Below are 230,686 nucleotides of genomic sequence, written 5' to 3'. Positions count from 1 at the left end.
AGCTGCTGGTCAGCGATCGCCGTGTAACCCCAGTCTGCGCCGATGTTGCCGAACCAATCACCGGCGATCAGCACGTTCGAGCTCATGATCGAGATGCCGAAGAATGCGTGGAAGGCCATCGTCACCAGCAGCATCACGAGCCGCATCGGGAAGACGGGGCGCTTGACCCCGGGATCGATGCCGATGAGGGCCTGCGCGAACAGATACCCGGCGCCGAGGAAGTGCGCGATCATCAGCTCGTGCCCGATATGCGTGTCGAGCGCGTAGAACATGATTCCCGAGTAGTAGAAGACGATCAGCGAACCCGCGAAGTTCACGCTCGCCACGATCGGGTGAGCGAAGAAGCGCAGGTACGGAGTGTGGACGAGCCAGAGCACCCATTCGCGCAGGCCGGCGGACCCGTCCCGACGGGCCTTCGTTCCGCGCATGAGCATCGTGATCGGTGCGCCGAGCACCAGCGGCAGCGGCACGACCATGACGAGGAGCATGTGTTCGATCATGTGCGCGGAGAACTGCACCTCACCGTAGACGCGGGGTCCGCCCGAGGTGACGTAGACGAGGAAGACCATGCCCACCAGCCAGCTGATGAGGCGCAGCACCGGCCATTTGTCGCCTCGGCGGCGGAGGTTGACGAACGCCACGACGTAGGCGATCGAGGTGCCCGCTGCGATCGCGATCCACAGCGGATCGATCGACCACTCACTGAAGTAGCGGGACAGGTCCGGCTGCGGCGGGAGCGGATCACCGGTGAGGATCTCGGCCGGGGTGGGATCGCCCACCGGCTCCTGCGGCACCGGCGGCTGCGACCGGGCCAAGGCCACGGCCATTCCCATTGTGATCCCGAAGAGAATGAATTCGACGGTGATGAGGCGCCAGAATTCCACCGTCGCCGAGGCGGCTGTGCCCAAGCGTGAAATGACGAACTGACGGTGCCAGAATCCGATCAGACCGAGTAGGACCGTCGCGAACGCCTTCGCGAGGATGACCTCCCCGTAGGGGGTCATGAGGTCGTCGAAGCCGTTGACGCGCAGGAGCGCGTTGACGACTCCGGAGAAGACGATGAGGCCGAAGGAGATGAGGGCGATCGTCGAATACCGTTCGACGATCGGCTTGAGGTTCTTCGAGGCGGCCAGGCGGGTGCCCAGCAGAGCGATGACGAAGAGCCCACCGAGCCAGAGGACCGCACCGAGGATGTGCAGGCCGAGGCTGTTGACGGCCTGGGTGTGTCCGGAGGCCTCTGCGGAGTGGCCCATCAGGGCCAAGGGGAGGATCACGGCGACGCTGAGCACTCCGGCGGCGGCGATGCCGATATGGGAGCGGGTGCCGAAGCACAGGGTCGAGGCGACGGCGATGAGGACGACGATGAGTACCCACAGCTGACCGTAGGCGATCTGAGTGACGAACACGCCGAGCTGGTTGGAGAAGTCGAGGTAAGCCTGAGCACCCACGGTGTCGACGAAGGAGAAAACGAGCACGGCGACGGCCGACAGTGTCCACACCACCGAGGAGACTTCGGCGATCCGAACGGCTCGCGTCCACAGCGGATCGAGCGGAAGGTCCTCTCCCGTGTTCTTGTGTCGGCGGCCGCGACCACCGGCGGTACGCGGAAGGATGAGGACGGCGAACATGAGGGCGCCGACGGTCAGCGACATCGCGGTATTGAAGACGAACTTCGCTGTGGGAAGACCGAAACGGACGACGGAGCCGGGGTCATTGAGCAGAGTCGGATTGGCTGCTCCGGTGAAGAAGAGCGCGGCCAGTCCTGCGATCAGCCCGAGGAATACGACGATGGGGACCGTGGCACGTTGAACGAACCGTGTGATCGGCTCGAAACCTGAAGAACTCACTGCGTGCGGACCGCCCCTTCTGACATGACCCAAGGATATCGCTCGGGATCATTGGTCTGCCAACCGGAAGGTCCCTTCGTGGCCGAGATCTCGGGGAGCCGCCTCGGCGAGGTGGGGTTACGTCCTCCGGGACGTCGATTCCGCCTTTTCAGAGACATTTTCACCCCTTCGGGGACCTCCGGAGACAGCAAATGGCCCGGATCAGACGATCCGGGCCATTTGACGCTGCTGCGTCGATCAGTTCGGGCTGCCAGCGGCACCCTTCAGCTTCGAACCAGCGGACAGCTTCACGGAGTAGCCGGCCTTGATCTGGATCTCTTCACCGGTCTGCGGGTTGCGACCCTTGCGAGCGGCACGCTCGGTGCGCTCAACGGAGAGCCAGCCGGGGATGGTGAGCTTTTCGCCCTTGGCCACGACGTCGGAGAAGACATCGAAGACACCATCGAGCACGTCCGAGACCTGCTTCTGGGTCAGGCCGGACTTCTCGGCAACTTCTGCAACGAGCTCACTGCGGTTCTTAGCCATAAAAGTGTCCTCCTTAGGACAAGTCGGTAGGTCACCGGTCCGTTTTTCCGATGACGAACTTCCTCGAGATTACCAGCTTGACTTGGTAACGCCGGGCAACTCGCCGTTGTGAGCCATTTCGCGGAAGCGAACTCGGGAGAGTCCGAACTTCCGGAGGTAGCCACGCGGACGGCCGTCGACCTGGTCGCGGTTGCGAACGCGAACCGGCGAAGCATCGCGGGGAAGCTTCTGCAGGGCGAGGCGTGCCTCTTCGCGCTGTTCGTCGGTGGAATCAGGGTGGGTCAGCTGACGCTTGAGAGTCGCGCGGCGCTCTGCATAGCGTTCAACGATGACGCGACGCTGCTTGTCTTTTGCGATCTTTGACTTCTTAGCCATGTGCGCTCAGCGCTCCTCTCGGAAATCGACGTGCTTGCGGACTACGGGATCGTACTTCTTGAGCACGATGCGGTCCGGGGTGTTGCGGCGGTTCTTGCGGGTCACGTAGGTGAACCCGGTGCCGGCCGTCGACTTGAGCTTGATGATGGGACGAACATCCTGTGCCTTAGCCATCAGAGCTTCACTCCCTTGGCGATGAGTTCGTTGACCACAGCGTCGATTCCGCGAGCGTCGATGACCTTGATGCCCTTAGCGGACAGGGTCAGCGTGACGCTGCGGCGCAGCGACGGAACGTAGTAGCGCTTTTTCTGAATGTTCGGGTTGAAGCGACGCTTCGTGCGGCGCTTCGAGTGGGACACGTTGTGTCCGAAACCGGGGACTGCCCCGGTTACCTGGCAGGTTGCTGCCATGTCTCTCCTCCAGTTCACAAGTTACCGACTCTCGAAACAAGCTCCTGCGGGATCACACCGAAGTGTTCTCCCCGCTCGCTTGCGCCGATGTCGGAAGACATCAACAAATTTTCTCGACTGTCACCGTGAAAATTGTGTACGCCAAAACAGGTTTGCCCGTTCGGGCGAGATGTCTCACCAGCGCTGAAGCCGTAGCCTGTGAGAGATGGCCGAAGCTGGAGTGCAGCGGTGGGTGAGCACCATGTGTGTCCTAGCAGATCGATCGGTGACCTGGCTGCTACGACACAACAAGAATCAATCTTACTGAGATGGCGGGCCGGAGAGCAAATTCATCTCGGTTTCCGTGATGGGGTCTTCGTCACCGAATCCGCGCTTCCGGAGGGTTTCGTGCGGCCACTGTCGATGCCCGGAGGGACTTTCACAGCTGGGGTCAAGCCAACTCGCTGATTTCCGCAGTAGGCTTTCGTCGGCAACGCGTCCTGTCGGCGGTTCTGTTGAACGCCTGCTCGACTCGTGCCAAGGTAAGTAGATGATTGCCACCACATCTGGCATTCAGGAGGGCTGATGAGCGACATTCCACAGAGGCCGCGCATTCGTCCGGCGACTAGCGACGACTGGCACAAGGGTTCAGGTGAATCTGCTGGTCAGACCCCGTCGTACGGGAATGGCGCGGACCGTTCGTCTGCCGATTTCGACAACTCGACCTACTACGAGTATCTCGAACGGCACACGGGGGAACAGTCGATCTCGAAAGCTCGCAGTGCCAACGTCTTCGCCCCCGCCGGACATTCGCCTTTCGATGATGCTCATTCTGCCGGCCCTCCTCAGTATGCGAATTCTCAGCAGGCTCAGCGGTCTGCGGGAGGTGTTTCCGGCAATGGTGTCGGCAGCTCGGCACGGAGCGGTCCTCAGACTCCTCCCCCACCGCAGTTTCCGCCCACCATCCACAGCGAATCGTCTTCGGGCAATGGTCTGAAGATCACTGTCGTCATCATCGCCATCATCATGGTTCTGGCTCTGGTGGCGTTCTTCGGCATTCGGTGGCTCGCTCCCTCGTCGGGAACCGTCCCGGTCGACGTCGGTTCCAGTGAGCCGGCGAGCCCGTCTCCCAGTCCGTCCGACAAACTCGTCCAGCCGACAAAGAGCCCGGAGCAGCAGCTCGACGCCTATACGAAGGATGGTACCGAGAAAGCCGCTGACCTCGAAGGTCAGTGGGTGACTCAGGTGAGCGCGAAGAACGTCGGCCTCAAGGCCGACGGCAAGACATGGTCTGCCCAGGACATCCTCAACGAGTACGAGGCCAACAAGGTCAAGTACCCCGGAGCGATCCTCATCCACAGCGGCGACTGGGCCTCTTACAAGGACGGCAGCTACTGGGTCACCGTCGTCGACACCGGCTACAGCGATCCGGAGCCTGCCCTCGACCAATGCCGCTCGTGGGGCCTCGACCGCAACCACTGTCTGGCCAAGCGCCTCGTCAAGGACGGCAGCCCCAAGGACAACAGCGCCTACCTCGACGGGTAGATCGAGCTGGCGGGCCGGTCTGCACGTATGTGGATTGGGCCGCGCGCGTGCGCGGACTAGGCCGCGACAAGCACTAGGAACATGAAGAGCGCCCCGGCCTCGCATTATGCGAAACCGGGGCGTTCAAACCTCGTTCAAGCTCCAGTACCGACGTAGAGCCGATACCGGAGTAGAAACCTCAAGCCAACATCAGGGTCGGGTCCTCCAAGCCCCGTCCGACGTCGGCGAGGAACTTCGAGATGATCTCGCCATCGACGACACGGTGATCGGCGCTGACCGACAGCGTGGTGATCTCTCGCGGAACGATCTCGTCGCCCACCACCCACGGCTTCTTCCGGACCTGCCCGAACGCGAGGATCGCAGCCTCACCCGGATTGATGATCGGCGTACCGGCATCGACTCCGAAGACACCGACGTTCGTGATCGTGATCGTGCCACCGGCTTGGTCAGCCGGCGGCGTCTTGCCCGACCGCGCCAGAGCGGTGAGATCCTGAATGCCCTGTGCCAGTTCACCCAGGCCCATGGCCTGCGCGTTCTTGATGTTCGGCACGATCAGTCCGCGCGGGGTGGCGGCTGCGATGCCGAGGTTGACGTATTTCTTCACGACGATGTCGTCGCCCTCGAGGCACGAGTTGATCCGCGGATTGCGCCCAACGGCCCAGGCCACGGCCTTGGCGACGATGAGCAGCGGCGAGACCTTGACGTCCTCGCCCAGGAACTTCGTCGACTTCAGCCGGCGGACCATCGCCATCGTCTCGGTGACGTCCACGTCGAGGAATTCGGTGACGTGCGGCATCGTGAATGCCGAATCGACCATGGCCTTGGCCATCATCTTCGTCACGCCCTTGAACGGGATCCGCTCTTCGAGCGCTCCCTGATCACTCGCCGAGGCGGCCGCCGGTGCCGTCGCACCCGCCGTGGGCGCGGTCGCCTGGCTAGCGGCTGCGTGCACATCGTCGCGCGTGACGTCCCCGCGGGTACCGGTCGGAGTCACCTGGGACAGATCGACGCCCAGATCCTTCGCAAGCTTCCGCACAGGCGGCTTCGCCAGCGGCTTGCTCGGTGAGGCAGGTGCCGAGGCTGGCTGCGCCGGAGTGGCCGGAACTGCCGGAACTGCAGGGGCTGCCGGTGCTGCGGCAGCGGCAGGAGCAGGGACGGAAGCACCCTTGCGAGGACGACGCTTCGACGACGTCTCCTTCGCCCCGTACCCGACGAGAGTGGCGCCGCCGTCGGCGTCACCGGCCTCGTCGGACGGCTTCTCAGCCGAATCGGAAGCCGGCGCACCAGCGGAGGCGGGGGCCGCCTCGGCGCTGGAATCATCTCCGCCGAACCGGATGATCGGGGTGCCGACCTCGATGGTCTGACCCTCCTCGACCAGAAGCGCACCGACGGTGCCGGCCTGCGGGCTGGGCAGCTCCACGAGAGACTTCGCGGTCTCGATCTCGACGAGGATCTGGTTGACGGTGACGTTGTCGCCGGGGGCGACCTTCCACGCGACGATGTCGGCCTCTGTCAGGCCCTCACCGACGTCGGGAAGAGGAAATTCGAATGACATTCTTGACTCTCCTCGAAATCAGTAGGACAGGGCCCGATCGACACCATCGAAGATGCGATCGAGGTCGGGCAGGTAATGCTCTTCCATCCGCGAACCGGGGTACGGGGTGTGGTAGCCGCCGACCCGGATGACCGGGGCTTCGAGGTTGAAGAAGCAGCGTTCGGTGATGCGCGCGGCGATCTCCGAACCCAGACCCAGGAAGGTCGGAGCCTCGTGGGCGACGACCAGTCGGCCGGTCTTCGTCACGGACTTCTCGATCGTCGTGAAATCGATCGGGTTGAGGCTGCGCAGGTCGATGAGTTCGACGCTCTTGCCTTCCTCGGCGGCAGCGGTGACCACGTCCTGCGCGGTCGGGACCAACGGGCCATAGGCGACGAGAGTGACGTCGGTGCCTTCGGACACGACGCGGGCATCGTGCATGCCCAGCTCACCCCGAGCGGAGGTGTCGACGTCCCCGCGCATCCAGTAGCGGCGCTTGGGTTCGAAGAACATCACCGGGTCTGCGCTCTTGATCGCGTCCTGGATCATCCAGTACGCGTCATGGGCGTTCGCCGGGGAGACGAGCCGCAGTCCTGCGTGGTGGGCGAACACGGTCTCGGGGCTCTCCGAGTGGTGCTCGGGTGAGCCGATGCCGCCGCCGTAGGGCACGCGGATGACCAGCGGGATGTTCTCCTTGCCCAGCGTGCGGTTGTACAGCTTCGCCACCTGGGTGACGATCTGGTCGTAGGCCGGGAAGATGAATGCGTCGAACTGGATCTCGATGACGGGACGGTAGCCGCGGATGGCCATGCCGATCGAGGTGCCGACGATGCCGGACTCGGCCAGCGGGGCATCGATGACACGCTGCGGACCGAAGTCCTTCTGCAGTCCCTCGGTGACGCGGAAGACGCCGCCGAGCTTACCGATGTCCTCACCGATGAGGACGACCTTCGGGTCGTCCTCCATGGCCTTGCGCATTCCGGCGGTGATCGCCTTAGAGAGGGGAAGTTTCTCCATCAGGCCTCACCCGCATCGGCGAACGAGGCCTGGTATGCCAGGAATTCGGCACGTTCCTCGTCGACGAGGGAGTGGGGTTCCGCGGTGACGTGGGCGAACATCTCGACGCCGTCGGGGTTCTCCATGGTCATGCAGTTGTGGCGGATGCGGGCAGCCAGGGTATCGGCCTCGGCGTCCACCTCGGCGAAGAATTCGTCGCTGGTCTCGGTGTGCTTGTCCAGGTATGCCTTGAGGCGGGTGATCGGGTCGCGATCCTCCCAGATCTCCTCTTCGGCCTTGTCACGGTACTTCGTCGGATCATCGGCCGTGGTGTGGGCGCCGCGACGGTAGGTGAAGGCTTCGATGAGCATCGGGCCGTGGCCGGCGCGCACGGAGTCGAGGCTGGCGCGGGCGACGGAGTACATCGCGATGATGTCGTTGCCGTCGACGCGGATGCCGGGGACTCCGAATCCTTCGCCGCGCTTGCACAGAGGTGCCGCGGTCTGGACGTGGGTTGGTTCGGAGATGGCCCACTGGTTGTTCTGGCAGAAGAACAGGACCGGGGCGTGGAAGGCTCCGGCGAAGGTCAGCGCTTCGGAGACATCGCCCTGCGAGGTCGCGCCGTCGCCGAAGCAGGCGATGGAGACGGTGTCGCGGTCGATGTCACCGGTGCCGACGTCGCCGTCCATGGAGATGCCCATGGCGTAGCCGGTGGCGTGCAGTGCCTGCGAGCCGATGACGATGGTGTAGGTGTGGAACCGGTGCTCCTGCGGATCCCAGCCACCGTGGTTCTGACCACGGAAGATGCTGAGGAGGGTTTCGGGTTCGACACCGCGGGTGTAGGCGAGGCCGTGCTCGCGGTACGTGGGGAAGACGAAGTCTTGGGGGCGAGCGGCGCGTCCCATGCCGATCTGGGCTGCTTCCTGTCCGAACAGGGGCGCCCAAAGGCCCAACTGTCCCTGACGCTGCAGGGCAGCTCCTTCGGCATCGATGCGGCGGACCAGGACCATATCCCGGTAGAAGCCGCGCAGATCCTCGTCGGTGAGTTCTGCGGCGAAGGAATCGTACTCACCGGATTCGACGCGATTTCCGTCTTCGGCGAGCATCTGGATCATTCTGGGCTCCGAGGACTGACTGTGGGCAGCGCCGGTTCCCACTGAAATGTTGGAGGTCATTTCAGTTCTCCTTTGTTCGAGGTCCATCTTCACTGGAGGTGACCAGTGGTGGACCATGTCCGTCGGGCAGGCCCTCGGATGTGAGAACTCGCCCTCGAGTGATCTGATTCACAGGTGGTATAAGAATACCGAATCCACTCACTGCTTGCCACTCTCTCCATGCGGTTCGAGTATCAAAAGTGCAGGTCAGGAACAGACTATGGCCCAAGCTCGACACATGTGGCCGAGTTCCAAAGCGTTCCGTGGACAATTGTCGATCACAGCAGAGATGCTCCATCGTCCGACCAATGCACATCCGAGCACCGAGGCGGCCCTTCTCCGGGTGATCGGATGCAGGTTCCGTGGGGTCTATTCCTCGCCGAGGTGGCCGACTTCCGTGTGCTCGAGTTCGACGTCCGTGAGCCGCACCCATCCGCCGAGGTGGCCCTTCGTTTCGATGGCGAGCGCCGCTTCCGTTCGACTGGGTTCAATGGCGTTTGCGCTTGCCCTGGTAGTCACGCGTCTTCGCGAGGTCTCCGCTGAAGAATCCCGAGTTCTTCGAGGTGAAGCGGTCGAATCCGGAATTCCCGCCCCTGAGCAGCAGTCCGATCGAGGCGGCGTAGGCGACGGAGGAATGTGCTGCCCCGGCCGAGGCGAACATCTCATCGAGCTCGGCATCGGTCTTGTCCGCAAGTTCGGGGACCTTGCGCAGCTCGTCGGGATCGTAGTCGACGGTGACCGTCGACCAGTTCTTCGTCGCCGGGTTCTCATTGCCGTCGAGATCAGGAACGAGGTCCTGTTCGTGTTCGATCGAGAGCACGTCAATTCCGGAATCGATGGCGAAATCGGAGACCGGAGCACCGACCGTCATCAGTGCCGTGACGTTGACATCGTCGAGGAACGCCGGGTCCGCGGCCAGCGAGCCTGCGGTGATTCCTCCCTGCGAATAGCCGACGAGCATGACCTCGGCGTCGCTTCCGATTCCGGCATCGGCGATTGCCTGGCGCACCATTTCACGCATCACCGTGTCGTTGCCGGCCATCCCCTGCACGTTCGTCGTCAGGTCCGTCGTATTGTCTCCGGACTTCGGCGACCAATCGGTGGTGGCCGGAACATAGACGATATAGCGGGTCTTTCCACCGGGTCCGACGATCTCCTCGATGCGGACCTGACCAGAATCGGCTCCGCGGTGGCAATTCGCTTCGCGGATGAAGAGGTCTTCGACATCACGCGGCGGCTCCTTGTGCGGCGGAGTCAGCCCTTTGGCCTTCCACACTTCGACGTCAGAAGGCAGCAGCAGTCCGAACTTGTTCGCCCCGGCCAGGACCCAGATCGTCATCGACGTCGAGTCGTGCGGCCAGAACGCGTGGTTGCCTTCCGAGTTGAGGACGAACGGCGGCAGCCCCAGGAACCCGACGACGATACCCGGCAGCACGTGCTCGATGACGGCTCCCGTGACGTCGGACTGTTCGAACGCGAACGAGATCAGCGCTTCCTTCGCTTTCGCTTTCGTCTTGCCCAGGTCGATGCCGAACTGTTTGGCGATGACATCGTCGAGTCCGGTGACGTCGAGGATCTTCGTGACCACAAGCACCTGGGCACCGACGACGAGCGCGACGGGAATGACGACAGGCAGGCTGATCGCAATGATTCGGCCCGTCGCGTAGCCGAGAGCATCGAGGAGTCCGCCGAAGACTTCGCTGAGGCCTTTCTCCGCCTGCCGGTAGGCGAAGGCTGCGGCCCGAACGGCGAACATCGTGGCCTCGAGCTCGAGCACCGAAGCGGCCAGCTGGGTGTGGAATCGGAGCCGGCAGGCGTCGAGGTTGAGCGCTGTCACGGGGGCCGGGACCTGGGTGAGCAGGGTTGCGAGGTCGAAGTCTCCGACAGCGGCTTCGATGGACAGATCGCCGATGTCGCTGATGACGGTCTGCAATGCGTCTCCGCTGCCGTCGGCGCGTTCGTCGACGGTGATCCGCCCACCGCCGCGCGTCGTCGAATCGATCATCGCGGATCTCCTCTCGTTTCCCGCTCCCCCACCGATGCCTGCTTCATGTCCCAGTTCCCACCGCTTCCAGAGGCCGAGTGCTCCGAATGCGCGTCAGCTGCTGCCGCCTTCAGCTCGGACCGTGCCGTCAGTTCTGGCCCCTATCGTCAGCGTCTGTGTGAGCACGGCGCTCAAGAGCATTCGCACCGCTGAATCTCCTGCAGCGACATCGTCATCGACCGTGACGGAGTCGCCGGCGCGTTCGATGACCGGCCGGAACCAGGTGCCGCTCTTTCGGCGGAGGAATTCCAGTCCCGTGGCTCCTGTTCCGGACGCCCAGCTGAGTGTGAGCACACAGTCCTGTTCGACGAGTTCGACGAGATCCTCGACGACTTGGCCGATCCGTGCCGGTTCGATCCGGCGCAGCAGTTGGTGCTGTGCGAAGTCTTCAAGCCCCTCCCCCTGCAGGGAGAGGATTGCGTGCCCGATGCCTGGTCCCAGACACAGCGCCAGGTGGACGGTTTCGACTCCCGAGGACACGACGACGCTGATGCGCGTTCTCACCCGGTTGAGTTCGGAGGCGAAGCCGCGCAGCCATGCGGTGAGGACATCGAGTTCCCTTTCCGTGCTTCCCTCGTTCTCTCCCTTTTCCGGCGCTGCGGCGGCGCTCCTCGAGGCTGCAGCGACTTTCTCCGGATCTGCACTGCCCGATTCCGGGACAGCCCTGCGCGATTCTGAGACTGCATTGTCCTGTCCCACCTTCGCCGAGGCGACCTGCGAGTTCCGTTCGACCCGGCGAGGGAGCAGGTCGGGCGGCCAGAGACGACGCAGCCGGTCAGGCAGTCGTATGATCCGATCGAGGTCGACGACGATCCAGCTGTCGATTCCAGTCGTCTCGCGTGCGGCGGGGTGGGCGTTCACAGTTGGATCCGTCCTCCCACCGACACGACCTGGAGATGGAGGTCGTACGCCTCGGCGAGCTTCTCCGCTCGTTCACCCAGCTGGTCGATCGATTCCGCACACGAGGCAACCCTGTCATCGAGCAGCTTGCCCGCCGGGGAATCCCATCCGTCGATCTGGCGGCAGATCTGCGCCAAGGAGTGCAGCACCTCCGCTCGCCGTCTCCACTGCTCGCGATTGCGCTCCAACTCGTCAGTGATCATGCCTCAGCCCTCCTGCCTGCTTCTCGGCATCCGTGCCCGAATCACTCGACCGTAGGAGGGCTCGGGGCGGGAGCGGAACCCTCGATTTCAGGGCTGGGGAAGAGCCTCGAGCATCCACAGGGCGCTGATGTCGAAGTCACCGCCGAATCCACAGGCGGCCATGCCTAAGTCCCCCACGTCTCCCGCGCGTACCGGCCGGTAGGCGCGGACTGGTGCCGCCCCGATTCGCCGCTCATGAGAAAATGAGGACATGCCGACTGTTTCCCTTGCCGAAATCTCGCCCGCCATCGCACTCGGACCGCTTGATGGTCGCTACCGCAAAGACACCGCTGACCTCGTCGATCACCTCTCCGAGGCGGCTCTCAACCGCAATCGCATCACGGTGGAGATCGAGTGGTTCATCCACCTCGCCCAGAACTCGGTGATCGAGGGCGTTCGCACCCTGACTCCCGATGAGGTCGACGGACTGCGTGCCTTCGCTGCCGACTTCGATGCCGACACCATCGCCACGCTGGCCGCTCATGAAGCCGTGACCGTCCATGACGTCAAGGCCGTCGAATACACAATCAAAGAAGCCCTAGTGAAGATCGGCGCCGAGGATCTCGGCGAGCTCGTCCACTTCTGCTGCACGTCCGAAGACATCAACAACCTCTCCTGGGCGCTGGGAATCAAGGGTGCCACCGAACAGGTGTGGCTGCCGCGAGCGAAGGCCCTCATCGACGCTCTCGCCGAGTCCGCCGCGGAGCTGGCCGAAGTTCCGATGCTCGCCCACACTCACGGTCAGCCGGCCACTCCGACGACGATGGGCAAGGAACTCGCGGTCTTCGTCCACCGCCTGCGTCGCCAGTACGAACGCATCGCCGCGACCGAGTTCCTCGGCAAGATCAACGGTGCCACCGGCACCTATTCGGCTCACCTGGCAGCCGTGCCGGGAGCCGATTGGCCGCAGATCGCCCGCACCTTCGTCGAAGACCGTCTCGGGCTGAGCTTCAACTCTCTGACCACACAGATCGAGTCCCACGACTGGAATGCCGAGCTGTTCGCCGACGTCGCTCGGTTCAACCGGATCGCACACAACCTGGCCACTGACATGTGGACCTACATCTCGATGAACTACTTCAAGCAGATCCCCGTCGCCGGTGCGACCGGTTCGTCGACGATGCCGCACAAGGTCAACCCGATCCGGTTCGAGAATGCCGAAGCGAACCTCGAACTCTCCTGTGCCCTGCTTGATTCCCTCGGCTCGACACTGGTCACCTCGCGGATGCAGCGCGACCTCACCGACTCGACCTCGCAGCGCAATATCGGCGTCGCCTACGGCCACTCCGTGCTCGCGCTCAACAACCTGGTCAAGGGCCTCGGCGCCCTCGCGATCAACGAGGATGCTCTGGCCGCCGACCTCGACGGCAACTGGGAGGTCCTCGGCGAAGCAGTCCAGTCGGTCATGCGTGCCGCCGGGCTGCAAGGCGTGCCGGGCATGGACAACCCGTACGAAACGCTCAAGGAACTCACTCGCGGCAAGCGCATCAACCAGGCCGATCTGCAGACGTTCGTCGACGGCCTCGGCCTGCCCGAGGAGCGTGCCGAACTGCTCAAGGCTCTGACGCCTGCCACCTACACCGGTGTGGCCGCTCAGCTCGCCGAGTCCGAGGTGTCTGACTGGAAGGCATTCAGCGAAGGCTAATCCAAGACGCTGACGACGCATCGCGGCCGGTCTCCGAATTCGGAGACCGGCCGCGATGCGTATGTCGCTGATCAGCCGACGCCGCCTGGCCGCAGAACTCACGTGCCGCAGCCGCGGGTCGCGCGGTTGGGCCTCGAGAGTCAGAGAGCGGGGATGTCGAAGGTCTTCGTGAACTCCGGGACCTTCTCGTCGGTTCCCATCACCTTGCCGGGTCCGCGTTCGTAGCGGATCGTGTAGGTGTCCTGCTTCTCATTCGGAACATAGGCGAGCCAGCCCTGGTGCGTTCCGCCGTCGCGGCGATTGATATCTTCCCAGGGCTCGAATCCGGCGGCCCTCATCTCGGATTCGAGGCCGTCGGTCTGGTCGTAGCGGAAGTTCGTTCCACCGTCCTCTGAGATCTTCAAGGCTCCGGATTGGATGAGTCCGCTGTATTTCTGTCCCGGGGTGACCTTGACTTCGAGGAGGACGACTTCGCCGCCGAGTTCGATCGACGAGGCCTTCTTGGACGAGTCGAAGTTCCGCACCGCCGAGAGCACCTCGATCTTGTCCTGCATCTCCGGATCTTCGAAGCTTTCGCCGATGCTGACCTGGCCCTGGCTGCCGGACGACGCTCCCGAGTCCGAGCCTGTGGACCCGTCGGCGGATGAAGTCGACGATGACGAAGAATTCGAGGAGTTCGATGCCGACTGATCGGAACTCGAGTCCTGACCGTTGGCTTGGTCCTGGCCGCTCTGGTCGCCCTGGTCCTGGCCGCTCTGCTCCTGACCATTCTGGTCGCCCTGATCCTGACCGTTCTGGTCCTGGTTGCCCTGGTCCTGACCGTCGGCGTTCGTCTGCTCGCCGGTCTGGTCCTGTTCGGGCTGGACGACCTGGCTGATGAGCGAGCAGCCCGAGAAGGTGAGGGTGCAGCTGAGCAGGGCCGCGGCGGTGAAGGTGGCGCGCTTCATGCGTTTCATGATGACTCCTTGATCGGTCTCTCACACCCGGGAGCAGGTCGCCCGAATGCGTGTTCTGAAACCAATCTATGAGCCCGGCACGCTCGAGATGCGCGCATCGTGTGGCAGAACGGCAACGTCTGTCACCGATCCGCCGCAGCCCCTGGAAAGCCGCTGTCGCCGGAGCTCCGTGCCACTGTGAGCGGATCCCGCGCAACCTCAGCGCGAACGTCCCTCAGACGGACACGAGGTGCTTGTCCTCGTCCACCTCGGCGAGGGTCTTCTTGCCCATGCTGCGGGCGAGGATGAGGGTCGGAACTCCGGCGACGACGATGACGACGGTGGCGTAGATCGCCGGCGCCAGCGTGATGCCCGTCGACGACATGAGTGCCGTGGCGATGAGCGGCGACAGCCCGCCGAAGAGGACGGTGGCGATGTTGTAGCCGATCGCCATACCGGAGAAGCGGCTCGTGCCGGTGAATTGCTCGGGCACCATGGCGGCGGCCACCGCGCTCCACCCGGCCGCGGGAATCGCGAGGAACGCAACACCGAAGACCGCCCCGCCTGAGGAGCTGCCGCCCAGCAGAGCGTAGGCGGGAATGATCGTGAACACGAAGACGGCCATGAGCACCGCCAGGGCAGGTTTGCGGCCGAATTTGTCCGAGGCGAGGCCGAAGAACGGGGTGACGACGATGGCGACGACGGCCGCAACCGTACCCAGAGCCAGGGAACCGGAGTTCGGGACCTTCGCCACCTCCTCGATGTAGGTGGGCACATAGGTGATGTTGAGGAAGTAGCTGACCGAGCCGATCGAGGAGATGAGGAAAGCGACGAGGATCGCCCGCGGCTGCTCGAGGATCGCGGTGATGAGCGGGGAGCGCTCGAGTCCGACGTCCTTCTTCTCCTTCTCCGCTTTCTGCAGCCGCTTGAAGGTCTCCGTCTCCTCCATCATCGACCGCAGCGGAACCATGAGGATGGCGAGCACTGCACCGAGGACGAACAGCAGCCGCCAGCCCCAGGAATCCATCGCTTCGGGACTGAGCGTATTCGCCAGCAGCGCACCGGATCCCACCGCCAGGAGGGCACCGACCTCGCTGTTGGCCGCGGCCCAACTCGCGGCCAGGCCGCGGCGTCCCGGGCCCGCCGACTCCATGAGGAAGACCATGATTCCGGTGTATTCCGCACCGACGGAGAATCCGGACAGGCAGCGCAGGGCCACCATGAGGACGCCCGCCCAGATGCCGATCGTGTCATAGTTCGGGATCACCGCGATTCCAAGCATCGAGATCGCCATGAGGACGGCGGAGATGATGAGCGTCGATCGCCGCCCGATCCGATCGCCGAGGTGGCCGAAGACCATCGCGCCCAACGGCCGGAAGAGGAATCCCGCCGCACCGACCCCGAGGGTCAGGAGCAGAGAATCGGTCTGGTCGCCGAAGAACTCCTTGGTCAGGGTCGTGGCGACGTAGAAGAAGATCGAGAAGTCGTACCACTCGACGACGGTGCCGAAGGCCGCGACGAACATCGACCTGCGCCGGCCTCTCTCCCGCTCTCGGCTTGTTGCCTGGGTGGGTGATGCGGGATGGTTCCGATCCGACGCGGTCATGACCCGAGCGTACCAGCACGCTCCGACATGGAATCCCGCCGAGAACTGCTGTGTGATGCAGAGATTGCGCCGGAGGATCCAGCTGATTGATGCGGAGGATCGCAATGAGGACGATGCGGACTATGCCGGTACGGACGCCGGCAGCGAGAAAGACATTACCGACCAGTAGCATCCTGGCGCCGCGGTGACTACCCTGAAGGATATGGACTCACTTCTCCAGCAGGACGTGCGCATTCCGGTGCAGAGCCGATACGGTTCCAGCGAACTCGAGGGACATCTCTTCCTCCCCGCGGTCGTCCCGCACGCAGTGCTGACGATCCACCCGGCCACCGCGACTCCGGAACGCTTCTACTTCTCCTTCGCCGAGGTGGCTGCCGCGAGAGGGTTCGCCGTGATCACCTACGGCTACCGCGGTGTGGGCGATCGGACGGCAGCTCGCGCCCATCGGCACATCCGCATGCGCGATTGGATCGCCGAAGATGTGGCGGCCGTGGGCACGTGGGCCGAGGAGAAGTTCCCTGATCTGCCGCATACAGCACTGGGCCACAGCGTCGGCGGGCACGCCCTGCTCCTGGGGCACGGCGGTGAACGGGTGTCCGGAATCGCCACCATCGCCACTGCAATGGTGTCGGCCCGCAAGATCGCACCCCGCAGTGAGCGATTCCGGGTGGAATTCGGGCTCGGTGTCTTCGCCAGGGTGGCCACTCGGGTATTGGGGTATATGCCCGGCAGCCGAGTGGGCCTCGGCGTAGACATCCCCGCTGCCGCTCTCTATGAATGGACGAACTGGCTGCGCCGTCCGCACTTCTTCTTCGACGACCCGAGCTTCGACGCCGAGGCACGAGCCTCCCGACTGCGCACACCTGTGCTCGCCATCGGCACCTCAGACGATCCTTGGGCGACGCAGGCGTTCATCGATGCGATCACCGACCGGCTGCGACTGGCCCCGGTGACTCGTCGCACCTTCGCCCCGGAGGAGCTCGGAGTGAAGAGCATCGGACATCACGGCCTCATGCGCAGATCGACCGCCGAGGCCGCCTGGCCGGAGATCCTCGACTGGCTCGACGCGCGAGCAGCCGAAGACTAGGTCACTACCGGAGGTTCTCCGCGCCCAGAAGTATCCGTTTGCGACCACTTCTCGACCGCCAGTATCCGTTTGCGACCACCTGTCAACTGACCGCCCCTCAGCAGCGGATGACGTCGAACGACCTCAGCCGCGGGCGACGCCGAACAGCGAGTCGGTGAAGCGATTGCCGAACATGGCCTCCGGATCCAGTCGAGCCCGCAGATCGCAGAAGTCCGCGAATCGCGGATAGAGCTCGTGCAGGTCAGCGGCGGTACGAGTGTGGATCTTGCCCCAGTGCGGTCGGCCGCCGTGCCGGCACAGAATCTCCTCGACGACGCGGAAGTACTCGGCGAAGTCCTCCTTGATGAAGCGGTGGACGGCGATGTACATCGTCTCCCGCCCCGATGCCGTCGACAGCGGCACATCGTCGGCGGCGGCACACCGGACCTCGAGAGGGAAGGAGATCGTCCACCCCTTGGCCTCGATGACGTCACGGATCTCCCGAATCGCTTCAGGTCCGGACCCGAAGGGCAGCGCGTATTCCATCTCGTTGAACCGCACCCGCCGTGGGGTGACGAACACATCGTGGCCCGGAGCCCGGTAGGTCCGATCAGCCACGACCGACTGGGCGATGCGATTGATCGAGGGCACCACGGCCGGAACCTTCGCCCCGAGCTCGACGGCCAACCGCAGCGCTCCGTTCTCCACCACCTCTTTGTCGAGGAGGTTGAGCCAACGGTTGCGCACCCCCGCCTCGGCGAGGCGGCCCGGCCCGGCCTGCCCGGGCTCCACCCGGGTGTTCGTCTTCGTCAGCACCGAATCGGTGTGCGGGAACCAGTAGAACTCGAAATGGTCGGCCCCGCGAATCCGCTCGGCCAGCCCGTCGAGGAGCTCACCGAATCCGGCCACCCTCTCCTCGGCGATGAGGTCGAATACCGGCACGCACTGGAGCTCGACCTCGGTGATGACACCGAGGACGCCGAGGCTGACCCGCGCGAGGTCGAAGACCTCCGATTCCGCCTCGGCCGAGAGTTCGCGCACCGCACCGTCGGGGCCCATCAGGCTCAGTCCGGTGACGGTCCCGGCGAACCCCGTGAACCCGATCCCGGTGCCGTGCGTGCTCGTCGAGATCGCACCGGCCAGGGCCTGCGGGTTGACGTCTCCCTGATTCTCCAGGGCCAGGCCGACGGGTTCGAGCAGCCCGGGAATGTCCCGCAGCCGAGTGCCGGCGGCAAAGCGCACCCGCTTGCGCGCCTCATCGACGGCGATGATTCCCGACAGACCGTCGAGGCTGACCATGACGTCATCGCCGGCGGCCACGGGGGTGAAGGAATGTCCGGCCCCGACGACCCGCAGCCGGTCCCCCGCCGCCGCAGCGGCTGTGACGATTTCCGATAATTCCTCCGCCGAGGCGGGACTGGAGAACGTGTGCGGATGCGCGTGGACGTGCCCGGCCCAGTTCCGAAACGCGTGCCGGCCCTTCGCCGAGCCGCTTTTCGCACCGCGTCCGGCCCGTTCGCCGCGCCCTGACTGCACTTCTCTCACAGAAAGAGTCCCTCTCCTCGATAGGTGGTCCAGACAGCGCCGATGCGGTCCTGGGACACGACCTGGAAGTCATTGAAATGTTCGGCCAGCTCCCCGGCCTTGGCATGCCGGAACCACACGAGATCGCCGATGCGCAGCGCGTCCGTGCCCGGCCCGGTCAGCGGAGTCTGCACCTCTCCGGGGCCTTCGAGACCGGAATACTCGAGGCCCGGCGGCCATGCGATCGTCGGCAGACGGTCTGGAGCGGGGACTCCGGAGGCGATGAACCCGCCTTTGAAGACAGTCACCCAACCGGGACCGGGTCTGCGCACAACGGGAGACACGAAGTACGCGGCCGGACGGTGCCGGAAATGCGTGTAGCCGTCGAAGAGTCCCGGAGAGAAGAGGCCGGATCCGGCGGCGAGTTCGGTCAGTGTGCCTTCGACGGAACTGGACTCGAACGAGCCGGTTCCCCCGCCGTTGACGAATTCGAGGTCGGCGATCTCACGGACCGCGGCGATGACGGCGGCTCGTCGTTCGGCGAGTTCGGCGATCGAGGCCTTCTGCATGGCCCGCACGATCGCCTGCCTGACCGTTCGTCCGGCGTCGGCGGTGCCCGCGATCTGGCCTTCGTAGAACATCATCCCCACGAGGTCGAAACCGGGACGAGCCGCCACCTGCCGGGCCAAGGCGACGGCTGATCGGGCATCCCGGATCGGCGAGCGCCTGGCCCCGATGTGGACGCGATCGCCCAACCAGGATTCAACCGGCCGAAACGAGGAATCGACGTCGACGCACACCCGCACCGAGGCGGCTCCCGCCTCGGCGAGGTTCGTCGCGTCCTCCCCCGGAGCGGTCACGTCCGGGACAGTGCCGTCCGGAACGGTCACTTCCGGGGCGGAGCCCGGCCCCGCCTCGGCGAGGGATCTCCGGACGTCGTCAATGATGTCGAGGTGGTCCACGGAATCGATCATCACGGTGATGTTCGAGAGCGCATCCGCCTCGGCGATCATCCGCGCCAGGGCGGGACGGTCGAGGCTGGGATAGCCGATGACGATATCGCGGATGCCGCGGGCGTGGAGGAACAGTGCCTCGGGGACGGAATACGCGAGCACACCGGAATAGGCGGGATGGGCGAGCGCCCGGTCGATGGCGGCGGGCACGCGCAGGGACTTCGTGGCCAGCCGGATCGGCAGTCCGCGAGAGCGTTCGGCCAGGGCGTCGAGGTTGGCGTCGAAGGCGTCGAGATCGAGGACGGCGGTGGGTGCACAGGTTCCTTTCAGCGCACCCCGGAGACCACTCGACACCATATTGGGTAGTCTAGCCTGCGATGACCTACGTCACATGGATTAGGAAGCCGATGACCACAGACACCACCGCCCACGTCTCCGAAGCAGGCACCGCCGGGACCGCATCCTCGCATGTCACCGCGGCGCTGCGGGACTTCCTCGACACCGATCCGTACGCGGATGCCTCCGGTTCGGGCGAGGTGATGCGCGGCGTCGAACCGTTCACCGGCCGAGAGGTCGACCGGTTCACTCGGAACACTCCTGCCGACATCGAAGCCGCCTACGCCACGGCCCGCATCGCCGGCGAGTCGTGGGCCGCCCAATCGGTTCAGCACCGAGCGAAGGTGCTCACCCGTCTGCATTCCGCGCTGGTCCGCAATGAGGATCTGCTCCTCGACATCATCCAGTACGAGACCGGCAAGGCCCGCATCCACGCCTATGACGAGATCCTCGATACCTACAACGTGCTCCGCCACTACGGGGTGATGGCCGCCCGCTATCTGCGGCCCGAACGTCGACGCGGAGCCATCCCCGTGCTCACCCGCACCGAGATCACGCACACTCCGCTGGGAGTGGTCGGGTTCATCACCCCATGGAACTACCCGCTCACCCTGGGAGCGACCGACCTGTTCGCGGCCCTGACCGCCGGCAACGCCGTCGTCCACAAACCCGATTCGACGACGACGCTGACCTCGGTGTTCATGCGCAGGCTGGCGATCGCCGCCGGCCTGCCCGCCGAGGTCTGGCAGCTCGTGCCCGGCCCGTCGTCCGAGGTCGGGCCTGCGCTCATGGCCGGTGCCGACGGAATCTCATTCACCGGGTCGACGGCCGCGGGACGGTCGATCGCCGCCGAGACGGGGCAGCGTCTGCTCCCGACCGCACTCGAGCTCGGGGGAAAGAATCCCCTGATCGTGGCCGCCGACGCGGACCTGGAGAAGGCCGTCGAAGGTGCCGTGCGCGGATCGTTCTCCTCGGCCGGGCAGCTGTGCATCTCCATCGAGCGCATCTACGTCCACGAGGACCTCTATGAGACCTTCTGCGCCCATTTCGCCGAGGCGGCCCGCGCCTACCGCCTCAGCGCCGAATTCGAGTACGGCCCGGACATGGGCACCCTGGCGGGACCGAAACAGCTCGAGACGATCACCAACCATGTCGAACAGGCCCGCAGCGTCGGCGCCACGGTCCTTGCCGGCGGACACCCAGTGCCCGATCTCGGTCCCTATTTCTACGCTCCGACAGTTCTCACGGATGTTCCCGCGTCAGCCGAGCTGCATCGCGAGGAGACGTTCGGTCCCGTCGTCTCCGTCTATTCGGTCCCGTCCGACGCCGCGGCGATCGCTGCGGCCAATGACAGCGACTACGGACTCGCGGCCTCCGTGTACTCTCGCTCCCACGGGCGTGAGATCGCGCGTCAGGTCGAATCCGGAATGGTCAACGTCAACGAGGTCTACCCGGCCAGCTGGGGATCCATCGACGCTCCGGCCGGCGGAGTCAAGGCCTCGGGCATGGGCCACCGGCACGGCCCCGAGGGCCTCCACCAGTTCATGCACTCGCACACGATCGCGGAGCAGCGCCTCCACCCGATCGCGCCGGCTGGGCCTCTCGACCAGAAGACGTTCGCGAAGGCCATGTCCGGTGCGCTTCAGGTGATGCGGTCGCTGCGCATGAAATAATCCGCGCATGAAGCAGGGGGCGCGTCCCCGTCGGGAGGCGGCGGCCGCAGGTCAGCTGCGGTTGCCGCTCCGCCCGACGGAGCCGCCTCGGTGGTGATCAGTTGACCGCGTCGAGGAAGTCGTGCGCCACCGGGACGGCCGCCTCGGCGCCGAATCCGCCGTCCTCGACGAGGACGGCCACTGCCAGGTCTCCCTGGAATCCGGCGAACCATGAGTGAGTGCGCGGCGGGGTCTCGTCGCCGTATTCGGCCGTTCCGGTCTTGCCGTGGACGGGATCGCCGGGAACATCTTCGAGATCGGTGGCGGTTCCCTCGGTGACGACCTTGCGCATCATCTCGGAGACCTCCTTCGCCGCGTCCGCGTCGAGCGTCGGGGAGTCGCTGCCGTCGTCGTTCTCCGCCTCCTCGACCGCATCTCCGAGGACGAGCTGCGGGGTGATCGTCTCCCCCACCTCGACCGAGGCGGTCATCGTCGCCACGGCCAGCGGGCTCGACTGCACCTTGCCCTGACCGATCATCTGCGCGGCATGGGTGACCTCGTCATCGTCGGCCGGCACCGAGGCCATCTTCGCGCCGATGGCCGAGGCGTCGCCGAGCATGCCGAGCTGGGCGGCAGCATCGGCCAACTCGCTGCCTGAGACCTTTTCGCCGGAGGAGACGAAGGCGGTGTTGCAGGAGTGTGCGAAGTCCTCGGCGAAGCTGACGTTGCCGAGCACTTCGTCTTCGGCGTTCTTGAAGCTCTTGCCGCCGACGTTCACGGTCTTCGGGCAGTCGATGTCGTCATCGGGACTCACCCCGGCGTCGAGCAGCGCCAGCCCCGAGGCGATCTTGAACACCGAGCCGGGAGCGTACTGGCCGCTCAGTGCTCGGTCCCAGGCCGCTCCTCCCGGGTCGTGGTTGGCCACGGCGAGAACATGGCCGTCGCTGGGGCGGATCGCGACGACAGCAGCGGGTTTCTTCGCGGTCGCCGCCGCCTTGTCCGCGGCGGCCTGGATGTCGACGTCGAGGGTGGTCTCGAGATCCTCGCCGTCCTTCGATTCGAAGGCGTGCAGGCTCGTCAGCTTCGTCTTCCCACCCTTGTCGTCGGTCGCATCGCCCTTGGCGAAGACTTCGACGCTGCCGGGACCTGCGAGGCGGGAGTTGAAGGTCTTCTGCAGTCCGGTGCGCCCGACGATGTCACCGGCGATGATCTCGCCCTTGGACTTCTCGATGTCATCGGCGCTGGCGGGTCCGGCCGAACCGAGTGTGGCCTGGGCGAACCCGCGGGAGCGTGTCAGGGTCTGGGTATCCTCGGTGAAGAGGATTCCCGGCAGATCGTGGATGGCGCCCTTGACCTCTTTGTAGTCGTCTTCGCGCAGGGTCACGACGGGGACGAGTTGATTGTCCTCGGCGTCATCGACCGACTTCTCGAGGTCATCGGCGTCGAGGTCGAGGGAGTCGACGCCGTCATTGAGCCCCTTGACGAGCTTGCCGATGGTGTCGGGTTCGAGCCGGTTCGGGTGGATGCCGATATCGATGACCTTCCCATCCTCCATGAGCACTTCGTCATCGGCACCGAGGATCTTCCCGCGTCCGCCTGGATTCGCGCGCAGTGCGAAGCTGCCGCCCTTGCCGAGCTTCGGGTGGATGGCCTTCTCCGTGAGATCCGCCCACCAGAAGAGTCCGCTCTTCTCCAACGGCAGCTGGGAACTGTATTCCCAGGACTCTCCGTCGTTGTTCGCCCAGGTCCAGTCGAGTGTGGCCACGGTGCGGCCATCGGCCTCGGTGATGTCGTCAACGGTGACCGACCGCAGGTCGACCCTCTTGCCCAACGACTTCGTGACCCGGTCGAACAGCCCTTGGGCGAGGTCCTTCTCATGCCAGATGTCCGAGCTCAGCTGCTCTTCGGCGAGGTCGTGAGCGGCCGCCTCGGCGGCGGAGGACTTCGTCATCGGAAGCCGGAAGAGGGCGAAGACCCCGGCTCCGGCGAGCAGCACGATAACGAGTGAGACGGCCAGCCAGACCCGGGACTTCTTCGACATGGAACCATCCTCTACCGGGGATTCCGCAATGTCCATTGCCATGCGGCAGGTCGGGTGGGCACGCAGAGCCCGCCGCCACGTCGGTCCATGACCGATTGTTAGGTCGATCCACGGCGGTTTCGGCGCTCAGAACGCCGTGGATCGACCCAACAATGCCCAGGGCATCGGTCACGGTCACGTATTCCTGCCATCCGGACCCACTAGGTGGTCAGAATGGTCACGCCGACCACGGTTTTTCGTGACCATTTAGCCCACCTAGCGTGACCATTTCGCCCACCTAGCGGTGCAGAATCCGCGGAATAGTCAGCCTGCGTCGGGGACGACGGTGTATTCGAGGACGGGACGTCCGGCCGAACCGTACCGGGGACGCCGCTCGAGCATGCCGGCGTCGGCCATGGATTCGAGATAGCGACGAGCGGTGACTCGGGAGACGCCGAGGCCTTCGGCCAACTCGGCAGCGGACTGACCCGGGTTCTCGTTGAGCAGCTTCTTCACCTCGGCCTGGACCGCATCGGGCACGCCCTTCGCAGTCGCTGCCACGGTGTGGGTGCGCAGAGCCGAGATCGCCTTGTCGACCTCGGTCTGGGTGACCTCGCCGTCGTTCGAATCCCCGCCGAGGCGGTTGCGGAAGGACGAATATGCCTCGAGTTTGGATTTGAATACGGGGAAGGTGAAGGGCTTGATGATGTACTGGGCGACCCCATAGGACAGAGCCTCCTGCACGATCTGCATGTCGCGGGCCGCGGTGACGGCGATGATGTCGACGTCGACGCGCTGACCGCGGATGGCACGGCAGACCTGGAGTCCGTGCCCGTCGGGCAGGTTCATATCGAGGAGGACGAGGTGGATGCCGGAGGGGTCGAGGCCGTAGATCTGCCCCGTGACAGCAGCCATCGCCTGGGTGGCGTTCTTCGCCACTCCCGCGACGTGATAGCCCTCGATGCGGTCGATGTACTTCGCGTGAGCACGGGCGGCGACCACCTCGTCCTCGACGACGAGCACACCGATGCTCGATTCAGGCGTAGTTGTGTCCGACATGCCGCCAGTCTATCTTCACCGCTTTGACAGCGCCCTGGATCGTGTTGCAGTCCCGTTACATCGAGTGGTGTTCGACTTGGCCTGCACTACCGGGGTCGGGCAGCCACACCGTGAGCACTGCGCCCTTGAATCGGTCGCAGTCCTCTCCACGGCCCTGCACGTCGACGGCTCCCCCGAGGCGGCGGACCGCCTGCACGACCAGGGACAACCCGACTCCGCGGGTCCCCGTCTGCTGACGTCCCTGCCCCTGGTCGGTCTCGACGCCGTCGTGCTTCGTCGACCAGCCGCGTTCGAAGATCGCGTCGAGGTACTCCTCATCGATGCCCGGACCGTCGTCGCTGACTTCGATCATGAATCCGCCGGGACCGCCGGAACCGGAGAGCTCGACATGGACCCTCTTGTCTTCGGACAGAACATCCTGCCTGCTCAGAGCGTCGAAGGCATTGTCGACGAGGTTGCCGAGGATCGTGGCGAGGTCGCGATCATCTCCGCCGAGGTTGCCCGTGAGGTCCGCGGTGTCCACCGTCATCTCGATGCCCGCCTCGGCGGCTTGGGAGATCTTGGACAGCAGCAGGGCCGAGAGGACGGGGTGGTCGAAGGTCATCGACCCGTCCCCGTTGACCCGGTTGAGATCGTCGATGTCCTTGGCCGCGAAGTCGATGGCCTCGTCGACGTGCCCGGTCTCGAGCAGGGACACGACCATGTGCAGCCGGTTCGCGTATTCGTGGGTCTGCGCGCGCAGGGAATCGGAGAAGGACCGCACGGAGACGAGCTCGCCGGAGAGTTCGGCCAGCTCCGTGTGATCGCGCATGGTCACGACCCACGTATCGCTGGCCGCCTCGGTGGGCTGCTGATTGACGACGAGGACGCGGTCGTCGGTGTAGTGGATCTCGTCGCGGGCCCACCGGCCGGACGCGAGCAGATCGTGCAGCGCCTCGGGCAGGTCGAGTTCGCGCAGCGGCATCTCCTCCGCCGAGGTGGGGCCCGGGTCCGCGTCGTCACCGGCGGGAGGCATGCCCAGCAGTTCCCGGGCCTCGGTGTTGATGAGCACGATCCCGCGGGCTCGGTCGACGAGCAGCAGACCTTCGGAGACCGCCGTGAGCACGGAGGAGTAGAAGTCGAGCATGCTGCGCAGCTCGTCGGCGCCGTAGTCGCCGGTGACCCGGCGCAGGCCTCGCGATGTCACCCACGACGAGCCGATGCCGAGGATGAGGGTGAGCACGGCGATGCCGATGAGCCATTTGCCCTGTGCCATGAATCCCTCGCGGACCGAATCGGCGGAGCTGCCGACGATGACGGCGCCGACGACCGTGTCGGACCTCATTCCGTCGACGCCGACGTGTTCGGCGTAGACCGGGGTGACGACGTACATGGTGCCGTCGGCCGGGCCTCCGTCGTTGATGAAGCGCACCGTCGACTTGCCCTCCTGCAGGGCCTGTCCGTCGACGGCCTGGGCCAGCTGATCGATGGAGTCCTCGGGGATCTTCCCGGAATCCGCCGAGGCGGTCTTCGCTTCCAGCGCCTGCTGGCGTCCGGGAGAGCCCAGGGTCGGCGGGGTGAGCAGGAAGTCGATGGGCACGACCGCGGCGATGTCGAAGCCGTATTGGCTGATGACGTTGTTGAGCAGCGTCTGGACATCGTCGCGGGATTCGGTGTCGAGGTAGTCGTCTTGGCCGACCTCACCGGTGCCGACGAGGCCGAGCGACATCGAGATGTTGTCCGCGGCCGACCGCAGCAGGTCCTGTTCGCGTTTCGTGTTCAGCTGGGAGAGCTGGAGGTAGAGCAGACTCGTCGTGAGCACCATGATGCCCACGAGCATGATCGAGTTCGCGAACATGATCCGCCCGGCCGCGCTGAGACGGACCCACCGACTCAGGCGGCCCACCGGTCCGGCGGGCCCCTTCGACAGTACGGAACGCTTCTTCTTCGGCATGGAAACCATTGTGCCACCCGGTCGAGCGCCCTCTGCCGGTTCACCCGGCGGGGTCAGAGCGCCGAGTCAGCCTGCCTGGTTAGCCTGCTTGGTCAGGCTGCCGGGTTCAGAGAGCCAGACTGATGGGCCCGGCGGGGACCGCAGAGCATACGAGCACTTCGTCGCTCTCGACTCGGGTGGCCGGTTCGATCGGGTAGAGCACGGATCCGGCGACCAGGGACACCGAGCAGGTTCCGCAGGATCCGCCTCGGCAGGAGCTCGGTGACCGGAATCCGCGCGCTTCCAGGGATTCGAGCAGGGTTCCTTCCTGCGGTTGCCAGACGAAGCTCGTTCCCGAGTTCTCCAGGGTCACCTCGGCGGGGGAACAGGCGGCGATGGCCTCGCTCATTCCCGTGTTCGGGGAGGCGAAAGTCTCCTGGTGGACGGCGGGAACGCCGGCCTCATCGGCGGCGGCGAGCACGGCCGCGGTGAAGTCGCGGGGTCCGCAGACCATGACGTTGTCGCAGCCGGCCACCCAGTCGACGAGGTCCCGGTGTCCGGGTCGGCCTGCCGTCGCGGTGTCGCGGTGGTGGGTCTCGACGGGGACGGCGCCCGAGTGGGCTCGGTCCTGCAGTCGGTTCCACAGGCACGCGGTGCGGTGGTCGCGGTCGACATGGAAGAGTCGGATCCGATCGGTGGCGGGCAGGTCGGCCAGACCGTCGCTGCGCAGCAGTCCGAGGCTCGGAGTAATGCCGATGCCCGCGGTGATCAGCGCCGTTGTGCCGCCGAAGACCCGGGAGGCGGTCATCGTTCCGTGCGGGCCGGAGGTGAGGATCCGCTGTCCCTCTTCCAATGAGGCCACAGCCCGGGAGCCCTTGCCCTGGGTGCGCACGGCGATGCGGACGATGTCGTCGTCGACGTCGGTGATCGTATAGGTCCGCCAGAACGGGGCGCCGAGGTCGAGGTGGACGCGCAGGTTCGTGCCCGGTTCGTCGAACTCGCGGATCCAGCCGAGGTCGTCGCGCAGGGACACCTCGACAATGTCGTTGCAGATCTGCTGACGTCCGACGACGGTCATGAAGCGCGGCGTGCGCGCGACCTTGACGAGTTCGCGCGGGGCTGGGCCTTCGACGGTGATCTCGTCGCCGGCTCTGACATCGCCGGTCTCGAGGATCTGCCCGTAGATTCCGCAGTGCAGATGCCCGCAGGCGGAGTTGAGTAGCCGCGGCACATTGACGTCGACCTCGGTGGTGGTCGGATTGACGGTGGTCGCCGGACAGCGTTCGATCGTCGAGCGGATCGCCAGGCGCACCCCGCCGAGGCGGATGATCGAACCGATGAGCGCGAATTCCTCGAACGGCGCGAGTCCCTCGACGAGGACATTGCCGCGGAACCTCAGCGGATCGAGTTCATCGTTATCAGTGCCGAGGGCTGCCCGTCCTTCGTCCGTCTCGGCGATCGCGGCGACCGTGGCGGGGTTGATGAGCGAGATCCCCGAGCGCTGCGAGTCGAACATCCCCTGATCGGCGACGGCCAGGCAGCGCGGGAATGTACCCTGAGGGGGTATGCGCTCAGAGAGGAAGCTCGCCGAGGCGGCTCTGCCCTGATCATCGCCCGTGGAGAAGGTCGTCGACTCCCCCGTCGGAGCCGTCAGGGTCACGGTCGCGGAGTCATGGTCGGCCGCCTCGACGGTGGAGTTCCGATCATCAGGACCGGACTCAATCGCGGATTCGGTGTCGGTCGCCTCGGGGAGGGTTGCTGCTACCTGCCATTTCTGCAGGTCGGTGTCGTTCTTGAGCACGGTGAAGGCGGAGTACGAGTGCCAGGCGTCGGCGGGGACGTCGAGGCTGCCGTTGGTGAACGCCGCGATCCGGTCGCCGCGGATTCCGCGGTCCCTGACCACCCGAGCCTCGGTGAGCTCCTCGGCGGGGAATCCCTTGACCGGGAACCGGAACAGTCTGGCAGCACGCATAATTCGATTGTAGGAGCCGGGCGACACGGAAGGGTCGAGGTGAGAGCAAACGCACAGCCACCTCGGCGAGGGTCGATCTTGATTCATACCCCATAGGGGTATACAGTGTGACCATGACTGAGCAACATGGATACACCCCGCAGAAGGACGCTCTCACGCGGAGGATGAAGCGGATCGAAGGTCAGGTCCGCGGCATCGGGAAGATGATCGATGACGATAAGTACTGCATCGACATCCTCACCCAGGTCTCCGCCGCGACAGCCGCGCTGCACGCGGTCTCCATCAACCTCCTCGAAGAGCACATCGCTCACTGCGTGGTTGACGCCGCCGGGTCCGGCGACGAAGAGGAAGCGCGGAAGAAGGTCGAGGAGGCATCAGCCGCCATCTCCCGACTCATCAAGAGCTGAGCCGGTCGGCCGCGTCCGCCCGTTCGGGGTGCGACGACGCCTGAGGCCCGGACATCGGGACACTTTCACAGCTGATAGGAGAGCACGATGACGACCACCACCATCACCGTTTCGGGAATGACCTGCGGACACTGCGAAGCCGCAGTCAAGGAAGAGCTCGGCGCGCTGAACGGCGTGACCGAGGTCGCGGTCGACCTCAACGCCGGCGGCGATTCCCCGGTCACGATCACGTCGTCGGACGCACTCGACGACGCGGCGATCCGCGCCGCAGTCGATGAGGCCGGCTACGAGGTGAAGTGATGCCGCGCGAGCTCGAGCTCGACATCACGGGCATGACCTGCGCGTCGTGTTCGGCGCGGATCGAGAAGAAGCTCACCCGCCTCGACGGGGTCACCGCGGAGGTCAACCTGCCGCTGGAGACCGCGCATGTGATCATCGATTCCGAGCTCAGCGACGACGACATCACCGCCGCCGTCGAGAAGGCCGGCTACAGCGCCACGGTGCGCAGCCCCGGCGGAGGCGGCGACGGCCCCGAGATCGTCGACTACGATCCCCGCCATCTGCGGCCGCGCTTCATCGGCTCACTCATCCTGGCGGTGCCGATCGTCGCGATCTCGATGGTCATGAGCTGGCACTTCACCGGCTGGCAGTGGATCGTCGCGATCCTCGCCCTGCCCGTCGTCACGTGGGGTGCGTGGCCGTTCCATTCGGCGGCGTTCAAGGCCGCGCGCGGTGGGTCGACGACCATGGACACTCTGGTCAGCGTCGGCATCACCGTCGCGAGCCTGTACTCCTACTTCACGCTGGGCCGGGCCGTCGCCGATGGCCATGGCTGGGCGATCCCAGGCGATTACCACGTGTGGTTCGAGGCGGCCGCGGCGATCACGGTGTTCCTGCTCATCGGCAAGCTCACCGAAGATCGGGCGAAGAACCGGGCGACGGCCGCGCTCAAGGCACTCCTCGACCTCGGCGCGAAGTCCGCGACCGTTCTGCGCGAGCGCGCTGGCGCGGGCGAGGCCGGTCCTTCGAGCGGGGACCGTGTCGAAGTGCAGGTGCCGATCGATGAGTTGGTCGTCGACGATGTCTTCCTCGTCCGCCCCGGCGAGAAGATCGCCACCGACGGTGAGGTGCTGACCGGTCATTCGGCCATCGACGAAGCGATGCTCACCGGCGAATCCGTCCCGGTCGAGGTCGCTCCCGGCGATTCCGTCACCGGCGCCACGATCAACACCTCCGGTGTGCTCGAGGTCCGTGCCACCCGAGTGGGTGCGGATACGACGCTGGCAGCCATGGCCGATCTCGTCAGTCGCGCGCAGACCGGCAAGCCCGCCGTGCAGCGTTTGGCCGACCGGATCTCGGCGGTATTCGTGCCGATCGTCTTCGGCATCGCCGCTATCACCCTGCTCATCTGGGGCTTCGTCACCGGCGATTGGGCGGCGGGACTGCACGCGGCACTCACAGTGCTCATTATCGCCTGTCCCTGTGCCTTGGGTCTGGCCACGCCGACGGCCCTCGCTGTCTCGTCTGGGCGCGGATCCCAGCTGGGCATCCTCGTCTCCGGACCCGAGGCGCTGGAGTCGACGCGGTCGATCGATACGGTCGTCCTCGACAAGACAGGCACCCTGACCACCGGCGTGATGAGCCTGACCGGAACCGAGCTCTCGCCTGCGGACTTCGACGTCCTGGCCCGATTGGAATCGCGCAGCGAACATCCGATCGCCCGGGCCGTCGTCTCAGCCGCTCCCGAGATCGTCGGGGCGAGTTCGGCGGGAGCCGTCCCAACTGAGTCCGTCTCGACTGAGCCCGATTCGACGGGATCGGCCGAGGAACCGGCCAGGGCCGCCTCGGCGAGGGCGATGGGAACCGCGGTCGGGTCATCGGTCTTGGATTTCGAGAACATCGCGGGCGGCGGACTGAGGGCCACGATCGACGGCACCGAGGTGCTCGCCGGTCGTCCCGACCTGCTCCGGGAGCGTGGAATCGCGGTCGACTTCGCGGCCGATTCCGTGCCGCGCGGAGCCACGATCGTCGCGCTGGCGATCAACGGTCAGTTCCGCGGACTGAGCTTCGTCTCCGACGAGCCGAAGCCGACGGCGGCGGCAGCGATCGCCGAACTGCATTCGCTGGGACTGAGCACCGTGCTGCTGACCGGGGACAACGCTCAAGCCGCCGAGGTGGTCGCCGAGGCTCTCGGGATCACCGAGGTCCGCGCGGATGTCCGTCCGGAAGGCAAGGTCTCCGTGGTCGGCGAACTGCAGGGCCAAGGCCGGGCCGTGGCCATGGTCGGCGACGGAGTCAATGACGCCGCGGCTCTGGCCGGTGCGGATCTCGGCATCGCGATGGGGTCGGGCACGGACGCGGCGATGGCGGCGTCGGACGTCACCATGGTCAAGTCCGATCCGCAGCAGATCCCGCAGGCGATCAGGCTCTCGCGCCGGACCCTGGGGCTCATCAAGGGCAACCTGTTCTGGGCCTTCGCCTACAACACCGCAGCGATCCCGATCGCGGCGTTCGGACTGCTCAACCCGATGATCGCCGGTGCCGCAATGGCGTTCTCGTCGGTATTCGTCGTCCTCAACAGCCTCCGGCTGCTGCGTTTCAAGTAAGCGCGCGGAGGCCGCGAGCATCGCTCACAAAGAAGCGCCATAACTCCCTGCACGAGCAGGGCGTTATGGCGCTTTCGGAGTCTGATGCCTCAGCGGATGACTGGAGCGATCTACCGCATGACTGGGTAGGACTGATTCTGGTTCTGCGTATCTTTGCGCATCATCCAGTTGAGGTAGCTCGTGAAGCCTGACACCACCACGAATGCCGCTCCGGCGTAGACGAAGGCGTAGCCGAAGGCACGGCCGTCCTGCCACGCTCGGGTGACGATGATCGCGAGGACGAGGGTGACGATTGCGCAGACGGCGCCGACCTTGATCGCGTCCTTGTAGGACACTGTGCTGGTGGGCTTGCCGCCTGTGGACTTCTTCTTCGGGGTGTTCGTGGGCGCCATGCCCCTCATTCTACCGGTCGGACCTGAGAGCCGACCCATCCTGTGGCCGAGATCAAACCCAGCCGGCTCGACCCGGAACCTCGATCCCACCGACACCGAGGCGGCCCTGACCGACCGCTCATCCCCACAGCACCGTAGTGGCTACAAGACGCCTTGAAATCAACGGAGAACACGGCAAGCGGCCGATCCGACGATGGCGCTGACTCGCCTGAGCCGATGATCAGGTGGACTACAGGCTCCGAACAGGCAAAAATGAGTGTGTGCCCGTCACCGTCAGACGCGCCTCCGAGGAGGCGCTGTGCTCGTTTCACTCCAGCCAGGCCCCGCCTGGCCGTGAACCATGCGCAGACGCCGTTGCCCAGACAGCCACTTCTGCACGCATCGCAGCAGTCAGCCCCAGCCCCCTCGTCAACCCCCACTCGAAATCCCCCCGTCGCACCGTCCGCGGCTTCACGGCGCTCCTCCTCGCGGCAGCCATGACTTTCACCGTCACAGCATGCGGACCCGATCGCGGCCTCAAGGTCTCGCCCGAAGGCAATCCCTCCCCCTCGCTCTTCGCCCCGAACACCGCGGCCGCCGGCGAGCCGAACGAACCGTTCTCACTCGACGAGGTCCGCAAGGCCATCGAATCCGCGTCGGGAATCGCCGTCACCGGCAGCGCCACGGAGACGGCGAAGGTCGTCGCCGACTGCAAGGACTGCCTGAAGTTCTCGTCGCCGTTCCTCAGCGGCAAACAGAAGTTCCAGCTGGTCACGGTGGCCAACCCCAAACAGCGAGATGAGACCATCGCCGGCGCGGTCATCAGCGAACACGACGGCGAGCCCCGCCTCGAACTCATCGCCACGGGCAATCAGCTCAAGGTCAGCCCCGGCAGAAATGGGACACTGGTGGTGCAGGAGGCCATGTTCGCCGACGGGGACGATGCCTGCTGCCCCTCCGGCTGGTCGGTGCAGGTGTATCGCCTGCACGACGGTAGGTTTGAACCAGGTCAACGCTTCACGCGGCTTAATGGAGAAACGTAATGCATATAGTTCTGGTCGAGGATGACGAGGTCATCCGCGAAACGACGCAGATCGGACTCGAACGCTTCGATTACACGGTCTCGGCATTTGCCGACGGCCGTGAGGGGTACGAGTTCGTCTCCGCCAACGGCGCCGACGTCCTGCTGCTGGACCTCATGCTGCCGACGATGAACGGCGCCTCCATCTGCCGTGCCGTGCGCGAGCGTTCGACGATTCCGATCATCATCATCTCCGCTCGCTCCGATGCCATCGACATCGTCCAGGCTCTCGAAGCCGGAGCCGACGACTACCTCACCAAGCCCTTCGACATGCAGGTGCTCAACGCCCGAATCCGCGCAGTCGTCCGCCGATTCATCACCACCGGCACGGACCGGTTCGGCTACTCCCCCTCACCTGAGGCGGATGAGCATCACGAAACCGTGATCGGTCCCGGAGGCATGGTCACCGGGGACGGCATCCCCGAGGTCCTCGGCGCCAGCCCCGGAATGGACACTCGGGATCGACTGCGAGCGCAGCTCGAATCCGATGACACCTACCTCGGTGCCGGTGGGAAGTTCACCACCGCCCCCGAGGCGGACGACGACGAAGAGGCCATCGGCGGAGCGGTTCCGCCCCGTCCGAGCGGATCCCCCACGGTGGCCGCGGAGTCCTCTGGCTCCAACGGCGGGCTGGGTCCGTTCCGCACACGACTGGGATCCCTCGTCCTCGACACCGGACGGCTCACCGTCGAGGTCGACGGGGAGGAAGTCCACCTCACCCCGACCGAACTGCGTGTCCTCCTGCTGCTGACCGAGCAGCCCGAGCACGTGTACTCGCGGGAGAAGATCGCGTTCACGGTGTGGGGCTACGAATGGGCCGGCGACTCCCGCGTCGTCGACGTCCACATCCAGCGCCTGCGGAAGAAGATCGGGGCGAACATGATCGAAACCGTTCGCGGATTCGGTTACCGCTTCGCAGGCTGATCGCATGTCGCTGCGCTGGAAGATCTCTCTGCTCATCGTCGCCTCGGTGATCATCGCCGTCCTGTCGTGTTCGATCGTGCTGCGCCAATCCGCGGCCCGAGCCGAGGACGACCGGATGCGGTCGACGGTGACCGAACAGCTGACGAACGCGACGGCCATCTTCTCCGAGACCGGGGTGCTCACCCTCAACGCCCGTATCGATGATCCGCAGCTGCCCAAGGAGGCGCGCAAGTCCGCGCTCAAGGGACAGAGCGTGACGATCCGCTCCGAGATCGACGGTGACGAGATCGTATGGGCCGCGGCGCCGATCGAGATCGGCTCGCACACCCAGGTGATCTCCGTACGAGCCTCGACGAAGGACAGCCAGGAGCTCATCGGTCGCATCGACCAGGCGTTGCTGGTCGGCATGATCGGATCCGCCCTCGTCGTCGGCGGCGTCGGCTCGATCGTCGCCGGTCGCATCTCCCGCAGGCTGACCCTCGGTGCACAGGCGGCCCGGAAGATCGCCGCGGGAGACACGACCACGCGCATCGCCGATGTCATCGACGAATCCGACCAAGAGGTGTGGGCCTTCGCCACGGCAGTCGACACCGCGGTGGCCCGACTGACCGAACGCATCGACTCCGAGCAGCGCTTCACCGCCGACCTCGCGCACGAGATGCGCACCCCGCTGACCGGCCTGGTCAACGCCGCGAACCTGCTCGAAGAGGATTCTCGTCCCGCCGAACTCGTCAAGGACCGGGTCGTGCGCATGCAGGTCCTCGTCGAGGATCTCCTCGAGGTCTCCCGCCTCGACGCCGGCCGCGCCAATCCCGAGTTCACCCGCGTCGACGTCGATCAGGCGATCCGTTCCCTGCTGGGCACGATGGAGGCCTCCGGCGCCCTGGCCGGCCACCAGATCGACACCCATCTGGCGGCGCTGAATTCGACGCTGGTCACCGATGTCCGCCGTTTCGAGCGCATCGTGTCGAACCTGCTCGTCAACGCGATCAAGCACGGCGGGGATCCCATCCGCTTGGAGACGAGCACGCGCAGCATCGTCGTCACCGACTCCGGCTCCGGCTATCCGCCGGACATCGTCAACACCGGCCCGACCCGCTTCGTCTCCGCAGGCGGCGGCGGCATGGGCCTCGGCCTCGTCATCGCACAGGGGCAGGCTCGCCTGCTCGGCATCAAGCTGATCTTCAGTAACGATCCCGTCACAGGGGGTGCCCGGACCGAAGTAGTCTTCCCCGACGAAGAAGCCCAGGAACGCGCGCTCCGACAGCACATCGAGAGTCATTCCGAATAACCTCGCCGAGGCGGGTCCCCGTTTTACGTCAGGGCGCTGACCTCGGACGATGCCGAGTTTCCCGGGTTCCCCTGAACCCGGCCTGTGCGTCGGCTGACCGCCTTCGCGTGCGACTCATCACTTAAATATGACAGGTTCTATATATTCCCGTTACACTTTTGTGATGTTGCATTGAAGTCGTCGACACCTCGGCGGTCTTCGCGGAGTCACACCACACGGAGAGTTATGTCAGAGTCATCATCGACCACGGAACCACAGGTGCGTCGACGGGATCTGCACAGGCGTCGCTCATCGTCCCCGTTCTCTCGCGCACACACCTCGAAGCGCGACACCGGGACACCGACCGCCCCCGCAGCCGCTGACTCCACAACGGAGACCCTGTCGCCCAGGCGCGCAGCGATGGCCGCCGAAGCCCGCGCGGCTCAGACGTCCCCGCGTCGGGCCGCAATGGCCCGTGAAGCCGCCGCAGTCCCGGCGACCTTCGGCTCACCGTCTTCTGCATCGGCCCGCCGGGTCAGCGCAGGAGCCGCCGAGAGCCGTGGGTCCGATGGTGCTCTGCTCAAGTCCGTGCGCAAGCGGAAGCTGCGGACCGTGTCCACCCTGGCTGCCGTCTCCGTGGCGGGTGCCGCCACTGCTGTGACCATGCTGGTCAACAACCTCGGCGGAGGTGCCGAGGTCAAGACCGACCCGACCGCCGCCAGTGAACCCGCCGCCATCAACCCGGAGAAGGTCAACGCCGACGTTCCCGAGGTCAAGGGCAAGTCGTCGATGGAGATCGGCGTACCGAGCGCTAAGCAGAAGAAGGTCGAAGCCGCCTCTCGCGCGGTTGAGAAGAGCGCTCTGCCCGGTTGCGATGAGAAGCAGAACTTCGATCAGTCTGCCGGCAACGGCGAGCTGCCCGATGAGTGGCTGTGCGACCTCGGCAAGGAAGACCACCGACTCCGTGCAGATGCCGCCGTCTCCTTCGCGAAGATGAATGCCGCCTACAAGAAGGACACCGGCAAGGAACTCGAGATCACGGATTCCTACCGTGACATGGCCGGCCAGCTCTCTGTGGCCAGCCGGAAGCCGGGACTGTCGGCCAAGCCGGGAACCTCACTGCACGGTTGGGGAATCGCCCTCGACTTGGGCGGTGGAGTCTCCAACAAGACGGGAGCCTGGGGCTGGCTCGTCGAGCACGGTGACGAATACGGCTGGGAGAACCCCGACTGGGCCAAGGCGAGCATGTACGAGCCGTGGCACTGGGAATACACTCCTGCTCGGAGCTCGATCCCCGGCAAGTGACCGAACAGCAGCCCGTCCGGCAATCGCCTCAGCGTTGCCGGATCAGCTGCGCAAGGCCCGTCCGTAGCGACGCCGGTAGACGATCTGTGCGAGCCGGGCGAAGGGCTCACCAAGTCGCCAGATTCCCATCCCTGCCCGCGAGACCGACCTCAGAACCAGGAACACCCGGTCATCGGCGGTGCGGATGAGAATGAAGGACTCCTCTCCTGTGATCGGATGTCCCGGCTTCGTGCCGTAGGTGAAACCGCACCGGTCCTCCGTTTCGAAGACGTCGATGACACGAGACGGCTCGGGAAGGCGGAACGGTCCGAGGCGCACACGGATCGTCGGCTCCTGCCCCCGCTCCACGCGAGGCGGCCGATCACCGCTTCCATCCACACCGATGTCGAAACCGCTGCGGATCTTGACCTCCCAGTGCAGCAGCTCCTCGGCGCAACGATCAAATGTGTCCCGGCCACGGCCGACGAAGTACGCGGATTCGAAGTGACGGTATCCGTCGGGACGCTCCAGCCACCTCGGCGAGAGGGGATGCGTCAGCGTCTCCGGACGTTCCTGTGCATGTTCGGCCATGCCTCCAACCTAACGGACGCGGGCCGGGCGACTCACAGTCCGGACGGCCTTGCAACGGCGGACGGGCCGCCACGTATGATGCCAGGGACAGCGGACGTCAATCGAATGTCCGCTCAATGACTGAGCCAGGATCAAAGGAGAACCACGTGCGCACAATCAACGGCATCGACGAGTTCGAGTCGCTCATCGGCCAGGAGCTCGGCTCCTCCGAGTGGCTGACGATGGACCAGGACGCCATCAACGCCTTCGCCGACGTCACCGGCGACCACCAGTGGATCCACGTCGACGAAGAGCGCGCAGCCGAGGGCCCCTACGGTGCGACGATCGTGCACGGATTCTTCACTCTCGCGTTGATCCCGAAGTTCTCCTCCGAGGTCTTCACCATCGAAGGCGTGGCCATCCGCGTCAACTACGGGCTCAACAAGGTCCGCTTCCTTCAGCCCGTCGTCGTCGGCTCGCGACTGCGCGGAAAGGTCGAGGTCAAGGACGTCATCCGCGGCGAGAAGGGCACGCAGGTCATCCTCAAGCAGACAATCGAGATCGATGGCCAGGAACGACCTGCCTGCATCGCCGAGGTGGTCACCCTCCTCGTCGAGTGAGGCTCGCCGCTCAGCTGGGGCGGTGAGCGTCGAGCTGCTGGGCGACGCGGATGTAGCCGAGGTGTGAGTACGCCTGCGGGTGGTTGCCCAAGTGCATCTCGGCGACGGGGTCGTACTCCTCCGACAGCAGTCCGGTGGGTCCAAGCAGGTCGTCGACCTGCCGGAACAGATCCCAGGCATCGTCGATGCGGCCGACCTTGATGAAGGCTTCGATGAGCCACGTCGTGCAGATGTGGAATCCGCCCTCGAGTCCGGGCAGCCCGTCGTCATACCGGTAGCGGAAGACAGTCGGGCCGACGCGCAGTTCGCGCTCGATCGCGTCGACGGTGGACACGAACCGCGGGTCGTCGGCGTCGAGCAGCCCCGAGAGGCCGACGAACAGCGCCGCCGAGTCCAGGTCCGTTTCACCGTAGGCGACGGTGAACGCCCCGACCTCCTCGTTGAAGCCATTGGTGAGCACGTCGTGGGCGATCTCCTCACGAAGCTGCCTCCACGCACCGGGCGGCTCCCGGTCGAACCGGTCCGCGATCCGCAGCGCCCGATCGACCGTCACCCAGCACATCACCCGCGTGTACACGTTGTGCTTCGGCGCACGCCGGGCCTCCCAGATCCCGTGATCGGCCTCGAACCACCGTTTGCCCACGGCTTCGACCATCTGACAGGTGAGAGTCCAATAGTCCTCGGGCAGCTCGCCGAGGTGGTCGCTGAGTTCGTCGAGGAGCTCCGTAACCGGGCCGAACACGTCCAGTTGGACCTGATGTTCGGCGGCATTGCCGACCCGCACCGGCCGTGATCCGGCGTATCCGGGAAGGTGGTTGAGCACCGCCTCGGTAGTCAGCGCCGAACCGTCGACGGCGTAGAGCGGATGAAGCTGCTCGGGAGAGACCGTTCGCTCGAGGATGCCGGAGAGCCAGGAGAGGAAACCTTCGGCCTCACCGGTGGATCCGAGGGCCAGCAGGGCCCGAACGGTCATCGACCCGTCGCGCAGCCACGTGTACCGGTAGTCCCAGTTGCGGACACCGCCGATGCCCTCGGGCAGGGAGGTCGTGGGGGCGGCGAGGACTCCGCCGGTGGGTTCGTGGCACAGGGCGCGCAGGGTGATCGCGGAGCGGATGACCTCTTCACGGTGGTGGCTGGGCAGGGTGAGCGAGTCGACCCAGTTCGTCCAGAAATTCAGCGCGCGTTCGCGCACATGATGCTCGCCGCCGGTGGCCATATATCCGGCATCTCCTGTGCCCGATCCGCAGGCGAGGACGAGGACGACGGATCCGCCGGACTGCTGCGAGGGGACGACGGTCGCCTCGGCAGTGTGGGAGTCTCCGTTCTCGATGATGTCGAAGTCGATTCCGGGGGCGTGGAGTTCGATCGGCTCGGCAGTGCCGAGCACCGCCACACCATCATCGGACCGGGTCATGCGGGTGGGAACCGTGGCGTAGTCGAGCCTGGGTGCGAAGCGGATGCGGGTCGGGGTGTCGCCGGTGAGCACACGGACGACGATCGTGTCATCGCTGTGCCCGTCGACGGGAGCGAGGTAGTCGACACAGCTCAGTCCGGCCCACCGGGTCTCGAGCAGGGTCGAGTTCCCGAGGTAGCGCTGGGTCAGCGGGGCGGCCCCGTTGGCCGGTGCCACGGCGAAGAATCCTGCCGCCTCGGAGCCGAGGATCTCGGAGAACATCGACGCCGAATGCGGCAGCGGGTGCGGCATCCAGCAGATGCTGCCGGTGGGGTCGATGAGCGCGGTCGACTGTCCGTTGCCGATGAGGCTGTGCCGCTGGATCGGGGTGGCGCGGCGGCCGAAGAGCCAGGACTTGCGCAGCTCGAACAGGGCACTGAGGACGGTGGAGACCTCGGCCGGTGAGTCCAGCCGGAAGTCGGCGTGAGTTGGTGCGGTCTGAGTTCCGACCTTGAGCCCGAGGTCATCGGCGCCGAGGGTTTCGAGAGCGAACTCGTCGGCGGTGTCATCGCCGATGAAGACGACGGCTTCCGCCCCTGTCTGGCTGCGCAGACGGGTCAGCGCGTCGGCCTTCGACGACGGTACGACGGACAGGTCGATGACCTGCTTGCCGCGGGTGGGGTGGATCGGGTGGTCGTCGGCGAGCTTCTCGACAGCGGCTTCGATCTCCCGCCGGCCGGCCTCGTCGAGTCCGCGCAGGTGCACGGCCGCGCCGGTGGTCTTGTGCTCGATGACATCGCGCGGCAGGGCGCGGGTGAGGTCGGCGCGGAAGTCGGCGAGGACCGCCCGCTGCTCTTCGGTGAGCGTGTCGATGGTGAATGTGTCGGTCTCACCGCCGTGAGACCCGAAGAGGTGGACCTCCCGGGGCAGGCGCGACATCGCCGCGAGGTCGCGCAGGCTGCGACCAGAGATCACCCCCGCCGAGGTGGACGGCAGCAGGGCGAGCGCGCGCAGAGAGTCGACCGAGCTCTCCAAGGGAAAGGCTTGGCTGGGGACGTCGACGATGGGGGCGATCGTCCCGTCGTAGTCGGTCGCCACCAGCAGGGATGGGGAACGGGAGAGCGCGAAGAGGCGCCGGAAGAGGACGGGGTCGAGTGCTCGGCTCGCTTCGGCCAAGTCGCCCAATAATTCGGAGGACCTCACCGAGGCGGCAATGGTGGCCAATCGGGATTCGGTTGCGCTCTCGTGCTCGACAGTGCTCATCTCACCTCGGATGTCTCGGTTGGCTCGGGTGCCGGTCAGGGCTCTTTCGTCACGCGGGTGTCGCTGTCCGGATCGTCCGGATCGTCCGGATCACCGGAATCGGCCGTGCGATCGGCCGCGCCGTCGGGGTCCGTTGAGTCGGGCGTGTCCGCGGCAGCGGACGAGCTCGCAGCGTCGGTGGCGTCAGCGGCCCCCGAGGGGGCAGCGTCGGCGGGGTCGGCCGCCTCGGCGGGGGTGTCGATCTGCTCAGGCAGTGCACCGAGCTTCGCCAGCTGGCGACCCTTGCTCAGGCGGGAGTAGCCGCCGATGATGAAGATCACGCCAGCGATAAGGGTCGCGGCTCCCGTGAAGCCGAGGATCGACAGGGCCTCCATGCCGTCGCCGAAGACGAGGATGATGCCGAGCAGGACGTGGACTCCGGAGGCGATGAGGAAGTCCGAGGCCATGGGCTGGGATCGCAGCTGTCGGTAGGCCCAGAATTCGAGGGCACCGTGCAGCAGGGCCCAGATGCTCAGGGCCGCACGCAGTTCGGCGGGGTGGTCGGCGAAGAACAGGAAGACGATGGCCGGGATCGCGATGACGGCCTGACCGAAGATCGCGGTGCGCACGTTCAACGGCGAGCGTACGGCCTGGAAGACCAGAGCCAGGGCGAAGAGGATGAGGTAGCCGATGGCGAGGTGGTCGACGACCTCGGTCGGCATGCTCAGCTGCAGCGGATTGCTCGAATCGCGGGGCCAGAAGACAGTGACGATGCCGAAGGCGACGCCGAGGATTCCGCGCACGACCATGGGCCAGCCGAGTCGGCTCGCTGCGGCAATGGCCTGCGGGGCGGCCTCGGTTCGCGGGGGTGTGGATTCGGTGCGCGGATCTTCGGTACTCATCACGGCACCAGTCTAGGTCGCCAGCCTGAGTCTGTCCGGTCAGCGTCGGCTCAGGGTCGGGTACGCCACACCGCTGTGCATTTCATGTATTTACGTAATTACGTATTTACTGTACTGTCGAGGTATGGAATCAATTCCTTCGGCCGAAGAACGCCTCTCCGCTCTCGAACAGCGCGTCGCCGAGCTCGAGGCGGCGGCCGTTGCGCCACAGCAGACCGTCGCGACGTCCGGTACTGCGGAATCGCCAGCACGGTCCGACGAAACGGGGGCTGCCCTGCCGGGCGACACGGAGACGTTTTGGGCGCTGCATGGGCTCGTCGACCACCTCGGCAGGGAGGGCGGAGTCACCTACACCGGGTACACGACTCCGCCGGGCGGCACCGATCCCGTGGCGTGGCAGATGGGCCTGTCCAGCGCGGGCCTGGCGCAGATCGATTTCGCCGAGGCGGCCGGATCGTTGGCAGCCCTCGGTCACCCGGTGCGCCTGCAGCTGCTCCAGGCGATCTACGAGGGCACGAGCACCGTGGCCGAGCTGGGCAAGGATGAGCGCTTCGGCACCTCCGGGCAGATCTACCACCACGTCCACGCCCTCGCCGGAGCCGGTTGGCTCGAGAGCGCCCGCCGCGGGCACTGGCGTGTGCCTGCTCAGCGGATCGTTCCGCTGCTCACCCTCGTCCTCATCGGAACGCACTGACTCCACCCCTGAACAACAGGAGGAACGATGACCGAAATCGACGTCAACCGCACATCCGCGGCTGCCGGACGACCGCCTCGGCTAATGGGAATTGCCCTGCTTGCCGCCGCTCTCACGGCCGCAGTGCTTGCCGCAATCACCCCGTGGCCACGCGGATTCCAAGGCGCGCCGACGGGTGACGCCGAGCTGATGGCTGAGCTCGAGGACGCGCTCGGCAGTCAGCATTGGCAGCATGTGGCCGCCGCTCGCGTCAACGGTGACGAGGTGACCTTCGCGGGCACCGGAGCCGATGAGCACACGGAGTTCGAGATCGGATCGATCACGAAGACGTTCACGGCCGCCCTCTTCGCCGATGCGATCGACCGGGGCGAGGTTGAGGCGGACACCCGCCTAGGCGAGGTGTGGCCTGATTTGGAGGGGAAGGTCGCCGAGGTGACGCTCGAGTCGATTGCGATGCAGCGTTCCGGTCTGCCCTCCCAGGAACCCGCTCCGAGCTTCAGCGACGGGGTGATGAGCGTGCTGTCGAACTACCTCCACACCGACCCCTATCGCGGGGACGCCGGGGACATCGTGGCCAGCCTCGATGACGTGGAGGTCGGTGAACCCGAGCCCGAGTATTCGAACTTCGGGTTCGCCGTTCTCGGCCAAGCACTCGCCGAGGCGGCCGGGCAGAACTATGCCGAGCTCGTCCGTGACCGCCTCACCGAGCCGCTGGGAATGAAGGAGACGTTCGTCCCGGACTCGGCCGATGGGCTGTCCCACGGGTTCACGGCATCGGGGCTGCCGGCCGCCCCGTGGACCCTCGGTGGTGCGGCTCCGGCCGGGGCGATCCGGTCGACGACTCATGATCTGGCGATCTGGCTGCGGGCCGTCCGTGACGGGAACGCCCCCGGCGCCGAGGCGGCCGAACCCCGTGCCGATTTCGAGGATGACCGCATCGGCTGGGCGTGGTTCACGACGACGCACGGCGACTCGACCATCACTTGGCACAACGGCGGCACCGGCGGCTACCGGTCGTTCCTCGGCTTCGACCCGAAGTCCGGAGCCGGGATCATCGTGCTCAACGACTCCGCCAATGACGTCGACGCGGCCGCCGCACTCGTCGGGGCCGAAACTTCAGCGAAGGGAGGACGCTCATGAGTCCCGAACTCGTCTCAACCGTCATCGGAGCACTCATCGTCGCCTGGGGCGCGTTCACCGCGTGGCGAGCTCCCCGCGCGGCGTCGCGGATCGGGCTGCTCTCGGGGATGGTGACGGCGGTCGTATTCGTCCTGCTCATCCGCCTCATCACACCGTTCGGCGGGTGGAGCGAGTGGTTCATCTATGTCTGGCTGGCAGGGATGGCCGTCATCGTCGTCTCCGTCTTCAGGGCCGCGCTGACCTGGTCGGACCTGCCGTGGCGGGCCGACGATAGGAAATCACGCCGGAATGAAGCAAGCGGGCTCGGCTTCTCCGCCCTGCTCGCGCTCCTCATCGCCGGCGCCCTCGTCCTCCCCGGGCTCTTCCTCTGACGGAGAGTGCCCGGCTCCGCGAACGGCCGACCGCGGCGGGCTGCGTAGGCCGGCAGCGGCCCGCATCGGGCTCTACGTGCCCTACTGCCCCTTGACCGTCAACGTGCCGCCGCTTTCGGAGACGTCGTACTTCGGCAGCGGTTCCTCGGCCGGACCGGACATCACCTCTCCGGTGGTCACCGAGAAGTTCGAGGAATGGCACGGGCAGATGATGGCCTCCTCGGTGACCCGGGTGACCTGGCAGCCCTGGTGGGTGCACACCGATGAGAACGCGAAGAACTCGCCTTCCTTCGGCTGAGTGATCACGTACGTGTCCTCGATGACGGTGCCGGAACCGACGGGAACGTCGGAGGTCGGCAGGCTCGCATCCTTCGTCGGCTCCGCCTCCTCGTCGGACGAACACGCCGAGGTGGCCGCCACGGAGCCGCCGATGACCGCCACCGTTCCGGCCACGCCCGCCGTCTTCATCATGCGGCGCCGGCTCGGATCCGCCAGTGCGGCCTGGTCGGCTTCGGCGGGGCTGTTCGGGGTCGTCGTCATCGGAATCTGCTCCTTCTCGCGGGTGCGCACAATCCGCCATGTGCTCACGCAGGCATGGGCTTCGCAGTTCCAGCGTACAATCGCAGTCGACTCACCGCCTGCAGACACCTGTCAGGTTCGAGTGGCACCGGCCCGATCCTCGGACGATCGGGTGAACGGGTGCGGTGGGCCGCCTCGGCGAGGGACGATTGCGGACGGAAAAGAGGTGCGGCAGTGGCCGACGAAACGGCGGCAGCTCACCAGCCGCGTCCGGAACCGCGCGTCGCGACGGGATGGGGTCTGGCCGCTTCGGTGTACGTGTTCACCGTCGTCATGATGGGCACCACCCTGCCGACGCCCCTTTACCCGCTCTATGAGCAGCGATTCGATTTCGGGACGGCGTTCACCACTCAGCTCTTCGCGATCTACGCGGTCGGGGTCATCGGCGCGCTCGTCGTCTTCGGGAGGCTCTCCGAGGGACTGGGGCGGCGTCCGATGCTCAGGCTCGGGGTGGTCTTCTCGATCGCCTCGGCGACCCTCTTCCTCATCGGCTCCCACACCGGGTTGCTGCTCACCGGCCGGGTCCTGTCCGGGCTGGCTGCGGGGATCTTCACGTCCACGGCCACCGTCACCGTGCTCGAGAACGCCCCTGCCGGACGCGAACGGCTCGCCGGTTCCCTGGCCACAGCGGCGAACATGGGCGGGCTGGGGCTCGGAATCCTGTCCTCCGGACTGCTCGCCCGCTTCGCTCCCTCTCCCCTGCTCACACCGTTCCTCGTCAACGCGATCATGCTGGTCATCGCCGGGATGGCGCTTCTCCTCGTCCGGGATCGGACGCGGGGCGGGGCAACGGCTGTGCGACTGCAGCTGCCGGGGATTCCCGCCTCGGCGAAACGGATGTTCCTGGCCGCCTCACCTGGGGCGATCACCGGATTCGCGGTGTGCGGGCTGTATTCGGCGATCGCGCCGAGCTTCATCGGACAGACCCTGCACGTGACGTCGACCGCGGTCACCGGCACCGTCGTGTTCCTCCTCTTCGGGGCCTCCGCGACCGCGCAGGTGCTGCTGCGCGAGATCAGCGACCGCCGGCTCATCGTCGGCGGGACCGTGACCATGATCGTGAGCATGGGCGCGCTCGTGTTCGCGATCATGGCGGGGTCCCTGCCGGTGCTCATCGCCTCCGCGGTGCTGGCAGGGGCCGGGCAAGGACTCGTGTTCATGACCGGGATGCGCGCGATCACCGCGGTGACCGCACCCGAACGCCGCACCGAGGCGACCACCTCGTACTTCATCCTCGCCTACGTATTCATGTCGGTGCCGGCCATCGGCGCCGGATTCCTCGCCGCCACGGTGGGACTGGCGAACGCGACCGTGATCTTCGCCGTCGCGGTAGCCGTGGTGTGCGTGTTGGGACTCGTGGCGGCCCGGAGGTTCTCAGTGCAGTAGGGCCAGAGCTCCCGGGTGGTGGGGCCGTGCGGGGCCGCGGTCGTGCGGTGCGAACGTTCGAGTCAGTGACGTGAACTAGGGTGGGTGCCATGACCTCCGCAGCCACAACCTCCGCCCTCGATGTCCTCCACGATGTCTTCGGCTATGAGGAGTTCCGGGGTCAGCAGGCGGCCATCGTCGACCAGGTCGTCGGCGGCGGGGACGCGGTCGTGCTCATGCCCACCGGCGGCGGGAAGTCCCTGTGCTACCAGATTCCGGCCCTGGTCAGACCAGGTACCGGGGTGGTCATCTCCCCGCTCATCGCACTCATGGCCGATCAAGTCGCGGCCCTGGAGAACCTCGGCGTGCGGGCGGCCTATCTCAACTCGTCTCTCGATTTCGAGACCGCCCAGCAGGTCGAACAGCAGCTGCTCGCCGGTGAGCTCGACCTGCTCTATCTGGCGCCCGAACGCCTCGTCCTGCCGCGGACCATGCGACTGCTCGTGCAGGCACAGATCTCACTGTTCGCCATCGACGAAGCCCACTGCGTATCCCAATGGGGCCATGACTTCCGCAGCGACTATCTGGGACTCGGCGTGCTGGCCGAGCAGTTCCCCGATGTCCCGCGCATCGCGCTCACAGCCACGGCCACACCGGCGACCCATGCCGAGCTCACCGAGCGCCTCCACCTCCAGGATGCCGAGCACTTCGTCGCGAGCTTCGACCGACCGAATATCACTTATCGGATCGAACCGAAGGCCTCGGCGAGGTCACAGCTGCTGAACTTCATCACCACCGAACACTCCGGCGACTCCGGCATCGTCTACTGTCTGTCCCGCCGCGGTGTCGACCAGCTGGCCGAAGCGCTGGCAGCTCGCGGCATCACCGCTCTGCCCTATCACGCAGGGCTGCCCGGTGAGGTGCGCGCGGAGAACCAGGCGAGATTCCTCCGCGAAGACGGCATCGTCATGGTCGCCACGATCGCCTTCGGCATGGGCATCGACAAACCCGATGTCCGCTTCGTCGCCCACCTCGACCTGCCACGGTCGGTCGAAGGTTACTACCAGGAGACCGGTCGCGCCGGCCGTGACGGACTGCCCGCGGATGCGTGGATGGTCTACGGACTCGGCGATGTCGTCTCCCAACGCCGCCTCATCGAATCCGGCGAGGGCGACCAGGTGTTCAAACGCCGTCAGATGAGCCACCTCGATTCGATGCTCGCCCTCTGCGAGACCGTCGACTGCCGACGCGTCCAGCTGCTGCGCTACTTCGACGAGGAATCCGCACCGTGCGGCAACTGCGACACCTGCATGACACCCCCGGTGACCTGGGACGCCACCGTCGCCGTGCAGAAGCTGCTCTCGGCCGTCATCCGACTCGACCGAGAACGCGGGCAGCGTTTCGGATCGGGCCAGGTCATCGACGTGCTGCGTGGCAACCACAACGACCGGTCCCGAGCCTCGGACCATGAGAGCCTGAGCGTCTGGGGCGTCGGCGAAGACCTGTCCGAGAGTCAGTGGAAGACCGTCATCCGCCAGGTGCTCGCCCGCGGACTCCTCGAATCCCACGGTGATTACGGGGTGCTCGTGATCGGTGAGGCCGCCGGCCCCGTCCTGCGCGGAGAAGAGGAGATCTCACTGCGCGTCGACCCGGTGAAGAAGGCAGGGGCGAAGAAGGCCGGATCCCGTCGCCGAGGCGGCCGCGAGGTCGAGCTCGACCCCGCCGATGCCTCCCTGTTCGAGGCCCTGCGCTCCTGGCGCGGAGAGCAGGCGAAGGAGCAGGGCGTGCCCGCCTACGTCGTGTTCCCCGATGCCACGCTCTACGGCATCGTCGAGGTCAAACCGACGACGATCAGCGAACTCGGCCAGGTCAGCGGTGTGGGCTTGAAGAAGCTCGACCGCTATGGCGATTCCGTGCTCGAAGTGCTCGCCGCCCACGCTGGCTGACTCAGCCTTCGGCGAAGGCCTCGGGGCCCTGTTCGGCTGCCGTCGGGTCCATCCACATGAACTCGAGGATGTTGCCGTCGGGGTCGGTCATGCTGATGCCGTACATGAACCCGAGGTCCTGAGGTTCTTTGTTCTCCCCGCCGCCGGCGTCGAGGATCGAGGCGCGCATTGCGTCGACCTCGTCGCGGGATTCGCGGCTGATGGCAGTGAGCGCCTGAGCTGTGGTGTGCGGGTCGGCAATCGGTTTGTCCGTGAAAGTGGCGAGGTAGTCCCGGGTGAGGATCATGAAGAAGATGTCGTCGGTCCATCTGATGCACGACGCATTGTCATCGGTGAACTCGGGCACCACCTCGGCGCCGATGGACTGGTAGAAGGTCTTGGCACGCTCGAGGTCGGTGGTCGGAAGGTTGACGAAGATCTGGGTCATAACTGCTCCCTTGCAGTGACGGCGACGCATCAGCGGATGCGAGCCCAGACGAACCATGACAGCCGGACGGCTGAACGATGGGAGTCTGATTCTCTCCGCACACCCACCCCAAGTCGACACCCTGCTACCTGACGGCGGCCCAGCAACCTGGCGCGAGGTTGCTGGGCCGCCGTCGGGTAGTTCTGGGAGGGAAGTGACGGGGTAGCCTGAGAAGCGCACGGGCCCACCGGCCCTCTCGATTACTTGGAAGGCGACGATGACGACTCCTGACCCGGTCTCCACCACCTCGGCGATCACCCGCGCGAACTGCGAACAACGCGATGCGAACGATCCCCTGCGTGATTTCCGCGACGATTTCCTGCTCCCGGAAGGCACGATCTACCTCGACGGGAACTCGCTCGGTCCCCGCACGAAAGGCGCGGCCGAGCGCGCCCAGGACGTCATCGCCGACGAATGGGGCACCGGCCTCATCGGGTCATGGAACTCCGCCAGCTGGTGGGACCTGCCCGCTAAATTGGGTGAGAAGATCGCCGGGATCGTCGGCGGCGGGGCCGGGTCCACCGTCGTCACGGACACCACCTCGATCAACCTGTTCAAGGCCGCCTCGGCGGCGCTGAAGATGCAGGCCGAGGACTCCCCGGACCGGCGGGTCATCCTCACTCAGCGGGAGAACTTCCCCTCCGATATCTACATGCTCGAAGGATTGGCCGAACAGCTCGGCGACGGATACAAAGTCCGCCTCGTCGACGATGAGGAAGTCACCGCAGGGTTCCCGACGACGATGTCCGACGAGGTGGCCCTCGTCGTGCTCACCCACGTGAACTACCGGACGGGTCGTCTCTTCGATATGGGCACGACCACCTCGGCGATCCATGCCGGCGGGGCCATGGTCATCTGGGACCTGTGCCATTCGGCGGGTGCTCTGCCCATCGATCTCACCGGTTCGGGTGCCGACATGGCGATCGGCTGCACGTACAAGTTCCTCAACGGCGGGCCCGGCTCACCGGCGTTCATCTGGGTCGCCGAGGCGCTGCAGAACCGATTCAGCCAACCCCTGTCGGGGTGGTGGTCTCATGCCCAACCGTTCGAGATGGCCCCGGACTATCGACCGGCCGACGGCATCCGCCGGTACCTCACCGGAACGCAGGGTATCTTGTCGATGTCGGTGGCGGAGCTCGGCCTCGACATCCATTCTCGGGTGGACATGAACCTGGTGCGGGAGAAGTCCCTGGCCTTGTCCGACCTGTTCATCGACCTCGTCGATGAGCGTTTGGCCGATCACCCGGTCGAGGTCGTCACCCCACGTGAGCACGCTCATCGCGGATCCCAGGTCTCGATCCGGCACCCGGAGGGGTTTGCGGTGATGAGCGCACTCATCGAGCGCGGAATCATCGGCGACTACCGCGAACCGGAGGTGCTGCGGTTCGGGCTGACCCCGCTCTATATCGGGTTCACCGAGGTGTGGGACACCGTCGAGGCCCTGCGCGACATCCTCGACAACCACCTCTGGGACACAGACGCTCACAAAGTCCGCGGCGCCGTCACCTGATTACTACCTGACGGCGGCGCAGCAACCTGGCGCCAGGTATCTGGGCCGCCGCCGTCACCTGCGTTGGAACGTGGCCACTCAGGTGTCCGGAGCCGCAGAGGTTTCGATGACTTCGGCGTTGACGCCGAAGTACGGTTCACCCGCCTCATTCCGCGGGCGGCTGGCGACAAGCGTCTTGAGCAGGTTGCTGCCCCGCTCGCCGGTGATCGGGTCGAGATCGAGGATGGCGCACCGCGCAATCGGTTCCCCGATCCGCACACGCAGAGCGCCGACGTCCGGCACGTTCAGCATCACATCCCTGCCTCGCCAGGTCTCTTCAATGAAGGGTTCGTCCGTGTCGAGGACGAGGGTGGCACGGAAGCGGGCGGCCTCATCTAGCAGCTCGTGGTGACCGGACTGATCGGCGAGTTCCCTCATCGAAGCAGTCGTGACGATCGACAGGCCAGCTCCGTAGATCACGTCCCCACGGTGTGCGCGGGCCAGCCGGACCGACTTTCCCAGCCACTCGGAGGCGAGCGCCGAATGCGGACCGTCGGTGAGTTCCAGGTCGACCGGTCGCTTCCAGTAGGAGCAGGTCAGGCGCTCGCCCGAGCCGGCTGGCTCCCCAGAGGCAGAGCGCCCGTCGGGCAGGGTGACCGTCAGTGTGTCGTCGACGAGTGAGGTGGTCATTCGGATGAGCCGCGGATTCTGCACGGTCTTGAGCACCTGCGCTCGCTCGACATCGACGAAGCAGAACGGGCGGTCGCCGACCGGCCCCTGAGCATCGACGATCGCTCCCGGTCGGGCCTCGTGCCGGGTGCCTTTGATATGGGCGAAGCCGATCGATGGCACGCCGAATTCCCGCGCTGGAGCAGGTGACGGGGGCGGAGCAACCTGGCGCCAGGTTGCTGCAGCGCCGTCAGGTAGCAATTGGGGCATGGGGGTTGCGTCTTCCTGTGACGGCGTAGGTTCCGATGGCCACCGCGCCGATCGCCAGGACCGTGCCGCCGATGATGACGGCTCCGGGGATCGTGGCGATCGTACCGAGCACTCCCACGGTGACTCCGGAGAAGGTCTGCATGCCGGGGCCGAACGTCGCATAAGAGCCGATGACGCGACCGCGGATCTCGGGCGGAGCCTCGAGCTGGATGATCGCCATCTCGGTCGACTCGGCGGTGATCTTCGAGACTCCGGCGATGACGAGCATGATCACGGCCACCCACAGGTGGGAGGTCAGAGCGAAGAGCAGTGAGCTGACACCCATCGCCGCAGCAGCCAGAGCAGCCGCAGCCGGAACGGCCTTGATCCACCCGGTCGCTTCGAGCCCGAAGCCGCCGAGCACCCCGCCGGCGCCCATGGCGAAGAGCAGCACGCCATAGGTGAAGTCGCTGTCCCCGCCGACCGGGTTGAGGATGTCGCCGAACACCGGCATCGCCGTCTGCAGCACCGCCCCGATCGTCGTCGAGGCGAGCGCGGCCAGCAACAGCATGCCGACGATCGCGCGATTGTGGCGGACGTCGATGAGCACCCGCAGCGACTGGATGAGAGTCGTCCGCGCAGTGCGCACTCCTCCGCTGCGCAGATGCCCGGTGAAGGGGGTGCGGATGAGGAAGATCGTCAGCGGCAGATAGAAGACGATGTTGATGAAGATGCCCCACGTGGCACCGACCCCGAGCAGCAGAGCGGAACCGACGACGGGACCGAAGAGGATGCCGAGGCTGCGGAACGTGGCATTGAGTCGGACCGCGCTCGGCAGCTCCTTCCGGTCGACGAAATCATGGAGCATCATCTGCTCGGCCGGACCCCACAGGCAGCCGGCGAGCCCGTGGATGACGAGCAGCACGCAGGCCTGCCACAGCTGCAGGGAATCGGTGAGGAAGAGGATCCCCCAGCACAGGGACACGACCATGAACATGATCTGCCCGATCTGGATGAGGCGGCGGCAGTCGAATCGTTCGGCCAGTGACCCGGCATAGACGGACAGCAGCAGGAACGGCAGCCAGTGGCTGATGAGTTGGAACCCGACGAGCGCCGGGGATTCGAACTTCTGCCACAGCACCCAGTAGGTGATGACGTGTTCGATGTTGTCGCCCATCATCGCCGTGCCCGACCCGACTAAGTAGGGCGCAGTCTTCCAGCTGCGGAGCACGCTGAAACGTCGCGGACCGGCCGCACTGCCCGCGCCGGCTTGCCCCGCGCCAGCTCGTCCGGCGCCCACTTCATCGGGGTCCGCCTCGGCACCGTTGTCCTCGGAGAAATCGCTCACTCCCCCATTCTCACACCCGCGGAACCGGCCGGCGTCGAGCTCTTGTCTGCTGGGATCGAGGCGAGGACAATGATCCTTGATCAAGGAGGATCACATGTCCACAGCTCAGCCGCCGACGTCCGCCCGCTCGAACTCCGCCCTTGTCGTCATCGACGTCCAGAACGGAGTGATGCAGGCCAGTTGGAACTCCGAATCCGTCGTCTCCACGATTGCCGATCTCGTCGACCGCGCCCGGAAGACCGGCACCGAGGTGGTCTGGGTCCGGCACAGCTCCGGTGAGCTGCCGATCGATTCCCCGCAATGGCAGATCGTCGACGCGCTCTCCCCCGCCGACGGCGAATCCATCATCGAGAAGACCCACGGCAACACCTTCGAGGACACGGACTTCGAGGAGGTGCTCGCCGGGAAGGACGTCGGCCACCTCGTCGTCACCGGCGCCCAATCGGATGCCTGCGTGCGCTCGACGATCCACGGCGGCTTCGCCCGCGGCTACGACGTCACCCTCGTCACCGACGCCCACACCACCGAGGATCTCACCGAATGGGGTGCTCCTCCACCGGAGCAGGTCGTCTCCCACACGAACCTGTACTGGCAGTTCGAATCCGGTCCCGGCCGGCAGGCTCGTGTGCAGGAATCGGGTGAGGTCGACTTCACCAAACCTTGACCGTCCCAGCTCCTGCCACCCGGAAGTCTGCCATCATTAGTCCATGAGTGAAGACATTCGCAGCATCGAACTGACCCGCATCGCCGAGAACCACTACCGCGCCACCGCCCCGAGCGGAGCGAGCATCGAATTCGGCCGCGGCGAGGGTCTCATGACCCCCGTCGAACTGCTCCTGGCCGCCGTTGCCGGCTGCTCGTCGATCGACGTCGACACCGTGACCAGCCGTCACACCGAACCGACGAAGTTCGACGTCGCCGCGACCGCGGACAAGATCGACGAGGACGGAGCCTCTCGCGTGGACAACGTTCACCTCGACTTCGACCTCGCGTTCCCCGACGACGAGGAGGGCAGGAAGGCCGATGCCCGCGTCGAACGGCTCGTCGGGCTCTCTCACGACAAGTACTGCACGGTCTCACGCACGGTCGAACACCCCACGAAGGTCGACTTCAGCATCCGTCGCGACTGAGGTCCTCAGCTCTCGGCGAGTCGCTTCTTCTCGATCTCGACGTCGAAATCGGCGGCGGGCCACTGCGGGTCGATGCCTTTGAGGACGTAAAGCAGCAGTCGCTGCACGGCCAGCCGGGCGTACCATTTCCGGTTCGCCGGCACGACGAACCAGGGAGCCGCCTCGGTGGAGGTTCGGTCGAAGGCGGCCTGGTAGGCATCCATGTAGTCCGGCCACAGGAGTCGCTCCTCGACGTCTCCCGGATTGTATTTCCAGTGTTTGTCGGCACGGTCGAGCCGTTCGGCCAGGCGCTCCTTCTGCTCGTCCGGGGAGATGTGGAGCATGACCTTGACGATGTGCACCCCTGCCGCGACGAGTTCGGCTTCGAAGTCGTTGATGGCTGAGTAGCGGCGCTCGATCTCGGCGCCGTCGGCGAGTTCGCGGACGCGGCCGATGAGCACATCCTCGTAGTGGGAGCGGTCGAAGACGCCGATCATGCCGGGCCCGGGTACGCGTGAGCGGATGCGCCAAAGGAAGTCGTGGGCGAGTTCCTCTTCAGTCGGTTTCTTGAAGGCGGCGAGCTCGACACCCTGCGGATCGACGGCTCCGACGACGTGGCGGACGATTCCGCCTTTGCCCGCCGTGTCCATGGCTTGCAGGACGAGGAGGACGGCGGGACCGGAGTCCTCGTCGTGGTGGGCGGCGAAGAGGCGCTCCTGCAGGTCGTTGAGCTCAGCAGACAGCGCTTCGAGATCTTTCTTCCCGCTCTTCTTGTCCCCGTCGTAGCCGGGGGTGGATTCGGGATCGACCTCGCCGAGGCGGAATCCCTCCCCAGCGCGCAGTAGTGGTGCAGGATCGGTCGTCCAGTTGCTCGTCGGCTCACTCATGCGTTCATCTTTCCAGGTGGGAAGGGCCGCGTCTATACCGACAACTCACCGCCGAGGCGGCTGCTGAGGTCCGTCGATACCCGGCAGCGGATTCTCATTCGTCAGTCCGCGCAGACGCCTGTCCGCAAGGTACCCCTGGTAGGCCGCATCGCGTTCGCTCGCAGTCATCTGCGGCTTCGGCTTGTCAATGACATTGCGCATCGCCGCGAGCGCCGTCAGCACCGCCAGACCGGACAGCGCCACGGCCACCCAGATCATCGTGACAAGCAGGCTCGGCGGGTTCTCAAAGACCTGCACACCGGCGAAGAAGATGAGGAAGGCAAATCCGAGATACGGCAGCAGCAGCCACAGCGCGACTTTGTAGCCGCCGATCATCATCGGCATCATCATGCACGTGCTCCACGCCATGCCGCCGATGAAGAAGAGCAGAACGAGGAAGAAGCTTGCCGGATCGGCGTTGAGTTCCGCGGCAACCGTTCCGGGAACGGCCCGCACGCCGAGAAAGAACGGCCAGACCAGCGCCACCAGGGAGACGATCACTGCGGAGGCGACCACGCCGAGGAGAATCAGAGGAATGAGACCCTCACGCCGGAACCCGTCATCCGGTCGTTTGTGCTCCATGAACAGGAACGGGAAGAAGAAGGCGAGGCCTGCGGCACAGATTCCCATCCACATCGCATCCGCTTCGATGATGTCGAAGTTGTTGCTGACCATCAGCCCCGTCGAGGCGAGCCAGATGAAGAAGGTGAAGAACAGTGCCCCGAACAACGAGACCCCGAGGACGCGCACAAAGTCACGCGTCCGTGTCGGAACCGGTTTCTCCTCATGCAACGGAAGTGGCCCCGGTGGCGGCGGTCCGGGCGGTGTCTCACTCATGATTTCATCGTCGCACACCCACAGGCGCCCCATACAGGCAGCGATGTGTCAGCCTCGACACCGCTGATTTCGACGAAGCGAGACACCGACGCCCTCAGTCCGGTTTCCGGAACACCGACGGCAGCTTCTTCTTCACGCGCTGCCCGGTGTCCCGGTACGACCATTGCCGCATCGGCTGTGGCACCCGCCACTGCAGCTTCCAGGCGAGCATGCGGAACCCGAAGGCGGCGGCCGCGATGATGAGTGAGGCGATGGCACCCAACAGTCCGGTCACCTCGGCGATGATCGTCAGCCCCGAACCGAACAGGGCGGGGATGAGGTAGAGGTCGGTGCCGCGGAAGATCGCCGGATCCTCACTGGCCACGGCATCGCGCATGAGTCCGCCGCCGCACGCGGTCAGCGCACCCATGAGCAGCGCCGCCGGATAGTTCGTCCCAGCGGACAGCGCAATCGTCGTTCCGGTGACGCTGAAGAGGCCGAGGCCCATCGCGTCGAAGGCGACGATCCAGATCCGTGCCCGGGAGATGTGGGAGCCGATGATGTAGATGAGCAGGGTCGCAATCACCGGCGGGGCGAGGTAGATCGGTTGGCCGATGGCGTTGGGCACCCGGTCGAGGAGCACATCGCGGATCATGCCTCCGCCGATGCCCGTCATCGTGCCCAGCACCAACCCGCCGGTGATGTCGAAATTGCGTCGCGCGGCCAGAAGCACTCCGGAGACTGCGAAGACGAAAGTGCCGGTGAGGTCGAGGGCGAGGAACAGGAACTCCTGCAAGTTCATCTCCACCTCGGCTCCTCTCGTCGCTCCGTGCCCGATCCGGTGCCGAGCGTCCTACCAGCCACTGTAATCCGCTTCGACATCCAGTGAGCCATTTGTCTGGTGTTCCGTTCCCCATCGCCGAGGCGGCCGCTAGGCTGAGGAGATGACGCAGCCGACGCTCATCCTCGTCCACGGCGCTTTCGCCACTTCCTTCTCTTTCGCCCCGTTGCAGGCCGAACTCGCCTTCCACGGAGTGCGCTCGGCTGCGGTTGACCTGCCGGGTCACGGTTTCGCCGCCACCTTCCCGCTCGGGTATCAGGCGCCTCAGGACCTCGCCCGGTTCACCTCGGAGCCGGGATCGATCAGGGGTGTGACCGTCGACGACAATGTCCGGGCTCTCACCGAGGCGGCGGCCCGTGCCAAGGAGCACGGACCGGTGGTCATCGTCGCCCACAGCCGCGGCGGGGCCACATTGACCGCGCTGGCGAATGCGCATCCGGAGCTCATCGACCACATGGTCTATGTCTCCGCATGGGCACCGGTGGACCTCCCGGCCGCCGAATACAATGCCGAACCCGAAATGAAGACCGTCGACAATGCGGCTCTCGCTCGGGCCCTGGCCGGTGATCCCGGGCAGTTGGGACTGCTGCGCTGCAATTTCCGCCAGGCCGACCCGGAAGTCCTCGACGGGTTGAAAGCACTCTTCTGCGCCGACGTCAGCGATGACGAATTCCGCATCTTCCTGAACTCACTGCAGCCGGATGAGAACCTCGACGCGGGAGGGCCCGAACACCGGGCGCAGGCGGGCACGTGGGGGACGATTCCGCGTACGTTTGTCCGCCTCGGCGAGGATCGGAGCGTGCCGACCGCGATGCAGGATCGCCTCATCCGCGAAGGTGATGCGCTCACCCCGGACAATCCCTACCGGGTGCGCACGCTCATGTCGTCCCACGTGGGATGGCTGATCCGCCCCGCCGAGGCGGCCATGCAGATGGCGCAGATCGCCGCCGACGTTGCCGCGGAGTCCGACAGGTAAAGCGCAGGTGCCGACGGAAGAGGCCCCGACCGTGACAGTCGGGGCCTCTCGTTCTCTGCTCAGCCGGTTCAGCTGAGTTGGAAGTTGTCCGGGTTCTTGTACGGTTCGATCTCGACGACCGGGGTGCCCTTGCCCATGAGCAGTTTGGAGATGGGGCAGCGAGCGTGGGCGCGGGCAGCGTACTTCTCGGCGTCGGTGTCCGAGACCCCTTCGATGGAGATGAACGCCTTCGGAGCGAAGTAGAAGCCGTTGCCGGAGGGTTCGTTGTGCAGTTCGACCTCGACGCGCACACGTGAGAGTGCTTCGATCTCGTTGACCGCGAGAACGACCTTGAGCGTTTCACCAAGGCAGGTCGACCAGGCCATGGCAAGGAACTGTTCCGGGTTGTTGCCCTCTTCGACCCGTGAGGTCGGGGCGGTGGACAGGGTCTGGCCGTCTTCGACGCGCACCTCGCCCGAGGTACCGCCGAGGTTCTCGACCTTCGCGGTGTAGATCGGCGCACTCGGGCTCTTCGGCTCATCCGCATCTCCGGTCGGAGCCTGCGGCTGGGCGTATCCGGGTTTCTCAGTCATTGCACCATGCTACGACAGGCACGCAACGAGGTCATTGGCGTTTCAGTGAATGGTCAGTAACAAAACCCGCAGACCCATCCGCCGTCCCGGCGGCTCCGAATGATCACTATGAATCGGAAAACCCGTGCAACCCACCGTTTCCGCGGCGTCGTGGCAGGCATCGCCGCCGCACTCATGATGTTCGGTCTCGCAGACCTCATCGCGCGTGCCTTCACCCCGAGCGCCGCACCTCTGCTCACCCTCGGTCAGGCGATCATCCCACTGGCTCCCCCGGCGGCGATCAAACCCGTCATCGCCTTGTTCGGTGACAACGACAAACTCGTCCTCGTCCTCTCCACCGGCCTCGGTGCGATCGTCGTCGCCGGCCTCATCGGAGCACTGGCGGTTTCCCGCCGGCGTCTGGCCACGACACTGCTGGTCGTCGCCGGGCTCGTCCCCGTCATCGTCATCGTCCTGCGCCCCGAAGCGGGTGCCATCGACGTCATTCCTACGCTCATCGGCATTGCGGCTGGCATCGCGGTCTTCGTCATGCTGCTGCGCCTCGGAACACCCCAAACCCTCGCCGAGGCGGTCGACCGTCCCGATATCGCCCCCAGTATCGCCCGCGGCTCCCAGCCGTCGGATCCGCTGAGTCGACGTCGCTTCTTCGGCCTCGCCGGGGCCCTCGGCGCCATCGGGGCCGTCACCATCGCCGCCGGTCAGACCGTTGCTTCGCTGGCTCAGGATGCCGGAGCCGCGGTGGCCAAGCTCGTTCTGCCCACCCCTGCGAAGAAGGCGGCCGCGGTCCCTGCGGCCGCGAGCACCGGCGTCGACGGCACGGTTCCCTTCGTCACCGAGGCCAAGGACTTCTACCGCATCGACACGGTCCTCTCACCACCGGTCATCGACCCCGAACAGTGGTCGCTGCGCATCCACGGCATGGTCGAGAACGAGCTCACCCTGACGATGGACGACGTGCTCGACCTGCCCCTCGAAGAGCACCACATCACGCTCACCTGCGTATCCAATCCCGTCGGCGGAGAGCTCGTCGGCAATGCGACCTGGCTCGGCTATCCCGTCCGCGAACTCCTCTCCCGAGCACGCCCGAGCTCGCAAGCCGATATGGTCCTCTCCCATTCCTTCGACGGGTTCACTGCCTCAACTCCGATCGGTGCACTGACCGATGACCGCGCCGCACTCCTGGCGGTGGGAATGAACGGCGAACCGCTCACACCGATCCACGGGTTCCCCGCCCGCCTCGTCGTCCCCGGACTCTACGGATTCGTCTCCGCGACGAAATGGGTGACCGAGCTCGAGGTCACCCGCTTCGATGAGAAGACCGCCTACTGGACCGACCGCGGGTGGGACGCGAAAGCACCCATCCTCGTCGCCTCCCGCATCGAAGTGCCCAAGCCCCTGGCCAAGGTCCCAGCTGGGGACATCAGTGTCGGGGGCACCGCCTGGGCACAGCATTCGGGAATCGACCGCGTCGAGGTCAAGCTCGATGACGGCGAATGGACACGGGCCGACCTCGCCGAGGAGGTCACGATCGACACCTGGCGACAGTGGCGGACCGATTTCGCCGAGGTGGCCGCGGGCTCTCATACCCTCACCGTGCGTGCCACGGACAAAGACGGCACCGTCCAGACGGGGAAACGTCGAGATTCGATCCCGAACTCGGCCACCGGCCACCACCACATCCAATTCCGTGTCGAATAGCTGTCCCTCCGGGGCCGCCTCGGCGAAGGAATTCTCATATTTCTTCCCCATCCACCCATCCGAACCGGGCACCGCACCGAATACCGAGTACACAGCGAGCAATGGAGATCACTTCACAGCTGTGCGCGAATACGCATCACTGTTGATTAGGAGAAGAACAATGAAGACACTGCTTCGCACACGCACCGCCACCATCCTCTCGGCCGGCGCCATCGGCCTTCTGGCTCTGAGCGGCTGCGGTGGCATGGATTCCGGTTCCGGAGGGGAGGAGTCCGGTTCGGATTCGTCCAGCTCCGAATCTCAGCCCGCTGACTCGACCGAGTCCGAGATGCCCGACGAATCCGGCGATTCCTCGATGGCCGATTCCGATCTCGTCGGCTCCGGCTGCTCGACATACGCGGAAGAGAACCCGGACGGGGCCGGATCTGTCGAGGGCATGGGCCAGGATCCAGTCGCCACTGCGGCCTCGAACAACCCGATGCTCACGACCCTGACCAAGGCGGTCTCGGGCAAGCTCAATCCCGATGTCGACCTCGTCGACACCCTCAACGGCGACGAATTCACGGTCATCGCACCGGTCGACGACGCCTTCGCCGACGTGCCGAAGGACGACCTCGACGCCCTGGCCAAGGATTCGGACATGCTGACGAAGGTGCTGACCTATCACGTCATCCCGGGTCAGCTCTCCCCCGATGAGATTGCCGGCGAGCACGAGACCGTCGAAGGTTCGAAGGTGACAATCTCCGGTGAGGGCGAGGACATGAAGTTCGACGATGCCGGACTGGTCTGCGGCGGCGTCAAGACCGCCAACGCCACGGTCTACATGGTCGACGCCGTGATGATGCCCGGGAAGTGACGACGACGCACCGAACGGTGGTGGCCGGGGAACGATCAATGCTGTCGCGATCGGGCCCTGGCCGCCGTCGTCTACCCCCACCCCCTGGACGTGGCACGACGCGCAGTCCGAGGGATGACATGATTGGTCAATGAGTTCAGACGAACCGACGGCGTTTCGGTACGGACCCCCAGGGTCCGATCGGCAGGAAAACCGCCCACCAGTCGCCGCCGACTCCGGAATCGCCTCGGCGGAGGCGGCCACCGCACCGGATCCCAGCGGTGACCTGCTGCTGCGGATCGCCGCAGGCGATCGGTCCGCGTTCGACGAGCTCTTCACCACCCAATCGCGCATCCTCATGGCCGTGATCCTCCGGATCGTCAAGAGCCGATCACTCGCCGAGGAGGTCCTGCAGGAATGCTTCACCGAGGTGTGGACGCGGTGTTCGGGCTTCGACCCGGCCCGGGGAACGGGCAGGGCATGGCTGGTCACCCTGTGTCGCAGACGAGCCATCGACTGTGTGCGCAGCGTTCAGTCCCAGCAGGACCGTGACTTCGCCGACGGGCTGCGCACCTCCGCGGAAGCTGCGGACGGAGTCGAGCAGACCGTGATCGATCGGGCGGAGTCGGACCGCACGGTCTCCGCGTTGAAGATCCTCCCCGAGGAACAGAGCACGCCGATCGTCATGGCCTTCTATCAGGGTCTGACCCACGCTCAGATCTCGGAGGATCTCAAGGTGCCGCTGGGTACCATCAAGTCACGGATCAGAGACGGAATGAAGAAGCTGCGAGACGAGTTGGAGGCGAGTCGATGAGCACCGATCGTGATTATCTGGCCGCCGGCCTGGCCTTGGGCGGGCTGAGCGACTCCGAACTCGCCGAGGCTCAGGCGCTTGCCGAGTCCGATGCCGACTTCCGCGCCGAGGTCGCTTCCTACTCAGACGTCATGGCCGAAGCAGCCGAGTCCGATGAACCGGTCGAAGTCAGCTCGGCGACTCGCGAGGCGATTCTGTCGATCCCTGAGAACCACGCCCAGGAGTCGGCACAGGAACCGGCTCCGGAGACGTCGTCAGCCGCCGAGGCGAAGGCCCCACCGGCCGGTGAGACCTCGGCTCCGCCCATCGCCGCTGATGCCTCCAACGATCCTCAGCCGGCACCGACGTCGCTGAGCGACCATCGACAGGCACGCAGGCCCGACCCCCGCGCTGAAGGCGCAGGAGATCCACAGCCTCGCCGCATCTCCTGGTTGCCGTGGGTCGCGGCCGCGGCCGCGATCGTTGTCGCCGCCGGTCTCGGCGGGACCCTCTGGCAGCAGCAACAGCGGCAGAACGCCCTGGAAGAGGAGCTGGCCGCGACTCAGCAGCAGTTGGATGATTCTGCCCGTCTCATGGAGGCCAGTGATCTGCGTACGCACACCGAGAAGCTGCCCGAGGGCGGCTCTGTCACTGTTCTCTCTTCCAAGAGCGAGCAGCTCATCCGCCTCAGCCCCAAAGACATCGGACAGCCACCGGCCGGAAAGTCGATGCAGATGTGGGTCATCGGTGCCGACGGCCCGGAAAACGCCGGCCTGATGGCGGATGAGCCGGTGACCATCACCGGCGAAAAGTTCACCGACGGCAGCGTCTTCGGTATCACCGTCGAACCCGAGGGCGGTTCGAAGCAGCCGACCACGGATCCGATCGTCGCCATCGACCTCTAGCGGACAAGCGAGTAAGCTTCGTCGCATCGGCGGCGAAGGAGCTGATATGTCCGATTTCGAGTGGGACCCGGAGACCTACCTGGCGCTCATGGCCGAAGAGATCCCAGACTACCCGCGCCTGCAGACCGAGGTGGCCGCTGCGGCAGCCACCGGAGCACCTGCGTCGATCCTCGATCTGGGCATCGGCAGCGGGCTGACCGCACAGCGCGTCCTCGAAGCCCTCCCTGAGGCCCACCTGCTGGGCGTCGACGCGAGTTCCGAGATGCTTGCAGCCGCCGAAGCGACCCTCAACCCCGAACGCACCGAGCTGCGGATGGGTCGCCTCGAAGAACCGTTGCCGGACGGGCCTTTCGATCTCGTCATGTCGACTCTCGCCGTCCATCACCTCTCCGGCTCCGGCAAGGCCGACCTCTTCGTCCGCATCGCCGCGGTGCTCGAGCCCGGTGGGAGGTTCGTCCTCGGAGACCTCGTCGTGCCCGCCGATCCGGCGGACGTCGTCACTCCGATCGACTGGATCGATGACACTCCCAGTTCCCTCGATGAGCAGCTGACCTGGCTCGCCGAGGCGGGACTGACCACCCACGTGCACTGGCAGCACCGTGATCTGGCAGTCGTCGTCGCTGAAAAGCAGAGTTGAGAGACAGCGCTGAGGTCTCGGTTCCCCTGCTCCACCACCCGTGGGAGCACCACTCCGCGAATTCCCCATTGCGGCGGATACCGGCGGGGCACGGCACTGTCTAAGCTGGAAGGATGACGGAGGACAGAACGAGCGAACCACGGACCTCGGCACGCCTGTCGGCCGCGGCTCGCAAGCCGAACCGTTCCGACTTCTGGCTCGTTGCCGCCCTTACCGTCGGCTCGCTCATCTTCGCCATCCTCTATGAAGGCAGCGGGTTCTGGGAATTCAAGGCCCCTCTGTGGGTCGTCTGCATCCTCTCCGTCGTTGTCACCGTGCCCCTGGTGTGGCGTCGTCGGTTCCCGAATTTCATCGCATGGTTCATCACCACGCTCTACGTCACCGCGCAGATCCTGCAGATGATGGAACCCGGCGTCTCTCAGATCGTCCTCTTCACATCGGTCTATGCGATCGGCGCGTTTCGCTACAGTCAACGTGCCGCGTTCATTTCACGCTGTCTGCTGTGCCTGGCCATCCTCATCTATGTCATCGTCTCGGCGGCCCTGCAGTTCCAGGATCTCGGCGACCTGACTTTCGTCCAGTTCGCCGCGGCTACCGGGGTGACTTTCCTGATCAACACGGTCTTCTTCGGTGGAGCGTGGCTCTTCGGCAACCGGGCGTGGAAGCAGCGGCGACTGCTAGAGGAACTCCGTGCGGCCAACGAAGAGGTCCGTGAACAGGAGCAGCAGCTGACTCGGCAGGCTCTCGACCTCGAACGCGTCCGCATCGCGCGGGAACTCCACGATGGAGTCGCCCACCATATCGCCGGGGTCGGCATCCACGCCGCTGCCGCACGTCGCAGCCTTGAGAAGAACCCCGCCAAGGCCAAGGAATCGCTCCAAGTCATCGAATCCTCGACTCGCGAGACCGTCGACGAACTCCGAGCCCTCGTCTATACGCTGCGCGAAACGGACTCGTCGACCGACGTCACCGCCGCCACGGACGGCACAGCCGCGACCGGCGGCCAAACGGCTGAAAAGCTGGCTGACGCCGCTACGGCGGCATCGACGAAAGGCAACCCCAGCCTCGGCGACCTTCCGGAACTCATCGAATCGGCCCGACGATTCGACCAAACCGTCGAGTACGCGACGATCGGGAACCCTCGCCCGCTCACTCCGATCACCGAGATGTCGATCTACCGCGTGATTCAGGAATCCCTGACCAACTGTTCTCGTTACGCGGGCACCGGCGCCGAGGTGGCTGTGCGGCTGCGCTACGGCAGCACCGATCTCGAGGTGGAGGTCAGCGATTCGCGCCCGTCACGAGGTTCGGTCACGTCCGGTTCCACTGAGACCCGGGCCGAGGTCAAGGGGCTAGCAAAGAGCGAAGGATTGGGACTGGGCATCGTCGGCATGAGGGAACGCATGACCGCTCTCGGCGGCAACCTCGAGGCAGGACCGAAGTCCCGCGGAGGATGGATCGTCCGCGCCCGCATCCCCTACCCGCGCAGCACCGCAGATCACTTGTCCTCTGATACTCCAGCAAAGGCAACCACATGATCCGAGTCCTCCTCGTTGACGACCAGTCCATGGTCCGCACCGGCTTCCGCACGATCCTCGAAAGCGAGGACGGGATCGCCGTTGTCGGCGAGGCCGAGAACGGGCAGATCGCCATCGACAGGGCACTTGAACTGTCACCCGATGTCATCTGCATGGATGTGCAGATGCCGGTTATGGATGGGCTCGAGGCGACAGAGGAGATCGTCCGCCGCGGCGCTGCCGGAGCGGTCCTTATGCTCACGACCTTCAACCGCGACGACTTCCTGTTTCGTGCACTCGATGCCGGCGCAAGCGGTTTTCTGCTCAAAATCGCCGAGGCCGAGCAGCTCATCGACGCAGTGACCGCCTTGGCCGCCGGAGACGGTCTGCTCTCCCCCGAGGTCACTCGCCGTGTCATCGAACGATCCGTGTCCACCCCGGAACCTGCGACGCCGACAGCTCCTGAGCTCGACCACCTCACCGACCGCGAGCTCGAGGTTCTGCGATTGGTGGCGACCGGGGCCAGCAATTCCGAGATCGCCAACAACCTCTTCGTCGGTGAGGCGACCGTGAAGACCCACGTGTCGAACCTGCTGTCGAAACTCGGCATCCGCGATCGCATCCACGCAGTGATCTGGGCGTATGAGAACGGAGTGGCGAAAGTCGGGGGCTAGACAGGTCGCCACTGCCGTTGGCGCCGCCGCGCGGCGAGCAGTCAGTCGCCGACGGTACGGTCGATCATCTCGCGCAGAATGTCTGCGTGTCCCGCGTGCCGGCCGGTCTCCAGGATCAGGTGCAGGTACACCCACCGCAACGTCAGCTCCGGGCCCTGCGGCGAGTAGTCGAGGCTATGTTGGGCGGCGATCTCTCGGGAGCGGTCGCACTCCGCCTGGTAGGCACCGATGACGTCGTCCAGATTCTCGTGCGGCTCCAGCTGCAGATCGGCTTCCGGGTCTTCCTCGGACCACGGCGGTGTCGGCAGTACCGCGGCGGGGATCTGCCCTATCTGCCGGGCGAATGCGCCCAGTTCCACCCACCGCAGGTGTTTGATCAGGCCGCCGAGGTTGGTGCCGGTCGGAACCGGGCTGCGCCGGGCGTCCTCTTCCGAGACGCCGCGGGCTTTGCGCACGACGGCGTCGCGCAGATAGTCCAGGAACGTATCAAGCTGTTCGCGTTCACTGGCGGCGACTACGCTGCCGAGAATTTCGCTCGGTCGAGTCATGGGCTGAATTCAGCACGCGGGCGGCCCCGGGCAACAGGGGATATCCGGACTTTTCGCAGTCGCAGCTATGGGTGGCAGATGGGAGTCGAGGCTGCAACCTGAGGCGCTGCATTCCCTCGCACAGCGGGTCTCGATTTCATCCTTGCGGCTGATCCCTTCACGCCGCCCTCCACATAGCGTTGAGACATGATCACCTTGGAGAACATCAACCGCAGCTTCGGCGACAAGCAGGTGCTGCACGACCTCAGCTTCGACATCAGCGACGGCCGGATGACCGGATTCGTCGGTTCGAACGGCTCCGGCAAGACCACGACCATGCGTATCATCCTCGGCGTCCTCGCCGCCGATTCCGGGCGCATCCTCATCGACGGCACTCCCATCACCGCCGGCCACCGCAGCACGATCGGCTACATGCCCGAGGAACGCGGCCTCTACCCGAAGATGCCGATCATCGATCAGCTCGTCTACCTCGCCCGCTTCCACGGACTCACCCGTCAGGCCGCGAAGAAGCGCGGTCTCGAGCTCCTCGACCAGCTCGACCTCAAAGGCGAACCCACCGATACTCTCGAATCGGTCAGCCTCGGCAATCAGCAGAAGGTCCAGATCGCCGCGGCCCTCATCCACGATCCGCAGGCCCTCATCCTCGACGAACCGTTCTCCGGACTCGACCCTGTCGCCGTCGACCGCACCCTGAACGTCCTCACCTCTTTCGCTGCCTCCGGTGCTCCGGTTCTGTTTTCCAGCCACCAGCTCGACCTCGTCGAACGTCTCGTCGACGACCTCATCATCATCAACGACGGCCGGCTCGTCGCCGCCGGCACCACTTCGGACCTGCGCCGCCAACGCAGCCTGCCCGAATGGACGCTGCAGACGGATTCCGACCTCGGCTGGGTGCGGGGACTACCCGATATCTCCGTCGTCGAATTCGACGGCAATTGGGCCCGGTTCACAGCCCCGAACGCCGATTCCGCCGAGGCGGTCCTGCGCAAAGCGCTCACCGTCTCCTCGGTGTCATCCTTCACCCCGCACGAAGTCGCCCTCAATCGTCTCTTCCAGGAGGTCACACAGTCATGAGCGCTACCGACACGACCAGCACTGATAGCGCCCACACGACGCAGACCGGGGCGAACCGCGCCGGATTCACCACCGCGATCGGACTCGTCATCGAACGCGAGATCATGGTCAGGCTGAAGTCGAAGGCCTTCATGGTCTCGACGATCTTGAGCATCGTCCTCTTCGGCGTACTCGTCGGGGTCTCCGGAGCGCTGCCCTCACTGTTCTCCTCCACGGACAAGGTGGCGGTCACCTCGGCGGGGGCGAAGGCAATCGAGGGGATCGACGGTATCGAGACCGTCGAAGTGGATGACGTCGACGAGGCAAAAGCCCTGATCAACTCCGAGGAGGTCGAATCTGCCGTCGTCGAATCGGAGGATTCGCCGACCGGGGTGGCGGTGCTGTCCCTGCGTTCGGCACCGGAATCGCTCATCGGCGCACTCAGTCTCACTCCTGAGGTCGAACTCCTCGATCCCGACGCCCCGGACCCGGCTCTCACCTACTTCATCGGGCTCGGCCTAGGTCTGGTGTTCTTCATGGCGGCGATGACGTTCGGGAACACGATCGCCTCGTCCGTGGTGGAGGAGAAGCAGTCGCGGATCGTCGAGATCCTGCTCGCGTCCACCTCGGCGCGAGTGCTCATGTTCGGCAAGGTCATCGCGTGTACGATCCTCGCCTTCGCGCAGATCGGGCTCACCGCGGTCGCGGTCCTCGCGGGTGCCGCCATCAGCGGAAACGACATGGTGTTGGGCAAGGTCGCCGAACCGATCGCCTGGTTCATCCCGCTCTTCATCGTCGGCTTCGTCATGGTCGCCGCCCTCTATGCGGCCGCCGCCTCGATGGTCTCGCGCACCGAGGACCTGCCATCGACGAGCACACCGATCATGATGCTCATCTTCCTGCCCTATATGGGCGTCATCATCTTCTCCTCGAACGAAACGGTCATGGCGGTGCTGTCCTACATTCCGTTCTCGGCAGCGGTGGCAGTGCCGATGCGCGTCTTCCTCGGCACCATCGCCTGGTGGGAGCCGCTGGTGTCCCTGCTCATCCTCATCGTCACCACGTTGCTCGCGCTGCTGCTGGCCACAAGGATCTTCGAGCGCTCGATTCTGAAATCGGGGCCGAAGCTGACGTGGGGGCAGGCGCGGAAGAAGTGACGATGCTCGGGCCGAACAGTGAGTTAACTGACGCTTCATGTTCCCTCCACTCGTTTCGCGTGAGTACTGAGTAGGTTGGAGGCCGTCCGCTCCCTCACCTCATCCACGCACCCGTCCGGGCCCAGCCTCCGGCGCTGCTCGGAACCCTCCGACTCAATCGACTTCGTCAACGAGGCGAATCTGGACTCGCTTGTGCTCGGTATCTTCGCAGAGGGCAATTTCCCCGTTCGCTGGGAGAAGCCGAGCGCCACAATTTATAGGCGAACCCGCGCCGATCACCGGCGTCGTTCGTCATCCCCACAGGTCGACCTGGCAGAGTAAGCCCATGGAATCACTCGAGCTCCCGCTGACCACTGACCGACTGCGCCTGCGCTCGTATCGCGAGACCGACGCCGAGGCGCACCTTCCGATCTACTCCCGTGAGGACGTCTCCCGGTTCCTCCTCCAGGATCCCTGGACCGCCAAGGTGGCCGAGACCGAGATCGCCAAACGCCTCCCCCGCACGGGGCTCGAGACCGAATCCCGTACCCTGGCGCTGGTCATCGAAACTGCCGACGGTCTCTATTCCCTAGAAGGCTCACGCGTCATCGGCGATATCGCGCTGTGGCTCGAAGACGGCAGTGATGAGAAAGCGGAGATCGGCTGGATCCTCGATCCGGCCGCCAGCGGCCACGGCTTCGCCACCGAAGCGGCCATCGCCGTCCTCAACGTCGCCTTCGATCACTACGGCCTCCACCGGGTATTCGCACAGATGGACTCGCGGAACACAGCCTCGGCGAAGTTGGCTCGCAGGATCGGCATGCGCGAGGAAGCACACCTGCGCAAGGACTGGTGGTCGAAGGGCGAGTGGACCGACACCCTCATCTTCGGAATGCTCGCCAGTGACAGGCAGACGGCTTGAGTGATCTCTGACTCTTTGCTCCGGGGTCCGTCTACTACCTCCTTGTCCATATGAGATTCTGAGATGGCCGTGGGGCCGAGACAGAACGCGGATTCGAAGGGTGGCCCCGGGCAGTCGAGAGTCAAGGACACCCATGGTTTCAGCTGACGAACACGGGGAGAACGCAGGCCTGAAAAGAGGCCTGACCGCTCGCCATATCCGTTTCATGGCCCTCGGCTCGGCCATCGGCACCGGCCTCTTCATGGGCTCCTCCGAGTCGATCCAAGCTGCCGGGCCGGCAGTGCTGCTCGCCTATATCATCGGCGGCGCCGCCGTGTTCATGGTCATGCGCGCCCTCGGCGAACTCGTCGTCCGCCACCCCGTCTCCGGGTCCTTCGGCCAGTATGCCTCCCGCTACATCCACCCCTTCGCCGGGTTCCTCGTCGGCTGGACCTTCGCCTTCGAAATGGTCCTTGTCGCCGTCTTCGACGCCACCGCGATCGGCGTGTACATGGGCTTCTGGTTCCCCGAGGTGCCGCGGTGGATCTGGGTGCTCGCCGTAGTGTTCTTCATTGCCGCGATCAACATGATCGGAGTGAAGGTCTTCGGTGAGCTTGAGTTCTGGTTCGCGCTCATCAAGATCGTCACGATCATCGCCCTCATCGCCTCAGGCATCGCGATCATCATCTTCGGCTTCGGCATCGCCGACCACGACCATATGGGACCGCAGGCCCTGTTCGACCACGGCGGCTTCTTCCCCAATGGAATCTGGGGTCTGCTCACTTCGTTCACCATTGTCATGTTCGCCTTCGGCGGCGTCGAAATCATCGGCGTCACCGCTGGAGAGGCGCAGAACCCGAAGAAGGTGATCCCGGCAGCCATCAATTCGGTGCCGGTGCGCATTCTGCTGTTCTACGTGCTCACCCTCGGCGTCATCATGTGCATCCTGCCGTGGAACCAGATCACCTCCGACGTCAGTCCCTTCGTCGCGATCTTCGACTCCGTCGGTTTCACGGCAGCCGCTGCCGTCCTCCAAGTCGTCCTCATCACTGCGGCGCTGTCTGCGATGAACGCCGATATCTACGGCGCCGGCCGGATGCTCCATGGGCTGGCTGAACAGGGGCAGGCCCCACGGTCCTTCGCCCGCACCTCCCGCAATGGCGTGCCCGTGATGACAGTCATCACCATGGTCGTCGCCCTGCTCGTCGGAGTGCTTCTCAATTACCTCTACCCCGACCTGGCTCTGTTCCTGCTCGGGGCACTGGCCACCTTCGCCACGCTGCTGGTCTGGCTGGTCATCCTCGCCGCCCACCTTCGGATGAAACGCGCGATCACCCGGGAGAACCGTCTGCCCAGCGAATTCCCCGTGCCTTTATGGCCCCTCGGTTCCTGGCTCACCGTGGCATTCATTCTCTTCGTGCTGGTCATGGTCGGCATCGTCCCCGACTCGCGCCCGGCGCTGTGGGTCGGCCTGCTGTGGGCTCTCGCCCTGTGGCTGTGCTACCTCGCGTTCGTCCGCGGGGACGGTCGCCGACCCCACGAACTCAGTGACCGCACCGAGCCCATGGGGTCCTCGGCGAACTGATGCCTCAGCTCGTGGCACCCCAGGCCCCGCCCCGCCTCACGGCGTCCGACGCCGAAGGGTGAGCGAACCGACGATGACGGCGCCGACGATCCAGCAGGCGATGAAGAGCACTCTCAGCCAGATATAGGCGGTGTCCTCGTCACCGGTCGACACCGCGTCCAGTGCATCGATCGCGTGCGAGAGCGGCAGCCAGTCGCCGATCACCTCGAGCACATCGGGCAGCTGATCACGCGGGAGGAAGATCCCGCCGAGGAGGATCTGTGGGAAGACGAATACGGGCATGAACTGCACGACCTGGAACTCGGTACGTGCAAAAGCGCTGGCCAGCAGGCCCAAAGCCGTACCAAGCAGCGCATCGGCGATCGCCACGACGAATAGCAGCCAGACCGGCCCTTCGATCTCCAGACCGCACACCAGGGTCGCGTAGCCGACGGCCACGGCCGTCTGCACGACGGCAAGCAGTCCGAACGCCAAGGTGTAGCCGAGGATGAAGTCACCGCGCCCCAACGGCATCGACAGCAGCCTCTCGAGCGTTCCGCTGCGGCGTTCGCGCAGGGTCGCGATGCTGGTGACGAGGAACATGACGATGAACGGGAAGAGCGCAAGCATCGCCGGCCCGATATCGGCGAACACCTCGGTCTCATCGAAGATCCACGCCACCAGGCCGATCAGGAGGCTCGGGACGATGAGCAGCAGGGCGATCGTGCGCGGATCATTCCGGATCTGGACGAGGACGCGTCCCGTTGTCGCCAGAGTGCGCATCGGGTTCATCGCCGACCTCCCTTTTCCGCGCCGCGGACCCTGCCAACGCGACCGCCTCGCGAGAGCAGATGGGTCCCCGATCGCCGGCTCCGCCCGGAAGATCCCCTTCCAGCCGTGTCCGCTTCGATGATGTCGAGGAACGCTTCTTCCGCCGAGGCGGCCCCCGTGCTGGAGAGCAGATCGCGCGGTGTCGTATCGGCGATGATCGCGCCCTCCCGCATGAGCAGCAGTCGGTCACAGCGTGTGGCCTCATCCATGACGTGGCTCGAGACCAGCAGCGTCGTTCCCTCCACGGCGAGGCCGCGGAAGAGGTCCCACAGATCACTGCGCAGCACAGGATCGAGACCCACGGTCGGTTCGTCGAGGACCAACAGGTCCGGGGATCCGAGCATCGCCGCGGCCAGTGACACTCGGTTGGCCTGACCTCCGGAGAGCGTCCGTGCCAGCTGATCGGCTTGCCCTGTCAGGTCCGTGCGTTCGAGGACTCGGTCGACATCGGTCTTCGGAGCGCCCTGCACTCGTGCGAAGTGGCGCAGATTCGCCCGCACGCTGAGGTCGTCATAGATGCTCGCCGACTGCGTCATATAGCCGACTCGGTGGCGCAGATCTGCCGATCCGGCAGGTCGGCCCAGCACCTGGACCCGTCCGCCTGCGACGATCTGGACCCCGACGACGGCCCGCATGAGTGTCGTCTTTCCGCTGCCGCTGGGCCCCAACAGCCCGACGATCGCGCCCCTGGGCAACTCGAGGTCCAGTGAGTCGATCACTGTCTTTCGACCCCTGCGGATCGTCAGCCCTCGTGCCTCCACCGAATTATTCATCATGTGCTGAATATGACACCCGAGGGTGCTTCGGTCAAGGGTTCTCAGGGAGAGATTTCATGACTGCCGCCCCACCGCTGGTGAGGCGCAATCGTGCTGGAGCCGTTCGGCTCACTTCGCGTCGCTGACCCCGTCGAGATGGCCCTGCACGGCGGGCGACAGGCGTGCAGTGAGATCGTCGACCGACATCGACGCCAGGGGTTCGAGGTCGAGGACGTGGCGAAAAATGAGCGCGCCCGCCATCTGAGTGAGGACGAGGCTGGCTCGCAGGTCAGCCTCGGCACTGTCGACACCGCTGGCCTCGATCCTGCGCATCACCGACCCTTTGAGCTCACGCAGCAGAAACTGCCTGATCAGACGGCCGGCCGCCGAGTCGCTCACCGCAGACCGCAGAACGGTCACCCCGATCGATTTCACGCTCGAGCGTTCCCAGGCGCTGAGCACCGTATGTACGAGAGACTCGCCGAGGCGGTCATCCGGTACGTCCAAAGCCGAGCGGACGATGTGGTCAGGTCGCACGGGAAGCTTGACCACCTCGGCGAAGAGCCCGGCTTTGGACTCGAAATAGTGGTGAACGAGTGCGGAGTCGACCTGGGCACGACGGGCGATGCCGCGGATCGACGCTTTGTCATAGCCCTTTTCGGCGAACTCGGCCGAAGCGGCATCGGTGATCGCTGTCCGAGCGTCACTGCCGCTTTCCTTAGGTGGGCGCCCCCTCCGGCGGGGCCCCGGCTTCACATCCGCCATGCTCCCCAGAGTATCGTGTGGCCCAGTTGCAAAAGGTCTGCACAACGGTCCTCCGAACCGAGCAAAGGTCTGGGAAACGGGCCTCTGTTTGGTCAGAACCACCTCTGCGGGGGTCCTAGCGTGGATGTAGCAGCAGTCGTATGAAAGGTTTTTCGGTTCACATGTTCAGGCAGTCGTCGAAGTTGGCCAATGTCCTCTATGACATTCGGGGACCCGTCCTCGAAGAGGCCCAGGCGATGGAAGCCGCCGGGCACACGATCCTCAAGCTCAACATCGGCAACCCTGCCCCCTTCGGATTCGAAGCCCCCGAGGCGATCGTCCAGGACATCGCCGCGAACCTGCCCGTGACGCAGGGCTATTCCGACTCGCGGGGAATCCTCTCCGCCCGCCGCGCCGTCGTCCAGTACTACGAGACCCGCGGCATCCACAATCTCGGCACCGATGAGGTCTTCCTCGGCAACGGGGTCAGCGAGCTCATCACGCTCAGTCTGCAGGCCCTGTGCAACCCGGAGGACGAGATCCTCGTGCCCGGACCGGACTACCCGCTGTGGACCGCCTCGGTGGCGCTGTCCGGCGGCACCCCCGTCCACTACCGCTGCGCGGAAGAAGATGCGTGGCAGCCGGATTTGGACGACCTCGAGTCCCGGATCACCGAACGTACCCGCGGAATCGTCGTCATCAACCCGAACAACCCGACCGGAGCGGTGTACTCGAAGGAGACGCTGCAGAAGATCGCCGACATCGCCCGCCGCCACGGCCTCATCGTCTTCTCCGACGAGATCTACGAGAAGATCACCTACAACGGCGTCGAACTGGTCAATATGGCCACGCTCACCGGCGACGACGTTCTGTGCCTGACCTTCTCGGGTTTGTCGAAGGCCTACCGGGTCGCCGGCTATCGTTCCGGTTGGCTGGCGATCACCGGGCCGCTGGACGAAGCGCACAGCTACCTCGAGGGCATCAAACTGCTTGCGAATATGCGCATGTGCTCGAATGTTCCGGCCCAGCACGCTATCCAGGCGGCCCTGGGCGGAAAGCAGTCGATCGACGACCTCATCCTGCCGACGGGCCGCCTCGGCCACCAGATGCAGGTCGCCTACGAGGGGCTGAACTCGATCGACGGGGTCTCGGCCCACCGCGCCGACGGCGCCCTGTACATGTTCGCGAAGCTCGATGTCGAGAAGTTCGGCATCACCGATGACGAGCAGTTCGCCCTCGACCTGCTGCGCGAACAGAAGATCCTCGTCTCCCACGGCACGGCCTTCAACTGGCCCAAGCCCGATCATTTCCGACTCGTCACCCTGCCGTCGGTCGAGGTGCTCTCCGAGGCGATCGAACGTCTCGACACGTTCCTCTCCGGTTACCGGCAGGTCGCTCCGACGACGTGTGAGCTGCCCATCGTGCGCGAACCCGCACACGCCGGATCCGTAGCAGCCGGCTGACGGCGACGACCGCTCAGGTGCTGCGCCCGTCCGCCATCGGGTGCAGCGGAGAAGACGGAGCCCTGCGACACTGGTCTCATGACTGAGATCGAAGATGAATCGGGGACCGTGTCCGCGGCCGCCGTGGCCGAGATCGTCCGAGCTCTCTCTCGCGGAGTCGATCTCGACCGCACGGCGCTGGCCCGCGGTCTCGAGCACCACCCCGACCTCATCGACTCCTTCTCCGATCTCTCTTCGACCATGACCCGGTGGAAGCAGAAGGATCGAGAGCGTTCGGCCCTGCTCGAAAGCGCCTCGGAGCTCATCCGTGTGCGAGACACCGAGAAGCTGCTGCAGAAGCTCGTCGACCGTGCCCAAACACTCATCGGATGCGATATCGCCTACCTCTCCCAGTACTATCCAGAGACCGACGACCTACGTGTTCAGGCAAGTCGCGGAGCGATCTCGGCGAATCTCAAAGAACTGCGAGTGCCTCCCGGCGTCGGACTGGCCGGACAGGTCGTGCGTGATCGCGCCGCACAGTGGACGTCGAACTACGATCTGACCCGACTGCCTCACGAAAGACGCGTCGACTCCGCGGTGAAGGCCGAGCGCATGGAATCACTCCTCGGAGTGCCGATGGTCGTCGACGGCGAAGTCCTCGGCGCACTCTTCGCGGCCAACCGCTATCCACATGACTTCACCACCGACGAGATCACCCTGCTGTCAGCTCTCGCAGACCACGCTTCCGTGGTGCTGAAGACGGCGCAGCTGATGGGAGACCTCGCAGAGGCGGCCCAAGCCTCCGCGGAAGCCGAGGAGACGGCAGCCGCGCAGGCCTGCACCCTCCAACGGCTCGTCGAGGTCGAGGAGCAGCTGACGCAGCTCGTCCTGCAGGGACAAGGAGTCCCCGCAGTTCTCGACGCCATCTCCAAATTGCTCCAGGCCGACGTGATCGTCGTCGACAGTGGACGCCTCGGCTCTCCGAACTTCCCCGCCGACGAGGAATTCTTCGACGGCATCGCGGTGGACAATGCTGACGTCCACGCGGCGCTGAGTCACAGCCGGGCGACGGGCCGAAGCGCACAGGTCGATGGAGGACAGCACCTGTATGTCGCCTCGGTGGCTTCCCACCGCCGACAGCACAGCGGACTGTTCGTCCGCTTCACCGACGAACCGGCGGACGGTGACGCGAACATCGTCGCTCAGGCGGCGCAGACGCTCGCGCTCATCCGAATGAACGAACAAGCCCGGGCCGATGCCGAGAACCGAGTCCGTGGAGAACTCGCAGTCGACATCATTGCCGGCACTCGTGATCTCAGTGAGCTCGAGGCCCGTTCCCGAATCGGCAGCTTCAGCCTCTCCGGACCCTGGAGACTGATGACGATTCAGGGCGACAGCGATAACGATGACCGCCTCGGCGCCCACCTGGTCCGCATCGAGCCGCGCATTCTCATGACGCAGCGATCCCCCGGGATCACGGTGCTCCTTCCCAGCGCCGTGTTCCGCGACAGGCCCACCCTGGACACCCTGTTCGAGGAGTCGGGCGCCCTCGACAGTTCGTTGGTGATCATCTCCGACACCGATTACGACCGGAAGCAGCTGCGCACCGCCGAGGACGAAATGTGGTCATGCATCCGCATTCTCAATTCCCTCGGCATCAGCGAAGGAATCTTTCCCACCGAGGAGTTCGCACCCTATACCGCAATGTTCGGCACCGCGCCGGAGCAGGTGGAGAGATTCATGGAACGGATGCTCGGGCCGCTGCGCCGATGGGACCGAACCCATTCAGCCGAGCTGCTCTCGACGCTGCGGGAGTACTTCGAATCCGGCATGAACATCCGCAGCACCGCGACCCGAATGTCGGTGCATGTCAACACCGTCAAGCAACGCCTGGAGAGAGCCGATCTCGTACTCGGTCAGGGGTGGAGGGCACCGGAGCGGGCATTCCGCCTTCAGGTCGCTCTCCGTCTGGACAAGCTGAAGTCGTTCCTCTAGATCGCTGTCGCTATGTCCGGAAGAGCTATAGCTGAGAAGATTTCATGTCCGAAAGAGACATGGCAAGTTCGTGGATGCCTTGGTTGACTGATCTCTGCGGAGGAACTCCGACTGACGGCCGATGCCGGCCGAAGACGACCTGACTGGAGACTTACGATGGCAGAGAACAGCCGAATTGCCGACTTCAGAAACATGTCGGTCGATGACCGCAGGGAAGCCGTCGCGGCTTCGACCGGTCTCGACGCCGACCTGTTCAGCCAGATCGATGCGGATGCCTTCGGCCCCGAAGATGCCGCGAACCTCAGCGAGAACATCTTCGGAGTGTTCTCGCTTCCTCTCGGCGCAGCCACCAACTTCACGATCAACGGCACCGACGTCCTCGTTCCCATGGCGACCGAAGAGGCCTCCGTCATCGCCGCCGCCAGCAACGCAGCACGCATGGCACGTCCGCACGGCGGCTTCTTCACAAGTTCGACCGAGCCCATCATGCAGGCACAGATTCAGCTCATCAACGTGGCGGATCCGCAGGCCGCTCGGATACGTGTCCTCGAACGGCAAGCCGAGATCATCGACCTGGCCAATGCGCAGGACCCCAAGCTCGTCGAGGTCGGCGGCGGAGTCAAGGGCCTCGAGGTCCGTCTCGTCGAAGCGCGGACGACCACGTACGTTCTCGTCCACCTCCTCGTCGATGTCCGAGACGCGATGGGGGCGAATGCGGTCAACACGATGGCTGAGGCGGTCTCCGGAGCCGTGGCAGCCATCGCCGGAGGCGACGCACTCCTGCGCATCCTCACCAACAAGGCGGACCGTCGACTGTCTCGGGCACGGGCAGTCTTCGACAGGGATCTGCTCGGCGGGAATGAGGTCATCGACAACATCCTCCATGCCTACGAACTCGCCGCAGCCGACCCCTATCGAGCGGCCACTCACAACAAAGGCATCATGAACGGCATCTCCGCGGTCGTCCTCGCAACGGGCAACGACACTCGTGCGGTCGAGGCCGGAGCGCATTCCCATGCGCTCGTCGACGGCCGATACTCTTCTCTCTCGACGTTCGAGAGGAATGCCGACGGCGACCTGATCGGCACCCTCGAGATGCCCATGCCCGTCGGCCTCGTCGGGGGCGCCACCAAGGTCCATCCCGCCGCGCGCACTGCTCTGCAGATCGCCGAGGTGGCGACCGCACAGGATCTCGCCGAGATGATCGTCGCCGCCGGCTTGGCGCAGAACCTCGCGGCACTGCGAGTTCTCGCCACCGAGGGTGTGCAGCGCGGACACATGTCTCTGCATGCGAAGAACCTCGCTGCCTCTGCCGGAGCGAACGCCGAGGAGACCGCGATCATCGTGGACCGCCTCATCGAAGAGAAGGCATTCCGGTTCGACAGGGTCCAGTCCATCCTCGACGAACTCCGCTCCGGTGCATCGCGATGACGGCACAGCTCCCACAGCAGTTCGTGCCGTCGAACCTGCCGACCGAGGTCAGCGTCTGCGAAGTCAGCGCTCGAGATGGTCTGCAGTCGCAAGCACGCACACTTCCTGTCTCAACCCGGCTCGAACTGATCCGGCGGCTCTCCGAAGCCGGCCTGAAGACCATCGAAGCCGGAAGCTTCGTCTCTCCGCAGGCTGTTCCGCAGATGGCCGACACCCGATCGGTGCTCGCAGGGCTCGATCTGGACTCCGATATCGCGTTCCCCGTCCTCGTCCCGAACAGTCGGGGTCTCGATGATGCCGTCGCGGCGGGAGCGAAAGATGCCTCGGTCTTCATCAGCGTCACCGAATCGTTCTCGCAGGCCAACCTCGGCGGTCCACTTCAGCACACCACCGAACGCAGCCTCGAAGTGGCACGCGCAGCGACTGCGGCGGGCATGCGGGTGCGCGGCTATCTGTCCATGGTCTTCGGGGATCCCTGGGAGGGCGCGGTCGACCCTGAGCACGTCGCGGCGGCTGCGCGCCGCCTCGTCGATGCCGGCTGCCTGACGATCTCACTCGGCGATACCATCGGGACCGCAACGCCCGGTCATGTGACCGCGGTTCTTGATAGCCTGGTCGGCGCCGGGATTCCGATCGATCGGATCGCCCTGCACACCCACAACACCTATGGCCAGGCGCTTGCGAATGTCTATTCCGCGCTCCAAGCAGGTGTCAGTCAGTTCGACGCATCGGCGGGAGGGATCGGTGGCTGCCCCTTCGCTCGCACCGCCTCCGGAAATCTGGCCACTGAGGACCTCCTCTGGATGCTCCAGGGCCTGGGCATCTCGACCGGCGTCGACCTCGAAGCCGTGGCGACGGCCAGCCAGTGGCTGGGCGAGCAGCTCGACATCCCGCTTCCATCCGAAACGTCCTCGGCCGTCCTCGGCCGGTAGTTCCATCATTCACGTTCCCGACAGCCGTCGGCCGACAGAAGGCAGGCAATGATGCCGCAATTGCTCGAGGTGTGGAATGACACCGTCGACCCCAAACATCTCATCGGAGGAATAGCCATCGGAGTCGGGATCGCTGTCCCGGCCTACCTGATCTCAGATCAGTACTTTGCTTCCCGAGGCGACGAGACTCTGGGCCATTCCTATGCACTCCTCATCGGAATCGTCGGTTGCATCATCGGCGCGGTCATCACAGGAGTGCTGTTCAAGCCCAAGCGAGTCATCACTACATCCGATTCTGACACTCGAAATCGCCAGGAGATCCTCGACGAAATCGTCGAGGAATACGGGGACCTGGGCGACCCCCGCGAACTGCGTCCTGCGGTCCAAGAAGAGGTCCGGGCCCTCGGCCTCTTCGACGCGCTTGTCGAGAATCATGAGGCTCGCGCCCAGGAGAAGGGCGGGGAGAAGTGAGCGCAGAACTCATCGAACCCGTCCTGTGGGCAATTGGAATGGCGGTCCTTGCCGGAGTGCTCTTCACAGGGATCGGCCTGATCTCCGGCACAGACGAAACAGCCATCGTTGCACCGCTTGCGCTCTTGGTGATCCTTATTGGCGTTCCGCCCTCGGGCGTCATCGCATTCTTCCTTGCAGCGATCATTTCCAAACATATTTCCCACGCTGTGCCCACTACGCTTCTGGGCATACCAGGGGATACCACCGCCGTTCCCATGTTGCGCGAAGCTCAGCTTCTGCGCTCTTTGGGCGTCCCTCACATCGCTTTGCAGAAGGCGATCTCTGGTGGTGTCATATCGGTTGCGATAGCAGTTCCGCTGTCGATTGTCTTTGCTCTCGTACTCACGCCATTCGCTGATGCGATCGGTGCCGCCGCTCCGTGGATCTTCATCGCTGCCGCCGTCCTCGTCGCCTATACCTCAAAGGGAAAACTAGCCGCCGTTGCTGCGCTCATCCCCTTCGTTCTGCTCATCGTCGGACTCCAGGCCTTCATTATGGAACAGAAGGAAGCGACCTTTACGACGTCGTTCTTCTTGGGAATCGCCACCGGTCCGCTCATCTTCGACCTGTTCTCCGCAATGTCGCCTGTCGGCCGTCGGGCCATGCGTCAGGAAGGCAAGCGGGCGTTCAACCTTGCGCCTGATGTTCGACCGAGAGGCGACAGGAGACTGCTTAACCCGTTCAAGGCTCTGAGCGGCAAACAACTCGCCTACACCAGCGGATCGGCAGCGATCACCAGCGCAACTTTCGTGTTCTCACCCGTGGCCATGGCCGTGCTCATGGGCGAAGTCGTCGGCAGCCGAATCAAGAATGGCTATGAGCGACTGACGACTGTCATCACTGTCAGGAATGGAACAACGGAATCGACCTATATCGCCGAAACTCTTATTCCACTGATCGCCATCGGGCTGCCGCTTTCGCCGATGGCCGCCGGTCCGGCGGCACCCCTGTTCAATGCTCCGCCGGTCTATACTCTCGACGCGGAGGCGGGGACGACGAACAATCTCCACGACCTGCTCACGACGGGTCAGTTCGCACTCTTCTCCGTGATCGCAGCGGTCATCGCCGTCGCCATCGCCTACCCCTTCGTCATGACGAACGCCCACCGGGCGGCGACCTGGGTGATGCGATCGGTCTCCCACGAGGCGATCATCGCCGGATTCGCGGCCCTCATATGCGTCATCTGCCTCTACGAAGGCGGACTGCTGGCACTCGGTGTGACGATCACCGTCGGCCTCGTCGGCGGTTTGTTCAACCGGATGATCGGCATGCACGCCGGCGTCCAGTTCATGGGCTACTACGTCGCCGTGCTCACCGTGCCCGCCATCCTCGCGCTGTGAGAAGGCGGCTCAACCCCCTGTAAAACCGCGGTGAGACCTCGACTCACCTAGCTCTGAGACCGAGCGTCACCGCCACTGCCGGGTGACCGTGCGGACGTCGGCGACCACCTCGGCGATGGCGGAGTTGTGCGCATCGACGATCGGATCGTGGCGGACGCGCACCTGCGGCCGTGCCGCCCGGGAGACGAGCAGAACGTCACGGCGGCAGTCGCTGAGCGGCATCGGGATGACGGTGATGTCCGGGTCGGTCGACAGCGATGATTCGGGGATCATCGCCACCGCCAAACCGGCCGAGATCATCCGATTGATGGCCGCATAGTCATCCATCCGCATCCCCACGCGGGGTTCAAAGCCGGCAGACAGACAGAACGAGCGGACGACCTCGTCGATGGCATCACCCGGGTCGATGCTGAACGCCCAGGTCTGTGAGACCAGAGCCGTGAGGTCCGGCCGCCCGTGGTCGTCCACGCTGATCGGACCGATGGACTTCGGAACGCACAGGAACAGCCGCTCCGAATACAGGTGCGCGGCATTGAGCGTCGCCGGAATCCACGTTCGGTCGAGGTCGGTCGACACGAGCAACGCGAGGTCGAGGTCCCCGGATTCGAGTCGGGAGACGAGCTTCGCATGCTCGTCCATCGTCACGTCCAGGGCCGCCGTGAGTACGTCGGTCCGGTCACCGGCAACCGCCTCATCTCGGGTCTGCCACCTGGGCCGAGCCTGCAGCTGATCATGCAGACGCGGGATGACGCGGGCTCCGACCGTCGGCACAGCCCCGATGCGCACTGGCACCGCTTGGGATTCCCGCCACAGCGACACCTCGGCGCCGAGGCGCTGGCACAGACCGAGGATCTCCACGGCACGGGTCACAACGAGGCGGCCCACCGTCGTCGGCTGCGATCCGCGCGGAGTGCGATCGAGCAGAGTGGCACCCAGAGCGCGCTCGAGATTGCGCAGATGATGATTGACCGTCGGCTGGCTCCACTGCAGCTGAGCAGCGGCCGCGGCGACGGATCCGGTCTCGGCGACGGCCCGGAGAGCGGTGAGCCCGCGAGTATCGAGTGGTTCCATTGATCTCCTCCATCGAGTTCAATACTGACTATAGAACAAGGGAGGAAAGTTGCTATTCTCTCCTACCTGCTCGCCTCCTTAATCTGGACGCATGACCGTGCACCAGGACTCCCCCATGCCCCCGGCCCCGCACTCCTCCTCGGGGTCGCCGATGCATCCCGCCCTCACGCAGTCCCGCGCGCCCTACGCCGAAGCCCTGGCGCACGCGGCCGACCGCAATTCGCTGTTCCTGTCCACCCCCGGACACGGAGGCACGACCGAAGGCATCTCCGCAGGTCAAGCCGAATTCTTCGGCGAGCACACCCTCTCCCTGGACATCCCCCCGCTCTTCGACGGAATCGACCTCGGTGCCGACACCCCGAAGGACGAAGCCCTGCAACTGGCCGCCGAGGCCTGGGGCGCCCGCCGCACCTGGTTCCTCACCAACGGCTCATCGCAGGGCAACCGCATGGCCGCACTCGCCGTCGGCACCCTCGGCTCCGGCGTGGTCACCCAGCGCAGCGCCCATTCGAGCTTCATCGACGGCATCGTGCTGGCCGGACTCAACCCCGGCTTCGTCTGCCCCAACGTCGACGAGGTCAACGGCATCGCCCACGGCGTCACCCCCGACGCCCTGCGCCAGGCCATCCGCAACCACCCCGAACCGGTGACCGCCGTCTACCTCGTGACCCCGAGCTACTTCGGCGCCGTCGCCGACGTCGAAGCCCTCGCCGAGGCGGCCCACGAAGCGGGTGCGGCACTGATCATCGACGCCGCCTGGGGTGCCCACTTCGGCTTCCACCCGGATCTGCCGGCCTCCCCTGTCACCCAGGGCGCCGACATCGTCATCATGAGCACGCACAAGCTCGCGGGCTCGCTCACTCAGTCCGCGCTGCTCCACCTCGGCGACACCGAATTCGCCGGTCGCCTCGAACCGGCACTGGCACGCGCGTTCATGATGACCGCCTCGACGAGTGAGAACGCACACCTCATGGCCTCGATCGATCTGGCCCGCCGCGCACTCATGACCTCGACCGAGGCGATCACGGATTCGCTGGACAACATCCGCCACATCCGTGCGCAGATCGAGGCCACCGATCGCTATCATCTGCTGTCCGGCGAATTCCTCGGCCATGCCGACGTCGTCGACATCGACCCGTTCCGCCTGCCCATCGACATCACCGCCACCGGCCTCGACGGCCACACGGTGCGCAAGCGCCTGGCCGAGGAGTTCGACATCTTCCCCGAGATGTCGACGGCGACCACCCTCGTCGCGCTCATCGGCATCGGAAAATCCCCGGATATCGGCCGCCTCATCGACGCCTTGGAGACCCTGCGCCTCGAAACCGCAGACTCCGCCACGGAGACGAGCCCGGCAGTTGCCCTCCCACCCCTGCCCACGGCCGGGCGACTGGTGATGACCCCGCGTGAGGCCTACTTCGCCGATTCCGAACTCGTCACCGCCGCCGAGGCGGTCGGAAGAGTGAGTGTGAGCTCGCTGGCCGCGTACCCGCCCGGGATCCCCAATGTCATGCCCGGCGAGGAGATCACCGCCGACACCGTCGACTTCCTCCAGGCCGTGGCGGCAAGCCCGTCCGGTCACGTCCGCGGCGCCGTCGATCCCGGCCTCGAGACCTATCGCGTCATCAGGAACTGATCGGCGCGCAGTCACCGTCCGCCCCGTGCCCGCCGGTCTCAGCCGACAACACCACTGGACAAGGAGCGCTGCTAAATAGGCAACATCTTGCTTGCGTATTTTCTGGATCACTGGACGAATTTCAACGAAGGCAACTACCCTCGGGCGCATTCGCCGTGAACTGTGTCACAATTTTTATTGACACTCCCTGAGTACCAAGCCAGGATGTTCTGCATTGTCGAAATCCGACAGCAACTGCCGCGCAGAGTTCGCACCATTCCGGCGACTCGGCCCTGCAACTTGCCCAGCAGCAGCTGAAACGAGGAACCACTGATGTCAGAAGGCCACGACAGACCCGCGCAGAAAGACAAGAAGCCGACCCGCAAGGAACGGCGTGCAATAAAGAAACAGAAGCGGTTCGAGGCCGATGACTGCATCGTCGTCGAAACCAAATCGATCCGCACCGCCATCGGCGGCACCACAGTCGGTAACTTCATGGAATGGTTCGACTTCGGTGTCTACGGCTACCTGGCCGTGACGATGACCTCCGTGTTCACCTCGGGTATGGACGAGCAGATGGGTCTGCTCGTGACCCTATTCGGCTTCGCCGTGTCCTTCCTCGTTCGCCCGCTCGGCGGCATGGTGCTAGGACCACTGGGTGACAAAATCGGTCGGCAGAAAGTCCTGTTCTTCACTATGGCCACGATGGCCACCGCCACCGCCCTCATCGGCGTCCTGCCCACCTCGGCTCAGGTCGGCCTGTGGGTGATCATCCCCCTCTACCTGCTCAAGATGATCCAGGGCTTCTCCACCGGCGGCGAGTACGCCGGCGCCACCACCTACGTCTCCGAGTTCGCTCCGGACAAGTCCCGTGGCTACTGGGCTTCTTGGCTCGATGTCGGCTCCTACCTGGGCTTCGCTGCCGGTGCCGGGACCGTGGCCATCACGACCGTGATCACCACGTCCATCTACGGCGAGAACGCGATGCTCGACGGCGGCTGGAGGATCCCGTTCCTCCTCGCCATTCCGCTCGGCATCGTCGCCATCTGGTTCCGTCTGAAGATCCCGGAGACCCCGAGCTTCGAATCGAGCGAGGAAGCCGGCCGCGACATCAAGGTCAAGGACGACAAGTACGCCCGCCACGGCCTCATCGGTGTCATCCGCCACTTCTGGAAAGAGATCCTCATCGGCATCGCCGTCGTCGCGGGTTCTCAGACCGTCGGCTATGCGTTGACGAGCTTCATGCCCACCTATCTGGAGGAGACCGTCAAGGTCTCGAACGTCCAGGCCGCCGTGGCCACGATCCCGGTCCTCGTCATCATGTCGCTGTGCCTGCCGCTCATCGGCAGGCTCTCCGACAGATTGGGACGCAAGTTCGTCTTCCTCACTGCCGCGATCATGACGATCGTCCTCATCGTCCCCGCTTTCGCCGTCATGCAGATCGGTGAGATGTGGGCTGTGATGGTGGCGCTGTTCATGGTCGCCCTGCCCGCCGGGTTCTACATCGCCTGCCTGGCCTCGACGCTGCCGGCCCTGTTCCCGACCGCGTCGCGCTACGGTGCGATGGGCCTGACGTTCAACCTCGGCGTCTCCCTGTTCGGCGGCACCACGCCTCTGTTCGCCCAGGCTCTCATCGATCTCACCGACAACTCGTACATGCCCGCGTTCTACATCCTGTTCTTCTCGGTCGTCGCGCTCGTCGCCGTGCTGCTCATGAAGGAATCGGCGCACAAGCCGCTGCCGGGCTCGTTCCCGACGGTGAACACCCACGAAGAGGCCGAAGAACTGGCTCGCACTCAGACGGACAACCCGGATCTGGACATCGAGTCCATGCCGATCGTCGACGTCGACCCCGACAAGGCACCCGCCTGATCGAAGTCGATACCTGATCGGCAGAGCTCGCCGATCGAATACATAAGACGCTGGGGCGTCCCGTTACGGGGCGGCCCAGCGTCGTCTTGAACGACGCGTGCATGAGCGGGTTCAAGATTCATATGTGGTGATCTCCATCAGTGCGTATGAATCTTGAACCCGCGGGTGCTGACACGCCCCAGAACGTGGCGGAGGTCAGCCGTCGGCTTCGGCCGGTACGCGCTTGAAGAAGTAGAGGTTCGACGTCACGAGGTCGGCGACCCCGTCGGTCCGGCCCTCCTCGATGAGGTCGACGATGGCTGGCAGCTCACGTGCGGAATCGAGCGCGATGGCCCCGATCTGATCCTCGTGCCTGTAGAGGCGCGACTGATCGCGCAGGCGCAGGCTGATCGCTGCAGCTCTCCCGCCGAGGCCGTGCTCGAGCAGGGCCTCATGGAACCTGCGGTCGTGCGTATAGAACTCGGCGAGTTCGCCGGCCTCGGCCGCCGCCAGGGTCTCCTCGGCGAGGCCGCGCAGCCGGATCACCGCGTCTGCCTTGGTCGTCGATCCGCTAGACGCGTCCGCGCCTTCACCCTGGTCGCGTCCGACGATGTCATCGCTGCCCGCCTCGGCCAGGCTGCGGGCGGCCGGAACGGCGAGGAGGACGCGGATGGCGATGATCTCCTCGAGGTCCGCCTCGGTGATGGTGACCAGACGGAAGCCGCGATTGGGCACGGCTTCGACGGTCCCCTCGGTCACGAGCGCCATCATCGCCTCACGGACGGGGCTGAGTGACATACCGAGCTGCTTGGCCAGGCCAGCGGCCGAATAGATGCGATCCTCGGCGAGCTCACCAGCGGTGATGGCGTCGCGGATGATGCCCAATGCCTGCTCGCGCAGCGATTCGGACTGCGCTCTCACTCGCTCCATCTCACACTCCCCTTCGAATCGTGGTCGGCAGCCAGAAGCTGCACACCGTCTCCGGTGGCTTTCTTCGGCGACGATCTGCTCGCCGACTATTGACAGCATAACCGCGAGATCGCACCATTGAGGCATGTAGTCGGTAATCGATTACCCACCCGGACTCCCCCGCGGAGTCGTACCCACAGTGACGTTCCTGCAATGAAGGAGGAACCCATGACCGTCGAACCCGCAACCGGCGCACCGGCACCGACCACGTCTGCGATGGACGCGTCTGCCGATCCGCTGCTCCAACCATTCGAGCTCGGCGGACTCACGCTGCGCAACCGCATCGTCTCGACCTCGCACGAGCCCGCGTACACCGAGCTCGGCATGCCGAAGGACCGCTACCGCCTCTATCAGCGGGAGAAGGCCCGCGGCGGTGTCGGTCTGACGATGATCGGCGGTTCGGCCATCGTGTCGAAGGACTCCCCCGCCGCGTTCGGCAATATCGACCTGTCCACCGACGAGGTGGTTCCGTGGCTGTCCGCGATCGCCGGAGACTGCCACGACGAAGGCGCGGCGATCATGATCCAGGCGACTCACCTGGGCCACCGGTCGTCGAACTTCGCCGGCGACTGGCTGCCGCTGGTCTCGGCCTCTCGGACGCGGGAGGCAGCGCACCGGTCCTTCACCAAGGCGCTCGAGGATTTCGATATGGATCGCATCGTCGCGGACTTCGCGGCCGCTGCCGAACGCGTGGCCGCCGCCGGATTCGACGGGCTCGAGGTCATGCACGCCGGCCACCTGCTCGACTCCTTCCTCGCCCCGTGGCTCAATGACCGCGACGACGAGTTCTCCGGCGAGCTGGAGAATCTCATCAAGTTCCCGACGCGCATCATCGACGCCGTGCGCTCGTCAGTTCCAGAAGACTTCGTCCTCGGCATCCGCATGGCCGTCGACGAACGCCGCGAGGACGGCATGGACGAAACTAGGGCCACCGAGATCTTGCGGACCTACACCGACCACGGCATCGACTTCCTCAACCTCAATGTCGGGATGATCAATTCGGATCGTCAGCTCGCCGAGGCGATCCCCGGCATGGGCACCCCCTCGGCGCCCTGGCTCGAGAGCTGCCGCCGAATCCGCGAGGCCATCGACATCCCCGTCCTCCATGCCGCGCGCATCTCCGATGCCGCGACCGCCCGGTTCGCGATCAGCGACGGCTGCCTCGACCTTGTCGGGATGACCCGCGCCCAGCTCGCCGACCCGCACCTCGCGCGAAAAGTCGCCGAAGGACGCGAGGATGACATCCGCCCCTGCGTTGGCGCGAACATGTGCCTCGACTCGATCTACACCTCCGGTTCGGCCACCTGTATCCACAATCCAGCCTCCGGGCGGGAGGCCGATCTGCCGCAGGAGGTTCCCCACGACGTCACGACCGGGCCAAAGCAAGTCGTCATCATCGGCGCCGGTCCCGCCGGGCTCGAAGCCGCCCGCGTTGCCGCCGTCCGCGGGCACCGAGTGACCCTGCTCGAGGCCGAGGACGCTCCCGGCGGCCAGGTCCGCATCGCCGCTCGCTCGCAGCGTCGCCGCGACCTCATCGGCATCATCGACTGGCGCGTCCAGCAGTGTAAGAAGCACGGTGTCGACCTGCGGTTGAACACCTTCGCCGAGGCGGCCGACATCCTCGCGCTCGACCCCGACGTCGTCATCGTCGCCACCGGAGGGGTCCCCGATGCCGGGTATCCCTTCCGTGAGCAGGGACCGAGCTTCGACGTCTGGGACGTCATGGACGACCGGCTGAAGTCGAAGCAGCGGGTACTCGTCTTCGACGACCACGGATTCTACCCGGCACTCGATGCCGTCGAACGATTGGCTCGAAACGGCCAGCAGGTCACCTACGTCAGTCCCGAACGCACGATCGGCATCGACGTGGGGTCGATGAATTCCCCGGCTTATCTGCAGGTGTTCTCCGAATTCGGAGTCGAGGTCCGCCTCGGCGAGCGCCTGACGCAGAAGCCGCGGATCGAGGGGAAAGAGATCGTGGCGCTGCTGCGCAATGACTATTCGGATCGGGAGTCCGAGCTCGTCACGGATGCGGTGGTCGTCGATTTCGGGACGACCCCGAACGATGAGGTCTACGTGGAGCTCAAGTCGCAGTCGACGAACCACGGAGCTACAGATCTTGAGGCGTGGGTGCGCGGACAGCCCCAGCCGGATACCGGTGCCGGTTCGGATCAATCATCCGCCGACACCGAGGCGGGGCCGAAGTTTTCGCTGTACCGGATCGGTGATGCCGTCGCCTCCCGCAATGTGCATGCGGCAGTTTTGGAAGGACTGAGAGTGGGAATGGGACTGTGAAGACGATCTGCACGAGTTTCGATTTCCATACTGCCGGCGAACCGTTCCGAACCGTCGCCGAACCTCCGGTCGAGATCCCCGGCGCGAGCGTGGCAGAACGGCGGGAACTGGCCGTGCCGGGCTCGGAAGTCGATGATCTGCGCAGGCTGCTGTGCTTCGAGCCGCGCGGTCATGCGGACATGTACGGCGGATTCATCACCGAACCCGATGACGACGGGGCCGATTTCGGGGTCCTGTTCTGGCACAAGGACGGCTTCTCCACGGCCTGCGGTCACGGGACGATGGCGCTCGGCGCATGGGCAGTGTCCTCCGGGATCGTCGCCGTCGATCCGTCCGGGACCACGGAGGTCACGATCGACGTACCCTCGGGTCGAGTGCGCGCGCAGGTGCACACGGACACCAAAGGGCGGGCCACCTCGGTGGACTTCGTCAACGTGCCCAGCCGGCTCGTCGCCTCGGGGATCACGGTGGATACGAGCCTGGGCCAGGTGACGGTCGACCTCGCGTGGGGCGGGGCGATCTATGCGCTCGTCGACGTCGCTCAGTTGGGTGCTGCCGCCGGTTCCTTTCAGGCCGACGAGGTGGGCCGCCTCGGTGAGGTGAGTTGCGAAGTCGTGCCCGAGAACCTCACCGCGCTCATCGCCGTGGGCCGGGAGATCAGGGCAGGTCTCGCCGATCACCGGGACACGGTCCACCCCGAGGATGACCGGCTCTCCGGGGTGTACGGCACGATCTTCGTCGACCGGTTCGGCACTCTGCCCGGCGGCGAACTGCATCAGCGCAATGTCACGGTCTTCGCCGACGGTCAGGTCGACCGCTCGCCGTGCGGATCGGGAACGGCGGCTCGAGTCGCCGCTCTCCACGCCGCCGGTGAGCTTCGCCCGGGGCAGACGCTCGTCCATGAGTCGATCGTCGGCACGACGTTCCGGGCGCGAGTGCTCGAAGAGACCGATGACAGCGTCGTCCCGGTCGTCACCGGCAGCGCCTACCGGGTAGCCACCTCGACGTTCGAGGTCGACCCGCTCGATGATCTCGTGCCCGGGTTCGTGCTGCGCTGAGTCTCTGCTCCTCCTCGATCAGTGTTCGAGGATGATCTTTCCGGTCGTCGCCCGGGATTCGAGTGCTGTGAAGGCGGCGGCCACCTCGGTGAGGGGAAACCGGTCGCCGATGTGAACGGTGAGGTCTCCGCTGCGGATCCATTCGAAGATCTCGTCGGTGCGCGAGCGCAGCTCCTCGGGCGTCCTGGCGTGGTCAACGACGGTCGGTCGGGTGAGGAAGAGGGAGCCGGAGGCGCTGAGGGTGTTGACCTCGACGGCGGGAACAGGGCCGCTGGCATTGCCGACGACAACGAGGGTCCCGCGAGTGCGCAGGGCCTTGAGGTCGCCTTCGAAGGTCGTCGCGCCGACGCCGTCGAAGATCACCGAGGCTCCTTCTCCATCTGAGACCTCCCGGACCTTCTCAGCGAAGTCGTCGTAGCCGAAGACGTGGGCGGCGCCATTGGCTCGGGCGATCTCGGCCTTCTCTTCGGTCGAGGTCGTGCCGATCACGGTGGCGCCCTTGGCCGCGGCGATCTGCGTGAGCATCTGCCCGAGCCCGCCGGCCGCGGCGTGGACGACCACGACGTCGCTGGCCGAGACGGGGAAGGTGCTCGTGGTCAGGTAGTGGGCGGTGATGCCCTGCATGAGAGCGGCAACCGCGATCTCGTCATCGATATCGTCCGGCAGTGGAACGGCTTTGTCCGCCCTGACGAGGGCAGTGGATGAGAAGCTGCCCTGTCCACCGGTCATCCAGCCGACGCGATCGCCGACGGAAAAGCCGTCGACTCCGGCGCCCACGGCGGTGACCGTGCCGACCCCTTCGACTCCTGGGGCGAACGGTGCTGTGACCGGTGTCCCTCCGCGGCGCTGGACGACGTCGAGGAAATTCACCCCGGCCAGACTCAGGCCGACCTGCAGCTGACCATCGGCCGGCGCAGCGGCACCCGCTGGTGAGTCGTCGGTGACCTCGTACTTCTCGGGTCCCCCGTGTTCGTTGACGATGATCGATGTCATTGCTGCCTCCTCGAAGTCGAATCCGATCCGGACTATAGTCCGTATATGGACGACATTAACGGACCGCAGTCCGGTTATGGAAGAGGGAACGGGAAGTTTCTCCCTCTGGTGCCCTCGCAGGCCCCTCTGCGCGCCGATGCGCAGCGCAATCGTCGGAAGATCCTCGATGCCGCGACCGACCTCTTGGCCGACAAGGGAGTGGACGGGCTGACGATGGATGAGCTGGCCCGGCGGGCAGGGGTCGGCAAAGGCACTCTCTACCGCAACTTCACCGACAAGCCTGGGATTGCCTCGGCTCTGCTCGACGACCGGGTCCGGGACATGCACGCCCGCATGCTCCAGGGCCCTCCGCCCCTGGGCCCGGGTGCTCCAGGGGGCGAGCGCCTCACCGCTTTCGTCGATGCGTACCTGCGGCACATCGCCGGCAACCTCGACCTCGTCCTGCTCACCGAGAGCAGCTCGCCGAAAGGCCGGTTCGACCGGCAGAGCTACCCCTTCTGGCGTCGCCACGTGGAGATCCTCATCGCCGAGATGTGGACGCCCACGGCCCCCGAGCCGACAGATGCGAACCCGTCCGATCCGGTTCGGACCCGCGCTGAGGCGGTCATGGCAGTTCTGTCCGCCGCGCAGCTCGATCAGTGGCTGAACAGGCAGGGCCGCACCCTCGAGGAACTCATTCCGCAGATCCAGACGATCGTCTCCGCCATCGCCGCCCCGTAGAGGTCGACACGCCGCGTCCCGGACCACCGCGACAAGCAATATTGCGAATAGAATGACAGGTGTAATCCAGGTCACACTGCGAAGGGGTGGGTGTGGGCAAGTACATCCTCCGGCGTGTGCTGCTGATGATTCCGATCGTCCTCGGTGTCGCCACGCTGTCCTTCATCCTCATGAAGCTGGCTCCCGGCGATCCCGCAGCCGCATACCTCGGCGATAAAGCCACTCCGGAGAACGTCGCTCAGCTTCGTCAGGCCTGGGGACTCGACGAACCAATGATCATCCAGTATCTCCAGTTCCTCGCAGGCCTCCTCGTCGGTGACTTCGGACAGTCATTCATCTTCCAGACCTCAGTCCTCGAGCTGCTGAAGCTGCGGATGCCGGCGACCCTGCTGCTCATGCTCGTGTCCTTGGTGTTCGCTGTCGTCATCTCCGTCCCGCTGTCACTGTGGGTGGCGGCGAAACGATCGGCCGCCTCGGCGATCGTGTCCAGGGTCTTCGCCGCCACCGTCCAGGGCATGCCGGCGTTCTTCGTCGGCACCCTGCTCATCCTCGTCCTCGGCGTGAACCTGGGCATCTTCCCGGTCGGCGGCTACGGCAGCAACTTCGGTGAGCACCTCTACTCCCTCGTTCTGCCCGGTCTCGCTGTCGCGCTGACGATCTGCCCCGTACTCATCCGCAGCCTCACAGCGGCACTGAACGATTCGATGTCGGCCGAGTACACGAACTTCGCCCTGTCGAAGGGACTGAGCAGGAAGCGGACGGTGATCGACTATGCCTTCCGCAATGCCGGAATCACAGGTGTTTCGATCCTCGGCATCCAGGTCGGTCACCTCGTCGGCGGTGCCCTCGTCGTCGAGAACGTCTTCGCGATCCCCGGTGTCGGCTCACTCCTCATGGAAGCCGTCCTCGCTCGCGACTACGACGTCGTGCAGGCGCTGACAGTGATCTTCGGTGTCCTCGTCGTCCTCGTCTACCTGCTCACCGATGTCGTCTACAGCATCGTCGATCCACGCGTGCGGTTGGGGGCATGATGACCGAACCGATGACCTCCCCCACGGCGACCGGTGCCGGTGGCCCCAACGGGAAACCGCCGCGGACTCGCGGCGGCACGGCGTCCCGGGCGACGCCGACCGCGCGGTTCACGCTTCCCCTGCCGGCGTTCATGCGGCGGCACAATCTGCAGCTGTGGATCGGTGCGTTCATTCTCGGTGCGATGGTGCTGCTGCTCGCCGTCGGACCGCTCTTCGTCACCGACGACCCCAATCGGCAGGACCTGCTCAACACCTTCGCCCCGTCTTCGGTCGCGCACCCGTTGGGCACCGATCAGCTCGGGCGAGACGTCCTCTCCCGCTTCCTTCACGGCGGTCGCGTCGACCTCATCGTCGCTGTCGTCGCCGTCATCGTGCCCTTCATCCTCGGTACGGTCCTCGGTTCGCTGGCCGGCTACTTCGGTCGCTGGGTCGACATCGTCATCATGCGTCTGGCCGATATCGTCTCGGCTTTCCCGTTCTACGTCCTGGTCATCGTGCTCGTCTTCGTCATGGGCAACGGAATGGGCAGCATCTTCGTCGCCATCAGCGCCGTTTCCTGGGTGGCCTACGCTCGCATCGTCCGCGGCGAGGTGCTCGTCCTCAGAGAGCAGGAGTTCATCTCCGCCTGCCGCGCTTCGGGCCTGAGCACACCAAGGATCCTCTCCCGCCACATCATTCCGAACACCGTCAGCCAGGGCGTCATCTATGCGATGAGTGACATCGTGCTCAACATCGGCGTCGTCGTCACCCTCAGCTACTTCGGCATGGGCATCGTCCCGCCGACCGCCGACTGGGGTCAGATGATGAACGATGGTCAGCAGTACATGGGCACCGGCAACTACGGCCTCATCCTGTGGCCGGGATTCGCCGTCGTCATCGTGTCCTTCGCACTGGCGCTCATCGGCGACGGCCTGACGAACACGCTGAAGCCGAAGAGGTGATCATGCCCATCCTCGAAGTGGACTCCCTCACCGTCGACATCGACGGAGAGGCCGGACGACGCCGGATCCTCGACGATGTGTCGATCAGTCTCGAGGCCGGTGAGCCGATGGGGCTCGTCGGCGAATCGGGATCGGGCAAGTCGATGACGCTGCGCAGCATCCTCGGAATGCTCCCACCCGGTGCCACCGTCGTCGACGGAGAGATCCGGTTCGACGGTCGCAATGTCCTCAGCTCCGGGCCGGGTGGGCGATTCGATCAGCGCATCCGCGGCACGGGCATCTCGATGGTGTTCCAGGAACCTGCCATCGCCCTCAACCCGGTGATGAAGGTCGGCCGTCAGATCACCGATGCCATCGCCGAACGCAAAGGGATGTCGAAGAAGCAGGCCCACGACCTCGCCGTCGAGCTCATGGACCGTGTCGGCATCGCCGAACCGGACCGCAGAGCCAGGAACTACCCTTTCCAGCTCTCCGGCGGTATGCGTCAGCGCGTGATGATCGCAGCGGCGCTGGCCCAGGAGCCGCAGGTTCTGCTCTGCGACGAACCGACGACGGCGCTCGACGTGACGATCCAGGCGCAGGTGCTCGATCTCTTCCGCACCATGCAGCAGGATGAGGGCCTCGGCCTGCTCTATGTCACCCATGACCTCGCGGTGGTCGCTCAGCTGTGTTCGTCGATCAGCGTGATGAAGGACGGGCAGATCATCGAGCACGGTGTGCTGCAGGAGGTCTTCGACGATCCCCAGGAGGAGTACACGCGTCGACTGCTCACGGCGACTCCGCGAATCGATGAGGGCATTGCCGAGGAGACGCGATGACCGAGACACAACCTTCGACGGCGCCCGCGCGCGGACTGCATGCCGAGAACGTCACCGTCACCTTCGGCCGCGGTGACCGTGCGTTCACCGCAGTCGATTCCGCAGACCTGCACGTCCGGCCCGGCGAGATCGTCGGACTCGTCGGCGAATCGGGTTCGGGAAAATCGACTCTGTCACGAGTCATCTGCGGACTCCAACGCGACTACGACGGAACAGTGAGCGTCGACGGTCGAGAGTTCGCACAGAAACGCACGAGCGCACAGTGGCGGATCGTGCAGATGGTCTTCCAGGACCCTTTCGCCTCCCTCGATCCCCGCTACACGGTGCGGGCGACGCTCGCCGAGGTGATCCGCCACCATCGTCTCGCTTCCGGTGCCGCTCTGCGGGCCAGGTGTGCGGAACTGATGGAGATGGTGCGGCTGCCCGAGGAGTTCCTCGACCGCACCCCGACCGCCATGTCGGGAGGCCAGAGGCAGAGGGTGGCGATCGCTCGAGCGCTGGCCGTCGAACCCAGGATCATCGTCGCCGACGAAGCCGTCTCCGCCCTCGACGTCAGTGTTCAGGCGGAGATCGTCGCGCTCTTCGCCCGGCTGCGCGAGGAACTCGACCTATCAATTCTCTTCATTTCCCATGACCTGGCCGTCGTCAGGAAGCTGTGCGAGCGGATCTACGTCATCCACAACGGCCGCCTCGTCGAGGAGAACACGACCGAGGAGATCTTCACGTCTCCGCGCGACGGCTATACGAAGACGCTGCTGAGGGCGATACCGACCTTCCACAGCGACTATCTCGATCGTCTCCGAGGAGGGGAAGGGTGATGGCCAGACGATTCACTGCGGTGACGGCAGCATTCTGCGCCTGCCTTCTGATCCTCGCAGGGTGCGGTTCGGGAGGAGAGAAGACCGCTCGCCCCGGCGGCGACCTCGTCTTCGCTCGCGCCGCCGATGCGACGACTCTGCTGCCACCGACGACGACCCAGAATGAGGACATCTGGACGCTGCAGCAGGTCTACGAGACTCTCACTCTCAACAAACCCGACGGGTCGGGGGTCGACCCGGGTCTGGCAACCGATTGGGAGGAATCCGAGGACAAGATGTCCTGGACCTTCCATCTGCGCGAGGGAGTGAAGTTCCACAGCGGCAAGACACTCGACGCCGACGATGTCGTCTTCTCCCTCAACTATGCGCGGGATCAGGAAGATGAGAACAACCTCTGGGCCGCCGAATTCGACCCGATCAAAGACGTGAAGAAGGTCGACGACCAGACGGTGCGCATCGACCTGAAGCAGCCATGGGGTCCCCTGCCGAGCTATATGGCGCTGTTCGCCGCATCGATCTACCCCGACGACTTCGGCGGACACGACGCCGAGTACATGGCCTCACATGCAGACGGAACTGGCCCGTTCAAGGTCGGCAAGTGGAATAAGGGGCAGAGCCTCGAACTGGTGAAGAACCCGAACTACTGGGAAGAGGGCGTCCCCTCATTGGACTCCGTGGCCTTCAACGTCGTCGCCGACGACAATACCCGTCGTCTGCAGCTGCAGGGCGGGCAGGCCGATATCAATCAGGAGCCCGCCCCGTTGAGCATGAGTCAGCTCTCACGCTCTCAGGACATCAACGCCCAGGCATTCACCTCGACGAAGATCCTCTACTTCAACATCAACAACAAGGAGAAGGGACTCGACGATCCCAAGCTGCGACGCGCAATGTCCTATGCGGTCGACAGAAAGTCCATCGTCGAGGTGGTGTACGCCGGTTACGCCGAGCCCGCGACCTCATTCATCTCACCGGGACTTGCCGGTCATTCGGACAAGGTCGACAGCAGCCAATTCGACATGGAGAAGGCCAAACAGCTGGTCAAGGAGTCGGACCATCCGGACGGAATCGACATCACCATCCAGATCCCCTCGGGTGTCGCCGATCGTGAGCTGCTCGCACAAATTGCTCAGCAGGCGTGGCAGGACATCGGCTTGACCGTCCACGTCCAGAAACTCGACGATGCGACGCTGACGACGAATCGGACGAACGGCGACTTCCAAGTCCAAGTCAGCTACGCGACTTCCGATGTCTCCGACACGTCACAGATGATCAACTTCCTCGCCGTCACCGACGACTCCGGGGTTCGTTCGGGCTATGCCGACCCCGATGTGGAGAAGTGGGCTGAGCAGGCCGTGGCCGAAGAAGACCAGGACCGGCAGAAAGAGCTGTACGCCAAGATCCAGCAGAAAGTCGCCGAGGATGCCCCGATCGTTCCGATCGCCTACCAGAAGGCCCTGTTCGGGATGAGCAGGGACGTCGTCGACTTCGAGCCCTATGTTCTCGGCACCTATGGGCTGAAGGAGACGAAGCTCAAGCACTGAGCAGGCTATGCATTCGACGAACCAAAGATACGTTCCCTCAGTTTGGCTTTCTCGAACCCATCGAGAAAAGCCGCATCTATAGAATTCTCGACAAACCAAGTTTCATTGACTGACGGAGCTACTTCACGAGCGATACCCATCTCTCTGCGGAGAGTCGTTGGAAACAAGGCCGGATCGTCCGAGTTGATCGATACCCGAAGGCCGGACTCAATCATCGCCGCCACTGATTCTCTGCGCCAACCGATAAGGGCACGACGAGAGGTTGTAAAAGCCACATTGAAGATAGTGCCCAGTTCTGCGCACCGAGCTACGATCTCAGGACTTCGCAGAATCTGATATCCATGATCTATTCGTTCACAACCAAGCTTTTCAATTGCAATTTGCACTGTGCTGGCGGTCGGCGCATGCTCACCTGCATGTGCCGTTCGGTGCAGACCGTGCTCACCTGCCAATTGAAATGCTTCAACGAACTTCTCCGGCAACCCCGCCAACTCGTAGAAATCTAGTCCAATGCCAACGACGTCTGGACTCGGGTTCTCGACAACGGTTTTGACCATGTCGACAGCGACTTCGGCGCTGTCTTCGCGATTGATCGCCGCGATCGCACGGCCATCAACTCCCAGCTCCTGCCTTGCCCGCGCTAACCCAAGTTCGATTCCAGCAGTCATCTCGGTGTAAGCCGTTCCAGCTTGGATATGAACAGATGGGCTGAAAGCTAATTCGGCATAGCAAATGCCGCTGTCATACTTTCCGTCTTCCAGGGCTTCGAATACGACTCGCGCAAAGTCATCTCGAGTACGCAAGCTGGCCGAAATGAGTTCGTACACACGCAACAACGGGAACCACGGTCCCCGCCCTTTTTCGTCGTCCGTCGGGTCTGAATTGATACGCGAGTACAGCTCATCGGCAGGGAGCGGCAGGGCCACTTCATGTTTCGCCGCCAATTCAGCCAACGTCTGGGACCGAACGGTTCCAGGAAGGTGGAGGTGCAGATCAATAAGTGGCAACAAAATTGCGCCCTTTCGTAGTTATCGGAGTGACCTAGGAACGGTTGCCGTTTACTGCTCAAGTGCCAAGGATTTGAGGTTCATGCGATGGCAACGAAGAAGTAGATAAGAATCGGAGCCATGATCCACATTCCGGGGTGAATTTCTCTCCACTTTCCGGCCAATAGCTTGACTGGCACATATGCCACGAGACCAGCAGCGATTCCTGTACCAAAATTTCCCCACAGTATCGTGCAGACAAGGACGAGTACGGCTGGTATGAGTTCCGTCAAATCATCCGATGCAACGCGCCGGAAGCCAGCTGTAATGGTTAGTCCCACCACAATCACAACTGGGGCAGTAGCGGCCGATGGGATGGCCGCTGCCAACGGAGTCGCAAAGAGCAGAAGTGCGAAACAGGCAGCCGCCCACAGAGAGGATATTCCGGTCCTGCCGCCAGCTTCAGCGCCAGCGGTCGATTCGGCATAGGTAGTCACGGACGGCGCAGCGAACAGTGATCCGCCAACGATTGTGCAAGAGTCGACAATGAACGGGCGCCTGAGGTCGATCGACGGACCGCGCTTCGATGACGACTTTTGGCCCATGTAGTCCGTCACGGTCATGATCACGCCTGTCGTGGAGAAGAACTCCGAGGCGAAGAAGGCAAAGAGGAACGGTAGATAGTGAGGCGAAAGTGAACCGACCAAGTCCACGTGCATGAAAAGTGATCCGTCAAAAGTGGGCAAGGCAATGGGCGACCCTTCGAGTTGGGTGAGACCCAAAGGAATGCCGACGATCGTTGCAGCAATGATGACAATGATGAAACTGCCAGGGACTTTCCTCGAATTGAGCGCGATCAGAACAACAACCCCAACCAGAGTCACAATCGCGGCCGGGCTTGCCAGGTCACCCAACTCGAGTGAGCTGTCGCCAGGTTGCACGAGACCAGCGGATCGGAACCCGACAAAGGTAATGAAGATACCAATCGCTGGACCGATAGCGATTCGAATGGTCTCTGGAATGATCCGGGTAATCAGGCTGCGGATACCAAAGAGCGTTAAGAGCAGGAAGATAATGCCTGACCAAAAGACCATACCCATCGCGGCGGGGTATGGCACGTCACCATCAAGCACTAGTGTGTAGGCGACCAGCGAGACACCACCAAGACCTGGTGCGAGTACCATTGGCAAGTTTCCGAAGAGCCCCATAGCGGCAGTTCCAAGAATGACAACGACAATTACGCTCGTCGTAACCGCACCGCTGGGCAGCCCTGCGTCAGTCAACATTCCGGGAATGACCACGACCGTATAAGCAGTTGCGAGAAACATGCTCAGACCGGCAACAAGTTCGCGTACGGGAGTTGAGCCTCGCTCATTCACTCCAAACTTCATCAGCCTCGGCGTCGCACCGTTGACAGACTTCTGATCTACTTCGCTCTTCTGCTCTCTTGCCACAAGTGCCCCCTCGCTGTGGTCAATCTCTAGCGCGCCCACGTACATACGAGACGATGAATCCCGAAATGAAAGCGCTTTCATCAGTATGCTGATAACCCGCATACCCGTCAACCGGTTTCCACTACCAGCTCATATATGCGTCCATGAATTCTGAGGTATCTTGGCATTGAAGTGACCACAAGGAAGGCGAGATTTGGTAACCCTGGCTGATGTCGCCCGCTCCGCAGGAGTCTCATTGGCGACCGCCTCACGCGTATTTGGCAAGCCCGCAATGGTTGGCCCCGACACAACAGCGAAAGTTCGAAATGCAGCGGCGGCGCTTGGGTATGTCGCGAATCCAACCGCTCGAGCCCTGGCCACTGGAAGTTCCGGGCTCCTCGGACTGATAGTTCCCGACTTGTCGAGTCCCTACTTCGCTCCACTCATTTCAGCAATTCAGACTGAGATTGAAGGCAGGGGCTTTGAACTCATCGTCTCCGACTCCCGTGGAGTTCCCGAGACTGAGCACGAGATTGTTCAACGGCTTCAGGGCAGAGTTGACGGACTGATCCTAGCCAGTCCTCGAAACACAGACTCAGTCCTCATTTCAATCGCCAGGCGCCTACCAATCGTGACGGTTAACCGCGAGTTGCCGGGAATCGATTCTGTCAGCATTGACGTCTCCGACGGGCTAGCCGATCTATGCAGATTTCTACTCGACCACGGCCACCAGCGAATTGCCTACATCGGCGGACCACCTGGCTCTCTGGCCGACGACGGACGATTTCAATCTGTCGAGGCCGCGATGGAGGCCGGCAACGGGACTGCACTGCGAATTGGACCAGTCCAACCGAATGCGCAGGCAGGCGCAGAGACCCTGTCTGCTATTCAACTGTCAAACGTGTCCGCCGTGATCGCGTACAACGCTCTAGTTGCACACGGTCTGATGCTTGCCGCAGTAAGCGAGGGACTCAACGTCCCACGGGATCTCACTGTTACAGCAGTCGACGATTTGATCGATATTGGACTCTCACTTCCCACTGTTACAGCTATCACTCAGCCTATGACTGAAGTCGGGCAAAAGAGCGCAGGCATCATCCTGGCATTGATTTCTGGTAGCCACGAAGAGCTTCAACAACGACCGCCCCACCAAGCACAACACTTGGTATTGTCGGCCAGTCTTTCCGTCAACAAATCCTGAGTTCATCCTTTGCCCAAAGCATTCCTCATAGGTGCTATTGGACAAATCTCAGCTCACCTGTCGACGACGATGTCGGTCAGCGGAGTCGAGCAGCAGGGCAGGAACTTTCCTGCGGCGATCTCCTTCGGCCGGATTCCGCCCGCATGCTTCATCTCGACTTCGCCGCTGACGAGCACGGACTTGCAGGTTCCGCACGCGCCTTCCGAGCAGGATGAGGGCACGGACAGTCCGGCGTCCAGAGCAGAATCGAGGACGGTCGTGGACTCATCGCAGTCGACCACGCGCCCGGAGACAGCGAACTCGACGAGGTGGCTCATTCCAGTGCCGCCGACGACGCCGACTCCGGCAGCTTTGGCTCTCGCACCGGCCTTGGCCAAACGATCGGCAGGTGAAGTGGCGAAGACGAACGACTCCTCATGCATCCGCGCCGATGCCACCCCCGCCTCGGCGAGCAGGGGTCGCACGGCCTCCATATACGGCCCCGGCCCACACACGAAGGTTTCGCGGTCGGCCGCGTCGGGGACCACCTCGGCGAGGGTGGACGCATCAATCCGACCCCGCCGACCGGCCCAGGTCTCGGCCTCGGAATCCCTGGAGCACAGGATGGTGACGCTGACTCCGGCGACCTCGGCAAGCTGTTCGAGTTCGGCACGGAAGATGATGCCTTCCGGCGTCGAGGCGCTGTGGACGAAGACGATGTCGGTGCCGAACCCTCCCTGCCTGGCCAGCAGACTGCGCACCATCGACATGATCGGGGTGATTCCGGAGCCGGCGGAGAGGAAGAGGTGACGTTCGGCCTGATGGAAGCTCGTGCTGAACAGCCCGTACGGCCCGTCCACGTGCAGCCGATCGCCGACCCGCACATTGTCATGCAGATGGCTCGACACCACTCCCCCGGGCACGCGCTTGACCGTAATGGTGAAGAGGTTCGTGCCGAAGGGCGCCGAGGAGATCGAATAGCAGCGCTCGAGTCCGAGCTCGGGGATGCGCATCGTCACGTACTGACCCGGCGCGAAGTCGACGGCGGTCATCCATCCCGCCCGCAGCTCGAAGGTCTTCACGTCGTGGGTCACTTGGGTGATGCCGGTGACCTCGACGGGGCCGGTGAGCAGCTCCGGGTCGAGCTGAAGTTCGGCGAGCACGGGGCCAGCTGATTCAGCGGGCACCCGGTCGACCGGCGCTGCGAGCACAGGCTCGACCGCCGTATCGACGACCAGCGGGGCGGCGGCCGCGAGTGCGGGCCGCCCGTCCCGAGTGGGCACTCGGAACGTCGCCTTGCCCACGGGCGCGGATGCAGCCTGGGCGAATGTCGAATGGCGGTACCTCATCGTCGCTCAACTCCTTCCAACTGCACGGTCCGCTGTTCTCGATGGGCTTTGAGACGTTCGATGTACCAGGTGACGAAGTCATCGACCTGCGATTCGGTGGGGGCATAGGGGCCCGGCACGTACGCCGGCGACGAGATTCCCAGGTGCCCACGCTCGCAGAAGGTCGCGTCCTGCTCGTTCGTCTTGATCCACACCGTGGTGAGGTTGTCGAGGTCGTAGTCGACGCCCTCCTCCGCATCAGCATGGACGAGCCAGGTCGTGCGCACCAGCGTCTTGTCCTCGGCCAACGGCAACAGGCTGAAGGTCACCACATGGTCGCCCATCGCGTGGAACCACATGTTCGGCTGCACATGCAGCGACGCCCGCCCCAGAACGAAGGTGTCGAGGTCTCCCAACAATTTCGCCGAGGCGGCCGATCCGTCCATCGTGTACGACTCGCCCTTCCCGTCGAGCGCGGCCCGTTCGATCCGGAACCCGGTGGGTCGTCCGGTCAGTTCCTCGACGAGTGCATAGGGCAGGCCGTTGCGGTCGCAGTTGGCGTGCAACTGGTCCTCCGCGTCGAGGTAGCGCTGGTAGGCCGGCTGCAGACGCTTGGGAATCTCGTCGGGATCGTAGCCGTAGGTGGGGAAGAACGTGCAGGTCAGCTCCGGGTGCCCGGCTTCGCAGTGGTAGCACTCGCGGTTGTTCTCCATGACGAGCTTCCAGTTCGAGTCCTCGATGAGGTCACTCTGCGCGGCCACCTTCGTCCCGGCGATGTCATGCCCGGCCAGATAGGGCTCGATGACCTTGGCCACCTCGTCGATGTCGTCCGGTGGGGTGGGGCTGAGACAGATGAAGATCAGCCCGCCGATGACGCGGAGGTTCACCGAGCGCAGCGAGAAGCAGGACCGATCAAAACCGGGAGCTTGGACACCGGCGGAGATGAGTTCGCCCGACGGCGTGTACGTCCACTGGTGGTAGCCGCAGACGATGTTGCCCACGGAACCGGACAGATCATTGAGCAGCCGCGTACCCCGGTGGCGGCAGACATTGTGGTGTGCCCGGATCTCACCGTCGTCATCGCGGATGACGATGACCGAATAGGCACCGATGTCGATCGTGAGGTAGTCGCCGGGCTCTGGTACTTCGGCGCTTGATGCAACGAAGATCCACGTCGAGGCGAAGATCGCCTCGATATCGCGCGCGAAGAATTCCGGACTGATGTAGAACGGTGCCGCCAGCGAATAGCCGGGCACACGTTCGTCGATGAGCCGGTCGATATCGGTCCTGCCGTGCCCGCCCGATCCGGCGGCCGCACCGGGCTCATGCATGCCGGAATCGGTCCGCTTCTGCTCTGGTGCCAGAGTCAATTCGTCCACCACCTCGTCGTCGTGTCTCGACCGCGTCTCGTGTCGGCCCCTTCGCCGGCCGCGGCCCGGGAGTTCGTGCTCCTGCTCCCAGTGTCCGCCAGAGGTTTGGTGAAGAAAAGCAAATCTTCTTCATCCGAAACGTGCAATACTATTGCATGATCGATCCGCGTCTCCACGTCCTTCGGGTCCTTGCCGAAGTCGGCACCCTCACCGAGGCGGCACACCGCCTCGGATATACTCCTTCGGCCGTATCGCACCAGCTCAGAGGCTTATCGAAGGAGCTCGGTGTCCGTGTCGTCGAACCGCGCGGACGCGGCCTCGTCCTCACTCGTGCCGGTCAGCTCCTCCTCGAACGCTCGCAGGAGCTCTTCACCCGGTGGGAGGAGATCCGCGGTGAACTCGACGGCCTCGACTCCGGGCTCGATACACGCAGCAGACGGCTGCGTCTATGCGGGTTCTCCACTGCCGCGGCCGCGCTGCTTCCACCGACGGCCCTGACCGTGATGGAGCGGTTCCCCGGCGCCGAGGTCACGATCATCGAAGCCGACCCCGAGGAGTGCTTCGACCTTCTCGTCTCCGAGCACGCCGATGTCGCCGTGGTCGTCGCCACCGATCCGCTGCCGCCGCGCAGCGATCCCCGTTTCGAGCAGTCGGCGCTGTTCAGCGATCGCCTCGATCTGCTGGTCCCCGTGGGACACCCTCTGGCAGAGAAATCAGCGGTGGCGCTGAGCGAAGCCGCCGAGGAGTCCTGGATCCTCGATCGGGCGGGTTCGCCGTATCACCGCTTGGTGCGCACGGCATGTGCGGCAGCCGGCTTCCAACCGGAACAGGCCCACCAGTCACGCGAGTGGGAGACGGGGGCATCGTTGGTCTCGGCGGGACTCGGGGTCGCACTCATCCCTCGACTGGCACGCCTGCCGGACGGCTTCGATGTGGTGCGCGTGCCGCTGCGCGGGGATCCGGTGCCGTCGCGGAAGATCCTCTCGGGCATCCGCCGCGGCTCGGGCACTCAGCCGATCATCGCCTCGGCGTTGGAGGCCCTCCGGGAGTCTGCTGAAACTGCGGCCCGCCGGGGGGCATGACCATCCAGACCTGCGGTCGCATTCTGCGTCGCTTTCTGGCGACGACGGTGGTCAGCACGATCCCGGCGATCAGCACCAGAACGGATACGCCGGCGACGACGAATCCGGTGATGAAGAAGCCCGACGCGAAATCGTCGAAGGCATCGACGTTCCCGCCGCCTCCGAGGAGGAACAGGAACATGGGGATGACGAGGATGCACACCCCCACCCCGAGCCCGAGGACTCCGGCGATGATGAGGAGGATTCCCGGCACCACGGACAGCTTCTTCGCAGGCGCCCCTCCCGGCGGGAACCCACCGGGCTGGATCATATGCGGGTGATGCGTCATCCGGTCCTCCTTCGTCACCCCCGATCCTATCGGGGACCGGAGACCACCCCATGACCTGCGCGTAAAGTTGAAGCGCACACTCACCGATCGCACACCGGTCAATGAACCCAGCAGATCGGGCCTCGCGTCGAAAGGACGGCATCACGATGGACGACACGACTGCCGACGACCGATCCGGAACCGGGACCGATCCGTCAGCACCCGAGGGCACGGCCGCCTCGGCGAGTGGTGGAAGCCTGCGGCGGACGATCGGTCTGAGCGAACTCGTCTTCTTCGGACTCGTCTTCATCGGCCCCGCCGCGGCCGTCGGAGTGTTCGGCACGCTCGATGCCCGGTCGGGCGGGGCCGTGGCCCTGGTCTATATCGTCGCGACGATCGTCATGGCCTTCACCGCGATCAGCTATATGCGCATGTCACGGGAGGTCCCTCGCGCGGGCACGGTCTTCGCCTACGCCTCGGCGGGCATCGGGAAACCGGTCGGCTTCATCGCCGGGTGGATGATCCTCCTCGACTATCTCTTCATCCCCTCGGTCGCCTATCTGTTCACCGGGATCGCCCTGAACTCGATCTTCCCGGCCTTGCCCGTCTGGGTGTTCGTGGCCGCGGCCGTCGTCCTCACCACCGGGCTCAACCTCGCCGGGGTCAAGGTCGCCTCCCGTGTGATCACCGGAGTCGTCCTCGCCGAGGTGGCCGTCCTCGCCCTGGTCCTCGTCCTCGGCATCGTCTACCTCGTCCAGAATGGACCGACGCGGGGATGGCTGACCCCGCTGACCGGGGTCGATGCGTTCTCCGTGACCGCGGTGCTTGCGGCCGTGTCCGTGGCGGTGCTGTCGTATCTCGGCTTCGATTCGCTCGCGACGTTCTCCGAGGAGGCCAAGGGCGGGCCGCGGATCGTCGGCCGGGCCACGCTCATCTGCCTCGTGCTGGCCGGCGTCTTCTTCGTCGCGCAGACCTGGGTGGGCAGTCTGCTCTCACCGCTGACTCCCGCGGAGCTGAAGGCCGATCCCGCGCTCGAGGGAGCCGCCTACTACAGCGCCGTCGACTCGACCCTCGGCTCGTGGCTGCACTGGTTGCTCGCCCTGGCCAAGGCCGTGGGCGCGGCGTTCTCCGCGATGATCGGTCAGGCCGCCGGCTCCCGCATCCTCATGGACATGGGACGGTCCCGTCAGGTGCCGAAATTCCTCGCCGAGGTGGCCCCGAAGACCGGTGTTCCATGGAAGGGGATCCTCGTGGCCGCCGGGGGCAATGTCATCGTGGCCGGGTGGGCGGCGACCCGCGCCGACGGCCTCGACCAACTGACCTCGATCGTCAACGTCGGGGCGCTGACGGCGTTCGTGTTCCTCCAGGCCTCGGTAGTCGGATACTTCCTCGTGAAGAAACAGGGCAGCGAGGCTCCGAACTGGTTCAACCACGGCGTCATCCCGGTGATCGGTGCCGGTCTGCTCATCGCCGTGCTCGTCAGCGCGAACCCGCTGGCTCTGGTCATCGGCTGCGTCTGGCTCGTCATCGGCCTTGCGGTGTTCGCGGTGAATAACCGGCGCAAACTCCGAGCTTGAGATCACGGGACCCTTACGCACCCACGGTTGAGCCGCCTCGGTGGCCCATCATCAGGCCGATCGGTTGAGGGTGGGGCCGGACCGCCTCGGCGATGGAGTCGTCGGTCGTACTGGCGGGTTCTCAGTCCTGCAGGCGGGTCGTTCCTTCGTGGCCGCCGGAGGTGTTGAGCTGTTTGGCGTAGCAGCTGTCGGGGCCGAGACCATGCGATGAGCACCAGGACAGGGCGTCTTCGGGATCGTCGTAGCCGATGCCGACGACGGTGACCCAGAAGTTGTCTTCCTTGAAGCTGCTGAAGTCGCCGGACCAGATCAGTTTCACGCGGGGGTATTCTTCGCGCAGTCCTTCGAATTCTTCGAGGATCGATTCTTCGTCCCAGGTTTTTCCTTCGGCTTCGAGGCCGACTCTCTTCGAGCTCAGCTGCGGCACCCATTTGCCGTTGAGTTCGCTCTTCGCCAACTGTCCGTCGGAGTCAGCGAGCTGCTCGAGCGCCTTCTTCGGGTCGTCGGGAAGCGCCGATTCGGCCTCTGTTGGTTCGGGTGAGTCGCTGGCCGCAGCCGAACTGTCATCACTGGCGGTGCTCGTCGGCTCATCGGTGGAGGCGACGGTGGCCGGATCCTCGGAGTCCTTCGAGAAGAAGTTCGCTGCGCCCCATCCGATTCCCCCGGCGAGGACGATGCCGACGATGACGAGAAGTGCGATGAGTCCGCCGCGCTTCTTCTGCGGAGGCGGTCCTGCCTGCTGATAGGGACCCGGGCCATAGCCTTGGGGCTGCTGGTACGCGGGCTGTCCGGGCTGCGGCTGCATTCCAGCGGCGGCCGCTTGGCCGCCAGCCGGGAAAGCTTGGGCGCCCTGAGCCTGTGCGGGTCCGCTCTGTTGGTGAGGCGGCTGACCAGAGCGGTGGGGCGGGCCGCTCTGCGGATGCGGGGTCTGGATATAGGGACGCTGCGGTTGAGACGACGGAGGCGGCGGAGGTGCGCCCCAGCCGTTGCCCGTCTGAGGTCCCGGCTGGGATCCCGATGGGGGTCCCGACGGGGGTCCGGACTGGGATCCGGGTTGCGACGACCATTGGCTTCCCGACCGGTCGTTGACGTCCCATTCGTTCTCATCCCCGCGTCCGGGAGGGTTCGTACTCATCCGCAACTCCAGATCGATCACGCCGTATTTCAGAAAAAGTCCCAATATAGAACTTCTCTTGCATTAACAGCCTAATATAAGTTGTGAACTACACATGCTTGATCTGCACAGTTGATTGTTTCGATTTGAACTACATTGCGCAGCTGTCGGGCAACTGCACTTGAGGACTGGGTATGCACGACGAATCCGACGAGACGACACCGACCGCCGCCGAGGATCCGAAGGATCAGACCGCCGAGGACCAGGCTGCTGAGGACCAAGAGAGTCCCGAGCCTTCTGACGAGTCGAACGCCGAAAAATCCGCTGAGGCGAAAGCTGAAAAGACCCCCGCTGAGTCGGACGCCGAGCCCGAGTCGGAGAAGAGTTCCAAGAAGAGCCCCGATGTCGAGACCTCGGACGAACCTGAGGCCCAGGGTGCTCAGGATGGTGACGCGACCGAGGTGATGGATCCCGTCGGATCCGAGTCCGATTCCACCGAGGAGACCGCTCGCTGGGCGCCGCCGGAAGACGGCACGCCCACAGCCAAGCAGACAGTCGACCCATACGAAAAGGCCGCCGAGAACGACTCTGCGAGCTCCGGCTCTCAACCCCAGGCGGCGAGCGCTCACCACCAGGGATCGGATTCACATACGCAGACCGCAGGTCCGTACTACGCCCAAGGGCCCGGCCCCTACCAACCCGATCCGTACCAACAAGGCACCTATCAACAAGGCGCTTACCAGCAGGGAGCCTTCCCGCAAGGCTCCGGCCCGTACCAACAGGGAGCCTACGCGGAAGGCTCCGGCCCCTATCAGCAGGTTCCTCAACAGCAGGGTCCCTATCAGCCTGGCCAATCCGGTCCCATGCCGTACCCCGCGCCACCGGGTTACCCGGCGAACGCCCCGAAGTCGAAATTCGCCTCGGCGCTGGCGAAGGGATCCACGTGGAAAACGGCCCTGATCCCACCGGGGATCGCCCTCCTCGGCGGCATCATCGTCTCCATCATCCTCACTGTCATCCTCACGTCGATGTCGGAGTTCGGCTCCGTGACGGAGGAGACCGGCCTCAACCTCGACAGCCTCAACTACGCCCTGCCGTTCATCTTTATGGCTCTGTCTCTGTTCGGCTCGGCGGCGCTGCGTCTGGACATCAACGCCCCTGACAGCTTCAATGCCCAGCTGAACATCTTCACGACCGGGGCACCTCTGGTGGTCACCATCGTCATCGTGGGTCTGCTGTGGTGGATGACGAAGATCAGCGAACGCCGGTCCCCTGCGCCCAACCGGGTGTCCACGTGGATCCGGATCGGAGTCGCAACCCTGGCGATGACGCTCGTGCTCTTCCTCCTCCAGGTCATCTTCGCCGCTCGCGCCACCGCTCTCGAAGATGAAGGGTCGTTCACCTTCTCCTTCTCGGCCGTCACCGCCCGCTCGTTCTTCCTGCCGCTGCTCGTCATCCTCATCACGAGCATCGCCGGCCGGGTCGCCGGGCACTTCAAGGGCACCGAGGCGATCGGTGCGCCATTCCTCCGCTGGGCCGTTCCGCCCCTGCTGGTGACCTGGATCCACCTTGCCCTCACCGTGGCCGTGTTCTCGATCGTCGCGCTCTTCGTGCTGCCGCTGTCGGTCGAGATGCCGGGCCAGCTGGTCCCGCTGACGTTCGTCAACATGGGTCTCATCCTCACTTCGCTGACCCACCTCGGCGGAATCAGCGCCACCGCCCAGGGCGATTTGGGCTTCTACTCGGACTCCTTCAGCGAGAGCCTCACCCTGTTCAGCCGTGAAGCTCCCGGCCTGCTGTGGCTGGGACTGCTCGTCGTTGCGGTCGCGGTGCTGGTCGCCACGATCGTCGCCACCGTCACGCGTCGTCCGGCCTGGACCGTGATCGAGCAGGACAAGCAGCAGTGGTCGAGTGCATGGAAACTGCCGGTGGCGTTCTGCCTGGTCTGGGGTCTGCTGTCGCTGCTGGCCATTCCCGCGAAGATGTCGATGTCCGGATCCGCCGAGGCGGCGATGTTCTTCGGCGGTTCCGGTGCGGCCCGCGCCGGGATCGGCTCGCTGGCCTGGACGTTCCTCATCTTCGCCCTCTGGGGTGGGATCATCGAGGTGCTCTCGCGCACCCTCGGCCCACGTCTCGCTCTCACCTTCCCAGCGGTGGCACGGATCGCCGCCGGACGGACCGTGCACCCGCACTGGGGACCGTATCTGGGGATGAGCGAACCGCAGTTCGCGTTCGTCCATCCCGATCTGGCTCAGGCTGCAGCTCCGACACCGCCGCCGGTCGCTCCCGGCCCCGGCGAAGTCGGACAACAGGGGCCTGCCGGCTATCAGGCTCAGCCCGCATCGCCGCAAGCGTTCAGCTCGCAGGGACAGCCGGGTAGTCCACAGCAGGGCCAACCGGGCGGCCCGCAGCAGGGTCCCCAGCAGTACTCCGCTCCGGGCGGCCCACAACAGGGGCCACCACCGCCTCCGACTCCGTCCGGCCAACAGGCTTATGCCTGGCCGCAGGGCTCGGCCGGTCAGCAGACTTACGCCTGGCCACAGGGTTCCGCCGGGCAGCAGTCGTACTCGGCTCCGCAGGGAATGTACGCCGCGCAGCCGTACGCAGGTCCGGCCCAACCCTTCGACAAGAAGAAGGCGAAGCTCGTCTCGGTGGTCGCCGGAGGTGCCGTCCTCCTCCTCGTGGCCGCGCTCATCGTCGTCACCCAGCTCAACGGGCACATGTTCGGTCCCGAAGCGACGGTGGAGAAGTACTTCGGGGAACTCTCCGACGGTGACGCCGAAGGTGCACTCAAGGTCGCCGACGTCGATGTTCCACAGGAGTCACGCACCCTGCTGACCAACGACGTCCTCGGCGGCTCGAAAGCGCTGCCCGACGATGTCACCGTCGAGGATGCCGAGATCTCCGGAGACACGGCGACGGTCGCAGTCTCCTACGATGTCGGCGGCTCCAAGGGCAACAGCACCCTGACTTTGCACAAGGCGGGGAAGAAGGCGCTGTTCTTCGACGATTGGGCGCTCAAGAGCCCGGATCTGCTCACTCTCACCGTCGACACTCCCGGCCTGAAGAAGGTCAAGGTCAACGGAATCGACGTCGACAGCGACGGGTCGACTCTGTCCCTGCCGGCATTCCCCGGTCTCTACACGATCGACCTGGCCGAGAAGTCCGATCTCATCACCGCCGACGCGGTCGAGGTGCGGGCCTTCCTCGGCGATGACGCGAACATGGAGGGCGAGGAGACGCCGCTGCTCTCGGCCCACCCCTCGGATGCGTTCCGCGCCGAGGTCGACAAGCAGGTCAAGACCCTCATCGATAGCTGCGCGAAGAAGTCCGTCGCCCAGCCCGACGGATGCCCGTTCGGATCATCGCTGGCCGACAGCTATGACGCCACCGACCTCAAATGGTCGATCTCGTCATATCCGACGGTGACCGTCGCCGATGACACCATGGGCGCTGACCAGTACTCGAACCCCGAGGACGCGACCGGCCCGAATGGCGGTCCGGCGTGGCTGATCTCCTCGGACACCACCGGTGAAGCGCTCGTAACCGGCAGCTACGACATGTTCGACGAGTCAGAACCCTTCGATGACACCGTGAACTTCGACCTCAACGGCACGGCCGAGATCGTCGACGGCAAGGTTGTCATCACCGTCAGAGACGACCCCTGGGACTGGTGACCGACACGGCGTGGCCCGACCGGGTCACGCCGTTCAGTCGGTGAAGATCGCCGAGGCGGTGGTGCCGATCCGTTCGACGAGCCCTCGTCCTTCCTCGACGTAGGAGGCGCGCTCATCGTCGGGGACCATCGCCCCACCGGTGAGCCATACGAGGTGGATGCCGGTCGGAGATTCTGCCGCCGCCTCACCCATCCGCCACGGGATGGTCAGCCCGGCGGTTGCCGATGGTTCGACGTCGATACTTTCTGTCTCGTGGAGAACCCCGACCCCTGCCCGGATGACCTCGTCAGGGACCGCGGCGAAACCGGAGATCAGCGGCCCGATCGTGGGTCCGATGAATCGTGACGGGCGGGCGACCGCCAATCCGTCGGCAGCGGTGGCTCCGGACAGGCCGATATCATGAACGGCGATGCCGCTGTGCCGACCGGTGCGCACGCCGAGGAACATCGCCGGTGCCTGACTGGGTTCGACGAAGATGCATCGCACGGCAGTGCCGAAGACGCGCTTGAGTCCGAAGGTCACTCCCCCGGGCCCGCCTCCGATTCCGCACGGCAGATAGACGGTGAATGGATTCTGCTCATCGATGGTCACTCCGGCCGCGGCGAACTGGCGTTGGAGTCGCAGCGCTGCCACCGAGTATCCGGCGAACAGGCTCACCGAGTCCTCATCGTCGACGAACTGCGTGTTCTCAGCGGCTTCCGCCGAGGCGCGGCCGGCCTCGACGGCTTCGACGAAGTCGCCGGCGTGTTCGATGACGTCGACTCCGTGGTCGCGCAGCATCGTCTTCTTCCATTCGCGGGCATCGGCGGACATATGCACCGAGGCGGCGAACCCGAGGCGAGCGCTGAGGATCCCGATCGACAGTCCGAGGTTGCCGGTCGAGCCGACGACGATGCGGTGGTTCGCGGCGATCTCACGGAACTGTGGGCTCGAATAGGTGGCGGGATCCATTGCGTCGAGGCCATGGTCGGCGGCGACCGCCTCGGCGAATTCGAGGACCTCGTGGAATCCACCGCGTGCCTTGATCGATCCGCTGACCGGCAGGGTGTCGTCGCGTTTGAGCCACAGCCGCCCGTTGATTTCGGATCCGAACAGATCATCGAGGCGACGCTGCGCCGCAGGCGCCGGGACCAGGGACGATTCGATCATTCCGCCGCCGGCCTCGGGGAACGCCTCGGCGAGCTCGGCCGGGACGGTCGACGTCTCCGGGAAGGTCGACGCGAACCAGGGTGCGAAGCGGTCGAACCGGGCTGCCGCGGAATCCATGACCGTGCCGAGGTCGGGCAGGGCCGCCTCGGTGGGGGTGGAGCGAAGCCACGTGGTCGGTCGGCCCGATGCCAGGGATCGGATGATCTCGTCGGTGCTGAGTTCGTCAGGCAGTGCGGTCATTCACCGATCGTAGCCCGTGGGGTGCGGGCCTCAGTTCTTGACGATCTTCTTCGCGGAGTCGAGGACGTCGGCGAGTTCGTTCAGCCATTTCGCGTAGCCGTCATAGGTGTAGGCGCGTTTGTCGTCCCAGGTGCCCAGCTGCCCTGCCTCGACTGCGGGCAGCCGCTTATAGACGGGATTGTCCTCATAATCGGTCGAGGCGTCATGGACGAGGACGACGTCGGCCGGATAGTCCGACATCTTCTCCCAGGAGACTTCGGCCCAGCTGCTGTCTCCCGTGGCGTCAGGTCCGACGAGGGTGAGTCCGTCCTCGCTGAGCATCTCGGCGATGCCCAGAGAGTTCGAGGTGTAGTTGATCTCTGCGGTGAAGTTCGCCAGCAGCACTGTCAGATCGTCCTGTTTCTTCGCGACGCTGCGGATGCGTGCTCGCGCGTCGTCGAAGGCCTTCCGTTTGTCCGCGATGGCGCCGGTCTCTGTGTCCCTGCCCAGAGCCTTCGCGATGGCCGCATATTGCGCGAACATCGCGTCGGGGCTCTGCCCGCTGAGTTTGACCGGGACGAAGGGTACGAGCTCACTGACCTGGCCTTTCACCTTCTCGTCCCACCAGGTCCACCCGTCTCCGGCCTCATTGCCGTAGGCGACGAGGATGTCCGGTTCGGCGACGGCGAGCGCTTCGATGTCGAGTTCCATATCGGTGCCGACGACCTCGACGCCTTCTTGGTCGAAGGCCTTGCCCGGGGATTCGTTCTGACCGAAGCCGAAGACCGCCACAGGCGTGATTCCGTACTGCGCGAGACCGGCTGCCGAGTAGAAGTCCGCGGCGATGCGCTTCGCCGGCCGGTCGAGTTCGATCGTCAGCCCGTCATAGCCTTCCGGCGAATATGTGAAGTTCGGGGTGCTGTCCGCGGCGCCGGAAGCACCGCTTCCCGCTTCACCGTCACCCTCGCCTCGACAGGCGACGAGGGCGAACGGGGCGAGAACGGACAGGGCAAGAAGCTGACGACGACGCATCGAAGGCCTTTCGGTGAGCGTCCCCGCGGGGACGTTTGGACGTGGAGGTGCGGCGAAAGTGCTGGTCAGAGTGCTGAATTGCTGGACTTGCTGCGGACTTCTGCAGTGAGGTCGAAACCACCGTAGCATTATTTGGAAAGGCTAGCCTTACTAAATTAGGGTAGAGTATCGTTGCGGATGTTCCGACATCACGACAGCTACACACACGAACAGAACGCGTCCCCGCGGGGACGACCTCACGACCACGGGCCGTGGGGATGCGAAGGAGAATCAGTGTCACGAGCTCCCATCGGCGCCTTCGAAGCAGAGGTCCTCGCTGTCGAAGATCTCAGCCCGTCTTTCCGTCGGGTGACATTCGGGGGTGTGGGACTCGAGGATTTCGGTCCGAACACCCACCCTCGTGATCTGCGGATCAAACTCGTCATCCCGCCTCAGCGCGCCGCCGCGCCGCAGTTCGATCTGCCGGCATTCCTCACCGAGCAGGAAGCCGCCGGAGTGTCGTGGTACCAGGCTTGGCTGCAGGTCAGCCCCGAGGAGCGCGGTGCGATGCGCACCTACACCGTGCGCGAATGGAACGACGCCGACCGCAGGCTCGTCATCGACATGGTCCTCCACACCGATGAGCATGGTCACTCGGGCCCGGCCGCCGAGTGGGCCGAATCCGCCGAGGTGGGACACCGCCTCCATATCATCGGCCCCTCCCGTGCCTCGGAGACTCCGTGCGCCGGGATCGAGTTCGCCCCTGGCGATGCCCACCAGATCCTGCTCGCCGGCGACGAGACCGCCGTGCCCGCCATCGCCTCGATCCTCGATTCGCTCAAGGACAGCCAGGCCCGAGGCAAGGCCGTTCTCGAGGTCCCGAATGCCGAGGACATCATCGATATCACCGCGCCCACCGGCTTCGAGATCGAATGGCTGCCGCGCGGGGAGGCCGACTTCGGTCAGCTCCTCGAACCCGCCGTCCGCGAGGCGGTGCGGTCGGAGACCCGGATCCCCATCGGGGCCGGAGCGGCAGGGTCGGCCGGCGGGCCGGATGGTCAGGTCCGGGAACTCGACGATGTCAACATCGACGAAGAGATCCTCTGGGATGTTCCAGCGGCCCTCACCGAGGCGGCTCAGGGCAGTTCGAGTGCCACGGAGAAGGACGACCGCCCCTTCTACGCTTGGATCGCAGGAGAGGCCGGACCGGTCAAGCGTCTGCGCCGCTACCTCGTCCAGGAAGTCGGAGTCGACCGCAAACAGATCGCGTTCATGGGCTACTGGCGTCAGGGCAAGGCCGAAGGCTGAGCCTAGGCCCGAGACTTGGGCCGCGACTGGGGCTGCGGCTAGGGCTGCGGCCGGGATCAGGCCCGAACCGGTGACCGCCGCAGAGCCTGAATGATCTGCGGTCCTATCGCAGCGGCAGCACCTGCCAGGCAGAGCACACCACCCAATGCGGCCAGCGGAGGCGGAACCTCCCCGAGAACGATCCAGGCCATCACCACGACGATGGCGGGGACGAGGAGGCTCGACGAGCTGAGCAGTCCCGCCGGCAGGAACTTCAGCGCATATCCCCAGAGATTGAAGGCGATAGCGGTCGGAACGACTCCCAGGTAGACGACCTGCAGTGTCAGGTTGATGGGTGCCGCGGCCACCTCGTCGATGAGGCCCGGTGCGAAGACGAGACTGACGAGTGCGCCGATGAGAATTCCCATCCAGGTGACGGTCACCGAGTCCTCCCCGGACAGGAAGTGCTTCTGCAGCAGCACGCAGGCGGCGTAGAGCACTGCGGCGACGAGACTGAGGACGAGACCGCCCACCGTGAAGAACCCGGTGAAGCTGGCGGCCGTGATCATCCCGATTCCCAGCAGGGAGACGAAGATGCCGATGAGCAGGCGCTTCGGCAGCCCTTCCCCGAAGACGAGGCCGGCGAAGACGGCGATGATGAGCGGTGCGATATTGACGATCATCGAGGCGGTTCCCGCATCGATCGACCGTTCCGCGGCATTGAGGACGACGACGTAAGCCGAGAACCAGGCAATGCCCCAGAGGGCGAGGATCAGCCAGACAACCTTCCCGGAGGGGAACCGCGGACGGCGGAAGAGCATCCAGACGGAGAGCACCACGGCCGCGGACGCGCCCCGCAGCAGCGCCATCGGCCCGGGCGAAAACGCTTCGCCGGCGTCGCGGATGACGACGAAGGACGAGGCCCAGAAGGTCATGGTGAGCAGGGCAGCGATCCAGGGCAGGACACGGGGCACGCTCATCTGTCGGGGATTCGGGCTCGCGACTCGAGTGCTGACGGCTGATCTGTTCATATGGATGATTATTCGTTGCTTGACCATGAAAGAAAAGCGCACACTATTGCACGACTGTACGTGATATGCGTACGGTTCAGTTGTGTACAACGTCGCGCACCTGAAATCGTTCAAATCGGTCGCCCTCACCGGGTCCGTCCGTTCCGCCGCGCAGCATCTCGGGCTCTCCCCATCTGCGGTCAGTCATCACCTGAAACTTCTCGAACAGGACACCGGCCTGACGCTCTTTCAGCGGCAGGGGCGCGGTCTGTGCCTGACCGACACTGGCTCGGCGATCATGTCCGACGTCGACTCCGTGCTCGAGAGCTCGGGGCGATTGGGGCAGCGCATCTCGGACCTGCATGAGAATCGAATCGGCCATCTGTCGATCGGGTACTTCGCGACGGCGGGAACACGGTGGCTGCCGGAACTCGTCGCTTACCTCGAGAACCGCCACCCCGATGTCACAGTGCAGCTCAATCTGGCCGAAGGTCCGTGGGACGAGTTTTACTCCGATCTGCACCTGGTGATCTCGGAGACCGCGACACCGCAGTTCCCGCCGCAGGTGAAGGGCCATTTCCTCACCGAGGACCCGTACGTGGTCGCGGTGCCGGACGACCATCCCCTGGCCTCGCGTACGGAGGTGAGCCTCAGTGAGCTGGAGAGATACCCCTGGATCGACAATGACACCGGGGACGGCCCGTGCCGGACGATTCTCTTCGATGCCTGTTCCCGCGCAGGAGTGCGAGTGCACTTCAAGCACGAAGCGCACAGTTTCGTCACGGCACTGCACATGGTCAGTCGGGGTCTGGGTCTGACTCTGCTGCCCCGGCTCGGCGTCGATCCCCTGCCTCCCGGGGTGGCCGTCATCCGGCTGGCAGCGCCCGAACCGATCCGCTATATCCACGCGATCAGCGATCCGGGCCACCCGCAGCAGGACCTCATCGAGGATGCGGTCACGGCCTTGTGCGAACTCGCCACCAGTTGAGTGTGCGGCAGGAACAGCGCCTTCTCACCTCAGGGCACGCCGTGTCGGCACATGCGCCGGCGGCTCGGACGCCCTCAGATCTCGGCGAGCATCTTGCCGGGGTTGAGGATGCCCAGCGGATCGAGCGCGTTCTTCACAGCCAGTTGGATCCGGCGTGATCCTTCGTCGAGTTCGTTCGGCAGCCAAGCCCGCTTGAGGAATCCGACCCCATGTTCGCCGGTGATCGTGCCGCCGAGTTCGAGACCGACGCGCATGATCTCTGCGAACACGTCCTCGGCCTTCTCTGTCTCGGCCGCGTCCGAGGAGTCGAAGAACACTGAGGGATGCATATTGCCATCGCCGGCGTGCGCGACGAGGGCGATCTCGAGTCCGGAGGATGCCCGCAGCTCGGCCAGCCGGTCGCAGAACTCGGGCACGGCGGTGCGCGGCAGGCACACATCGTCGAGCAGCTGACCGCCGCCGTGGGCGTTGGCGAACTTCTCGTAGGCCGGCTGGATCATCCGCCTGGCGGTGATGAGTGCCGCGGAGTCGCTCGGGTCGTCGGAGTACGCGACGTCGAGGGCACCGCAGCGCTGAGCCACCTCGGTGAAGGTCGACATCGCGGCTTCCGCATCGGTCGGGTTGTCGTCGACCTGCATGATGAGCATCGCTCCGGCATCGCCGTCGAGGCCGAAGTCGCCGAAGTCGTTGAGCATGCGCAGGCTCGCCCCGTCGAGGAACTCGAACAGACTCGGCACCCCGCCGCCGGCCATGAAATCGGCGACGGTCTGCAGTCCGCTGCGCTCATCCGGGAAGGTTGCGATCGCGGTGAACGGGTCGGGCAGGGCGGGCACGAGGCGCAGCGTCGCCTCGATGACGATGCCCAGGGTGCCTTCGGAGCCGACGAAGAGTTGGCGCATATCGAGTCCGGCCACGCCTTTCGCCGTCTGCGGGCCGAGCGTGGTGATGGTCCCGTCGGCGAGAACCACCTTGAGTGAGCGGACATAGTCCCTGGTCACACCGTATTTCACGCAGCAGAGTCCGCCGGCGTTCGTCGCAATGTTCCCGCCGATCGATGACAGTGCCACCGAGCCCGGATCCGGCGGGTAGGACAGGCCGAACGGGGCGAGGTGGTCCTTGAGGTCCTGGTTGATGATGCCCGGCTGGACGGTGACGAGGCGTTCGGCCTCGTTGACTGCCACGACGTCCTTCATCTTCGACACGTTGAGCAGGATCGCCCCGGGTGAGGCGTTCGCGCCGCCCGAGATCCCGGACCGGGCCCCCTGCGGGACGACCGGCACCCGATGTGCGCTGGCGAACCGCATGACCTCCTGGACGTCCTCCGCCGAGGCGGCCCTGACCAGGGCGATCGCCCCTTCCCTCGGGCAGAACAGGGCTTCGTCGCTGGAGTGTGCGTCGATGACGTCGGGATCCGTCGTCAGCGCTCCCGGACTCAGTCGTGCGGCGAGCTCGTCGAGGTCCGCCGGGTCGAGGGCGGTGAAGTCGGGTGCGGTGGACGTCGGGGTCGTCAATTCTGCTCCTCGGATCGGTGGGGCGAAGGCGGACGGTGGCCCGCCTCGGCGAGGTGTGGTGACCGCGAGGGCCGTCACTTCATCTTCGCGTCCAGGTTATCGGGCGCGGGAGCGGCCTTGAGGATGAGGGTGACGATTCCGGCGGCGACCATGACTGCGCCCACGACCCACATTCCGGCGTTCTGGGTTCCGGTGAGATCGGCGAGCCAGCCGGTGATGTACGGGGCGAAGAATCCCGACGAATTGCCAAGTGAGTTGATCAGCGCCAGACCGGCTGCGGCACCGGCTCCGGCAAGGAAGGTCTGCGGCAGCGGCCAGAACGTGGGCAGGGCCGCGCAGATGGCCATGCAGGTGATGGTCACGGCGATCATCGTGGTGAACGGTGAGGACAGGTAGAGGGCGATCGGGATTGCTACTCCGCCGACGAACAGCGGCAGAGCGACGTGCCAGACTCGTTCGCCGGTGCGGTCGCCGTGGCGGGACCAGAAGTACATGGCCAGGGCGCCGAAGACATACGGGATCGCGGTGATGAAGCCGATCTGAACGATTGAGTATTCGACGCCGAAGGTCTCCTGGAAGCCGGAGATGATGGTGGGCAGGAAGAAGCTCATGGCGTAGAGGCCGTAGACCATGCCGAAGTAGACGAAGGACAGCGCCCAGACGCGCGGCTGCAGCAGGGAGCGGCGGACCGGGTAGTGGAAGGACTCTTCCTTGCTCTTCTCTTCGGCGTCCATCGTCGCCTGCAGCCAGTTGCGTTCTTCGGGGCTCAGCCACTTCGCGTCGCGCGGGCGGTCGGTGAGGTAGAAGATGCACATGAGGCCCAGCAGGATTGCGGGCACGCCTTCGATGATGAACATGAAGCGCCAGCCGGCGAAGTTCTCGAAGATCGTGTTACCGCTGGAGATCAGCCAGGAGGACACAGGGGTGCCGACGACGCTGGAAAGCGGGATGGCGAGCATGAACAGGGCGGTGGCCCGGGCGCGCATCGAGGTCGGGAACCAGTAGGTGAGGTAGAGGATGATGCCGGGGAAGAATCCGGCTTCGGCGACGCCGAGGAGGAACCGCAGGACGTAAAGCCAACCGTGGCTGGGCACGAAAGCCATGGCCGCGGCCACGATGCCCCAGCTGATGAGGATCCGGGCGAGCCAGATCCGGGCACCGAACTTGTGCAGAGCGAGGTTCGAGGGCACCTCGAGGATGAGGTAGCCGAAGAAGAAGATGCCGGCGGCGAACCCGAATTGGGTCGCGTTCATCGCGAGGTCTTCGTTCATTCCGCCGGGCCCGGCGATGCCGAGGTTCGTCCGGTCGAGGTAGTTGATGAAGTACATCGCGATGATGAACGGGATGAGTCGGATGAGGACCTTGCGCAGCGTCCTCTTCTCCAGTGCCGAATCGGCGGGGGTCTGTCCGCTGGTCGGCGGGCTCACCTCGGATGACATGTGATCTCCTTCGATCAGGGCGGGCCACTGTGGTGGCTCGAACTCGTGCCGCGTCGGCGGTTCGGTGCGGGTGCGTTATCGGGTGCGTTGGGGCGGCGGCCAGCGCATCACGGCAACACATTACGACAGTGGCTCGGTCTCGCCTAGAGTTCGCGGCGAAAGTACCGAATACCGGGACGCGGCTACGATGAGACCACGCCGACGAAGGGAAACCGATGCAGCCGATGACCGAGCTCGATGCCGAGACTCTGCGCGACTACTACGGCAAGTTCGCCCGCCTCGAGGCGTCCGGAACCTCCCCGATCTATACCGCTTGGGCTGAAGGCGTGGCCGCCGATGACGATGTCATCGCCCTGTTGCTCGAGCTTCCCCGACCGAAGCGCCAAGCCAACCTTCTCTTCGCCGCGGCCCGCCACCTCGGCGCCGGTGAGGGCACCTATGCTGACCTGCGCGCATGGCTGCTCAGGCATTGGAACGACGTTCGGGAGCTCATGCTTGCCCGGTCGACACAGACGAACGAGGCCGGTCGCTGTGCGACGCTGCTCCCCGCGCTCGCACGGATTCCCGGCCCGCTCGCGCTCATGGAGGTCGGCGCCTCGGCGGGGCTCTGCCTCTATCCCGACCGATACAGCTACCGATTCACCGTCACCGGGGCGGTCGGCGCGGAGTTCGCGCAGTCGACGACGCTCGACCCTGCGGATGGTCCGAGCGCGGTCGTGCTCGACTGCGAACTGACGAATATCTCGGTGCCAGAGCGCCTCCCCGAGGTCGCGTGGCGCGCCGGAATCGATCTCAATCCCCTTGATATCACCGATGTTGACCAGCGGGAATGGCTGACGTCGCTGATCTGGCCCGAACATGAGGCGAGGCGGGAGCGCCTCCTCGCCGCTGCCTCGATCGCGGCCGCCGATCCCCCGCATCTCGTCCGCGGCGACCTGCTCGACACCGTCGAATCCCTGCTTGCCGAGGTGCCCGCCGGGACCCAGCCGGTCGTCTTCCACAGCGCGGTACTGGCCTATGTCGACGCCGAGGTGCGTGCCTGCTTCGCTTCGCTCATGCGATCGCGTGATGACGTCGTGTGGATCAGCAACGAGGGAGCGGGCGTCCTGCCTGACACTCCTGCGCAGCTCGAGACGCTCGGGGTCGAAGCCGATGGGCGATTCGACCTCAGCGTCGACGGCCGAGCTGTCGCTCTGACTGGACCGCACGGGCAGAGCTATACCGGACTGCCGTAGAGCTAGCTGAGCGCTGGTCTGCGGTCAGACGCCCTCGCTCACACCCCCTCGCGACGTCGAATCTGCGACGGCGGGCACACCCGCGGGTTCAACGTGCAGATGCCCCACGCAAATGCTGCGCAAACACACTTTGAAGCAGTTGTTGCGCCGGAATCCGCAACCCGCCCGGCAGCTCACGCCCAACCGACGACGAGGCGGGCCGCCTCGGCGGGGATCATCGGATCGACTCCGGTGAGTTCAGCGAAACGGCGCAGACGATTGGCCACCGTATTGCGGTGACAGAACAGCTGACCGGCAGACGCACCGATGCTGCCCGAGGCCAGATAGGCGCGCACCGCTTCGACGAGGCGCTCCCGCTCAACCGGACCGCAGGCAGCGAGCGCCGACTCGACATCGACGAGGATCGGATTGCCGGCGGCGTTGAGCGACCGGGCCGCCAGCCGCGCCCATCCGCTGCGCCACGTCATCGCGGACGCCTCATCAACGGCGATGACGTCGGCGAGGTCGCGGGCCGTCAGCGCCGAACGCCGCAGGGTCCCGATCCCCTCGGCGCGCACATACCCCACCCTCGCCTCGGCGATCCTGGTGGCGAGCGCCGTCGACGGATGACCGGCACCGCCCGGCACCGGACTGAAAGCGATGAGAACCTCGCCGAGGTGGTGCGTGAACATGGTCCCGCCCGCGCGGACATGATCGGAGATGATCACCCGCAGGGCCCAGACATCGTCCCCGGTGGCGGCGACGACGAGCAGCGGTGAGTCCACATCGAGTCCGAGGCCGGTCGCGATCCTCGACAGACGCTCACTCGTCGGATCGGGGTCGTCGAAGAGGCTCGCGATGAGTCCGGCGTGCACCGAATCCTCTTCCGCGCGCATCCGGGTGCGCTCGGCGGTATAGGCCTGTTGGACCTGAGAGACGTATTCGTCGACGGTGGATAAGACGATGCCGGTGTGCCGGATGACGAGTTCCGCATCCTCCTGATTCGCCACACGGGTGAGCACCTCCCAGAGCACATTGAAATCGTGGCGGATCGCGGTCATCAGCGCCTCGAGCGGAATTCCAGCCCGTGCCCGGGAGACCCCGACCTCCGTCGACACCGCCACGGGGCCGTCGAACCCACCGGCGCGCAGTCCCTCGATGAGGGTGGAGAAGGAGAGCCGACCGGTCCGCCGCAGCTCCGAGACCGGAATCGGTGCGGGATCGTAGCCGGAGACCGTGACGACGCGGGTCATGAACCGCTCGGTCAGCTCGTCGAGATCGAGAGCGTCGAGGAGCTCGAGCCAGCGACGTTCGTCTCCGGGCTCCGGACGGTCCCGAAGCTGTCGTGTGCCCGCAATTCCAACCTGTTCATCCATCACACACTCCAGAATATGTGCATCTGCACAAGCACTGCCCACTTTTCGGCGACAAATGTGCCTGGATCAGGACATGTGGCACTCTGTAAGGTCGATACCTGCCGGTCGATCGCAACGATCGACCGATGCACCACCCGCACCCGGACTCGGCCGACCAGGCCCAGGTCCCCGGACTCGACGGAGAGAATCCATGAGCGAGCAGAACACCACGGCGTCCGCCGAGCTCAATGCCACAACGGAACTGAGCATCAAGGACGCGAACAAGGTCGCCGCCGGCGCCCTGATCGGCACCGCCCTCGAGTGGTACGACTTCTTCCTCTTCTCGGCAGCGGCCGCCCTGGTCTTCAACGTCCAGTACTTCACCAGCGAGAACGCCACGGCCGCCGCCATGGCCTCCTTCGCCACCTTCGGAGTCGGGCTGGCCGCTCGTCCCATCGGCGGTCTGATCTTCGGCCGCATGGGCGACAAGATCGGTCGGCGCAAGGTCCTGCTCATCACGATCATCGGCATCGGCATCGTCACCGGACTCATCGGCCTCCTGCCGACCTATGCTGCGATCGGCTTCGCCGCCCCCGCCCTGCTCGTGCTCCTGCGCATCCTCCAGGGTCTCTTCGTCGGCGGCGAATGGTCGGGCGCGATGACGCTCGTCGTCGAGAACGCCCCGCTCCACCTGCGTGCCCGTTATGCAGCGATCCCGCAGATCGGCTCCCCGATCGGCACGATCCTGTCCTCCGGCGGCTTCTTCATCATGACCCTGGTGTTCTCACAGGACAGCTTCGACTCGTTCGGCTGGAGGATCCCATTCCTCGTGGCCCTGCCGCTGCTCGTCGTCGCCGTCTACCTCCGCTCCCGCCTCGAAGAGTCCCCGGTCTTCCGTCAGCTCGAAGAGTCCGGCGAGGTCGAGAAGAGCCCCATCCGCACCACCTTCCGTGACTCGTGGAAGCAGATCATCATCGGCATGGCCGCGGCCCTGCTCGGCGTCGGCGGCTTCTACCTCGTCACCGCATTCTGCGTCTGGTACGGCGTCAACGTCCTCGGCTACGACGATTCGCTCCTCCTGCTCGGCAGCATGGTCGCCGCCGCCGTCGAAATCCTCGCCCTCCTCTGGGGCGGTGCCCTGGGCACGAAGTACGGAGCCTCGAAGGTCATCCTCTGGGGCGGAGTCGCCTCGGCGATCGTCGCGGTTCCCGCGTTCTTCATGTTCGAGTCCGGCAACCCGGTCCTCGTCGTCATCGCCATGACCCTGGCCGTGTCCACCCTGTCCCTGCCCTACGCGGCCTCGGGCACCGTGCTCACCGGGCTGTTCCCCGCCACCACCCGCTACACGGGTGTCGGCATGGCGCAGAACGCCGCAGGCATGCTCTCCGGGTTCATTCCGCTGCTGGCCACGAGCTTCGTCGCCTCCACCGGCGACCACTGGTGGCCGGCCGCCGCGATGCTCGTCTTCCTCTCCCTGTTCACGGCGTTCGCCGGCTTTGTCGCTCCGCGCATGAGCGTCGACCTGCCCGGCTTCAAACACTGAGACTCGCACAGCGCTGAGAACCCAGCGCTGAACCGGGCCGGGAGCCCCGGACCTCACACCGTTCGATCCTCGAAAGGACACCCCCACCATGTCGCGTTCCGCCGGCCACCTCATCGTCGACACTCTGGAGAGCGCGGGCATCGAACGCGTCTACGCGGTCCCCGGCGAGTCCTACCTCGACGTCCTCGACGGACTGTATGATGCGAAGATCGAGACCGTCGTGTGCCGGCAGGAGGGCGGTGCCGGGTTCATGGCGCTGGCCGAATCCCGGCTGACCGGCCGTCCCGGAATCGCCATGGTCACCCGCGGTCCAGGGGCGGCGAATGCGATGATCTCTGTCCACACCGCCTGGCAGGACGCGACCGCGCTCGTCCTCTTCGTCGGCCTCGTCCCGCTCAACGATCGCTCCCGCGAATCCTTCCAGGAGTTCAGCCTTCCCGAGTGGTTCTCCTCGACGGCGAAGCGCGTGCTCACCATCGATGATGAGGACCGTGCCGGTGAGATCACCGCCGATGCCCTGCGCATCGCCGCATCCGGTCGCCCCGGCCCCGTCGTCGTCGGCCTGCCCGAGGATGTCCTCGTCCGTCTCACCGAGGCCCCCACTCCGATCCTCCCCGAGGTGGCCCCACCGACCCCTGCCCCCGCCGTCATCGATGGCTTGGCTTCCCGGATCGCGGCGGCGAAGCGTCCCGCATTCGTCCTCGGCGGGGATGGGTGGCACAACGGCTGCGGAGCCGAGCTGGCCGGTCTGGCCGCCTCGGCAGGGGTGCCGATCTTCTGCGATTGGCGCGCCTACGATGCGATTCCGCATTCCTCGCCGGCGTGGGCGGGGTGGCTCGGCTACGGTCGCGCCGATGCGGTGGCGGCCGGATTCGCCGCGGCGGACCTCATCGTCTTCGTCGGCTGCACCCGCTCCGATGTCTTAAGCGACGGGTACACGATCGGCTTCGACGCCGAGACCGTGCTCGTCTCCCTCGACATGGAGGCCGCCCAGCACGCAGGGCGCATCGACGAGCACATCATCGCCTCCCCGGACTCCTTCACTCGAGCCTTGACCAGGACCGAAGCCGGCGCGGCTCGGGATGCGAGCCAGCTGCGCGGAACCCGAACGGACGAGTGGATGCAGGGGCGAGCGGACGTGCAGTTCCGGTTCGCCGCTCATCGCCCCGACGCCGAGGCGGCACCGGAGAACGCGGACCGTGCCGGGGTCGATCTCGGGGTGGCGTTCGGGATTCTCGATGACCGCCTCGGCGGGGATGCGATCCTCACCTATGGGGCGGGCAATGCCACGATCTGGGGGCACCGGTTCATCCGGCATGAACGTCCGGCCAGTCTCGTCGGAGCCCGCAACGGGGCGATGGGTCTCGCCGTTCCCGCGGCAGTCGCGGCTTCTCTGGCGTACCCGGAGCGGCGCGCGGTCGCGATCTGCGGCGATGGGGACTTCCTCATGAACGGCCAGGAGATCGCCACGGCCTTCGCCCACAGCGGATCACCGCTGATCATCGTCATCGACAACGGCGTGTACGGCACGATCGTGTCTCACCAGGAGAATCACTATCCAGGGCGGCCCTCGGGCACGCGGATGGTCAACCCGAACTTCGCCGCGTGGATGTCGGCATTCGATCTCAGCAGCTCCGGGGCCGCCTCGGCGGGCGATGCGTCCTCGACCGGCACCGGCTCGTCCAAGTCCGGGCTGACCGGGCACGGGGAGCGCGTCGAAACGACGGAGGAATTCGGGCCGGCGCTCGACAGAGCGCTTGCCCACGACGGGCCCGCGCTCATCCATGTGCTCATCGATCCGGCGACGATGCCACCCGCCGCCGACGAAACCTCCTGATCCCTGTGCGGCGATCACCCGTCTCGGGAGGTCGCCGCACCTCATCGACACCAGCACTGCCGGCGCCGCACCCCTCCCCCTCACAGTCGCGGACCACCCGCCCGCGACACCGTCTCGAAAGGACCCGCTATGACCGTTTCACCCTCTCTGATCAGCGCCGATCGCGAAGCCGAGTTCCTCGCCGATTGGGCCGTGCATTCGCGTTTCGGAGCCGTCGAGGGCACGAACGGGGTCGACCGACAGGCGGCGAGCGCCGCCGATGGTCAGCAGCGGAAATGGTTCGAAGACCTGCTGGTCAAGCACGGTTTCACCGTCCACCGGGACGCGATCGGCAACCAGTTCGGGCTCCTCGAGCTCGTTCCCGGCGCCCCGTACGTGCTCACGGGTTCGCATATGGATTCCCAGCCGACGGCCGGGCGCTTCGACGGCGCCTATGGGGTGATGTCCTCGGCACATGCGTGCTTCGCCGTCGCCGATGAGCTGCGGGCGGACCCGTCGAAGGCGAAGTTCAACCTCGCCGTGGTCAATTGGTTCAACGAGGAGGGATCCCGGTTCAAGCCGTCGATGATGGGGTCCAATGTCTTCACCGGCAAGGCCGAGCTCGAAGCGGCCCTGACCACCCGTGATGCTGCCGGGACCACCGTCGCCGAGGCGCTCGATGCGATCGGTGAGCGCGGGGACTTCACCGTTCCCGAGATCGCCTCGTATGCGGAGATCCATGTCCAGCAGGGTCGGAGCATGGAAGAGGACGGGGTGACGATCGGCCTGGTCAACGCCACGTGGGCGGCCCACAAGTACGAGTTCAAGGTCACCGGTGCTCAAGCGCACAGCGGGTCGACTCTCATGGCCGATCGGCAGGATGCTCTGCTCGGTGCGGCGCGTCTGGTCGTGGCTGCACGTGAACTCGTCGACGACTTCGAGCCTGGTGCTCTGCACACCGCATGCGGGCAGCTCACGGTGTACCCGAATTCTCCGGTCGTCGTCGCCAGCGAGGTCAGCCTGCTGCTCGATCTGCGCTCCCCCAGCGCCGAGGTGATCGCCTCCGCCCATGAGAAGCTCATGTCCACGATCGCCCAGGTCAGCGAGGACGACCGGGTGGAGATCGAGATCGTCGCCGAACACAGCTGGGATCAGAACCCGTACTCCGAGGACGGGGTCGAGCTGGCACGGTCGGCTGCGAATGATCTGGGACTCACCTCGGCGAAGGTGATGACCGTGGCCGGACATGATTCGACGAATATGAAGGACGAGGTGCCCACCGTCATGCTCTTCATTCCCAGCGTCGACGGGGTCTCGCACAGCCTGCAGGAATTCACGAAGGACGAAGATCTCGTCTCGGGTCTCCATCACCTCACCGAGGTGGTTCGCCGGCTCGCCGCCGGCGCCCTGGCCTGACGGTCGGAGTCAGTCGATGGCGTCGACGTCCTGGTTGTCGTCGACGAGCTTCTCGGCCAGCGGCTCCCACTTGTCGTAGGCGTCGGGGTAGCCCGAATGCTGCACTTCCTGTGCGGCGTCACCGGGGTCGATGCTCTCCCAGTTGTCGATCTGGGTCAGCCCTGGATTGTCGGTTCCGGAGTCGACTCCGTAGAAGGCTTTCGATGCGTACACGGTGTCAGTGACTTCGTCGACCGATCCCCAGTTCATCGAGGGACGCTGCTGGAAGGCACCGGCTGAATCTCGGTCTCCGCCGTCGAGGTCGTTGAGGCTGGATTCCTGCAGTGCGGTCATCACTGCGATCTTCTGCGCCTGTTCGGAGAGATCCGCGCCCTTGCCGACGCCGATGATCGTGCGCGCATTGTCGATCTGCTCCTCGCTCAGCTCATCGGGGTCGTCGATTCCTCCGGTCGAGCCGGCGTCGGACTGGGCTGCTTCACCCTCCTGGCTGACGCCTCCGGAGATCGGGCCGGCCGCAGCCGAGGTCGCCGTTGCCATGGTGACTCCCCCGGCGAGGACGGCGGCGGACAGTGCAGTCACCGCAAGAGTGCGCGCACGTTTCATCTGTTCTCACTTTCTCTTGATCGGGTCATCGACCCGGTCGGCGATTCCTGGTGCGCGGCACACGTCGTTTGTTCTGCGGCATTTGGTCTGTGGTCGGCACAGAAACACCAAAGCAGAAGGTGCCGTGGAATCGCCCCACACAACACTGACGGACCGATCGGCGCTGTTCAATGCAGAGAGACTTCGAGGTGACTTACTCTCATCGCAACGAATCGTCACGGATCCGTGTGCATGCGATCAGAATTCGCTGAACGCCATGCGGTCACCAGCGGCGCTCTCACCTTCCCGTGATCGGGGTCTCGATCGGCTCGTCGGGCCGTTTGCAGGCCGGGGCCAGGGAAACTTCAGGAGCCGGACGTGACCTGGGCCTCATCGATCCCGTCCCTCCGGTCTGACATCCTCGGCGCAGGCATCGTCGCCGCGCCCCTGAGTGGGACGCGGCGACGAATCGGTGCTCGAGCGCGGAACGCTGCCCGCTGTTCAATGCCTGATCACGAACCGATCAGATCACAGACCGTTCAGACGGTAGGGGACGAAGCTGTCGTCCTGGTCATAGGGGTAGGAGACTTCGTGGGCGACCGAGCCGAGCGAACCGTTCTCCTCGAGGGCGTGGTAGGCGGTCTTGTCGTCATTGGCCCAGCCGTTGAAGATGACCACATGGCCGTTGGCGCCCTCGGTGCCGGGGCCGCCCTTCATCAGGACGTCGCCGGGCTTCAGTTCGTCCTTGTCGATCTTGTGGGAGACATCGGGCAGAGTCACGGTGTTGAGGCTGTCATCGAGTCCCCAGGCCATCGAAACGAAACCCGAGCAGTCCATCCGGTACTGCTTGCCCTGTGGATCCGGATGGGTGGCGTCCCAGTTGTAGGGCACTCCCTGGTCGACCCAGGTCTGGGCGCGACTGATGATCTCGTCGCGGCGGTCATCTGACTGCGCCGAGGCGGTTCTGCCGGATTCTGCCTGTGCAGCCGAGGACTGTGCAGTGGAGGACTGAGCGGCGGGTGTCTGGTCGGCCTGTGCCGGTGCGGTGGTCATCATGGTTCCTCCGGCGAGGATTCCCGCGGTGAGAACGGTGGTCGTGAGTGTGCGCGAAATTGTCATCTTCTCTCCTGATGCTTCTCGTATGTGCACTTGTGACGTCGGAACATTCGGTTTCGGGGCACGGCCGGAGTACGGCTTTGGGGCGTATCAGCTGATCGGGTCGACGTCCTGGTTGCCCTCGACGAGCTCGGTCGCCAGGGGCTCCCACTTGTCGTATTCGTCGGGGAACGCGGAACCCTGCACTGCCTGTGCGGCGGCTCCCGGGGACAGCGTCTCCCACCCCGGGACCTGGATGAGGCCGCGGTTCGCGCCCTCGGGGTTGACTCCGTAGAACGACTTCGACGAGTAGATCGGGTCGGTCACCTGAGCCAGAGTGCCCCACCCCATGGAGGGACGCTGTTGGAACAGACCGGCGGAGTCGCGGTCACCCCCGTCGACGTTGATGAGACTCGACTCCTGCAGGGCCGTCATCACGGCGATCTTCTGCGCCTGTGTCGACAGTTCTGCACCCTTGCCGACAGCGATGATCGTGCGAGCATTGTCGATCTGCTCCTGAGTGAGCTGCGTGGCGTCCTGGGTGCTCGGGACCTTGCCGCCGTCGAGGGCCTTGCTGGTGAACGGAGCGGCCTCCTTGGAGACGGGGGCTGGCTCTGCAGACGAAGCGGTCGCCATGGAGACACCGCCGGCGATAACAGCCGCGGAAAGGGCTGTCACCGCGAACTTGCGTACGAGTTTCATCAGTTCCCACTTTCCAGTTGTATCGGGCGTCGGGTCCTCTCGGCTTCCTCCCACCGAGTTCAACGTGACCCTGATCTCGTGCCCGCAATCCAGGCTGTCGGATCGGAAGAGCGTGCTCAACAAACAGACCGTCAATGGAGAGGCAATGGGATTTCAACTCGCTTTGAACTGCAGGTTTCCCTGTCCTCAGCGTTCCCTGAACGGATACCGGATGGAGCCGGGGCTACGCTGTTTCCATGACCGCAAAGTTGCCAGTCGACGCCGCGCAGGCCATCAGGTCCTACCTGCGTATTGCCGATCGGATCCTGCCCGGCGGCATCATCGCCTGCGGGGTTACCGGGTCCATCGCGCTTGGCGCTTATCGTCCCGGGCGCAGCGACATCGACCTCGTCGCGGTCATCGCCGAGGATTGGCGCACGCGGCCGGATCTCATCCGGAGACTGCGCCTGCTTCACCTCTCACAGGCACCCCGTCTGACGGTGGGAGCAGTGCGCGGGCGAGGAGTGAGTGCGTGCTGCAATACCGTCTTCATCGCCGAGTCCGAGGTCAGTCGCCCCGTCACCGAGATCCGTCCGATCGCCTCCCATACGGGTGAGATCTTCGATGCGCACGGCGCGTTCGACGTCAATCCAGTGATCTGGAAGGAGCTCGTCGACGGCGGCATCACGGTGCGGGGACGACCGATCGCTGCATGGGATCTCGATGCGCAGCCGGAGGCTCTTCAACCGTGGATCCGCACGAATCTGCGGGAGTATTGGATCCCGCTGGCAACGCAGCTGCACGAGCGTCCGCCGCAAGATCCGAAGGCTGTGCTGCGGCGACTGCTGACGTCCCCGAGGGGGCTGACCGCGAGCACCGTCGAGTGGTGTGTGCTCGGTCCCGCGCGCATGCATCACACGCTCAGTACCGGGGAGATCATCGGCAAGGACGAAGCCGGACGTCACGTGTTGAACGCGTTTCCGCAGCATGCCCCCATCACCGAGGTGGCCTTGGCCAAGGTGCGCGGCGCGCGGATCCCGTCCGCACCGTCACGTGAGCAGTGGCGAGGACTGACTGCCTCGGCGATGGAGGACATGATCACCGCATCACTCAGCTGACCGACGACCGCAGTGGGTTGAGCGGCCGCCGGGAGCTCGACGACGGTTGCGGTGGTCTTGGGGTGAGCCGATCTGCCCTTATTTCGCGATGAAGTGGAGGCGCTTATTCACGAACTCGCCCATCCCGATCGGACCCATCTCACGACCGAAACCAGACCGCTTCACCCCACCGAAGGGCAACTCAGCCGCCTCAGCAGCAATCGTGTTCACATGCGTCATCCCCACCTCAAGACGAGACGCCACACGATCAGCACGGCCCTCATCAGACGAGAACACCGATCCACCCAAACCAAGGGCACAATCATTCGCCAACTCGAGCGCTTCCTCATCGCTGGACACTTTGAACACAGTCGCCACCGGTCCGAAGAGCTCCTCACCATACGACTCCGAGCCTCGGGGCACATCGACGAGCACCGTCGGCGCATAATAAGCCGCCGGGCCCTCACCCAACTCACCACCGATGAGCACACGAGCACCTTCAGCAACGGCCTTCTTCACCTGCGCATCAAGGGTTTCGGCAGCGGCACGACTCGACAACGGCACATACTCACCCTCACCCAGATTCAGCGGATCCCCCGGCGTCAACCCGGTCCCCAACTTCACGAGCTCGGCAACGAAGTCGTCATAGATGTCATCCATAACGATGAGGCGCTTATTCGAGTTGCACACCTGACCGGCGTTATACGTCCGAAACTCCCACGCCTCACGCGCGACCGCCGCCACATCGTCGGCATCGAGGACGACCATCGGATCGATGCCACCAAGCTCGAGCACAGCTTTCTTCAGGTTCTGTCCGGCCTGGGCACCGATGATCGCACCCGCCCGCTCCGACCCGGTCAACGACACTCCCTGAACCCGGGAGTCAGCGATCATCGCAGCGATCTGATCATGGTTGGCAAACAAGTGGCTATATCCGCCGGCAGGGACACCGGCGGCGAGGAAGATCTCCTCGATCAACAGCGCCGACCGTCCACAGATATCGGCATGTTTGAGCATGATCGTATTGCCCAACACCAGATTCGGGGCAGCGAACCGGGCCACCTGGTAGTAAGGGAAGTTCCACGGCATCACACCCAACAGAGCACCGACCGGCAGAGACTCGATGCGTGCGATACCGGGGATGGTCGACGGGATCTGGTAATCCGTGACCAGACTGGGCCCGTGGACGCCGTAGTAGTCGATGATGTCGGCAGCGAACTCGACCTCGTCAACAGACTCGGCATACGACTTGCCCATCTCCACCGAGATCGTTCTGGCAAGTTCGTCCTTGCGCTCATGGAAGATCTCCGCAGCCCTGCGCACAACCGACGCCCGCTCCTGAATATCGGTGTCCTTCCACGTCAGGTACGTGGAGTGGGCGGCAGTCACGGTGGTTTCGATCTCGGCATTCGTTGCCTCGGGGAAGGTCTCGACGACCTCGCCCGTGGCGGGATTCTGAACACGATAGTTCGACATGGTTGCTCCTTCGGAAGTCTCGGGTCGGAATCGCATCTGCGCGACCGGAGACGGTCAATGGTGAGAATTTCTGGTGGACGGTCAGTGCTGCGATCAGGGCAGCGCGCCCGGATATGGGGATCATGAGGCGATGAATGGCGTCGCTGCGGCCCCATCACCGCAGTCAGTTATCACCCATACCATCGACGAAAGCGCCCGAATCGGCGCGAACGATCATTCCGACTTGATCGTAATACAGGTCACTGAGTTTCGCCGAGGCGGCCGCCCACCGACCCGGCGATCGGTTCGTCGTCGTGGCCGCACATCCGATAATGCCGCGAGGGTCCTCAGCGCACGACTTCGCGGTGTGTGGTGTCGAGTCGGCGCGTCCAGCCCCGGCCGTCGAGATGTTCGAGGAGAGGGATGACGACGCGTCGGGTCGTCCCCAGCGCCTGCCTCGCCTGGCTCGTGGTGAAGGGCTGGGCGAGACCGGCGAGGATCCGCATCGCCTGCGCGGGAGTGCGCGGAGACACGATGATTCCGTCGCCGAGGCGCAGGATCCGTCCCGCCTTCTCGGCGACCGCAAGCTCCCGCGCTCCGAGACCGAGTTCGCGCAGGTCGTCGGCTTCCGGTGCCGCGAACGGGTCGGCTGCAAGTCGGCGCTCGATCTCGGCGATCCCGGCTTCTGCGGCACCGAGTCCCGAGGTATGCCCGGGCGGGCGGACCATTCCGTCGACGGCTTCGAGCCCGGCGCGGGAGATGATCTGGTTGAGCAGTGCGCGAATCGCGCCGCCGGAGCCTTCGGGCAGAGGCAGAGCCGGTTGGATTTTCGCCTTCGCCGGGGAGTCGCGTTTCGATTCGGCGCCGCGTCTGCGACCTGAATCCGGAGTTCGCTGAAGTGCCTCTGCGACGGCTTTGACGGGCACTCCCGCGGCCATCGGCGAGGCGGCGAGTTCACGGCTGACCAGTGATTTCGCCGACTCGACCCAGGCTGTCAGCGCCGGCGCGTGGACGATCCAGCCGCCCACCTCCTCTACCTCGGCCGGCAGGGAGCCGGCTTCGGGCACTTGGAGTCCGAACCGGGTGAGGACAGAGCGTTCGACGGCTCCTCGGCGGGACGCCTCGGCGAGGATGTCGCCTTCGATGGGACGCTCGGCGAGCTCCCGAGCCAGCCTGGCACCGTCGCCGCGCCGGGTCAGTTCGGGCGGGTCGACGTCGAGGACGAGGAGACCCGCGAATACGTTGCGGCTGCCCGGGGCGCGCAGCACGATCCGGTCGCTGACCTGCACAGGAAGTGGTCGGTCGAGGGTGAGCCGGGCGTGATCGGCGTCGAAGGATCGCAGCCTGGCAGGCACGGCGGCGGTGCCGATATGGGCCATGAGTTCGTGGATGCCGGAATCGAGTGGCTCGCCCATGGTGCGGCGCACGTCGATCGTGTCGATGATCGTCCAAGCTCCGGCAGTGAGCAAGGCGTCGCCGCGGTGGAGGTCGTCGGCGGGAACGTCGCGGAGGTTGACGGCCACGCGAGCCTGTGGGGCCACCTCGTTGGTGGTGGAATTCCGGGATTGCAGACCCCGCACACCCACGGTCCGGTCGATGGTCTCACCGCGCAGTTCGACGGTATCGCCGGTGGTCAGGGTGCCTGCGGTGAGGGTTCCGGTGACGACGGTGCCGGCGCCCCTAATCGTGAACGCGCGGTCGACCCACAGGCGAACCCTCCCCGAGGCGGCCGGGGACTTGGCCGTGGCCGTGACCTCGTCGAGAACGCTGATGAGTTCGGGCAGGCCTTCTCCGGTCGTGGCCGAGACCGTGACGATCGGCGCAGCTTCGAGCGTTGTTCCACGCAGCTGCGCGCTGACCTGGGCTTTTGTAGTGTCGACGGAGTCGGGGGCGAGGTCGGCGCGGGTGATGACGACGAGGCCGTGGGTGATGCCGAGGGCATTGATCGCGTCGCGGTGGTCACTCGATTGGGCTTGCCAGCCTTTGTCGGCGGCGATGACGAAGCAGGCGATGGGGGCCGGGCCGAGCCCGGCGAGCATGTTCGAGAGGAATTTTTCGTGCCCCGGAACGTCGACGAAGGCGAGTTCGCGCCCCGAGGGCAGGGTCGTCCAGGCGAAACCGAGGTCGATGGTCAGCCCGCGCTTCTTCTCTTCGGCCCACCGGTCGGGTTCCATCCCGGTGAGGGCGTTGACCAGGGTCGACTTCCCGTGATCGACGTGTCCGGCGGTGGCGATGACGAAAGTGTCAGGCATTGTCAGCACGGACTCGCTTGATGGCGGTAGCGATGCGGTTGTCTTCGCTATCGGGTACGCAACGCAGGTCGACCAAGCATCGTCCCCGGTGGACTCGGGCGACGATCGCAGGATCGCCGCGGCGCAGCGGCGCGGCACAGGCTTCGGGAAGTTCGACTGCCCAGCCGGGCAGGGGCACGCCGGGAGCTCCCCCTCCGCCGACTCGTCCGTCGTGTTCGACGATCGTGGCACCGACCGCCTCGGCGAGGGTTTCGGTGCGTTCGCGCAGACGGTCCGGGTCGATGTGGAGGGCGTCGTGGATCGGGTTCGCCGTGTGCGTGATCGTGGCTTCGAGTGCGGCGAGGGTGAGTTTGTCCGTGCGCAGCGCTCTGGCCAGGGGGTGTTTGGCCAGTGTCTGCACTGCTTCGGTGCGGCCGAGGATGAGGCCGGCCTGCGGGCCGCCGAGGAGTTTGTCGCCGGAGACGATGACGAGGTCGGCGCCGGCGCGCAGGGCGGTGTCGATGTCGGGTTCGTCGGGCAGAGCCGGGTCGGGGGTGAAGAGTCCGGAGCCAAGGTCGACTAGGAGCGGCAGCTCGTGTTCGTCGGCGAGTGTGCAAAGTTCGGCGACCTCGACGGAGGAGGTGAATCCTTCGACGCGGAAGTTGCTCGTATGCACCTTGAGCAGGCAGGACGTGTCGTCGTTGATGGCCTCGGCGTAGTCGGCCAGGTGGGTGCGGTTCGTCGTGCCGACCTCGCGCAGCCTGGCGCCGGTCGTCGTCATGAGGTCGGTGAGGCGGAATCCGGCGCCGATTTCGATGAGTTCGCCGCGGCTGATGATGATCTCGCCGGGCTCGGCGGTGGGGGATGCTGATTTCCGCACAGGATCGATATTCGCCGAGGCCGCGGTGCCGGAACTGCCGCGGCCGCGCAGTGCAGTGACAGCCAGCAGCAGGGCGGCGGCTCCGTTGTTGACGACAAGGGCGTCCTCGGCCGCCGGGCAGGCCCGCAGCAGGGCGGCTTTCGCTCCGGTCCCCCGCTTGCTGCGTTTGCCGGTGCCGAGGTCCATTTCGACGTCGACGTAGCCGGCCGCCTCGGTGATGGCCTGTGTCGCCGCAGGTGAGAGCGGTGCCCGGCCGAGGTTCGTGTGGACGAGGATGCCGGTGGCGTTGAGCACCGGGGTCAGGGAGGAGGCCGAACGGGAAGCGAGCGAGGAGACAATGGTGGGGGCCACCTCAGCGACAGGGATCTCACCGGCTCGGGCCGCGGTCTGCACCTCGGAGATGATCGCCTTGATGGTCGCCTGGTTGAGGCGCTCACCTGCGGCGATGACCTCGGGCAGGGCGAGGAGATGATCCGTGCGCGGAATGGACCGGCGCGGGTCGGACTCGACCATCTGACCTCCTCCTCGATGCGGGGTCACGGCGGGGCCGCTGAGTCGGCGGGACCGCGAAACGGTTGGCGGAGGCGGACGGGAATCGAACCCGCCAGACCGAGATACTCGGTCTCACTGGTTTTGAAGACCAGGGCGCCCACCAGGACACGGACGCCTCCATAAGGAATCCTATCGCGGGTGTGAGCGAGGTGAAGCGAAGGGCCGATGCGGCCGGGGCGGCGCTCGTTTGACCAAACGAACCAGTATCGAGCGCGCCGGTACCGATCTTCCGACCGAGTTCACTCACCATTCGCTCAGGCTTCTCCGAGCGCGGCTTAAGGTGACAAGGTTCCCAGCCATCACCGCTCGAAGGTCGTCATGCCCTCTTCGCTTCATCCTGCCTGGTCACACCGCCGATCCCATCCCGCCGGAGCGCGACTTTTCATCCCCGCCATCCTCGCCACACTGGCGGTCCTCGCTGCCCCTATCGCACCCACCGGATCGCTTCCCAGTCTTCCGGGTCCCGCCTCAACGCCGGCCTATGCGGCACCGCAGAGTGATGACGACCTCGGCAGGGACGGGTCGGCACTGCGCGACGTCGAAACCAAACGCGTGGCTCCGGGACTCGACCTGACGAACTTCTCCCGTCTCGAGGACGGAGGGTGGAACAACGGCAATGTGCTCACCGCGGACCTCACCACGGACTCCCTGTCGATGGACGTCCGCGACACGGGAAAGGTCGCCGGCGCCGGTACCACCAGCGAGATCATGGCGGGCGGACCCGAGGGGAAGAAGGCCGTGGCCGCCGTCAACGGCACGTTCTTCGACATCAACCAGTCGTGGGCACCGATCTACACCTCGGTGTCTCGGGAGGGAATGCGCATCGGCTCGAAGGAGGCCAAACCGGCGCTCACGCTCGAGGACAAGAAGGCAGCCGTGTCGATGCTCTCCGCGGCGGGAACGCTGACCCATGACGGGCAGGAGACGGAACTCGGCGGATTGAACAACCCGGAGCTGAGTCCCGACACCATCGGTGTGTACAACGAGGCGTGGGGAGACCATACGCTCGACCGTCCGGTCGGCGGCCCCGATGACATAGCCGCCGAGGTCGCCCGCGTCACTGTCGTCGACGGAAAGGTCACCGAAACCTCGGGCATGGTGGACGAAGCGGGCGACCCGGAAATCCCGGCAGACGGACAGGTCCTACTCGGCCGCGATGCCGGGGCGAAGACGCTGTCGGAACTCGAAGTCGGCGACGACGTCGATGTCGAGATCGGACCGAGCGAGGATGTCGACATGGGGATCGCGGGCAGCCACCAGATCCTGGCCGACGGCTCGGTTCCCGACCTCCCCGCCGGCGACCTCGAAGACACCGAACACCCGCGCACCGCGGTGGGCATCAGCAAGGACGGTTCGGAGCTGTTCGTCACCACCATCGACGGACGCAGCGAGTCCTCGGGAGGCATGAGTCTCGAGGACATGGGCGAGTTCTTCGCTGACATCGGCGCCTACAACGCGGTCAACCTCGACGGCGGCGGGTCGACGACGATGCTCGCCCGCACAGCCGGCGCAGATGCTCCGGCACTGCAGAACGACCCGTCCGACGGTAAGCAGCGCACCGTCGCCAATGCCCTCGTCTTCTACTCAGACGCCCCCGCAGAGCAGCTGGCCGATGCGCAGATCGAACCCGAACTCGACGGACAGACCACCGTGCTCAAGGGGCTGAGCCGATCGATGAGGGGTACCGGGCTCGGTAAGAATCTCGAACCGATCGCCTCCTCCGGAACGTTCTCCGCCGACGGCGGAGTGAAGCTCGCCGACTCCGATGAGTCGAACGCCCGCGTGACCGGTGAGACCACCGGCAAGGGTCGCGTGAGCTATGCCGTCGACGGGCACACCGCGCGACAGGACCTCGATGTGCTCGGCGAACCGGTCGGACTCTGGCCGAGCGCGCGGAGCATCAACCTCGAGGACGCCCAGGACTCGCAGACGGTGTCCCTGACCGGCTTCGACTCCGAGGGCAGGCGTTCTCTCATCGAAACCGGCGACATCGACGTCGACGCCGACGAAGGGCTGACGGTCGACACCGACGGACTCGGCGAACTCGTCGTCTCCGCCGATTCGTCGACGGCTGGGAAAGGCAAGGACTCCCGCGACGACGAACCGACGTCCGGGAACGTGAAGCTCACCGTCGGAGACGTGACAACGACGATCCCGGTGACCGTCGGCACCGAAACGACCGAGGTCCTCGACTTCTCCGACACCTCGGCGTTCACCGACGGCCACGATCGGGCCACCGGCTCATTCACCGCAGGTGAGCCCAGCCCTGATGGCAAGCCGAGCATCGATCTCACATATGACTTCTCCACCTCCTCGGCGACGCGCGGCTACTACCTCATCCCGAAGGAGCCGGTGAAGCTGGAAGGCAACACGGTGGCGTTCGAGATGATGGTCCGCGGCGACGGCACCGGGGCCTGGCCGAGGCTGCAGGTGAGCACTCCCGACGGCACAGTGACGAACATCGACGGCGACCACATCACCTTCGACGGGTGGCAGAAGGTCCGCTTCACCGTCCCCGAGGGGCTCTCCCAACCGCTCACCCTCGAACGAATCCGGATGATGGAGACCCGGTCTGCCGAGAAGTACAAGGGGGACATTTCGATCTCCGACCTCCAGGCGATCTCCACGCCTGAGACCGACGATCCGGCCACCTCGGCGCGGCATGATCCGGCGCTGCTGACGACCGGGACCGTCGCTGACCGTCCGCAGAACATCGCCGTGATGAGCGACGCCCAGTTCGTCGCCACCGACCCGGATTCCGAAGCTGTCAAGGGTGCCAGGCGGACGCTCAAGGAGATCCGTGCCGCAAAGCCGGATCTGCTCGTCATCAACGGCGACCTCGTCGACGAGGCCTCTCAGGAGGATTTCGACCTGGCGAAGACGATCATCGACGAGGAGTGGGATGAGTCGATCCCCTACATCTACGTGCCTGGCAACCACGAGATCATGGGTGGGGAGATCGACAACTTCGAGGCCGCATTCGGTTCCCCGACGGGCGAGCACACCGTGGGGCGGACGAAGATCGTGACCCTGAATTCCTCGGACGGGACCCTCAACGGCAGCGATGATTCGCAGTTGAACATGCTCGAAGACGCCCTCGACGAGGTGGCCGAACGTGACGAGCTGACCGGCATCACCGTGTTCTTCCACCATCCCCCGCAGGATCCGCTGCCGTCGGAGACGAGCCAGCTCGGGGACCGACGGGAGGCCGCGGAACTCGAGAAGAAGCTCGGAGAGTTCCGCAAGGACAGCGGGAAGTCCGCGGCCGTGATCAACGGCCACGTAGGAGCATTCCACGGGTCCGCGATGGAGGGCGTGAGCTACCTGATCAACGGCAATTCCGGGAAGGATCCGGCCGGCACCCCGGCGACCGGCGGATTCACCGGGTGGACGATGCTCGGCATCGATCCCGGCGTCGGCGACGTCGGGGACGATCCGACCACAGCCGATAGGGTCGGCTGGCTGGCCGCGGAGACGAAGCCGCGCGTCGATTCGATCTCACTCGAGGCACCCGGCTCCCTGGCCCCGGGCCAGTCCGCGGACGTCGCGGCGTCCTTCACACAGGGTGAGCGCACCGTTCCCGTCGGGTGGCCGGCGACCGCCCAATGGGGCGGCGACGGTGTCGTGGTCGATTCCGGCGCCGAGGTGGACATGCAGCAGGCGACGGGTGCGAAGGTCAGTGCCCAGTCAGTGAAATCAGGGGTCCCCGAGGCGGCCTCCGACGTCGTCCGCGTCAACCCGGCGACGGGTCAGATCACCGCGGAGAACCCGGGAACCGCGGTCCTCGAGGTCACCGTCAACGGCAAGACTGCGAAGGCCACCGTCGAGGTCGCGGGGGAAGAACCGCCTCCGGGTCCCGGCGATGACGACGGATCGGCCGACAGCGGCGGATCCGCCGACAGTGCGGGAGCTGAGGACGGCTCCGACGCTTCCTCCACGGGAGGCGAGGACGGCTCATCGGAGGGGTCGGACGATGACGGCGCCTCGACCAAGGCCTCGGCCGGTGCCGATGAGGATTCCTCGGCGGGAAGCGGTTCGGCCGGAGCCTCGTCGAATGCCTCTTCGAGTGCCTCGTCAGGAAGCGGCGCAAACGTGGACGGATCGTCCGACGGGGGCGGATCGTCCGACGGGGGTGGGGATCTGCCACGCACCGGCGGACCGGTTCTGCTCACCGCACTGCTCGGCGCGTTGCTGGTCATCGGCGGAATCATCGCCGTCCGCGCGGCCCGCGCGCGGCGGGCCGGCCGTCCGGCGGGGAGGCACTGACCCGGGCGAACGACCGGCCGTGCGCCCGTACGGAGGTGCACGGTCGCCTCGGTGACAGAATGGAATCGGGCGTCCGCCGACGGCCTTGACCGCCGGTGTTAGTCTCGCAGTATGACTGCGATTCAGGACCGTCTGACCTCGTTCGCCCACGGTGGAGGATGCGCCTGCAAGATTCCCCCCGGCGAGCTCGAGGATGCGGTGCGCGGGTTGGTCGGTCAGTCCGGTCCCGATGTCCTCGTCGGCCTCGACGACGGCGATGATGCCTCGGCGGTGCGGGTCCGAGACGACCTCGCGGTGCTCTCGACGGCGGACTTCTTCACCCCTGTCATCGACAATGCCTACGACTGGGGGCGCATCGCCGCGGCCAATGCCCTGTCCGACATCTACGCGATGGGCGGGACCCCGGTCACGGCGATCAACCTCGTCGGATGGCCGCGGGAGAAGCTGCCGATGGAGCTGCTCACCGAGGTTCTGCGCGGCGGGCTCGATGTTGCGGCGCAGGCGAACTGCCCCGTCGCCGGCGGTCATTCGATCGACGATCCCGAGCCGAAGTACGGGATGGCCGTGACGGGCGTGGCCCACCCGGATGAGCTCATGCGCAATGATTCCGCCGAGGCGGGTCTGCCGCTGACATTGACGAAGCCGATCGGGGTGGGGATCCTCAACAACCGACACAAAGTCACCGGTGAGACCTTCGACGAGGCGATCGCCACGATGACCGCGCTCAACGCCGAGGCCTCACGGGCGGCTGTGGCTGCAGGCGTGCGGGCAGCCACGGACGTCACCGGTTTCGGCCTGCTCGGGCACCTGTTCAAGATGGCACGGGCCTCCGGAGTCGGAGCGGTCATCGATGCGGCTGCGGTGCCCCGCCTCGACGGAGTCGATGAGTCGATCGCTGCCGGATATGTCTCCGGTGGGACCCGGCGCAACCTCGACTGGGTGCGGCCGAACCTTACTGCCGATGATTCGGTAAGTGAGGACGACCTGCTGCTCCTGGCCGATGCGCAGACGTCGGGTGGACTGCTGGTCGTGGGCGAACTGCCTGGTCACCCCGTTATCGGCGAGATCGTCGCCGGCTCAGGCGTGCACGTGCGGTGAGGGGCACTATCGGCGCGGGGTGACGTCCTCGTCGCGGAACTGGCGGAAGCTGGACGTGAAGAACCAGAAGAAGGCACCGGTGAAGAGACCGGCCAGGAGTGTCTGCCACCAGTTGAACATCTCATTGCTCCAACCGAGGAAATTCATCCCGAAGTAGATCAACGGGAAGGCCATTGCCACAAACACACCGAGCTTGATGCTCTGGCGGTCCTTAAGCAACTTCTTCATAGTTCTCTCACGCTACCCGACGCACTTCAATTTGCAAGCACTGTTGCTGAATAAGGTGCCTGGTGAGGCTGTTTTTGAGACCAATCGGCGTTCGCCGAGGGAAATTTCGCGACGATATCGAGCATCCTTTATCGGTCCTCACAAACCACCCCGTTGCACCGAGGTGTTTTGGCACTAAAGGCGAGGGGTTCCATAGGAACTGTAGGAAGACCCACTCGCGAGTGGGTGCTGGCACTACCGGCGCCCAGCAACACGAACAGTGAGGGGTGCTCACGGTGGGGGCGCTCGCGCTTAGCGGTGATGTCCCGCCCGCGCGCCTACCGCCCGGTGGTGATGGAGTCGTCGGTGATGCCCGCCGCGCGACGCTCTTCGAGGCGAGCGCGCTGCGGTTCGACCACGTGACGCGGGTCCTTCGTCGATTCGATGCCGGCCTCGAGCATTCCGAAGCGCGTATACGCCGAGGCGGCCGCCAAGGCCGCACCGGAGACGACGGACAGTCCGCGCAGCACAGCACGCGTCTTCCAGCTCCGCTTTGCTACCCCAGCAGAGCCTGCACTTCCGACAGCCTCAGCAACTGCGCCAGCCACACCTGAAGCACTCGCTGAGCCGCCAGAGCTACGCCCACCCAGCTTCTTCGCGAACACGCGCGCCCCCACCTCGACGGCGGCGGCACCGACGGCTCCGGCGATGAGCAGCTTCTCGGCCCGGTGGAGCTTGTGTCCGGGTTCGCCGTCGTCCATCGGATCGACCTCGGCCGGGTGCATGCGCTTCTTCATCGCCGACATCGCATAGGCCTCACCGGCAGTCCCGGCGAGCGCGAGCAGCCTGGCCGGTCCGGTCTCGGCGACCGGCGCCAATGCCATCGCGGCGCCTCCGGCGGCCATGGAAGCCGAGGACACGAACACAAACGGCAGACCATTGCGACCGGCAGCGTTCCACGTCGGAACGGCCGTCGCCCCCAGAAGCACGGCGGTATATGCGGCCAGCGGTGTGGCAAAGAAGGCGGACTCAACAGCGGCTGGCGTCTCCAGACCGTGGAGCACCTTGCGCAGCGGGCCCAGGGGCAGCAGCTTCTCACCCGTGATTCGGTCGAGTTCGATCGCGAAGGTCACACCCGATCCGACGCCGAAGCCCGAGAGGATCCACGTGCCCAAGCTCATCGGCGACGACACTTTGACCACGCGCATCATGTTGAGGAACCGTTCGGGCCGGCCGAGGTCGGCCACGAGTGCGGCACCGCCGATGCCGGTCGCGGCGATCGCGGTCATCCGGGAGGCGATGCGCATGCCGGGCCGGTCGGTCAGTTGTGCGCCGAAGCCCAGCAGAGATGAGCCCCCGGCCAGACCGCCGAGGAACAGGTACGCACCGATCTCGTCGCCCCACGGTGGAGCCTTGACGATCGGTCGGCCGTAATACGAGGTGAATTCGACGTCCTCGACCATCGGCATCTCACGGTTGCCATCGGCTCCGCGGTTCTTCCACCCGCCGCCCCGTCGACCACCGGAACCGCCAGGTCCGCCGGGACCTCCACGGCCGCCTCGGCGACGTTTTCTGCGTCCGCCTTCGGGCTCGGGTGGGCGGTAGGAATCGTATTCTGATGTGCTCATGAACGGCGGCTCCCGAGGAACGCGAGTCCGGCGGCGGCGACCATGCCCAGCGCCGCGATTCCGGCGTTGGCGTACATCTTCGGCAGGTCCTTCGTCGCGACCCGCGGGTCGGGCGGCAGGCCGTAGACCTCGGGTTCGTCGAGGAGGAGGAACACGGATCCGGTGCCGCCGACCCCGTCGTTCGGGTTCGCCCCGTACAGGCGGGCCTCGGTCAGGCCCTTCGCGTGGAGTTCGGCCACGCGCTCATGTGCCTGGTCGACCATGTCCTGACGGTCGCCGAACTTGATCGACTGGGTCGGGCAGGTCTGCGCGCAGGCGGGTTCCTGACCTTCGACGAGGCGGTCGTAGCAGAGGGTGCACTTGTTCGCTGTGCCCGCGTTCGGCACGTCCATGTCCGCGGCTTTGCGGTCATCGCGGTCGGTGGGGGTGTTGATCGTGCCGTCGTCGCGGCGTTCGATGACGCCGAAGGGGCAGCCGGCCACGCAGGTGCCACAGCCGTTGCAGACGTCGTTCTGAACGACGACGGTGTCGAATTCGGTGCGGAAGAGCGCACCGGTCGGGCAGACGTCGAGGCAGCCGGCGTGAGTGCAGTGTTTGCACACGTCAGAGGACATCAGCCACCGGAAGTCAGCGGTGTCCGGAGGGGTCGTGTCGACGCCGGACAGGTCGGTCGGCTCCAAGGCTCCGGGGGCCAAGAGGTCGACGTTCAGTTCAGGAGTCGTCGGCAGTCCGGCGGAGTTCCGGCCCTCGGCAGCGGCTCCCAAAGCCCCGTCCAACGGTTGTGCACCAGCGTTCTCATCGGTGCGCGGGCGGATCGTGGGCATGCCGAGGTTGACGAGTTTGCGTCCGGATTCCCGCGCCTGCTCGATGCGTTCTGAATCCTGTTCGATGAACGCGACGTGCCGCCAGGTGTTCGCACCGAGGCTGCCAGTGTTGTCGTAGGAGGAGCCGAGCAGTTCGAAGGTGCCGTCCTGAGGGTTGTTGTTCCACTCCTTGCACGCAACCTCGCAGGCTTTGCAGCCGATGCAGATCGAGGTGTCGGTGAAGAATCCCTTGCGGTTGTGCGCGGAATCGTGCCAGTGCCCGTCCGCGAGCGCGCCCCCATCGATCGTCGGTGTCGACATCAGTCGTCCTCCTCCTCGTTCTCCTGCCGGTCCCGGGCAGCGCGGGCGCGAGATTCCGCTTCGGCCACCTCGGTGTCGGCGATCGCACTGCCGTCGGCGTGCCGTCCGTGGTCGGGGTCCCCGTCGGTGGGGTCCCCGTCGTCGGCGCGGTTCGCCACAGCCGTCTCAGTCGGTTCGGCGGACTCGGTCGCCTCGGCGGGTTCGATGGTGATCCTGCCGCTGCGATCCTCGGCGCTGTCGACCGTCGCCGAGGCGGTCGTATCGTTCCGATCGGAACTTCCCTGCGGTCCCCCGTCCAGGGTCTTTCCGGGGGTGACGCCGACGGCCGAGTCGCCGCCTCGGTGAGCGTGCCCACCAGAGCTGCGACCATGTCCGGCGTCGTGGGAGGTCTCGACATCCTCGGCGGACACCGTGACCTGCTGGTTGCCCGATTCGGGGCTGAGCCCGGCCTCTCGCTGGTACTTCTCGACGAAGTCGACGAGTTCGGGTCCGCGGGGACGGCGGCCGGGCATGATCGTTCCGGCCACGTACTTGCTGTTCTGGATGTAGACGTTGGGGTCCATCGTCACACCGAGCAGGTCGTTGGCGGAGTCGCCTTCGACGACGGCTCCCGTGCCGCCCACGCCCCAGTGATAGGGCAGGCCGATCTGGTGGACCGTCTTCCCGCCGATCGTCAGCGGGGTCATGCGGCGGGTCACGAGGACGCGGGCCTCGATGGCCGCCCGCGGGGAGACCAGGGTCGCCCATCCGTAGGGTTCGAGACCCACCTCGGCGGCGAGTTCCGGTGAGATCTCGCAGAACATCTCCGGCTGCAACTCCGACAGGTACGGCAGCCACCGGGACATGCCTCCGGCGGTGTGGTGCTCGGTGAGACGGTAGGTGGTGAACACATAGGGGAAGACCTCGGATCCGGGCACTCCGGCACCGGGTGCGGACAGGTTGTCCTCGCGGCGCATGACCATCCGGGTCGGGCTGTTCTGCTGTGAGTACAGCGGGTTCGTGACCGTCGATTCCTGCGGTTCGTAATGAGTGGGAATCGGTCCGTCGATCATGCCGCTGGGTGCGAACAGCCACCCTTTGCCGTCGGCCTGCATGATGAAGGGATCATCGCCGTCGAGGTTCGCGGGACCCCCGTAGGCGGCATCCGATCGGGCGGCAGGGGCTCGGTCGATCGGGAAGTCGGGCACGTCCTTGCCGGTCCACTTCCCGGTCTCCTCGTCCCACCACACGAACTTCTTCCGCTCCGACCAGGGAGTTCCGTCGGGTGCGGCGGAGGCACGGTTGTACAGGATCCGACGGTTCGCCGGCCATGCCCACGCCCATTCGGCGGCGGTCTCGTCCTGCTCGTCGCGCGGTTTGCGGCGCGCGGCCATGTTCTGGCCTCCCGCGTAGACACCAGCGTAGATCCAGCAGCCTCCTGCGGTGGCACCGTCGTCGGTCATCTGGTTGAAGTTCTCCAGCGGCTCACCGTCGCGCTCACCGCCGATGAAGTAGCCGTTGATCTCCTTGACGACCGCCTCGGCGTCGACTTCGCCCTCGTCGTCGACCGGGTAGTCCCAGGTCATGTCGAGCAGCGGCCGATCTCGGGGGTCGTCGGAGTCCTTCAGCTTCTCGCGCACGGCTTGGCCGAGTTCGAAGAAGAAGTCGAGCTCGCTCTGTGCGTCCCCGGGCGGATTGACGGCCTTGTGGCGCCACTGCACGAGACGCTGAGTCTGCGTGAACGTGCCGGCCTTCTCCGTGTGGTTGGCCGCCGGCAGGAAGAACATCTCGGTGTCGATGTCCTCGGTCTTCAGCTCCCCGGTCTCGATCTCGGGGCCGTCCTTCCACCAGGTGGCGGATTCGATGAGGCTGAAGTCGCGCACAACCATCCACTTCAGGTGGCTCATCGCCATGCGCTGCATGCGCCCGTTGGCCGATCCCACGGCCGGGTTCTGTCCGAGCAGGAAATAGCCGTCGACGCCGTCGTTGAGCATGCGCACCGCGGTCTGGTAGGTGCCGTGGGCGCCGTTGATGCGCGGCAGATAGTCATAGGCGAAGTCGTTGTCTTTCGTCGCCGCATCGCCCCACCAGGCCTTCAGCAGGCTGGTGGCGTAGGCGCGACCGTTGGCCCAGTAGCCCTTATGGGTCTCCGGGGTGCCGACGGCTGCGACGTAGTCGTCGAAGGTGTCGTGGACTCCGGCGCTGGGCATCGGCAGGTAGCCGGGCAACAGGTTGAACAGGGTCGGGATATCGGTCGATCCCTGAATCGTCGCGTGCCCGCGCAGCGCCATGATTCCGCCGCCCGGACGACCCATATTGCCCAGCAGGAGCTGGAGGATCGAGGCGGTGCGGATGAATTGCGCGCCGAGGGTGTGCTGAGTCCAGCCGACCGCGTAGGCGAAGCACGTGGTCCGTTCCCGGCCCGAGTTCTCGGTCACCGATTCGTAGAGGTAGTCGAAGTCAGCGGGCTTGATTCCGCAGTTCTCCTCGACCATTTCGGGCGTGTAGCGCGAGTAGTGGTGCCGCAGGATCTGGAAGACCGACTTCGGGTTCTCCAGGCTGGGGTCCTTGAGCGGTGCACCGTGCTCATCCGTCTGATAAGACCACGTCGAGTTCTCGTACGAGTTCGTGTCCGGGTCGAATCCGGAGAACAGTCCGTCGAGATCCTCGGTGTCGACATAGTCGTCGCTGATGAGGTTCGCGGCGTTGGTGTAGGCGCGCACGTACTCGTCGAAGTAGCGTCCCTCGGTCAGGACACGGTTGATGAGCGCACCGAGCAGCACGATGTCGGAGCCGGCCCGGATGGGCACATGCTTATCGGCGATCGCGGTGGTGCGCGTGAAACGAGGATCGACGTGGATGATGCGGGCACCACGGGCCTTGGCCTCGGTCACCCATTGGAAGCCCACGGGGTGGCACTCGGCCATATTGGAACCCTGGATGATGATGCAGTCCGCATTCGCCATATCCTGGACGGGTTGTGTGGCGCCGCCGCGCCCGAACGAGGTTCCCAAACTGGGAACCGTGGCGGAGTGTCAAATACGCGCCTGGTTCTCGATCTGTATTGCCCCGGCCGCGGTGTAGAGCTTCTTCGCGAGGTAGTTCTCCTCGTTGTCGATCGTTGCTCCGCCGAGGCTGGCGATGCCCATCGTCCGCCGCAGCGGGTGGCCTTTGTCGTCGAAGTCCTCCCAGTGGTTGCGGCGGGCTTCGATGAACCGGTCGGCGATCATGTCGATCGCGGTCGGCAGGTCGATCTTCGTCCAGTCCTTGGCCTTCGGGGCCCGGTAGAGGACGTCGGTGACTCGGCCCGGGTTGTTGACGAGCTGTTCGCTGGCTGCACCCTTCGGGCATAGGCGTCCGCGCGAGATCGGTGAGTCCGGGTCGCCTTCGATCTGCACGACCTTGTCGTCCTTGACGAAGATCTTCTGTCCGCAGCCGACGGCGCAGTACGGGCACACGGATTGGACGACCTTGTCGGCCGTGACCGTGCGTGGGGTGGTGTCTCGAGTCTGCTGGGACACCACGGATTCGCCGCGTCCCGTCTTGTCCGACGTGCGGAATTGCCGGAGTACCGGCCACTCGAGGAAGCTGAACCGAGCCATGGGACCACCATAGCCCCTCAGAGGTCGGAAATGCACCAGGTGAGACCGGGTTTTCGGCCGCGTCCCAGGGGGTGGGAATCACCCGGATCGCCGAGGCGGCTGCGCGGTCAGGATCGACCGTGCAGCCGCCTCGTCGTTGGGTGCCTTGTACGGTTCGTTGAGTTCAGACCCGGCGGGCCAGGAGGATCGCGTCCTCGAGTTCGGCAGGCTCGCCCGACGGTGAGGTCACCTGGCGGGTGCGGGTGTCGGCGAGTTCGATCTCCCACCGGTCCGGGCTGGCGCCGATGAGGAGTGCGAAGTCTCCGTTCGGGCTGACCGGTTCGTGGTGGTGTTCCATGCCGTGGTCGAACTTCTCATTGTGTTCGGCGGCCCACGGCGGCATCGTCGCATGGGAGACGAGCAGGAGGGCCCCGCCCGGTGCCACGTGTGCGGCGACGCGGGTCAGGAGCTCTTCTCGGGTGTCGGGCAACCGGGTGTGGAGGAATGATCCGGTGACGAGGTCGAAGCCGCCTCGGCGATTGTCGTCCTCAGGTTCCCAGGTGGAGACGTCGGCGACGGCGAATTCGGCGGAGACGCCGCGGGATTCGGCGGCCCGGCGGGCACGGTCGATGGCCGTGGTCGAGAGGTCGATACCGGTGGCGTCCCACCCGTTCTCGGCCATCCAGACGACGTCGGCGCCTTCACCGCAGCCGACGTCGAGGACGCGGCCGGCGGTCATCTCCGAGACGATGGCCACGAGGGACTCGTTCGGGTTTCCGGACCAGATGGCGTCGTCGGAGTCGGCGTAGCGCTCTTCCCAGGCGGCCACGGAATCGGGCACGCCGGAGTTGTCGGCGTGGCTGTGATCGTTGTGGCTTCTGGTCGCGGTCACTTGTCGACGCCCGGGTCCGCCGGGATCGAATCGGGTGCGGCACCGTCGGCGCCGTCGGTCTCTGCGGCAGCGGCGGCTTCCTGCTTGGCCAGTTCGGCACGGACTTCGTCCATGTCGAGTCCCTTGACGGCGGTGATGACCTGTTCGAGCTGCGGGGCGGCGAGCGCACCGGGTTGTGCGAAGACGACGATTCCCTGGCGGAAGGCAACGAGGGTCGGGATCGAGGAGATCGCGAAGAGACCGGCCAGCTGCTGTTGGGCTTCGGTGTCGATCTTGCCGAAGACGATGTCGGGGTTGGCCTCGGCGGCCTGTTCGAAGACCGGGGCGAACTGCTTGCAGGGGCCGCACCAATCGGCCCAGAAGTCGAGGAGGATGATCTCGTTGTCGTTGATGGTCGACTCGAAGTTGTCTTGCGTGATTTCGATCGTAGACATGTCGTCCAGTCTAGGAGCCGCGGATGAATATCGCCTGGACAGTGGTGCTCGACGGCTCTCTGCCGGGTTCAGTCGGGTCAGCCCGGGCTGGCTTCAGCCGAGGACGTCGGCGATCGGTGAGTCGTCGATGATGGCGGTGAACACGTCGTCCGCCTCGGCGGATTTGACCACCCGGTTGGGGTTCTCCGGCGCGGGTGCCCACGGCATGATCTCGAAGGTGATGTCGTCCTCGGGAACTGAGGCCACCGTCGTGGCGAGGGAGGCGAGCGCTCGCATGGAGTCGAGTTCGTCGTCGACGCCGATCGTCGAGGTCACGGCGTCGAGGAATCCGTAGAGGCGGTCGGGCCGGGTGAGGACTTGGCCGCTCTTGGCGCGGTCGATGATGGCTTCCATGACCATCTGCTGATTGCCCATGCGGGAGATGTCGCTGCCATCGCCCACGGCGTGCCGCGTCCGAGCCAATGCGAGGGCGTCGTCACCGCCGATCGTCTGCTCGCCTGCGGGCAGGTCGAGGTTCGCCTTCGGGTCCGTGAGCGGTTCATCTAGGTCGACGGTGATCCCATCGAGTGCGTCGACGATCGCAGCGAATCCGTCGAAGTCGACGTTGATGAAGTGGTCGACACGCACCCCGGTGAGCACCTCGGCGGCCGAGACCGAGCAGGCAGGTCCGCCGTTGAGGGCCGAGTTGATCATCCCGTGCGTGGCCGCTGATGCGCCGTGGCCGGTGTCGTCGCAAGCCGGAATGTCCATGATCGTGTCACGTGGGATCTGCACGGCGTCGATGCGGTCGCCGTCGGCGGCGACGTGGGCGAGGATCATCGCATCGCTGCGGGCTCCCTCGGCGCTGCCGAATCCCTTCACCGAGGAGGTCCCGGAGTCCACATCGGAACCCGAGTCTGTATCATCGGTGGTTTCCTTCGCCGAGTCGAGATCGCGGGTATCAGAACCGATGATGAGGACGTTCGTCTCATCGGTGAGCTTCTCCGGAACGTCGCCGCCATGAGCGCGCAGCGGTGAGGAGGAGATGTTCGCGCCGAGGTTGTGCACCGCCACCGCGATCGTCACCGGGGCAGCGATGATGAGGACCGCAGCCACGGCGACGAAGGTGCGTCGGCGCCGGTACTTCGCGGCGAGGCGTTGCTGTCGGCGGGGTCCTGGCGGCGCTGGTGTCTCTCGGTTGTCCACGGTCGGGTGCTCCTGCGTCCGGGGCATGGCGGATTGCATACAAAACGGAATGTATACAATCCTAAACAGCCGCACGGTCGAGCGCACAACACTGTGTGTCATCTCTCGATAGAAATCTCTTGGTCGAAATCACCAGAGGGGCGATCGCTCTGTTAAGCTTGAATCGTTCCCGTACAGAAATGTGCGGAGCAGATGGTGTCTGAAGAGTAGGTAGATTCGCTCGTCACCATGTGTTTGTCCGTCGGCGCGTGTCTGCCTTCCGCGCCCCTCATGATTTTCCAGTTCAGTCGTTTTTCGACTTCCGTCCAGCACTTTCGAGTGCATGATCGAAACCGAGTATCCCCACGATTTCGTCTGAGACAGAGACCTCTCATCGGAGAACTCATCCTCACCATGAATTCCAAGTCCTCGGTTCACCCACAGATTTTCGTTGGATCTGCGTCTGAAGATCCAGTCCAGCCAGCGGGAAAGCCGAATCCAGCAATGGGTTCGACCATCACGATCGCAGCAGCGGTCATCAGTTAAAAAATAAGGATACAAAGATTATGGCAACAGGTACCGTGAAATGGTTCAACGCGGAAAAGGGTTTCGGATTCATCCAGCCTGACGACGGTTCGGCTGACGTGTTCACTCACTTCTCCGCGATCGAAGCCTCCGGCTACCGCGAGCTCACCGAGGGTCAGAACGTCGAGTTCGACTCGGAGATGGGCTCCAAGGGCCTGCAGGCGACTCGCGTCCGCGGCCTCTGAGACTCTTTGAGAGTCTCACCTAGAGACTTCTGAGATTCACCAGCGACCCTGCGTTCACCCACTTGGTGTGAACGCAGGGTCGCTGTCATCTCCTCCCCAATTGCTACCTGACGGGGGCCTAGATACCTGGCGCCAGGTTGCTGGGCCGCCGTCACCGGCGTTGACAGGCACCCTTGCTCTACTTAGAGTCAGTGCCAACGGCCGTGAACCCTGACGTTGGAGGAGCGATGAAGCACTCGGTACTCACCCGTTGGATCGTCGCATTCATCCTGTTCGCCGCCGCCTGCATACTGAGTTCCCAGGCGGCGCCGTTCCATGACTTCGCCGCATTTCTGTGGCTCTTGGCCCTCGTACTCATGATCACCGCCACGACACTCGCGGTCATTCGTGACCGTCGACGACGCCGATCTGGCTGAACACTCCGGCAGCTTCACGCACTTCGGCCCGCCCGGTTATCCTGAACTCATGCCGCCCTGCGACACTCCTCGTCTGCGCCTGCGGGAGATGACCGACGACGATCTCGACGATATGGCCGCCCTCCTCGGCGATCCGCAGGTGATGGAGTATTACCCTCACCCCAAAGACCGCACCGAGGCGGCTGCGTGGATCCGGTGGAACCGACGCAATTACGCAGAGCACGGGTTCGGTCTGTGGATCGTGGAGACGCACAAAGGTGAGTTCCTCGGCGACTGCGGCCTGACTTGGCAGACCGTCAACGGCGCACCTCACCTTGAGGTCGGTTTTCATGTGAAGCCGTCCGACCAAGGTAATGGGTTCGCCACCGAGGCGGCTCTGGCCTGCGTCGATCACGCTCGTGAGCTCGAGGTGGCTGCAACACTGACCGCCATCATCCACCGAGACAATCGACCGTCGCAGCGAGTGGCAGAGAAGCTCGGGATGCAGCGCAACCCCGAACTCCGACACAAGTCCCCCGACCACGAGGTGTTCTCCCTGGGCCTGTGACCGCCCTAATTGCTACCTGACGGGGGCCCAGATACCTCGCGCGAGGTTGCTGGGCCGCCGTCAGGTAGCAATTAGTGGTGGTCTAGGAAAGTGCAGAAGTCCTCGACTCCGCTGAGCTCGATGTCGTTCCGCCGTCTGGTTTCCCACGCCTCGCGGGTCAGGCGCCAGCGTTGGATGCGTCCCGGCTCGCCTCGGCGGATGTCCCAGTCGACGCCGTTGCGCTCGTACCCCAAGGCTTCAGACACCTTGTTCGATCCGATGTTGTCGACGAACGCATCGGAACCGGCCTCACTCGCCCCGAGCCCCGCGAACGCGAGATGCAACAGAGCACTGCGCATCTCGGTGCCGAGGCCGCGACCGCGCACATCCGTCGACAGCCAGGAGAATGACGCGAACGTCCCGCAGGAGTCGAATTTCTCCGCAATGAGATCCTGCATCCCCACTGCCTCACCATCGACGAGGACAGCGAAGGCCAACCGGAAGTCAGAAGGAGAGAAGCGTCCCCGTCCACGCCATACGCTCTGGAGCCACCTGCTCACCCGCACGTCCGGGTCGGACTCGTAGAACGACATCGGATCGTCGTAGGGGGCGGGTTCCGCGAAGACCTTGCCGTCCCGCACGAGAGGGGCGAGCGCCGCGAGCATCTCATCGTCGGCGCCGACGAGTTCGAGTCGGGGAGTCTTCACCCGGATCTGCAATGGCGGGTAGCCGATCATGCAACCAACCTAGGCCAGCCGGCCCGAATCCACAATCGTCCGGCAACTCCAGGTAGCGTGGGGTTCGACTCCAGGATGCCGATAGCAGGTGGTGGCCCATGACCGAACCCGATCGCCCGACCCCGACGACCGTCGTCTTCGACCTCGGCAATGTGCTCATCGGCTGGGACCAGACAGGACCTCTGGCCGATCGCATGAGTGCCGATGAATGGCATTCCTTCGCCGAGGCGGCCGACTTCCCCACGCTCAATACCGCAGCTGACTCCGGCGTTCCGATCACCGATATCGTCGCCCGAGCCGCCGAGGCGGACCCCCGCCACGGTGAGATCGTCGCCGGCTACTACGAGAACTTCGACAAGTCCCTGACCGGTCCGATCGACGGCATGGCCGAGATCGTCGCAGATCTCAAGACCGCCGGCATCCGCCTGGTCGGGCTGTCGAACTGGTCGGCCGAGACCATCCACCATGCCCCCGTCGTCGCGCCTGCGATCAGCGAACTCGAAGACATCGTCGTCTCGGGAAAGGTCGGCCTCGTCAAACCCGATCCGGCAATCTTCGAACTGACCCGGGACCGATTCGACCTCGACCCGGCCCGGACTGTCTTCGTCGATGATCTGCCCGCCAACGTAGAGGCAGCTGAACACCTCGGCTTCATCGGCCACGTGTTCTCAGGAGCCGCCACACTGCGCACGGACCTGTCCGAACGGGGGCTGCTCGCTCAATAGGGTGCTCAACTCGCGCCGCCCGGGCAACACCCCTGAACGGGCTCCTCACCCGCTGATCCTGTGAGAAATGTCCGCGTCGTCACCGTCGGTGCGTCGAACGCTGGGCCGAAGTCGAATATCACCCCTGATCGCGCCGAGCTGCTGCTCAACGTCCGCACCTACGACACTGCGGTGCGCAGGAGAGTCATCGCGTCGATCGAGCGGATCGTCCGCGGCGAATGCGAGGCCGAGGCGGTCCAGGAGGCGACACCTGCGACCGCGTCGGACCGCGGTCTCTCCTACGAGATCTTCTCGTGTGGTTCGGGCATTCGGTCTCGGTCATAGGTGATCGTCGTGTACCCGTGGGGAATCGGAGTGCCGTCCTCGTCGACTCCGACGAATACGATCTTGTCGATGCTGAGGATGGATCTGCGAGTGATCATATTGCGCACCCGGGCCCTCATCGTCAGTGAGGTGCGTCCGAAATGCGTGGCGAGGAGCCCCATCTCGATAAGATCGCCTTCCCTCGCCGAAGCCTGGAAGTCGATCTCGGAGATCAGCTTCGTCACAACTCGATGGTTGCCGAGCTGGATGATCGCGTAAATCGCGGCCTCCTCGTCGATCCACCTCAGCAGGCTGCCGCCGAAGAGGGAGCCGTTGGCGTTGAGGTCCTCAGGCCGCACCCATTTGCGGGTATAGAAGTTCATCCCCTCCACATCATGGCGGGCGGAGCTCTCAGTGGGCTGTGCCGTCGCTGTCATGCGATCAGAGTAGCGAGGAGTTGTTTCGCCCTCGTTTCGTCCGTGTCACCGCTTTTCGACGTCATCCTTCATGGCGGTGAGGGTTTGCCGGATGTTCAATCGCTGGAAGTCCGCGAAGCTTCGGCCCCGTGTGACGATGTGGTCGAAGACCCAGGCCAGCCAGTCGGGCCAAGAGCGGCGATCGTCTGTCCACGACTCCGTCACTCGAGTCGCCTCGCCGAGGTCTTCGAACTCGTACGCCCAGCTCGCGTTCGGTCCTTCGATGCTGGGAGTTCGGGGCCCGATCCGGCGCACGGTGAAGGCGAACCGTTTGCAGGGCACAGATTCGGTGACGACGCATTCGGTCACCCACGTCGCCGGCCCGCGACGGTTCGTGCCTTCGAAGACATCGCCTGTCTGCAGCGGACCTGCAGTCGTGCGCGTGCTGGCTCCGGTGTTCTCCGGGCTCCATCGGGCCATCTGGGTCGGATCGGCGATCTGCTCCCAGAGCCCGGCGGCGTCGGCTTTGATCACCATACTGTCGCTGACCTGCATCGTTCGCGTCATCGTCGTCCCTTCTCGATGTGGTAGTGCACGCACCTGAAACCGGCCGTGCACATGGCCCCATTCAAACACGGGTCCTGAATTAGCCTGGGCACATAGCCGACTCTGCGATGAACGACGAGATCATCGCCTTCCGCCTCCCCGCTCATCACCTCGGTGAGCGACTCAGCCACAACTCACTCCTTGACGCCGCGGGAGCCTGCGGCATCCAGAACAGGCCACCGGGACCCACTCTGACCGCACTCCATGCGTGGGGCGCCGACCGCATCCGACGACAGCGAACGCGACCGGACCAGATCCGAACTGCTGCGCCGCTGACTGCACTGCTATCAACCTTCGCCTGAGCATGACGATCGCAACCTTCGGCACCGTCCCGACGTCGGTGAAGAGCGCAGTGACCGCTGAGGCAGAGGCGATCGGCGCACTGCGCGAGTCAGACGCCGTCGACATCGAATTCGCGTCAGTTTGAGATCATTCGGCGAGTTCGCTGATCAGCACGCGAGCAAGGGCTCCGAGTCGGAATCGCTCGGGAATCACGGTTCTGATGCCCTGTTCATGCAGCGGTGCTGCGGTGACGTCGCCGACTGCTGCGGCCACCACCGATTCGTTGAACGCCTCGATCACGGCCGACAGCAGTCCCTGCTCCTCGGCCGCGGTGAGAAATGCTGCCGCCCCGGGTGCTGAGGTGAAGGCCACGGCATCGCACCTGCGCTCCGCGACGAGTCGGACCGCGTCGATCACGGCGGCCGGATCGGGTGCCGGACCCCAGCGGTAGATGACGAGGGAGCGGACATCGGCGCCAGCTGCGGCGAAGGCCTCATCAAGTCCGTCGGCGCCGGCACCGTGATGCTGTACGGCAATGCGCTCACCATCTACGCCCTCGCCGAGAAGGACCTGCTGGATCTCTGCGCTCGTTTCGGATTCCGCGACCCAGTGAGCGCTCAGTCCGGCCCCCTGAATCGCTCCGCGCGCCTTGGGGCCGCGGGCGTATATCCGTGCTCCGGCGAGCATCGAGTGCCATTCCTCGCGCAGACCCGCGGCTTCAGCCACGTCACCCCAGCCGGTGAATCCGACGCCGGTCGTGACCACGACGATGTCCGGCCTGTCCTCGATGAGTTCACGGGTGCAGGTGACGAGTTCAGGGTCGTCGATATGCGGGATGACGGACAGGGTCGGGGCGTGCACGATCTTGGCACCGTGACGCTCGAGGGCGGAGGCGAGCTGTTCCGCGCGCCGCTGAGCTGTGAGCACGATGCGACGTCCGACCAGCTCGTCGCCGATGTCAGTTTGGGGCTGGTTCATGCTCATATCCTGGTCGCGCAGTCTCACCGGGACAACTTCCGGCCTTCGAGAGCATCCTGGTGGGCGAGCATCTCATCCTTGAGTCCCTGGACGACGGCGGCGATCGCCGGTCGCCGCATCGAATCGGGTCTGAGCACCATCCAGTAGGGCAGTCGCTCGGCCACCGAATCGGGGAAGAGTCGCACGAGGTCGGGGTGACGGTCGGCCATGAAACACGGGAGGAAGCCGATTCCGGCACCCGCACGCGTCGCTTCGACGTGAACGAAGACGTTCGTCGAGGTCAGTGCATCCTTCATCTCGGGAAACAGCCGCCTCGGCGCATCGAGGTCGTCGACCTGGAGCATGGAATCGACGAAATAGACGAGCCGGTGGTCGCTGACTTCCTCCACCGAGGCGGGGGTGCCGTTGGCCGCGAGATAGTCACGCGAGGCGTAGAGACCGAGTTCGTAGTCACCGAGCTCGACCGCCTCTGCCCGATGCACGCGCGGTTCGCCGACGACGACCTCGATATCGAGACCGGACCGCTGCTGCAGGGCCTGCCTGGTGACGGTGACGATCTCGACGCTCAGCCCAGGATGCCGACGTCGCAGCTTCGCGACCGCCGGGGAGGCGACATAGGCGCTGAACCCATCCGTCGCGGTCATCCGCACCACTCCGGACACCGTCTCCGGGCCCTGGCCGGGACTCTCGAGTTCAGCGACCGCGGTCTCCATCTGTTCGGCCACCGCAACGGCTCGTTCCCCGAGGTCGGTCAGCTCCCATCCGTCATCCGAGCGAGCCAGCACGCGTCCGCCCAAGGACTTCTCCAAGGCGGCGATGCGGCGGGAGACCGTCGAGTGGGTGAGACCGAGGTTGTGTGCCGCCGTCGTGAATTTGGCGGTGCGGGAGACGGCCAGCAGCACGAGCAGATCGTTGGGAGTGGTGTCCATGCCTGCCATAGTGGCACACCGGCAGCAAGCGCGGCCTCGTCAGCGCACGTGGTCCTGCGACGGCGAACGCGTCCATCTCCGAAGCACGACGATCAGACAGATGATGAACACGATCCCCGAGGTGACCAGTCCGGTGACGAGGATGCCGATATCGGCAGGCAGATCCACGTCCTCGGCCGGTTTGGTCGGTGCCTTCCCCTCCGGATCGATGAGGACGGAAATCGTGTCGCCCTCATCGAAGTCGTCGTATCCGTCCTTGCCGCGGTAGATCAGCGGTTCGGCGACGGGGGTGCCGTCGGTGCGCTCGAGGCTGTAGGTATGAACATAGACCTGTCGCGACCTGGGCGGATTGGAACTGTGTACGGTCTTCTGTTCGACTTGATGATCGGCGACGACCACCTCGGTGAGCTCGCCGGCTTGCGACAAAGCGAGATCCTCGCCGAGCATCACAGTGCCGATGAGCGCAATGGCCACGAATGGTCCGGTGTACCAGTACGCCGGCGTGTGTCCCATGAACCTGCGCATCGCCAGAGTGACGCCGAGGAACACGAAGCATCCGACGATGATCGTGAACAGCAATTGGTCCGGATACAGGTATCCGATCGTGAAGACCGCACCCGTGCCGACGAAGAAGACAGCACCGGTGATGATGATGGTCAGCGGATTCCGGCTGCCCTGGTTCCAGCGGCGCTCACTCTTCCCGCCGTCACCCCACTTGCCGCGCATCCAGTAGGCGTCCATTCAAGCCCCGCTCGTCACTGCGGCATGTTGACGAATCGGGACTTCGCACCCTGGAACGCCACGGGGATGTCCATGGTCGGACCGGCACGGTGCTTGGCGACGATGATGTCGGCCTCACCGGCGCGTTCGTGTTCCTTGTCGTACATGTCCTCACGGTGGATGAGGAGGACCATATCCGCATCCTGCTCGATCGAACCGGACTCACGCAGATCCGAAATCATCGGCCGCTTGTCCGTGCGCTGCTCGCTGCCGCGGTTGAGCTGAGACAGTGCGATGACCGGAACCTCGAGCTCCTTGGCCAGCAGCTTGAGTGAACGGGAGAACTCCGAGACCTCCTGCTGACGGGACTCGACGCGCTTGCCCGAGGACATCAGCTGCAGGTAGTCGACGCAGACCATCTGCAGATTGTGCTGCTGTTTGAGCCGGCGGCACTTCGCGCGGATCTCCGTCAGCGCCATATTCGGCGAATCGTCGACGAACAGCGGCGCATTGTTGATCCGAGCCTCGGTCGCGGCCAGGGTCGTCCAGTCGTGGGGACTGAGTTCGCCGCGCCGCAGATTCTGCAGCGGAATCTCCGACTCGGCCGAGAGCAGACGCATGACGAGCTCGTTCTTGCCCATCTCGAGCGAGAAGAACACAGCGGCCGCATCGTTGTGGATCGCAGCCGAACGGATGAAGTCGAGCGCCAGAGTCGACTTTCCGACACCAGGACGGGCGGCGATGACAATCATCGTGCCCGGATGCAGACCGTTGGTGAGGTTGTCGAACTCGGTGAAGCCGGTGGGCACACCCGCGGTCTGGCCGTCGGTGTTGCCGTTGCGTTCGATCTCCTGGGCCACCTCGCCGAGGATGTCGGAGAGGATGACGTAATCCTCCGTCGTATGGCGTTCGGTGACCTTGTAGATCTCCGCCTGCGCGGAGTTCACGACGTCATCGGTGTCGCCTTCGGCGTCGTAGCCCATCTGCACGATGCGGGTGCCGGCCTCAACGAGGCGGCGCAGCACAGCCTGTTCGCTGACGATCGCGGCATAGTAGCCGGCGTTGGCGGCAGTCGGGACGGATGAGATGAGGGTGTGCAGGTAGGCGGCACCGCCGACGCGGGCGAGGTCACCGGTCTTCGTCAGGTAGTTCGCCACCGTCACCGAGTCCGCGGGCTCACCGCGGGAGTAGAGGTCGAGGACCGCCTCGTAGATGGTTTCGTGAGCGGGCTTGTAGAAGTCGTCGCCCTTCATCGTCTCGACACAGTCGGCGATGGCGTCCTTCGACAGAAGCATCGCACCGAGCACGCTCTGCTCGGCCTCGACGTCCTGCGGAGGGGTCCTCAGACCGTCATAGCCCTGGTCGTTGCTCACTCGATTTCCTCTTCCTCACAGCATCGGATCGCCCACCCTCATGTGGTGCGCTCCAACTGTACCCGGAGACCCGTTCCCGGTCCCATCGACCCGATACCCGTAAGCGTAGGACGCGGCACTGACACAGAACCTTCAGTCCCGAGTCCTTCCGGCCGTGGCCACGGAGTGCAGAATCGGCTTCGTCAGCTGCAGCCCACCACGGATGATGCCGATGCCGACGACCACTGTGAGCAGGATCGTGAGGAAGGTGACCGGTTCGAACACGAGCGCGGCTCCGGCCAGGGGCAGGACGAGCAGCAGCCCGAGCCCTCCGGCCAGCAGGGACACCCAGATCGCCGGGGCCATGACGGCCCGCACCAGCGCGCGGTGCAGCAGCTGAGGATCGGCGCCGGCCGCATAGAGGTCGGAGAAGGTGTCGGCTCGGTCGTAGATATCGGCGACCTGGTTGATCACTGCGGACACCGCGATGAGCACGATCGCGATGCCCATGACGAGCAGCACCCCGGTGAACATGTCGTGGAAGAGGTTGATATCGGAGGTGCCCATCGTTGCCGGGTCGTCCTCGGCGGCGTCGAGTCCGAGCTGCATCAGCGCCACCCCCGACCCGCAGACGGCCGCGGTGAACGAGGCCATCGCGAGTCCGGAAACGCGTCGCCAGAACCGTTTGGGTTCGTCGGAGACCAGGCGAGCCGCGACGAGGTGCTCCGGCGTGGCGGCCCGCCGACCGGACAGGTGAGCGAACCAGCGGACGAGGAGCCCGCCCAGGAGGTCGACGACGACCAGCCCGAGAGCGAAGAATCCGACCATCGCGCCGAGCACGATCCCCACGCCGAGACCGCCGCTCTGAGTGAGCGCGTACACGACCGGCAGCAGGCAGATCACGAGCACCGTGATGATGACCTTGGCTACAGGGAACTTCCGCTCGAGACTCTTCGTCCGCACCCCCAACGGAGAGACCGCGACCTTGCGCAGACCCAGCAGAGCCGATCCCGCACAGACCATGGCCAGGAAGACGACCACGACGAGGATGAGCCACGCGGGCATGAGCATGTTCTGGTACCCGATGGGTTCACCCATGAAGTGGATGAAGCTGACCGGCAGGGCCAGTCCCAGGTAGCCGACCACCCCGAGGACGATGCCTGCCAGGGCGGGAATCAGCGGTTCGGCCACGGCGAGCGCGGTGATCTGCGAGCGTCGGGCTCCGAGCAGCGACATCGTCGAGAGACGTTCGTCCTGTCGGCGTGCCGACAGCGTCGCCGAGGCCGAAGCCAGGGTGGAGGCGGGGATGATCAGCAGACCCGTGGCCAGCCCTGCCAGGGTCTTGTACATGATGGCGAATCCCTGTTCCGCGGGATCGGGGCTCGGCGGGATCTGGAAGAACATCCATGCCCCGGCCGCCACGGTGAGGAACAGCGTGGCGCATGCGAAGAACGCGGCGGCCACGAGCACCGAGCTCGCCGAGGTCAGCGATCTCCGTCCGAGGACGAGGGGAACTGCTGCGAAGGACGTGGACATCGTGTCTCCTCTCAGGCCACGGCCGCCTCGGCGGTGGCCCGGTTCTCGGGGGCCGCCTCGGCGAGGGTGCGGTTGTCGGGGTCGATCTCGGTGACTCGGCGGACGAGCGGGCGGGTGACCTGCAGTCCCAGCCACACCATCGCGACCCCGGCCACGAGGACGGCTGCGACGGTTCCGACGGTGAATGGATCGCCGAGGTCGTTCACCGAAGCCATCAACCAGGCGAGGATCCCGCCGAGGAACAGGGAGAGGACGGTGACCAACAGGATCGGCGACATCACGGCGTTCACGGTCACCCGGTGCATCATCTGCTGGGTCATTCCGGCGGCGTGGAGTTCGCGGTAGGTCTGAGCACGGTCGAGGATGTCGGCGGCCTGATTGATCGTGGCCGAGACGATGACGAGGACGAAGGCGATGACCAGGGTGAGGATGAGTCCGGTGAAGATATCGTCGCCGAGGTGGACGTACGGACCCATGACCGCTCGGTCCTCTGCGGTGAAGTCCTCCTGACCGCTGCGCATCATCGCCGTTCCCGCTCCGCCGACGACAGCGATGAAGGTGATCATCGCGAGTCCTGCGACCCGGCGCCAGTACTGTCCCGGGGCGTCGGCGATCATCCCGGCAGCCATCACCGAGGCGGGACCGCGGGCGATTCTGCCTGCGATGCCGGCGTGGATGCGGATGCACAGGACGCCGAGCACGCTGATGAGTAGGAGGGTGATGCCGATCGTGGCGATGCTGTACATGATCGTCACCGCCATCGGCAGCTCCATCTGGGTGGAGACATAGGTCGCGATGGCCACGATGAGGATGAGCACGATGGCCGTGATGATGCGGGCCAGGGGGAATCTTCGGGGCAGCGACCGGGTGCGCACGCCCAGCGGGGAGACCTGGATCTTGCGCAGGCCGATCAGCGAGGCGATCAGGCAGACCGCCAGGAGGCCCACGATGACCGCGGCGAGCAGCCATACCGGCATGAGCAGTGCCTGGTAGCCCAAAGGTTCGCCGACGAACGTGATGAAACTCAGCGGCCAGGCGACCAGCAGATAGCCGCCGATTCCGGCGAAGATGCCCAGCGAGGCGGGGATGAAGGGTTCGGCGACGGCGATGAGGCGGATCGTGCTGCGTTGCGCCCCGAGCAGGGACAGGGTCGAGAGTCGTTCGTCCTGACGGCGGGCGCTCAGTTTCGCCGAGGCGACCCCGAGGCTGGTCGCGGGCACGATGAGGAAGACCGTGGCGAGGACGGCGAGGAGCTGGTACAGCTCGGCCACCTCGGCGTATCCCGAGACGTCGGGGCGGTCGATGAATGCCCAGGCGCCGGCGGCCACGGTGAGGAAGATCGTCGCGCAGGAGAAGAAGGCGATCCCGACAAGGCGCGACGTCATCGAAGTCAGGGACTGTTTGGACAGGAGGAGGGGAAGGATATTCATCACTGGGCGGCTTCCTGCATTGCCGAATCGGCGACGATGCGGCCGTCTGCGAGTCGCACGACTCGGGAGCAGCGGGCGGCGACGTTCTCATCGTGGGTGACGACGACGAGGGTGGACCCGCGCCCGACGGTGGAGCCGAGCAGCTCGGTGAGGACCTCGGAGGAGGTGCGGGAGTCGAGGGCGCCGGTCGGTTCGTCGGCGAAGGTGACGACGGGTTGGGTGACCTGGGCGCGGGCGATCGCCACTCGCTGCGCCTGGCCTCCGGAGAGCTGTCCGATCCGTTTGTTCAGATGCTCACTCAAACCGAGACGGTCGAGCCAGGCCCGGGCATGCTGGGTGGCGTCCGAGCGGTTCATGCCGGCGAGCATGGCGGCGAGCGCGACATTGTCGACGGCGGTGAGTTCGGGCAGGAGCAGCCCCTGTTGGAAGACGAAGCCGAAGACTTCGCGACGCAGAGCGGTGCGGCCGGATTCTTTGAGGGAGGTGATCTCGGCGGCGGCGCTGCGGTCGGTCGGCGAGAGTCGGATGCGGCCGCTGTCGGGACTGATGATGCCGGCCAGGCAGTGCAGAAGAGTCGTCTTGCCGGAACCGGAGGGTCCCATGATCGCCAGGGATTCGCCGAGGCTGATCGTGAGGTCGACTCCGGCGAGAGCATACGTCTGGTTGAAGTGCTTCGTGACGTTGCCGGCGGTGATGATGGCGGGGTGCTGAAGGATGGGCTGCTGCGCTGCGGCAGGATGCTGTGAAGAAGTCATGTCTCCATGTTTTCGCCCACCGAGCCGTGGCACTATGCAGTCAGCCCGTCAGCCGGTGCGGGATTTCCCAACCTCCGTTGACGGAAAACCGAGTTCGGGGACCGGGCTTGATGGTCTTCTGATACCACGACACCGACATGCGAGATCCGGGCTGGCTGCCCGTGGTCCCGCCCGAGCAACCGAACAGGTCTACTCCTTCGACATCTGGATCGTCTCCGGCGCAGAGGACCGGGCACCCTCGGTGCGGGTCTGCCGATCTCACCCCGGCAGGAGCACGATGACGGTGTGGATCACGAGGCCGACCAGCGCACCGATGACGGTGCCGTTGATGCGGATGTACTGGAGGTCACGGCCGACGTAGAGCTCGATGCGCTCGGCGGCTTCCTTCGCGTCCCAGCGCTCGATGGTGTCGGAGATGACGCTGGCGATCTCGGGGCCGAAACTCTCGGCCAGATCACCGGCGGTGGTGGCGATCCGGTCGTCGATGCGGCGGGAGAATTCCGAGTCCGCCTGCAGTCGGTCGGCGAATTCGCCGATGAGCTGCCAGATGCGGGCGCGGACTTCGCCGCCTTCGTCGATGATGGCCTCGCGCAGCAGCTGTCTGAGCGAACCCCAGATCTCGAGGACGGAGTCGACGACGCCCTCCTGGCTGAGCAGGTCGTTGAAGATCTCTTCGGCCCGCTGGGACAGGGATGAGTCGGATTCGAGGTCGTCGGAGAGGTCGACGAGCCACGCATCCAGCGCCTGTCGAGCCTTGTGGTATTCGTTGTCGCGGACGTCGGCGACCCAGCCGAGCACCTCGCGCTGCAATCGGTTGGCCAACTGCTCGTTGACGAAATCAGGGACCCAGGACGGTGCCCGATTGTGGACGATCTCATCGATGACCTGCGGATTGTCACCCAGCCAGCTGTAGGCCTCCGCGACGATGAGGTCGACGAGTCTGTGGTGAGCACCGTCGAGCACGATCTGACGCAGCAGCTGCGCGAGCACCGGTGTCTTCCGGGTGGCCACGAGCCGTGGAATGATCACGTTCCTGGTCAGCGCCTTGATGGAGTCGTCATCGATGCGCGCGAGCACGTACTCGAGGCCTCCTGCGGCACGGTCGACGACGATATCTCGGTTGGCGGGTTTGGCCAGCCAATTTCCGGCACGATGGGAGATCTCGGCGGATCGGATCTTCGTCGACACCGCCTCGGCGTGGAGGAAGTTCGCGGCGACGAAGGCCGACAGACTCGCACCGAGGGTGTCCTTCTTGCGCGGAATGATCGCGGTGTGCGGAATCGGCAGCCCGAGAGGGTGGCGGAACAGCGCGGTGACGGCGAACCAGTCGGCGATCGCGCCGATCATCGCGGCCTCCGAGGCGCGGGAGACGAACCCCCAGACGCCGGTGTTGTCGGTGAAGAGGTGGGTGGAGAGGAAGATGAGCGTGGCGAGGATGAGCAGCGAGAGCGCGAGCGTGCGCATCTTCTTCAGCCCGCGAGCGCGCTCTTGGTCCTCCGGCGTGAGCTCGGCCGGACCGCCGTTTCCGCTGCCGGCGCCAAAACGCGGTACGGATGGTGTCTTCTCGATCGACATCGTTACCCCCTGCTCCACGACTTTAGCGAACCCGGCCCTTCCACACGCATCCGCAGGCGGGTTCGCACCTGGGAATTCCGCGGAGAGCCCCGCCGCTCGGGCCGGGGACTCGCGCTGACCACGGACTCCATTCGCCCACGCCCCGCGCCGGCTCACGCCGTTGAAACTGGCCGTTCATCTCTCACCATTGCTCTCACCTCAGCGCGTTGCTCGCATACCAGCGCGCTTCTCGCATAACGCCTCGTTGCACCGAGTGGTTCTGCCACGACCCGTAGGGGATGGGCCCTTCCGAGCGAAGCATCGCGCTAGAATTCGACCATGGTCCGCCCATGGGGCGCCCGAGAACACTGAGTCGCGCAGCGCACCATCCGCTCGGCGACCGCGTCTCCCGATGAGGCGGACTTTGCAGAACTCCCTCCAAACCCTCGTGGCAGCGGCACAGCCCACGGGTGCAACTGGTGGGTTTGCCACTCTCACGAGTGCGTGTCACGAACGGTGCGGTGCGACAGCGACGGTGAGGGATACGCATTCCCGCCCACCCACCGCCCGCCCGCGACTTCACCGCGCCCAACTATGGGCCCGCCGCCTGTCCACCGTCCGCCCACCGACTGGGCCGGTGCCACGCGGCACAAGTCCGACACGTAGAGTGAGAAGGGTCTGGTCACCGCTGTCCTACCCGGGGACTACGCCCCTCTGGGCCCGTCTCCGCCCCTTGGAGACGTCCACCGTCCCCTCCGGGTCTACCGCGGCCCTCTTGCAGACGCAGCGATCTGACCGAACAGACACCACCCGCATCCGAAAGTCAGGAGCAGACGTGCCAGCGACACCCGCCGAGGCCACCATCACCGAGATCACGAATCTCATCACGTTCGACACGACGAGCCGGGACACGAACCTTCTGCTCATCGACCACGTCGAAGCCCGTCTCCAGGCCGCTGGCATCGAATCACGCCGGATCCCGAACCCGGAGGGCACGAAGGCGAACCTGCTCGCGACCATCCCCGCAGCCGACGGCACCACGACAGGCGGCATCGTCCTCTCCGGTCACACCGACGTCGTCCCCGTCGACGGCCAGGACTGGTCCTCGGACCCGTTCGCTCCGGAGATCCGCGACGGAAAGTACTTCGCCCGTGGCAGCGCCGACATGAAGTCCTTCATCGGCGTCATCCTCTCCCGCCTCGAAGCGCTCAAGTCCGCGAAACTCCGCGAACCCCTCCACCTCGCCTTCTCCTATGACGAGGAGATCGGCTGCGTCGGCGCCATCTCCCTCGTCGAAGCCATCACCGAAGAAGGACTGGCACCCCGCGGCTGCATCGTCGGCGAACCCTCGAGCATGCGCGTCATCCGCGGCCATAAGTCGATGAACGTCTTCCGCGTCGAATTCCACGGCGTCGCCGCCCACTCCTCGCTCACCCCCGAAGGCGTCAACGCCATCGCCTACGCCTCCGAATTCGTCGCCTTCGTCCACGCAGTTGCTGCCGAATTCCGCACCGAGGGACCGTTCGATGAGGCCTACGTCGTGCCCTTCACATCGGTCACGGCGAACACGTTCACCGGCGGCATCGCTGTGAACACGATCCCCGCCGAGGCGACCGTGCAGTTCGAATTCCGTTCGCTCGGGTCCGTCGACCGTGAGGCCCTCATCGGCCGCTTCCGCGCCGAGGCCGAACGCCTCGGTCGAGCCATGGCCGCCGAGAACGAGACTGCCGGAGTCGATTTCACGATCGAAGCCGAAGCTCCTGGCTGCGAAACACCGGCCGATGCGGACATCGTCTCACTCGCCGCGAACTGGGGCGGAATCGCTACCGACGACAAGGTCACCTACGGCACCGAGGCGGGGTTGTTCTCCGAAGCCGGCATCCCAACTGTCGTCTGCGGCCCCGGAGACATCGCCCAGGCACACGCTCCCGACGAGTTCATTGAACTCGAGCAGATAGCCGCTTGCGAATCCTTCGTCGACGCCCTCATCGCCGATCTCACCGACCGCTCCTAGGACAGTCTCCGCCTACTCCGTGACTCCGACCTGTTCGGAACCCGGTGCAGAGCTCTCCCGGTTCTGCACCGGATTCCCCTCCACGTCCACTCGTGTTTGGATGGAGTCGACAGCTACCTTCAGCAGCAAGGAGGCACCATGGGAACCGAATTCTCCGTCGGCGATCATGTGGCGTGGAACTCAGAAGCTGGAGAGGTGTCCGGGACGATCACCGACGTCCACACCTCAGACTTCGACTACAAGGGCCACAACCGCCGCGCATCGACCGATGAACCGCAGTACGAGATCAAGAGCGACAAGACCGATCACATCGCCGCTCACAAAGGCAACGCCCTCCACCTCGTCAACGACGAATGACGGGGCAGACCGCTTCGTCGACACGGAAGACGGACACTGCTTCGAATGCCTGGACCGACACTGAATCGGCAGACGCGAAGAACCCGCCGCGCCTGCTGACGGTCGGGCATTCGAATCGTGAACTCGACGAGTTCATCGATCTCCTCACGAACACCGGCACCGAGGTCGTCGTCGACGTCCGCAGACTCCCGGGTTCGAATAGGAATCCCCAGTTCAACGCCGACACCCTTGAGGCCGACCTCGCGGGGGTGGGCATCGAGCTGCGCCATCTCCAGGGTCTGACTGGTCGTCGACCAGTCAGTCGCTCGGTGCCCTTCGAGACCAACGCCTGGTGGCAGAACAGAAGCTTCCACAACTACGCCGACCACTGCCTCTCCGAGGAGTTCCGAACCGACCTCGAGACCCTCGTCGGCTGGAGCGAAGGCACGCGTTGTGTGCTCATGTGTTCGGAGGCCGTGTGGTGGCGCTGCCATCGCAGGATCATCGCCGATCAGCTGCTCGCCCGCGACCTCCCCGTCGCACACATCCTCGGCAAAGGGCATGTCGATGCGGCGAAACTGAGCGACGGAGCCCGCCTCGGCACCGAACGAGCCCCCAAATCCGACAGTTCGGCCGGTGTCCTCACCTACCCAGGCGACAGCTGACTGGTCCGAATCGCCCGGATTCCTGAGCATCCCTCACCATTACCGGCACACCCCACCGTTGCAACGAGAGGTAGTACCGCCCCCGCGGTGATTTGAGAGCATCACAACGACGTGTCGGGAACGCGTAGGGATGCTTCACCGTCCGCTGCCGGCACCGTCCGCTGCAGACGGGCGCCATCGACTGCGCGCACAGCCCAGCCCACCCCACGAAAAACGCCGAGGCGGCACCTGACCTCAGGTGCCGCCTCGGCGGTGGTGCGGTGGGGCCGTTCAGACCCTCACCACGTCCGAATCATTCGGACGCAGGCCTCGATCAGGCCTTGCCGATGACCTCGAACTTGATCTTCGCGGTGATCTCGTCGCCGACGCGCACGACAGCGTTGTAGCTGCCGGGGGTCTTGACGTGACCGGTCAGTGCAACCTGACGGCGATCGAAGTCGCGTCCGGTTGCGGTCTGCAGGGCCTCGGCCACGAGGGCAGGGGTGACGGCGCCGAAGAGGCGACCGTTCTTGCCGGCCTTCATGTCGATGCGAGCCGTGGTCGACTCGAGTTCGCCCTTGACCTTGATGGCTTCGTCGTGATCGGCGATCTGCTTGGCCTGACGGGCCTTGCGCAGAGTCTCGATGTGCTTCTCAGCGCCGGCGGTCCAGGCCGAAGCCCAGCCACGAGGCAGAAGCAGGTTACGTGCGTATCCGGCACGAACCTCGACGACATCGCCGGCGGCACCGAGGCCGTCGACTTCCTGGTTCAGAATCACTTTGCGGTTAGGCATTATTCTTTCCCTCCGATCAGCGAGCTGAGCTCGAGTAGGGCAGAAGTGCCATCTCGCGGGCGTTCTTGACGGCCTTTGCGATGACGCGCTGTTCCTGCACGGTCACACCGGTGACGCGACGTGCACGGATCTTGCCGCGGTCGGAAATGAACTTACGGAGCGTAGCGGTGTCCTTGTAGTGGATGTTCGCCGCTTCGCCCTTCTTGAGCGGATTAGCCTTCTTCTTGATAGGCTTCCGGATCTCTGGCTTTGCCATGAGTATCTCCTGTTGACGAGTGTCTCGAAATGTCTTCAGACGTGGATCAGAACGGTGGTTCATCGGCGCCGGGGTTGCCCCAGCCGCCGTTGCCGCTCTGCGGGTTCGATGATGCCCACGGGTCATTGGCGGGTGCGTTGTTGCCGCCCTGGCTGTAACCGCCCTGGCGCTGTCCACCCTGCTGGCCGCCCTGCTGAGGGTTGTTGCCCCAGCCGGAGGACTGCTGGTTGCCGAAGCCGCCCTGCTGGCCGCCTCCGCCCTGGCCTCCACCGAAGCCGCCGCCACCGCCGAAGTTTCCTCCGCCGCTGGGGTTGTTCTTCGTCACCTGGGCGGTGGCGCGTCGCAGGCTGGGGCCGACTTCGTCGACGTCCAGCTCCATGACCGTGCGCTTCTCGCCTTCCTTGGTTTCGAAGGACCGGGACTTCAGTCGGCCCTGAACGATGACCCGCGTACCGCGCTGCAGAGATTCGGCGACGTTCTCTCCCATTTCACGCCATACCGAGCAGCGCAGGAACAGGGTCTCCCCGTCCTTGAACTCGTTGGCCTGACGGTCGAAGATACGCGGCGTCGAGGCCACGGTGAAGTTAGCGACTGCCGCACCGTTAGGTGTGAAGCGCAGTTCGGGATCGCTGGTGAGGTTCCCGACGACCGTGATGACTGTTTCGCCTGCCATTGAATCTCCTTGAAGCGAGGTAGCTTAAGATGCCTTACTTGGCGTCCGGGCGGAGGATCTTCGTACGCAGAACGGACTCGTTGAGTCCGAGCTGACGGTCGAGTTCCTTGGTCGTTGCAGGCTCGGCGTGGAAATCAACCACGACGTAGTAGCCTTCAGACTTCTTCTGGATCTCGTACGCGAAGCGACGACGTCCCCAGATGTCCACGTTGTCGACGGTGCCGTTCTCAGCCGGGACAACCTTGATCAGGTTGTTCACGGTGTCAGCCAGCGTCCGCTCTTCGAGGTCGTTATCAAGAATGAGCATGAGCTCGTACTTACGCATATGTCACCCACCTCCTCTGGTCTTTGCGGCCATGGTCGGTCCATGGCAGGAGGGTATATGCATGTCCGTCCCGAATCCGTGATGGTCACGAAATGGGAACAGACCTCACTAGTCTAGTCGACGCTCCCGTGCGCTGTCATGTCCGCGTTCGTGGGCTTGCTTACCTCGCCCGCCGGGCCCTGCCCGGCTTGAGCGACCGGTTCTTCCCCTCGCCGAGGCAGCCCTGCCGTGGCCATGCCACCGCGGATCCGTCGCCGGTAGAGGTTCTCCCCGGCCATGATGACGACGAGGACGAGGGCGAGGAGTCGCAGCAGGGCGAAGAGCGCCACGAAGGCAGGGTCGAGTCCCTTATCCGCTTCGAAGCCGGTGACATCGCCGAGGCGGATACCCACGGCGAAGACCGCCTCGGCGAGTGTCCACACGATGAGGACCCACCACCGACGGATGGACAGGGCGACGAAGGGCAGCAGCCACAGGCTGTCCCAGGGCATGAAGCCCGGTGCCAACAGCAGACAGCCGCCGATGAGCAGGCACGCGGACACGGCCGGGTCGAGGCCGGTGCGTCGCACCATGTACAAGGCGACGGCGACCGCGATGACGACTCCGCCGCTGGCGATGATCCACAGCGGGGCCCACAGCGCACCGTCGCCGAGTTCGGCCATGACGAGGATCGAGGCGAAGGAGCCGCCGTCGACGGCGTCGGAGTACCAGTGGACGATCCGGTCGATCGCGGTGAGGTCGAGGACGAGGAGCAGCGCCGAGGTGACCGTGGCCGCGGCGAGCATCATCCGTGGATCTCGCGGCCGCAGTCTGCCGGCCGGGTGTGGTCCGGCCAGGGTGAGGGCGAGGAGGACGAGAAGGGCGAGCGGATTGATGAAGGTCGCAATTCCCAGCAGCACTCCGGCCAACCAGCCGCTCGCACGCACAGGTGGGGAGCCGACGAAGAGGATCATCGCCCAGATGCTCAGGGCGAGCGCAACGGGGTCGAGCGTGGAACCGAGGGTGAAGAGGATGGCTGGGGAGGCGAAGACCGCGATCAGCCAGGCCCGTTCGCGAGCGAGGACGAGCAGTCCCGCACCGAGGGCGGCGATGCCTGCCGTGTTGAGCAGGAGGACGACGATCATGAACAGGGAGACGTCGCCCACGAAGAGGTGGAGCAGGTCGACGAGTCGCCCTTCGAGCGGTGCCAATGCGGCCGTACCGCCGTGGGCTCGGCCGAGGACCTCGGGGTTGACGTCACCGACGAAGGCCGTGGACAGCGGACCTGAGCACATCCTCGCCGAGGCGGCCGGCTCCTTGTATCCCGAGTTCAGGCACGGTCCCTGCAGGGCGAGGGCGAGGAAGGTGGTGACGCCGAGGACTGCGGCCAAGACATAGGCCTGGGTGCTGCGGAACCGGCGACCGGCAACACCGAGGTGAATGCCGACCGGACCGCCGAGCAGAGGCTCGGCGATCCGGGTACTGGGCTTCGAAGGCATGGCTAGAGGTTACCGGTCAGCGGCGGTCAGTCATCGTCTGAATTGCCTTCGTCACCGTCACTGCTCGAACCATTTCCGCCCTTGCCATTGTTCGAACCGCTTCCGTCACCGCCGTTGTCTTTACTCCCGGGAGGATCTACGGGCAGCGGCGCTGGCTTCTTGGTCTCCGGCGGATCCTCCTTCTTTCCGTCGTCGCCGGAGTCCTTGGAATCGTCGGACCCGTCCTTCGAGCCTTCTTCCTTGCCGTCCTCCTTGGAATCCGAGTCCTTGTCCTTGTCCTTCTCGTCCTTCGGAGTTTCGATCGGGGCCTCGGTCTCCTTGTCCTCGTCGCCGTCGCTGTTGTCAGCGGGAGCCTCGGGCTCAGGTTCTTCCTTGGGTTCGGGCTTCGGAGCCGGGGCCGGGTTCGTATTCTTCGGCTTGGGCTTGTCGGGCAGTTCGCCGCGTGCCGGGAACTGTTCGACCTTCTCGCCCTGGAGCGCAGTCTGCATGTAGTCCGTCCAGACCTGCACGGGGAAGGAACCACCGGTGACTTCGCCGCGTCCGCCGTAGGCACCGATCGACATCTGCTTGCCGTCGACCTCACGGTAGAGCACGACCGACGTCGCGAGGTTCGGGGTGTAGCCGGAGAACCAGGCCGCCGTGTTTCCGTTCGTCGTACCGGTCTTACCTGCGGCAGGACGACCGAGGTTCTGGGCGTAGCTGCCCGAACCGCCTTGGACGACCTGGCTCAGAGCATAGGAGGTCTCAGCGCCAACGGCCTTGTCGAAGACGCGCTTTCCCTTGTCCTCTGCCTTGTACACTTCCTTGTCCTCGGCGCCCTGGTGGATCGTCTTGATCGAGTGGGTCTCGTGGTGGACGCCGTTTGCAGCGAAGGTCGCGTAGGCCGAGGCCATGTCGAGGGGCTTGACGCTCGGAACTCCCAGCACGGTGGACGGGTTTGCGGGGTCCATGTCAATGGTGCACCCGCCGGTGTTGCCTGCCTTCTTCTCCTTATCAGTGCAGTTCGGACTGACGCCGGCACGAGTGGCGGCGTCGATCGTCTTGTCGGTTCCGACCTGCACGTTGAGTGCGGCGTAGGCGGTGTTGATCGAGGACTGTGTCGCCTTGAGCAGACTTACGGGACCGTAGCTCGTATTGCCGAAGTTCTTCACGTGCCATGGCGTGCCATTGTTGTTGATCGTCGTCGGGCTGGCACCCGGGTACGAGTCAGTCAGTCGCACGCCGTTCTCCAAGCCTGCGATGAGCGCGAAGGGCTTGAACGTCGAACCGGCCTGCACATGGCTCTGTGTCGAGGCGTTGAACGCCTGATCGAGGTAGTTCTTGCCGCCGTAGAAGGCTTCGATTCCGCCGTCATCCGGGTTGATCGAGACGAGCCCGGTCTGCATGCCTTCGGGCTGGTCTTGCGGGAGCGTCTTGATCGCCTGCTCGGCGGCCTTCATCCGATCCTTGTCGAAGGTGGTGACGATGTTGTAGCCACCGCGGTCGAGCTGGGCTTCGTCGATGTCGAGCTTCCGCAGCGCCTCGCGGCGGACGAAGTCCCACATGTAGCCCTTCTGGCCCGAGAGTGAGGACTCCTTGTTCTGCTTCCTCACCTCGGGCATCTCGACCTTCGCGGCCTGTTCTTCGGTGATGAAGCCTTCGTCGACCATATTCTTGACGACGTAGTTGAAGCGATCTTCATAGGCCTCGGGATTGTCCGAGGGGTCGGCGGCACCTGGGCGCTGGATCATTGCAGCCAGCAGAGCAGATTCGCTGACGTCGAGTTCCGAGGCCGGCTTGTCGAAGTAGTTCTGTGCAGCCACTTCGACGCCATAAGAGCGGCGGCCGAGGTAGATGGTGTTGAGGTAGTTCGCGAGGATCTCGTCCTTCGACTGCTGCTGGTCGATCTTCAGCGAGATGAACATCTCCTTGATCTTGCGATCAAGCGAGTGCTCGTTCGTGAGGTAGAAGTTCTTCACGTACTGCTGGGTGATCGTCGAACCGCCACCCGCGTACTTGTTCGTGGCCACACCGACGACGGCGCGGGAGAGACCCTTGATCGAGATGCCGCGGTTCTCGTAGAACGAGGTGTCCTCGGCAGCGATCGCGGCCTTCTGCATGGGTTCGGAGATCTCATCGATCTCCACGGACTTGCGGTCCTCGACCTTGTACTGACCGATCGGCGTCTTGCCGTCGTTGTAGTAGATCGTCGAGGTCTGACCGGTGGCCTCGAGGTTCGGCTCGGGAATGTCCGTAGCGGCATACCCGATGGCGAACGCCACGCACAGGGCGATGACGAGGCTGAGCCCGCCGACGACGAGCACGCGAATGCTCGGCAGATAACGAGTCCATCCGCTCACACCCGCTCTGGGGTAGTTGAGCAGGTTCTTCGTATTCCTGCCGATGTTCTTGGCTGTGTGTTGTCCCTTAGCCACCCAAGGTCCTCCAGGTCAGTCAGCCTGCCGCAATGCGTGGCGACGAGGTCCGAAAAAGGTCAAAGACGCCAATCAGTCTCGCACGCATTCATTAGTAGAGGTTGAAAAAGTGCTGAGCCTGACACCCTGCAGACACGCCAGGTTACCGAATAGTTCTCAGAGTAACCCCGGATTCGGCATCTCACCAGGCATTTTAATTCACCGCCGGAGAATCAACTATGACGAGTGCGTGTTTGCTCACATTCAACTTCCGTGCGCACTTTTCCGCATCCCGCCGACATTCAGCGTCCCGTTCAAGCGGGAACTCACTTTCCGACCAGTGTATTGACCGAAAAGCGCGCTCCCACTTCAACGAGTCGCTATGTCCTCAGCTCTTGAGATCGAAGTCCGTGTCCGCGTACTCGTTGCCCTCGACTACGGGCTCGCCGCTGAACGGATGCAGCTGGTCTTCGCGGGCTCGCAGCTCGACGCGACGGATCTTGCCGGAGATCGTCTTCGGCAGCTCGGCGAACTCGAGACGACGGATGCGCTTGTACGGCGCGAGGTGCTCCCGGCAGTAGGCGAGGATCGAACGCGCAGTCTCGGCATCGGCCTCGAATTTGCTCGACACGACGACATACGCCTTGGGCACAGCCAGTCGCACCGGATCCGGCGAGGGCACAACGGCTGCCTCGGCGACGGCCTCGTGTTCGATGAGCACGCTTTCGAGCTCGAAGGGGGAGAGTCGGTAGTCGCTGGCCTTGAACACATCGTCGGCGCGGCCGACATAGGTGATGAAGCCGTCCTCGTCGCGGGAGGCTACGTCTCCCGTGTGGTAGACGCCGCCTTCGAAGGCTTCTGCGGTCTTCTCCGGGTTGCTCCAATATCCGGTGGTCAGGCCGATGGGACGGGGATCGAGGCGCAGGCAGATCTCACCCTCGTCGCCTTCCTCACCGGTCGCTGGATCGATGAGCACGACGTCGAATCCGGGCAGAGCCTTGCCCATCGAACCGTATTTGAGTTCCTGATCGGGCGAGTTGCCGATCTGCAGGGTCGACTCGGTCTGGCCGAAGCCATCGCGGATGAGCACACCCCAGTCGCTGTGCACGCGGTCGATGATCTCGGGGTTGAGCGGCTCACCGGCACCGAGGGCCTTCGTCGGAGGAGTCTTCAGGTGCTTCAGATCGGCCTGGATGAGCATGCGCCACACGGTCGGCGGAGCGCAGAAGCTCGTCACTCCCACCCGGTCCATGGTCTCCATGAGGGCGTTCGCGTCGAAGCGCGAGTAGTTGTAGAGGAAGACGCAGGCCTCGGCGATCCACGGGGTGAAGATATTCGACCAGGCGTGCTTGGCCCACCCGGGCGAGGCGACGTTGAGGTGGACGTCGCCGGGTGTCAGACCCATCCAGTACATCGTCGAGAGGTGACCGACGGGATAGGAGACATGGGTGTGGGCGACCATCTTCGCCTTCGAGGTGGTGCCCGAAGTGAAGTAGAGCAGCATCAGGTCATCGGCGCGCGAGCTGCCTTGAGGGTCGAATTCGGTGCTCTCGTCATCGGCGTCGGAGTAGCTGTAGTCCTGCTGGCGAGTGGGTTCCCCGCCGACGACGATGCGGACGACTTCGACATCGACATCATCGAACTTCGCGGCATCCTCGGCGCCGGCGACGACGAACTCGGCGTGACCGCGCTCGGCACGGTCGGTGAGGTCGATCGGGCCCAGCTGCGTGGTGGCGGGCATGAGCACGGCACCGAGCTTGATGCCGGCGAGCATCGTCTCCCACAGCTCGACCTGGTTGTTGAGCATGACCATGACATGGTCGCCGCGCTTGATTCCTGCCCGGCGGAAATGATTCGCCACCTGATTCGAACGAGCGGAGAGCTCCGCGAAGCTCCACTTGCCCTCGGAACCATCCTGTTCGACGATCCACAGTGCCGGCTTGTCGTTGTTCTCGGCGATCTTGTCGAACCAGTCGAGGGCGAAGTTGAAGTGATCGAAACGCGGCCATTCGAACTGTTCGCGCGCAGCATCATAGTCGCTGCGGAGCTCGATCAGCTTGTCTCGGGCCGCGCGGAAGTCCTCGGTCACTGTCATTGTGGTCTCCTCACTTATCGCCACCGTCACAGCCTGTGACGTCTCACACAAATCTAAACGATATTGAAGCTACCAGCACCGATCAGTCGGAGAGCAGGCGGGGGTCGGTCACTGACCGTGAGTCTCCCACCAGGATCGCAGCTCCGCCTCGGCGCGTTCGGGCCCGAGCGGTCCGTGCTCCATCCGCAGCTCGAGCAGATGCTTGTACGCCTTGCCCACCAGCGGCGATGGTTCGATGTCGAGGATCGCCATGATCTGCCGACCGTCGAGATCCGGACGGATCGAATCGAGCTCCTCCTGTTTCGCCAGAGCCTCGATGCGCTCTTCCAGGTCGTCATAGGCGAACGCCAGCCGGTCGGCCTTGCGCTTGTTGCGGGTAGTCACGTCCGCGCGGGTGAGGATGTGCAGGCGTGAGAGCAGCCGTCCGGCGTCCGTGACATAGCGGCGCACCGCCGAATCCGTCCACCCGGCATCGCCGTAGCCGTAGAAGCGCAGGTGCAGTTCGACGAGGCGGCCGACCGCCTTCGTCGTGTCCTTGTCGAAGCGCAGCGCCTTCATCCGCTTGGCCGTGAGCTTCGCGCCCACCGCATCGTGATGGTAGAAGGTCACGGCACCGCCGGGCTGGAAGCGGCGAGTGGCGGGTTTGCCGACATCATGCATGAGTGCTGCGAAGCGGACGGTGAAGTCCGGCACGCGCAGGCGCTGCGGATCGTCGTCGGCCATTCCGGCTTCCCGCTGCTTCTCGGCGTACCGGCCCTCGAGTTCGACGGCCTGACGCAGCACGGTCAGCGAATGCTGGTAGACGTCCTTGTGCCGATGGTGCTCGTCCGTCTCCAACTGCAGTCCGGACACTTCGGGCAGAACATGGTCGGCGATGCCGGTGCGCACCAGCAGGTCGATTCCGGCGACCGGATCGATGCCGGTGATGAGCTTCACGAGTTCGACCTGGACGCGTTCGGCGGAGATGATCTCGATCCGATCGGCCATCGCCGTCATCGCCTCTTCCACCTCAGCCACGGGATCGAGCCCGAGCTGGGCGGTGAACCGAGCCGCGCGCATCATCCGCAGCGGATCATCGGAGAACGAGTCTGCGGCGGCACCGGGAGTGCGGATGCGTCCGGCGATGAGGTCGTCGAATCCCTGATGGGGGTCGACGAAGGTCTTCGACGGCAGGCGGATCGCCATCGCCCCGATCGTGAAATCGCGGCGAACCAGGTCGGCGTCGAGGTCTGTGCCGAAGGCGACCACCGGTTTGCGCGAGTCCTCTTCGTAGGCTTCGGCACGGTAGGTCGTGATCTCGATCTGCACTCCGGACTTCACGGCCCCGATGGTGCCGAATTCGCGCCCGATGTCCCAGTGCGTGTCGACCCAGTCGGCGATCAGTCGGAGGATGTCGTCGGGGTGGGCATCGGTGGTGAAGTCGAGGTCGGGCATGGGGCGACCGAGCAGCGCGTCACGGACGGAACCGCCGACGAGGGCGAGTTCGAAACCGGCTGAGGAGAACCTCTGACCCAGCGGGCCGAGGATGTGCTCGAGTTCGTCGAGCTTGTCGTGCAGTCGGTTGTGCGCGGTCTGCGGATCCACCGAGCTCCTTCGGTTCTTCAGATTTCTGCTCTTGCCCATGGGAACTCGCCTCCCGCGTCCAGGCGCGAGTTCCGGTCTCCATAAGACTACCGGGAGCCGATGACACGAAACTTCCAAGCTTCGCCTACTAAGGTAGGAGAATGACCACACCGATGCCCAAGCCGGGACCCCGCACGTCCCGCCGCACCACAGTGGAGGAGATCTCCGCCGGTGGCATCGTTGTCGACTTCTCACATCCGAAGCTGACCGTGGCCGTCATCGCGCGCATCAATCGCGCCGGCCGGATCGAATGGTGCCTTCCCAAGGGACATCTCGAGGGAACTGAGACCCCCGCCGAGGCGGCCCGTCGTGAGGTCGAAGAGGAGACCGGGATCGCGGGGCAGATCATCTGTCCGCTGGGAACCGTCGACTACTGGTTCACCGTGACCGGGATCCGGATCCACAAACTCGTCCACCATTTCCTGCTGCGTGCACAGTCGGGGACTCTGACCGTGGATAATGATCCTGACCAAGAAGCGATCGATGCGGCGTGGGTGCCCTTCAATGACCTGCGTTCGCGCCTGTCGTTCGCCAATGAGCGCCGAATCGTCGCCGCCGCCCGACCGATGGTGTCCCGACTGGAGCAGTGAAACCCATTCCGATCCGCCGTATGCGATTCCTCACCGCCCTGCTGAGCACACTCCTGCTGCTCGCAGGGTCAGTTTTCGCATACCCGCTGCTCACCGCCGCGCCGGCAGCCGCCAGCACCGATGCGAACAAGGACTCCGATGCCGATAAGGACGAGGTCTCGATCACTCTCGACGAGGTGACTCCGTGGATCGATGACGAAGGCACGCTGACCGTGCGGGGAAAGATCTCGAACACGACGAAGAAGGCGGTCGAGAAGCCGAGCCTGAGTCTGCAGATGTCGACACGCAAGCTCGATTCCGAATCCCGCCTGACGTCCTGGAAGCAGGGGCAGGCACAGCACCGCACCGTCGCCGATCTCGAACATGATGGAGCCGAGGCCAGAGAGAAGGCGAAGAAGGACAACGACGCCGATTCGGATGACGACTCGGGAAGCACCCTCGACACTTCGTTCGAGGACACCATCGATCCCGGTGCCACTGCGGAGTTCACCTTCCGTGTTCCCGCCGACGATCTCGATCTGAGCAAGTCCTCACCCGTGAGTTCTTGGGGTCCCCGAGGGCTGGCGGTCCAGCTCGGCGACGAGACCGGTCTGCGGGCCTCTGCCCTCGGCTTCACCACGTGGTACCCGGACCCGGAGTTCGATCAGACGAAGATCAGCGTGCTCGCTCCCGTCACCCTGCCCGGCCATTCCGAGGGCGGACTCATCCCTTCCGACCGGCTCGATGCCGCCATCGCCGAAGGCGGTTCGCTCGACACGATCGCGAAGCTCCTGAAACACAAGGAACTCGCGCTGGCGGTCGATCCGCGAGTCATCGCCTCCTTCGAAGCCGCGATCGCCGAACCTCCGGCCGCCGACGCACCGGAGGAGACCGACGAACCCAGTGCGGACGAAGGCGATGAGACCCAGTCGCCGCCGGTCGGGGCACCGGAGAACGATGACGCCGATTCCAGCGGTGCCGATCTCGAAGCCGAGGAGGACCAGCGCAAACGCCTCGATTCCTGGTATCAGGACTTCGTGGAGGCGGCGAAGAAGCACACTGTCGTCGCCCTGCCCTATGGCGACCCCGACCTCAGCGCCCTGCGCGGGACGAAGATCGACCGGCTGAGCACCTTCGCGCAGAAGCAGCGCGAGATCGTCAAAGACGTCTTCCCCGACGCCCGTACGGACATCGCTTGGCCGGTGGCCGGAAGTGCGACGAAGAACGGTCTGCGTGCGCTGAAGAAGTCCGGCAATTCCACTGCGATCATCAGCGATGCTCAGCAGCCTTCGATCACCGGCATCCACGATGATGCGCATTCGCAGACGACGGTCACCGATGACGGAGAGTCGACGATCGACACCCTCATCTCCGATTCGAAGCTGACGGACATGAGCGCCGAGGCGATCGCCGAGGACAACCCCGCCGGGGCACTGTCCGAACTCGTCGCGGAGTCTGCAGTGATCCAATCCGAGGCCCCCTACCGCACCCGCAGCCTGTTCGTTCCGCTCCCGCGCGCGGCCGCCTCGACGAATTGGGAACAGACCGTCGAGGAACTGAGCTCGGCACCGTGGATCGCCCCCACCGGGGTCGACGAGATCCTCGACTCCGGGTCCGAGTCGCGCGGACTGCTGCGGACGGATTCCGACGCTCCGCACATCCGGAAGAGGGCCGTGAAATCCCTGGCCGAAACCCGGGCGAACCAAGAGGACTTCAACAGCGTCTTCACCGACCGTGAAAGCGCCGATATCCGGCTCGACCGCGAACTTCTCACCTGCACCTCGGCGGCGTGGACCCTGGGCCGGAACGCGAACATCTGCGCCGGTCAGGCCCGCGAGCAGAGCGAGAAGCTCATGGACAGCCTGCACCTGCGCAAGGGATCGTCCGTCCTCCTCGTCACCGGCGAGAAGACGACGATCCCGGTCACGATCGTCAATGAGTCTCCCGCCGAGGCGACCCTGCGGATCCGTATGAAGCCGAACACTCCGCAGCTGCGGGCGCAGGAGACGGAGACCGTGAAGGTGCCCGCCGCGGAGACGATGCGTGTGGACGTGCCCGTCGAAGGCCTCGCCAACGCAGATGTGCCCACGACGATCGAGATGGTCACCGCCGACGAGGTGGTGCTGCCCAAGCATGAATCCCTCATGGTTCGGGTCCGCGCCGATTGGGAGAACATCGGCACCGCTGCGATCGGATTGGCCTTGGCAGTCGTGTTCGTGATCGGCTTGATCAAGACCATTTCGCGCGGCCGACCGAAGATCCCCGAACAGCAGATGGCCGATGCGATGGCCCGCGCCAAGACCGACGACCCCGAAAAGAGGTAGAGCGTGTCCAGCTTCTCATCCCTGGCCCGGTCCTCAGCGATCATGACCGCCGGCACCATGACCTCCCGCATCCTCGGGTTCGTCAAAGCCTCGATGCTGGCCACCGCGATCGGTGTCACCGCGGTTCAGGCCGATGCCTTCGACATTGCGAACAAGGTGCCCAACACGCTCTACATGCTGTTGGCCGGGGGTGTGGTCAATGCCGTGCTCGTCCCGCAGATCGTGCGTGCCTCCAAACGCGAGGACGGCGGCGCCGACTTCACGAACCGGCTGCTGACCCTGTCGTTCCTGCTCCTCGCGGGCGTGAGCATCATCGCCACCGCTGCGGCTCCGCTGCTCGTCTGGCTGTACTCATCAGGGTGGAGCGATGAACAGATGGCCCTGGCCACTGCCTTCGCCTTCTGGTGTCTGCCGCAGCTGTTCTTCTACGGCCTCTACACACTGCTGGGCCAAGTGCTCAATGCGAAGTCATCGTTCGGTCCCTATATGTGGGCCCCTGTGCTCAACAATGTCGTCGCGATCGCCGGTCTCGCCGCCTTCATCCTCATCTTCGGCACGAACAACGCTTCACCGCACGATCTCGACACCTGGACCCCGGACAAGATCGCCCTCATCGCAGGCACGGCGACTCTCGGTGTCGCGGCACAGGCGCTCATCCTCATCTGGCCGCTCAAGCGCATCGGCTTCAAATACAAGCCGACATTCGGCTTCCGCGGAGTCGGTCTCGGTTCGGCCGGCAAGGTCGCGTTCTGGACGTTCTCGGCCATGCTCGTCGGGCAGATCGGCTTCCTCGTCATCTCCCGTGTCGCGTCGGGGGCGTCGATCCCCGGCGACGGAAACGCCTCGAACGCCGCGTATACGACCGCCTACCTCGTGTTCATGCTCCCGCATTCGCTTATCGCGGTGTCCTTGGCTACGGCTCTGTTCACCTCCCTGGCAAAGGACGCGGCGAACAATGACACCGAAGCAGTCGTCAGCGACTTCTCCATGGGTGTGCGGATGGTCGGATTCGTCAACTCCTTCGCCGCCGTGGCCTTCATCGTTCTCGCCACCCCCGTCGCGATGATCATCGCCGGTGAGGGACGGGAGCAGGCCACCGCCATCGGTCTGGTCATCATCACAATGGTCTTCGGACTCATTCCCTTCAGCGCGAACTATCTCGCGCAGCGGGTCTTCTATGCCTATGAGGATGCGAAGACTCCCTTCCTCATTCAGCTGCCGCAGATCATCTTCCAGTCCCTGGCGGTGCTCTCGGCAACGATCTTCCCGAAGTCGGTGACGGTGGCGATCATCGGACTGGTCATGAGCCTCGGATACCTCATGGCGATGATCATCTCGTTTGCGGTCCTGAAGAAGCGCCTCGGCGTCATCGACCTGCGTGAGATCCTCACTTCGCATCTGAAGTTCCTCCTCGCAGCGATCGTCGCTGGCGGCGCAGGGTTCGGTCTGCTCTACTTCTTCCCGGACTTCGCCTTGGCGGGACGCTGGCAGGCGTTCATCACCACGGCCATTGTCGGCACCGTGATGCTTCTGTTCTTCATCGGAGCTTGTTATTTGCTCAGAGTCAGAGAGTTGCATTCGATAATTGACGTAGTAGCTGGAAAACTAAGAAAAACAGCCTGAGCCCTTTGAATCCCCACCGGAGGTGGTCGCCCTGATCGATATCGAACCCGGCATGGTGGTGGCCGGCCGTTATGTCGTATCGACCGTCGACCGTCGGTGGCTGCCCGAGAAGCCCGAAGTCGGTGCCGTCTGCACCGGACTCGATGCGATCCTCGACGAACCCGTGCTCATCCTCGTCGCTGATGCCGATGGATCCAACGACGTTCTCGAAGCCGCCCGTCGCGTATCGATCCTCGGTGACCCGCGCATCGCCCCGACTCTCGACGTCGGACATTCCAATGGGCTCGACTACATCGTCATCAAGCGCATCGCGGTGACGCCGTTCAACCAGATCCTGCCGCGTTCGCCGCTGCCCGTCGACGCCGCGTGCGCGCTCATAGGCGAGGTCGGCTCGGCGCTCGTGACCTCGGCCAGGCGGGGACTGTTCCATATGTTCCTGCGGCCGAGCGTGGTCGGACTGACCTCGAAGGGTGCGGTGGTCATCGCAGGCATCGGCATCGATGCGGCACTGGCGCTGGACACCGGGCTCGTCGAGCAGAAGGACTACACGCCGACGAAGGCATCACGACGAGACGCGCTGGCTCTCGTCCAGCTCTTCTACACGGCTCTGACCGGTTACTGGCCCGGTGAGGAGTCGTTCGACGGCATCCCTCCTGCGGAGAAGGAGAACGCCCGGATCGCCCGGGCCCAAGCGCTCAACCCCGACGTCCCCGACAAACTCGATGATTTCGTCAGCGGCATCATCACGGGTTCCGATCCCGGTCCGGGTTCGGTCGCCGAGGTTCTCGGCTACATCGATGACTGGGATCCCGAACTGCTGCGCTACGTCAATCGTGCTCCAGTGGCGGAGAACGAGAACCTGTTCCAGCAGTCACCGCGCAGCTTCGACGAAGCCACGAGCCTGCCCGCACCTCGTTCGAAGACCATCGGACCCGGCCCTGAAGGTTCGGCCAGCGCCAGCGAAGATCAGGTGCAGGCTGCCCTCGTGCGCATCGGCATCACCCGTCCGGGAACGCGGGGACTGGCTGCCGGAGTGGTCGGACACACCACGGGCCGGTATGCCAACCGGATGCAGATGCGCGAAGCCTCGAGCTTCCCGATCGCCAAGGAACAGCTCGACAGCGCCGCCCAGGACTGGGAGGAATGGCAGCCGGAGCAGACGTATTCGGAGTATTCGGAGTACGCAGAACACGAATACGACGAGAACCTCACAACCCCGATCATGAGACGGGAAGACGATTCGGATCCGGATACTCAGGCACTCGAGATCGTCCCCGAGAACGACGACGAGGGTGACGAGAACGATACCCGCGTGATCATGGACGACGAGGATGAGGACGACGGTTCCTGGTTCCTCGGCGGTATGTTCGAAACGAACGAACAGCAGCGCGAGCATCAGCGCCGTGAGTACGAACGTGAAAGGCGAATCGCGAACGCCAAGGAGGAAGAGGCGCGCAGGCGTCTTGCCGCTTTCGAGGCGAGTTCTGTTGCCCGTCAGCAGGAAGCGAATGCTGCCGCACCGCCGAAGGAGATGCGCAGGCTATCCCCGGATTCCGTTGACGATCAGAATACGGTCGACGATCAGAATGCCGGTGGTGCATCCAGCGCCGAGGCGGCCGCGAACTCCTCATCCGTCCGTCCGGCCGAGCGCAAGGCCGGCAAACCACGCCAACAGCACAGCGATTCGACCGATGCAGCACGGGCTGCGTCAGTGAAGAACCGAAACAAGACTACCGGGGCAGCAGGTGCTGCCGTGGCCGGAGTCGCAGCGGCGGGAGCTGCAGCAGGTGCCGGAGCGAAAGCCCGTGCCGACAATTTTGGGCCCGCCGAATCCGGCGGCTCGACCGGTGCTGCTGGCAGCAAAGCGAAGAAGTCCTCCAGAGCCGCTGGCGCAAGCTCCGCACCGGCCGGCGCCGCGGCCGCAGCAGGCGGTGCCGGCGCTGGTGGTGGCGGCAGCGCTGCTTCCGGTGGTGCAGGCAATGGTTCGGGAGGTTCCGGTTCCGACCAGCGAGATCCCGCGGCCACGCGGAAGCCCTTCCTGTGGCTGGTTCTCGGCCTTGCAGTCGTTGCCGCAATCGTGCTCGGCATCGTCATCATCGGATTCAACTCGGGGGACGAGGAGTCCGCCCCAGTCTCCGAATCCTCGGCACCAAGCGAGCAGCCGAAGAAGGAAGAGAAGAAGACGCCGAAGGCAGATCCGCCGAAGATCGAAACCGTCGAATCCCTCGACCCCGAGGGCGATGGCTCGGAACACGACAGTGAAACCGAGAACGTCATCCCTGAGACCGACGGGTCCTGGAACACCGACCGATACAACTCGGCGAGCTTCGGCAATCTCAAATCAGGAGTCGGTCTGCTCTTCGAGTTCGAGGATAAAACCACCATCAGCAAGGTGAAGGTGGCGTCGGGGAACTCCGGAGGCAAGTTCGAGATCCGCGACGGAGACGACCCCGAGGACGCGAAGGTCATCGGCGAAGGCGTCTTCGATGCCGACGGTGCTGTCACCGTGAAGTTCGATGAGGAGGTCGAGACCGACAAGCTCATCCTCTGGATCACCGACCTGCCACAGACCGATGGCGGCTTCAAGGCCACCATCAGTTCCGTGAAGTTCTCCTGAACCAGTAGGTAGGTTTCACACCGGAGGCTGGTGCGGAATAGTCCTCGGCACCGTACCGTTATAGATACGAACGTCATTTCGCGCGGCATTCCGCGGCGCACCGAGCAGAGCAGATAGAAGCAGGGAACTTTTCACATGACTGATACTCAACTAGTGATCATCGGATCGGGACCGGCAGGTTACACCGCAGCCGTCTACGCGGCCCGCGCGAACCTCGCACCTGTCGTCATCGCCGGTTCGGTGACCGCAGGCGGCGAACTGATGAACACGACCGATGTCGAGAACTTCCCCGGATTCCCCGCCGGCGTGCAGGGACCGGAACTCATGGAGAGCATGCGCGAGCAGGCTGAGAAGTTCGGTGCAGAAGTCATCTATGACGACGTCGAGACCCTCAAGCTCAACCCGGGCGCTCATGAGATCGTGACCGCACTGGGCTCGCGCTACACCGCAAAGGCAGTGATCCTCGCAACCGGTTCGGCATACCGTGAGCTGGGCCTGCCCAATGAGAAGAAGCTCTCCGGTCACGGAGTCAGCTGGTGTGCCACCTGCGACGGATTCTTCTTCCGCGATCAGCACATCGCTGTCATCGGTGGAGGCGACTCCGCTCTCGAGGAAGCCACCTTCCTCACACGTTTCGCGTCCAAGGTCACTCTGGTTCACCGCCGGCAGGAGCTGCGTGCTTCGCAGGCCATGCAGGATCGTGCGAACGCCGATGAGAAGCTCGAGTTCCTTCTCGATTCCGAAGTCGCCGAGGTCCACGGTGAGGACTCACTCACCGGTCTGACCATCCGTAACACCGTCACAGGGGAGACCTCTGAGCTGCCCGTAACCGGCATGTTCGTGGCCATCGGTTCCGACCCGCGTACGAGCCTGTTCGCCGATCAGCTCGAGATGCGCGCCGACGGGTACCTCAACGTCGACGGACGCACCTCGAAGACGTCTGTCGAAGGCGTCTTTGCGGCAGGCGATGTCATCGACTCCGTCTACCGTCAGGCGATCACTGCTGCCGGTTCGGGATGTTCGGCTGCACTCGACGCCGAACATTACCTCGGTGATCTGGAGGCGGCCTCCAAGCCTGCCGTGGCAGAAGCTGCCGCAGCCGAAGCTTCCGTCGCTTCCTGACCTCGGAATATCCGCTCGCAGCTGTACAACCCACACACGAAGGGGGCGAGCGGATCCGCCGGGGAATGAAAGAACCGGTTCCACTGTTCTGCTAGAGACATTCGTTGTGAAGGAAGGTTACTCATGTCGACAGAAGTCACTGACGCAACGTTCGAAGAGAACGTACTGAAGTCCGACAAGCCCGTGCTCGTCGATTTCTGGGCTCCTTGGTGCGGCCCCTGCCGTATGGTCAGCCCCATCGTTGACCAGATCGCTGAAGAGCACGGAGACAAGCTCAACGTGGTCAAGGTCAACACCGACGAGAACCTCGAGACCGCAAGCACCTACGGAATCACCTCGATTCCGGCGCTCTATGTGTTCAAGGACGGCGAGGTCGCCAAGACCATCATCGGCGCACGCCCGAAGCCGGCCCTCGAGGATGAGCTCTCCGACTTCATCTGATCAAGTTCTAAGGCGCCTGTTGTAATATCAACAGGCGCCTTAGGCATTTCTGGGCGCCACCCATTACTGACCCTCGAACCGCATCATCGAAGATTGGCACCGCATTGACGAACACGAACTTACCGCGCTATACGCGCGGCGACATTTCCGAGATGCTGCCGAATATCAAAGCTCAGATGGCCCGCCTGGGTCTCAATGTCGGTGATACCGAGACCGCGGATTTCGATCGAGCCTTTGAGCTCGGTGTCAGGCAGTTCCAGCAGGATCGGGGGATCCTCTGCGACGGTGTTTTGGGCCCTGAGACGTTTTCAGAGCTCGAACAGGCTCGATACCAGCTCGGTGACCGTGTGCTACGATTCGACCCTGTCAGGTTGCTTACAGGCGATGATGTAGTCAACCTCCAGACCAAGCTCGCGGGATTGGGCTTCTATCCGGGACGAATCGACTCTGAATACGCAGCCCTGACCGAGACAGCCGTCAGGGAACTGCAGATGAGCCTAGGCACGAAGGTCGATGGGGTGACCGGTCCTCAGACTCTACGTGGACTCGATGCCATCAACCGCAACCAGGACACCGGCAACCTCTTCGCCCTTCAGGAGCGCGCACGCGTTGCAGCTTCGGGCACATCACTCGTCGGGCGGACCTTTGTCATCGAGGCGGCAACTACAGTTGTAGATTTCCAGAATCTACCGATGACGGATGAGCAGTCCGCGCTCGAACGTCAGATCACTTTGGATATAGCAAGTCGCCTTGTTGGTCGGCTGGAGGCTATCGGGGCCGGTGCACTCCTTCTGGAAGGAGACGCCGTCGAAGTCAATCGAGCAGATACTCTTGGCGCATCGGCGGTCATCACTGTGACTGCAGACGTGAGCAAGTCCAAAGATGCCAACGGCGTCGCTACTTTCTTCTTCGGCCACGAGCGTCAGTCAGATCTCAATTCGCCCACTGGACAGAAGCTGGCGGAGCTCATCCAAGGGGAAGTGGTCGCACGCACCGGAATGCTGGATTGCCGGACCCACGCTCGTACATGGTCGTCGTTGAAGCGGCTCAGGACTCCGAAAGTCCATGTCGTCAGCGGTTACCTCACCAATCAAGAAGATCTTGAGAGCCTCCAGGATCCGCACGTCCGAGACGCTATTGCAGACGGAATTGCTGCTGCACTGCAGCGGCTCTACATCGTCGAAGATAAGGATCCTCAGACCGGCACACTCAGTCTCGACGCCATCAAAGCGCTGAGCTAGCCCTAGCCGATCCCACCGCCCTATCAGGCGCCGTGCTCCCTCATCGGAGCGCGGCGCTTCACTTATCCCAACTTGAAATGGCTCCACTGCACCACTGGTCTCTTTCCCTGATTGTCGACCGATACCTGGAAATCCATCAACACAGTCGCATCGCAACTAGATGATTGCATAAGGCTTCATGACTAGAGACGGGTTCATGGTCGCCATCGAAGGTACATTGGCGTAACCACGGCACAACGAACTGTCGTAGAAGGGACCAACCATACCGCGAACCAAACTATAGGAATATGGATCCGTGAATCAGTGACTCGCCCGTTTCACGTGAAACAGCACACCGATGAACAACCAACTATTTGACCCAACGGAAGAGCCACAAGAACCACTTTTCGGGCAACCGAATCCGTAACCAGTAATGTTTCACGTGAAACCGTTGATAGTGCGACCGCTGCCAGGGGACGAAGAGACCGCGGCCAAATTCACTAATAGCACGCGGTACCGCATAGCACCGTCACCTTTCTCGGTGCATCCAGTGGGTTCAAAGGAATTCAGAATCCGAGTAGCGGCAGACAGGCACCACCATCGCCGCGGAACTGACAATACCTGCGACACATCCGAATATCGCGGACAGAGTACTCGGGCACGACCGGGTCCGTCCGTTTCACGTGAAACACCATCGATCGCCCATTCTTCCATCCGACATTCGCGTGAAGTTCAATCCCCACAAACCGCTTGACCGGACACGGAACTCGTCGCGGGAACCACTCCCGACCTCGATGGAAAGGGCAAATAGGGAAAATGGGCAGGGGAATGCGTTCGAGTATGGGCGGCCGTGCCATGCGGACTCATCGCGATGTACAGGCGACAAAGAGGCACATTCAGAATGGTGCATGGCTCTAAAATCTGTTGCAATAGCGTTTGGCGCTGCGATGCTGGACGTCGACCATCACCGCAACCACTTAATGTTCCACGTGAAACACGCAAAATCTGGGCCCGGTAAAAACAGTCATTAGTATCAAACTATGACCTATATCGGGGTTCCAAACGCCAAAAGCACAGTACCGACATGGGTCAGGTGCAGACTTCCTGTTCATAACGGAAGTCAGCCCGATGCCGGCAACTCAGCTTCAAATGCAGTGCCTCAGCCGTCAGCAAACGTTTCACGTGAAACTCCTTCTGAGAGTACGAATGTTTCGTCAACCGACCCAAAGGAGGTGACTGCCTTCTCCGAAGCATCTATCTCTGTCGCTACTCAAACGAGATAGCTGGATTGAACACAAACGGCCTAGATACCGCGCGATCAAGTCTACGCAATAGACAGTCAGCAATCCGACAGCCGACGGAGAGCAAATGGAACTAGATAGGCTTAGTTCAATGGGCCCAATAGACCGACCCATCAATCTGGTTAGTGCTGCGGACCACAGTTTCACGTGAAACAATCTGAATTATGAGTCCTTAGAGTCTATAGACACCGATTTTCGACGGATCCACCGGCTCTTGGGATCGCATTAGCGCGATCAAATCTATTCGCCAACATGCGCTTTTGGATAGACATGGGCCCAATACGGAAGCGTGGATACGGTTCGTAACTGAGCGAACTTCAATGCTGCAGTAATAGCCATATCCAAGTCCGGGTACAAACGTGCCTCCCATGCTATGGACGACAACTCATACCAGTCATGTTTCACGTGAAACGCGAACGACCGTTCCTTCTTCCTCCATAGGAAGTATTGAAGCTACGAAGCGTCATAACGGCAAAATTATCCTTTCCATTATGATCGTTGCGCTCGCTGAGTCCGCACCAACTCACCAACGAACCCATTGGTGGCTAAACAACCTCCAGCAATACTCCGCCAGTCGATCACATATACCCGGCAACGTCAGCTCAAATAGGACCTTTCAACGCCTGAATGACTCGGCGCATCCAAGAGCGGACCAGTGTCACAGACCACCAACCGAACGAGCCCAGGCTCCAGGTGTTGGCGAGCGAGAACTATTGAGACCAATTGCGCGGAAGAGCGAGGTTTCATGTGAAGCATGAGATGTCCGAGCGTCACGCATGGTGTCACTATACCTAAGCGACTTCTTGCACCTGTTACAAAATGCACGCGCTAAAACCTTCGAATCACCCTTTGCAGCAACGAATAATGCGCCGCTGCCTGGTCGTTTCAATACCAACGGGGCAATTTCGAGTCGCCACTGCATCGCGTGCGGCTGCGAATCCCCGTGATCGTCTTATAGACGAACGTTTCACGTGAAATCAAGGTCGCTCGATAGTGCTGAGATGGCACTCCATCGCTCATGCCACCAACCAATGCCGGACGAGTGGAGGTGCGGTCATCCTTGTACACATAACCGGAGATGTCCGCACAAACTAATGATAGGTTACGTCAGCAGCAGACAAGAACCGTCTGGTGACAACGTGCGACAAGGTGTTCACTGAACGGCGACCGTGACGATTAGACACAATAGCTACGGAGCAATATCGCAGACACACACGGCACAGAAGAGTATGGCGCCAGACTTCACACAATTGCCTATCGCAGGCTCCACCATCATTGTTTCACGTTGAACATTCGCGGAATGTCAACGGCCAAAGGTCGTATCCGCTCGGCAAAATCCGTCTAAATGGCTCAGCTCGTAGGAGGCCAAGTCGTCCGAAACGCTCAAGTGGCACATTGATCTCAAGTAGATAGAGATATAACCTCCGCGATAGCTACCGCGGAGGCCATATCGTTTGATTGTTCTCAGATCAGAGTGATTCCTCATTTGAGATCCCCAGGAGACCGAGAATACGATCAAGGTCTTCTTGGTTGGCGAACTCGACGCTCAGTTTGCCCTTTCGTTTACCAACGGAAATGTTCACTTTGGTGTCCAGGCGATCACCCAGACGTTCCGCAACGGCAAGGAACTCTGGAGCCACCTTCGTTGTTGCACGTGAAACATTGATCGAGTCTCCGCGGTTCAGCAGCACAACTGCCTCCTCGGAAGCCCTGACGGAAAGTCCTTCGGCAACAATGCGCTGAGCCAGCACTTCCATATGTTCTGGATCGCGCAGACCCAGAATAGCTCGAGCGTGGCCGGCCGAAATAACGCCGGCGGCCACACGACGCTGCACCAAAGGAGGCAGGCGTAGAAGACGCAGTGTGTTGGAAATCTGAGGGCGAGAACGTCCGATGCGCTCGGAGAGTTCTTCCTGCGTGCATCCGAAGTCCTCGAGCAGCTGACCATAGGCGGCAGCTTCTTCGAGAGGATTGAGTTCTGCACGGTGCAGGTTCTCCAGAAGAGCGTCCCGTAGAAGGTCTGTATCTTCGACGTACCGGATGATTGCCGGAATCGTCGACAGCCCAGCGTCCTTCGTGGCGCGAAGGCGACGCTCACCCATGATGAGCTCGAAGCGGGAATGGTCGCTCGGCTTCTGCCTGACGACGACAGGCTGAAGGACACCGATCTCGCGAATGCTGTGGACGAGCTCGGCCAACAGATCCTCATCAAAGACGGTACGAGGCTGCCTTGGGTTCGCATCAATAAGATCGACGTCAATCTCACCGAACTCCGTATCCGGAATCGACTCGACGCCGTCAATTTCGCCGCTATCGCTATCTTCGTCATCCTCTGACGTGTCAGACTCGCTGGGTTCTTCCATTGAGGAGGAAGTAGTTCCGTCCTCACTGAAATCGGCAACCACAGACGACGACTCCGGCACCGATGCTGCTGACGACCGAATTTCGTCTTCGGCGGCATCCGCATCATCAGCAACTACGGCCGTAGTATTCCGATCTTGGTCGTCAGGGTGCTCGGGGGTCGACTTTTCATCCGACTCAACGTCGTCCTGGTCACGACCGGAAGACGTATACACACCTGGATGAGTTTCACGAACATCATCCTCAACCGAAGGCGCCGACGCGACAGCCTCATTCGACTCGAGCGATTCAGCTTCACTGGCGTTGATTGCCGAGTCTGAAGCTGGAACAGAGGAGGATGTGCTCCGTGTACTGGTTTTCGCCGCTGCAGAGGCCTTCTCCGTGCTCTCAGCAGTCGATGCGGTAGATGACCCAGCCTTCGCCTTCGGTGGGGTGGATTTGGCGGCAGAGGCCGGCTTGGAAGCGTTGCCCCCGTCAGTCTTCGAGGTACTCGACTTAGCCGTGGATGGTTTAGCCGTAGAGACGGAGGTCTTAGTCTCCGGTGTCTTGGCCGTGGAAGTCTTCGCGTTCGTGGTCTTGGAGGTCGACGAATTCGAACTTGGCGTTTTGGAAGCATTCGACTTCGTGCCGGCGGGCTTGGACGCAGTTGTCTTAGCAGATGAGGATTTAGTCGTTGCCGACTTCGTTCCCGTCGACTTCGATGGAGCGGCCTTCGTGCCGATCGACTTCGATTGTGTGGTTGCGGAAGATCCGGCCTTGGCCGTACCCGACTTGGCAGCCGTTGACTTCGAGGAGGATGTCTTCGAAGCAGATGCCTTCGTATCAGTGCCGGTCTCGGTTGCTGTGCTCGTCGAACGCGTTGTTCCTGTTGCCTTCGGCTTGCGTCGCCGAGAAGACTGCATAGAGGCAGCTGGGTCGGTGCGCGCAGTCCGTGACGTCTTCGTCTCGCCGTCGCGCTTGCCGTCTTCCGTGCTCCCGCCGGAGAAGAAGACATCGACCGGACGGTCATTGGAGTTCGCGTCGGGGATCAGTGCTCCGAGACCGCGTCCCAAGCCCCTCTTTTTGCGTTCAACCACGACTTACTCCTCGATTCGCAATTTCTTCAGCAGCTTCCCGATACGACAGGGCGCCGCTGGAATGTGGGTCATATGAGATCACGGTCTGGCCATAACTCGGTGCTTCCGAAATCCTCACAGAACGCGGAATAGCCGTACCGAGCACCTGCTCCGGGAAATGAGTGCGCACATCTTCTGCGACCTGAGCACTGAGGTTCGTCCGTCCGTCATACATCGTGAGCAGAATAGTCGTGATCGCCAATTCGGGATTGAGGTGCTTCTGGATGAGCTGGATGTTCTTCAGCAGCTGGCTGAGACCTTCGAGCGCATAGTATTCGCACTGGATCGGGATGAGGACTTCGCGAGCGGCCACGAAGGCGTTCACTGTCAGGAGGCCGAGACTGGGCGGGCAGTCGATGATGATGTAGTCGACGCGGTCTCCAGCCGCTTCCTCTTCCTTGAGATAGATGCCCAAGGCACGCTGCAGTCGCTGTTCACGAGCAACAAGGGATACGAGTTCGATCTCCGCACCGGCGAGGTCGATCGTAGCCGGCACGCACTTGAGAGTTTCGAAGTCAGGGCACTGTGCCACAGCCTCACGCATCGGCACATCGTCGATGAGGACGTCGTAGATGCTCGTGACTTCGGAATAGTGGTCGATGCCCAGGGCGGTGCTCGCATTGCCCTGCGGATCGATGTCGATGAGCAGGACGTTCAGTCCCTGGTTGGCCAGGGCCGCTGCGATATTCACCGCCGTCGTGGTCTTTCCGACGCCACCCTTCTGGTTCGCGATCGTGAAGATACGGGTCGAGTCCGGCCGTGGAAAGGTTGTCTGCGACAGTCGATCCGCACGCCGGCTATCCCGTGCAATCGCGGCACCAATGGGAGACGACTCATCCATGATCGGCATAGGGCGCACTCCATCATCCATCGGTTTCACAAGGCTCTGATCCAGCCTAGACCAACTCTACTTCGTACTATTTCTTGACGATCTCGACGACACGACTCGGGACCTCGAGGATGCCGCCGCCATCGACGATATGGATCTGAGGCTGGGACAGGCGATACCGCTTGATCAGCTTCTTCGCCTTGACCAACTCACCTTCGACCGAGGCGCCCTTGAGAGCCAGGATCCGTCCTCCGGGGCTGATGACCTCGCGAGTCCATTCGATGAGAGTCGTCATCGCCTTCACCGCGCGTGCGGTCACGACCGTGAACATCTCCTCGTCAACGAGTTCCTCGACCCGTGCACGGACGATGCGCACGTTCTTCAGTCCCAGGTCATCGACGACCATGTTCAGCCATTCGACACGACGTTCCATCGGTTCGATGAGAACGATCTTCACCTCGGGGCGCAACAGTGCGATCGGAATTCCCGGCAGTCCGGCTCCGCTGCCGACATCGCCGACGACATCGTTCTCACCGATGTACTCGGCGACCACGGCGCAGTTGAGGATATGCCGGGTCCACAGACGATCGACCTCGCGCGGACCGATGAGGCCCCACTCGATTCCGGTCGTGGCCAGGTGCTCGGCATACCGCTGCGCGGCAGGAAAAGCCGCACCGAAGTACTCTTCGGTGCCGGCCGGAGGCGTTTCGATCTCCGCTGGCGTCGGTTCGTTCGAGAACTCGATGTCGTTCTCGGGCTGATCAGTCATCGGCGAGCCGGATGACGACATGACGACCGTCGCCTTCGCCCTCGGACTCCGAGACCAGACCGGCGCGGGCCGCCTGGTCATGGATGATCTTGCGCTCGAAGCTGTTCATCGGCTTGAACGCGAACTCGTCGCCGCCGTCCTTGACCTCGTCGATCGCGCGCTTGGCCTTCTTGATCAGCTCTTCGCGGCGGCTGTTGCGGAAGCCGTCGATATCGAGCATCAGCCAGGACCGCTGACCTGTCTGCGTCTGCACTGCCAGACGGCTCAGCTCCTGGAGCGCACCGAGGGTGCGCCCTTCGCGGCCGACCAAGGTGCCCAGGTTCGAGTCATCGTCGTCTTCGCAGACGATGGACAGCTGTGCCCGACCGTCGGCGACATCGATATCGATATCGCCATCGATGTCCGCCAGATCCATCAGCTCTTCGAGGTAATCTGCGGCGATCTCGCCCTCTTCTTCGAGGAGTTCGGCACGGCTCGGCTTCGTCGAGGTGTCTTCCGGAGTCTGCTCGGAGGTCTCGTCGATCTTCTCTTCGGTCATGTCTGTCCTCAGCGCTTCTTGTTCTTCTTACGGTTCTTGCTCACAGGCTGCTGCCGCTGGCCGCTCTTCTTCGGGGCCTCCTCGGTGACAGTCGATCCCTTGAGCTCATCCTGCTTCACAGTCTTGCCCTTGCGAGCCTTGCGCTCAAGCATCTCCTTTTCGGCCTTCGAGCCGGGAGCGGGCATATTGCGGATGACCATGTGCTGCTGGGCCATCGTCCAAGTGTTCGAGACCAGCCAGTAGATGAGGACACCGAGCGGGAAGTAGATTCCGCCGATGCCGAAGACGAGAGGCATAACGTAGAGCAGCATCTTCTGCGACTGCATCATCGGGTTGGCCATTGCCGACTCCGACATGTTCTTCGCCATCATCTGCTTCTGCGTGATGAACATGGTGGCGGCCATGATGACGATGAGCACACCGGTCAGGAGCTTGACCCCGAAGCCCGGGCTTGTGAATGTCTCGGACAGGTGAATGCCGAAGATCGAGGACTGCTCGGCCTGAATCGCCAGCTGCTGCGTGAAACCGCCGATGGCTCCGACGTCACCGGAGGCGACCTTCGGCATATTGTGGATGACGCGGAAGAGCGAGAAGAAGATGGGCATCTGCACGAGCAGCGGCAGACACGATGCCCACGGGCTCGTCTTGTTGTCGCGGAACAGCGCCATCTGCTCTTCGGCCATGGCCTGACGCGAGTACTGATCCTTCTTGCCTTTGTACTTCGCCTGCAGACGCTGGATCTCCGGCTGCAGCAGCTGCATCTTGCGCTGCGACTTGATCTGGTAGACGAAGAGAGGGATGAGGAGAGCACGGATGACCACGGTCAGTCCGGCGATCGAGAGCACCCAGGTCCAACCGCTGTCGGCTTGGAGACCGATTGCGGTAAAGATCTCATGAAAGATCGCGAGGATCCAAGCAACTACCCACTGCAGCGGGTAGAGCAGCTTGTCCATCCAGTCCATTCAGTTCTCCTCGTTACACCGATTCTTGCGCGAAGTTCATTTTGCCATTGTTCACAGGTCTGCGCGACACGACGCGTGCCCCGCCACAGTCCGCTTGATCGCGCTCGCGCGCGGACTGACAAGTCCATTCTGTTCAGCTGTGTTCAGCTGTGTGCCTGACCGCGGTGGATGGTCTTCGACCTGGCCTCCCGCGCCGATCCCGGCACATGATCGACACCACCGTGCGACCATGGATTGCAGCGCAGTATGCGCCACCCAGTTAACACCACTCCCTTGAGAACTCCGTGTATCTCGAAGGCTTCGAGACCATACATGGAGCAGCTGGGATAGTAGCGGCACACTTGGCCGTAGAGAGGCGAGATCACGATCCGATAGGCGCGGATGAACCATACGAACGGCATCCTCGGACCGACCATGATGATCCAGCCGACAGTGGGCCAGAATCCGGCCGGCCGACGGGGCACCTCGGAGACATGTTTCAGATCATGCTCGGCGTCCACGACGTTCCAGCTTCTTCTCTGCTTTGACCAGCAGCTCGTCGACCTCGGCGGACAGAACGGCGAAGTCGGCTTGTCCCGCATGCGGCAGCGCCCGGATGACGAACAGCTCTCCTGCTCTCAGCTCACCGAGACGTGCACGCATGATCTCGCGCAGCCGACGCTTGGTGCGGTTGCGCACCACGGCGTTTCCGACGGCCTTGGATACGATGAAACCCACGCGCGCAGCGTGGGTATCATCGGTGCCTCTCAGGCTGTGCGCCATGAGATGCTCTGAGCGCACCCGGACCCCGGCTCTGAAGATTCGTCTGAAGTCTTCGCCGCTGCGGATCCGATGTGCCGCGTGAAGCATGCTCAGGCCGAAATGTCGGAACGACCCTTGCGACGACGTGCGGCCAGGATCGAGCGGCCAGCGCGGGTGCGCATGCGCAGACGGAAGCCGTGCTTCTTGGCGCGCTTACGGTTGTTGGGCTGGAATGTACGCTTGCTCACTTCAGTCTCCGATTTCTAGGTTGCGGGTGAACGCCGGTGCGTTCTCACAAAAAACGGCGGTGCGAGTCTCGACCGCCGAGCACTCCTGTGCATAAGAGCCAAAAGATAATCAGGATAATCGGATGAAGCCCGGTACACAGGACACTCCATCTTAGCGAGGCGGAATCCGAGCGGTCAAACGGGATCCGCATGTTTCACGTCACGCTCGCCCGAAATTCATCCCCGTTCGCGTTCCCGTCATCAGACCCCATCCACAAGTCACACCCATGTAGTTTTCCACAAGCTTATCCACGAGTGTGGAGATTCACTGGGCTGAGTCGGCAATCATCCACATTCTGTGGAAAACTATGTGGAAGTCATGCACAGGTGTGGATCACGCCAGAACGAATTTTTTTGAAAGCTGAGGAAATGTGACGGTGTCGAATTCCAAGAATGAGCTCATCAGCCGCTGGCGCACGGTGGTCTCAAACCTGGAAGAGGACCCAGACCTCACGTCCCATCAGAAGGGGTTCCTCTCCCTCGCCCTGCCGAAGGCGCTCGTCGACAATGCCCTCGTCCTTCTTGCGGTGCGCGACGAGCACACCCGCCGCACTATCGAGACCCGGCTGCTCGGCCCTCTGACCCGGGAGTTCTCCAAGGTCCTCGGTTTCGAGGTGACCTTCGGCTTCGTCGTCGATCCCGAGCTCGACGTACCGATCCGCTTCGAAGATCTCATCGGAGAGCCGACCCCGGGAACCCCGGTTCCCATCGACCCGGTCACCTCCACCTCGGCGACGGGTTCCCCTGAACCCACACCCGCCGAGGCGACCGAACCGGTGCGACCGACCCCCGCCGATCATTCGGCGCCCGGATACGTCCAACCGAATCACGGTCAGCCCGCTGCACAGACTCCGAACACTCAGATGCCGCATGCGCAGACGAGCGCACCGCCGGCGGCACAGCAGCCTCAGGCGCCGGCCGAATCGAGGATGACCGACCGGGAGATGAAGATCGCCGAGGCGACTGCCGCCCCGATGGGTCCGCCCGTCGATGCTCCCGGCGTCGCTCAGCTCAATCCGAAGTACACCTTCGACACCTTCGTGATCGGTGCTTCCAACAGGTTCGCCCATGCCGCTGCGTTCGCCGTCGCCGAGGCACCGGCCAAGGCCTACAACCCTCTGTTCATCTATGGGGAGTCGGGACTGGGCAAGACCCACCTGCTCCATGCGATCGGCTACTACGCGACTCAGCTGTTCCCCGAGATCCGGGTGAAATACGTCTCCAGCGAAGAGTTCGTCAACGACTTCATCAATACGATCGGTTCGTCGAAGACCTCGAACGCTCTGCGTCCGGCCTTCCAGCGCCGCTACCGTGAGGTCGATATCCTCATGATCGATGACATCCAGTTCCTGCAGGGCAAGGATGCGACCGTCGAAGAGTTCTTCCATACCTTCAATGCACTGCACAATGAGGCCAAACAGGTCGTCATCACCTCAGATCAGCCGCCGAAGATGCTCAAGGGCTTCGAAGAGCGGCTGCGCTCCCGCTTCGAATGGGGTCTGCTCACGGATGTGCAGCCGCCGGATATGGAGACACGGTTCGCGATTCTGCGTCGCAAGGCCGCAGCCGAACAGCTCGACGTCCCCGATGACGTCCTCGAATACATCGCCTCCCGGGTGTCCTCGAACATCCGCGAACTCGAGGGCGCCCTCATCCGAGTCACGGCTTTCGCCAACCTCAACGATCAGCAGATCGACGTCTCCCTGGCCGAAACCGTCCTCAAGGACTTCATCACCCCCGATGACACCCCTGCAGTCACGGCCGCGGACATCATGGGCCAGACCGCTGCCTACTTCAGCCTCACTCTCGATGACCTGTGCGGAACCTCCCGGTCCCGGACGCTCACGACGGCCAGGCAGATCGCCATGTATCTGTGCCGTGAGCTCACCGACCTCTCCCTGCCCAAGATCGGGCAGGCATTCGGTGGACGCGATCACACTACCGTTATGCATGCGAACAAGAAGATTCGAACTCAGATGGCCGAAAGACGGGCCGTCTACACTCAGGTCACCGAACTCACAAACCGCATTAAACAACAGCACCGCCTATAGAAGACGTCATACACATCTGTGGATAACCCTGGGGACAATTGCTCACAGCTGGGGATAGAACGGTGGACAGAACCGCTCCAGGGGTGGAAAGATGTGAACTACATGCTTGTGTTTACCCAAGCGCCCACCGACGCCTCCGTCGCGGTGAACAAGGCATCCACAAGCCCATAAGCGGTCGAATCCCTTGATTACTCTGGGGTAAGCGGCACTTGTCCACAGTCTCCACAAGTGCTGATACTTCTACCAAGTGAATTCAACTCTTAAGAGGGCGACCGCCACCGACTGCTGCGGTGGGTGAGCTTCGAGCTCAGGACCTCGAGCTCAGCACAGGTGCAGAGCTGACGATTATTCGAACACAGGATCTCAGCTGATTCTCGAATGCGAGATTCACTCTTTGAACACCCTTTTCGGCCGGCACTCCTGAGGTGGTCACAAATCGGATAGGCTGTGTAAAGTTTTCCGAGCAGTATCGAGCCTGTGACTCGCAACCCGGAATCTTGTGCCAGATGCCCAGTGCAGGTCGGGTGGCCACCCCCGAAGGAGTAAAGTGAACGCGGAAGCATCCCCCTTGAAGTTCAAAGTCAATCGCGACGTTCTCGCTGACGCTGTTGCCTGGGCGACCAAGACTCTGCCCAATCGTCCTTCCGCTCCGGTCCTCACCGGCATCCTCATCACCGCCGAAGCCGGCGGCACTGTGCGCCTTGCCGTCTTCGACTACGAAGTCTCCTCCCGCGTCGAGATCGTCGCCGATGTCGCCTCCGCAGGAACGGTCCTCGTCTCCGGTCGTCTGCTCGCCGACATCTCCAAGGCGCTGCCGAACCAGGAGGTGACCCTCGAACAGATCGATGCGAAGGTCGACGTCACCTGCGGTTCCTCTCGCTTCTCACTGATGACGATGCCAGTGGCCGAATACCCGGCACTGCCGCAGATCCCCGACGACTCCGGCACCGTTTCCGCCGGTGAGTTCCAGAACGCCGTCTCGCAGGTCACCATCGCGACCTCGAAGGACGACACTCTGCCGATCCTCACCAGCGTGCGCGTCGAGATCGAGGGCGAGAAGGTCACAATGCTTGCCACGGACCGCTACCGTCTGGCCGTTCGCGAATTCACCTGGAACCCGGGACGTCCCGACGTCTCGGCCGTGGCTCTGCTGCGCGGACGCACACTCTCCGATGTCTCGAAGTCCCTCGGCGGCGATGTCACCATCGGTCTGAGCACCGATGCGGGCAAGGATCTCATTTCCTTCACCTCGGCGGGCCGAGTCACCACGTCGCTGCTCATCGAGGGCGAATATCCGAAGGTCCGTTCGCTGTTCCCGGAGTCGGTTCCGATCCATGCCATCGTCGAGACCGCCGTGCTGCGTGAAGCAGTCCGTCGCGTCTCCCTCGTGGCCGAACGCAACACACCGCTGCGCTTCGAGGTCACCGACGGAATGCTCACCCTCCACGCCGGCACCGGTGACGACGCTCAGGCCTCCGAAGCCGTCGAAGCAACCCTCCAGGGCGACGAGATCACCGTCGGCTTCAACCCGCACTACATCGCCGAGGGTCTCGCCGCTGTCGAGAGCCCGTACGTGAACTTCTCCTTCACCCAGCCGATGAAACCGGTCATCATCTCCGGGCAGAAGGAACTCGATGGCCCTGCCGACGAGTCCTATCGCTATCTGCTCATGCCCACCCGCATCTGAATGTGGATATCCCGACTCTCCCTGCGTGACTATCGGTCGTATCCGGAGCTCGACCTCGAGTTCTCACCCGGAGTCACCACATTCGTGGCCGACAACGGGACCGGGAAGACCAATATCGTCGAGGCGATCGGGTATCTGGCTCATCAGCGCTCCCACCGGGTCGCCTTCGACGCTCCGCTCGTCCACGACGGCAGACCTGCTGCGACGGTGTCCGCCCTGGTCAATCGGGATCAGCGCCACGCCACCGTCGAGGTCACCATCCAGGCCAAAGGCGCCAACCGGGCTCGGGTCAATCGCAATGCGGTGAAGCTCAAAGACATCCTCGGCCTCGTCTCCTGTGTGGTCTTCGCTCCCGAGGACCTCAGCCTGGTGAGAGGCGAACCTGCCGAACGCCGGTCATGGATCGACACTCTCGTCGTGGCCCGCAATCCCCGCTTCGCCTCGATCATCACGGACTTCGAGCGGGCACTCAAACAGCGCAATGCTCTGCTCAAACGACTCCGCGAGGATCGCGATCCCGGCCTCGAGACGACTCTCGACATCTGGAACATGGCCTACGCGGACTCTGCGGCCGAGCTCGTGTTCGGTCGGCAGCGGATCCTCGCCGATATCGTCGAGCCGCTGCAGACGAACTTCGCCTATATCGCCGCCGATGCCCGGCTGGAGCGGCAAGGCGCCCATATCGCCTACGATTCGCGCATCGACTACTCGCAGGCCGAATCCGCTGCCGACTGCAAGGAGCTGCTGCTCGCGGCCCTCGACCGTCGCCGGACGACGGAGATCGAGCGCGGACTGACCCTGCACGGACCCGGTCGCGATGACCTGTCGCTGATGATCGGCAGCCATCCGGCAAAGGGCTACGCCTCTCACGGCGAGACCTGGTCGCTGGCACTGGCCATGCAGCTGGCCGGATGGGACCTGCTCTCCACCGATGCCGGAAGTGCGGCCGAACAGCCGATCCTCGTTCTCGACGACGTCTTCGCCGAACTCGACACCGGTCGGCGCCAGCGTCTGGCCTCGAGAGTGACCTCGGCCGAGCAGGTCTTCATCACGGCGGCCGTCGACTCCGATCTGCCGGCGGGCCTCGAAGGGATCCGGATCGACCAGTCCCGACTCCTGCAGAGCAACGCATCATGAGCGGCATCGCCCGGGACTACTCCACTCCCGTCGCCGCGCTCGAAGCCCTCGACCGAGTCCGGCGGATGGAGGTCACCGAAGCGAAGTTCGTCCGCAGCCGTCGACGCTCTCGTCTGCGCGGCGAAGTCGTCTACTCCGGATCGGGCAGAGACGGCCGTGACCCGAAGACGGTGTCTTCCGTGCTCGGCTCGCTCATCACTGACCGCGGCTGGTCGTCCTCACTCGACATCGGCAAGGTGCTCGGCCGGTGGCCCGACCTCGTCGGACCCCAAGTGGCCCAGCACGCGACTCCCGTCGACTTCTCGCCTCCGCTGCTCGTCATCGCAGCGGACTCGACGACCTGGGCGACCCAGCTGCGGGTGCTCAAACCGACGATCCTGCGCAAGCTCGAGGAAGGGCTGGGCTCGGCGACGATCACCGAGATCGAGATCAAGGGACCACAGGGGCGCAGCTTCAAACGCGGACGACGGTCGGTGGCCGGCCGCGGACCCCGGGACACATTCGGGTGAACCGGATGGCCGCCTCGGCGAAATTCCGGGAAGCGACCCTGCATTTCTGTTAAGAACACAGAGGGCCTTAAACGGCCATAGCCGCTCCCTCACCTGTCCGGGGGTACATCTGCGGCACGAAAATTCGGGAAATACGCCTTCACAGGCCGCTTACGGGCATTTCAGCGTGCGGCGCGGTAGAATGGGGAGCTGATAGCGACCATCCGAACAAGGAGTCATATGACGACCGAGGATCAGCCTCATTATGATGCCGGCGACATCACTGTGCTCGAGGGTCTCGAGGCAGTCCGGAAACGACCCGGCATGTACATCGGTTCGACCTCGGAACGCGGTCTCCACCACCTCGTTCAGGAGATCGTCGACAACTCCGTCGACGAGGCGATGGCCGGCTATTGCGATCATATCGAGGTCACCATCCTCGCCGACGGCGGCGTCCGCGTCACCGATGACGGCCGTGGAATGCCGGTGGCCATGCACCCGACGGAGGGCAAGCCGACCGTCGAGGTGATCCTCACGATCCTCCACGCCGGCGGCAAGTTCGGCGGCGGCGGATACGCCGTGGCCGGTGGTCTCCACGGTGTCGGTTCGACCGTCGTCAACGCACTGTCCGAACGCCTCGAAGTCGAGGTCAAGCGCGACGGCTATGTGTGGAACATGGACTTCGTCCGCGGTGTGCCCACCGGCGAACTGCAGCGCGGCGAGGCGACCGATGAGACCGGCACGACCGTGACCTTCTGGCCGGACGGCACGATCTTCGAGACCACGGACTTCTCCTATGAGTACCTCCGTGCGCGCTTCCAGCAGATGGCCTTCCTCAACAAGGGCCTGAAGATCAGCCTCACGGATGAGCGCCACAACGAGGTCGACGACGAGGATGTCCAGATCGACGAGGACGAGGCGAACGAGTGGAAGCCGCGCACCGTCACCTACGAATACGCGAACGGCCTGCTCGACTATGTCGAGTACCTCAACTCGACGAAGAAGGCCGACCTCGTCCACCCCGATGTCATCGTCTTCGAAGCCGAAGAGGGTGAACAGACTCTGGCGCTCGAGATCGCGATGCAGTGGACGACGTCGTACAACGAATCCGTTCACACCTACGCCAACGTCATCAACACCCATGAGGGCGGCACTCACGAAGAGGGCTTCCGCACGGCACTGACCTCGCTGGTCAACTCCTATGCGAAGGAACAGAAGCTGCTGCGCGACAAGGATCCGAACCTCACCGGCGACGACATCCGCGAGGGCCTCACAGCCGTCATCTCCGTCAAGCTCGGCGACCCTCAGTTCGAGGGCCAGACGAAGACGAAGCTCGGCAACTCCGAGGTGAAGGGCTTCGTCCAGCGCGTGGTCCGCGACGAGCTCGGTCACTGGTTCGAGTCGAACCCGGCCCAGGCCAAGGACGTGGTGCGCAAGGCACTGCAGGCCTCGCAGGCACGGATGGCCGCCCGCAAGGCCCGCGAAGCTACTCGCCGCAAGGGACTGCTCGAGTCCTCGGGCATGCCCGGCAAGCTCAAGGACTGCCAGTCGAAGGACCCGACGATCTCCGAGGTCTTCATCGTCGAGGGTGACTCGGCCGGCGGCTCGGCGACTCAGGGCCGCAATCCGAACACTCAGGCGATCCTGCCGCTGCGCGGAAAGATCCTCAACGTCGAAAAGGCTCGACTCGATCGCGCGCTGGGCAACAACGAAGTCCAGGCGATGATCACGGCCTTCGGCACCGGCATCGGCGAGGAGTTCGATCTCGAGAAGCTGCGGTACCACAAGATCGTCCTCATGGCTGACGCCGATGTCGATGGTCAGCACATCACGACCCTGCTGCTGACGCTGATCTTCCGGTACATGAAGCCGCTCATCGAGCACGGCTACGTCTACCTCGCCACCCCGCCGCTCTACCGCATCAAGTGGTCGAACGCCCCGCACCAGTTCGCGTACACGGACAAGGAGCGCGACGGACTGCTCGAGACTGGGCGGGCCGCAGGCAAGCGACTGCCCAAGGACCTCGCGATCCAGCGCTACAAGGGTCTGGGCGAGATGAACTACGAGGAGCTGTGGGAGACGACGATGGATCCCGACCACCGGCTGCTCAAGCAGGTGTCGCTCGACGATGCGATCGTCGCCGACGAGATCTTCACCGTCCTCATGGGCGATGACGTGGATTCGCGTCGCCGCTTCATCCAGGAGAACGCGAAGGACGTCCGCTTCCTCGACATCTGATCGTCCGTCCTCACCGGGGCAGCCGCCTCGGTGAGGGTGGGAGATCGGATGCACTGCCCCCATTCTTTGCACGTACCAATCGCCGCCGCACACGGCTGAGATCCAGCCGGACACGGTTCGAACACAAGGGAAGAGCCCACATTGGCCGACGAGAACGATATCGGAACAGAAATCAACCGGATCGAACAGGTTGATCTCAACCTCGAGATGCAGAGGTCGTACCTCGATTACGCGATGAGCGTGATCGTCGGCCGCGCCCTGCCCGACGTCCGCGACGGACTCAAACCCGTCCACCGCCGCGTCCTCTACGCGATGTTCGACGGCGGCTACCGGCCCGACCGCAACTTCTCCAAGTGCTCCCGCGTCGTCGGCGACGTCATGGGCCAGTACCACCCGCACGGTGACACGGCGATCTACGACGCCATGGTCCGCCTCGTGCAGCCGTGGACGATGCGCTACCCGCTCGTGTCCGGACAGGGCAACTTCGGATCCCCGGGCGACGACGGAGCGGCCGCACCGCGTTATACCGAGTGCAAGATGGCGCCCCTGGCCATGGAGATGGTCCGGGACATCGAAGAAGGCACCGTCGACTTCCAGGACAACTACGACGGCCGCAACCAGGAGCCGATGGTTCTGCCCTCCAGGTTCCCGAACCTGCTGGTCAACGGCTCGGCCGGCATCGCCGTGGGCATGGCCACGAACATTCCTCCGCACAACCTGCGTGAGGTCGCCCAGGGTGCCCAGTGGCTGCTGTCCCACCCGGAGGCGAGCAAGGAGGAAGCTCTCGAAGCGCTCCTCGGCATCATCAAGGGACCCGACTTCCCGATGGGCGCGACGATCCTCGGCCGCAAGGGCATCGAGGACACCTATCGCACCGGCCGTGGATCGATCACTCAGCGCGCGGTCGTCGAGGTCGAGGAGATCCAGGGCCGCACCTGCCTCGTCGTGACCCAGCTGCCGTACATGGTCAACCCGGACACCCTGGCCGCGAAGATCGCCTCCTACGTCAAGGACGGCAAGGTCGCGGGCATCGCGGATCTCCGCGACGAGTCCTCGGGCCGTACCGGTCAGCGCCTGGTCATCGTGCTCAAGCGCGACGCAGTGGCCAAGGTCGTGCTCAACAACCTGTACAAGCACACCTCGCTGCAGGAGAACTTCTCCGCGAACATGCTGGCGCTCGTCGACAGCGTGCCGCGCACACTGAGCATCGACTCGTTCCTGCGTCTGTGGGTCAAGCACCAGATCGAAGTCATCGTCCGCCGTACGCAGTTCCGTCTGCGCAAGGCCGAGGAACGCGCTCATATCCTGCGCGGCTACCTCAAGGCCCTCGACGCCCTCGACGAGGTCATCGCTCTGATCCGCCGCTCCCCGTCCTCGGACGAGGCACGGACCGGACTGATGGAGCTGCTCGAGGTCGACGAAATTCAGGCCAATGCGATCCTCGACCTGCAGCTGCGCCGACTGGCCGCACTGGAGCGTCTGAAGATCCAGGAAGAGGCCGATAAGATCGAACAGCTGATTGCCGAGTACAACCACATCCTGGAAACACCGTCTCGTCAGCGCGAGATCGTGTCCGAGGAACTCGACGAGATCGTCGAACGCTACGGTGATGACCGTCGTACGAAGATCCTCGCCGGATTCGACGGCGATGTGTCCATCGAAGACCTCATCCCCGAAGAGGAAGTCGTCGTCACGATCACCCGTGGCGGTTATGCGAAGCGGACCCAGTCGAACCTGTACCGCGCGCAGCACCGCGGCGGCAAGGGCATCAAGGGAGCGGCGCTGCGCGGCGATGACGTCGTCGAGCAGTTCTTCGTCACCTCCACTCACAACTGGCTGCTGTTCTTCACGAACACGGGCCGCGTGTACCGGGCGAAGGCCTACGAACTGCCCGAGGGTTCACGTGATGCCAAGGGTCAGCATGTGGCGAACCTGCTGGCGCTGCAGCCCGGCGAGCAGATCGCGAAGGTGCTTTCGATCCGCGACTACGAAGAAGCTGAGTTCCTCATCCTCGCCACCCGTTCCGGTGTGGTGAAGAAGACCCGCCTGACCGAGTACGACTCGAACCGCACCGGCGGTGTCATCGCCATCAACCTGCGCGAATACAAGGGTCAGCCCGATGAGCTGGTCTCGGCTCGCATCGTCGGTGCCGAAGACCACCTGCTGCTGATCTCGCGCAAGGGCATGTCGATCCGCTTCGCCGCCGATGACGAATCGATCCGCCCCCTGGGCAGGGTCACCGGAGGCGTCACCGGTATGAAGTTCAAGGAAGACGACGAGCTGCTCACGATGGACGTCGTCCAGCCCGACACCTACGTCTTCGTCGTCACCGAGGCCGGTTACGCCAAGCGCACCCCGGTCGACGAATATCGTCTGCAGGGCCGTGGCGGTCTGGGAATCCGGGTTGCGAAGATCACCGAACAGCGCGGAGACTTGGTAGGCGGACTCATCGTCGAAGACGGTGAAGAGGTCCTCGTGGTCATGGAGCGCGGTAAGATCGTTCGGTCGAGCATCGATGAAGTTCCGGCGAAGGGACGCAACACCATGGGTGTGGTGTTCGCGAAACCGGACAAGAAAGACCGTATTATCGCAGTGACCCGTGGGCCCGAAGCCGAGGTCGAAGACGAGATCGAAAGCGAAGACGATGCCGAAGTCCCGGAAGGTGAGGTCGCAGAGCCTCAGGCCGGCAACGAGGATGTGGAAGAGTGAGCGATAGCAAACAGCCAGGCTCAGGGAAGATCATAAGGACGTCGAGCGGCTCGACCCGTCTGACGGCCGGGTCGTCGAAGTCGGACGAGAAGCCGGCTGCAGCATCCGGTTCGGGTTCGAACTCCGGTTCCGGTGCGAACCAGGGTTCAGGGTCCGGTCGCGGCTCCTCGGGTCCGAACAGCCAGAACGCCACCGTTGTCGCACCTCCCGCCCCGAAGGCGTCGCCGAAGCCCAACCGCGCTCCCTCGGCCGGTTCGGCACCGTCGGCTCACACCGGATCGCAGGGTTCAGGTGCTCAGACCGGATCTCAGGGATCCGGGGCACCGACTTCCGGTTCGCAGGGATCGGGCTCCCAAGGATCGGGCGGCGATAACCGCACCGCCACCTCGGTGATGGGAAATGCAGCGAACACCGTCCGCGCCAGCTCCGGCAGCGTGAAGATGGGCGTGAAGAACATGGTCGAGGGCGGAAAGGGCAAAAAGAAGAAGGGCCCACGCACCGTCCGCCTCACCGTCTCCGCGGTCGACCCCTGGTCGGTCATGAAGATGTCGTTCCTCATGTCCGTGGCGATCGGCATCGCCACTATCGTCGCCTTCATCGTGCTGTGGGTCGTGCTGCAGGCGACCGGCGTGATGAGCGGCCTCGAGTCGACGATGAGTGAGCTCGCCGGCGCCGAGTCGGCCGAGCGAATCATCGGCATCTTCGGCTTCGGCCGAGTCGTCGCAGCCGGCTTCATCATCGCTGTCATCAACATTGTGCTGATGACGGCGCTGTCGACCTTGGCGGCCTTCATCTACAACATCGGCTCCCTCATCGCCGGCGGATTCAGTCTCACCCTCACCGACGACTGACCCCCTCCCCAATTGCTACCTGACGGCGGCCCAGCAACCTCGCGCGAGGTATCTGGGCCGCCGTCAGGTAGTTCTGGGAGGGTGTGAGGGGTGTCACCTAGCGCCGATTTGTGTTTGTCTGCTCCTGATGGGTATTGTTTTACTTCGGGTTCACCCGATAAGGGCCTATAGCTCAGGCGGTTAGAGCGCTTCGCTGATAACGAAGAGGTCCCTGGTTCAAGTCCAGGTAGGCCCACGTCCTGTCACAACAGGATTTCCTTTCGAGGAGGATCATGAGAAGATGGATTCTCAGCGGTCTCACATTAGTGGGACTCGGAGTGTTCTTCGGGTGGCGGCACCAGAACCAGAGTGCCCAGGCCGAATGGTCCGAACACACCGACTCGGTGTGAGGGTGTGAACCCGTCCGGGGGTATGGCGCAATTGGTAGCGCATCTGCTTTGCAAGCAGAGGGTTAGGGGTTCGAGTCCCCTTACCTCCACTCGAGTAGTTTTGAGACAGCACTCGTAAAACGAAGGCTCCGAACCATTGCGGTTCGGAGCCTTCGTCGTTGCGAAAACCTATCAGGCGCGCCAGTAGCCCAAGTAGCCATCGATGAGGCCGTCATAGGTGTGCAGGCTGCGGTCGCCGTTGAAGTTCTGGTGCCACACCTGGCCTTCGTAGTAGATGCCGATGTGACCGTAGGCGGTGGTGTTGTCGCCGTCGCCCCAGACGAGGATGTCGCCGTTCTCGAACTTCTGGTCGGTGTGCCAGGTGAAGCCGTTCGCCTTCATCTTGTCACCGCCGGAGCCGCCTGCCTGATAGTCGACGGCGTTGCCCCACGCTCCGTGGTCGACGCCGTAGACCTCTTCGAGGGCCCGGGAGATGAGGCTGACGCATTCTCCCTGGTAGCCGCCCTGCGAGTTCGCCAGCGACTGGCCCTTGTAGTGCTTGAGGAAGTCTCCGATGTTCGAGAACTTCTTCTCCGCCTCCGGGCTTGCCGAGGCGGTGCCGGAGTCCGCAGCCGAGTTCTCGGCTGCGGCGGAGGCGGCTCCCGCGGAAGCGGCGGGCGGTGCCGCCGGCTGGGCGGCGGAGGCGATCGAACTGGAGCCGAGCACGGCGGCTCCGGCGATCATCGCAGCTGTCATGGTCTTCGTGGTGACGTTCTTCAGAGTCATTCTCATCCGTTCGTTCCGCTTGACTGTGTGACTGGTACTGACTTTCCAGGAGACGATCCGCCTCGGTGACGGGTCGTCTCCTCTGCCGACGTTAACAGCGCTTAAGTGAACATCCGATACGTCGAATCGAAGAGAGTGTGAACTCCGCCGCGACATCGATGTCGGCCGCCTCCGTCTACAGTGTTTCCATGAGACCTCTGCTGAGCCCGATTCCACCGCGGTGGATGGCGGCCGCGGTCGCCATCGGCATTGCGGTGGCAATGGGCGGCTGTTCAGCGAACGCTTCGCCGCCATCGACGATGCCGACCTCAGGAGCGCCCTCGCTGCCGACGTCAGGAACCTTCGACTACCAGCTCGGCGGATCCTATGACTCGCTGCCGGATTCGCGGGGCCGCATCGATATCGTCGTCCGCGACGCGGATGCCGCGCCGCTGACCGGGGCCTACTCCGTCTGCTACGTCAACGGCTTCCAGACCCAACCTGACGAGGCCGCGGACTGGCGCGACCACGCTGACCTGCTGCTCCACGATGCCGCCGGTGACCTGGTCGTCGACCCCGATTGGCCGGACGAACACATCCTCGACCCCTCGACCGCAGACCGACGAACCAGGATCCTCGACGTCATCGGCCCCGTCTTCGACGGCTGCGCCGAATCCGGATTCGACGCCGTGGAGATCGACAATCTCGACACGGCCGACCGATTCCCCGACATCGACCGAACCGGTGCCCTGGAACTCGCGGCCGCGTATGTCGACCGTGCCCATGCCCATGGTCTGTCGATCGCACAGAAGAACGCCGCTGAGCTCGCCGACACCGCTCATTCTCAGCTCGGCTTCGATTTCGCCGTGGCCGAGGAATGCGCCGCTTTCGACGAATGCGCCGCGTACACCGAGATCTACGGCGACCGTGTCCTCGCCATCGAATATCCTGACACCCTCGCCGAGGCGGGGCTGGACTTCGCCAACGCCTGCACCGTCCCCGATCGTCCGCCGCTGATGATCCAGCGCGACCGCGACCTCGTCGCCGCAGGCGATCACGGGTACCGATACGACACCTGCTGAGGAGACCGAGCGAGCAGTGACGAAGATCGCCGCGATTTCGGGTTCTCCCCACTGTCGGGGAGAAACGGGAATACGTTAGTCTGAGATGCTGTTGACACTTTCGTCTGCGCGTCGATTCGGCATCTGCGTGCGACCTCCGCCCACATCCCGGGCCCCTCAGACACATCCGAACGGAGCACCGTCTTGTCCAGCGACAGCTCACCCGCACACGCGCAGACACAGCATAACGACACCATCGACCCCGCAGGCATGAAGGTCATCTGGCTGCTGCTGGTGGCTGCCTTCGTGGCGATTCTCAATGAGACGACGATGGCCATCGCCATCCCGGAACTCAACAAGTCCCTCGGCATCCCTCCCGAGCAGGGCCAGTGGCTGACCAGCGCCTTCATGCTCACCATGGCCGTCGTCATTCCGACGACCGGCTTCCTCCTGCAGCGATTCACCACGCGCCAGATCTTCCTGGCCGCGATGATGCTGTTCTCTGCGGGCACGCTCATCTGCCTCGTCTCGCAGGGATTCATCCTGCTCCTCATCGGACGGATCGTCCAAGCCGCTGGCACCGGAATCATGATGCCTCTGCTGATGACGACGATGATGAATGTGGTCCCTGCGCACTCGCGCGGTCGGATGATGGGCCGAGTCGGCCTCGTCATCTCGCTGGCCCCGGCCATCGGACCGACGATGTCGGGCATCGTGCTCGATTCGCTCGGCTGGCGCTGGCTCTTCGGCATCATCCTGCCGATCGCGCTCATCGCTCTGTCACTCGGTGCGAGGTGGATGACCAACCTCGGTGAGTCGACGCACGCCCCGATCGACGTCATCTCCATCATCCTGTCCGTGTTCGCCTTCGGCGGCATCGTCTACGGCCTCAGCCAGTTCGGCGGCGGTCACGGCGGTGAGTCCGGCGGCGGGTCCACAACCGCACTGGCATGGGCGACGATCGGCGGCGGACTGGTCTTCCTCGCCCTCTTCGTGTGGCGCCAGCTCGTCCTGCAGAAGGACGATCGCGCCCTGCTCGACCTCCGTGTGTTCAATTCGCGCAACTACGTCTTCTCGGTCATCATCATGGCGGTCGTCGCCCTGTCGATGTTCGGCACGTTCTCCCTGCTGCCGCTGTACCTGCAGAGCGTCGTCGGACTCGGCGCCACCCAGTCCGGCCTCGTCCTCCTGCCGGGTTCGGTGATGATGGGCCTGCTCGGACCGGTGATGGGTCGAATCTACGACGCCCGAGGCCCCAAGACGCTGCTCGTACCGGGCACGATCATGATCGCGTCCTCGATGTTCGCGTATTCGACGGCCGGCGTGGGAACGCCGATCTGGCTGCTCATCATCGTCCAGATCGTCATGTCGCTGGGCCTGGCCGCATCGTTCACTCCGCTGTTCTCCGCCTCTCTGGGATCGCTGGAGCGCCACCTGTACTCGCATGGTTCGGCCGCGCTGAACACCCTGCAGCAGGTAGCAGGTGCAGCCGGAACCGCACTGCTCATCTCGATCTACTCCGCGGCCCTGCACACCGGCCAGGCGGAGGGCAAGTCGATCCCCGAGGCGGGCGCTCCCGGTGGCCATGCCGCGTTCCTGCTGGCGACGGTCATCGCGATCGTCCCCATCGTCCTTGCATTCTTCATCCGCAAGCCCGAGGACCAGGAGGACTACCCCGCCGAGGTGGTCGAACCGAGCGCCGGCGCACCCACCGAATGACGGTCGACCCCTCGACAGCGGCCGGATGATGCGCACCGAACCCCTCGATCCGGTTCTCCCGGAACGAGGGGTTCTGCGCTCGGCCGCCTCGGCGATCCGAAGCCCGTTTTTGGTACCGTGACCACATGACCTCCTCCGCGTCCTCGGACCCCACGTCCTCACCCGAGATCCAACCGGACGTGCGGGTCCGCGGGGCCAGGGAACACAACCTGCGCAACGTCGACCTGAGCGTGCCCAGGGACGCACTCGTCGTGTTCACCGGGGTGTCCGGATCGGGTAAGTCCTCCCTGGCCTTCGGTACTCTGTATGCCGAGTCCCAACGCCGGTACCTCGAATCCGTCGCCCCCTACGCCCGCAGGCTCATCGACCAGGCCGGGGTCCCGGACGTGGATTCGATCACGGGAATGCCGCCGGCCGTGGCCCTGCAGCAGCAGCGCGGCGGACGCAGCGCCCGATCGAGCGTCGGCAGCATCACAACCGTGTCCAGCCTCGTGCGCATGCTCTACTCCCGGGCCGGCCAGTATCCGGAAGGGGAGCCGATGCTGTTGGCCGAGGAGTTCTCGACGAACACCGTCGAAGGCGCCTGCCCCGAATGCCACGGGATCGGCCGCGTCTTCGACGTCCCAGAAGAGAAGATGGTCCCGGATCCGACGCTGACGATCCGGGAGCGCGCGATCGCCTCCTGGCCGAAGGCCTGGCACGGCCACCAGCTGCGTGATGTGCTCGTGGCCCTCGGCTACGACGTCGACGTCCCCTGGCAGGACCTGCCGCGCGAACACCGTGACTGGATCCTCTTCACCGAGGAGACCCCGCACCTTCCCGTCCACTCCCGGCTAACCCTGACCGAGGCGCGCGAAGCGATCGCTGCCGGTGCCGAACCGACCTATTCGGGGACGTTCGTCGGTGCCAGGAAGTATGTGCTCGACACGTTCGCGAACACGAAGAGCGCCGGGATGAAGCGGCGGGTGGCTGAGTTCCTCAGCGTCGAGACCTGCCCGGTCTGCCACGGTAAGAAACTCAAACCCGAAGCCCTGTCCGTGACGATCGCCGGGCTCGACATCGCCGCATTCTCCGCCCTGCCGCTGCACGAACTCATGACCGTGCTCGAAACCGAGGTCGCCTCGGCGAAGGCGGCGATGGACACGGGCGAGGAATCCGGTGGTGCGTTCGTCCGCCTCGGCGAGGGACTCATCGACCGCTTGAGGCCCATCAGCGACCTCGGGCTCGGGTACCTCTCGCTCGATCGGACCACTCCGACGCTGTCGGGCGGGGAGCTGCAGCGACTGCGGTTGGCCACGCAGCTGACCTCCGACCTCTTCGGGGTCGTCTACGTGCTCGACGAGCCCTCCGCCGGCCTCCACCCGCAGGACGTCGACGCACTCATGGGCATCCTCGACGGGTTGAAGGCACGCGGCAACAGTCTCTTCGTCGTCGAACACTCCGTCGACATCATGCGTCACGCCGACTGGCTCGTCGACATCGGACCCGGCGCCGGCGAACGCGGTGGCAAGGTCCTCTACAGCGGCCCCTCCGCCGGTCTCGCGAAGGTCGAGGAGTCAGTGACGCGCGAGTATGTCTTCGGCGATCGCGGTCTCGAGCGCCACACCCCGCGCGAACCACAGGGGTGGCTGCGTGTGGACGACGTCCGCCGCAACAACCTCGCCGATGTCAGCATCGAGGTGCCCCTGGGCGCGCTCACCGCAGTCACCGGTGTCTCGGGTTCGGGGAAGTCCAGCCTGGTCAGCCAGGCACTGCCCGTGCTTGTCGGCGACCGCCTCGGTGCCGGCACCGAGGCGATCGAACCCGCAGCCGAAGCCGATGACCTGCTGCTCGTCGACGAATCCGAGGAGCTGGCAGGAACCGTCACCGGCGACCTCACGGGCATCCGTCGGGTCCTAAGCATCGACCAGAAACCCATCGGCCGCACCCCGCGCTCGAACGTTGCGACCTACACGGGTCTGTTCGATCATGTGCGCCGACGCTTCGCCGAGACCCCCGAAGCCAGGGAGCGCGGGTACAAGCCCGGCAGGTTCTCCTTCAACGTCGCCGGCGGACGCTGCCCGACCTGCGAAGGAGAAGGCTCCGTCATGGTCGAGCTGCTCTTCCTGCCCTCGGTCTACACCGAATGCCCGGACTGCCACGGCACCCGCTTCCAGTCGAGCACGCTCGAGATCCTGTGGCGCGGACGCAACATCGCCGAGATCTTAGGGATGAGCGTCGAAGAGGCCCACGAGTTCTTCACCGGAGAGTTCGACATCGTTCGCTCGCTCACCGCGCTCATCGACGTGGGCCTCGGCTATCTGCGGCTCGGCCAGCCCGCCACCGAACTCTCCGGAGGTGAGGCACAGCGGGTCAAACTCGCCAGCGAACTCCAACGCTCCCAGCGCGGCGACACCCTCTACGTCCTCGACGAACCGACCTCGGGGCTGCACTGTGCTGATGCCGACCGCCTCGTCGCTCACCTGCAGTCACTCGTCGATGCCGGCAACACCGTCATCATGGTCGAACTCGATATGCGCGTCGTGGCAGTCGCCGATCATGTCATCGAACTCGGTCCCGGTGCCGGCAGCGCCGGCGGACAGGTCGTGGCCACAGGCTCACCGTCTGATGTCGCCGCCGCCGGTCGGGGCCCCTCGGCGAAATATCTCGCCGCAGCAGTGCAGCAATGATGTCGCGAAGCCGGTGATCTGCGGCACACGTCCTCATCCCGGTAGGCCGTCCGATCGGCGGACTCACGCGGATCGCGCGGGCCGCTGCGATTGTTGGAGGCATCTAAGTCTCAGTTGTCCGTAGACACACCCGATTTGCGGGGTGAAGTCTGGAAGACATGCCCACCGCAATCCTTCGCCGCATCGTGCTCTGCCTGTTCATCGCCGCACTCGCCGTGGTGCTGCGCATCACCGGCACCGAGGTGGCCCCGGTCCTCGATCTGATCGCCTTCGGAGCCGCGATCGTCGCTGCCGCCTTCCTGCTGGCATGGGCCGCCGAGGCGGCGCAGAAGGACATCTCGGGAGCCCTGGCGATCGCCCTCCTGGCACTCATCGCCGTCCTCCCCGAATACGCTGTGGACCTCTACTATGCGTTCCGATCCGGATCCGATCCCGACTACCTGCATTTCGCGGCCGCGAACATGACCGGGTCGAACCGACTGCTGCTCGGCTTCGGGTGGCCGCTCGTTGTCATCATCGCCCTCCTCGTCGCCCGACGGACTACGAAGCGCCGGACGAAGGGCACCACCGGCACGGCCGAGCGCACCACCGGCACACAGGTCGAGGGAAAGGCTCCCCGGCCGCGCTCACCGCGTTCGCTGCGCCTCGACTCGGGAGCGCGGATGGACATCGGGTTCCTCGTCATCCTCGGCGCGCTCGCGTTCGCGATCCCCCTCATGGGCGCCATCCCCGTCTGGTTCGGGATCGGCCTCATCCTCATCTTCGCCGCCTATCTGTGGCGGGCAGGACAGTCGGCCGGTGACGAGGAAGAGGAGTTCGTCGGAGCGGCCGCGCTCATCGCGGAAATGCCGAAGTCGGCCCGACGAATCACCGTCATCTCGCTGTTCGTCGTCTCCGCCGCGATCATTCTGCTCAGTGCCGAACCCTTCGCCGAGGCGCTCGTCGCCTCGGGGCAGAGCCTCGGCATCGACAGCTACTTCCTCGTCCAGTGGCTCGCCCCGTTGGCCTCCGAGGCGCCCGAGTTCATCATCGCCGCGATGTTCGCCCTCCGCGGGATGGGGGCGGCCGCGATCGGCACGCTCATCGCCTCGAAGGTCAACCAATGGAGTCTGCTCGTCGGATCCCTGCCGATCGCTCACCTCGCCGGTGGCGGTGGTCTGGGGCTGCCCTTGGACGGACGGCAGATCGAGGAGTTCACGCTCACGGCCACGCAGACCATCCTCGGCGTCGCGATCATCCTTGCCCTCCGCTTCCACTGGGCACCGGCGCTCGGGCTGGCGGCTCTGTTCGGGGTGCAGTTCTTCGTCACTGATACGTCCGGACGCTATGTGCTCTCCGCGACCCAGGCGGGACTGGCGATCGTCTTCCTCATCCTCCATCGCCGCGACATCCTGCCCACCCTCGCCGCTCCCTTCCGCCGATCCGATCCGGACACGGATGATCCCCAGCCCGCCGAGGCGGCCCCCACCGACCCCGCGACCACTGACCCCACTGACGCTGGCACCGGTGTCGCCACTGCCCCTGCCACCGCCGATCGCGCGGAGACCCGCGCGTAGAATGACGATCATGCCGCGCCCTGCAGTGACCCGGATGGTCGAGGACTATGTCACCCTCATCTGGAAGGCCTACGAATGGCCGGGCGGTCGCCCCGGCACGACCGACATCGCCGAACAGTTGGGTGTGACCGCCTCGACGGTGTCGGCGAACCTCAAGAAGCTCGCCCGTGACGGGTACATCGACTATGAGCCCTACGGACAGATCACCCTGACCGATGCGGGTCGGCAGATCGCCGTGGAGACCGTCAGGCGCCACCGTATCCTCGAGACCTACCTCGTCGACGCCTTGGGACTGACCTGGGACCAGGTCCACGATGAGGCCGACCAGCTCGAACATGCAGTGTCCGATCTCGTGCTCGAGGCGATGAATGCCGCTCTCGGTCATCCGGATCGGGATCCGCACGGCGACCCGATCCCCGATGTGCACGGCCACACGGTGTCTGTTCCGAGTCTCCGGCTGCAGGAGGCCTCTCCGGGCGTCGAGGTCGCGGTGGCCCGAGTATCCGACCGTTCCCCGGAGCTGCTGCGCTACCTCACCGACCGTGGGATCATCATCGGCACCCGGCTGACGGTCACGGCGATCAGCTCAGCGGCTTCATCGATCACCGTGAACATCGACGGCGAGGGCATCGAGCTCGCCCTCGACGCCGCCGAGGCGATCCGCGTCGAACCCGTCGTCGGCTGAGGTTCAGGGGGCGGTTCGTCGGCTCGAGCCGAAGCATTGCCGTGCGGGGGCCGATGCGAGTAAAATCGGCGCATACACTTCGGGGGTATGGCGCAATTGGTAGCGCATCTGCTTTGCAAGCAGAGGGTTAGGGGTTCGAGTCCCCTTACCTCCACCATCCGCCTTTCACAGCACCTTGTTGAGGAACGACTTCGTGCGCTCTGACTGCGGGGCGCGGAAGATCTGATCCGGCGTTCCCTCTTCGACGATGAGCCCGTCGTCCATGAACAGCACGCGATCTGCTACCTCGCTCGCGAAGCCCATCTCATGGGTGACGACGACCATTGTCATCCCCTCCTCGGCGAGCTGCTTCATCACAGCGAGGACTTCTCCGACGAGTTCGGGGTCGAGCGCACTAGTCGGTTCGTCGAAGAGCATCATCTTCGGTTCCATCGCCAGCGCTCGAGCGATCGCCACGCGCTACTGCTGTCCTCCGGAGAGCTGCGCCGGATAGGCTTCAGCCTTTTCTCCGAGACCGACCTTGTCCAGCAGCTTCAGGCCCCGCTCGCGCACCGCCTGCTCGCTGAGGCCACGCACTTTCCGAGGTGCCAAGGAGATGTTCTCGAGCACGCTCATGTGGGGAAACAGATTGAACTGCTGAAAGACCATGCCGATCTCCGTGCGCACATCATTGATTTTCGTATTCTTGTCGGTCAGGCTCTTGCCGTCGATGACGACCTCACCGCTCGTGATCTCCTCAAGCATGTTGAGACATCGCAGGAACGTCGATTTGCCGGAGCCTCTGGGCCCGATGACGCAGACGACCTCCTGAGGTTCGACCTCGCAGTCGATGCCCTTGAGCACCTCGTTGTCGCCGAAGGATTTGTGCAGATCGGATACGCGGATGATCATCAGTGAGTCAGCCTCTTCTCCATGATGTTGAGGACCTTTGACAGTGTCAGAGTGATGACCAAGTAGAAGATCGCTACCGTCGTATAGATCTCGACGGCGTTGAAGTGGTTGGATGCGACGAGGCGGCCCTGGAAGATGAGCTCGGGGACGAGGATGACCGACAGCAGCGAGGTGTCCTTGATGCTGATGATGAACTGGTTGCCCAACGGCGGAATCATCCGCTTGAACGCCTGCGGCCAGATGACATAGCGCATCGTCAGGTGCTGAGAGAGCCCCAGAGACCGGCCGGCCTCCATCTGCCCCTTCTCCACCGACTGCACCGCACCGCGGACGATCTCGGCGATGTAGGCACCGGAGTTCAGGCCGATGACGACGATGCCGGCGGTCAGCGATGGGATGTTGAAGCCGATGATGAGCGGCAGGGCGAAGTAGATCCAGATCGCCTGCACCAGCACCGGAGTGCCGCGTAGCAGCTCGATATAGGCCGTCGAGATCCCGTAGACGATCTTGCTGCGGGAGATGCGGCCGAGGCCGAAGATCGCTCCGAGGACGAAGCCGATGACGAGCCCGACGACGGAGACGAGCAGCGTGTAGTAAAGCCCCTGCAGCAGTGCGGGGATGTAGTCGATGACTCCGAGCCAGTTGAATTGGGCTAAGCGGGACATATCTTCCTTCCACAGGACTGCGGGCACGGGATGGCTCCCCTGCCCGCAGTCCGCTGTGCTCTCACAACTGAGGTGTCAGTCTTCGGCCGGCGGCTCTTCGCCGAACCACTCCTTGTACATCTCCGCGTACGTGCCGTTCTCCTTGATGGTGGCCAGGGCTTCGTTGACGGCTTTGACGAGGTTCGGGTTGTCCTTCGAGATCGCGATGCCGTAGTCCTGAGCCTCGAGCAGGTCGCCGACCATCTTGAGCTTGTCCTCACCTTCGGTGCGGATGTAGTAGGCGACGTTCGGCTGATCGTAGAGGACCGCGTCGGCGCTGCCGGATTCGACTGCGAGGTAGGCCTGGTCGAGCTGTTCGTAGGTCTTCGCCTCCGCGCCCTCGATATTGTCTTCGATGTAGGCGGCACTCGTCGATCCGAGGCGGGTGGCCACAGTCTTGCCGTCGAGGTCGTCGATGCTCTTGATGTCCTCATTGTCGGTGGGCACGCCGAGGATCAGACCGGATTTGTAGTAGGGGTCGGAGAAGTCGATCGTCTGCTTGCGCTCGTCGGTGATGCTGATGCCGGCGACGGCGAGGTCGAAGGAACCGGTCTGCAGGCCGGGGATGATGCCGTCGAAGTTCGTCACTTCCTGTTTGAGTTCGAACCCGGCTTCGTCGGCGACGGCCGTGATGAGGTCGATGTCGAAGCCGACGTACTTGCCGTCTTCCTTGAATTCGAAGGGAACGAAGGAGGTGTCTGTGGCGTAGGTATACGAGTTTTCGAGCGCTGCGTCCTCGTCGCCGCCGACGGAGGAACAGGCCGAGAGCCCGGCTGTCAGGGCCAGTTGTGCATGCGGATGAGGTGCTCGTTGGTGAAGGCCTGGAACGCCCACTGAGCGTTCTCGCGGTGGTGACCTTCTTCCCGAACTCCTGCCCTTCTCGAGGCTATCGGTCCACACCGAGGACATGAGACCGTCGACTAATGAACCGTTCCGGTGAAGTGAACTGATCGCAGAAGACCTGAGGTTTCCGGCAAGTCAAAGCTCCTCGAAGGTGGCACTGGAATCCTCGAACAACCGGGCATGAAGTCGAGCAATGGGGAACAGATCAGAAATTGTTACGACGAGCTTGGACTCTACGACCAGACGAACTCCGGTCGGTCGACGGGGCAATCGAGGGCCGCGCCCCGTCTGCTGAACATCGAGCTTGTGCGAAGTATCAATGCTCAACGGCTACTGCTCAAATGTCTTCCTCCCAGCTTCAGAAGGCTTCAGGATCCGCGTGACACGAGATATCGAAGTTTAGGAGGATAATGACCTTGTGCACGATTCCCGAAGAGACGCAAACCTTTCCGATGTTATGCGAGCAGTTGGTATACTGTATCGCCGCGCGACGCGCACGTTTGACCAGGACCAAAGCAGCTTGCCAGTCGGCACCCGCTCAGTGCTTGAGCTGCTTGCCCTCACGGCTCCACAGACGGTCCCCCGCATCGCAAAGACGTTGTTGCTCAGTCGCCAATTCGTGCAACGTAGTGTCGACTATGGCGTCGATCAAGGATTCCTAGAGTTTCAGGAAAATCCGGCTCATCGCCGGTCGAGATTGGTTTCCGTCACCGTTGAAGGGCGGACCACAATTGAGGGCGTATTGCGTCGTGAACAGGAGCACTTTGCTGACGCCAGAGACCAGTTGACCGAGGACGAGATCTCGACCTGTCTGCATGTACTCAACATCATTCGGGACCAGACAGACTGGCGTCCTGCGACCGAAGGCGGAGGACTAGCTGGCAATGAGTTCGCGTGACCCGAGCGTGAAGAACCAAGTTCGCCATTCGTCGAGAGACCAGCCGCATTCAATGACGAGTGGGCCGAACGAGGCGACGCTTGCACATGCGTAGAGCAGGTCGGCGACGCGTTGCGGATGAGCCTCGGCCCTAGCTCCGGGCAGCTTCAACAATCGTTCAGCAAGGGTTAGGCTGAATCGACTGCGTTGCTCGTGCAATTCTTTCAACAGCAACGCCACGTCGGGATCTGCCGCTGCTGATTGTATAACGAAATAGATTGAAGAAACCTTCTCAGTTGCCTCTGCGACGTGGCTGGAAGCCATTCGCCACGCCTCTTCGACTGACGACATCTGTTCAATGTTCCGTGCCCATTCCCGGTCGAGGAGGGGACGCACGTCACCACCGCCAATTGCAAAATCATGAGCAGCTTTGAGGACTCCGACTTTCGACGTATACGCGGAGTAGATCGTCTGCACGCTGACGTCCGCCTGAGACGCGATATTCGTGATCGTAGTTGCGACATACCCCTCATTGACGAATAACGTGCATGCAGCTGCAGCAATGCGTCGCCGAGCCTGTTCATCTCGCGGCCTCCCTCGTCCCCTCACTGTTTTGACCTCAGCAGGCGCTGGACCTCAGTTCCGAGGAATTTGGGGTCCTCGACATGGGCGAGGTGTCCGTGACCCTTGAGCACGGTGACTTCAGCAGACGGGATGGCTGCGGAGACACGTTCGAAAGCAGGACCGTATGGCAGAACTCCCTGAGAATGTTCTCCGACAAGGAGGGACGCGTCGATCGCACTCCAGCCTACCGTCGGTGAGAAGCTGTTCAGCGCCTCCAGTTCTGACGCCAGTGGTCCAGCCAGGTCGCGAAGATGAGCCCAAGCCGGGGTATCACGCATCGCAGCAACTTCGTTTGCCGGTACGTTTGAGATGTCCCGATTGACGATGGTGACTCGTTCGTCTAGGTTGGCAGCGGCAAGTGCTGGAACTGCCTCTCCGGCGAAGGGCGGTAGGACCGGATCGTAGGCGATAACGGAAGTGACGCGACTATCTTGAGCGGCGGCTTCTAAGGCAATTGTGCCGCCCAGGCTCCAACCCACCAGAATGACCTCTCCCTGGACTTCGTCGATCCATGCACGCAAGTCGTCGACTTCGGTGGGGAGGTCGTAATCTGTCCCCTGAGGTCCGCTATCCCCGCGGCCGCGACGGTTGACGATCAGCAGGGGACTACGGTCGTCCATCGCTTCTGCAACCGGGACGAAATCGGCTGCGTCGGCCATTGCCCCGGGAACGATGATGATTCCAGGTCCGTTGCCGAAGCGCCAGAGCGCGTGCAACTGCACGCCGCCCGAGCAGATGAACCGTGACTCCATTTCTCACACATGCCTTCCTAGGCCTCTGAACTATTTTCTAGAATCATAGTACATGAAATCAATGCCAGAAGTGCACTCAAGTGAATTCTCCTGTTGACCTCGCGAGACGTTCGAGTTACTTTGATAGAACGAAATTCCAGAAAATGATTGGATTAATAATGACACGATTCGCAGTCATCTACTATTCGTCGACAGGTTCAGTGCACGATTTGGCTGAGGCATATGCTGCTGGTGCAGAGGAAGCTGGAGCTGAAGTTCGACTTCGGCGAGTGGCTGAGCTCGTCCCACATGAGATAGTCGAAGCCAACGAAGCGTGGCGGGACCACCTTGAAGTAACCGCGGATATTCCGACCGCCGACATCAAGGATCTGATCTGGGCGGATGGCTTCGCGCTCGGGACTCCGACCCGGTTCGGTCAGCCAGCGTCACAGCTCAAGCAATTCATTGATTCCGCGAGCGCCGCGTGGAGCGCTGGGCATCTCGCGGGCAAACCAGCTTCGGGATTCACGAGTGCCCACGAACGCCACGGTGGGCACGAGGCGACACTGCTGGCCCTGTACCACACGTTTTGTCACTGGGGGTCGATTATCGTGCCGACAGGTTATGAGAACTACGACGTTGCGCACGCTGCCGGCGGTAACCCTTACGGTGTCAGCAGTATTGGCAGTGAGGGAGCTCCCGGATTGGCGGTGCTCGAGCAGGCTCGGTATCAGGGTCACCGGCTTGCAATGTTGGCCCGTACGATGAAAGATTCCAGAGTCGAGGCAGCATGAGTGCCGTGACGGGTACTTTGCCCACGGAGTCCGAGTCGAGTAGGCCAGCCAACAAGCGTCGTTGGTGGGCTCTCGGTCTTCTCACCGGTGCGAACCTGCAGGCCTTCTCAGCTGTCACCATAATGAACGTGGCACTTCCGCAAACCCAAACTCAACTGGGGATGACCGCTGGTTCTGCTCAAGCTGTCGTCACCGTCTATTCTTTGACTTTCGGTACGCTAATCCTGGTCGGCGGACGGATTGCTGATGCTTTGGGTCTCCGCAGGTGTCTCATTGGTGGACTGGTCGCGTTCGCGCTGTTCTCGCTGTTAGGTGGATTAGCAGCACAACCGGCGATCCTTTTGGTGTCACGCACGCTGCAGGGCGGAGCTGCTGCCTTCATCGCTGCAACGGCGATTCCACTGATGTCGGTGCTCTTCCCGGTCGGTCGGGGTCGTAACATTGCCTTCGGCACGCTAGGGATCGTTATGGGCATTGGCACGGCGGGGTCATTCGTATTCGGTGGCGTGATGGCCGACCTGCTGACTTGGCGGTGGAGTTTACTCATCAATGTACCGCTGGCCCTCCTCACTACCGCCGGGATCTTCATGATGATCCCGAAAGACAAGAGCAAATCGAACGTGCGTTTCGATCTCTTGGGAGCTGTTCTCGTGAGCGTATCGCTTGGAATGCTGGTTTTCGCCCTGGACCGAGCGAGCATTTTGGGCTGGCAACATCTCGGCACTCAGGCGCTGCTGGCCGGGGGCGTCGTAGGTATTGCGCTTTTCGTCGTTTCACTTCGTTTCGCAGAACAGCAACTGATACCGACACACCTCGTACATAACGGGGTGCGAGCAGCTGGCTACGTTGCTGCCTTCTTTGCAGGAATAGCGATGTTCGCGGGAATGTTCGTCCTGACTTCATTCATGCAGAGCGCTTGGGACGTTTCTTCAGTGCGGATGGGGCTTGCGTTCCTGCCGTTTGCGGCCGGTGCGGTCATCGTGACAGCAACTTTGCCTCGTATCCGTTCGTATATTGGGGCCCGACCTGTACTGGCGGGAGGTCTGCTGATCGCCGCCGGCGGTTTGGCCAGTCTGGGATCTCTCACTCCCACATCGGGTTATATCGGAGGAGTTCTGCCCGCTATGTTGTTGTTGGGAGCTGGCGGGACCGTCGTAATGATCACTGCCGGGGACGTTGCAACTGCTGGGGCGGGAGACGACTCCGGCATCGCGGGCGCTCTCGTGAATTCAAGTCAACAGATAGGTGCAGCACTCGGAACCGCGACGGTCGGAGCTGTGATCCATTCGGTAACGAAGGGGTCAGAAGTCGGCGACTCCGAAGTAACTGTTGCTACGGTAGCTGGTTATGCCCAAGGCGGACTTCTGGGTGCCGCCATTGTGGCCGCAGCTGCGATCGCAGTCTTTGTCATTCGAAACTGGCGCCTTTCACAGCGCCGTGACGGAAGAAGAAAGAATCATGCCTGAAATTCACGTTCTTGAAACAGATGTTCTCATCCACGCACCCTCAGCACGGGTTTGGGCGTTGATGCACGATCCTCGGCGATTACCTGAGTGGAGTCCTCAAGTGCGCTCGACGACTCTTCTCGATGGTGCCGAGGAGATCGCTGTTGGTGTCAGATTTGTGAACGATAATGCCCAAAGTGGACTGTCTTGGACAACGCATTGCGAGGTCGTACGATATTTGCCCGGCACCGAGCTAGCTTTCCGCGTTGATGAGAACTGGCTCATCTGGTCGTTCACGCTCAAAGCTGATGGCGCAGGGAAAACGCGGGTCATCCAGCGTCGAGAGGCTCCTGAGGGAATCTCTGATTACGCACACGGGCTGACAGAGAAATACATGGGCGGAACCATTGCATTTAACCAGACAATGTTCGAGGGTATGAGCCAGACATTGCTGAGGATGAAAGAGGCCTGCGAAAGCGGAATTGAGAAGACCAGCATTCCCGAACTACGTACTGAGCGATTGTGTCTCGATCTTCCCAAAACGGAGGACTCCGTACAGATCCTGGAAATTGCAGGTAACCCGCGCACTGTGGAACATAACCCTTCGGATCTTCTGACTGGTATTCCTGATGCCGAAGCGCTCGTCAATCGCTGGATCCGACATTGGGAGTTCTATGGCTACGGCTATTGGTGTGTGCGCGAGAAAGACCAGTCACGAATTGTGGGGTATTGCGGGGTCAAGAACATGACTGTCCAAGGGCACAGTGTACTGAATCTTATCTGTCGCCTTCGCCCTGAGGTGTGGGGCCGCGGGTATGGGACTGAGGCGACACAAACCGTTCTTGACTGGGCGCAGCGAACTCATCCCAACAGGACGCTTCTCGCTCGTATTCGCCCAAAGAACAGCGCCTCTCGCAAAGTTGCTCTCAAGGCTGGGCTTATGCGTGACCCAATTCTTGACGAGGATGGAGAAGACGGACTCGACCTGAGCTTCAGTACTCGGCGAAACTCGAGCGGAAGCACCTACGCGTGATCTCTGCAGCAGACCGTTGCTAGCCAAGTATTATCGGGTCGAATGGCCAGCGTACTGAGCTTTAGCGTAGAAATCTGCCATTAGTTTCCAGAATACAAGAGTCAGTGTCATTTGAATGGCAGTAGCCGGAAGAGCTTGGTATGCCGACCTTCTCCGGGCGCCAACGATCGACACCACCATTGCCGCAGTAGACAAAACGTTGATAGCCGAAGCCTTGTCACAGCGGAGACGTTCGCTCCAGAGTTCTTCACCCAACATGGCTCGTGTCGACCATGCGTTTTCATTGCGGGGACTCCGGAAAACAATTGGATTCAGCAACATCCACGCGGTGACTGCTGCGCCTGACCACGTGCTACGTTTCCAGATGGGCAGAACAATGAGCGGGGTAGATGCCCAGCGTGACCACGCGCTGAGTGGATTCGAGTGCCGAGCAAATACCCAACGTTTAAGCTGGGCTGAACCGGTGCTCAAGGTTTCAGACTGGCGGTATCTGCGGGTGTCCATAGATTCTCAATGCTCCTGAGCACTTGGCGATTCTCCTGGCAGCGATGCCAGGACGGTGGTGCTGCCTGCTGATCGGGATCAATCTCAGAATGGTTCTCGAAGGGATCCCAGCCTGAGAGCCTGCAACGTGATTTCGGCTATATGGCGATGGCCGACTGCGTTAGGGTGGGTGCTGTCGTCCATCCAAGCAGTTGGGGCTTCGGCGCCGAAGTGCTGACGCCAGTGTTGCTCGTGGTCGACAAGGAGGGCATCTTCTGCTTCGGCAACGTTGCGTATTGCTTCGGCATATGCGGTCATCCACTTGCGTCGAGGTACTGGTGCGTCTGGCATCACAAGGACTGGGGTATGGAGGACGACAGTCGCACGAATTCCGTGTCCCTGTTGCACGATCTCGGCGAGTCGCCTTTGGAAGTTGGTGAGTCCGGACTCACCATCTAAGGCGTCGTTTGTGCCGAGCGAAACGTTGAGCACCTGGGGATTGAAGCGGCCGACGAGATACTCGAAGTCAGCGTTTATTTCGAGAGCCGTCCAAGCGGAAACGCCTGAGTTGATCACAATGTCCTGCACCCGACGGAGCTCCCAGCGAACCTGCTCACTGACCAGTTCAACCCAAGAGCGAGAGCCATATGTGTGGAAGACCCCCTGGGTGATGCTGTCGCCGGTGAATACCCAGGTGGCTCGTGAAGTGAGGTCGAGTTCTTTCATTTCGAGGGAACCTCCAGTAGCGGATCGCTGGTGAGTGCAACTTAACCTTCTGTGCTGTGACTGACCCAGATATTGGGTTCGACATACGTCGCGATACCGAGCTCGGCATCGCAATGTACCGGAGCCAAAGCATCCGGCACGTGGACCGGGCCTGAGGTGTCGAACGGCAGACCTGTCCATGCTCTCCATTCGCTGAGCGTTCCCGTGACGACCATGGATCGCTGCGCTATAGATTCAACGGTACCGCCGGCGCGCACGTGTGTGCGTAGCCACGGATCAAGAGGCAGGCCATCCTCGCGGGTGCGATGGACATATGCCTGCATGTCCTGAAAAGGATCCACTTTTCCGTTGGGTCGGACAGGGGCAAGGAGTTGGGAGAATCCGAGTCGTCGGGCATTGACGCGCGCTGCCTCCAGGGCTTGGGCAGAAACTCCCTGACCTCGAGCATCCGATCTTACGGCGATTTCCAGCGCAGATATGGCGTTCGGTGTGCTCCCGGTCAACAGGCGGATCAATCCACGACGAATCGCACCATCCCATCCGTCTGCTGGGAGCTCTCCGTTTGGCGGTGTTTGAAAGGGAATCGAGTGAACTTTGGCGATGATCGCGTCATGGTCATCCAATGCCAGCAGCGTGTATTCGGCGAGTTGGAGGAGAATGTCGGCGTTGTAATACAGCTCGCCTATCGGGTCCTGCCGGATGAACTCCGGCCAGGTGTTCTCCATATTAAGGAGTTCGCGAAGCAACTCCGGGCGAGTCTGGAGTGTGCTGAATCTCAACTTCATACATTCACGATAGTACGAAAAAACTTTTAACACAGTAGAATTCTAGAAAAGAGTTCGGAATTCACGGAGGAGAGGGATCGGACGTGGCGCCAGGACCTCCTGGCGAAGCTAGAACTACGAGTGGACTCAAACCAGACTAGTGAAGGGGGACTGGGCTTGGGCTACGGTCGCAGGTGATGCCAGGAACCGTTGTGCGATGGCGAAATTGGCTTTACCTATCGACATAACCCACCACAACGTGTGTGGTGGAGGATGGCTGCTCTTGCCTCGTGAAGTGACCCAGCGGACTCCTGCCGATCAGTTTGCTCGTGAATGAATGGGTTGAAGATGTTCTTTCCGTAAGACGCTCAAGTGGCACCATCCTTTGCTATGTGTGGCGGATGATCGGCGAATGTGCCGTCTTGTTCCGGTCACGGCCAGTGTTGCCGGTGGGATGAAAGTGATTGCAGGTGCTGCAGAGCTATCTGCGCTTCGTCGCGATGGTTGAGGATTCCGACATCTGGGCTCATGCCTGGACATGCTTACAGACTGATGCATGAGATTTGTAGATCACATCGGAGAGATTCCTGCACGTACGTTCTAGCCGTGGTTGTGGTGGGTATCGTGGGCTCGCGCCGTACCGAAAGGGTTGTCGATGAGGTACCGCCAAAATCCGTCGTCTCCGCGGCGAGCGACGTCGGTTGCTGTGCCGCGGATGTTGATCAACTGCCCTTCTGGCGTGGTCCCCGAGATTGTCCAGTCGACAATGAGGAGTGCTATATCGTTCGTTTCGTACACATGGCGAAGCTGTACGGCAAGAGGCAATCCTAGCGCCTGAAATGATGTGTTCGCCGCGATTCGGTCCTGGCCAGAATGTGGAGTGCCAGGAGAAGAGACGAACGTACTGGATTCCTCGTACAAGAGTTCAACCGCCTGGGGGTCACCGCTATTGAAGGCGCGGGCGAATGCCGAGGGATGATCTGCTGCTGTGGTTGTAAGAGAGACGTTGGAGGTGTCAGTGAAATGGCTTTCAGTCATAAATCTAGTCAAGATGATCGCAATGTGACTAACCAAACGGAGAGTTACAGCGGATGGGACATGACTCTCGTTCCCGGGATGGATGGGCGCACACTTGAGCCTCATCACGACTGCCCGGTCGAAGTGGCACTTGAAGCTCTCAAGGGTCGATGGACAACCCTCGTTCTGCGAGAACTGATGCATGGAGACAAGTCGTATGGGGCACTATCGCAGAGCTTGCCAAAATTGAGCGACAAAGTCCTCACTGATGTTCTGACACATCTGCGCAAGTGTGGCGTGGTCAGCCGAACGGTGTTCCGGGGATTTCCAAACCGGACTCTTTATCGATTGACCGCGACCGGATGGGAAATTCGTCCGCTGCTGATCGAGCTTTACCGGACTGGTCTACGAATGAGAAAGTCATGCTGAGGTGGATCGTGCAATGCTTGGACACACGGTGTCGGTCGTCCAACAGGCAGAACAAGCTGTGTAATTTCCTACGACCGTCGGCGGGGAAATGTAAGCAGCTTCGTGAAGCTTTCAAGGCGGCGTAAACTCTTGAGGCCGAAATTTGGAGCTAATCGTCACCTCAGCAAATGATCAACGTGCTGGCACACTTTGGCACCCCTGATGTGCCCCAGACAGCCTAGTCAGAGGCGATCAGCAAAATCGATCGCTTTGTCTACCTCCGAGTTCTCCATGAAGGCGTGCAATGTCAGCGTCTGGTAGTTCAAAGTCGCCAGCACAGTCATTGACTCAGTGCTGAGTGATTAGGTGGTTCGAAGGTGCGAGGTAGACAGTTGCGTTTGTGGCTTTCTCGGCGTCTGAGCGACCCGTTGATAGTTCAAGTGATGGACTCGGGCATCAACCGCAGCGCCCGCCGAATGCAGGATTACATGCAGACTGCTTGTGCCGGGGTGAGCCTTAGAGATTTGCAGAGTACCGGTCCCCGGCTTGCGTCTAACTCAAACTTTTCCAAGGGGACAACACCCCCGTGCTGGACGATGCAACGCAGCCCTCGCAGGAGCAAATATTATCGACTCAATTGCAGCAGATGCGGTTGTATCCAGTCGATCTGAGCGGCGAAAGACCTGATGGGACCCACGCGTCACTGAGAAGATTCCAGGCGGACTGCGACTGAAAGCGAGGCCTCCTCGATCTGGAATCTCGTGACAGTATTTCTTAACGCGAACAACTCAGCGGTGACTTAGCGCTTGGATGTGCAGCCGTCCCGTCTGCCCTGTGTCTGACTCGCAGATCGAACTGGTCCATACATGCACTTGCCTGTTCGGGAAGAGTTCGAGTGGCTAGTGTTGCGGGTGCCGCCGAAGGTGAAGCACGGGGTACGAGTCGCCTCGGCGACCGTTGTCGATGGCGGCTGACAGGATGCCGTGCACGTGTTCTTCAGATCTGCGATGAGTAAGTTCCCGAACGACGGTCTTGAGACGGCCGAGTTGTCTAGAACTTCAGGCCACGGCGATTGGCGCGATGTGCTTCCAAGCGTGGTTCCCAAGACGCCGTGCTTCAGAGTTGATCTCTTGGAGCTGGACTCGTGTCGGGTCAGCGAGAGCCTGCAGCAGGGCTATGGGAATTAGCAGTAGTTCGTCGACTGTAGATCTCTTTGGTCCGACGTCTGGCGGAGCTCTTCTCTCGGTGGTGTGCAGTCCCCATTCATCATGCAAGAATCACCTAGAACCTTGTTCTGGATGCGGCTGCGGGGCCGACCAGGAGCCGACTTCGGACTACAAGAAGAACGACGCCGCTGCCTCGCAGTTTCCCCGTGCGGTGTCCTAAACCGTGCGACCGTATTCTGAACGGATTTACAGTTCAACGAGATACTCGGCCGGCGATCGAGTGCCAAAGTGCCGATCGGGCCTGTCGCCGACATAACTCATCGGGCAATTCCAAATACGCTGTGCATATCACGCTCGTTTGTATCGACTGACCCACAATCCAGGTAGTGCTTCCGTGTCGCCGACATGCGAGAAGCTGAGTGCTTCATACAGCCGACGCGCTGGAGTGTTTTCGCGGCCAGTTGAGACGTCTATCGGCTCTGAGCCAAGAGAGAGTATCAGTTGGCGGGCCAAACCCAAGCGATGCCAGCGCGGTTCAACAAACAGACGATCCACTTCGAGTGAGAGAGCAGGTTTGGAATAGGCGATTGCCGCGACGATTGCAGAACTCGCGATCGCGACGTGCCACTGAAGGCCAGCAGCTACAAGCCTTGCTTCTGACTCACTGAGCTGGGGGATGCGGTAGTCGCCGATGAGCGCGGCTTCAACGAGGTAAGCCTGCCGTTGCAGAACGATCAGCTGACTGGATGCGTTTACGACCTCTTGGGGCTCAAGACGCGCAATGTTCACGCCATCACATGGGATGTTCATAGTGTCGAGCTACTTTCCGCGACAATCTCGGGACCCGGCGAATTTATCCCGGGCATACGACCGAATATAGATCCAGAGTGCACTGATGGTGAGCGAATCCATGATGCCGTACGTCGTTCCAACGTTCATGTCGTCAAAGATTCGATCAAGAGTGCCGGAGGCTAATCCGACGAGCAGGAGCCGCACCCAGGGTAGGAGCGTCGGGGGGACTGGGGCGCCTACTGGTCCAGTTCATGTCGGTGCTATCCATTTGGATTCACCACGTCAGACTGTGCGCGTTGTCGACAGTTTTTACGGAGAGGACCGTTCTTGCAGGATTCGAATTTTGAATGTCCTGTTTTCGGGGTGGCTATTGCAAAGATTTACACGTACTCTGACAACTAGGTTGTCATAATTCTGATGCCGATTACAACCACATTTGCCATCAGAGTGCACTCAGCACGGCGACCTCGGGGCGGTGCTGAGGTCGCTGTGCGTCTCAAGCGGAGAAGATCCGTGCGGTGCGTGAGTTCCGGTGAGCTCTTGCGCGATGATCTGGTATTGCATATTCTGTAAAGTACCAGAAGTACTTTACAAACCAATGGAGGTTAGCATGACAAAGATTGCCGTCATCGTCGGTAGTACCCGTCAACATCGTCGTGGACGTCAAGTAGCTGAATGGGTCTATGAGTATGGTCGCACCCACTCGCCGGTCGAAGTCGATTTCGATTTGATTGACCTGGCAGATTATTCCCTTCCGGTTCTCGATGAGCCCTATCCAGCTGCGTGGGGGATCTACCAGAATGATCACACCCGTAGATGGGCAGAGTCGATCGCCGCTTACGACGGTTACGTCTTCGTCATCGCGGAATACAACCACGGCGTACCTGGTGCGCTGAAGAATGCGATCGACTACCTGTACGACGAATGGACGAACAAATCCGCAGGGTTTGTCAGCTACGGCGCAGATGGTGGAGTTCGAGCGGTCGAACAGATGCGTACAATCTCGGCCGAACTTGGACTGGCAGATGTTCGCGAGCAGGTTGTTCTTTCAACTTTCACCGACTTCGACTATACAGAATCTGACCTTGCTCATCCCGCAACAGCGGGCGACTTTGCCCCAGAAGCTCGGCATGTGGACGATCTCTCTGCAACTCTGCATTCGGTTGTTGTGTGGGCTGAAGCCATGGCCTCGGTTCGTGTTTCTATTTCAGTATGAGCATCCCTGCGGGCAGTGCACGGAACTGAGCCGTGAGGAGGTGTCGGTATGTCAGTCCAAGATCCCATGTTCTTTCTGATGGTGAAGGGCGCGAGTGCGGCCCACCCTCCACTTTTCGAATCTCAACTTGGGGTGCATCGAACCAGCCTTCAAAGACTCGGGTCCATTCGGATTGCTCCTTCGGCGCCACCGGCGGAGCATCGGGTTCTCGTGAGCCAGTTGCGCGGGGCAGCGTCATGGCTGGACCCCCTTGCGTCAAAATCTGGTGACGAGCCGCCTCGGGGCAGACTTTCGGAGCTCTCGCCGCCATTTTCAGGCTAAGAAGCAGAAGGGATTGTCGCGAGCCAGGGATCTACCGGTCGCAGAATTGCACCGTGCTCGGCAGGCCGGGGCCGAGGTTGGCTTCCCAGGCCACGGAGAGATCACCGTTGATAGGAGCCGATGTGGGCTGAACCCCGGTGGGGGACCGTGTTCGCCTGCGGCCATCGGTCGGGTGAGCTTACGGTCAGCACCGCTCACCACCGTCCTGGTTCCGGGACCATCAGATGCCCTGCCAACGCTGTGTGCAGAACCGATACAACTGTAATCCTCAGGATGAAATCATGAATACATCTACTGAATCCGCAGTTCGACTTCGAGAACTCACAAAAGATTTCGGAGATTTCACAGCAGTCGATGCCATTGACCTGAGCGTAGAGGCCGGAAGCTTCTATGGCATCGTCGGGCCGAATGGGGCTGGGAAGTCCACTACCCTGTCGATGATCGCCGGTTTGTTGGCTCCAACCGCAGGTACCGTCAGCCTCGCTGGATTCGACATCGTCCGAGAGCGAGAGCAGGCTCTTGGTACCCTCGGCATCATGTTGGAAGGGCTGTCGCTGCCCGAGCGCCTGACAGGCGCAGAACTGTTGGAGTATACGGCCGGGTTGCGCGGCATGGATACGCGTTGGCAAGAACGGTCGGATGATCTGCTGACTATTCTTGAACTTGACAGCGCACCGAATACGCTCATCGTCGACTACTCCACCGGTATGCGGAAGAAGATCGGTCTCGCAGTCGCACTTCTGCATCGACCCAAGGTACTTGTACTCGATGAGCCGTTCGAAGCGATAGACCCGATTTCTGCACATTCGATCGAAGCGCTCCTCCGGCAGTACGTCACCGGGGGCGGCACAGTGTTGTTATCCAGTCATAATATGGATGTCATTGAGCGCACATGCACGCGCGTCGCTCTCATGAGCCGCGGGCGAATTCTGTCCGATGGCACGATTGCTGAGGTTGCAGCTGGAAGGACGCTCAACGCGGCTTTCGTTGAATTCATTGGTGTGGCTCCTCAGCGCGAGTTGGACTGGTTGTCATGAGCATGTGGCGTGGGTTTGTTTCGCTTAAACTCCGCATACTTCGGCATGGCCCGCATGGCGATCGAGTTTTCGGGCTCATCACTGGTTTGGTTGTTGCTTCTGGCGTTGTGACACTAGCGGCTCTCACCAGATCTGGCACGCTCGACGACAGCTGGCTTACCGCAGCTATAAGCATTCTTGGAGTCGCTTGGTTTCTCGGGCCGATTCTGCTTCCTGGAGCAGTCCCGGTACTCAACCCGCAGTGGTTCCGGACGTTGCCGAAGCCACCGTTTCGGATCGCTGCGGCACTGGCACCCAGCGAGATGTTGAGTGTGGGTACAGTCATCACCGTCGCGTCCTTGAGCGGATTCGTCGTACTCGCGTCGGTCCACGACGGGATTACTATCGTTGCGGCGCTTGTGGCAGTCATGACGCAACTGTTCTTCTTCGTGTGGTTGGGCCGTAGCGTTGGCGCTCTGGTCGTATTCATGCTGCGGTCTCGTGTTGGTGGGTGGTTTGCCGCGTTCCAGATGTCTGCACTGCTGGCAATATCCTTTGCCGGGTGGATTCCGGTCGCCGCATTCCTCGTGCCAGACCTGGGTAGTGGTCGCGCAGACGCTTATACTGGCGAATTCTGGACCGAGCTGCCGGGTCCACTGGAACAAGTTCTTCTTGCTGCGCCGACGGGTTGGGGAATGGCAGCAATCAATGCCGCCTCGGTTTCGGCTGCGCCAGTCGTGGTGCTGCTGCCATTAGTCGGTCTCCTGTCGCTCGGGGTATTGCTTTGGATGGTGTGGGTGGTGCTCACTGCGGCGACACTGAGACAGCCTCCAACGCGGGCCAGCAGCCGGCTAAAGGTGCGAACTAGGCGGGCACTATCAGCTCGGAGGTATGCAAGCCCACTGCGCACAGACCCGGTGACCGCTGTTGCCAAGCGTGAATTGAAAACTTGGTTACGCGATCCGCAAAGGGCGCTTGAACTGCGCCACGCTTGGATGACACCACTGCTCATGGTGCTGCTTGTGATTCCGACTGCGTGGTATTGGAGCGTCCCGTTTGTTGGTGTTGCTGCCGCTGTTTTCGCGGCAATGGTGGCCATCAACACCTATGCACTTGATGGCACAGCACTCTGGCAGTTGCTGACGACCCCAGGTGCGATCCGCGCTGACGTTCGTGGGCGGCAACTTGCCTGGATGCTGATGTTCGGGCTTCCGATATTAGTAGCCAGCACAACTCTCAGCCTTGTTGTTGAATCGTCGTTGGCACACGTTGCGTTGGGAGCCACTCTCGCTGCGGTCGGGGTAGCCTGCGGCTGCGCACCACTGATAAGCGCACTCATGCCAGCGGTCGGCCGCGATGCCCGTGAACGAATATCGACTGGACAAAATGCTGGAAACCCGGCGGGCGGACAGATGATGTCGTTCGCCCTCGTGCTATTTGCTTCGTTTCTTCCGGCAATACTGGCGGCCGTTTTGCAACTTGGAGACCTCTGGGTTTTCCACCTCATTTTTGGGCTCACCACTGGGGGGATCAGCATTGCAGTAGCCGGGCCGCTGACAGTCGAACGACTGGTCATCACCGGACCAAAGCTGATGGCCTCAATAAAGTCTGGATGACTAGACCTGGACGACTAGACGCGAATCGCCCCGGGGATAATAGAGGCGGGGTGATTGGGAGATGGAGATACTCTCTTGCCAGTGAAATACACCGATGACCTCGGGGCGCGTGCCGTCGATCTCGTCATCTACGCTCAAGCTGATCCCGAGACGGCGAACGGGGCGATCATCCGCGTCGCGAACCAGCTCGGTCTGAGTAAACAGACTCTGCGAGTCTGGGTGCGTAAGCACAGGGACATCGGTAAAGCCACCCCCGCCGGCCGAGTCGGTCGACCTGGAAGCGAAGAACCGGCGGCTGCAGGTTGAGTTGACCTAAGCAAAGAAAGCGAACGAGATTCTGAAGGGAGTCTCGGCTTCAGCGACGACAA

The 230,686-nt window shown here is 63.9% G+C and carries 199 protein-coding genes, 4 tRNA genes and 2 pseudogenes (1 of these 205 only partly in view); 102 read left to right on the top strand and 103 right to left on the bottom strand.

The window, feature by feature from the left end; genetic code table 11:
* From BEP01S_RS03730 to rpmB, 5 genes are all read right to left on the bottom strand, one after another.
* A protein-coding gene (locus tag BEP01S_RS03730) for a bifunctional copper resistance protein CopD/cytochrome c oxidase assembly protein (RefSeq protein ID WP_062240639.1) crosses the window boundary here: on the bottom strand, positions 1 to 1,847 show its 5' portion. The gene continues 211 nt to the left of window position 1, outside the view; 1,847 of the gene's 2,058 nt are visible here — the first part of the coding sequence; its start codon is at positions 1,845 to 1,847; its stop codon lies off the left edge, out of view.
* A gap of 237 nt (positions 1,848 to 2,084) precedes the next feature.
* Positions 2,085 to 2,372 carry an HU family DNA-binding protein gene (locus BEP01S_RS03725; RefSeq protein ID WP_025779153.1) on the bottom strand — a complete coding sequence of 96 codons (288 nt, stop codon included), beginning with the start codon at positions 2,370 to 2,372 and terminating at the stop codon, positions 2,085 to 2,087.
* A gap of 69 nt (positions 2,373 to 2,441) precedes the next feature.
* Positions 2,442 to 2,747: a 30S ribosomal protein S14 gene (gene rpsN / locus BEP01S_RS03720; protein ID WP_025779151.1), complete on the bottom strand. Its 306-nt coding sequence runs from the start codon at positions 2,745 to 2,747 to the stop codon at positions 2,442 to 2,444.
* Between the two features lie 6 nt (positions 2,748 to 2,753).
* Complete coding sequence (rpmG, locus tag BEP01S_RS03715) at positions 2,754 to 2,921, bottom strand: 50S ribosomal protein L33 (protein ID WP_039211931.1); 168 nt, start codon at positions 2,919 to 2,921, stop codon at positions 2,754 to 2,756.
* Positions 2,921 to 3,157, bottom strand: a complete 237-nt coding sequence (rpmB, locus tag BEP01S_RS03710) for a 50S ribosomal protein L28 (protein ID WP_039211930.1) — start codon at positions 3,155 to 3,157, stop codon at positions 2,921 to 2,923. The genes rpmG and rpmB overlap by 1 nt, the downstream gene beginning before the upstream one ends.
* A gap of 564 nt (positions 3,158 to 3,721) precedes the next feature.
* Between rpmB and BEP01S_RS03705 the strand changes: the two genes are divergently transcribed.
* The gene (locus BEP01S_RS03705; protein WP_062240637.1) at positions 3,722 to 4,681 is read left to right on the top strand and encodes a hypothetical protein; all 960 of its coding nucleotides are present in this window, start codon (positions 3,722 to 3,724) and stop codon (positions 4,679 to 4,681) included.
* A gap of 178 nt (positions 4,682 to 4,859) precedes the next feature.
* Here BEP01S_RS03705 and BEP01S_RS03700 read toward each other — a convergent pair whose 3' ends face one another.
* The 7 genes from BEP01S_RS03700 to BEP01S_RS16750 form a co-directional block, all read right to left on the bottom strand.
* The gene (locus BEP01S_RS03700) at positions 4,860 to 6,236 is read right to left on the bottom strand and encodes a dihydrolipoamide acetyltransferase family protein (RefSeq protein WP_062240635.1); all 1,377 of its coding nucleotides are present in this window, start codon (positions 6,234 to 6,236) and stop codon (positions 4,860 to 4,862) included.
* 18 nt (positions 6,237 to 6,254) lie between these two features.
* A complete protein-coding gene (locus tag BEP01S_RS03695) occupies positions 6,255 to 7,232 on the bottom strand; it encodes an alpha-ketoacid dehydrogenase subunit beta (RefSeq protein ID WP_039211925.1) in 978 nt (325 codons plus the stop codon).
* Positions 7,232 to 8,386 (bottom strand): pyruvate dehydrogenase (acetyl-transferring) E1 component subunit alpha, encoded by a 1,155-nt coding sequence (pdhA, locus tag BEP01S_RS03690; RefSeq protein ID WP_062240629.1) that lies wholly within the window; start codon positions 8,384 to 8,386, stop codon positions 7,232 to 7,234. Before pdhA ends, BEP01S_RS03695 begins: the two co-directional genes overlap by 1 nt.
* Positions 8,387 to 8,852: 466 nt before the next feature.
* Complete coding sequence (locus tag BEP01S_RS03685; protein ID WP_062240626.1) at positions 8,853 to 10,370, bottom strand: hypothetical protein; 1,518 nt, start codon at positions 10,368 to 10,370, stop codon at positions 8,853 to 8,855.
* Positions 10,371 to 10,463: 93 nt separating this feature from the next.
* On the bottom strand, positions 10,464 to 11,270 hold the full coding sequence (locus tag BEP01S_RS03680) for a hypothetical protein (protein ID WP_062240624.1): 807 nt from the start codon (positions 11,268 to 11,270) through the stop codon (positions 10,464 to 10,466).
* A complete protein-coding gene (locus tag BEP01S_RS03675; protein ID WP_062240622.1) occupies positions 11,267 to 11,512 on the bottom strand; it encodes a hypothetical protein in 246 nt (81 codons plus the stop codon). The genes BEP01S_RS03680 and BEP01S_RS03675 overlap by 4 nt, the downstream gene beginning before the upstream one ends.
* 87 nt (positions 11,513 to 11,599) lie before the next feature.
* A complete protein-coding gene (locus BEP01S_RS16750; protein ID WP_157070507.1) occupies positions 11,600 to 11,764 on the bottom strand; it encodes a hypothetical protein in 165 nt (54 codons plus the stop codon).
* Between BEP01S_RS16750 and purB the strand changes: the two genes are divergently transcribed.
* Positions 11,763 to 13,196, top strand: a complete 1,434-nt coding sequence (gene purB / locus BEP01S_RS03670) for an adenylosuccinate lyase (protein ID WP_062240621.1) — start codon at positions 11,763 to 11,765, stop codon at positions 13,194 to 13,196. The genes BEP01S_RS16750 and purB overlap by 2 nt on opposite strands.
* Before the next feature lie 140 nt (positions 13,197 to 13,336).
* Here purB and BEP01S_RS03665 read toward each other — a convergent pair whose 3' ends face one another.
* Both BEP01S_RS03665 and BEP01S_RS03660 read right to left on the bottom strand, forming a co-directional pair.
* Entirely contained in the window at positions 13,337 to 14,152 is an 816-nt protein-coding gene (locus BEP01S_RS03665; RefSeq protein ID WP_062240619.1) for a hypothetical protein, read from the bottom strand.
* A 214-nt stretch (positions 14,153 to 14,366) separates the two neighbouring features.
* On the bottom strand, positions 14,367 to 15,737 hold the full coding sequence (locus BEP01S_RS03660; RefSeq protein WP_062240618.1) for an MFS transporter: 1,371 nt from the start codon (positions 15,735 to 15,737) through the stop codon (positions 14,367 to 14,369).
* 202 nt (positions 15,738 to 15,939) lie between these two features.
* Between BEP01S_RS03660 and BEP01S_RS03655 the strand changes: the two genes are divergently transcribed.
* Complete coding sequence (locus BEP01S_RS03655) at positions 15,940 to 16,824, top strand: alpha/beta hydrolase family protein (RefSeq protein WP_157070506.1); 885 nt, start codon at positions 15,940 to 15,942, stop codon at positions 16,822 to 16,824.
* A 123-nt stretch (positions 16,825 to 16,947) separates the two neighbouring features.
* Here the strand turns inward: BEP01S_RS03655 and BEP01S_RS03650 are convergent, their stop codons facing one another.
* Together BEP01S_RS03650 and BEP01S_RS03645 are read right to left on the bottom strand one after the other, a co-directional pair.
* A complete protein-coding gene (locus tag BEP01S_RS03650) occupies positions 16,948 to 18,348 on the bottom strand; it encodes a D-arabinono-1,4-lactone oxidase (protein WP_244882041.1) in 1,401 nt (466 codons plus the stop codon).
* Complete coding sequence (locus tag BEP01S_RS03645) at positions 18,345 to 19,637, bottom strand: amino acid deaminase/aldolase (RefSeq protein WP_062240616.1); 1,293 nt, start codon at positions 19,635 to 19,637, stop codon at positions 18,345 to 18,347. The genes BEP01S_RS03650 and BEP01S_RS03645 overlap by 4 nt, the downstream gene beginning before the upstream one ends.
* A gap of 50 nt (positions 19,638 to 19,687) precedes the next feature.
* Here BEP01S_RS03645 and BEP01S_RS03640 point away from each other — a divergent pair, with 50 nt between their 5' ends.
* The gene (locus tag BEP01S_RS03640) at positions 19,688 to 21,289 is read left to right on the top strand and encodes a succinic semialdehyde dehydrogenase (RefSeq protein ID WP_083532499.1); all 1,602 of its coding nucleotides are present in this window, start codon (positions 19,688 to 19,690) and stop codon (positions 21,287 to 21,289) included.
* Positions 21,290 to 21,386: 97 nt separating this feature from the next.
* Here the strand turns inward: BEP01S_RS03640 and BEP01S_RS03635 are convergent, their stop codons facing one another.
* From BEP01S_RS03635 to BEP01S_RS03620, 4 genes are all read right to left on the bottom strand, one after another.
* The gene (locus tag BEP01S_RS03635) at positions 21,387 to 23,309 is read right to left on the bottom strand and encodes a penicillin-binding transpeptidase domain-containing protein (protein WP_062240615.1); all 1,923 of its coding nucleotides are present in this window, start codon (positions 23,307 to 23,309) and stop codon (positions 21,387 to 21,389) included.
* A gap of 303 nt (positions 23,310 to 23,612) precedes the next feature.
* Positions 23,613 to 24,347 carry a response regulator gene (locus BEP01S_RS03630; RefSeq protein WP_062240614.1) on the bottom strand — a complete coding sequence of 245 codons (735 nt, stop codon included), beginning with the start codon at positions 24,345 to 24,347 and terminating at the stop codon, positions 23,613 to 23,615.
* A gap of 55 nt (positions 24,348 to 24,402) precedes the next feature.
* On the bottom strand, positions 24,403 to 26,280 hold the full coding sequence (locus BEP01S_RS03625; RefSeq protein ID WP_062240613.1) for a sensor histidine kinase: 1,878 nt from the start codon (positions 26,278 to 26,280) through the stop codon (positions 24,403 to 24,405).
* Positions 26,281 to 26,386: 106 nt separating this feature from the next.
* A complete protein-coding gene (locus BEP01S_RS03620; RefSeq protein ID WP_062240612.1) occupies positions 26,387 to 28,231 on the bottom strand; it encodes an MOSC domain-containing protein in 1,845 nt (614 codons plus the stop codon).
* A gap of 113 nt (positions 28,232 to 28,344) precedes the next feature.
* Between BEP01S_RS03620 and BEP01S_RS03615 the strand changes: the two genes are divergently transcribed.
* The 3 genes from BEP01S_RS03615 to BEP01S_RS03605 all read left to right on the top strand — a co-directional run bounded on the left by BEP01S_RS03615 (position 28,345) and on the right by BEP01S_RS03605 (position 31,244).
* Entirely contained in the window at positions 28,345 to 28,638 is a 294-nt protein-coding gene (locus BEP01S_RS03615) for a metal-sensitive transcriptional regulator (protein WP_039211903.1), read from the top strand.
* An 87-nt stretch (positions 28,639 to 28,725) separates the two neighbouring features.
* Positions 28,726 to 28,938 (top strand): heavy-metal-associated domain-containing protein, encoded by a 213-nt coding sequence (locus BEP01S_RS03610; protein ID WP_062240611.1) that lies wholly within the window; start codon positions 28,726 to 28,728, stop codon positions 28,936 to 28,938.
* Positions 28,938 to 31,244 (top strand): heavy metal translocating P-type ATPase, encoded by a 2,307-nt coding sequence (locus tag BEP01S_RS03605; protein ID WP_062240610.1) that lies wholly within the window; start codon positions 28,938 to 28,940, stop codon positions 31,242 to 31,244. The genes BEP01S_RS03610 and BEP01S_RS03605 overlap by 1 nt, the downstream gene beginning before the upstream one ends.
* Positions 31,245 to 31,354: 110 nt before the next feature.
* Here BEP01S_RS03605 and BEP01S_RS03600 read toward each other — a convergent pair whose 3' ends face one another.
* Entirely contained in the window at positions 31,355 to 31,636 is a 282-nt protein-coding gene (locus BEP01S_RS03600) for a hypothetical protein (protein ID WP_062240609.1), read from the bottom strand.
* Between the two features lie 260 nt (positions 31,637 to 31,896).
* Between BEP01S_RS03600 and BEP01S_RS03595 the strand changes: the two genes are divergently transcribed.
* The 4 genes from BEP01S_RS03595 (at position 31,897) to BEP01S_RS03580 (ending at position 36,195) form a co-directional block, all read left to right on the top strand.
* On the top strand, positions 31,897 to 32,658 hold the full coding sequence (locus tag BEP01S_RS03595) for a hypothetical protein (protein WP_244882040.1): 762 nt from the start codon (positions 31,897 to 31,899) through the stop codon (positions 32,656 to 32,658).
* On the top strand, positions 32,658 to 33,620 hold the full coding sequence (locus BEP01S_RS03590) for a response regulator transcription factor (protein WP_062240608.1): 963 nt from the start codon (positions 32,658 to 32,660) through the stop codon (positions 33,618 to 33,620). Before BEP01S_RS03595 ends, BEP01S_RS03590 begins: the two co-directional genes overlap by 1 nt.
* Positions 33,621 to 33,624: 4 nt before the next feature.
* Positions 33,625 to 34,911 (top strand): sensor histidine kinase, encoded by a 1,287-nt coding sequence (locus BEP01S_RS03585; RefSeq protein WP_039211894.1) that lies wholly within the window; start codon positions 33,625 to 33,627, stop codon positions 34,909 to 34,911.
* Between the two features lie 225 nt (positions 34,912 to 35,136).
* Entirely contained in the window at positions 35,137 to 36,195 is a 1,059-nt protein-coding gene (locus BEP01S_RS03580) for a M15 family metallopeptidase (RefSeq protein ID WP_039211892.1), read from the top strand.
* A gap of 42 nt (positions 36,196 to 36,237) precedes the next feature.
* Here the strand turns inward: BEP01S_RS03580 and BEP01S_RS03575 are convergent, their stop codons facing one another.
* Positions 36,238 to 36,765, bottom strand: coding sequence for a DUF1990 domain-containing protein (locus tag BEP01S_RS03575; RefSeq protein WP_062240606.1), 528 nt, complete (start codon positions 36,763 to 36,765; stop codon positions 36,238 to 36,240).
* Positions 36,766 to 36,911: 146 nt separating this feature from the next.
* On the opposite strand from BEP01S_RS03575, the gene BEP01S_RS03570 reads away from it, so the two are divergent.
* Entirely contained in the window at positions 36,912 to 37,364 is a 453-nt protein-coding gene (locus tag BEP01S_RS03570; RefSeq protein WP_039211887.1) for a MaoC family dehydratase, read from the top strand.
* Between the two features lie 10 nt (positions 37,365 to 37,374).
* On the opposite strand, the gene otsB is transcribed toward BEP01S_RS03570, so the two are convergent.
* On the bottom strand, positions 37,375 to 40,020 hold the full coding sequence (gene otsB, locus BEP01S_RS03565; RefSeq protein WP_062240605.1) for a trehalose-phosphatase: 2,646 nt from the start codon (positions 40,018 to 40,020) through the stop codon (positions 37,375 to 37,377).
* Between the two features lie 35 nt (positions 40,021 to 40,055).
* Entirely contained in the window at positions 40,056 to 40,901 is an 846-nt protein-coding gene (locus tag BEP01S_RS03560; RefSeq protein WP_244882049.1) for an HdeD family acid-resistance protein, read from the bottom strand.
* 124 nt (positions 40,902 to 41,025) lie between these two features.
* Here BEP01S_RS03560 and BEP01S_RS03555 point away from each other — a divergent pair, with 124 nt between their 5' ends.
* Genes BEP01S_RS03555 through BEP01S_RS03545 form a run of 3 tightly spaced genes read left to right on the top strand, consistent with a single transcriptional unit; the run spans position 41,026 to position 43,106 of the window.
* On the top strand, positions 41,026 to 41,595 hold the full coding sequence (locus BEP01S_RS03555; RefSeq protein WP_062240604.1) for an ArsR/SmtB family transcription factor: 570 nt from the start codon (positions 41,026 to 41,028) through the stop codon (positions 41,593 to 41,595).
* A gap of 27 nt (positions 41,596 to 41,622) precedes the next feature.
* Positions 41,623 to 42,735: a serine hydrolase domain-containing protein gene (locus BEP01S_RS03550; protein ID WP_062240603.1), complete on the top strand. Its 1,113-nt coding sequence runs from the start codon at positions 41,623 to 41,625 to the stop codon at positions 42,733 to 42,735.
* A complete protein-coding gene (locus tag BEP01S_RS03545) occupies positions 42,732 to 43,106 on the top strand; it encodes a hypothetical protein (RefSeq protein WP_062240601.1) in 375 nt (124 codons plus the stop codon). Before BEP01S_RS03550 ends, BEP01S_RS03545 begins: the two co-directional genes overlap by 4 nt.
* A gap of 81 nt (positions 43,107 to 43,187) precedes the next feature.
* Here the strand turns inward: BEP01S_RS03545 and BEP01S_RS03540 are convergent, their stop codons facing one another.
* Complete coding sequence (locus tag BEP01S_RS03540; protein WP_157070505.1) at positions 43,188 to 43,694, bottom strand: Rieske (2Fe-2S) protein; 507 nt, start codon at positions 43,692 to 43,694, stop codon at positions 43,188 to 43,190.
* Between the two features lie 165 nt (positions 43,695 to 43,859).
* Between BEP01S_RS03540 and BEP01S_RS03535 the strand changes: the two genes are divergently transcribed.
* Together BEP01S_RS03535 and recQ are read left to right on the top strand one after the other, a co-directional pair.
* Positions 43,860 to 45,071 (top strand): MFS transporter, encoded by a 1,212-nt coding sequence (locus BEP01S_RS03535; protein ID WP_062240599.1) that lies wholly within the window; start codon positions 43,860 to 43,862, stop codon positions 45,069 to 45,071.
* A gap of 89 nt (positions 45,072 to 45,160) precedes the next feature.
* Positions 45,161 to 46,996, top strand: a complete 1,836-nt coding sequence (gene recQ, locus BEP01S_RS03530; RefSeq protein ID WP_062240597.1) for a DNA helicase RecQ — start codon at positions 45,161 to 45,163, stop codon at positions 46,994 to 46,996.
* Between the two features lies 1 nt (position 46,997).
* Here the strand turns inward: recQ and BEP01S_RS03525 are convergent, their stop codons facing one another.
* The gene (locus BEP01S_RS03525) at positions 46,998 to 47,423 is read right to left on the bottom strand and encodes a VOC family protein (protein ID WP_062240596.1); all 426 of its coding nucleotides are present in this window, start codon (positions 47,421 to 47,423) and stop codon (positions 46,998 to 47,000) included.
* 256 nt (positions 47,424 to 47,679) lie between these two features.
* Between BEP01S_RS03525 and kynU the strand changes: the two genes are divergently transcribed.
* A complete protein-coding gene (kynU, locus tag BEP01S_RS03520) occupies positions 47,680 to 48,972 on the top strand; it encodes a kynureninase (RefSeq protein ID WP_083532498.1) in 1,293 nt (430 codons plus the stop codon).
* Positions 48,973 to 49,050: 78 nt separating this feature from the next.
* Here kynU and BEP01S_RS03515 read toward each other — a convergent pair whose 3' ends face one another.
* On the bottom strand, positions 49,051 to 49,803 hold the full coding sequence (locus BEP01S_RS03515) for an MOSC domain-containing protein (RefSeq protein WP_062240595.1): 753 nt from the start codon (positions 49,801 to 49,803) through the stop codon (positions 49,051 to 49,053).
* A gap of 67 nt (positions 49,804 to 49,870) precedes the next feature.
* A complete protein-coding gene (locus tag BEP01S_RS03510) occupies positions 49,871 to 51,217 on the bottom strand; it encodes an MFS transporter (protein ID WP_244882039.1) in 1,347 nt (448 codons plus the stop codon).
* Positions 51,218 to 51,311: 94 nt separating this feature from the next.
* On the opposite strand from BEP01S_RS03510, the gene BEP01S_RS03505 reads away from it, so the two are divergent.
* Together BEP01S_RS03505 and BEP01S_RS03500 are read left to right on the top strand one after the other, a co-directional pair.
* On the top strand, positions 51,312 to 51,881 hold the full coding sequence (locus BEP01S_RS03505; RefSeq protein ID WP_062240594.1) for a cysteine hydrolase family protein: 570 nt from the start codon (positions 51,312 to 51,314) through the stop codon (positions 51,879 to 51,881).
* Positions 51,882 to 51,924: 43 nt separating this feature from the next.
* The gene (locus BEP01S_RS03500; protein ID WP_062240593.1) at positions 51,925 to 52,347 is read left to right on the top strand and encodes an OsmC family protein; all 423 of its coding nucleotides are present in this window, start codon (positions 51,925 to 51,927) and stop codon (positions 52,345 to 52,347) included.
* 5 nt (positions 52,348 to 52,352) lie between these two features.
* On the opposite strand, the gene BEP01S_RS03495 is transcribed toward BEP01S_RS03500, so the two are convergent.
* From BEP01S_RS03495 to BEP01S_RS03485, 3 genes are all read right to left on the bottom strand, one after another.
* Entirely contained in the window at positions 52,353 to 53,213 is an 861-nt protein-coding gene (locus BEP01S_RS03495) for a PPK2 family polyphosphate kinase (protein ID WP_062240588.1), read from the bottom strand.
* Positions 53,214 to 53,258: 45 nt separating this feature from the next.
* Complete coding sequence (locus BEP01S_RS03490; RefSeq protein ID WP_157070504.1) at positions 53,259 to 54,089, bottom strand: hypothetical protein; 831 nt, start codon at positions 54,087 to 54,089, stop codon at positions 53,259 to 53,261.
* Between the two features lie 94 nt (positions 54,090 to 54,183).
* A complete protein-coding gene (locus BEP01S_RS03485) occupies positions 54,184 to 54,870 on the bottom strand; it encodes a trimeric intracellular cation channel family protein (protein WP_039212475.1) in 687 nt (228 codons plus the stop codon).
* 142 nt (positions 54,871 to 55,012) lie between these two features.
* Here BEP01S_RS03485 and BEP01S_RS03480 point away from each other — a divergent pair, with 142 nt between their 5' ends.
* On the top strand, positions 55,013 to 55,885 hold the full coding sequence (locus BEP01S_RS03480; RefSeq protein WP_039211867.1) for an alpha/beta hydrolase: 873 nt from the start codon (positions 55,013 to 55,015) through the stop codon (positions 55,883 to 55,885).
* 68 nt (positions 55,886 to 55,953) lie between these two features.
* Here BEP01S_RS03480 and BEP01S_RS03475 read toward each other — a convergent pair whose 3' ends face one another.
* Positions 55,954 to 56,457, bottom strand: a complete 504-nt coding sequence (locus tag BEP01S_RS03475; RefSeq protein ID WP_052240173.1) for an OsmC family protein — start codon at positions 56,455 to 56,457, stop codon at positions 55,954 to 55,956.
* A 108-nt stretch (positions 56,458 to 56,565) separates the two neighbouring features.
* On the opposite strand from BEP01S_RS03475, the gene BEP01S_RS03470 reads away from it, so the two are divergent.
* The 7 genes from BEP01S_RS03470 to BEP01S_RS03440 all read left to right on the top strand — a co-directional run bounded on the left by BEP01S_RS03470 (position 56,566) and on the right by BEP01S_RS03440 (position 63,516).
* Positions 56,566 to 58,155: a molybdopterin-dependent oxidoreductase gene (locus BEP01S_RS03470; protein ID WP_244882038.1), complete on the top strand. Its 1,590-nt coding sequence runs from the start codon at positions 56,566 to 56,568 to the stop codon at positions 58,153 to 58,155.
* 160 nt (positions 58,156 to 58,315) lie between these two features.
* Positions 58,316 to 59,011, top strand: a complete 696-nt coding sequence (locus BEP01S_RS03465; protein WP_062240583.1) for a fasciclin domain-containing protein — start codon at positions 58,316 to 58,318, stop codon at positions 59,009 to 59,011.
* Positions 59,012 to 59,141: 130 nt separating this feature from the next.
* On the top strand, positions 59,142 to 59,804 hold the full coding sequence (locus BEP01S_RS03460) for a sigma-70 family RNA polymerase sigma factor (protein ID WP_062240581.1): 663 nt from the start codon (positions 59,142 to 59,144) through the stop codon (positions 59,802 to 59,804).
* The gene (locus tag BEP01S_RS03455; protein ID WP_062240576.1) at positions 59,801 to 60,688 is read left to right on the top strand and encodes an anti-sigma factor; all 888 of its coding nucleotides are present in this window, start codon (positions 59,801 to 59,803) and stop codon (positions 60,686 to 60,688) included. The genes BEP01S_RS03460 and BEP01S_RS03455 overlap by 4 nt, the downstream gene beginning before the upstream one ends.
* A gap of 46 nt (positions 60,689 to 60,734) precedes the next feature.
* Complete coding sequence (locus BEP01S_RS03450; protein WP_062240574.1) at positions 60,735 to 61,325, top strand: class I SAM-dependent methyltransferase; 591 nt, start codon at positions 60,735 to 60,737, stop codon at positions 61,323 to 61,325.
* Between the two features lie 113 nt (positions 61,326 to 61,438).
* Positions 61,439 to 62,863, top strand: coding sequence for a sensor histidine kinase (locus BEP01S_RS03445; RefSeq protein ID WP_062240572.1), 1,425 nt, complete (start codon positions 61,439 to 61,441; stop codon positions 62,861 to 62,863).
* Positions 62,860 to 63,516 carry a response regulator gene (locus tag BEP01S_RS03440; protein WP_062240569.1) on the top strand — a complete coding sequence of 219 codons (657 nt, stop codon included), beginning with the start codon at positions 62,860 to 62,862 and terminating at the stop codon, positions 63,514 to 63,516. Before BEP01S_RS03445 ends, BEP01S_RS03440 begins: the two co-directional genes overlap by 4 nt.
* Before the next feature lie 41 nt (positions 63,517 to 63,557).
* Here the strand turns inward: BEP01S_RS03440 and BEP01S_RS03435 are convergent, their stop codons facing one another.
* Entirely contained in the window at positions 63,558 to 64,064 is a 507-nt protein-coding gene (locus BEP01S_RS03435) for a DinB family protein (RefSeq protein WP_062240567.1), read from the bottom strand.
* Between the two features lie 186 nt (positions 64,065 to 64,250).
* Between BEP01S_RS03435 and BEP01S_RS03430 the strand changes: the two genes are divergently transcribed.
* The 4 genes from BEP01S_RS03430 (at position 64,251) to BEP01S_RS03415 (ending at position 68,739) form a co-directional block, all read left to right on the top strand.
* Complete coding sequence (locus BEP01S_RS03430) at positions 64,251 to 65,138, top strand: ABC transporter ATP-binding protein (protein WP_062240565.1); 888 nt, start codon at positions 64,251 to 64,253, stop codon at positions 65,136 to 65,138.
* The gene (locus BEP01S_RS03425; RefSeq protein ID WP_062240563.1) at positions 65,135 to 66,274 is read left to right on the top strand and encodes an ABC transporter permease; all 1,140 of its coding nucleotides are present in this window, start codon (positions 65,135 to 65,137) and stop codon (positions 66,272 to 66,274) included. The genes BEP01S_RS03430 and BEP01S_RS03425 overlap by 4 nt, the downstream gene beginning before the upstream one ends.
* Positions 66,275 to 66,599: 325 nt before the next feature.
* Positions 66,600 to 67,175, top strand: a complete 576-nt coding sequence (locus tag BEP01S_RS03420; RefSeq protein WP_062240561.1) for a GNAT family N-acetyltransferase — start codon at positions 66,600 to 66,602, stop codon at positions 67,173 to 67,175.
* Between the two features lie 133 nt (positions 67,176 to 67,308).
* Entirely contained in the window at positions 67,309 to 68,739 is a 1,431-nt protein-coding gene (locus tag BEP01S_RS03415) for an amino acid permease (RefSeq protein ID WP_062240559.1), read from the top strand.
* A gap of 36 nt (positions 68,740 to 68,775) precedes the next feature.
* Here BEP01S_RS03415 and BEP01S_RS03410 read toward each other — a convergent pair whose 3' ends face one another.
* The 3 genes from BEP01S_RS03410 to BEP01S_RS03400 form a co-directional block, all read right to left on the bottom strand.
* A complete protein-coding gene (locus tag BEP01S_RS03410) occupies positions 68,776 to 69,510 on the bottom strand; it encodes an ABC transporter permease (RefSeq protein ID WP_062240557.1) in 735 nt (244 codons plus the stop codon).
* The gene (locus BEP01S_RS03405) at positions 69,507 to 70,325 is read right to left on the bottom strand and encodes an ABC transporter ATP-binding protein (RefSeq protein ID WP_083532496.1); all 819 of its coding nucleotides are present in this window, start codon (positions 70,323 to 70,325) and stop codon (positions 69,507 to 69,509) included. Before BEP01S_RS03405 ends, BEP01S_RS03410 begins: the two co-directional genes overlap by 4 nt.
* 108 nt (positions 70,326 to 70,433) lie before the next feature.
* Entirely contained in the window at positions 70,434 to 71,069 is a 636-nt protein-coding gene (locus BEP01S_RS03400; RefSeq protein ID WP_062240555.1) for a TetR/AcrR family transcriptional regulator, read from the bottom strand.
* 161 nt (positions 71,070 to 71,230) lie between these two features.
* Here BEP01S_RS03400 and BEP01S_RS03395 point away from each other — a divergent pair, with 161 nt between their 5' ends.
* The 6 genes from BEP01S_RS03395 to BEP01S_RS03370 all read left to right on the top strand — a co-directional run bounded on the left by BEP01S_RS03395 (position 71,231) and on the right by BEP01S_RS03370 (position 78,704).
* On the top strand, positions 71,231 to 72,511 hold the full coding sequence (locus tag BEP01S_RS03395; RefSeq protein WP_062240553.1) for a pyridoxal phosphate-dependent aminotransferase: 1,281 nt from the start codon (positions 71,231 to 71,233) through the stop codon (positions 72,509 to 72,511).
* Between the two features lie 78 nt (positions 72,512 to 72,589).
* Complete coding sequence (locus BEP01S_RS03390; RefSeq protein WP_062240551.1) at positions 72,590 to 74,488, top strand: helix-turn-helix domain-containing protein; 1,899 nt, start codon at positions 72,590 to 72,592, stop codon at positions 74,486 to 74,488.
* Between the two features lie 156 nt (positions 74,489 to 74,644).
* Positions 74,645 to 75,919 carry a hydroxymethylglutaryl-CoA reductase, degradative gene (locus BEP01S_RS03385; RefSeq protein WP_062240549.1) on the top strand — a complete coding sequence of 425 codons (1,275 nt, stop codon included), beginning with the start codon at positions 74,645 to 74,647 and terminating at the stop codon, positions 75,917 to 75,919.
* Positions 75,916 to 76,851 carry a hydroxymethylglutaryl-CoA lyase gene (locus BEP01S_RS03380; protein ID WP_062240547.1) on the top strand — a complete coding sequence of 312 codons (936 nt, stop codon included), beginning with the start codon at positions 75,916 to 75,918 and terminating at the stop codon, positions 76,849 to 76,851. Before BEP01S_RS03385 ends, BEP01S_RS03380 begins: the two co-directional genes overlap by 4 nt.
* 48 nt (positions 76,852 to 76,899) lie before the next feature.
* Positions 76,900 to 77,322 (top strand): hypothetical protein, encoded by a 423-nt coding sequence (locus tag BEP01S_RS03375; protein WP_157070503.1) that lies wholly within the window; start codon positions 76,900 to 76,902, stop codon positions 77,320 to 77,322.
* On the top strand, positions 77,319 to 78,704 hold the full coding sequence (locus tag BEP01S_RS03370; RefSeq protein WP_062240542.1) for a tripartite tricarboxylate transporter permease: 1,386 nt from the start codon (positions 77,319 to 77,321) through the stop codon (positions 78,702 to 78,704). The genes BEP01S_RS03375 and BEP01S_RS03370 overlap by 4 nt, the downstream gene beginning before the upstream one ends.
* A 66-nt stretch (positions 78,705 to 78,770) precedes the next feature.
* On the opposite strand, the gene BEP01S_RS03365 is transcribed toward BEP01S_RS03370, so the two are convergent.
* Positions 78,771 to 79,775 (bottom strand): LysR family transcriptional regulator, encoded by a 1,005-nt coding sequence (locus BEP01S_RS03365; RefSeq protein ID WP_062240540.1) that lies wholly within the window; start codon positions 79,773 to 79,775, stop codon positions 78,771 to 78,773.
* Positions 79,776 to 79,866: 91 nt separating this feature from the next.
* On the opposite strand from BEP01S_RS03365, the gene BEP01S_RS03360 reads away from it, so the two are divergent.
* Complete coding sequence (locus BEP01S_RS03360) at positions 79,867 to 81,411, top strand: aminotransferase class I/II-fold pyridoxal phosphate-dependent enzyme (RefSeq protein ID WP_083532495.1); 1,545 nt, start codon at positions 79,867 to 79,869, stop codon at positions 81,409 to 81,411.
* A 312-nt stretch (positions 81,412 to 81,723) separates the two neighbouring features.
* Positions 81,724 to 83,262: an MFS transporter gene (locus BEP01S_RS03355; protein WP_083532494.1), complete on the top strand. Its 1,539-nt coding sequence runs from the start codon at positions 81,724 to 81,726 to the stop codon at positions 83,260 to 83,262.
* Between the two features lie 195 nt (positions 83,263 to 83,457).
* Here the strand turns inward: BEP01S_RS03355 and BEP01S_RS03350 are convergent, their stop codons facing one another.
* Positions 83,458 to 84,171 carry a GntR family transcriptional regulator gene (locus BEP01S_RS03350; RefSeq protein WP_062240538.1) on the bottom strand — a complete coding sequence of 238 codons (714 nt, stop codon included), beginning with the start codon at positions 84,169 to 84,171 and terminating at the stop codon, positions 83,458 to 83,460.
* 207 nt (positions 84,172 to 84,378) lie between these two features.
* Here BEP01S_RS03350 and BEP01S_RS03345 point away from each other — a divergent pair, with 207 nt between their 5' ends.
* Together BEP01S_RS03345 and BEP01S_RS03340 are read left to right on the top strand one after the other, a co-directional pair.
* Positions 84,379 to 86,505: an oxidoreductase gene (locus BEP01S_RS03345; protein ID WP_306306247.1), complete on the top strand. Its 2,127-nt coding sequence runs from the start codon at positions 84,379 to 84,381 to the stop codon at positions 86,503 to 86,505.
* Positions 86,502 to 87,563, top strand: a complete 1,062-nt coding sequence (locus tag BEP01S_RS03340) for a proline racemase family protein (RefSeq protein WP_062240536.1) — start codon at positions 86,502 to 86,504, stop codon at positions 87,561 to 87,563. Before BEP01S_RS03345 ends, BEP01S_RS03340 begins: the two co-directional genes overlap by 4 nt.
* An 18-nt stretch (positions 87,564 to 87,581) precedes the next feature.
* Here BEP01S_RS03340 and BEP01S_RS03335 read toward each other — a convergent pair whose 3' ends face one another.
* Entirely contained in the window at positions 87,582 to 88,556 is a 975-nt protein-coding gene (locus BEP01S_RS03335; RefSeq protein ID WP_062240534.1) for a quinone oxidoreductase family protein, read from the bottom strand.
* Between the two features lie 45 nt (positions 88,557 to 88,601).
* Between BEP01S_RS03335 and BEP01S_RS03330 the strand changes: the two genes are divergently transcribed.
* From BEP01S_RS03330 to BEP01S_RS03305, 6 genes are all read left to right on the top strand, one after another.
* Entirely contained in the window at positions 88,602 to 89,276 is a 675-nt protein-coding gene (locus tag BEP01S_RS03330; RefSeq protein WP_083532493.1) for a TetR/AcrR family transcriptional regulator, read from the top strand.
* 92 nt (positions 89,277 to 89,368) lie between these two features.
* On the top strand, positions 89,369 to 90,307 hold the full coding sequence (locus tag BEP01S_RS03325) for an ABC transporter permease (protein ID WP_157070502.1): 939 nt from the start codon (positions 89,369 to 89,371) through the stop codon (positions 90,305 to 90,307).
* An 11-nt stretch (positions 90,308 to 90,318) separates the two neighbouring features.
* A complete protein-coding gene (locus tag BEP01S_RS03320; protein WP_157070501.1) occupies positions 90,319 to 91,248 on the top strand; it encodes an ABC transporter permease in 930 nt (309 codons plus the stop codon).
* Between the two features lie 2 nt (positions 91,249 to 91,250).
* Positions 91,251 to 92,066 (top strand): ABC transporter ATP-binding protein, encoded by an 816-nt coding sequence (locus BEP01S_RS03315; RefSeq protein WP_062240525.1) that lies wholly within the window; start codon positions 91,251 to 91,253, stop codon positions 92,064 to 92,066.
* Positions 92,063 to 92,884, top strand: coding sequence for an ABC transporter ATP-binding protein (locus tag BEP01S_RS03310; RefSeq protein ID WP_062240523.1), 822 nt, complete (start codon positions 92,063 to 92,065; stop codon positions 92,882 to 92,884). Before BEP01S_RS03315 ends, BEP01S_RS03310 begins: the two co-directional genes overlap by 4 nt.
* The gene (locus BEP01S_RS03305) at positions 92,884 to 94,425 is read left to right on the top strand and encodes an ABC transporter substrate-binding protein (protein WP_062240515.1); all 1,542 of its coding nucleotides are present in this window, start codon (positions 92,884 to 92,886) and stop codon (positions 94,423 to 94,425) included. The genes BEP01S_RS03310 and BEP01S_RS03305 overlap by 1 nt, the downstream gene beginning before the upstream one ends.
* A 5-nt stretch (positions 94,426 to 94,430) precedes the next feature.
* Here the strand turns inward: BEP01S_RS03305 and BEP01S_RS03300 are convergent, their stop codons facing one another.
* Together BEP01S_RS03300 and BEP01S_RS03295 are read right to left on the bottom strand one after the other, a co-directional pair.
* Positions 94,431 to 95,432, bottom strand: a complete 1,002-nt coding sequence (locus BEP01S_RS03300) for an adenosine deaminase family protein (RefSeq protein WP_280512727.1) — start codon at positions 95,430 to 95,432, stop codon at positions 94,431 to 94,433.
* An 80-nt stretch (positions 95,433 to 95,512) separates the two neighbouring features.
* The gene (locus BEP01S_RS03295) at positions 95,513 to 96,865 is read right to left on the bottom strand and encodes an NCS2 family permease (protein WP_167348250.1); all 1,353 of its coding nucleotides are present in this window, start codon (positions 96,863 to 96,865) and stop codon (positions 95,513 to 95,515) included.
* 193 nt (positions 96,866 to 97,058) lie between these two features.
* Here BEP01S_RS03295 and BEP01S_RS03290 point away from each other — a divergent pair, with 193 nt between their 5' ends.
* On the top strand, positions 97,059 to 98,045 hold the full coding sequence (locus tag BEP01S_RS03290; protein WP_083532490.1) for a LacI family DNA-binding transcriptional regulator: 987 nt from the start codon (positions 97,059 to 97,061) through the stop codon (positions 98,043 to 98,045).
* A 53-nt stretch (positions 98,046 to 98,098) separates the two neighbouring features.
* Here BEP01S_RS03290 and BEP01S_RS03285 read toward each other — a convergent pair whose 3' ends face one another.
* Both BEP01S_RS03285 and BEP01S_RS03280 read right to left on the bottom strand, forming a co-directional pair.
* Positions 98,099 to 99,373 carry an FAD-binding oxidoreductase gene (locus BEP01S_RS03285; protein WP_062240507.1) on the bottom strand — a complete coding sequence of 425 codons (1,275 nt, stop codon included), beginning with the start codon at positions 99,371 to 99,373 and terminating at the stop codon, positions 98,099 to 98,101.
* Positions 99,370 to 100,722: an aromatic ring-hydroxylating oxygenase subunit alpha gene (locus BEP01S_RS03280; RefSeq protein WP_244882036.1), complete on the bottom strand. Its 1,353-nt coding sequence runs from the start codon at positions 100,720 to 100,722 to the stop codon at positions 99,370 to 99,372. The genes BEP01S_RS03285 and BEP01S_RS03280 overlap by 4 nt, the downstream gene beginning before the upstream one ends.
* Positions 100,723 to 100,877: 155 nt before the next feature.
* Here BEP01S_RS03280 and BEP01S_RS03275 point away from each other — a divergent pair, with 155 nt between their 5' ends.
* The gene (locus BEP01S_RS03275) at positions 100,878 to 101,804 is read left to right on the top strand and encodes a LysR family transcriptional regulator (RefSeq protein ID WP_062240505.1); all 927 of its coding nucleotides are present in this window, start codon (positions 100,878 to 100,880) and stop codon (positions 101,802 to 101,804) included.
* Here the strand turns inward: BEP01S_RS03275 and BEP01S_RS03270 are convergent.
* Positions 101,740 to 102,132 carry a hypothetical protein gene (locus BEP01S_RS03270; protein WP_157070499.1) on the bottom strand — a complete coding sequence of 131 codons (393 nt, stop codon included), beginning with the start codon at positions 102,130 to 102,132 and terminating at the stop codon, positions 101,740 to 101,742. The two genes, BEP01S_RS03275 and BEP01S_RS03270, sit on opposite strands and share 65 nt — an antisense overlap.
* A gap of 146 nt (positions 102,133 to 102,278) precedes the next feature.
* Between BEP01S_RS03270 and BEP01S_RS03265 the strand changes: the two genes are divergently transcribed.
* Entirely contained in the window at positions 102,279 to 103,688 is a 1,410-nt protein-coding gene (locus BEP01S_RS03265) for an APC family permease (RefSeq protein WP_062240500.1), read from the top strand.
* A gap of 121 nt (positions 103,689 to 103,809) precedes the next feature.
* Here BEP01S_RS03265 and BEP01S_RS03260 read toward each other — a convergent pair whose 3' ends face one another.
* Complete coding sequence (locus BEP01S_RS03260; protein ID WP_244882035.1) at positions 103,810 to 104,823, bottom strand: hypothetical protein; 1,014 nt, start codon at positions 104,821 to 104,823, stop codon at positions 103,810 to 103,812.
* A gap of 173 nt (positions 104,824 to 104,996) precedes the next feature.
* On the opposite strand from BEP01S_RS03260, the gene BEP01S_RS03255 reads away from it, so the two are divergent.
* A complete protein-coding gene (locus BEP01S_RS03255) occupies positions 104,997 to 108,479 on the top strand; it encodes a hypothetical protein (protein WP_244882034.1) in 3,483 nt (1,160 codons plus the stop codon).
* Positions 108,480 to 108,512: 33 nt separating this feature from the next.
* Here BEP01S_RS03255 and dsdA read toward each other — a convergent pair whose 3' ends face one another.
* Positions 108,513 to 109,868, bottom strand: a complete 1,356-nt coding sequence (dsdA, locus tag BEP01S_RS03250) for a D-serine ammonia-lyase (protein WP_062240496.1) — start codon at positions 109,866 to 109,868, stop codon at positions 108,513 to 108,515.
* A 30-nt stretch (positions 109,869 to 109,898) separates the two neighbouring features.
* Positions 109,899 to 110,879, bottom strand: a complete 981-nt coding sequence (locus BEP01S_RS03245) for an ABC transporter substrate-binding protein (protein ID WP_062240494.1) — start codon at positions 110,877 to 110,879, stop codon at positions 109,899 to 109,901.
* A 273-nt stretch (positions 110,880 to 111,152) separates the two neighbouring features.
* Between BEP01S_RS03245 and BEP01S_RS03240 the strand changes: the two genes are divergently transcribed.
* Positions 111,153 to 112,166, top strand: a complete 1,014-nt coding sequence (locus BEP01S_RS03240) for a siderophore-interacting protein (protein ID WP_062240492.1) — start codon at positions 111,153 to 111,155, stop codon at positions 112,164 to 112,166.
* Between the two features lie 56 nt (positions 112,167 to 112,222).
* Here BEP01S_RS03240 and BEP01S_RS03235 read toward each other — a convergent pair whose 3' ends face one another.
* Positions 112,223 to 113,176, bottom strand: coding sequence for a DMT family transporter (locus BEP01S_RS03235; protein WP_244882033.1), 954 nt, complete (start codon positions 113,174 to 113,176; stop codon positions 112,223 to 112,225).
* An 82-nt stretch (positions 113,177 to 113,258) separates the two neighbouring features.
* On the opposite strand from BEP01S_RS03235, the gene BEP01S_RS03230 reads away from it, so the two are divergent.
* Complete coding sequence (locus BEP01S_RS03230; protein ID WP_062240490.1) at positions 113,259 to 114,143, top strand: LysR family transcriptional regulator; 885 nt, start codon at positions 113,259 to 113,261, stop codon at positions 114,141 to 114,143.
* A gap of 74 nt (positions 114,144 to 114,217) precedes the next feature.
* Here BEP01S_RS03230 and BEP01S_RS03225 read toward each other — a convergent pair whose 3' ends face one another.
* Positions 114,218 to 115,654, bottom strand: coding sequence for an FAD-binding oxidoreductase (locus BEP01S_RS03225; protein ID WP_062240488.1), 1,437 nt, complete (start codon positions 115,652 to 115,654; stop codon positions 114,218 to 114,220).
* A gap of 74 nt (positions 115,655 to 115,728) precedes the next feature.
* Positions 115,729 to 117,093 carry an MFS transporter gene (locus BEP01S_RS03220; protein ID WP_052240159.1) on the bottom strand — a complete coding sequence of 455 codons (1,365 nt, stop codon included), beginning with the start codon at positions 117,091 to 117,093 and terminating at the stop codon, positions 115,729 to 115,731.
* A gap of 224 nt (positions 117,094 to 117,317) precedes the next feature.
* On the opposite strand from BEP01S_RS03220, the gene BEP01S_RS03215 reads away from it, so the two are divergent.
* Positions 117,318 to 118,328: a DUF2332 domain-containing protein gene (locus tag BEP01S_RS03215; protein ID WP_062240876.1), complete on the top strand. Its 1,011-nt coding sequence runs from the start codon at positions 117,318 to 117,320 to the stop codon at positions 118,326 to 118,328.
* A 173-nt stretch (positions 118,329 to 118,501) separates the two neighbouring features.
* On the opposite strand, the gene BEP01S_RS03210 is transcribed toward BEP01S_RS03215, so the two are convergent.
* Positions 118,502 to 119,683, bottom strand: a complete 1,182-nt coding sequence (locus tag BEP01S_RS03210) for a PucR family transcriptional regulator (RefSeq protein WP_062240486.1) — start codon at positions 119,681 to 119,683, stop codon at positions 118,502 to 118,504.
* 190 nt (positions 119,684 to 119,873) lie between these two features.
* Between BEP01S_RS03210 and BEP01S_RS03205 the strand changes: the two genes are divergently transcribed.
* The 3 genes from BEP01S_RS03205 (at position 119,874) to BEP01S_RS03195 (ending at position 124,437) form a co-directional block, all read left to right on the top strand.
* Entirely contained in the window at positions 119,874 to 121,205 is a 1,332-nt protein-coding gene (locus BEP01S_RS03205; RefSeq protein ID WP_062240484.1) for an MFS transporter, read from the top strand.
* 88 nt (positions 121,206 to 121,293) lie between these two features.
* Complete coding sequence (locus tag BEP01S_RS03200) at positions 121,294 to 123,042, top strand: thiamine pyrophosphate-dependent enzyme (RefSeq protein ID WP_062240483.1); 1,749 nt, start codon at positions 121,294 to 121,296, stop codon at positions 123,040 to 123,042.
* A 129-nt stretch (positions 123,043 to 123,171) separates the two neighbouring features.
* On the top strand, positions 123,172 to 124,437 hold the full coding sequence (locus BEP01S_RS03195; protein WP_062240481.1) for a M20 family metallo-hydrolase: 1,266 nt from the start codon (positions 123,172 to 123,174) through the stop codon (positions 124,435 to 124,437).
* 9 nt (positions 124,438 to 124,446) lie between these two features.
* Here BEP01S_RS03195 and BEP01S_RS03190 read toward each other — a convergent pair whose 3' ends face one another.
* The 3 genes from BEP01S_RS03190 to BEP01S_RS03180 all read right to left on the bottom strand — a co-directional run bounded on the left by BEP01S_RS03190 (position 124,447) and on the right by BEP01S_RS03180 (position 126,816).
* A complete protein-coding gene (locus tag BEP01S_RS03190; RefSeq protein WP_062240480.1) occupies positions 124,447 to 125,040 on the bottom strand; it encodes a hypothetical protein in 594 nt (197 codons plus the stop codon).
* Positions 125,041 to 125,547: 507 nt separating this feature from the next.
* Entirely contained in the window at positions 125,548 to 126,138 is a 591-nt protein-coding gene (locus BEP01S_RS03185; protein WP_062240478.1) for an NlpC/P60 family protein, read from the bottom strand.
* 87 nt (positions 126,139 to 126,225) lie between these two features.
* A complete protein-coding gene (locus BEP01S_RS03180; RefSeq protein ID WP_062240476.1) occupies positions 126,226 to 126,816 on the bottom strand; it encodes a hypothetical protein in 591 nt (196 codons plus the stop codon).
* Between the two features lie 236 nt (positions 126,817 to 127,052).
* Between BEP01S_RS03180 and BEP01S_RS03175 the strand changes: the two genes are divergently transcribed.
* Positions 127,053 to 127,913 carry an aminoglycoside adenylyltransferase domain-containing protein gene (locus BEP01S_RS03175; RefSeq protein ID WP_062240475.1) on the top strand — a complete coding sequence of 287 codons (861 nt, stop codon included), beginning with the start codon at positions 127,053 to 127,055 and terminating at the stop codon, positions 127,911 to 127,913.
* Positions 127,914 to 127,991: 78 nt separating this feature from the next.
* Here BEP01S_RS03175 and BEP01S_RS03170 read toward each other — a convergent pair whose 3' ends face one another.
* The 4 genes from BEP01S_RS03170 to BEP01S_RS03155 all read right to left on the bottom strand — a co-directional run bounded on the left by BEP01S_RS03170 (position 127,992) and on the right by BEP01S_RS03155 (position 133,129).
* A complete protein-coding gene (locus BEP01S_RS03170) occupies positions 127,992 to 129,368 on the bottom strand; it encodes an NAD-dependent succinate-semialdehyde dehydrogenase (protein WP_062240472.1) in 1,377 nt (458 codons plus the stop codon).
* A gap of 326 nt (positions 129,369 to 129,694) precedes the next feature.
* A complete protein-coding gene (selB, locus tag BEP01S_RS03165) occupies positions 129,695 to 131,599 on the bottom strand; it encodes a selenocysteine-specific translation elongation factor (RefSeq protein WP_062240471.1) in 1,905 nt (634 codons plus the stop codon).
* Complete coding sequence (gene selA, locus BEP01S_RS03160) at positions 131,592 to 132,971, bottom strand: L-seryl-tRNA(Sec) selenium transferase (RefSeq protein ID WP_062240469.1); 1,380 nt, start codon at positions 132,969 to 132,971, stop codon at positions 131,592 to 131,594. Before selA ends, selB begins: the two co-directional genes overlap by 8 nt.
* Before the next feature lie 63 nt (positions 132,972 to 133,034).
* Positions 133,035 to 133,129, bottom strand: a tRNA-Sec gene (locus tag BEP01S_RS03155).
* A gap of 199 nt (positions 133,130 to 133,328) precedes the next feature.
* On the opposite strand from BEP01S_RS03155, the gene BEP01S_RS03150 reads away from it, so the two are divergent.
* Both BEP01S_RS03150 and selD read left to right on the top strand, forming a co-directional pair.
* Positions 133,329 to 137,276, top strand: coding sequence for a phosphodiester glycosidase family protein (locus BEP01S_RS03150; RefSeq protein ID WP_062240466.1), 3,948 nt, complete (start codon positions 133,329 to 133,331; stop codon positions 137,274 to 137,276).
* Positions 137,277 to 137,387: 111 nt separating this feature from the next.
* Complete coding sequence (selD, locus tag BEP01S_RS03145; protein ID WP_062240465.1) at positions 137,388 to 138,374, top strand: selenide, water dikinase SelD; 987 nt, start codon at positions 137,388 to 137,390, stop codon at positions 138,372 to 138,374.
* 6 nt (positions 138,375 to 138,380) lie between these two features.
* Here selD and BEP01S_RS03140 read toward each other — a convergent pair whose 3' ends face one another.
* The 7 genes and pseudogenes from BEP01S_RS03140 to BEP01S_RS03105 all read right to left on the bottom strand — a co-directional run bounded on the left by BEP01S_RS03140 (position 138,381) and on the right by BEP01S_RS03105 (position 147,431).
* Positions 138,381 to 138,602 carry a hypothetical protein gene (locus tag BEP01S_RS03140; RefSeq protein WP_062240463.1) on the bottom strand — a complete coding sequence of 74 codons (222 nt, stop codon included), beginning with the start codon at positions 138,600 to 138,602 and terminating at the stop codon, positions 138,381 to 138,383.
* Positions 138,603 to 138,919: 317 nt separating this feature from the next.
* The gene (gene nrfD, locus BEP01S_RS03135) at positions 138,920 to 140,209 is read right to left on the bottom strand and encodes an NrfD/PsrC family molybdoenzyme membrane anchor subunit (RefSeq protein WP_062240461.1); all 1,290 of its coding nucleotides are present in this window, start codon (positions 140,207 to 140,209) and stop codon (positions 138,920 to 138,922) included.
* The gene (locus BEP01S_RS03130) at positions 140,206 to 141,333 is read right to left on the bottom strand and encodes a 4Fe-4S dicluster domain-containing protein (protein ID WP_062240459.1); all 1,128 of its coding nucleotides are present in this window, start codon (positions 141,331 to 141,333) and stop codon (positions 140,206 to 140,208) included. Before BEP01S_RS03130 ends, nrfD begins: the two co-directional genes overlap by 4 nt.
* Before the next feature lie 419 nt (positions 141,334 to 141,752).
* A pseudogene (fdnG, locus tag BEP01S_RS03125) lies at positions 141,753 to 144,914 on the bottom strand (formate dehydrogenase-N subunit alpha); the annotation flags it as partial.
* Between the two features lie 163 nt (positions 144,915 to 145,077).
* Positions 145,078 to 145,785, bottom strand: a complete 708-nt coding sequence (locus tag BEP01S_RS03115) for a class I SAM-dependent methyltransferase (RefSeq protein WP_083532486.1) — start codon at positions 145,783 to 145,785, stop codon at positions 145,078 to 145,080.
* Positions 145,782 to 146,219, bottom strand: coding sequence for a thioredoxin (gene trxA, locus BEP01S_RS03110; protein WP_039211761.1), 438 nt, complete (start codon positions 146,217 to 146,219; stop codon positions 145,782 to 145,784). Before trxA (BEP01S_RS03110) ends, BEP01S_RS03115 begins: the two co-directional genes overlap by 4 nt.
* Positions 146,220 to 146,312: 93 nt before the next feature.
* Entirely contained in the window at positions 146,313 to 147,431 is a 1,119-nt protein-coding gene (locus BEP01S_RS03105; RefSeq protein ID WP_062240455.1) for an LCP family protein, read from the bottom strand.
* A gap of 518 nt (positions 147,432 to 147,949) precedes the next feature.
* Here BEP01S_RS03105 and BEP01S_RS03100 point away from each other — a divergent pair.
* From BEP01S_RS03100 to BEP01S_RS03090, 3 genes are all read left to right on the top strand, one after another.
* Positions 147,950 to 148,153 (top strand): cold-shock protein, encoded by a 204-nt coding sequence (locus tag BEP01S_RS03100; RefSeq protein ID WP_062240453.1) that lies wholly within the window; start codon positions 147,950 to 147,952, stop codon positions 148,151 to 148,153.
* A gap of 227 nt (positions 148,154 to 148,380) precedes the next feature.
* Positions 148,381 to 148,569 carry a hypothetical protein gene (locus BEP01S_RS03095; RefSeq protein ID WP_062240452.1) on the top strand — a complete coding sequence of 63 codons (189 nt, stop codon included), beginning with the start codon at positions 148,381 to 148,383 and terminating at the stop codon, positions 148,567 to 148,569.
* Positions 148,541 to 149,116 (top strand): GNAT family N-acetyltransferase, encoded by a 576-nt coding sequence (locus tag BEP01S_RS03090; RefSeq protein ID WP_244882032.1) that lies wholly within the window; start codon positions 148,541 to 148,543, stop codon positions 149,114 to 149,116. Before BEP01S_RS03095 ends, BEP01S_RS03090 begins: the two co-directional genes overlap by 29 nt.
* 71 nt (positions 149,117 to 149,187) lie before the next feature.
* Here BEP01S_RS03090 and BEP01S_RS03085 read toward each other — a convergent pair whose 3' ends face one another.
* The gene (locus BEP01S_RS03085; protein ID WP_062240450.1) at positions 149,188 to 149,832 is read right to left on the bottom strand and encodes a GNAT family N-acetyltransferase; all 645 of its coding nucleotides are present in this window, start codon (positions 149,830 to 149,832) and stop codon (positions 149,188 to 149,190) included.
* Positions 149,833 to 149,930: 98 nt separating this feature from the next.
* Here BEP01S_RS03085 and BEP01S_RS03080 point away from each other — a divergent pair, with 98 nt between their 5' ends.
* Both BEP01S_RS03080 and BEP01S_RS17060 read left to right on the top strand, forming a co-directional pair.
* Positions 149,931 to 150,557 carry an HAD family hydrolase gene (locus tag BEP01S_RS03080; protein ID WP_062240448.1) on the top strand — a complete coding sequence of 209 codons (627 nt, stop codon included), beginning with the start codon at positions 149,931 to 149,933 and terminating at the stop codon, positions 150,555 to 150,557.
* Positions 150,558 to 150,617: 60 nt separating this feature from the next.
* Positions 150,618 to 150,881, top strand: coding sequence for a peptidase dimerization domain-containing protein (locus BEP01S_RS17060; protein ID WP_062240446.1), 264 nt, complete (start codon positions 150,618 to 150,620; stop codon positions 150,879 to 150,881).
* On the opposite strand, the gene BEP01S_RS03070 is transcribed toward BEP01S_RS17060, so the two are convergent.
* Positions 150,836 to 151,243: an acyl-CoA thioesterase gene (locus BEP01S_RS03070; RefSeq protein WP_062240444.1), complete on the bottom strand. Its 408-nt coding sequence runs from the start codon at positions 151,241 to 151,243 to the stop codon at positions 150,836 to 150,838. The genes BEP01S_RS17060 and BEP01S_RS03070 overlap by 46 nt on opposite strands.
* A 99-nt stretch (positions 151,244 to 151,342) precedes the next feature.
* Complete coding sequence (locus BEP01S_RS03065; RefSeq protein ID WP_062240442.1) at positions 151,343 to 151,843, bottom strand: SRPBCC family protein; 501 nt, start codon at positions 151,841 to 151,843, stop codon at positions 151,343 to 151,345.
* 343 nt (positions 151,844 to 152,186) lie between these two features.
* On the opposite strand from BEP01S_RS03065, the gene BEP01S_RS17200 reads away from it, so the two are divergent.
* Positions 152,187 to 152,309: a hypothetical protein gene (locus BEP01S_RS17200; RefSeq protein ID WP_266096034.1), complete on the top strand. Its 123-nt coding sequence runs from the start codon at positions 152,187 to 152,189 to the stop codon at positions 152,307 to 152,309.
* 2 nt (positions 152,310 to 152,311) lie between these two features.
* Here BEP01S_RS17200 and BEP01S_RS03055 read toward each other — a convergent pair whose 3' ends face one another.
* The 8 genes from BEP01S_RS03055 to BEP01S_RS03020 all read right to left on the bottom strand — a co-directional run bounded on the left by BEP01S_RS03055 (position 152,312) and on the right by BEP01S_RS03020 (position 161,439).
* Positions 152,312 to 153,142, bottom strand: coding sequence for a uroporphyrinogen-III synthase (locus BEP01S_RS03055; RefSeq protein ID WP_062240439.1), 831 nt, complete (start codon positions 153,140 to 153,142; stop codon positions 152,312 to 152,314).
* Positions 153,143 to 153,165: 23 nt separating this feature from the next.
* Entirely contained in the window at positions 153,166 to 154,071 is a 906-nt protein-coding gene (locus BEP01S_RS03050) for a LysR family transcriptional regulator (protein WP_039212427.1), read from the bottom strand.
* Between the two features lie 39 nt (positions 154,072 to 154,110).
* Positions 154,111 to 154,812, bottom strand: a complete 702-nt coding sequence (locus BEP01S_RS03045; protein WP_062240438.1) for a hypothetical protein — start codon at positions 154,810 to 154,812, stop codon at positions 154,111 to 154,113.
* A gap of 14 nt (positions 154,813 to 154,826) precedes the next feature.
* Positions 154,827 to 156,164 carry a replicative DNA helicase gene (gene dnaB / locus BEP01S_RS03040; RefSeq protein WP_039211746.1) on the bottom strand — a complete coding sequence of 446 codons (1,338 nt, stop codon included), beginning with the start codon at positions 156,162 to 156,164 and terminating at the stop codon, positions 154,827 to 154,829.
* Positions 156,165 to 156,296: 132 nt separating this feature from the next.
* On the bottom strand, positions 156,297 to 157,679 hold the full coding sequence (locus tag BEP01S_RS03035; protein ID WP_062240437.1) for an FtsX-like permease family protein: 1,383 nt from the start codon (positions 157,677 to 157,679) through the stop codon (positions 156,297 to 156,299).
* Positions 157,680 to 157,690: 11 nt separating this feature from the next.
* Entirely contained in the window at positions 157,691 to 159,109 is a 1,419-nt protein-coding gene (locus BEP01S_RS03030) for an FtsX-like permease family protein (RefSeq protein ID WP_083532485.1), read from the bottom strand.
* A complete protein-coding gene (locus BEP01S_RS03025; RefSeq protein ID WP_062240436.1) occupies positions 159,109 to 159,864 on the bottom strand; it encodes an ABC transporter ATP-binding protein in 756 nt (251 codons plus the stop codon). The genes BEP01S_RS03030 and BEP01S_RS03025 overlap by 1 nt, the downstream gene beginning before the upstream one ends.
* Before the next feature lie 258 nt (positions 159,865 to 160,122).
* Positions 160,123 to 161,439, bottom strand: coding sequence for a DUF445 domain-containing protein (locus tag BEP01S_RS03020; RefSeq protein ID WP_062240433.1), 1,317 nt, complete (start codon positions 161,437 to 161,439; stop codon positions 160,123 to 160,125).
* 814 nt (positions 161,440 to 162,253) lie between these two features.
* Here BEP01S_RS03020 and argE point away from each other — a divergent pair.
* From argE to BEP01S_RS03005, 3 genes are all read left to right on the top strand, one after another.
* A complete protein-coding gene (gene argE, locus BEP01S_RS03015; RefSeq protein WP_062240431.1) occupies positions 162,254 to 163,432 on the top strand; it encodes an acetylornithine deacetylase in 1,179 nt (392 codons plus the stop codon).
* 138 nt (positions 163,433 to 163,570) lie between these two features.
* The gene (locus tag BEP01S_RS03010) at positions 163,571 to 163,789 is read left to right on the top strand and encodes a hypervirulence associated TUDOR domain-containing protein (protein ID WP_062240429.1); all 219 of its coding nucleotides are present in this window, start codon (positions 163,571 to 163,573) and stop codon (positions 163,787 to 163,789) included.
* Positions 163,786 to 164,433, top strand: coding sequence for a DUF488 domain-containing protein (locus tag BEP01S_RS03005; protein WP_083532483.1), 648 nt, complete (start codon positions 163,786 to 163,788; stop codon positions 164,431 to 164,433). The genes BEP01S_RS03010 and BEP01S_RS03005 overlap by 4 nt, the downstream gene beginning before the upstream one ends.
* A 313-nt stretch (positions 164,434 to 164,746) precedes the next feature.
* Here the strand turns inward: BEP01S_RS03005 and rplI are convergent, their stop codons facing one another.
* The 8 genes from rplI to BEP01S_RS02965 form a co-directional block, all read right to left on the bottom strand.
* Complete coding sequence (gene rplI, locus BEP01S_RS03000; protein WP_235355272.1) at positions 164,747 to 165,190, bottom strand: 50S ribosomal protein L9; 444 nt, start codon at positions 165,188 to 165,190, stop codon at positions 164,747 to 164,749.
* 31 nt (positions 165,191 to 165,221) lie between these two features.
* The gene (rpsR, locus tag BEP01S_RS02995) at positions 165,222 to 165,461 is read right to left on the bottom strand and encodes a 30S ribosomal protein S18 (protein ID WP_025779604.1); all 240 of its coding nucleotides are present in this window, start codon (positions 165,459 to 165,461) and stop codon (positions 165,222 to 165,224) included.
* 46 nt (positions 165,462 to 165,507) lie between these two features.
* Positions 165,508 to 166,134 (bottom strand): single-stranded DNA-binding protein, encoded by a 627-nt coding sequence (locus tag BEP01S_RS02990; RefSeq protein WP_062240428.1) that lies wholly within the window; start codon positions 166,132 to 166,134, stop codon positions 165,508 to 165,510.
* Positions 166,135 to 166,168: 34 nt separating this feature from the next.
* Positions 166,169 to 166,459 (bottom strand): 30S ribosomal protein S6, encoded by a 291-nt coding sequence (rpsF, locus tag BEP01S_RS02985; protein WP_025779601.1) that lies wholly within the window; start codon positions 166,457 to 166,459, stop codon positions 166,169 to 166,171.
* Between the two features lie 113 nt (positions 166,460 to 166,572).
* Positions 166,573 to 167,937, bottom strand: a complete 1,365-nt coding sequence (locus BEP01S_RS02980; protein WP_174521211.1) for a glycosyltransferase family protein — start codon at positions 167,935 to 167,937, stop codon at positions 166,573 to 166,575.
* 26 nt (positions 167,938 to 167,963) lie between these two features.
* Positions 167,964 to 170,351: a transglycosylase domain-containing protein gene (locus BEP01S_RS02975; RefSeq protein WP_244882031.1), complete on the bottom strand. Its 2,388-nt coding sequence runs from the start codon at positions 170,349 to 170,351 to the stop codon at positions 167,964 to 167,966.
* 367 nt (positions 170,352 to 170,718) lie between these two features.
* Entirely contained in the window at positions 170,719 to 172,425 is a 1,707-nt protein-coding gene (locus tag BEP01S_RS02970; RefSeq protein WP_062240427.1) for an AMP-binding protein, read from the bottom strand.
* A 108-nt stretch (positions 172,426 to 172,533) separates the two neighbouring features.
* Positions 172,534 to 174,009 carry a CCA tRNA nucleotidyltransferase gene (locus BEP01S_RS02965; RefSeq protein WP_062240425.1) on the bottom strand — a complete coding sequence of 492 codons (1,476 nt, stop codon included), beginning with the start codon at positions 174,007 to 174,009 and terminating at the stop codon, positions 172,534 to 172,536.
* Positions 174,010 to 174,149: 140 nt separating this feature from the next.
* Here BEP01S_RS02965 and BEP01S_RS02960 point away from each other — a divergent pair, with 140 nt between their 5' ends.
* The 7 genes from BEP01S_RS02960 to BEP01S_RS02930 all read left to right on the top strand — a co-directional run bounded on the left by BEP01S_RS02960 (position 174,150) and on the right by BEP01S_RS02930 (position 183,985).
* A complete protein-coding gene (locus BEP01S_RS02960) occupies positions 174,150 to 174,638 on the top strand; it encodes an NUDIX domain-containing protein (protein ID WP_062240424.1) in 489 nt (162 codons plus the stop codon).
* Positions 174,635 to 176,941, top strand: coding sequence for a DUF6049 family protein (locus BEP01S_RS02955; RefSeq protein WP_244882030.1), 2,307 nt, complete (start codon positions 174,635 to 174,637; stop codon positions 176,939 to 176,941). Before BEP01S_RS02960 ends, BEP01S_RS02955 begins: the two co-directional genes overlap by 4 nt.
* A gap of 3 nt (positions 176,942 to 176,944) precedes the next feature.
* Positions 176,945 to 178,564, top strand: a complete 1,620-nt coding sequence (gene murJ, locus BEP01S_RS02950; protein WP_083532481.1) for a murein biosynthesis integral membrane protein MurJ — start codon at positions 176,945 to 176,947, stop codon at positions 178,562 to 178,564.
* A 22-nt stretch (positions 178,565 to 178,586) separates the two neighbouring features.
* Positions 178,587 to 181,181 carry a protein kinase family protein gene (locus BEP01S_RS02945; RefSeq protein ID WP_062240419.1) on the top strand — a complete coding sequence of 865 codons (2,595 nt, stop codon included), beginning with the start codon at positions 178,587 to 178,589 and terminating at the stop codon, positions 181,179 to 181,181.
* A gap of 135 nt (positions 181,182 to 181,316) precedes the next feature.
* Positions 181,317 to 182,303 carry a thioredoxin-disulfide reductase gene (gene trxB / locus BEP01S_RS02940; protein ID WP_062240416.1) on the top strand — a complete coding sequence of 329 codons (987 nt, stop codon included), beginning with the start codon at positions 181,317 to 181,319 and terminating at the stop codon, positions 182,301 to 182,303.
* A 123-nt stretch (positions 182,304 to 182,426) separates the two neighbouring features.
* On the top strand, positions 182,427 to 182,744 hold the full coding sequence (trxA, locus tag BEP01S_RS02935) for a thioredoxin (protein ID WP_039211718.1): 318 nt from the start codon (positions 182,427 to 182,429) through the stop codon (positions 182,742 to 182,744).
* A 104-nt stretch (positions 182,745 to 182,848) separates the two neighbouring features.
* On the top strand, positions 182,849 to 183,985 hold the full coding sequence (locus BEP01S_RS02930; protein ID WP_244882029.1) for an N-acetylmuramoyl-L-alanine amidase: 1,137 nt from the start codon (positions 182,849 to 182,851) through the stop codon (positions 183,983 to 183,985).
* A gap of 2,749 nt (positions 183,986 to 186,734) precedes the next feature.
* Here the strand turns inward: BEP01S_RS02930 and BEP01S_RS17020 are convergent.
* Positions 186,735 to 187,841, bottom strand: a complete 1,107-nt coding sequence (locus BEP01S_RS17020) for a ParB/RepB/Spo0J family partition protein (protein ID WP_244882028.1) — start codon at positions 187,839 to 187,841, stop codon at positions 186,735 to 186,737.
* A 124-nt stretch (positions 187,842 to 187,965) separates the two neighbouring features.
* Between BEP01S_RS17020 and BEP01S_RS17015 the strand changes: the two genes are divergently transcribed.
* Positions 187,966 to 188,778, top strand: coding sequence for a hypothetical protein (locus BEP01S_RS17015; RefSeq protein WP_218004319.1), 813 nt, complete (start codon positions 187,966 to 187,968; stop codon positions 188,776 to 188,778).
* On the opposite strand, the gene BEP01S_RS02920 is transcribed toward BEP01S_RS17015, so the two are convergent.
* From BEP01S_RS02920 to rpmH, 7 genes are all read right to left on the bottom strand, one after another.
* Positions 188,695 to 189,591, bottom strand: coding sequence for a ParA family protein (locus BEP01S_RS02920; protein WP_039211713.1), 897 nt, complete (start codon positions 189,589 to 189,591; stop codon positions 188,695 to 188,697). The genes BEP01S_RS17015 and BEP01S_RS02920 overlap by 84 nt on opposite strands.
* 67 nt (positions 189,592 to 189,658) lie before the next feature.
* Positions 189,659 to 190,339 carry a 16S rRNA (guanine(527)-N(7))-methyltransferase RsmG gene (gene rsmG / locus BEP01S_RS02915; protein WP_083532516.1) on the bottom strand — a complete coding sequence of 227 codons (681 nt, stop codon included), beginning with the start codon at positions 190,337 to 190,339 and terminating at the stop codon, positions 189,659 to 189,661.
* Positions 190,332 to 190,877 (bottom strand): Jag family protein, encoded by a 546-nt coding sequence (locus tag BEP01S_RS02910; RefSeq protein ID WP_062240410.1) that lies wholly within the window; start codon positions 190,875 to 190,877, stop codon positions 190,332 to 190,334. Before BEP01S_RS02910 ends, rsmG begins: the two co-directional genes overlap by 8 nt.
* An 8-nt stretch (positions 190,878 to 190,885) precedes the next feature.
* Positions 190,886 to 191,839, bottom strand: coding sequence for a membrane protein insertase YidC (gene yidC, locus BEP01S_RS02905; RefSeq protein ID WP_062240407.1), 954 nt, complete (start codon positions 191,837 to 191,839; stop codon positions 190,886 to 190,888).
* Between the two features lie 143 nt (positions 191,840 to 191,982).
* On the bottom strand, positions 191,983 to 192,339 hold the full coding sequence (yidD, locus tag BEP01S_RS02900; protein ID WP_241896943.1) for a membrane protein insertion efficiency factor YidD: 357 nt from the start codon (positions 192,337 to 192,339) through the stop codon (positions 191,983 to 191,985).
* The gene (gene rnpA / locus BEP01S_RS02895; protein WP_062240404.1) at positions 192,323 to 192,688 is read right to left on the bottom strand and encodes a ribonuclease P protein component; all 366 of its coding nucleotides are present in this window, start codon (positions 192,686 to 192,688) and stop codon (positions 192,323 to 192,325) included. The genes yidD and rnpA overlap by 17 nt, the downstream gene beginning before the upstream one ends.
* 2 nt (positions 192,689 to 192,690) lie before the next feature.
* Positions 192,691 to 192,828, bottom strand: coding sequence for a 50S ribosomal protein L34 (gene rpmH / locus BEP01S_RS02890; RefSeq protein WP_039211706.1), 138 nt, complete (start codon positions 192,826 to 192,828; stop codon positions 192,691 to 192,693).
* A gap of 416 nt (positions 192,829 to 193,244) precedes the next feature.
* Here rpmH and dnaA point away from each other — a divergent pair, with 416 nt between their 5' ends.
* The 9 genes from dnaA (at position 193,245) to BEP01S_RS02845 (ending at position 204,506) form a co-directional block, all read left to right on the top strand.
* Entirely contained in the window at positions 193,245 to 194,918 is a 1,674-nt protein-coding gene (gene dnaA, locus BEP01S_RS02885) for a chromosomal replication initiator protein DnaA (protein ID WP_062240401.1), read from the top strand.
* 547 nt (positions 194,919 to 195,465) lie between these two features.
* Positions 195,466 to 196,605 carry a DNA polymerase III subunit beta gene (gene dnaN, locus BEP01S_RS02880; protein ID WP_174521210.1) on the top strand — a complete coding sequence of 380 codons (1,140 nt, stop codon included), beginning with the start codon at positions 195,466 to 195,468 and terminating at the stop codon, positions 196,603 to 196,605.
* Entirely contained in the window at positions 196,606 to 197,742 is a 1,137-nt protein-coding gene (recF, locus tag BEP01S_RS02875) for a DNA replication/repair protein RecF (RefSeq protein ID WP_039211704.1), read from the top strand. It begins immediately after the preceding gene.
* Complete coding sequence (locus BEP01S_RS02870; RefSeq protein WP_039211703.1) at positions 197,739 to 198,251, top strand: DciA family protein; 513 nt, start codon at positions 197,739 to 197,741, stop codon at positions 198,249 to 198,251. Before recF ends, BEP01S_RS02870 begins: the two co-directional genes overlap by 4 nt.
* A gap of 219 nt (positions 198,252 to 198,470) precedes the next feature.
* Positions 198,471 to 200,468 (top strand): DNA topoisomerase (ATP-hydrolyzing) subunit B, encoded by a 1,998-nt coding sequence (gyrB, locus tag BEP01S_RS02865; protein WP_039211702.1) that lies wholly within the window; start codon positions 198,471 to 198,473, stop codon positions 200,466 to 200,468.
* Positions 200,469 to 200,609: 141 nt separating this feature from the next.
* On the top strand, positions 200,610 to 203,177 hold the full coding sequence (gene gyrA / locus BEP01S_RS02860) for a DNA gyrase subunit A (protein ID WP_062240398.1): 2,568 nt from the start codon (positions 200,610 to 200,612) through the stop codon (positions 203,175 to 203,177).
* The gene (locus tag BEP01S_RS17055; protein WP_244882027.1) at positions 203,174 to 204,028 is read left to right on the top strand and encodes a DUF3566 domain-containing protein; all 855 of its coding nucleotides are present in this window, start codon (positions 203,174 to 203,176) and stop codon (positions 204,026 to 204,028) included. The genes gyrA and BEP01S_RS17055 overlap by 4 nt, the downstream gene beginning before the upstream one ends.
* A 161-nt stretch (positions 204,029 to 204,189) precedes the next feature.
* Positions 204,190 to 204,263: transfer RNA gene (locus BEP01S_RS02850), tRNA-Ile, on the top strand.
* Positions 204,264 to 204,433: 170 nt separating this feature from the next.
* Positions 204,434 to 204,506 (top strand) — tRNA-Ala (locus BEP01S_RS02845).
* 82 nt (positions 204,507 to 204,588) lie between these two features.
* Here the strand turns inward: BEP01S_RS02845 and BEP01S_RS02840 are convergent.
* On the bottom strand, positions 204,589 to 205,182 hold the full coding sequence (locus tag BEP01S_RS02840; protein WP_062240395.1) for a CHAP domain-containing protein: 594 nt from the start codon (positions 205,180 to 205,182) through the stop codon (positions 204,589 to 204,591).
* Between the two features lie 188 nt (positions 205,183 to 205,370).
* Between BEP01S_RS02840 and BEP01S_RS02835 the strand changes: the two genes are divergently transcribed.
* From BEP01S_RS02835 to BEP01S_RS02810, 6 genes are all read left to right on the top strand, one after another.
* Complete coding sequence (locus BEP01S_RS02835; RefSeq protein ID WP_218004318.1) at positions 205,371 to 206,243, top strand: endo alpha-1,4 polygalactosaminidase; 873 nt, start codon at positions 205,371 to 205,373, stop codon at positions 206,241 to 206,243.
* Positions 206,244 to 206,492: 249 nt separating this feature from the next.
* Positions 206,493 to 207,941 (top strand): MDR family MFS transporter, encoded by a 1,449-nt coding sequence (locus BEP01S_RS02830; protein ID WP_157070517.1) that lies wholly within the window; start codon positions 206,493 to 206,495, stop codon positions 207,939 to 207,941.
* Between the two features lie 125 nt (positions 207,942 to 208,066).
* Positions 208,067 to 210,610: an excinuclease ABC subunit UvrA gene (locus BEP01S_RS02825; RefSeq protein WP_062240386.1), complete on the top strand. Its 2,544-nt coding sequence runs from the start codon at positions 208,067 to 208,069 to the stop codon at positions 210,608 to 210,610.
* Between the two features lie 158 nt (positions 210,611 to 210,768).
* Positions 210,769 to 212,166, top strand: a complete 1,398-nt coding sequence (locus tag BEP01S_RS02820) for a calcium:cation antiporter family protein (protein ID WP_083532480.1) — start codon at positions 210,769 to 210,771, stop codon at positions 212,164 to 212,166.
* Between the two features lie 10 nt (positions 212,167 to 212,176).
* A complete protein-coding gene (locus BEP01S_RS02815) occupies positions 212,177 to 212,851 on the top strand; it encodes a metal-dependent transcriptional regulator (RefSeq protein ID WP_157070497.1) in 675 nt (224 codons plus the stop codon).
* Between the two features lie 81 nt (positions 212,852 to 212,932).
* Positions 212,933 to 213,008: transfer RNA gene (locus tag BEP01S_RS02810), tRNA-Ala, on the top strand.
* A gap of 8 nt (positions 213,009 to 213,016) precedes the next feature.
* Here BEP01S_RS02810 and BEP01S_RS02805 read toward each other — a convergent pair.
* The 3 genes and pseudogenes from BEP01S_RS02805 to BEP01S_RS02795 form a co-directional block, all read right to left on the bottom strand.
* Positions 213,017 to 213,742: pseudogene (locus BEP01S_RS02805) on the bottom strand (amino acid ABC transporter ATP-binding protein).
* Positions 213,742 to 214,407, bottom strand: a complete 666-nt coding sequence (locus tag BEP01S_RS02800) for an amino acid ABC transporter permease (protein ID WP_062240379.1) — start codon at positions 214,405 to 214,407, stop codon at positions 213,742 to 213,744. The pseudogene BEP01S_RS02805 and the gene BEP01S_RS02800 overlap by 1 nt, the downstream one beginning before the upstream one ends.
* Positions 214,408 to 214,482: 75 nt before the next feature.
* Complete coding sequence (locus BEP01S_RS02795; RefSeq protein WP_218004317.1) at positions 214,483 to 215,280, bottom strand: transporter substrate-binding domain-containing protein; 798 nt, start codon at positions 215,278 to 215,280, stop codon at positions 214,483 to 214,485.
* A 427-nt stretch (positions 215,281 to 215,707) separates the two neighbouring features.
* On the opposite strand from BEP01S_RS02795, the gene BEP01S_RS02790 reads away from it, so the two are divergent.
* Positions 215,708 to 216,187: a MarR family winged helix-turn-helix transcriptional regulator gene (locus BEP01S_RS02790; protein WP_135447381.1), complete on the top strand. Its 480-nt coding sequence runs from the start codon at positions 215,708 to 215,710 to the stop codon at positions 216,185 to 216,187.
* Here the strand turns inward: BEP01S_RS02790 and BEP01S_RS16515 are convergent.
* Positions 216,164 to 216,775, bottom strand: coding sequence for a TetR/AcrR family transcriptional regulator (locus BEP01S_RS16515; protein ID WP_083532478.1), 612 nt, complete (start codon positions 216,773 to 216,775; stop codon positions 216,164 to 216,166). The two genes, BEP01S_RS02790 and BEP01S_RS16515, sit on opposite strands and share 24 nt — an antisense overlap.
* The gene (locus BEP01S_RS02785; RefSeq protein ID WP_062240373.1) at positions 216,772 to 217,542 is read right to left on the bottom strand and encodes an alpha/beta fold hydrolase; all 771 of its coding nucleotides are present in this window, start codon (positions 217,540 to 217,542) and stop codon (positions 216,772 to 216,774) included. Before BEP01S_RS02785 ends, BEP01S_RS16515 begins: the two co-directional genes overlap by 4 nt.
* A 143-nt stretch (positions 217,543 to 217,685) precedes the next feature.
* On the opposite strand from BEP01S_RS02785, the gene wrbA reads away from it, so the two are divergent.
* Genes wrbA through BEP01S_RS16510 form a run of 3 tightly spaced genes read left to right on the top strand, consistent with a single transcriptional unit; the run spans position 217,686 to position 220,793 of the window.
* Positions 217,686 to 218,315 carry an NAD(P)H:quinone oxidoreductase gene (wrbA, locus tag BEP01S_RS02780; RefSeq protein WP_306306250.1) on the top strand — a complete coding sequence of 210 codons (630 nt, stop codon included), beginning with the start codon at positions 217,686 to 217,688 and terminating at the stop codon, positions 218,313 to 218,315.
* Positions 218,312 to 219,781: an MFS transporter gene (locus BEP01S_RS02775; RefSeq protein WP_062240370.1), complete on the top strand. Its 1,470-nt coding sequence runs from the start codon at positions 218,312 to 218,314 to the stop codon at positions 219,779 to 219,781. Before wrbA ends, BEP01S_RS02775 begins: the two co-directional genes overlap by 4 nt.
* Positions 219,774 to 220,793 (top strand): GNAT family N-acetyltransferase, encoded by a 1,020-nt coding sequence (locus BEP01S_RS16510; RefSeq protein ID WP_083532477.1) that lies wholly within the window; start codon positions 219,774 to 219,776, stop codon positions 220,791 to 220,793. Before BEP01S_RS02775 ends, BEP01S_RS16510 begins: the two co-directional genes overlap by 8 nt.
* A gap of 30 nt (positions 220,794 to 220,823) precedes the next feature.
* On the opposite strand, the gene BEP01S_RS17310 is transcribed toward BEP01S_RS16510, so the two are convergent.
* From BEP01S_RS17310 to BEP01S_RS02755, 4 genes are all read right to left on the bottom strand, one after another.
* The gene (locus BEP01S_RS17310; protein WP_083532476.1) at positions 220,824 to 221,297 is read right to left on the bottom strand and encodes a DUF6653 family protein; all 474 of its coding nucleotides are present in this window, start codon (positions 221,295 to 221,297) and stop codon (positions 220,824 to 220,826) included.
* A gap of 84 nt (positions 221,298 to 221,381) precedes the next feature.
* Positions 221,382 to 222,002, bottom strand: a complete 621-nt coding sequence (locus BEP01S_RS02765; RefSeq protein WP_062240359.1) for an SGNH/GDSL hydrolase family protein — start codon at positions 222,000 to 222,002, stop codon at positions 221,382 to 221,384.
* Between the two features lie 41 nt (positions 222,003 to 222,043).
* Positions 222,044 to 222,787, bottom strand: a complete 744-nt coding sequence (locus BEP01S_RS16500; protein ID WP_083532475.1) for an N-acetyltransferase — start codon at positions 222,785 to 222,787, stop codon at positions 222,044 to 222,046.
* Positions 222,788 to 223,366: 579 nt separating this feature from the next.
* Entirely contained in the window at positions 223,367 to 223,804 is a 438-nt protein-coding gene (locus BEP01S_RS02755; RefSeq protein ID WP_062240863.1) for a YybH family protein, read from the bottom strand.
* Here BEP01S_RS02755 and BEP01S_RS17305 point away from each other — a divergent pair.
* Complete coding sequence (locus tag BEP01S_RS17305; protein WP_373277891.1) at positions 223,742 to 224,212, top strand: winged helix-turn-helix transcriptional regulator; 471 nt, start codon at positions 223,742 to 223,744, stop codon at positions 224,210 to 224,212. The two genes, BEP01S_RS02755 and BEP01S_RS17305, sit on opposite strands and share 63 nt — an antisense overlap.
* Positions 224,213 to 225,705: 1,493 nt before the next feature.
* Here BEP01S_RS17305 and BEP01S_RS16745 read toward each other — a convergent pair.
* Positions 225,706 to 226,146 carry a GNAT family N-acetyltransferase gene (locus BEP01S_RS16745; protein WP_167348248.1) on the bottom strand — a complete coding sequence of 147 codons (441 nt, stop codon included), beginning with the start codon at positions 226,144 to 226,146 and terminating at the stop codon, positions 225,706 to 225,708.
* Between the two features lie 613 nt (positions 226,147 to 226,759).
* Between BEP01S_RS16745 and BEP01S_RS02745 the strand changes: the two genes are divergently transcribed.
* The 4 genes from BEP01S_RS02745 (at position 226,760) to BEP01S_RS02730 (ending at position 230,624) form a co-directional block, all read left to right on the top strand.
* On the top strand, positions 226,760 to 227,365 hold the full coding sequence (locus BEP01S_RS02745) for an NADPH-dependent FMN reductase (RefSeq protein ID WP_062240350.1): 606 nt from the start codon (positions 226,760 to 226,762) through the stop codon (positions 227,363 to 227,365).
* Between the two features lie 602 nt (positions 227,366 to 227,967).
* Entirely contained in the window at positions 227,968 to 228,723 is a 756-nt protein-coding gene (locus BEP01S_RS02740; RefSeq protein WP_062240345.1) for an ABC transporter ATP-binding protein, read from the top strand.
* A complete protein-coding gene (locus BEP01S_RS02735; protein ID WP_157070494.1) occupies positions 228,720 to 230,318 on the top strand; it encodes a hypothetical protein in 1,599 nt (532 codons plus the stop codon). Before BEP01S_RS02740 ends, BEP01S_RS02735 begins: the two co-directional genes overlap by 4 nt.
* An 81-nt stretch (positions 230,319 to 230,399) precedes the next feature.
* On the top strand, positions 230,400 to 230,624 hold the full coding sequence (locus tag BEP01S_RS02730) for a transposase (protein ID WP_083532473.1): 225 nt from the start codon (positions 230,400 to 230,402) through the stop codon (positions 230,622 to 230,624).
* The last annotated feature ends 62 nt before the right edge of the window (positions 230,625 to 230,686 follow it).

It is taken from the genome of Brevibacterium epidermidis NBRC 14811 (assembly GCF_001570805.1).
In the GTDB taxonomy this organism is placed as follows: domain Bacteria; phylum Actinomycetota; class Actinomycetes; order Actinomycetales; family Brevibacteriaceae; genus Brevibacterium; species Brevibacterium epidermidis.
The sequence above is the reverse complement of the archived record's forward strand: the minus strand, read 5'-3'. Positions and strand labels throughout refer to the sequence as shown.

Coding starts and splice junctions, on each gene's coding strand:
- BEP01S_RS03725 (WP_025779153.1), bottom strand. CDS start 2,372: ATGGCTAAGAACCGCAGTGAGCTCGTTGCAGAAGTTGCCGAGAAGTCC.
- rpsN (WP_025779151.1), bottom strand. CDS start 2,747: ATGGCTAAGAAGTCAAAGATCGCAAAAGACAAGCAGCGTCGCGTCATC.
- rpmG (WP_039211931.1), bottom strand. CDS start 2,921: ATGGCTAAGGCACAGGATGTTCGTCCCATCATCAAGCTCAAGTCGACG.
- rpmB (WP_039211930.1), bottom strand. CDS start 3,157: ATGGCAGCAACCTGCCAGGTAACCGGGGCAGTCCCCGGTTTCGGACAC.
- BEP01S_RS03705 (WP_062240637.1), top strand. CDS start 3,722: ATGAGCGACATTCCACAGAGGCCGCGCATTCGTCCGGCGACTAGCGAC.
- BEP01S_RS03700 (WP_062240635.1), bottom strand. CDS start 6,236: ATGTCATTCGAATTTCCTCTTCCCGACGTCGGTGAGGGCCTGACAGAG.
- BEP01S_RS03695 (WP_039211925.1), bottom strand. CDS start 7,232: ATGGAGAAACTTCCCCTCTCTAAGGCGATCACCGCCGGAATGCGCAAG.
- pdhA (WP_062240629.1), bottom strand. CDS start 8,386: ATGACCTCCAACATTTCAGTGGGAACCGGCGCTGCCCACAGTCAGTCC.
- BEP01S_RS03685 (WP_062240626.1), bottom strand. CDS start 10,370: ATGATCGATTCGACGACGCGCGGCGGTGGGCGGATCACCGTCGACGAA.
- BEP01S_RS03675 (WP_062240622.1), bottom strand. CDS start 11,512: ATGATCACTGACGAGTTGGAGCGCAATCGCGAGCAGTGGAGACGGCGA.
- purB (WP_062240621.1), top strand. CDS start 11,763: ATGCCGACTGTTTCCCTTGCCGAAATCTCGCCCGCCATCGCACTCGGA.
- BEP01S_RS16750 (WP_157070507.1), bottom strand. CDS start 11,764: ATGTCCTCATTTTCTCATGAGCGGCGAATCGGGGCGGCACCAGTCCGC.
- BEP01S_RS03665 (WP_062240619.1), bottom strand. CDS start 14,152: ATGAAACGCATGAAGCGCGCCACCTTCACCGCCGCGGCCCTGCTCAGC.
- BEP01S_RS03660 (WP_062240618.1), bottom strand. CDS start 15,737: ATGACCGCGTCGGATCGGAACCATCCCGCATCACCCACCCAGGCAACA.
- BEP01S_RS03655 (WP_157070506.1), top strand. CDS start 15,940: ATGGACTCACTTCTCCAGCAGGACGTGCGCATTCCGGTGCAGAGCCGA.
- BEP01S_RS03645 (WP_062240616.1), bottom strand. CDS start 19,637: ATGGTGTCGAGTGGTCTCCGGGGTGCGCTGAAAGGAACCTGTGCACCC.
- BEP01S_RS03640 (WP_083532499.1), top strand. CDS start 19,688: ATGACCACAGACACCACCGCCCACGTCTCCGAAGCAGGCACCGCCGGG.
- BEP01S_RS03635 (WP_062240615.1), bottom strand. CDS start 23,309: ATGTCGAAGAAGTCCCGGGTCTGGCTGGCCGTCTCACTCGTTATCGTG.
- BEP01S_RS03630 (WP_062240614.1), bottom strand. CDS start 24,347: ATGTCGGACACAACTACGCCTGAATCGAGCATCGGTGTGCTCGTCGTC.
- BEP01S_RS03625 (WP_062240613.1), bottom strand. CDS start 26,280: ATGCCGAAGAAGAAGCGTTCCGTACTGTCGAAGGGGCCCGCCGGACCG.
- BEP01S_RS03620 (WP_062240612.1), bottom strand. CDS start 28,231: ATGCGTGCTGCCAGACTGTTCCGGTTCCCGGTCAAGGGATTCCCCGCC.
- BEP01S_RS03615 (WP_039211903.1), top strand. CDS start 28,345: ATGACTGAGCAACATGGATACACCCCGCAGAAGGACGCTCTCACGCGG.
- BEP01S_RS03610 (WP_062240611.1), top strand. CDS start 28,726: ATGACGACCACCACCATCACCGTTTCGGGAATGACCTGCGGACACTGC.
- BEP01S_RS03605 (WP_062240610.1), top strand. CDS start 28,938: ATGCCGCGCGAGCTCGAGCTCGACATCACGGGCATGACCTGCGCGTCG.
- BEP01S_RS03600 (WP_062240609.1), bottom strand. CDS start 31,636: ATGGCGCCCACGAACACCCCGAAGAAGAAGTCCACAGGCGGCAAGCCC.
- BEP01S_RS03590 (WP_062240608.1), top strand. CDS start 32,658: ATGCATATAGTTCTGGTCGAGGATGACGAGGTCATCCGCGAAACGACG.
- BEP01S_RS03585 (WP_039211894.1), top strand. CDS start 33,625: ATGTCGCTGCGCTGGAAGATCTCTCTGCTCATCGTCGCCTCGGTGATC.
- BEP01S_RS03580 (WP_039211892.1), top strand. CDS start 35,137: ATGTCAGAGTCATCATCGACCACGGAACCACAGGTGCGTCGACGGGAT.
- BEP01S_RS03575 (WP_062240606.1), bottom strand. CDS start 36,765: ATGGCCGAACATGCACAGGAACGTCCGGAGACGCTGACGCATCCCCTC.
- otsB (WP_062240605.1), bottom strand. CDS start 40,020: ATGAGCACTGTCGAGCACGAGAGCGCAACCGAATCCCGATTGGCCACC.
- BEP01S_RS03560 (WP_244882049.1), bottom strand. CDS start 40,901: ATGAGTACCGAAGATCCGCGCACCGAATCCACACCCCCGCGAACCGAG.
- BEP01S_RS03555 (WP_062240604.1), top strand. CDS start 41,026: ATGGAATCAATTCCTTCGGCCGAAGAACGCCTCTCCGCTCTCGAACAG.
- BEP01S_RS03550 (WP_062240603.1), top strand. CDS start 41,623: ATGACCGAAATCGACGTCAACCGCACATCCGCGGCTGCCGGACGACCG.
- BEP01S_RS03545 (WP_062240601.1), top strand. CDS start 42,732: ATGAGTCCCGAACTCGTCTCAACCGTCATCGGAGCACTCATCGTCGCC.
- recQ (WP_062240597.1), top strand. CDS start 45,161: ATGACCTCCGCAGCCACAACCTCCGCCCTCGATGTCCTCCACGATGTC.
- BEP01S_RS03525 (WP_062240596.1), bottom strand. CDS start 47,423: ATGACCCAGATCTTCGTCAACCTTCCGACCACCGACCTCGAGCGTGCC.
- kynU (WP_083532498.1), top strand. CDS start 47,680: ATGACGACTCCTGACCCGGTCTCCACCACCTCGGCGATCACCCGCGCG.
- BEP01S_RS03505 (WP_062240594.1), top strand. CDS start 51,312: ATGTCCACAGCTCAGCCGCCGACGTCCGCCCGCTCGAACTCCGCCCTT.
- BEP01S_RS03500 (WP_062240593.1), top strand. CDS start 51,925: ATGAGTGAAGACATTCGCAGCATCGAACTGACCCGCATCGCCGAGAAC.
- BEP01S_RS03495 (WP_062240588.1), bottom strand. CDS start 53,213: ATGAGTGAGCCGACGAGCAACTGGACGACCGATCCTGCACCACTACTG.
- BEP01S_RS03490 (WP_157070504.1), bottom strand. CDS start 54,089: ATGAGTGAGACACCGCCCGGACCGCCGCCACCGGGGCCACTTCCGTTG.
- BEP01S_RS03485 (WP_039212475.1), bottom strand. CDS start 54,870: ATGAACTTGCAGGAGTTCCTGTTCCTCGCCCTCGACCTCACCGGCACT.
- BEP01S_RS03480 (WP_039211867.1), top strand. CDS start 55,013: ATGACGCAGCCGACGCTCATCCTCGTCCACGGCGCTTTCGCCACTTCC.
- BEP01S_RS03475 (WP_052240173.1), bottom strand. CDS start 56,457: ATGACTGAGAAACCCGGATACGCCCAGCCGCAGGCTCCGACCGGAGAT.
- BEP01S_RS03470 (WP_244882038.1), top strand. CDS start 56,566: ATGAATCGGAAAACCCGTGCAACCCACCGTTTCCGCGGCGTCGTGGCA.
- BEP01S_RS03465 (WP_062240583.1), top strand. CDS start 58,316: ATGAAGACACTGCTTCGCACACGCACCGCCACCATCCTCTCGGCCGGC.
- BEP01S_RS03460 (WP_062240581.1), top strand. CDS start 59,142: ATGAGTTCAGACGAACCGACGGCGTTTCGGTACGGACCCCCAGGGTCC.
- BEP01S_RS03455 (WP_062240576.1), top strand. CDS start 59,801: ATGAGCACCGATCGTGATTATCTGGCCGCCGGCCTGGCCTTGGGCGGG.
- BEP01S_RS03450 (WP_062240574.1), top strand. CDS start 60,735: ATGTCCGATTTCGAGTGGGACCCGGAGACCTACCTGGCGCTCATGGCC.
- BEP01S_RS03445 (WP_062240572.1), top strand. CDS start 61,439: ATGACGGAGGACAGAACGAGCGAACCACGGACCTCGGCACGCCTGTCG.
- BEP01S_RS03440 (WP_062240569.1), top strand. CDS start 62,860: ATGATCCGAGTCCTCCTCGTTGACGACCAGTCCATGGTCCGCACCGGC.
- BEP01S_RS03435 (WP_062240567.1), bottom strand. CDS start 64,064: ATGACTCGACCGAGCGAAATTCTCGGCAGCGTAGTCGCCGCCAGTGAA.
- BEP01S_RS03430 (WP_062240565.1), top strand. CDS start 64,251: ATGATCACCTTGGAGAACATCAACCGCAGCTTCGGCGACAAGCAGGTG.
- BEP01S_RS03425 (WP_062240563.1), top strand. CDS start 65,135: ATGAGCGCTACCGACACGACCAGCACTGATAGCGCCCACACGACGCAG.
- BEP01S_RS03420 (WP_062240561.1), top strand. CDS start 66,600: ATGGAATCACTCGAGCTCCCGCTGACCACTGACCGACTGCGCCTGCGC.
- BEP01S_RS03415 (WP_062240559.1), top strand. CDS start 67,309: ATGGTTTCAGCTGACGAACACGGGGAGAACGCAGGCCTGAAAAGAGGC.
- BEP01S_RS03410 (WP_062240557.1), bottom strand. CDS start 69,510: ATGAACCCGATGCGCACTCTGGCGACAACGGGACGCGTCCTCGTCCAG.
- BEP01S_RS03405 (WP_083532496.1), bottom strand. CDS start 70,325: ATGATGAATAATTCGGTGGAGGCACGAGGGCTGACGATCCGCAGGGGT.
- BEP01S_RS03400 (WP_062240555.1), bottom strand. CDS start 71,069: ATGGCGGATGTGAAGCCGGGGCCCCGCCGGAGGGGGCGCCCACCTAAG.
- BEP01S_RS03395 (WP_062240553.1), top strand. CDS start 71,231: ATGTTCAGGCAGTCGTCGAAGTTGGCCAATGTCCTCTATGACATTCGG.
- BEP01S_RS03390 (WP_062240551.1), top strand. CDS start 72,590: ATGACTGAGATCGAAGATGAATCGGGGACCGTGTCCGCGGCCGCCGTG.
- BEP01S_RS03385 (WP_062240549.1), top strand. CDS start 74,645: ATGGCAGAGAACAGCCGAATTGCCGACTTCAGAAACATGTCGGTCGAT.
- BEP01S_RS03380 (WP_062240547.1), top strand. CDS start 75,916: ATGACGGCACAGCTCCCACAGCAGTTCGTGCCGTCGAACCTGCCGACC.
- BEP01S_RS03375 (WP_157070503.1), top strand. CDS start 76,900: ATGATGCCGCAATTGCTCGAGGTGTGGAATGACACCGTCGACCCCAAA.
- BEP01S_RS03365 (WP_062240540.1), bottom strand. CDS start 79,775: ATGGAACCACTCGATACTCGCGGGCTCACCGCTCTCCGGGCCGTCGCC.
- BEP01S_RS03360 (WP_083532495.1), top strand. CDS start 79,867: ATGACCGTGCACCAGGACTCCCCCATGCCCCCGGCCCCGCACTCCTCC.
- BEP01S_RS03355 (WP_083532494.1), top strand. CDS start 81,724: ATGTCAGAAGGCCACGACAGACCCGCGCAGAAAGACAAGAAGCCGACC.
- BEP01S_RS03350 (WP_062240538.1), bottom strand. CDS start 84,171: ATGGAGCGAGTGAGAGCGCAGTCCGAATCGCTGCGCGAGCAGGCATTG.
- BEP01S_RS03345 (WP_306306247.1), top strand. CDS start 84,379: ATGACCGTCGAACCCGCAACCGGCGCACCGGCACCGACCACGTCTGCG.
- BEP01S_RS03335 (WP_062240534.1), bottom strand. CDS start 88,556: ATGACATCGATCATCGTCAACGAACACGGGGGACCCGAGAAGTACGAG.
- BEP01S_RS03330 (WP_083532493.1), top strand. CDS start 88,602: ATGGACGACATTAACGGACCGCAGTCCGGTTATGGAAGAGGGAACGGG.
- BEP01S_RS03320 (WP_157070501.1), top strand. CDS start 90,319: ATGACCTCCCCCACGGCGACCGGTGCCGGTGGCCCCAACGGGAAACCG.
- BEP01S_RS03315 (WP_062240525.1), top strand. CDS start 91,251: ATGCCCATCCTCGAAGTGGACTCCCTCACCGTCGACATCGACGGAGAG.
- BEP01S_RS03310 (WP_062240523.1), top strand. CDS start 92,063: ATGACCGAGACACAACCTTCGACGGCGCCCGCGCGCGGACTGCATGCC.
- BEP01S_RS03305 (WP_062240515.1), top strand. CDS start 92,884: ATGGCCAGACGATTCACTGCGGTGACGGCAGCATTCTGCGCCTGCCTT.
- BEP01S_RS03285 (WP_062240507.1), bottom strand. CDS start 99,373: ATGAGGTACCGCCATTCGACATTCGCCCAGGCTGCATCCGCGCCCGTG.
- BEP01S_RS03275 (WP_062240505.1), top strand. CDS start 100,878: ATGATCGATCCGCGTCTCCACGTCCTTCGGGTCCTTGCCGAAGTCGGC.
- BEP01S_RS03270 (WP_157070499.1), bottom strand. CDS start 102,132: ATGACGCATCACCCGCATATGATCCAGCCCGGTGGGTTCCCGCCGGGA.
- BEP01S_RS03265 (WP_062240500.1), top strand. CDS start 102,279: ATGGACGACACGACTGCCGACGACCGATCCGGAACCGGGACCGATCCG.
- BEP01S_RS03260 (WP_244882035.1), bottom strand. CDS start 104,823: ATGAGTACGAACCCTCCCGGACGCGGGGATGAGAACGAATGGGACGTC.
- BEP01S_RS03255 (WP_244882034.1), top strand. CDS start 104,997: ATGCACGACGAATCCGACGAGACGACACCGACCGCCGCCGAGGATCCG.
- dsdA (WP_062240496.1), bottom strand. CDS start 109,868: ATGACCGCACTGCCTGACGAACTCAGCACCGACGAGATCATCCGATCC.
- BEP01S_RS03245 (WP_062240494.1), bottom strand. CDS start 110,879: ATGCGTCGTCGTCAGCTTCTTGCCCTGTCCGTTCTCGCCCCGTTCGCC.
- BEP01S_RS03235 (WP_244882033.1), bottom strand. CDS start 113,176: ATGAACAGATCAGCCGTCAGCACTCGAGTCGCGAGCCCGAATCCCCGA.
- BEP01S_RS03220 (WP_052240159.1), bottom strand. CDS start 117,093: ATGTCATCCGAGGTGAGCCCGCCGACCAGCGGACAGACCCCCGCCGAT.
- BEP01S_RS03215 (WP_062240876.1), top strand. CDS start 117,318: ATGACCGAGCTCGATGCCGAGACTCTGCGCGACTACTACGGCAAGTTC.
- BEP01S_RS03210 (WP_062240486.1), bottom strand. CDS start 119,683: ATGGATGAACAGGTTGGAATTGCGGGCACACGACAGCTTCGGGACCGT.
- BEP01S_RS03205 (WP_062240484.1), top strand. CDS start 119,874: ATGAGCGAGCAGAACACCACGGCGTCCGCCGAGCTCAATGCCACAACG.
- BEP01S_RS03200 (WP_062240483.1), top strand. CDS start 121,294: ATGTCGCGTTCCGCCGGCCACCTCATCGTCGACACTCTGGAGAGCGCG.
- BEP01S_RS03195 (WP_062240481.1), top strand. CDS start 123,172: ATGACCGTTTCACCCTCTCTGATCAGCGCCGATCGCGAAGCCGAGTTC.
- BEP01S_RS03190 (WP_062240480.1), bottom strand. CDS start 125,040: ATGAAACGTGCGCGCACTCTTGCGGTGACTGCACTGTCCGCCGCCGTC.
- BEP01S_RS03185 (WP_062240478.1), bottom strand. CDS start 126,138: ATGACAATTTCGCGCACACTCACGACCACCGTTCTCACCGCGGGAATC.
- BEP01S_RS03180 (WP_062240476.1), bottom strand. CDS start 126,816: ATGAAACTCGTACGCAAGTTCGCGGTGACAGCCCTTTCCGCGGCTGTT.
- BEP01S_RS03175 (WP_062240475.1), top strand. CDS start 127,053: ATGACCGCAAAGTTGCCAGTCGACGCCGCGCAGGCCATCAGGTCCTAC.
- BEP01S_RS03170 (WP_062240472.1), bottom strand. CDS start 129,368: ATGTCGAACTATCGTGTTCAGAATCCCGCCACGGGCGAGGTCGTCGAG.
- selB (WP_062240471.1), bottom strand. CDS start 131,599: ATGCCTGACACTTTCGTCATCGCCACCGCCGGACACGTCGATCACGGG.
- selA (WP_062240469.1), bottom strand. CDS start 132,971: ATGGTCGAGTCCGACCCGCGCCGGTCCATTCCGCGCACGGATCATCTC.
- BEP01S_RS03150 (WP_062240466.1), top strand. CDS start 133,329: ATGCCCTCTTCGCTTCATCCTGCCTGGTCACACCGCCGATCCCATCCC.
- selD (WP_062240465.1), top strand. CDS start 137,388: ATGACTGCGATTCAGGACCGTCTGACCTCGTTCGCCCACGGTGGAGGA.
- BEP01S_RS03140 (WP_062240463.1), bottom strand. CDS start 138,602: ATGAAGAAGTTGCTTAAGGACCGCCAGAGCATCAAGCTCGGTGTGTTT.
- nrfD (WP_062240461.1), bottom strand. CDS start 140,209: ATGAGCACATCAGAATACGATTCCTACCGCCCACCCGAGCCCGAAGGC.
- BEP01S_RS03130 (WP_062240459.1), bottom strand. CDS start 141,333: ATGTCGACACCGACGATCGATGGGGGCGCGCTCGCGGACGGGCACTGG.
- trxA (WP_039211761.1), bottom strand. CDS start 146,219: ATGTCTACGATCGAAATCACGCAAGACAACTTCGAGTCGACCATCAAC.
- BEP01S_RS03105 (WP_062240455.1), bottom strand. CDS start 147,431: ATGCCCCGGACGCAGGAGCACCCGACCGTGGACAACCGAGAGACACCA.
- BEP01S_RS03100 (WP_062240453.1), top strand. CDS start 147,950: ATGGCAACAGGTACCGTGAAATGGTTCAACGCGGAAAAGGGTTTCGGA.
- BEP01S_RS03095 (WP_062240452.1), top strand. CDS start 148,381: ATGAAGCACTCGGTACTCACCCGTTGGATCGTCGCATTCATCCTGTTC.
- BEP01S_RS03085 (WP_062240450.1), bottom strand. CDS start 149,832: ATGATCGGCTACCCGCCATTGCAGATCCGGGTGAAGACTCCCCGACTC.
- BEP01S_RS03080 (WP_062240448.1), top strand. CDS start 149,931: ATGACCGAACCCGATCGCCCGACCCCGACGACCGTCGTCTTCGACCTC.
- BEP01S_RS03070 (WP_062240444.1), bottom strand. CDS start 151,243: ATGAACTTCTATACCCGCAAATGGGTGCGGCCTGAGGACCTCAACGCC.
- BEP01S_RS03065 (WP_062240442.1), bottom strand. CDS start 151,843: ATGACGCGAACGATGCAGGTCAGCGACAGTATGGTGATCAAAGCCGAC.
- BEP01S_RS17200 (WP_266096034.1), top strand. CDS start 152,187: ATGACGATCGCAACCTTCGGCACCGTCCCGACGTCGGTGAAGAGCGCA.
- BEP01S_RS03055 (WP_062240439.1), bottom strand. CDS start 153,142: ATGAACCAGCCCCAAACTGACATCGGCGACGAGCTGGTCGGACGTCGC.
- BEP01S_RS03050 (WP_039212427.1), bottom strand. CDS start 154,071: ATGGACACCACTCCCAACGATCTGCTCGTGCTGCTGGCCGTCTCCCGC.
- BEP01S_RS03045 (WP_062240438.1), bottom strand. CDS start 154,812: ATGGACGCCTACTGGATGCGCGGCAAGTGGGGTGACGGCGGGAAGAGT.
- BEP01S_RS03035 (WP_062240437.1), bottom strand. CDS start 157,679: ATGTCCACGTCCTTCGCAGCAGTTCCCCTCGTCCTCGGACGGAGATCG.
- BEP01S_RS03030 (WP_083532485.1), bottom strand. CDS start 159,109: ATGAATATCCTTCCCCTCCTCCTGTCCAAACAGTCCCTGACTTCGATG.
- BEP01S_RS03025 (WP_062240436.1), bottom strand. CDS start 159,864: ATGACTTCTTCACAGCATCCTGCCGCAGCGCAGCAGCCCATCCTTCAG.
- BEP01S_RS03020 (WP_062240433.1), bottom strand. CDS start 161,439: ATGTCGATCGAGAAGACACCATCCGTACCGCGTTTTGGCGCCGGCAGC.
- BEP01S_RS03010 (WP_062240429.1), top strand. CDS start 163,571: ATGGGAACCGAATTCTCCGTCGGCGATCATGTGGCGTGGAACTCAGAA.
- BEP01S_RS03005 (WP_083532483.1), top strand. CDS start 163,786: ATGACGGGGCAGACCGCTTCGTCGACACGGAAGACGGACACTGCTTCG.
- rpsR (WP_025779604.1), bottom strand. CDS start 165,461: ATGGCAAAGCCAGAGATCCGGAAGCCTATCAAGAAGAAGGCTAATCCG.
- BEP01S_RS02990 (WP_062240428.1), bottom strand. CDS start 166,134: ATGGCAGGCGAAACAGTCATCACGGTCGTCGGGAACCTCACCAGCGAT.
- rpsF (WP_025779601.1), bottom strand. CDS start 166,459: ATGCGTAAGTACGAGCTCATGCTCATTCTTGATAACGACCTCGAAGAG.
- BEP01S_RS02980 (WP_174521211.1), bottom strand. CDS start 167,937: ATGCCTTCGAAGCCCAGTACCCGGATCGCCGAGCCTCTGCTCGGCGGT.
- BEP01S_RS02970 (WP_062240427.1), bottom strand. CDS start 172,425: ATGACAGTGACCGAGGACTTCCGCGCGGCCCGAGACAAGCTGATCGAG.
- BEP01S_RS02960 (WP_062240424.1), top strand. CDS start 174,150: ATGACCACACCGATGCCCAAGCCGGGACCCCGCACGTCCCGCCGCACC.
- trxB (WP_062240416.1), top strand. CDS start 181,317: ATGACTGATACTCAACTAGTGATCATCGGATCGGGACCGGCAGGTTAC.
- trxA (WP_039211718.1), top strand. CDS start 182,427: ATGTCGACAGAAGTCACTGACGCAACGTTCGAAGAGAACGTACTGAAG.
- BEP01S_RS02920 (WP_039211713.1), bottom strand. CDS start 189,591: ATGCCGATCATGGATGAGTCGTCTCCCATTGGTGCCGCGATTGCACGG.
- rsmG (WP_083532516.1), bottom strand. CDS start 190,339: ATGACTGATCAGCCCGAGAACGACATCGAGTTCTCGAACGAACCGACG.
- BEP01S_RS02910 (WP_062240410.1), bottom strand. CDS start 190,877: ATGACCGAAGAGAAGATCGACGAGACCTCCGAGCAGACTCCGGAAGAC.
- yidC (WP_062240407.1), bottom strand. CDS start 191,839: ATGGACTGGATGGACAAGCTGCTCTACCCGCTGCAGTGGGTAGTTGCT.
- rnpA (WP_062240404.1), bottom strand. CDS start 192,688: ATGCTTCACGCGGCACATCGGATCCGCAGCGGCGAAGACTTCAGACGA.
- recF (WP_039211704.1), top strand. CDS start 196,606: ATGTGGATATCCCGACTCTCCCTGCGTGACTATCGGTCGTATCCGGAG.
- BEP01S_RS02870 (WP_039211703.1), top strand. CDS start 197,739: ATGAGCGGCATCGCCCGGGACTACTCCACTCCCGTCGCCGCGCTCGAA.
- gyrB (WP_039211702.1), top strand. CDS start 198,471: ATGACGACCGAGGATCAGCCTCATTATGATGCCGGCGACATCACTGTG.
- BEP01S_RS02840 (WP_062240395.1), bottom strand. CDS start 205,182: ATGACTCTGAAGAACGTCACCACGAAGACCATGACAGCTGCGATGATC.
- BEP01S_RS02835 (WP_218004318.1), top strand. CDS start 205,371: ATGAGACCTCTGCTGAGCCCGATTCCACCGCGGTGGATGGCGGCCGCG.
- BEP01S_RS02830 (WP_157070517.1), top strand. CDS start 206,493: ATGAAGGTCATCTGGCTGCTGCTGGTGGCTGCCTTCGTGGCGATTCTC.
- BEP01S_RS02825 (WP_062240386.1), top strand. CDS start 208,067: ATGACCTCCTCCGCGTCCTCGGACCCCACGTCCTCACCCGAGATCCAA.
- BEP01S_RS02820 (WP_083532480.1), top strand. CDS start 210,769: ATGCCCACCGCAATCCTTCGCCGCATCGTGCTCTGCCTGTTCATCGCC.
- BEP01S_RS02815 (WP_157070497.1), top strand. CDS start 212,177: ATGCCGCGCCCTGCAGTGACCCGGATGGTCGAGGACTATGTCACCCTC.
- BEP01S_RS02800 (WP_062240379.1), bottom strand. CDS start 214,407: ATGTCCCGCTTAGCCCAATTCAACTGGCTCGGAGTCATCGACTACATC.
- BEP01S_RS02785 (WP_062240373.1), bottom strand. CDS start 217,542: ATGGAGTCACGGTTCATCTGCTCGGGCGGCGTGCAGTTGCACGCGCTC.
- wrbA (WP_306306250.1), top strand. CDS start 217,686: ATGATTGGATTAATAATGACACGATTCGCAGTCATCTACTATTCGTCG.
- BEP01S_RS02775 (WP_062240370.1), top strand. CDS start 218,312: ATGAGTGCCGTGACGGGTACTTTGCCCACGGAGTCCGAGTCGAGTAGG.
- BEP01S_RS16510 (WP_083532477.1), top strand. CDS start 219,774: ATGCCTGAAATTCACGTTCTTGAAACAGATGTTCTCATCCACGCACCC.
- BEP01S_RS17310 (WP_083532476.1), bottom strand. CDS start 221,297: ATGGACACCCGCAGATACCGCCAGTCTGAAACCTTGAGCACCGGTTCA.
- BEP01S_RS02765 (WP_062240359.1), bottom strand. CDS start 222,002: ATGAAAGAACTCGACCTCACTTCACGAGCCACCTGGGTATTCACCGGC.
- BEP01S_RS16500 (WP_083532475.1), bottom strand. CDS start 222,787: ATGAAGTTGAGATTCAGCACACTCCAGACTCGCCCGGAGTTGCTTCGC.
- BEP01S_RS17305 (WP_373277891.1), top strand. CDS start 223,742: ATGATCTGCTGCTGTGGTTGTAAGAGAGACGTTGGAGGTGTCAGTGAA.
- BEP01S_RS02755 (WP_062240863.1), bottom strand. CDS start 223,804: ATGACTGAAAGCCATTTCACTGACACCTCCAACGTCTCTCTTACAACC.
- BEP01S_RS02745 (WP_062240350.1), top strand. CDS start 226,760: ATGACAAAGATTGCCGTCATCGTCGGTAGTACCCGTCAACATCGTCGT.
- BEP01S_RS02740 (WP_062240345.1), top strand. CDS start 227,968: ATGAATACATCTACTGAATCCGCAGTTCGACTTCGAGAACTCACAAAA.
- BEP01S_RS02735 (WP_157070494.1), top strand. CDS start 228,720: ATGAGCATGTGGCGTGGGTTTGTTTCGCTTAAACTCCGCATACTTCGG.